Here is a 228,184-nt window from a genome sequence, read left to right on the forward strand (position 1 = left end):
GCGCTACAATGTCGCGCGGGCCTGCATCGATCAGACGGGCATGGGTGAAAAAGTCGTTGAGGATGCGCAGCGGCGCTATGGCGGCCGGGTGGAAGGCGTGCTGTTCACCAGCGCGTCCAAACTGATCATGGCGACCGAGGGCAAGCAGCGCTTCGAAGACAGGCGCTGCCGCATCCCGGCGGGCGACGTCCCTTACCGCGCGGACCTCCACAAGCTGCGGAAGATCTCCGGCCCGACCGGCACACCCCGCTTCGTCGCAGAACGCGACGAGGATCACGCTGACCGCACCTGGGCGAAGTTCCTGGCCTTCAATGCAGCGGCAGGCATGAACGGCGCCCGCTGGAAACCCCTCTCAGGCCAGCCTTCGGCACCCCGCAGCGATCTCGACAGGAACTGGATTCCCGCATGATGAAATGGTTCACCAAGGCGATCGGCGCGATCGGCGCGATGCGTCATCCGGGCCGGCCCTCCGGTCTCTGGGGCACGCTTCTGCGCGGGACCCGGTTCGACTATCGCCGTGCGATCGGCGACGGGCTGGACAGCAGCGTGGTCACCGCGCCGATCCGCTGGGTGCAGCGCGCGCTGCCCGAGGCGCGGCTGACCGTCCAGAGGCGCAAGCGCAACGGCGCGAGCGAGGAGCTGGCCGATCACCCGATGCTGGCGCTCATCCAGCGGCCGAACGCCCATTATGGCGACATCGCGCTCTGGGGCGGAACGGTGTTGAGCTGGTATCTGGACGGCAACGCCTACTGGATCATCGTGCGCAACGGCGTGGGCCGTCCGGTCGAACTCTGGTATGTGCCGCACTGGATGATGGAGCCGCGCTGGCCGGAGGATGGCAGCGGCTTCATCTCCCACTATCGCTACTCACCCGGCGGCGGCCACGCGCCGATCGACGTGCCGTTCGAGGACGTGGTGCATTTCCGGGACGGCATCAACCCGCGCAACACCCGCAAGGGCCTCGCCGCGCTGGACGGCGTCATCCGCGAGATCTTCATGGATCTCGAGTCCAGCAACTTCGTCGCATCGCTCCTGCGCAACATGGGCGTGCCGGGCGTCGTCATCTCGCCCAAGGGCGGCGCCATGCCGGCGCCCGAGGACGTCGAAGCCACCAAGGCCTGGTTTCAGGAAACCTTCTCCGGCGATGGGCGCGGCCGGCCACTCGTCATGGGCGCGCCCACGGACGTGCAGCCCTATGGCTTCAACCCGCAGCAGATGAACATGGGCGAGGCGCGCGACATCGCCGAGGAACGCGTCTGCGCCTGCGTGGGCATCCCGGCCGCCGTCGTCGGCTTCGGCGCCGGCCTGCAGACGGCCAAGGTCGGCGCGACGATGGTGGAGCTGCACAAGATCGCCTGGCTGAACGGGGTGCTGCCGCTCGGCCGGGCCCTGGTCGACGAGCTGAAGCGATCCCTGCTGCCGCAGTTCGGCAACGCGGCCGGGCTCGAAGTCAGGTGGAACACGGACGATGTGCCGGCGCTGCAGGAGGATGAGGATAAGCAGGCCACCCGCTGGGGCGCGATGCTCGGCAGCGGCGGCATCACCGTGTTCGAGTACCGGACGGCTCTCGGCATCGACGCGGATGACAGCCACCGGATCTACCTGCGGCCGATCTCCATGATCGAGGTGCCCGAAGGGGCGCCACCGCGCATGCCCACGCCGGCCGAGCCGGAGCCCGAGCCTCGCCAGCAGGAGCCGGATGAAGAAGACGACGATCCCGACGCCCCGCCGGCAAGGGCTGCCGCATGACAGCGCGCCGCGCCAGTCAGCGGGCCTATGAAAGCGGCGCCCGCTACGCGCTGCTGCTCCAGCGGCAGCAAAGAGGGCTGCAGGACGGGTTCGAGCGACGTCTCCTGCCGCTGTTCGCCAGGCTCGGACGTGCCGCGCGGGACGCCGCGCTGCCACTGCTGCGGGACAGCGAGCCCAAGGCAGTGAAAGCGGAGGAGAGCCTGATCGCCCGCATCCTGGAGAAGCTCGGCATCGCCAGCTGGGCAGCGGAGCTGGGGCAGACCTATGGCGCGCATTATCTGGACGTGGCGCAGCAGGCGGGCGAGGCGGCGCAGCGGGCCGGCCTGGGCACATCGCTGCCCGATCCGGTCGCCCGCGCCGTCGTCGCCTCGGGCGGCCGGCGTTCCGGCATGGTCGACCTGGAAGCGCAGACCCGGCAGGCACTGTTCGATGCGCTGGCCGAAGGCAGGGCCGAGGGCGAAGGCGCCGAGCAGCTCGCCGAGCGCATCCTCCCCCATGTCGAGGGCGGGCCCTGGAACAGCCCCGAGTATCGCGCCCGCATCATCGCGCGGACCGAAACCAAATATGCGCAGAACATCTCGACGATCGAGCGCGGCCGGGCAGCGGGCGTGCAGCGCTTCATCGTGTTCGACGGCCGACTGGGTCCGGGCCGCTCCAAGCCCGACCACATCGCGCGCAACGGATCGATCGTCACCGCCCCCGAGGCCGAGGCGATGGCCGACGCGGAGCATCCCAACGGCACCCTCTCTTTCGCACCCCATTTCGGAGACTGACCCATGCAGACCAAGGCGCTGACCATCAAGGACATGGACAAGACCGGCCGGGGGCTCGCGGTGATCGCGCAGCTCTCGGCCATCGACAGCGATGACGACACTTATGCGCCCGGCGCGTTCGCCTGGAAGGAGGGCGGTCACCAGTGGGCATCGATCCTCCCGGCGCACGACCGCAAGCATGTCTCGCTGGGCAAGGTGCGCGTCTATGAAGACGGCGATTTCGCCATGGCCGAAATGATGTTCAATCTCGACATCGCCGCAGCGAAGGACTGGCACAGCGCGATCATGTTCGATCTGGAGCATGGGCGTCCCGTCCAGGAATACAGCTATGGCTACGACGCGCTCCGGCACCGCAAGGTGCAGCGGGGATCGAAGGTGGTGCGGGAGTTGCGCCAGCTGGATGTCCAGGAAGTCTCGCCGGTGCTGCGCGGCGCCGGCACCGGGACGCGCACCCTCACGATGAAGAATGCCGGCCTGAAGGAGGAGCGCTTCATCCAGCTCATGCAGGACCTGGACGATGTCGGCGCCTTCATCCATGCCAATCCGGCCGCGCTCTCCGCGACCGGCCTGAAGCAGCTCGCGGACATCCATACCGCGCTCGGCAAGGCGCTCACGTCGCCGGACGCCACCGACGATGACAATGCCGCCGACCTCGCGCTGGGCGACTACATGCGGATCACTTCCCGCACCCATCTGCGCGACCGGTCCTGAATCGCCCTCAGGGGCGTCGGGAGGGCGCGAGAGGGCCAGTGCCCGCGCGATGACCCCCGCTTGCCCTCTTATGCCCTCTTAAACGGCCCCTGAGGGCCCTCTTGGGGGCTCGCCGACATCCTCGCGGCGAGCCGGTTGTGTTCCCATGCCCCCTTGGGCTAGATCGTGATGCGCCTCCCGCCATCGCCGATCCGGCCTGTGCGGTCAGCTGGCCGCATGTCCGCACCCCTCCATGCCCCGCCATATGGTCCCGATTTTCAGAACGGGAGCGTATCGATGTCGGTGAAGAATCTGACCCTGAAGGAAGCGCGCGAGAAGCTCGGCGCCAAGCAGGACGAGCTGGGCGAGGTATTCGCAGAAGCGAAGACGGACGATGGCGGCCTTGATTTCAACAAGGTCAGCTGCCTGGGCGAGAATGTGAAGGGCTCGATCGCCGTGGCCGAGAAGGTCAAGGCGATGAACGCGGAACTCGACGAGCTGGCTGCCTACGCCGAGACGCTGGAAGCCGCCGAGGACGCGGCCCTCAAGCATGCCGGTCGGGAGAAGGCGCGCGGCGGCTTCCGGCAGCCGGGCGTGAGCAAGGGCAATTATCCCTCCGCCGAGGCGCGCTTCAAGGCGCTCGGCGAAATGGCCTTCGAGCAGAAGGCGTTCAAGGACTGGATGGAAAAGGGTGCCCCCAGCGGCATCACCTTCAGCATCGACGATATCTGGCCGACCGACATGCTGGCGGTTGCCGCTAGTTTCGAGACCATCGGCGCCAAGGCCCTGATGGCGACCACGGCGGGCTACGCCCCGGAAGTGATGCGCCAGCCCGGTTTCGTCGACGCGCTCACCCGGCCGATCCAGCTCCTCGACATCATCCCGACCTTCCAGACCGATCAGGCGTCGGTGAAATATATGGAGGAGACCACCCGCACCCATGCCGCCGCCGAGGTGGCCGAGGGCGGGGCCTATGCCGAATCCGCCTTCGCCTTCACCGAGAAGGACAGCCCGGTCCGCAAGATCGGCGACAGCCTCCCGGTGACCGACGAGCAGCTGGAAGACGTGCCCATGATGCAGGGCTACATCAACACGCGCCTGCCGTTCGGCGTGCGCCAGCGGCTCGACGGCCAGATCCTCATCGGCAATGGCACCGCGCCGAACCTGCGCGGCCTCAAGAACCTCGTGGGCATCCAGACGCAGGCCAAGGCCACCGACCCGACGATCGACGCCTTCTACAAGGCGATGACGAAGATCCGGCTGACGGGCCGCTCGATCCCGACGCATCATCTCATCCACCCGCTGGACTGGCAGAACATCCGCCTGACGCGCACCACCGACGGCGTCTACATCTTCGGCTCTCCCAGCGAGGCCGGCGCGGACCGCCTCTGGGGTCTGCCCGTCGTGCAGCCCGACGCGGACGCCGCCGGAACCGGCTACACCGGATCGTTCCGGCCGGACACGGTCAGCCTGCACGAGAAGCGCGGGGTGGAGCTGCAGGTCGGCTATGTCGGCACCCAGTTCGTCGAGGGCAAGCGCACCGTGCGCGGGGACATGCGCGCCGCGCTCGTCTGGTGGCGCCCCCCCGCCTTCTGCTCGGTCACCGGCATCTGATCTCCGCGCGGGGCGGAGCGGTCGGCCCGGCGCGCAGTTTCCCCGCGCCGGGCCGACCTTGACCACCCCATCGAAAGGACACGCTCATGCCGACGATCACCGGCTTTTCCCGACCCGTGGGATGCGCGCTCATTCGCGGCGGCGCCGTGGGTCAGCATGCGGTCCCGGGCAATCTGCGGCCCGGCGACACGCTGCTCTCCGTCGAGCACATCAGCGACGGCACGCCGCCCACCCGGGTCGACCGCACCGCCGAGTTCACCGTCTCGGCCAGCAAGGCCGGCACCATCGTCAACACCACGACCAACACCACGGGCGGCTGGCTGCATGTCCTGTGGGCCAAGGCAGAATGAGGAGCTGACCCATGATCTTCGCGAAGCAGAGACTATTCCTGACGGCGGACGGCGCCGCCCTGGTCGCCGAGGGCGACCCGGCCGGCGCCACCCTTTATGCAGCGCCGGGCGATGAAATCCCCGCCAGCGCGGCCGAGAAGTTCGGCCTGGTCGACGGTGACCTGCCCGACCCGGCCATCGCGACGATGATCGCCGATGACGGAGCTGCCGCCCTGGAGGCGCAGCGCAAGGCGGAGGAGGAATTCCTCTCCGCGCAGCGTGTCGCCGACGAGGAAGCCGGTGAGAAGGAGCAGGCGCCCGCCGAGACCAAGGAAGGCAAGGCCGGCGAGGACAAGGAAGCGAAGGCGCCCGCCACCAAGGGCGCGCGGTCTCGGGCGAAGGCGGCCTGAGCCATGGCGCTGCTGGACCGGGTCAAGGCGCGCACCGGGAGCGATCTCCCGGATGACGAACTTGAGGCGATGATCGCGGGGATCGTCGCCGAGATCGACGCGCGCTTTGGCCCGGCCGGCCCCATCAGGATCACGCTGGGCGACCTCTCCGACCCGAACAGCCGCTACCGGCGCACGCTGCGCCTGATCCGGCCGATGGACCCCGGCGAGCCCGTCACGATCGTGGAGAGCGACCCGGGCAACAGCGGCGATGCCGGTGCGGAGGTGACGCTCGATCCAGCCGACTGGCGCGCCCAGCACGGCGGCCGCACGCTGCAGCGCCTTACCGCCGGGCCGAACGGGCGCAGCTGGTGGGCGCCGCTCGTCACCGTGACCTACACGCCGGTTGGCGAGCAGGCGGCGCGGGACGAAGCGCTGATCAAGATCATGCAGCTCGATCTCTCCTATCGCGGCGGCCTCAAGTCCGAGCGGGCCGGCGACTATCAGTTCACCCTCGCCGACAACGTGACGGCCGAGCGCGAACGCATCTTCGAGGGGCTCGCGCAGCGGCGCGGGATGGTGATGGCGTGAGAAAGCTCTGGGGCATCCGCCACGTCCGCTTTCTCTGGAACCGCTGGCTGGTCTTTCGCCATGCCCGCGCCTGGGGGCGCATGGGAATCGGCCTCGGCTATCCCAATCAGACCGATCTCGACGTGCTGGACATGATCTGGCGGGGTGAGAGGTAATGGACAAGGCCTTGCTCGCCAAGATCAGGAAGTGTCTGGCGCTGGCGCGTAGTGCCAACGAGCACGAAGCTGCGGCCGCGCGTGCCTCGCGGACGGTCAAGCCGCCCAAGTGGGAGGCGCTGCTTTGCCAGGCGGTGCGGCGTGCGCTTGGCGTCATCGTCTTTCTCGATGCGCGCGGCGACCGGACCTATGTGGGTCGCGCCCCGGCGCCCGAGATCGCCGCTTATGCCTTCGCCGTGCTGTTCCGCCAGTTGAAAGCGGCACGGGCTGACTACATCGCGCGACACCTCAAGCGGTGCAAGCCGGGCCGGAAGCGGCAGCGCGCGGACATTTTCTGCGAAGGCTGGGCCTCCTCGGTCTATCGCAAGATCGCCGACCTGCTGCCGGAACGGCCTGAGGACGGACTTGTCAGTCAGTATCTCGCCGAGCGCCATCCTGGGCTCGTGCAGGTCGACGTGCGCGGCGCGGCGATGAAGGGTCGCAGCGTTTGGGATGACTGGTCGCGTGGTCATTCTGCCGGCTCGAAGGTCGATCTCCATACCGGTGTGGGGGGCAGCGCTGCGCCGCTGATGCTCCAATGATCAGCGGCCGGCTCACCATGCGCGCCCAGGTCGAGCGCAACAGTGCCACCGGCAAGGACAGCTGGGGCAACCCGATCGCGCCGGTGTTCGCGCCGATCGGCGCGCCGATCCCCTGCTTCATCTGGTCCAACGGCACCCGCGAGATCGTGGACGGCGACAAGACGGCGATGATCGAGGACGTGCGCGGCCTCTTCGCCCTGGGCGCCGACCTCGCCGAGACCGACGAGCTTGCCTCGGTCACGAACCGCAAGGGCGCGGTGCTCATCGTCGGGCGCCTCCGGGTCGATGCGCCGGTCCAGCATAAGCACACTCATCTCGAAGCGGTGCTGCGGAGGATCGGCTGATGGCCCGCAAGACGCTCGACTGGAGAGGCCCCGCCGTCACCGCCAAGTTGCGGCAGGCGCAGATCGTGGGGATCAACGGCACGATGGGCGCGTGCGTTGTCCATGCAAAGTCGAGCCACGCATGGAAGAACCGCACCGGCGTGCTCGAAGGCGGCATAGACATCGTGGACTATGCCGCGCCGGAAGGGACCGGCGTTCGCGGCGTGTGGGGCGTGCGCGATGTGCGCTATGCGCTGATCCACGAGCTGGGCGGCGTCATCAAGGCGCGCCGCGCCAAGGCGCTGGCCTTCGAGCTGCCGGACGGGAGCCTGCGTTTTGCCGGTTCGGTCACCATCCCGGCGCGCCCCTATCTGCGGCCGGCGGCCGACGTCCACTATCCCGGCCTCGCCGGTCGCATCCGCACGGTATATGAGCGCGAGGAAGGCCAGGGCAATGGCTGACCTGATCTCTGCGATCGTGGCGCTGCTCAAGGCGGACAGTCCCGTGGCGGCGCTCGCCGGTGAGCGGGTCTTCGGTGGAGAGCTGCCGCCGGACGAGGCCAAGCAGATGCCGCGCCACGCGCTGGTGGTGGTGCCCTCCGGCGGCCCGTCGCTGACCGGCAGAAGCTACGCCGAGCATGACAGCCAACGGCTCGACCTCTTCGCCTATGGTGCCACGCCGAGTGATGCAGCCGTGCTGCTGCAAGCTGGCGCATTGGCACTGCGCCGGGCGCGACGGCAGGTGCGCGCGGGCATCCTCCTCCATTCGATCACCGTTGCCGGCGGCTTCTCGGCCGGACGCGATCCCGACGCAGCGTGGCCGCGCGCTTTCCAGTCCTTTCAGGTCCTACACGCATTGACGGAGGTTTAGATGGAACCGCATGAAATCCTTTCCGGCCCGCTGACGCTCTGGCGGGCTCCGGTGGGCACCGCTTTCCCGGCGATCGGGGCGGCCCCGGCTGGCGCCTGGCTCAAGATCGGCACATCCGGCGAGAAGAACTATGGCGAGGACGGCGTAACCATCTCGCACACGCAGGACATCGCCCAGGGTCGCCCAGTCGGGCGCACCGGCCCGGTCAAGGCGTGGCGCGATAGCGAGGACTTCCTCCTGCGGGTGACGCTCTGGGATTTCACGCTCGAGCAGTACCAACTGGCGCTCAACAACAACACCGTGGGGACCACGGCGCCGGGCGTCGGCACGGCCGGGTTCAAGAAGATCGGGCTCAGCCAGGGACGGAGCGTAGCCACGTTCGCGCTGCTCGCGCGCGGTGTCTTCTCGCCTTATGGCGAAGGCTACGCCGGCCAGTATGAGCTGCCTCGCTGCTACCAGAGCGGATCGCCCGAGCCCGTCTACAGCAAGGGCATCGCGGGGCTGGAGCTGGAGTTCACGGCGCTCGAAGACACCACGGCGGTGTCGGACCAGGAGCTGTTCGGGCGCCTGCTCTGGCAGCACGCGGCACCGCTGAGCTGAGGGCGTCATGACCAGCGCCCCGCTCCTCGACCTCGACACGATCGTCACCAGGCCGTCCATCAGGATCGACGGCGCGCTGTACCACATCGTCGCGCCGTCCGAACTCTCGATCAAACAGAGCCACCAGCTTGCCGCCGCCGCGCGCAGGCTGGAGGAACTCAACAAGCTACCCGCCCTTCGCGACGATGACGCTGCCGAACTGGTGCGGATCGTCCTCGATGTCAGCGAGACCGTGCTTGCGCCGATACCGGCGGATGTGCGCGCCCGCCTGTCCGACGCCCAGCGCATGAGCGTGATCGAGGTTTTTACGCTGCTGCTGCTGAAGGAGCGGCTGGGAACAGTGGCAGCGACAATGACCGACCAGCCCTCGACTGGGGCGACCTCCTCCCCCGGCTCGTCCGCTTCTATGGGGGGACGGCGCAGTGGTGGCTCGAAGAAGCGCCACTTCCAGTTGTGACCGCGTTCACCGCCATGCTGCCCCGACTGGATGCCGAGGAGCGGCTCGCCGCGATCAATGATCGCTCGATCGCGGCCGGCGCCATGGAGCCCGTGAAGGCGCGCCGCATGATCCGCCGGCTTGAACAGGCAGCACGGGGAGGTGCGCCGCGACGCGCGCCGCGCGCGACGCCTGCCGTGCTGGAGGCTATGGGCGTCCCGGTACGCGAAGTGCCTTCAGAGGGCTCTCAGAAAGCGCTGAGCGATGGCTGAGAAACTCGGCGAAGCCGTCCTGGAGCTGCGCACTGACGACAGCCAACTCAACAAGGGCATCGAAAAGGCCAAGCGCAACACCGACGATCTGGTCCGGCGGTTCGAGCGGATCGGCAGCCGTGCCAAGCTGATCGGCGCCAAGCTGAGCCTCGCATTCACGGTGCCGGCCACCATCTTCGGCAAAGCCGCTTTCGACGCGGCCAGCGATGCCGCCGAGATGGAGAGCGCATTTGAGGTCTCGTTCGGCAATGCGGCGGATTCCGTCCGCAAATGGGCCGAGGAAACCGGCAATGCGATGGGCCGTTCCACCCAGGAACTGATGCGCCAATCGGCATCGTTCATGGATATTCTCAAGAAGCAGATGGACCCGGCGGCGGCGGCGGAACTCTCCAAGCAGCTCACGGTGCTTACCCAGGACCTCGCCAGCTTCAAGAACCTCTCCAACGAGACAGCGCAGCAGAAGATCTTCTCCGGCCTTATCGGCGAGGCAGAGCCGCTGCGCGCGGTCGGCGTGCTGCTTTCCGAGAACGCTGTGAAGGCGAAGGCGATGGAAATGGGACTCGGCGGCGTCAATGGCGCACTGACCGAGGGCCAGAAGGTCATGGCCAGGGCCGCGCTCATCCAGGAGCAGCTCGCCGATGCCCAGGGCGACGTGTTGCGCACCTCCGGCAGCACGGAAAACCAGATCAAGCGCGCGAACGCTGCCTGGGAGGAGCTGCAGATCGTCGTCGGGACCAAGCTGCTGCCGGTCATCACTCCGCTCATTGCTGGCGTGGCCGATCTCGTCAGCTGGTTTACCGAGCTGCCCGCCCCGGTGCAGAATTTCGTGCTCATAGCCGGCGGCATCATGGCCGTGTTGGGCCCTGTGATCGCCGGGATCGGCGCGTTGGCCACCGGCATCGCAGCCGTCATTCCGCTCATTGGCACCATCGGCGCCGCTCTCTCTGCGGCCTTCGTCATCGCCACCGGCCCGGTCGGCCTCACCATCGCAGCCATCACGGCCCTCATCGCGATCTGGTGGAAGTGGGGTGACGACATCAAGCGGATCGTCGCCGAGACGATCGGCGCCGTGAAGACATGGCTGGTCGACAAGTTCGGCCAGATCGTGGGCTGGGTGAAAGAGAAAATCGAAGCGGTGAAGAAGTACTTCGCCGATATGTATGACGCCGTCGTCGGACACAGCTGGGTCCCAGACATGATCGACGAGGTCGGGCAGCACTTCGACCGGCTCGACGATGTCATGGTCAAACCCGCCGACGAGGCCACGCGGGACGTGAAGGCGAGCTTCGCCGGAATGGCCGACAGCATCTCCGGCACGCTCGACGGCATTGCGAGCAACATCAAGAGCGGCGACTGGATGGGCGCGCTGCGCGGGGTGGTCGATATTGTCGGGCAGGTGAGCGGCGCCATCGGCGGCAAGGGAGGAGGCGTGGTCTCCTCGATCGCCGGCACGGTCGGAAAGTTCCTCAGCAAGGGCTTTGCAGGTCTGTTCGCGGATGGGGGTCTCATCCCCAAGGGCCAATGGGGCATCGCCGGGGAGCGCGGCCCCGAGCCGGTCATAGGCACGGCGCGGGGCACGGTGGTGCTTCCCAACAGCTCTCTCGCCGGGGCCATATCGGGCGGCCCCAACGTCACTATCCCGATCTCGATCGACGCCACTGGCGCGGATGCGGCGGCGCTGGGGCGCGTGGAGAGCCAGCTGGCCGAGCTGAGGCGCGACCTCCCGAATGTGATCGTCCGCACGGTGAGCGACGCGCGCAGCCGGAGGATGATCTGACATGGCCGTCTATCCTCTCGCCCTGCCGGCGGGCCCGCTGGTGCAGGGCCAGCAGGGCTTCGACCCGCAATATCTGAACTACAGCTCGCCCGAGGCCGGCGGGCGCATCGGCGGTGTGAGCGCCGGCAATCCGCTGTGGATCGGGACGTGGTCGCTGGACCGCGTGGACCTTGAGGACGGGAGCGCGGTGCGTGCCTTCCTCGACCGGCAGCGTGACGGGCAGCGCACCTTCCTCGGCCGCGACCTGCTGAGGCCCTTTCCGCTCGCCTATGCGCGCGGCTTCGCCGGCATGGTGCGGGCCGGCGGCGGCGCATTCAGCGGCGCGGCGACGAACTGGACGCAGGCGATCAGCAGCGAGGGGGACGCCACCCTGACCATCTACGGGCTGCCGGCCGGCTTCGCGCTCGCCGTGGGCGACTACATCGGGTTCAAATGGGATGCTGCAGGGGCGCCCGCCGGGAGCTTCACGCGACGCACCCTCGCGCGCGCGGTCGTGGCCGCCACGGCCAATGGCGCCGGCACCATCTCCGTCCTGGCCGAGCCGCCGCTGCCGACGCTCACGGTCGTGCCGGCGATCGCCGTCGCCCATTTCGACGAACCGGCCTGTGTCATGAAGCTGGTGCCCGGCGAGAGCAAGGCGGGTGTCACCGGGCGGGGGCTCGCGCAGTCCGGCCTCTCGATCACGGCCATTCAGGAGCTGCGCGAGTGAAGAGCTTCTCGACCGCCGAGAAGGCCGCGATGGAGGCAGGCACGGCGAAGGTGGGCGGCGCCGTGCAGATCCTGTGCGACGATCCGGTGCGCGTGTGGAGCGGCGAAGGCACGCTTCCGATCGCGGGCGATGGCTACACGGGCATCGGCGCGCGCGGCATGGCGCAGGTGACCGGCGGGGCGATCGGCTCGGCCGCGCAGGGCATCACGCTCAGCCTCTCCGGCATCGAGCCGGCCGCCATCGCCCTGCTGGATGCGCCCGGCCTCAAGAATGCGCCCGTCACCATCTGGCGACTGATCTTCGATGGCACTGGCACTCAGTTCCTGGGCGCGCATGTCTTCCGGCGTGGCCGGGTCGACACGGTCGCAAGCAACGAGGTGGTCGGCGGGGAAGCGGCCATCCACGTCGCGGTCGAGGGCAGTGCGCGGGGGCTCAGCCGGCGCGGCGGCCGGATGCGGACCGACGCCGACCAGCGGCTGATCGATTCGACGGACGGCGGTTTCCGCCGCGTGAGCTACGCCGGCAAGAAGATGCTCTACTGGGCCGGCCGGAAGCCTGCGATGGCATCCTCCGCGCTGCCAAGCGGTGGCGGCGCCTCGAACCGCATCAACGAGCCCCGGACGCAGGAGCGGTGATGCGCGACATCGACGCCCTGCTCGCCGAGATCGCGCGCCGCGACCCGCTGCCCTTCGACTGGGGCGGCAACGATTGCGTGCGCTATGTCGCGGCCTGCGTCCGGGCGCAGACCGGCATCGATCCGCTGGCGGGGCTGGACTGGACAGACGAGGCGACCGCGCGCGCCCTGCTGGCGGCGCTCGGCGGAATGGAAGCGGCAGTGGACAGCCGCCTGCGGCGGATCGCGCCGGCCTTCGCCATGCGCGGCGATGTCGCCGGGGTTGCCGATCCTGATCTCGGCCTCGCCCTCATGATCGTCGAAGGACAGACGCTGGTCGGCCCCGGTGCGCTCCGCGCCCGACGCCTGCCCCGCGCCGCGATGATCGCGAGCTGGAGCACGATGCCATGAGCCGGGTGGTGGATTTCGTGGTCGGCGCGGCCACGGTGGTGGCCGGCGTGCTGCTGGCACCGGTCAGCCCCCTGATCGGCTCGCAGCTCATCATCGCGGGCGCCGCCATGTTCGCTTCCTCGGCGCTCAATGCGCTGCTCGCGCCGTCGCGCGGCAATGCGGAGCGGCAGGCGGCCGAGACGGCGCTGAACATCGGCGAGGAACCCCGCCGCGCCATCTTCGGCCGGGGCGCGACAGGCGGCAGCCTGGTCGACGCGTTCAACTATGGCGGCGAGCACGGCACGGACTGGGAAGTCCTGGTCATCGCGCTCGCCGATCATCGCTGCGACGCGATCGAGGGCTTCTGGGTCAACGATCAGTATGTCACCTACACCGGCGACGGGTTCGTACCCGGGTTCAACAACCAGCTGCAGATCTACACGCGGCTCGGCACGGTCGGCCAGACGGTGCCGGAGCTGCTGATCAGCCAGGGCGGATGGTCACCCAGCGATCGTCAGCGGGGCGTCACCCATGTGACCGTGGCCTACAAGGCGGACGCGGCCGACGCGAAGAACCCCATCTGGACCGCCGGCCGGCCGACCTTCCTTTGGGTCGTGCGTGGCCTGCGCTGCTACGATCCCCGCCACGACAGCAGCGTGCCGGGCGGTGCCGGCGCCCAGCGCCGCAACAACCCGGCAACATGGACTTGGTCCGAGAACGCCGAGATCTGCCGCTACAATTTCGACATCGGCATCTATGCGGAGGATCGGGTCGACGATCCCGACATGCTGCTCATCGGCCGGGGACTCTCCGCGATCGAAGCGCCGCCCGAGATGATCTTCGCGGCGGCGAACCTGTGCGACGAGCCCGTCGCGCTGGCCGCAGGCGGCACAGAGCCGCGTTACCGGGTCGGCGGCACGATCTATGCGAACGAGGAGTTCGACGACGTCGAGAAGGCCTTCGCGGCGGCCATGGGCGGCATCCTGGTGCAGCCGGAGGGCACGATCGGCGTGGAGCCCGGGCATGCCAAGGCCCCGGTAGCCTGGTTCACGGACGATGACCTCGTGCGGGGCACGTCCGCCTCCTATTCGGACGAGCGGTCCGACGCGGACGAGGACTGGGTCAACACCGTAATACCGCGCTACATCGAGCCGACGCAGCGCTGGAGCGAGCATGGCGCGCCGATCCGCCGCAACACGGCCGATGTCATCGCGGACGGCGGGCCGCGCGAAGCCCCCCTGACACTGCGGCTCGTCACGTCCAACACACAGGCCCAGCGTATCGGGGAAATCCGGCGGCGGCTTGGCCGTCTGGCCGGGACCGGGGGCGTGACGCTCGGGCCCCGTTTCGCCGAGATCGAGGAAGGCGACATCGTCGTGTGGACCTCCGCCCGCCGCACAGCCGGCGTGCCGGTGGCCTTCCGCGTCGACTCCTACAGGCTGGACGAGAAGTGGCAGAACACGCTGGCGCTGCGGCGCGTCGCCAGCTCGGTCTACAGCTGGACCACGGCCGACGAGATCGCCCCGGGCGCGACGGCCGAGGCGAACACCCCGCCAGCGGTTTATGGGCAACCGCCGGCCGGCGACTGGAGCGCGGTCGGCGGAACGGTGGAAGGCGCAGTCGCCGCCGTGCCGGCCATCACCTTCAGCGGCGGCGCCAGCGATCCACACGCCATCGGCATCCTGTTCGAGTTCCGCAAGGATGGGGACACGGCCTGGACGCCGATGCCGGTGGTGGCGCCGGGCTCCACGCGGCAGATCGTCACGGCCGTCCAGGCCGGCACGGCATATCAGCCGGCGGTCACTTATTTCTACGACAACGGGCGCGGCGAACGGCGCGTGCTCGCGACCGTCACAACCGGCGACTTCACGGGAGTAGAAGGGCCTCCAGGCGCCTCGGTCGCCGAGCTGACGATCTACCGCGCGAGCGCATCGGCGCCCGCCACACCAACGGGGGGCTCGTTCGACGTCGCGACGCGGACGCTCACGCCGCCCTCGGGCTGGTCGCTCACAATGCCGACCAGCGGCACGCGCTGGAGCGCCAGCGGCTATGCGGCCTGGTCCGGCACGAGCGGGACGGTGACGCCGACATGGTTCGGCGTGGGCGGCGGCATCTCGAACGGCACCGATGGGGACGATGGCGCCGATGGGCAGGCGACGGACGTCATCTTCCGGCGCGCCGCCACGCAACCGGCGACCCCGCCGGACAGCAGCGGCGTGCCTCCCGGATGGTATGCCACGACCGGTGAGGTGCCCGCGTCGGCCGATCCGATGTGGGCAAGCTTTCGCACCCGCGCGACCAGCGCCTCCGCGTGGGTCCATCAGGCGCCGCGCCGGGTGGAGGGCCTGGACGCGATCAACAACGTCAACCGCATGCGCAACACGCTCTTTGAGCGCGGCGTGCAGGGATGGGAGATGTTGACGGTGGCGGGGGTCACGATCACGGCGCCGCTCGCGCTCGACATCGTGGGCGATGCCCGGACGCTGACATTCACAGCGACCGCGACGGCATCCGGGCAGCAGGCCGGGATTGACACGCCGGCCGCTTATCGGGTGCCGGTGAGTCCGGGTGAGCGACTGAGCGTGCAGGCGCTGTGTCGTTCGTCCGGCGTCGTGGACAGCAACCTTCTGCGCGTCCAGTTCTACGACGCCGCCGGCGCCCAACTGGCGGGCACGGGGATCAATGTTCAGTTCCTTGCAGGCGCGCAGGCGTCGTTCGCCCTGATGAGCGGTTTCGTTACGGTCCCCGTGGGGGCATCAACGATGTTGGTCGGGTTGCGGACCTTTTCATCGGGTGCTGGATCGTTCTCCGGGCGCCTGTGCAAGCCGATGGTGGCAAGTGCGACGGCCGGTCAGACGACGCACCCGCCGTTTACGCCGGGGCACGCCGAGGGCGCTGACGGCGATCCCGGCGCCTCGGTCGCCGAGCTGACGATCTACCGAGCCAGCGCCTCGGCGCCGGCCACACCCACCGGGGGCTCGTTCGACGTCGCGACGCGCGTCCTGACGCCGCCCTCGGGCTGGTCGCTCACAATGCCGACCAGCGGCACGCGCTGGAGCGCCAGCGGCTATGCGGCCTGGTCCGGTACAAGCGGGACTGTCACGCCGACATGGCTTGGTGTCGGCGGCGGCATCTCGAACGGCACCGATGGGGACGATGGCGCCGATGGGCAGGCGACGGACGTCATCTTCCGGACCTCGGCCACACAACCCGCCACGCCGCCGGACAGCAGCGGCGTTCCGCCGGGCTGGTATGGCACGACCGGCGAAGTGCCTGCCTCAGTAGATCCGATGTGGGCGAGCTTCCGCACCCGTGCCACCAGCACCTCTGCCTGGGTGCATCAGGCACCGCGACGTGTCGATGGCCGGGACGCGATCAACAACGTCAATCGCATGCGCAACACCCTGTTCGAGCGCGGCGTTCAGGGGTGGGAGATGTTCGCCGCCGGGGGCGTGACGATCACATCCCCCTTTGCGCTCGATATCGTGGGCGATGCCCGGACGCTGACCTTCACGGGCACAGCCAGCGCCGCCGCCGAGCAGCAGGTCGCGATCTACACGCCGTCTGCTTATCATGTGCCGGTCACGCCCGGCGAGCGGCTGAGCGTGCAGGCTCTTTGCCGATCGACCGGCGTGGTCGGCAGCAACGTCCTGCGCGTGCAATTCTTCGATGCTGCCGGAGCCGAGCTGGCGGGGACGGGCACCAATATCCAGAGCCTTTCCGGCGCGCAGGCATCATTCGCGCTGCTGAGCGGCTTCGTGACTGTGCCGGCCGGAGCGTCGACCATGCGGGTCGTGCTGTGGACGATAGCCTCGGGCGCGGGATCATTCTCGGGGCGGCTGTGCAAGCCGATGGTGGCGAGCGCGACCGCCAATCAGACAGCGCATCCGCCGTTCACGCCCGGGCAGGCGGACGGCGCGGATGGCGCGAACGCCAAGGCGGTGCGGCTGACGGCGAGCGCGCTGGGGTTCATCGTCGCGTCGGACGGGACGAACACGCCGGCCTCGATCACGCTGACCGCCGAGGGACAGGCCGTGAGTGGATCGCCGGTGTTCAATGTGGTGACGGGCGCCGCGACGCTGACCGGCACGGGCACGAGCCGGGATCTGACCTATGCCAATATGAGCAGCGACGTGGTCACGGTGCAGGTCCTATGGGACGGGGCACCCGACACGGTCACGCTCTACAAGCTGCGGGAAGGGAGCAACAGCCTCACCCGCATCGTCCCGAACGAAGCGCATGCCCTCCCTGCGGACAGCGCCGGCAATGTGACCGACTATGCCGGGTCCGGCACCACGATCCAGATATTCGAGGGCGTGCTGCCGCTGACCTTCCATACGTCCCTTGCGCCCGGGCGGTTCACGGTCGGCGGGCCGGTGGTGAGCCCGGGGGGCGCGATCACGGTCGGCGGGCGCTCGGGCAGCGGCACCAATGTCTGCACGGTCGCCAACCACAGCGGCGCCTCGGCGGCGGCCGGCGCGATCATCATCACCTATCCGATCACGGTGCAGCGCGCGAACGGCGCGATCGTCAGCCTCAGCGTCACGCAGAGCCTGACGAAGCCTCGGGATGGCGCCCCCGGTGCCCCCGGCGCGCCCGGCGACCCCGGCGACCCGGGCATCTCCGCGCTCTCGGTCTCGGGATCGCCTTCAACCGTGCCGGTGCCGGCCTATTTCAACGGGACACCGAAGGCTGCGCCGGGATCGTCCCAACTCAAGGTGTTCCAGTCGACGATCGATGTCACTGCAGTGGCATCATACGGCACCCCAAGCAGCAGCGGCGTGACCGGCGCGAGTGTCAGCAGCAGCGGACTGGTGAGCATAACCGGGATGACCGATGCAACCGGGCAAGTGACGGTGCCCATCTCCTATGGCGGCGCCACCGCAACGGTTCGGATCGAGTGGGTGAAGGTGCCGGATGGCAACGCCGCTGTCTCGGGTAGCGTGGCGGTGACGTCGCTCGGCAACACGTCGAGCTATGTGACGAGCGCGTCCTTCAACGTCAGCCTCGCGCCGGGGCAAGTCTTCTCGGTCAATTCGTCGGGATCGTTCCAATCGAGCGCTGGCGCCTATCAGCCCCAGCTCAAGCTCGCCTTCCAGAATGTCACGGACGGCGGCGCGGAGACGGATGTACCCGGCTCGGAAGTGAACGGCGGAACGGCGGCCCCCGCCGAACCGGAAGTGTGGAGCACCAGCGGACCGGTCGAGAACACGAACGGCGTGACCAAGGTCTTTTCGATCCGGCTCAAGAGTCGGCGGATATCGGCCGCGGGCAACTCCGCAGCGGTCTCCGGCACCATGGGAGGCAGCGGCACATGATCGGCATCTATGATCTTGCGACGGGCGTGCTGGAGTGCGTCGTCACCAGCACGGACGGCTATGACCTGACCGGCAAGGGCACGGCCGAGGCGCCGGAGGATTATGACGGCGCGGCGTGTAATTATCTGTTCGAGGGCGGCGCCTTCATTCCGAACCTCTCGCTGCTGACGCAGCGATTGCTGGCGAAGATCGACCAAGAGGCCGGAGCGGTGCGCGAGCGGTTCATCACGGTCATTCCCGGGCAGGAGACGACCTACAAGGAAAAAGAGGGCCAGGCCCGCGCATGGCTGACTGCCGCCGACCCCGACCCGGAAGACCCTGCTTATGGAATGCTGGCAAGGGAGGCCGAGGAATGCGGCATTTCTATCAGCGAAGTGGCGGCGTCCTCGGTCGCCATGGCGGACTACTGGCGGCCGATCAACGAGCGTATCGAGGCGCGTCGGCGTGGGCGCAAGGAAGCGGTGAAGGCCGCCACGACCGTCGCTGCCAAGGAAGCGGCGGCGATCGTGGACTGGGAAAGCATCCTGCCATGATCGCGCGCACCCTCAACTGGCTGCATGTCATGCTGATCGCGCTCGACCGCCTCGCGCAGACGATCATCTTCGGCCTGCCATACATGCTCGGCCTCGGGCCCAAGCCGATGGCGAAGGACAGCATCAGCGCCGTGGTGGGCCGCAGCGCGATCGCCGGGCGCCGCTGGGCGCTGATCGCCGAGCGCATCATCGACTGGATATTCGAGAGATTGGGCGAGCCGCCCGGCCACTGCCGGCGCGCCGTTGCCCAGGACTGACGAGGAGGATGACATGACGACTTCGATCACGGGTTTTCCCTTCCCGATTGGCCACGCGCTCATCCCGGGCGGCGCGGCCGGTGAGCATGTGGTGCCGGGCCACTTGAAGCCGGGCGACACGCTGCTGCACGTCCGCGACATCACCAATGGCACGCCGCCCAGCGCGGTCGACCGCACCGCCGAGTTTGCCGTCTCGACCACCAAGGCGGGCGTCATCGTCAACACCACCACGAACACGAGCGGCCGGTTTCTGAGCGTGCTCTGGGCTTCCGGCGGGGGGACAGCCGAGGAGGGACCGGCGCTCGATCCGTCGGTCAGTGGCCTCACCCTCGCCAACACGGCGGCCATCCGCGCCGGGTTCGCCGCCGTGCGCGCCGGCACGCGGGACATGCGGATCATCACCGTGGGAGACAGCACGACTGCCACGGGCGGCGTCGTCACCGGGAATTCACGCTACAATTCCTGGCCGGCCCGCATGGCACGGCTGCTGCGCGATGGCGGGCTGGCGACCAGCCACGAAAATCTGGTGGGCTTCAACGGCCAGGGCACGGCCGCCAATATGAACGCCAGCTTCCCCAACTTCACCTTCACGGGGCAGTGCAATCCCGTGGAGGAGTCGCTGGGCGGCAAGATCCTCGGCCAGTCTGCCGCCGGTACGTTCACCTTCACGCCGAGCGAGAATGTGACGGGCTACCGGGTGCTCTACGCCAAATCGACATCGGCAGGCGTCTTCTCCTGGCGCATCAATGGCGGCGCGGCGACGAACGTCGATCGCCAGATTGGCGCCGGCTACGAACTCGGCGAGCTGATCATCGATGCCGACGACGTGCCGGCGCTGGCAACGCCCGGCCTGCACACGATCAGCTTCTCGTGGGTGAGCGGCTATCACGCGGTCATCTCGATCGAGGGCCTGCGGGGCGAGCGTGTCGTCAACGTCTACAATGCCGCGATTTCCTCCAGCAAGGCGGTGGACTGGCCGACGCCGACCGGCCGGCCCTATTACCGACTGGAGCTGCTGCAGGCCGAGCAGGCCGATCTCGTGCTCATCAACCTCGGCATCAACGACTGGCGGGCGGCCAACTGGACATCAGCCTACAATACGGCGCTGCAGTCGCTCATCACGGCGGCGAAAGCCGGTGGCGCGGACGTCATCCTGTTGTGCCCGTGCCCCTCGGCCGAAACGAGCGGGGAGAGTATATCGGCCGTGCGGCAGGGCGCCTACAACGATGCCATCCTGGCCCTCGGGGCGAGCAACAGCGTGCCGGTGGTCAACCTGCGCAGCTTCTATGGCAGTGGTGATGCGGCCGTGAGCGCGGGCTATCTGCTTGCGGACGGCATCCACCAGACGCCGGAAGGCTATGCCGCCACGGCGACGCTAATGGCGGATACGCTGGCCTATATCGAGCAGATGAGCTGAGGCGTGGCCGAAGCCTCAGTCCTCAGGCGTGAACAGCTCGTGATAGGCGCCGCGATCTCGATCGATCATGTGCGTGATCAGCTCGACGACGATGCGGCGCAGCGCCTCGACGTCATCGGCCGCCTGGGCCCGCTCCAGCAGGAGCAGCAGGCGGCGGGCACGATCGACCGATCCGATGGTCTCGACCTCGATCTGCGCCAGCCTCTCCAGCTCCGCGTCCATCACAGCTGCATTCATCATGGCATTGTCTCCCTGATGCCAAACGAGCCCGGAACCTACAGCACAGACGGACACCCCTACAAGCAGGACCTGAGGAGCCTTTCATGACCGACCTGTTCGCTTCCCATCTCGACTCCCCCACCGCGCCTGCACGGCGCGCGTTCACCATCGTGCCAAGCGACAGCGCGCCAATCGACCCCCTGCCCAAGGCGGTGCGCTTCAACGGCGCCGGCACCGTGACGTTCCGAGCGGTCGATTCCACGGCGGACGAGACATGGGACGTTTCGGCCGGCGAGATCGTGGACGTGCGCATGCTCTACATCCGGCAGACCGGCACGGAGATCGTCTCTCCCGGCTCGCACCCCACTGGCATCTCCGGGATCGCCTGATGGGCGGCTTCGGCTTCGGCTATGGCCATGGCGCGGCCGGGCGCATGCGGCGGCGCCGGTTCCTTTTCGGCGGGAACGCGCCGGCCTCCCCCGGGCGGATCGGTGACCTTCTTGCCTCCCCCGGCAACGGGCAGGTGACGCTCACACACAGTGCTCCGTCCGCGAATGGCAGTCCGATCACCGATTATGCATATCGCTACAGGATTGTCGGGGCGCCGGACTGGACCGACCATGCCGACGCCGTCTCGTCTGTCCCTCTGGCCGTGGTCACCGGCCTCGTCAACGATGCCGATCCCTATGAGTTTCAGGCTCGGGCCCGCAACGACCTGGGCGATGGCGATTGGTCCAACGTCGCCGTTGCGACACCGAGCGCCACGGCGCTTTCGAAGCCCGTCGTGGCGCTCGACTTCGATGCCTTCGCGGCCACGATCGAGAACGCCGAGACCGGCGTGAGCTACGAGGCCTTCAGCGTCGCCCCATCAGGCGCCCGGACATTGCTCGGCGTGCCCGCCGCCGGTAACGGTTACACAGTCGCCTGCGCCGGTATCGGCGCGCTGGAGCTGGTGGTCGTGGCGACGCTGGGGGGCGTGACCCGGGAGAGCGACGCCTACATCTTCGATCCTGACAATCTCATCGCCCGATTCGACTTCACGGCGCTCTCCGACCGCGCGCTGAATGGCTATGAGGGCTGGTCCGCCAGCCAGATGACAATCGCCGACGGCATGGTGAAGAAGCTGGCGAATACCGGCACCACGCGCGCCTGGCGCGACCTGGGCGGGCAGCTCGTCGGCGTCAAGGCGCGCATGCGCCGCAACGCGTCGCTGGGGACGCAGGACTCGGCCGACCGCAACTGGCTGGAGTTGATCAGCAACGCAGCCGGCACGCGCTGCCTGCGCCTGCAGCTCTGGCACTCCGCCTTCGACGTGTTCACGGTCGGCTACGCTGGCGGATCGCTTGCAAAGAGCTACACAGGGCAGGCGAACGGGCGTTTCAACGATCGCGATGTCTTCGAGTGGAAGCCGGCGACGACAGCGGACGGCAAACGGTTCTTCCAGCTGTTTCACCAGGGCGTCGCCCAGATCACGTCCGCGATCGACGGCTATACGGACCGGGGCTTCGAGGTCACGGACTTCCTGGCTGGCGCGGCTCCGGCCGACACCCTGTTCTTCGTCCGCGCCACCACCGGCAATCCGGGTGTTGCTTATCCTCACCGGCTGCTCGATCAGATCGAGTTTCGGGACTACAGCAGTGCCGTGTTCAGCGTCGGCTCCACGAGCTATGGCTGGCCGACGATCCATGAGGAAGCGCTCTTCAATGCCCGGCTCGAATATCTGGGCGCGATCGCCGAGGTCGAAGTGTGCTTCCGCACCGCCGATGGCCGCAGGATCAGCGCCTGGGAGACATTCGCTACAGGCGGCGACGGGACGGCCAGCATCGCGCACCACTTTCCAGAGGCCGCCTACAACACCCCAGATGTCTATCTGGTCGGACGGGACAAAGCGGATCCGGACAAGTTCTTCATCCATGCGATCGGGACCCTGCGCGCCTTCCCGCTTATGCCGACCCTCAGTGACATCCAGTGGGGTGTGAACCCCACCGCCATGGCCTCGTGGGACACCGGGCCGGGCGCTCTGCAGGACCCGGGCCTCGTCTATGGGCTGCAGCTCATAGACAGCGCGAATACCAGTATATCGGGGCAGGTGCCGATGCTGGCGAACGGTCGACCCTCCGGCATGCTGCCGGATGGTGCTGGCGGCTTCATGCTCAAATATTACGAGAGTGGCGCGCGGCGCGAGGCGCAGGACGGGCTGGGCCAGTATACGCTGGATCCGATTCATGATCCCGCCCGCTGGATCGTCGACATACCGTCGCACGGCGGCGCGATCGCGAACCCGCAGATCATCAGCGGCGGGCGCCTACGCTTCGACGTAATCAGCTATGGCGTGCCATCTCTCACCGTCCGTTTCCGGCCGGTGAGCGGGACATCCGAGCCGGAGCCCGATGGCGTGGGCTTCAGCGGCTATCTCACGACGCCGGCAGCGGGCTTTCCTCCGGTCGATCCTTCAAAGCTGCTACGCCCGTCCATGGTGCTGGGCTGGGGCCGGGCAGACAGCAACTGCCGGGTCAGCCGCTTCATGCAGTGGCACAACAGCATCGGCCTGCCGACGCCAAGCATCGTCTATCCGTTCACGCGCGAGACGGCCGCGGCGCTGCCCATCCAGCAGATGCTGAGGGCCGTGATCGAACTCGACCACGTCATGTGGCTCTCCATGCGTCACCAGCGCTCCCTGGAATACTGGTATCGCTATGCGATCGAGACGGCGCGGATCGTGAAGGCCACCACGGGGTATGCGCGCGACCTCCTCATCGAGATCGGCAACGAGCGCACCAACTCGGTGCCGGACTATATCCCCGGGAATGCCGAGCTGTTCCTGATAGCAGCCGAGGGCGGTTTCATCACCGGCGTGGAGCGCGGCAACATGCTCAACGAGTATCGGGTGGACTATATCCGGCCGAGGACGGGGCAGGCGGACGTGCAGGCAGGCAAGACGGTGCCGTTCGGCCAGCGCCTCGTCGGCGGCATGTCCGGCTACAACAACATGATGGTGGAGTGCATCAAGGAGGGGGGCGCGACCACGGGCGATCTCCTCCCACCGGCCGGCTCCGCGCGCGGGGACTATGGCGCGTGGCGGGTGCTCGCCACCACGGCCGAGCTTGAATCGGCGCGCGATCACTGCGCGGCATGGCTGATCGGTGAGCTGCGTGACATCATGAACACGGGCATCGTTCCCGCCCGGCCGGACCTGTCCGATCCCAGCGTGGCGCTGGAGGGCCGGGCCAGGTCGATTCACACGGTGCTGCCGGCCCAGAACCCGAGCACGCTGGGCACCTATCTCTGCGCGGGCGGGGCTGGCACCGAACATGGGCGGCGGATCGACTATCTGGGGACGACGTTCTACCTCAATATCGACGGCTTCAAGAACTACTACGGCGCGGCCAACATGGCGGCGGCGGTGACAGCGGATCCGGGCCGGCGCGGCCGACGCCTATTTCAGCGCCATGGTCGGGGCTTCGACCAGCAAGATTGCTCAGCAACGCACGCTGGCTCTGACCGTCGCGCAGATGATGCTGGCTGCTGGTGTTCCGCTCAGTGAGCAACCCGTCTGGGTCGGCTATGAGGGCGGGCTCCATAACAACTGGCTCGACCTGCCGGCCGGCACCGAGCGGAATGCCATCGCCAGCTGGTTCGTGAACCATGTGCTCAAGGACGATCGCATGCGGACGCGGATGAAGGAGCACTACCAGCGGGTCATCGAGGCGGGCCTGTGTCGCATCCCATGTGTCTTCACGCAGGTGCAGGCGCTTAGCACCACAAGCGGCACCAACAGCGTCGAGTATTTTGGCATCGAGCGCGAGCGCCTCGGCGCCTGGATGGACGAGACCATCGGCCCGGCTGAGAAGTCATATTGGGCGGTTCGGGAAACGATGCTGGAAATGGTCGAGTGAGAGGCGTCTCAGAGGGCTCTTAGAGGCGCCTGAGGAGGCATGGAGTCGCGGACAAGTGCTCTAGAAACTCTTGTCAAAGACTCCAAAAGCTCGCGCCGCGCTACACCGCCACCGCCGTTTTTTTCGCTTGTGCAGCACGAGCAGTTCGTTACGTTATATCATGATGAAAAAGACATCTCTCCCCGCGCGCGCCATGCGCTCCGTCGCCCTTTCCGCTCTCCTCATGGGCGTGTCAGCCCTGCCCGCGCAGGCGCAGGATCGCGCCACGCAGCCGCCGGACACCGGCGCCGGCCATGGGCATGACGCGGATCATCCCGAGGACATCGTCATCACGGCGATCATCCCCCGGGCCCATATCGATGTTCTGGGCGGCACCTCGGTGCTGCGCGGCGAGGAGCTGGTGCGGGATCTGCGGCCCAGCCTCGGCGAGACGCTGGCCCGCCAGCCGGGCGTGAGCGCGACATCCTTCGGCCCCGGCGCCTCCCGCCCCATCCTGCGCGGCTTCTCGGGCGACCGCATCCGGCTGCTGACCGACGGGATCGGCAGCTTCGATGCCTCCGCGACGTCCGTGGACCATGCAGTGGCCATCAATCCGCTGCTCGCCGAGCGAATCGAAGTGATGCACGGCCCGGCCGCGCTGCTCTATGGCGCATCGGCGGTGGGCGGCGTGGTGAACGTGATCGACGGGCGGCTGCCCAGCCGGCTGCCGAGCGACGGCTTCGACCTGGCGCTGCAGGGCAATTACGGCTCGGCCGCCGAGGAACGCTCGGTGGCGGGCAAGGCCGACATCGTGCTGACGGGCGGCCTCGTCTTCCATGCCGACGGCAGCTGGATGAAAACCGGCGACCTGCGCACTGGCGGCCACATCCTGGGCCCCGTGCAGCGCGCCGAGGCGCGGGAAAGCGACGAGGCGGAGATCAACGAACTCGCGGGCCTTTCCGGCCGCCTGCCCAATTCCGCCATCGAGGCCTGGAGCTACACCGGCGGGCTCAATTATATCGGCAGCGACGGCGGATCGATCGGCTTCTCGCTCGGGCGCTCACATGCCACTTACGGCATCCCCATCCGCTACATCACGCATGAAGAGGAGCATGATCATGACCATGATCATGACGATGACGATCACGACCATGAAGACGAGCATGGCCACGAGCATGGCGCGGAAGCCGTGCGCATCGCCATGTACCAGACCCGGGCGGATCTGCGCGCGGTCGTGCCGGTCGGCGGCGGCTTCCTCGACCAGATCCGGCTGCGCGCCGGCTGGGCGGACTATGAACATGCCGAAGTCGAGGAAGAAGGCGACGTGCATGCGCGCTTCTTCGTCGAAGGGCTCGAATCGCGACTCGAGCTCGTCCAGAGCCGGCGCGGGGGATGGGACGGCGCCATCGGTGCCCAGCTTCTGCTGCGCAAGAGCCGGATCGAAGGCGAGGACAAGTTCCTCCCGGCAATCGACAGCAGCACATTCGGCCTCTTCACGCTGCAATCGCTCGACATGGGCCCGCTGCGGCTGGAAGCGGGCGGGCGGTTCGAGCATGTCGAGATCGACGGCGCGGAGGACCTCGACATCGGCTCGGCTGCCCTCACCCGCAAGTTCGACACCTTCTCCGGCTCGCTCGGCGCGAGCTACGCAATCGTGCCGGACTGGCGCGTGGGCGTGAACCTCTCGCGCGTGGAGCGCGCACCGAGCGCCGAGGAGCTGTTCGCTCGCGGCATCCACCACGGAAGCCAGTCCTTCGAGCTGGGCGACCCCGATTTCAGCTCGGAGCGCGGCTGGGGCATCGAGGGAACGCTGCATGGCCGCGGGACCAATTTCCACGTGACTGCCTCGGCCTATTACAATCATTTCGACCGCTTCATTTATGACGACCTCGTCGATGACGAGGTCTGCCTCGCCGCGGTCGGGGGCGACGAGCTGGAATTCCCCTGCCTCGCCTACCAGCAGGACAAGGCCAAATATTATGGCGCGGAAATCTCCGCCGACTGGACCGTCGCGCAGCTCGGCAGCACGGCGGTCAAGCTCGATGGCCTGATGGACGTGACACGGGCCTCGCTCGAGGGCGGCCGGCCCGTGCCGCGCATCCCGCCCCTGCGCCTGCTGGGCGGCGTCGAACTCACCAATCCGGCATGGACGGCCCGCGTGGAAGCGGAGCATTCCTTCAAGCAGGACCGGGTGAGCGAGCGCGAGACGCCCACCGCCGCCTTCACGCTCGTCAACGCCTCCCTGGGATGGCGGCCGGCGCCCTTTGCCGACCGCGTCTCCCTGACCCTGAGCGCGAACAACATCTTCGACGTGAATGCCCGCCGGCACGCCAGCCTGCTCAAGGACTATGCGCCGCTCGCCGGCCGCGACGTGCGCATCAGCCTCGCCGTCAAGCTCTGAGAGCGAAAGGCCCCGCTCCCTCCTGCACGGAGAGAACGGGGCCTTTCGTCATTTACGGTTCGGGAGCAGGATAGCCGCGGCCGGATATGCGCCGGCGCGAACCTCGCCTTTCGGTGAGCCCGCGCCGGCAGATGATCGAGGCTTTACCCTTACTTCACATAGGACTGGCGGAAGAGCTCGACCGCATTCGCCTTGGGTGCCTGGTTAAGCGGCTGACCCATATATTCCTGCATGCCCCAGGCACCATATTGGCCGATGCTGCCATAGTTGGAGAACAGCATGATCAGGTCACCGATCTCGTTGTTCCACTTGGTCAGATAGCGGGTGTAGAGCTTGCCCATGCGGGGATCGCGCTGCACCTTGATGAGTTGGGGAATATCGTCCGCGCTCAGGATGTGCTGGCCCGCTTCATAAGCGATGTAACGCAGGCCATATTGCTTGGCGATGTCCCGGTTCTGCTTGGCCAGTTCCAGTCGATCGTCGACAGTCTCCGCGAGCTTGACGTCCATGAAGTTGTTGAACGCGGCAGCCGTGCTGAGTGCGCCCGCTTTGGGCGTTGCGGCGAAATAAGGTGCGGTGGCAAGCGCATCGACCTTCTTGGCGGTATCCTTGAACGCCAGAACCTGGCTGGTCGACCAGGGGATGGCATTCTGGGTAGCCACCACCCGGACGAGGCGCGACATCTTGCCGGCATAGACCGAACTCCAGATATCCATCACTTCGCCGGTCTTCTCGGCATAGCGCCGCAGCATCGCCTGGTTCTCGTTGGTCGCGAGACCGCGAGCGACACCCTCGTCGCGCGCCTGATGTGTGACTGCGTAGAGCCAGTTCCAGACCTCGTTGGCATTCTCGACATAGACCACCAGGCCGGGATCGAGATTGTCGCGGACATAGGTCGCCAACCGGCGGACATAATCCTCATCGGCATTCCACGGGATGGTCAGCCACGGGTTGGTCCGGGTCTCGTTCGAGAGGGCGACGATATGCTCGATGGCAACGCCATCGCTGTCGTAGATCAGGCCATCGCCTGGCTTGGTCCGGCTGTCCCAGGTGACCTTGACGTTGCTTTCGACGCCGCGGGTCCACTTGAGATAGCGCACAGTGCTGTAGCGCTTGAGATCAGCCACGAAAGTCGGGTCGAACAGCGCCTTGGGATCGGCATCCTTCTCCCGGCAGTCGATGGCCCGCAGCGGATCGCTCGGATCGACCTTGGTGATGATGAGCGTCGCCCAGTCCGTGCCCTTCGGCACGAAGGTATAGGTCAGCGACTTGCCGGAGAACTTCACGTTCTTGACCACGCCGCCGAACATCTTGAGACTGCCGCTACCCTGCCAGGTGCACTTGATATCCACCGAAAGGCCACGATAGGCTGCCGTGGGCAGGTTGAGCTGGCGCGCTGCCTGCTCGGTGCCTTCCAGACGCACGACATTCTTGTTCGCGTCGAGCCGGTCCTTGGGCATGCCGACCCACTTGCCCTGCGCGTTGATGAGCGTCCAGGGGCTGCCGGCCATCAGGTTCATGAAGGTGCGGCCATTCTCGTAATAGCCAAGCGCCGCGAGGTTGATCCCGAGCTTCGTGCCAGGGCTGCTGCGCGGTGCAGCCGTCTTGTCGGTCGACTTCCCGTTCAGGGCGCCGATCGTCGTCGAGGTGGTCGGCCGGATGATGGTCGGCCCAGCGACCAGATTCGAGGACGACGTCATCGACGCAAGGCCAAGGACGGACACGACAGGTTCAATCCACTTCACGCGCTGGTCACCCGATGTTGCATTTACCGCTGTAAACAACAGGACCGTAGCAGAAGTTGCAGCCGCAATGCCAGCCGTGCTGAACAACGCCGCTGAACCGACACCAAGTGCGCCAAGGGCGCGCCTCTTGAATGAGCGATCAACGCTCTTAACAGTTTTCATTGTAATTGCGCTCCCGCGAGACCTTCATTTCAGGTCGTTTATTGATCCTGGAGCCGGGATAGCGGGTTGCTGCACAAATAAGATTTGCAGATGCTGGTTAACACCGTTTTAATCATTTGAGACCAACCGACCCAGGTTCACGTTGGGAACCTCCTGGGCTGGCTGGGAAGCCGGGCTCTGGATGAAGGCCGGGCGCGCGCGGTCCGCCGCTTGCCCGACTGGAGCCCAGCCCGGTCGGGCCCCAGGAAATTCCTTGGCCGCTGGTGGCCTCGGCGGCGCGCCATCCCAATGCGCTTGCTGCGGGACGAGCCCTTTTCGCGGCGGATGCGGAAGCGCAGGAAATGCCAGCACGGGCGCCGCGTGGGCACCCGCACACATCAGTTCTGCAGGGCCGGCTCTCCGGCGGCCATGCCGCCTCGCGATGCTTTCGTCCGCGATCCTGCCGCAACCGATGCGCGCGCACGCGCCACCGTCATCGTCGCCAACGCACCGGCGATCATCCAGGTGATCGGTCGGAGGGAGGAATTGGGAATGAGGTCCAATAGATTGACCAGATGCATTGCGAGCAAGGTGAGGCTCGACACCGGCAAGGCGAATCGGCGCAGCGTGAAGACGTGCCAGAACGGATAAGTGAGAAGGCCGAACAGCGCGAAATAGCCGACCAACCCATAAATGCCGATCGCGAGGACCCAGGTGCCATCGGTCACGGTGAGATCGGCCGTAGTCCCCCACGGCGTCTCCACGATGACTCGATTGCGGCCGTAGCCGCCCCAGCCGAAGAACGGTTTCTCCCAGGCACGTTCAAGCAGCATGTCCTCGTTCGCGAGCCGGAATTCCATGGATCGGGAACGCTCGGCACTAATGACGCTGAGCTGCTGCACGGCGCTACGCAGGGGCAGCACGTCTGCCGTGCGGACCATCGGGTAGAGGAAGATGACCACCGCGATCGCCAGTGCCGCGCTCAGGAAAGCGCGCCTGCGCAGACCAAGGAACAACCCCGCCACGACCGCCACGAAAAGGATCGCCGCCAGCGACTTATTGAGCAGCAGGACAAGAGCAAGATAACCCGCGAACAGGCCGGCCGGGATGGAGAATATCTGCATCCGCATCCGCGCCAGCCCGATCGTCGCGATCAGCGCCATCGCGCAGAAGGTCGAGACCAGCAGGCCATGCCCGAGGAAGACCATCGAGCGGAAGCCGCCCGACCGCATCTGCTGGGCGAAATAGCCTTGCTGAATGACCCCGTACAGCTTGGTCTGCAGGAACGGGCTCAGCCTGATCTCAAGCAGTATCGGCAACGAATAGGCGATACCGGCAAGCGCGAAGGCCATGACCAGCTGCCGGTGACTTTTCTCGTCGCGCAGCACGCCCGCGCCGAGCACGAAGGGAATGGCGAGGATGGCCCTGTCCAGCATGGTCGCAAGGCCATCCTTGAGACCGTAGCTCGGCAGGGTGGTTGGGCCGATGACGATGGGATTGGTGTTATTGAAGCTCGTGACCAGAGGCACGAGGACATACAGCAGCAACAGCGCGTTGATCGTCCGGCTGCGCGGCCACTGGAATTCTCCGCGCCGCGACATCATGAGGACCAGCGCCAGCGCGCTCAGGCTCGGGATCGACGACTTGTCGAAGGCCGGCAGCACCGGATAATCGATATTCACGATCACCGGCAGCAGCAGATAGCCGGCCAGGATCGTCCAGATCGTGGCACGCCCCACCGGCATCGTCAGGAACAGGCAGAGGGCGACCAGCGGCCAGCCCAGCAGCACCCCGTAGGCGATCATGGACTGCAAGGTCGATCCCTTCTCGCGATGCCGGAAGCGCAGGACCGCCCCGCCGCCCGCCGGCCCGGGCGTCGCGCGGACCTTGCCAACAGGACCAAGGCCCGGTCAAGGCCCCCTGCCCGGGCGTCGGGAAGGCGCCCTTCAATAAGCATGACGATCCCAGACCAGCCGCAGGATCGTTTCCATGATGATCCGCAGGTCCAGCAGCGGCGACCAGTGCTCTATATAATAGATGTCATATTCCACGCGCTGCTTGGCGCGCTCGATCGTGTCGATCTCGCCGCGCAGGCCACGCACCTGGGCAAGGCCAGTGATGCCCGGCTTCACGCGATGACGGGCAGCATAGCCGCGCACCGCGTCATGATAATAAGCATCGCCCACGCGCATGGCGAGCGCGTGCGGACGCGGGCCCACGATCGACATCTCCCCCCGCAACACGTTCCAGAGCTGCGGCAATTCGTCGATGCTCGTGCGCCGGATGATTCGCCCGACCCGCGTAATGCGCGGATCGCCCTTGCGCGTACGCTGCCCGCCGCTCTCGTCCTGCCGGTCGACATACATCGAGCGGAACTTGAGCACTTCGATCTCGAGATTGTTGAAGCCGAACCGCTTCTGGCGGAACAGGATGGGGCCCCTGCTCTCAAGCCGGATGGCGATGGCGGTCAGCAGCAGCAAGGGCGCGAGCGCGATGAGGCCGATCAGGGCCAGAAGCCGGTCCTGCACTTCCTTGAGCAGGCCGTCGAGATCGCGCACCGGCGTCTGCCAGATGCTGAGCACGGGCAGCGAGCCGATATAATTGACCTGATAGCGATCCCGCAGCACGAGGAATTCGCGCGGCATGATGCAGATGTCGATCGCGCCTGCGCTCAGCTCCTCGATGATGCGATTGAGCCTGTCCTGCTGGACCAGCGGCAGCGCGACGATGATCTGGTCGAGCATGCCCTGCCGTGCCAGCTCCAGCAATTCCTCGAAGCCGCCCAGGAACGGGAAGCGGCCGATCATGCCGGTTTCCACCCGCGTGCGCCGGTCATCCGCGAAGCCGATGATGTTTATGTGCGGCAGGCGCTCGATCTCCAGGAGCTCGAGCAGGCGGCTGGTGACGTCCCGATCGGCACCGTAGATCGCGACGCGCTGCCCGATGATGCCTTGCCGCATTCCGATCCAGACGATCCGGCGGAACAGCAGGCGGCTCATGATGAGCAGGGAAAAGCAGAGGACGATGAACAGCACGGCGAACCGCAAGGTCAGGTCCGGCGCCTGACCGAACTGAAGGATCGTGAAGCCGGTCAGCATCAGCGCCACGATGAAATCAAGGAACATGCCACTTCCCAGATCATCGCCCTGGCCGCGGAACGCCGAATAGGCATCGCGCGAGATGCGGATGAGGAAGAAGTTGATCGCCATCACGATGACGCCGCTCGAATGCAGGCGCACGTCGTAATAATAGCCGTACCAGCCGTTATAGATGAGAACCGTCAGGGCATAAGCGAGCAGAAAGCACAGCGCGTCATTGATGATGCCCCCAGAACGCAGAACGTTCGAGGTGAAGCGTACATATTTGTTTCTGCTCTGACGCTTGCCGCTGCTCATGTCATCCCACGCTGTTCGAACGGTTCGTCAGATACGGCCGAAAAGGCCACGATCGGGAGGGGTTCCCGGCGGATCATCGACCAGAATGGCGGTCCTTGCCTTCTCCAGCCCGGCCTGGGCGGCCTGCATGCAGCCCGCACTCCCGGAAGCCTGGCATTCCGCCGCAAAGAACCGCCACGCGTGCTCGGATGAAGGCATGGCGCGTGCGAGGGTACGAGCGACTGACATGGCCCTGCCTCTATCGCCCAACTGATGAAGATATTGCGTATATTTCTCCGCCAGATAGAAGTTTTGCGGCAGCGCGCGAAACCCGTCCTCGAAGACCTGCTTCGCTCGCCAGTCCAGATCCTGGGCGCGATAGACATTGGCCAGGACGACATAGGTCTCCGGATTGAGCGGGTCGTTCGTCTGGGCGAGCTGCGCGGCCTCCACCGCTGCGTCCATGTCTTTCGCGGTCTGGGCGAACTGCGCCTTGAGCATCAGGGCATCGACATCCTGCCCATCCTTCGCGAGCAATTCGTCGACCTGCCGCTGCGCTTCCTCCCTCCGGCCGGCAGCGGCGAACATGCGCGCCTTGAGCGATGCGAGGAGCGGCTGGGCCTTCCGCGGCGCGGTGCGGACGAGCCCATCGGCTGCCGCCAGATCGCCCTTGAGGAACAGATAGCGCGCCGTCTGGACGACCGCGCCCGGTTCCTTCCAGCGCGATGCGTCACGCGCGGCGGCATCCGGCAGGGGCGTATCGTCATACTGCCACCAGATGCGCTGCAAGGTGCGATAATCATCGAGATCCCGCGAGCCCGCCGCCAGCAGAGCCAAGGATGCCTGGCGCGCCTCGTCCTTGCGCCCCAGCTTGTAAAGCAGATTGATCTGGTCCAGCCGGAAACGCGGCGCGCCCTTGCTCATGTCCACCAGCCGCTCGGCCAGCGGCACCATGGGCTCGGGCTGGCCGAGATAACGATACATGTTGAGCTTGTTGACGAGCAACGGCATCGATTCCGCGCCGCTGGCGAGCGCACTGTCGATCAAGGCGAGGCCTTCCTCGGCCTTGCCTTCCTTGGCGAGCGAACGCGCCTTGATGACCGCGCCTGCGGAATCTCTCGGGTTGACCGCGAGAATCCGGTCGGCAAAGCCGCGCGCATCCTCGAACTTGTTCCTCGACAGCGCGATCATCCCCTTGACCTGAAGCGCGGGCAAGGCATCCGGTTCGAGCGTCAGCAGCCTGTCCGCGGCATCCTCGGCCTCGGCGACCTGGCCGACCTGGACACCGAGATTGGCGACATAAGCAAGAGCGATGCGGTTGGTCGCGTCGAATTCGAGGGCGCGCTGGAAAGCGCGATAGGCCCGCACCGGCTCCCCCAGCGCCATCGCGATCGAGCCGGCCAGCTGATGATAGCTCGCCTCGTCCTCGCGCAGCGCGATCGCTTGCGAGATCGCATCTCGAGCGGCGACGAGATTGCCGCCCTGGGCATAGGCATCGGCCTGCTGCGCCAGCTCCGCCGCCTTCTGCGAGGGGCTCTTGCAGGCCGTGAGACCGAGCGTGGCCGGCAATGCCGCGGCCGCGAAGAGCAGGAGCAGCGGGACCCGTCGACGACGGGGCGCCTGCGACAGGACCGGGGAGTCGTCCCGAAAGGAAACAGGCTGAGCCAAGTCGTTCATGACGCGCATCTCGAAATCGAAAAACAGGCGACGCGCTTACAAGGCTTCAGGACGGGGGGCAATCTAAGTAACCAACGCTCGGTCCATCGTTAACCCAGCTTTTACGTAGTGACGACATGTTGTTTTGGTATATGAAGCGCCGGTCCAAAGCCAGCAAGAGGGATTTCACGCGTGCAATTTACCGCGAAGATGTGGCCGGTGGCGGCTCTGTTCATGGCGATTTCGGCCCCGGCGGCGGCACAGGACACGTCGGCGCCCGCCCAGACCGCGCCTTCCGCTCTCACCGCACTTCCCGACCGCCCCTACACGATCAATCCGGGCGACCAGATCGAAATCTACGTCTGGGGCGAGGAGCGACTGCAGCGCAGCATCCGCGTCCTGCCCGACGGCACATTCTCATTCCCGCTGGTCGGCCGCGTGATGGCGGAAGGCATGCTCCCCGAGCAGGTGGAGACGGCGATTTCCAACGGTCTGGCCAGCCAGTATCGCGGCGATCCGCCGCAGGTGACCGTCACCATCCAGGCGCCCAGCGGCTTCACTTTCTCGGTCATCGGCCGCGTGCGGGGCCCCAGCACCTTCACGCCGGGCCGCTACGTGAACCTGATCGAGGCCATCACCATGGCCGGCGGACCCGACGAGTTCGCCAATCTCGACAACATCACCATCATCCGCAAGAAGGGCAAGGAACTGACGTCCATCAAGTTCCGGCTCGGCGGCGCGATGAAGGGCAATCTTTCCGAGACGGCGGCGCAGGCCATTCCGCAGATCCAGGTCGGCGACACGGTGATCGTACCATGACAGCATTGCGGCTGGCCGGGCAATGCGCCCCGGCCATCCTCCTCCTCGCCGGCACGGCGGCGACGGCGGAGACCACGTTGTCGAGCGACATCCTGGTCGATGGCGGCGTGTCGACCAATCCTTATGGCTCGCGCCAAGGCAGTGCCGCCTCCGGCACGGCCAGCGCGACTCTCGCACCCACTTTGGTGATGACGTCCCCCACTGGCTCGACCCGGATCAACGGACGGATCACGCACACGCAGTTCACGCGGCGTTACAACAGCACCACGGACTACACCCTGTCGGGCAGCACCGCTCAGCAGATCAGCCCACTGGCCTCCTTCACCCTTGGCGCCAGCTATTCCAGCCGGGTGCGCGATGCCCTTTACCCGGTCAACGACCCGATTACCGGGCTGCCGGACGAGGAAGACGATCCCATCATCGTCGATCCCGATGCCGCGGCCAGCTACGAGCTGCGCACGGAAACGGCGAATGCGAGCGCCGGGCTCTCCTACACGCTGTCGCCGCGCGACACGCTCAACTTCTCGGCCCGCGCGACGCGCGTGACCATGCCGCCCACGCAGTCGGTTGCCCGCGGCTACGATTCCTATGGCGGCGGCGTCTCCTACATGCGAGCCGTCAGCGGCAGTACGTCGATCGGCGCGGGAGTGGACATCAACAAGAACGAGTTCCGCTCGGGTTCCGCTGGCGGCGGCACGGTGATCTCGCCGAACCTGATCGTGACCACGCAGCTCGCGCCGCGCCTGTCCTTCAATGCCAGCGGCGGCATCACCTTCTCCGAGACGGACGTGGGCGGAGTGAGTCAGACCCACACCTCGTTCGCGGGCTCCGCCGGCCTGTGCTATCGCGGCGAGCGCGGCCGCTTCTGCCTGAACGGCTCCCGCCGCGTCTCGCCAACGTCCGTTTCCGGCACATCGACCGCGACCCTGTTCGGCGCCTCCTACAGCTACAAGCTGACGCCGCGCAGCAACATCAATCTCAACGCCTCCTATTCGCAGGCAAGTTCCCTGCGCAACGAAGCCAACAGGCGCGGCAAGTACGGCAGGGCGAGCGTGACCTACAGCCGGCAGATCCTCGAACGCCTGTCGGGTATCGTTTCTTTCAATTATAGTGATACCTACGATTCGATCGTGCCGCGCGACCCGAATTTCTCAGGTACGGTGGGGCTGCGGTACAGCTTGGGCAGAATCCTATGAACAATCTTCAGGTTCACTACGACATGGCGGACGAGACGAGCCGCAGTTCGTTCATTCCGTATCTGCCCTCGATCATCATGCAGCGCAAATGGCTGGTGATCATCCCGACGCTTCTGGCGCTCATCGCCGCCATCGCAGCGGCATTCCTGCTGCCCACGCGCTATCAGTCCCGCGCCGTGCTGCTGGTGGAAGCGCCGCTCCTGGCCGGAGAAGTCGCGCTGGACATGACCGGCGCGCAAGTCGTCGACCAGCGCATCGCCCGCATCCGCCAGCAGGTGCTCAGCCGCCCGCAGCTCATCGAACTCATCCAGCGCAATGGCCTCTATCAGACCGAACTGAGCACGAGTTCGCTGTCCGAAGTGATCAGCAAGATGCGCTCCGACATCGAGATCGCGCCCGTGCGCGCGGACATCCAGTCCGGCGCGCGCGGCCAGCGCAGCACCATCGCCTTCGGGATGAGCTTCTCCTATTCCGATCCGGTCAAGGCGCAGGCCGTGGCCCAGGCGCTCACCGAGCGCGTGCTCCAGATCGATTCCAGCAAGACCGCGCAGCAGGTCGTCAGCACCGTCCAGTTCCTTTCCGACCAGGAAGCCGAACTCGCCGCGCAAATCCAGCAGCTCTCCAGCCAGATCACTGACGTGAAGGCCCGCAACGGCCTCTCGTTCGTGAACAATGTCGGCGGCAGCGGGCTCGGCAGTCTCGACGGGCAGATCGCCGCGCTCCAGGCCTCGAACATGCAGCTCAACGCGCAGCGGGACATGACCCAGACTGCCGCAGAGCGTGATCCGATCGTGGCGCAGGCCGAGCAGAATCTGGCGCTGGCCCGCTCCAAATATTCGGAGCGGCATCCCGACGTGGTGCTGGCTAAGCAGCGCCTCGAGGAAGCGCGCGAGCTGGGCAAGGTCAATCAGCAGCGCATCCCGATGGACAGGGTGGAAGCGCAGATCGCCTTCAACAATCGCCAGCTCGCGGCGCTCCAGGCAGCGCGGGCTGCCGAGATGGAGCGCCAGATGGCCATCGCCGGGGCGCAGGCCCGGGCCCCGATGGTGCAGCAGGAAATTTCCCAGCTCCAGGAACGGCTGAACATCCTCAACACCAATTACCAGCGCGTCTCGAACCAGCTCATGGCGGCGAAGGCCGGCCAGAAGGCTGAGGACGAACAGCAGGGCGAACGTCTCTCGGTGATCGACCCGGCCGCCATTCCCGACGAGCCGGTATCGCCGAACCGCCCGATGATCATCGCGATGGTCACCGGCGCAGGCCTTGCCTTCGGTCTTGGCCTCATCCTCCTCATCGAACTCGTCATGAAGCCCATTCGCGACGCGGGCGCCGTCGCGCTGGCCACCGGCGAGGCACCGCTGGTCGTCATCCCCACGATCCTCAGCAAGGGCGAGCGTCAGCGGAAGGGCTGGAAGGCTCTCTGGCCCTTCGGCGGCAGTGACGATGATGACGACGAGGACGAGGACGACGAGCCGAAAAAGAAGAAAAAATAGCGCAGCGCGCCGAAGGAGTTTGACCATTGTCTGATCAGATCGTGTCGACGAGGACCGAGGCCGCCGCTTTCCGGATTCCGAGCCAGAGCGAAGTGGCGCTGTTCACCCCGGAATGGCAGGTCCTCGAGGACAACCATGTCGTGGGCTTCAACAGCCGCCACGTCTCGTCGCGGCCGTTCAGCCTGCTGCGCTCGCAGCTCGTCAAGCGGATGAAGGCGCGCGGCCACAAGCTGCTGGGCGTCACCTCGCCGGCGCCGGGCGCGGGCAAGTCGTTCCTGACGGCTAACCTCGCCGCCACGCTGAGCCGGCTGCCGAACCATGTCGTTCATGTGTTCGACCTCGACATCCGGCGCGCTTCGCTGGCCGCAAATTTCGGCCTGACGGGCGAGATCGGCCTCGAGCGCTTCCTCAACAGCGAGACGGACGACCTGCGGGCGATCGGCCGCCACGTGGACGGCACCAACCTCATCCTCTACCCCTGCTTCCCCAACAATATGGAGACGATGCCGCTCCTCGCCGGCGAACGGTTCGCGGCCTTCATCCAGTCGCTGCGCACCCTGCCGGACGATCATCTCGTCCTGTTCGACATGCCGCCCGTCTTCGCGAATGACGACGCCATGGTCGTCGCCTCGCAGATCGATGCCTATCTCATGGTGATCGAGCAGGGCCGCAACAGCCAGCGCCAGGTGAGCGATGCCATTCGCCTGCTGGATCCGGTCGAATGCATCGGATCAGTGCTGAACCGCTACGATGGCGGCGTCGGCGATCCTTATGGCTATTCCTACGGCTCGTACGGCAAATATACGGACTATTTCAGCAAGGGCGACTGAGCAGTCGCCCCCGCACCACAGGACAGGGAGGCACGGCCGGCCGCATCACCGGCCGTTTCTCCATGGAGACGAGGCGATCCGGCCGGCGGCGGCCGGCGCCAGAGACAAACCCCGCTCAGCGCGCCTGCGCGGCGCGCTCGATCAGCGGCCGCCACCAGCCCTCATTGGCAAGATACCAGGCCAGCGTCTGCGCAAACCCCTCGCGGAACGTGCGGCGCGGCGCATAGCCGAGCTCGCTCCGGGCCTTGGTCTCGTCGATCGCGTATCGACGATCATGCCCCGCCCGATCGGTCACGAAGGTCTTGAGGCTCGCGGAAGGCGTCCCGCTGGCCGCGGGCGCATCCGGAAAGCGCCGGGCAAGACTGGCATCCTCCTGAAAAGCCTGATCGACGGTTACGCAGATTTCCTCGATCACGGTCAGGTTCGGCAGCTCCTGCCCGCCGCCGATATTGTAGGTCTCGCCCGCCCGGCCGGCCTGCAGCACTTTCTCGATGCCGTGGCAATGATCCTCGACGTGGAGCCAGTCCCGAACGTTCATGCCGTCGCCGTAGATCGGCAGATTGCGGCCGTACAGGCAATTGAGCAGGAATAGCGGAATGAGCTTCTCGGGAAACTGGAACGGCCCGTAATTGTTCGAGCAATTGCTCGTTGTCACATCCAGCCCATAAGTATGGTGATAGGCCCGCACGAGATGATCCGAGCCCGCCTTGCTCGCCGAATAAGGTGAATTCGGCGCATAAGGCGTCGTCTCGCTGAACGCTGGATCATCGGGCCCGAGCGAGCCATAGACCTCGTCGGTCGAGACGTGATGGAAACGGTGCGGCCGGCCCGAGCCGGCGTCGAGCCAGAGCTTGCGCGCGGCCTTGAGCAGGCTGTGCGTGCCGATGACATTGGTGGTGACGAACGCGTCCGGCCCGGTGATCGAGCGATCCACATGGCTCTCGGCGGCGAAATGGACGACCGTGTCGATCTCGTGCCGGATGAGCAGATTTTCGACCAGCGCCGTGTCGCAGATGTCGCCCACGATGAGATCGACCTGGTCCAGCCCACGGAGATTGGCCGGGTTGCCCGCATAAGTGAGCGCATCGAGCACGGTCACCTTGTCATCGGGATGATGCGCCGACCAGTAATGAACAAAATTGGCTCCAATGAAGCCGGCGCCGCCAGTGACGAGCAGATTAGCCATTCGCCTTGATCTCTCCGAGCATGTTGCGAAGATTGACACGCCAGTGCGGCGCGGGTGCCCCGACGAGCGCCACCGCCGCGCTGTTCTCCAGCACCGAATAGGCCGGGCGCCGCGCCGGCGTGGGATAATCGCTGGTGGCAATCGGCAGAACCGGCACGGCGCACGCCAGCAGGCCGAGCGCGACCGCTTCCTCCTGTATGGCCACCGCGAAATCATACCAGCTTGCCGCGCCGCTGTCCGTCCAGTGATGGATGCCGCGCGCGTTGGCCGCGTCGAGCGCCCAGATCGCTCCGGCGAGGCTGCCGGCGAATGTCGGTGTGCCGATCTGGTCCGCCACCACGCGGACCTCCTCACGCTCTGCCATGAGCCGCAACATCGTTCGGACGAAATTCCCGCCCGTGACGCCATAGACCCAGGCTGTCCGGACGATCAGCGCATGCGGGCAGGCAGCGAGTACCGCCTGCTCGCCTGCGCGCTTGCTAGCGCCATAGACGCCGAGCGGCGCGGTCGGGTGATCCGGCGCATAAGGCGATCCGGAAGTGCCATCGAACACGAAGTCCGTCGAAACATGGACGAAGCGCGCCTGACGCGCCGCAGCGGCGGCCGCCAGGTTGCCGGGCCCCACGCCATTGACGCGATAAGCCGCATCCGCGTCGCTCTCCGCCCGGTCCACCGCAGTATAGGCTGCCGCGTTGATGATCAGATCCGGCGCCAGTTCGCCGACAAGCGCGGCGACCGCATCTTCGTCACCGATGTCGAGGTCCGCATGGCCCAGCGCCACGACGTCCGCGCCAATCGGCGCGCTGGCCTGCAAGGCGCGGCCCAGCTGGCCCCCTGCGCCGGTGACGAGGACCTTCATGGGAACGTGACTGCCTCGGCAAGCGGCGCGCCTGCCTGATCCTTGGCGGAAAGTTGTGGCACGATGCCGTCCAGCGGCCACGCGATGCCGATCGCCGGATCGTTCCATAACAGGCTGTGCTCATTGGCCGGATCGTAGAAGCCCCGGCACTTGTAGAGGAAATCCGTGCCATCCTCGAGGCACAGAAAGCCATGGGCCATGCCCTCCGGCACCCACAGCATGCGCTTGTTGCGTGCGCTCAACTCCACACCGACCCATTTGCCGAACGTCGGCGAGCTGCGCCGCATGTCCACCACTACGTCGAACACCGCCCCGGCCGTAACCCGCACCAGCTTCCCTTGCGGGCCCGGCTGCTGATAATGCAGGCCCCGCAGCACACCACGCGAGGAGCGGCTGTGATTATCCTGCACGAAATCGATGTCGAGCCCCGCCTCCCGAAAGGTCCGCGCGTTCCAGCTCTCCATGAAAAAGCCCCGCTCGTCACCGAACAGCCTGGGCTCGATGATGAGCACATCCGCGATCGCAGTCTCGACCACCTTCATGCGATGCCGCGCTCCAGCAGCTTGAGCAGATATTCTCCATAGCCGGACTTGCGCAGCGGTTCGGCCAGGCGCTGGAGCTGGCTATCATCGATGAAACCCGCGCGCCACGCCAGCTCTTCCGGGCAGCAAATCTTGAGACCCTGCCGCTCCTCGGTGATGCGCACATAATTGGCGGCATCGAGCAGAGACCCGTGCGTGCCGGTGTCCAGCCAGGCGTAGCCGCGCCCCATGATCTCGACGGACAGCTCGCCCGCCTCCAGATAGAGGCGGTTGAGGTCGGTGATCTCCAGTTCGCCGCGCGACGAAGGGGCCAAGCCCTGCGCGCGCTCCACGGCCTTGCCATCGTAGAAATAGAGGCCAGTTACAGCATAATTGGACCTGGGGTGCTGCGGCTTCTCCTCGATCGTCTCGGCCCTGCCCTCGCCATCGAAGGAGACGACGCCATAAGCGGTCGGATCACTGACATAATAACCGAAGACGGTGGCGCCATCCTGCCTGCCCGCGGCCGAGCGAAGCAGTTCGGTGAGCCCGTGCCCATAAAAGATATTGTCTCCCAGGATCAGCGCGGAAGGCGAGGTCCCCACGAAGTCGGCGCCGATATGATAGGCCTGTGCAAGCCCGGCGGGCTGCGGCTGCGCCGCATAATGCAGCGAAAGGCCAAGATCGGAGCCATCCCCCAGCAGGGCCTGAAACGCCGCCTGGTCCTGCGGCGTCGTGATGATCATGATCTCGCGGATCCCTGCCAGGATCAGCACCGACAGCGGGTAGTGGATCATCGGCTTGTCGTACACCGGCATGAGCTGCTTGGAGACGGCCTTGGTCAGCGGGTAGAGCCGCGTGCCCGACCCGCCGGCCAGAATGATCCCTTTACGCAATTGTCGCTCCCACTTCAGCCTCTGCGGCACCGATGAAGTCCTAGCCGCTCGCCTCGCCATTGCAAGCCGGTGACTGATGGCATGTCCCGTTATGGAGGCGGCCGGCCTAATTGTCAGCCATGGCTTCCAAAAACATCGTGAATCGCTTTGCCTTTTTCAGTCAGAAATTTTAGCGCATGCGCCGTATCACGACAAAATTGCGATTAACTGTTTCTTGCGCGCGGAGATGATTGATGGAAACAGCCTATGACTGGCTTTCGCTTGCGATCTTCGCCGGCATTATCGTGCTTTTCCTCCAGCGGTCCTCCATGGAAAATCCCCCGGACCGCATGATCGATTATCTGCCGCCCGCGCTCGGCTGCGCCATTGCCAACCAGGCGGGCAACTACGCGATCGAGAACGACAATCTGCTGCTGCACGCGGTGGGTGTGTTGCTGCTGGTCGGCGTTGTCGCTTATGTCTGGTTCGTCTTGAAGCCGAACCTGAAATCCTGAAAGAAGTTCGGGACAAGAAAGGCCGCTTGCCGCTAGAAGCCGGCCATCGCCCCGGAGGCCCGCGCCTCGGGGGCAAAATCATGCTCATCAATCAAAGCGAAGAGGAACTGCTCGGGTGAAAATCACGATGATCGGTTCGGGCTATGTCGGCCTGGTTTCCGGAGCCTGCTTTGCCGATTTCGGCCACGACGTGATCTGCGTGGACAAGGACGCAGGGAAGATCGAAGCCCTGCTCGCCGGGCGCATCCCGATCTTCGAGCCGGGCCTGGAACAGCTCGTCGCCAATAATGTCGCGGCCGGACGCCTCTCCTTCACCACCGACCTTGCGAGCGCCGTGCCGGAAGCGGACGCCGTGTTCATCGCGGTCGGCACCCCGTCGCGCCGGGGCGATGGCCATGCGGACCTGCGCTACGTCTATGCGGCGGCAGCGGAAGTCGCGGCCTCGCTCAAGGGCTTCACCGTGATCGTCGACAAGTCCACCGTCCCCGTGGGGACCGGCGATGAAGTCGAGCGGATCATCCGCCAGACCAATCCGGACGCCGAGTTCGCGGTGGTCTCCAATCCCGAATTCCTGCGCGAGGGCGCCGCGATCGACGATTTCAAGCGGCCCGACCGCGTCGTCATCGGCAGCGACGATCCGCGCGCGCTCGAAGTGATGCGCCAGATCTACCGCCCGCTGGCGCTGGGCCGCTCGCCCATCATCGAGATGAGCCGCCGCGGCGCGGAACTCACCAAATATGCCGGCAACGCCTTCCTCGCGACCAAGATCACTTTCATCAACGAGATCGCCGACCTGTGCGAGAAGGTGGGCGCGGACGTGCAGGACGTGGCGCGCGGCATCGGGCTCGACAACCGGATCGGCTCCAAGTTCCTCCATGCCGGCCCGGGCTATGGCGGCTCCTGCTTCCCCAAGGACACGCTCGCCCTGCTGAAGACCGCGCAGGATCATGAAGCGCCGCAGCGCATCGTCGAGGCGGTCGTGGCCGTGAACGACCAGCGCAAGCGCGCCATGGGCCGCAAGGTCATCCATGCCTGCGGCGGCGACGTGCGCGGCAAGACGATCGCGGTGCTGGGCCTCACCTTCAAGCCCAACACCGACGACATGCGCGATTCGCCCGCCATCGCCATCGTGCAGACGCTGCAGGATGCCGGCGCCACCATCCGTGCCTTTGATCCCGAAGGGATGGAGCAGGCGAGGAAAGACCTGCCGGACATCACTTATTGCGGCAATGCCTATGAAACGATGGAAGATGCCGACGCGCTGGTGATCGTCACGGAATGGGATGCCTTCCGTGCGCTCGACCTGCCGCGCGCAAAGTCGCTGCTCCGCGCGCCGATCCTGGTGGACCTGCGCAACATCTATCCGCGCGACATGGTCGAGGCCGCCGGCCTGACCTATTCGGCGGTCGGTCGGTGAACGGCGCCGCGCCAATCCTGGTGACTGGCGCGGCTGGCTTCATCGGCCATGCAACGGCTCATCGCCTGCTCGCCCGGGGCGAGCAGGTAATCGGCCTCGACAATTTCAACGATTATTACGACCCGGCGCTCAAACGGGCGCGCGCCGCCACGTTCCAGTCCTGCCCGGGGTTCCGGATGATCGAAGCGGACATCGCCGACCCCGGCGCGGTGGCCGCGATCATGCGCGAGCATGGGATCGTGCGGGTCGTGCATCTCGCGGCGCAGGCAGGTGTGCGCTACAGCCTGGACCATCCCTTCTCCTACGAGCGCTCCAACCTGGCCGGACATCTGGCGGTGCTGGAAGCCTGCCGCCATGCCCCGGACTTCGCGCATCTCGTCTATGCCTCGTCCAGCTCGGTTTATGGCAGCCGCACCTTCTCGGGTGCCGGCTTCCGCGAGGACGATGCCGTCGACAAGCCCGCTTCGCTCTATGCGGCGACCAAGCGCGCCTGCGAGCTGATGAGCGAAAGCTATGCCAGCCTCTACGGCTTCCCGCAGACCGGCCTGCGCTTCTTCACCGTCTATGGCCCATGGGGCCGGCCGGACATGGCCTATTTCAGCTTCACGCGCCGGATCCTCGCGGGGGAGCCAATCGAGGTCTATGGCGAGGGCGCCATGGCGCGCGACTTCACTTATGTCGACGACATTGTCGACGGCCTGGTCGGCGCGCTCGATCATCCGCCCCCGGCGAACGAGAACCGCATTCTGAACATTGGCGACAACAAGCCCGTGGGCCTCATGGACATGATCGAGATCCTCGAGACCGTCCTTGGCCGCCGCGCCGAAAAGCTGATGCGCCCCATGCAGCCGGGCGACGTGCCCGCCACCTGGGCGGACATCAGCAAGCTGCGGGATCTGACCGGTTATCAGCCCAAAGTGATGCTCGCCGAAGGTTTGCACCGCTTTGCCGCCTGGTATCGAGATTTCTACATGGTTGTCGGATAGCGCACGCTCATCGTTCGAATGATTCCACAATTGGGGGGTAACAGGTTGAAAATCCGCAAAGCCGTTTTTCCCGTCGCCGGTCTCGGCACCCGTTTTCTTCCTGCAACCAAGGCTGTCCCCAAGGAAATGCTGCCGGTCGTCGACCGGCCGCTGATCCAGTATGCGGTGGACGAAGCGCTGGAAGCGGGCATCGAGACGATGATCTTCGTCACCGGGCGCAACAAGGGCGCGATCGAGGACCATTTCGACATTGCCTATGAGCTGGAGCGCACGCAGGCGGACCGGGGCAAGAGCGTGGACGCGCTCGCCGGCACGCGGCTGACGCCGGGCAACGCCATCTTCGTGCGCCAGCAGGAGCCGCGCGGCCTCGGCCATGCGATCTGGTGCGCGCGCGACATCGTGGGGGACGAGCCCTTCGCGATCATCCTGCCCGATGAGCTGCTGATCGGCCGCGAGAAGGGCTGCCTTGCCCAGATGGTCGCGCAATATGAGAAGGTCGGCGGCAACCTCGTGTGCGCGCTGGAAGTGCCGATGGAGGATACGCCCAGCTACGGCGTCATCGATCCGGGTGCCCGCGACGGCGTGCTGACCGAAGTGAAGGGCCTCGTCGAGAAGCCCAGCCTCGGCACCGCGCCTTCCAACCTCATGCTGCCGGGCCGCTACATCCTGCAGCCCGAAGTGATGACACTGCTCGCCACGCAGGAAGCCGGCGCGGGCGGCGAAGTGCAGCTCACCGATTCGATGGCGAAGCTGATCGGCCAGCAGCCCTTCCACGGGGTGACGTTCGACGGCGAGCGTTTCGACTGCGGCTCCAAGCTCGGCTTCGCGCAGGCGAACTTCGCGCTCGCCTGCCGGGATGGCGCCATGGGCAAGGACCTGCAATCCTGGGCGAAGACGCTGCTGGCGTCATGAGATGAGCCAGGGTGGCGCCGCCCCGGGGTCGCCCTTCGCCCTTTGTCTCGGCGCCGGGCCCATGATAGAGCCGCACGGTCGATCCGTGGTGGGGCAATGAACGGACATGCACGCTTGAAGCCGGATATCTCCGTCATCATCGTCAATTACCGCACAGCCGATCTCGCGATCGCCGCCGTCGAGAGCGTGCTGGCGCGCGCACATGGCGGACGATCCGTGGACGTGCACCTGATCGACAATGGCTCGGCCGGCGACGATGGCGAGACACTGCGGGCGGCGCATGAGGCGAAGCAGTGGGACGGCCGGGTGACGCTTCATCTGGAAAGCGAGAATCACGGCTTCGGGCGCGGCAACAACGTGGTGCTGGAAGCCCTTGCGCGGCGGCCGGACCCGCCATCCTATGTCTTCCTGCTCAACCCCGATGCGCGGCTCGACAATGAAGCGATCGACATTCTCGCGACATTTCTAGACGATACCCCCTCGGCAGCGGCGGCGGGCGCGTCCGTCGTGCGGCCGGACGGCGAACGGGTGACGGCGGCGTTTCGGTTTCCCGGTGCCGCCAGCGAGTTCGCCACGGCCTGCGGGCTGGGCTTCGTCTCCCGCCTGCTGCGCGATTCGCACGTGGCTATGCCGGCCGACCTGAGCCGACAGCCGGTCGACTGGGTGACCGGCGCCGGTTTCATGATGCGGTTCGATGCGCTGCGGCAGGTCGGCTTCTTCGATCCCGACTTCTTCCTCTATTTCGAGGAGACCGAGCTGCTCTGGCGGCTGCGGAAGACCGGGCACGCGATCTGGTATGTGCCGGAAGCGCGCGTGGTGCATGTCGCCGGGGCCGCGACCGGGATGAAGGGCGGGCGCGTGCAGGATCGGCCGCAGCCCGGCTACTGGTACGACAGCTGGCGGCTTTATCATGTAAAAACCCGTGGCCGGACCGGCGCGCGCCTCGTGGCGCTGGCACGGCTCGGCGGTGCGCTGGTGAACGTCCTGCAGAATGGCCTGCGCGGGCGGGGCGCCACGCTGCCGGCCCGTTTCTTCCCCGATTTCGGACGCTTCGTCCTCACCCCGCTTTTCCTGGGGGATCCGTTGCTGGCGCGGCCGGACGGGAAGACCGTGCGAGCCCCGCGATGAGCGGCCCGGCGGAACTTCATCCCGCGCCCAAAGGCAATGCAAAGCCCAAGGCGCCGCCGCTGCCCGACGGCGCGGTGAACGCCAATCCTCAGGGCATCGGCTTCTGGAAGCTGGTCGCCGAGGATTTCGCCACGCATGATCGCGACTGGTTCAGCCAGGGCTTCTGGACGCTGTTCTGGCACCGCTTCGGCAACTGGCGCATGAGCGTTCGCCCGAAGATCCTGCGCGTGCCCTTCACCATCGTCTATCGCATCATGTTCAAGATGAGCGAGTGGGTCTGCGGCATCAAGCTCTCCTACAACGTGCCCGTGGGCCGGCGGCTGCGCATCGACCATTTCGGCGGCATCATCATCGGCGCGCGTTCGATCGGTTCGGATGTCTGTATCCGCCAGAACACCACGATCGGCATCGCGGACCCCTCGGACAAGAACGCCAAGCCGATCATCTGCGACGGCGTCCAGATCGGCGCCGGGGCCGTGATCCTGGGGAATATCACCATCGGCGCCAATGCCGTGGTCGGCGCGAATGCCGTGGTGACGAAGGACGTGCCGCCCGGTGCCGTGGTAGGCGGCGTTCCGGCGCGGATCATCCGGCTCCGCGAGCCCGGCTAACCGCAGCGGGCGCTTGGGCGCTCCCCTGCCCTTTTTGCGCCATCGCACCGTCCGATCGCCGTCATCATCCTTGTGCCGACGGGCCCTGACCGGCCCTTCTTCACACGGCCGGCCTCCCGCATGTCTCCCAACGAAGAAGGGACGGCCTCATGGAGACCGCCCCTCTTCAATTCACTGGCAGCAAGGCCGCGAGCCTCAATGCTCCTTGTTCGCCCAGATGTTCTGGTAGGACATATAAGCAAGGACAGTCGCGAAGATCAGGAAGATCACCACCGCGATGCCGGTGCTCTTGCGCGCTTCCATCTTGGGCTCAGCGGCCCACATCAGGAATGCCGAGACGTCCTTCGCCATCTGGTCGACCGTCGGGCGGGGCTGGCCCTCGCCATAGGTCACCTGCCCCTCGGCCGTCAGCGGCGGCGCCATGGCGAGGTTGAGGTTGGCGAAATAGGGATTGTAGTGCAGCCCCTCGCCGGTCTTGGAGTCGGGGAACTTCCGCAGAAGCTCGGCCGGCTGCGCCTGATAGCCCGTCAGCAGCGAATAGACATAGTTCGCGCCGTCGTGGCGAGCCTTGGCGATCAGCGAGAGATCCGGCGGGATCGCATTGTTGTTCGCCGCGCGGGCCGCCACTTCATTGGGATAGACCAGCGGGAACTTGTCCGCGGGCATGCCCTCGCGAGTCGCGGCTTCGCCGGTGTTGGGGTCGATCGAGGGCACCTGACGGGCCTTGGCGATCGCCTTGATCTCCGCCTCGTTGTAGCCGAGGTCGCTCAGGCTGCGGAACGCGACCTGATGGAGCGAATGGCAAGCCGAGCAGACTTCCGTATAGACCTGGAAGCCGCGCTGGAGCTGCGCACGGTCATAATGACCGAACGGACCCGTGAAGCTGAACCCGGCCTTGCGCGGATGCTCGTGGAATTCCGTCTCCGCCGTGGGCTCTGGCGGCGCGCTGACGAAGGCCACTGCACCCCAGAGGAAGCTGAGGAGCAGCATGCCCGAGAAGAACAGGCCCACAAGGGCGCCAAGAAAACGAACCATGGACGTCTACCCCCTTGTTAGGCCACGCCGGTGGGCTGCGTGTCGCTGCCCATGCCCGGGAGCGCCTCACGCTCGCCCTTGAACTTGCTCTTCGCCAGCACTGCCTCGGTGATCGAGCCCGGAAGCGGCAGAGGCCGCTCGATGGACGCGATGATCGGCAGAATGATGAGGAAATGCGCGAAATAATAAGCCGATGCGATCTGGCTGATCATCACATAAGGCTCCGCGGCCGGCGCACCGCCGCAATAGCCCAGCACCACCACATCAACCAGGAGTAGCCACCAGAACTTCTTGAACAGCGGACGATAGTTGCCCGAGCGGACCGGCGACGTGTCGATCCAGGGCAGGAAGAAGAGCAGCAGGATGGATGCGAACATCGCCAGCACGCCGAGCAGCTTCGCGGGGATCAGCACCAGGCCCGTGAAGGGAATGGTGAGGTCCATCGTGAAGGCGCGCAGGATCGCGTAGAACGGCCAGAAATACCATTCGGGCACGATATGCGCCGGCGTCGACATGGGGTTGGCCGGAATATAATTGTCCGGGTGGCCCAGCGCGTTCGGCGCGAAGAACAGCAGCAGCGCGAACAGGATGAGGAACACACCTGCCCCGAAGCCGTCCTTGGCCGTGTAATAAGGATGGAACGGCACCGTATCCTGCGGCCCCTTCACTTCCACGCCCGTCGGATTGGACGAACCGGGAATGTGCAGCGACCAGATGTGCAGGATGATGACGCCCGCGATCACGAACGGCAGCAGATAGTGCAGCGAGAAGAAGCGGTTGAGCGTGGCATTGCCAGGCGCGAAACCGCCCAGCAGCCAGGTCTGCACCGGCTCGCCGACGACCGGGATCGCGGCGAACAGGCCGGTGATGACCTGGGCGCCCCAGAAGCTCATCTGCCCCCAGGGAAGCACATAGCCCATGAAGGCGGTGGCCATCATCAGCAGGAAGATGACGACGCCGAGCAGCCACACCATCTCGCGCGGCGCCTTGTAGGAGCCGTAATAAAGGCCGCGGAAGATGTGGAGATAGACGACGATGAAGAAGAAGCTCGCGCCGTTGGCATGCGCGTAACGCAGCAGCCAGCCCGAGTTCACATCGCGCATGATATGCTCGACCGAGTCGAAGGCGACACCCGCATTCGACGCATAATGCATCGCGAGGATGATGCCGGTGACGAGCTGGATGGTCAGCGCGAGGCCCGCCAGGACGCCGAAATTCCAGAAATAGTTGAGGTTGCGCGGCACGGGATAGCCGCTGCCAACCGCGTTGTAGACGAGGCGCGGAAGGGGCAGACGCTCGTCCACCCACTTCATCACCGGATGCTTCGGCGTGTAATGCTCAGCCCAGGGAAAGCTCATTATCTTTTTCCTCAGCCTACGAGAATGGCGGTGTCGGAGGTGAACTGATAGGTCGGCACCAGCAGGTTCAGGGGCGCAGGACCCTTCCGGATGCGGGCCGCCGTATCATAATGCGAACCGTGGCAGGGGCAGAAATAACCGCCGAACTCGCCGCGATTCTCGCCTTCGCCGGCCCCGAGCGGCACGCAGCCCAGATGGGTGCACACGCCCATGGTGACGAGCCACTGCTTCTTGCCGTCGACAGTGCGCTCTTCCAGCGTCTGCGGATCACGCAGCGAGCTGGGGTCCACAGCGTCGGCCTCGGCGATTTCCTTCGCGGTCAGATGCCGCACGAACAGCGGCTGCGAGCGGAACACGGCCTTGATCGCCTGCCCTTCCGCGATGGCCGAGAGATCGACTTCCGTCGTCGCCTGAGCCAGCACGTCCGCGCTGGGGTTCATCTGGTTGATGAGCGGCGCAAGCACGGCGAGACCGCCGACGCCCGCGAAGCTGACCGCTGCGATATTGATGAAGTCGCGACGCCGGACGCCCTCGCCTTCACTCACGACAGCTTCCGTCCCTTGCACTTCAGTGGCCATGTAACGTCATTGCCTCCCTTTGCCCGGCCGCCGGCACGAATGCGACGGCGGGCCTCAATCGCGGATGCGGCCGCCGCTCCGCCATTCTCCCCGACACGGCCGCCTGAGCCTGTGGAGGCCGGAAGGCTGCTGGTCACGGGCATGATGCGACGCGCCGCGCGCCCGGTTTCCCGGCCGCGTCCGGGCGCCTGATAGCGCCGTTGATCGCGATTTGCCAACCTTCATTTTGTGCGGGCGCACAGCTTTTTTGACCGGTTGGTGACAGGCGGGACAGGATTGTGGCCCGCGACCCGCAGCGGCTAGAAGCCCCGCATGCGCATCGCTCTCTACCAGCCGGACATCGCGGGGAATGTCGGCACCATCCTGCGGCTCGCGGCGTGCTGGCAAGTGCCGGTGGACATCGTGCTGCCATGCGGCTTCCCCGCCTCGGACGCGCAGCTGCGCCGGGCCGCAATGGATTATGGCGGCGCGGTCGACGTCACGCGCCATGCCGACTTCGCCGCCTTCGCCGCCAGCCGGCTGGGTCCGGGCACCCGGCTCGTCGCCCTCACCAGCCTGGGTGCGGTCCGGCTGCCGGACGCCCGATTCGAGCCGCCCGACATCCTCCTCCTCGGCCGGGAGAGCGCCGGCCTGCCGCCGGACCTGCATGCGCGCGCGGACCTGCGCGTGCGCATTCCCATGGCGCCGGGCTTTCGCTCCTTGAATCTCGCCGTCGCAACGGGCATCGCGCTCGGCGAGGCGATGAGGCAGACCGGCCTCTATCCAGATTGACCGCCCCGGGGCACCCCGAGTGGGCAGCGGACCAAGGAAGACCATGCTCGATACGGAACAACAGGCCGCGCGCGACTGGTTCGAGGCCTTGCGCACACGCATATGCGCGGAATTCGAGGCCATCGAGCGCGAAGCGGGAAGCGATGCCGCCTTCAACTATCTCTCCTGGTGGCGGGAGGCGGACGGACAGCCGGCCGGCCCCATCGAGGAAGGCGGCGCGGGCGGCGGCGTGCGCGGCGTGATGAAAGGCAAGGTGTTCGAGAAGGTCGGCGTCAACGTCTCGACCGTGGGCGGCGCCTTCTCGCCCGAATTCGCCCGAACCATCCACGGCGCCGGGGACGAAGCGCCCGGCTTCTTCGCCACCGGGATCAGCCTCGTCGCGCACATGGCCAATCCCCATGTGCCCGCCGTCCACATGAACACGCGCATGCTGGTCACCACCAAGCGCTGGTTCGGCGGCGGCGCGGACCTCAATCCGCCCATCCCTTATGCCGAGGATACTGCCGATTTCCACGCGGCCTTCCGCGCGGCCTGCGAGGCGCACGAGGCGGGCGACTATCCGCGCTTCAGCAAATGGGCGGAGGATTATTTCTACATTCCCCACCGCCAGGTGCATCGCGGCGTGGGCGGCATCTTCTACGATCATCTCGAAGGCGAATTCGACGCGACCTTCGCTTTCACCCGCGCCGTGGGCGAAGCGTTTCTCGATGTGTTCCCCCGGATCGTCCGGCGGCGCATGAACATGCCCTGGACCCCGGAGGAAGAAGCGCACCTGCTCGAGTGGCGCGGACGCTATGTCGAATTCAACCTCGTCCATGACCGCGGCACGCTGTTCGGCCTGAAGACCGGCGGCAATATCGATGCCATCCTGATGAGCCTGCCGCCCCGTGTCACCTGGGCGTGAGCGCCTTCGCCTGATTCAGCAAAGAAGAGGCGCCGATCAGGACCAGGATCGCGCGGCCGGCGCGGCAGCAGCGCGATAGAGCGCCGCCGTCACCAGCACGATGATCAGCGAGAGCACGGTCTCGAGCAGCGAACCCACCAGCGTCATGGCGAAATCGGCGGCGTCCCGCGGCAGCAGCAGCTCCGCAATCACCCCGGTGACCGATGTCGCGACCAGGCTGATGACCAGCATGACGCAGAAGATGAGCGCCAGCAGCGCGAAGATGCGCCAGCCATTGCCCCGCGTGAGCTGCGCGCTGCGCTGCAGGATGAGAAGCGGATTGGTCAGCCGCTCGGCCGCCGCGACGGGTGCGATCAGCGCCAGACGGCCGATCAGGTAGAAACCGGGCAGCATGAACAGGAACAGACCCGCCGAGACGCCAAGCCCCTGCATGATCCGTGCGAGGAAGAAGCCGGGCAGCAGCAGCAGCGCAGCCTGGAGCGATTCGCGCACCGTCAGGCGCTCGGCGCGCAGCAACAGCGATTGCAGCGCCAGCATGCCGAAGGACGTGACGGCACTGTAGACCAGCATCACCGGCCAGTTGAGCGTCGCATATTCGGCGAGCCGCAGCATCAGCTCCGGCCCGGTCGGCTCGGCGCCCGCCGGCGCGGCGGGGAGGACCATGAACTGCTCCGCCACGAGGCTGGGCAGCAGCAGGAACATGCCGGCGATGGCCGTCAGCAGGTCCCGATTGGCATTGCCCATGGCCCTGGCATCCGCCCAGACGAGATTGAGATCGATCTTGTTCAACGATGTTCGCTCCTGCTGGGCGCTCGATAGGCAAATTCCCGGGCCAGTGCCAGAGGCGGCGCGGCGCTTGCGAAAATTCGCCGCGCGCCCCATCTGCCAGAGCGATGTCCCTTTCCCCTTCCCTGTCTGCCAGTCTCGCGGCCGCCACAGACCCGGCAGCCGCGATCGACTGGCGCGTCGAGCCGGGCTTCCTCGATTATGAGGCGGGCCTCGCCGACATGGAGGCGCGCGCTGCGGCCATTGCGCAAGGCGCCGCGCCCGAGCGTATCTGGCTGGTCGAGCACCCACCGCTCTACACCGCCGGCACCAGCGCGCAGGCAAGCGATCTCCTGGCGCCGCGCTTTCCGGTGCACGTCACCGGGCGGGGCGGCCAATATACCTATCACGGGCCGGGGCAGCGGGTCGTCTATCTCAATCTCGACCTGGCGCGGCGCGGGCGCGACGTGCGGCGCTTCGTCCAGGGGCTGGAACAATGGATGATCGTCGCGCTCGGCGACCTGGGCGTTGAGGCGTGGACGGCGGACGGGCGGGTCGGCGTCTGGACGAGGGGGCCGGACGGCACCGAAGCGAAGATCGGCGCGATCGGCGTGCGGCTGCGCAAATGGGTAACGCTGCATGGACTCGCCATCAATGTCGCGCCCGATCTGGCGCATTATGACGGCATCGTCCCCTGCGGCATCCGCGCCTTCGGCGTCACCAGCCTGCAGGACCTCGGCCTTTCCGCCGACATGGCCCGGCTCGATGCCGCGCTGGCGGCACACCTGCCGGCCATGCTGTTCGCCATCGGGACGGTTCCGCCGGAGGATTCATCACACCCTTGAGGGTCCGGCCTCGCGAAACTAAGGTCCGCGTTTCGCGGTCGCCGCTCGGGTCTCATCAATAATGGCAAATGGCCGCCCCGACAGGAGAAGAACAGAAATGGATCGGACGCACCTTTCCGCCGGACGCCTCGCCTGCATCGCTTCCCTCTGCCTTCTCGCCGCGGCCTGCGGCGGCGGAAGCGACACGACCGGCAACACCGTCGAGATGCGCGACATGGAAGTCGTCGACGGCACGGTCAACGACTCGATGACCGATCTCGACGCGGTGAAGGCCGATGGAGTCGGCGCCGTCGACAATGCCGGCAATGTCAGCCAGACCAACGTGCCCCGCGAACAGGGCGAGGACGACGACACGGAAACCGTGGCTTCGGAATAGACCGCCCGGCCGGGGACCGGGTGCGGTCATGAAACGGCCGACGCCCGGAAGCGCGGGCCCTGGCGCTGCCGCCCTGCCCTATTTCAGGCCCAGCAGCTTGTGCGTCTGGAGCGAGAGACGCCAGCGGCTGTCGGCCATGACCAGTGCGATGGCGGCGGCCCGGTTGGCGGCATTGACCTCCTCCGCGCCGCTATCCATCGGCTGCACCAGATGCTGCCCGAAATCCCACTCGAGGAGCGCGACGGGGTCGATGCCGTCCTGGGGCCACACCAGCTTGAGCTCGTCGCCCGTGCGCTGCACGACCGTGCTGCCGCCCTTCGGACTGATGCACAGCCAGTCGATGCCGGGCGTCGCGGGGAGCGTGCCGTTGCTTTCGACCGCGATCTCGAAGCCGCGCGCATGGAGGGCATCGACCAGCGGCGCATCGAGCTGGAGCATCGGCTCCCCCCCGGTCACGACGAGAAAGCGCGCGCCATGCTCCGCGCCCCAGAGCGCGGCGGCGGCATCGGCCAGCGCGTCAGCCGAGGCGAAGCGGCCGCCATTCTCTCCATCGGTGCCGACGAAATCCGTATCGCAGAAACGGCAGACCGCGTCCGCCCGGTCCGCTTCCCGGCCGGACCAGAGATTGCAGCCGGCAAAGCGCAGGAACACGGCGCGGCGCCCTGCCTGCATGCCTTCGCCCTGCAGGGTCAGGAACATCTCCTTGACCGCATAGCTCATGGCGCGCCTCAGGGTCGCGTCGCGTAACGGGTGGGATCGGGCAGGCCAGCCTCGTCGAAGCCTTTCGCCCGCAGCCGGCAGCTGTCGCACAGGCCGCAATGCAGCCCCTCGGGCGTGGGATCATAGCAGGACCAGCTCATGCCCGCGTCGAGCCCCAGCCGGGCGGCTTCCTTCGCAATGTCCGCCTTGGTGAGATGCTGCAGGGGCGCCTCGATCCGCACGCCGCCCCCTTCCACGCCCTGCTTCGTTGCCAGCGCCGCCATGTGCTCGAACGCCGCGATGAACTCCGGCCGGCAATCGGGATATCCCGAATAATCGAGTGCGTTGACGCCGATATAGATGTGCTGCGCGCCGACCACTTCGGCGAGGCCCAGCGTGAGCGAGAGGAAGATGGTGTTGCGCGCGGGAACATAAGTGACGGGAATGCCGGGCTCCACGCCGCCTTTGGGAACCGCGATGTCCGCCGTCAGCGCCGATCCCCCGAACAGCGAGAGATCGAGCGGCAGCACGATGTGCCGCTCCGCGCCGACTGCCTGCGCGACGCGCTTCGCCGCCTCCAGCTCGATGCGGTGCCGCTGGTTATAGTCGATGGTCAAGGCCGCCAGCCGGAATCCCGCTTCACGCGCGAGCCCGGCAGCGACCATGGAATCCAGCCCGCCCGAGATCAGGGCGACGGCGATCGGTGTCTGTGAAGCCATGGTCTCGCGCTAGCGCAAATCGGTGGTGGATGAAATGGCCCGGGCGGCTCTCTCGCTGCCCGGGAGCGGATCTAACGTGCCAGCGCGGTCGACCGGCAGGCGCCGATCCGCCGGCCCTCGATCGTGAGCGCGAAGGGCGATCCGCCCGAAACGCCCTGCGAATCGATCTGCACCAGCCGCGAGGTCTCCACACGCAGCGTCGTGCGGCCCTGCCCGGACCGCCCGCAATCATAAGAAATGGCGATCTGCTGCGCGCTGTTCTCCAGGATGAAGCGCTTGCACTGGAGGCCGGAGTGATTCGGCTGGAGCAGCTGGCCGGGATCGCCGAGGCAGACGCGCTTCGTGGCGGTTCCGTCCTGGCGCTCGCGCAGTTCCCATTCGCCGCGCTCGAGTGAGGCGAGCGCGTCCATCCTTCCCGGCTGCGCCGAGAGGGCAAGCGGCCAGCCGATCAGCAGGCCCGCCAGAGGCAATGATATTCGCGTCCGCATCCGGTGTTTCGTCCACCTGTTCGGGAGCGGCGGCATCTTCGCGCCGTCACTCACCCCATTTCCCTCGCTTGCAATGTAATCCGGAATTACGGCGAAAAAAGAGCACGGCCCGTCGTGCCGTGCAAAAGCGGCACCCGTGACAGCAATTGTCACGTCTCGATCAGCGTCTGTCGGGAAATTCCGCGAGCGTGACTTCGAACACACGAGCGCAGAACGCGCAATCGACGCCGATGATACCGCGCTCGTCGGCCATCTCGGCCCGCTCCGGCGCCCCGAATCGACCGAGGACGGACCGGATATGATCGAGATCGCACCGGCACCCCTTGCTGATGGCCACGGGATCGAAGGCGCGCACTTCCTCTTCCTCGTGGAACAGGCGCCAGGCGATGTCGGAAAGCGGCAGTGCCGGATCGGTCAGTTCGGCATCGGACAGGCTCCGGCCGAGAATCATCACATGCTCCCAGTCCGGATGATCGTGCCGCACATGCAGCCGCTCGCGGCCCACCTCGCCTGCCGGGAGATGCTGCAGCAGCATGCCGGCACCGATGCAACCCTCGCCGGGATCATGTCGCACGGCGATGTGGACGATGCTCGGGATCTGCTCCGACTGGGCGAAATAATGCTCGGCCGCCGCGCCAAGACCCGTGCCTTCCAGCGGCACGATGCCCTGATAGCGCTCGCCGGTCACCGCCTGATCGAAGGTGATGGCCAGATAGCCCTTGCCGAACAGGCCGAAAAGCGTCGGGCTCTCCCCCAGCTCCGCCAGCCGGTCGGCATCGAACTGGGCATAGCCGCGCACGGCCCCGCCCTGATAATCGGCGACGAGCAGCGAGACGACGCCATGCTCGGTCTGCGCCTGCAGGGTGAGCTGGCCCACCTCGTCCTTCAGAAGCGCGCCAAGCAGGCTGGCGAGCACCAGCGCCTCGGCCACGAGCTTCTCGATGACCGGCGGATATTGGTGAGCGGAGAGCACGTCGTCCAGCGCCGCGCCAAGCCGCACCAGCCGCCCGCGCGCATTGCGCGACGGAATGGTGAAGCCGAGCGCCTCATCGCAGAAGGACCGGACGGAAGGGGAAGAAGAGTCGGACACGGGGCCTAGATAGGAGCGGCAGAGCGGAATGTCTAAGGGTGCGCGCGCCGTAACCGCCGGAAGCGGGAGACGGCGCGCGACATACGCCGGTTCAGCCGAGCTGCCCGAAGCACCAGCGCAGGACGGACTTCTGCGCATGCAGGCGATTTTCCGCTTCGTCCCAGATCAGCGACTGCGGCCCGTCGATCACTTCGGCCGTCACTTCCTCCCCGCGATGCGCGGGCAGGCAGTGCAGGAACCGGGCATCCGGCCGGGCGCGGGCCATGAGCGCGGGCGTCACCTGATAAGGCATCATGGCCTTCAGCTTCACGTCGCCGGCGGCCTGGCCCATGGAAATCCATGTATCCGTGACCACGACGTCCGCGCCCGTCACCGCCTCGGCCGCATCGCGCGTCAGCGTGATGTTCGCGCCCAGCGCCTGCGCGGCCTGCGCGAAGCGGGGATCGGGATCATAGCCCTGCGGCACGCCCACGCGCACGTCGAAGCGGAAGAGGCCCGCCGCCTCGATGATCGAATGCAGCACATTGTTGCCGTCGCCCAGCCAGGCCCACTGGCTGCCGGGCAGCGCGAGGCCATGCTCGGCGACGGTCAGCAGGTCCGCCACGATCTGGCAGGGATGCGACAGATCGGTGAGGCCATTGATGACCGGCACGTCGGCATGATGCGCCATTTCATCGATCTTGGCATGATCGTCGGTGCGGATCATGATCGCATCGACCATGCGCGAGAGCACGCGCGCCGTATCGGCGATCGTCTCGCCGCGCCCGAGCTGGGTCGTGCCGCTGTCCAGGATGAGCGACGTGCCGCCGAGCTGGCGGATCGCCATGTCGAAGCTGACGCGGGTGCGCGTCGAGTTCTTCTCGAAGATCATCGCCAGCGTGCGCCCGGCAAGCGGTGCATCGGCATCCGCCGCGCCCCGGGGCAGCCCGGCCGCCGTCCGCGCGGCCTTGCGATCCATGGCGTCGCTCAGCATCGCCGCGATCGCATCGCCCCCGGCGTCCGAGAGATTGAGGAAATGCCGGGTCATGACGCGGGAGGCTCGGGCAGCCGGTAGCTCGCCGCGCCGGCGGAGAGCTTCTCGATCGCTTCGCTGATGTGGCTATCCTCGATGACCAGCGGGGGCAGAACGCGGAACACATTCTCGCCCGCCGCGACGGTCAGCAACCCGTGATTGTCCCGCAGATGCGCGACGAAATCCCGCGCCACCGCCGGCTCCTTCATCTTGATGCCGAGCATCAGCCCCTTGCCCCGGATCTCCTCGAAGAGATCATCGTGATTGGGGATGAGCTGCTCGAAGGCCTGGCGCAGCCGCTCGCCCATCTGCGCGACGCGGTCGAAGAAGCCGGGCTCCAGCATCACGTCCAGCACCGCCATGCCCGCGGCCATGGCAAGCGGATTGCCGCCATAAGTGGAGCCATGCGTGCCGAACACCATGCCCTTCGCCGCCTCTTCGGTCGCGAGGCAGGCGCCAAGCGGGAAGCCGCCGCCAATGCCCTTGGCGACTGCCATAATGTCCGGGATGATGCCGTAATGCTCATGGGCGAAGAACTTGCCCGTGCGCCCATAGCCGCACTGCACTTCGTCCAGGATCAGCAGGAGCCCGTGCTCATCGGCCGCCCGGCGCAGGCCGGTGATGAAGTCCGGCGTGCCCGCCGTCATGCCGCCTTCGCCCTGCACCGTCTCCACGAGGAAGCCGGCCGTCTCGTCGTCGATCTTCGCCAGCGCGCCTTCGAGATCATTGAAGGCCACATAGTCGAAGCCGGGCAGCAGCGGTTCGAAGCCGTCGCGCATCTTGGGCTGGTCCGTCGCGCTGATCGCGCCGAGCGTGCGCCCGTGGAACGCGTTCTTGAACGTGATGAGCTTGTGCCGCTGCGGATTGCCATTCGCATAATGGTAGCGCCGCGCCGTCTTGATCGCGCATTCCACCGCTTCCGCGCCGCTATTCGTGAAGAACACGGTATCGGCAAAGCTGTTGTCGACGATGCGCTTCGCCAGCGCCTCGCCCTGCGGCGAACCGTAGAGATTGGAGACGTGCATCAGCGTCGCCGCCTGCTCCGCGATCGCCTTCACCAGATGGGGATGGCCATGGCCGAGCGCGTTCACCGCGATGCCCGCCGCGAAGTCCAGATAGCGCTCGCCGCGCTCGCCGATGAGATAGCAGCCCTCGCCTCGCACCGGACGCACCTCACACCGGGGATAAACGGGCATGAGCGGGGTGATCGACATAGGACTGCTCCTTCCTCGCACGGTTTCAGAAACGGAAAAAGGCGGCCCGTGCGAGGCCGCCATCAACTGGACGCTCCTGATAGCCGCGCGGGGGCGGTTAATCAATGCATCGCGCCGCCTCGCTCAGGACGCGCCCTTATATTCGATGAGGCTCGATGCACGGCCGCTGCGCCGCTTGCGGTGGAAGCGCACAAGCCCGCCGAATTGCGCCATTTTTCCGGCCATGATCCAGAAGGCATAAGCCAGCGCGAAACGCGGCGAGGCCCCGCCGCGCCACCGGGCAAAGGCAATGCGCGCCACCTGCAGGGGATAAAGCAGCGCGAGGAGAATCGCCCCCAGCCCCGCCGCGCGCGAGGGAAACAACAGGCCGACCAGCGCCAGCAGGATCACGAGCGCCGGCACCGTGCCGCCCCAGATGACGATGCTCTCGCGCTGCCGGCTCCAGAGCGGATCGGCCTTGTCGCCATGCCGGGCGACATGCTCGGCAAAGGCATGGCCTGAGCGCCGCGCGCGCAGCCACCACTGGCGCGCCTTGTGAATGTCCGCGTCGTGCAGCGTCATCTCCGCGTCGATCCGCCGGATCGTCCATCCCTTCTGGCGCAGGCGCAGGCAAAGGTCGGGCTCTTCCCCGGCAATGAGATCGTCACTGTAGCCATTCGCGTCGCGCAACGCCGTGACGCGGAAGAGCACGTCCCCGCCACAGGCATTCACCAGGCCGATGGGGACATTCCATTCATCGTCGCACAAGGCATTGTAGATGCTGGCCCCGGGAAAGCGCTCGCGGCGCCGCCCGAACACCGCGCACAGGCCCGGCTCGGCATCGAGCGTCGATTCCGCCCGGGCAAGCCAGCCTGGCGCGAGCTCGCAATCGCCATCCACGAACTGCACATAGTCGAGCGCGGGATGCGTCTCGACCAGCCGCCGCCAGCCCGCATTGCGCGCCCGCGCGGCCGTGAAGCCGCCCTCGGTGGGGAGAAGTTCGACCGCCATGCCGAGCCCCCGCGCGAAATCGACGCTGCCGTCCGTCGACCCCGAATCGACATAGACGACCGGGCAGCCGGCCGGCACTGCGCGCAGGCATCGCTTGAGCCGCTCGCCTTCATTGCGGCCAATGGCGACGAGGCCGATCCTCGACATGATAGTCCCTATCCCCGCTTCCCGAGACGGCGCCGCTGAACGTGGCCGGGCAAGGGCGCCCGACAATCGCGACCTTGAAGCAGGGGATCAGGGCTGTTGCAAGTGTGCAACCGCACGCGTGGTCGGCTGATGCAGGTGAGCGACAGCGCGCGAGACCGACTGCATGAGCTCCCAGCGCTTGGGAATGGGTGCGCTGGTCTCGCCGATCATCACCGCGATCGCATAAGCCGTGCCGTCCGGCGCGGTCATGATGCCGACATCATTGTAGCCGGTCGAGCGCGGGGAGAGGTCCTGCCCGGTGCCGGTCTTGTGCGCATAGCTCCAGCCGGCGGGAACACCGGCCTTGACGCGCTGGGGCCCGGTCTTGGCGTCGGTCATGATCGCCAGCAATTCCCGCGTGGAATGCGGCGAGAGCATCTCGCCCTTGCGCAGCTTGCCGAGCGCGCGGGCGATGCCGACCGGGCTCGCGCCATCGGGCGGATTGGAGAGATAGGCATCGAGTGCCTTTTCCCGCGCGGAGCGGGGCAGATTCGCGCGCGCCGTGTAGAAGCGGCGGCCCTGCGACATGTCCTGCGTCCAGGTCAGGCCGGCGGTCTGGCTCTGCAGCAGACGCTCGCCCGGGCCGAAGCGGATGCTGTCCGGACCGAAGAAGCGCCGCGCGAGATAGCCCCGAACCGCCTCGGGCCCGCCGACCGTGCGCAGGATCGAATCATTGGCGGTATTGTCGCTCTGCTGCATCGCGCGGTCGAGCAGGTTGCGCAGGGTCGTGGTGTAGCCCTGCTCGCCTTTCACCATCGCGGCAATGGGCTGGTGAAAAAGCGTAAGGTCGCTTTGCCTGATCGTCACGGCGCGATCGAGCGAGAGCTTGCCGCGGTCCACCGCGTCCATCAGCGTCATCGCGACCCACAGCTTGGAGACGCTCTGCTGGGGAAACAGCAGATCGCCATTGTGATCCACGGTCCAGCCCGTTTCGACATTGTGGACGGCGATGCCGACCTTGCCCGGGAATTGCCGGCCCAGCTCGCGGATGGTGGCGACCAGGGCCGGCGAAGGAGCGGCGCGGACGGTCGCGACAGGGCTGGGCAAGGGCTGGGGCGGCGGCAGCGGAACGCTGAGGCTCGCAGAGGCAGGTGCACGGGCGGCGGCGGCGGGCGGCACGGCGGCAATGCGCTGGGATTGCGGAATGGCCGTACATGCCCCCGCCAGTCCCATCAACAGCAACCCTGTTACGAGCGGTGCTCGCCTGCGCCCCAAACTCACCCGACTTTCCTTCACAATCATGCACCTAGTCTCGCATGACAGACTTAACAGGGTGCCAATGCACACAAGACACTTGCGGTGCAACGACTCCAAAACACGACGACCCGACTCCCTAACCGGAACCAGTCCGCCCTCAGTGTGTTGGCTGGCGCCGTCCACAAAATTATGGCGCCATTTGATCGGAATCAAAGCATTTTTGCCTCCTCCGCCTATTCAGAGGGGGACGCGATGATCCGCAGTCGTCGTGTCGGAGACGGTTCCACCGTTTTCCCTCCTAGTCACACCTCAAGGGGCGCGGGGTTCATCCCGGCGCCCCCTTTTTTTTGGTGATCGCGGGCCGGGCGGCATGGCGCGCTCCGGCCGTGCGGCGCTTGTCAGGGCACCAGCACGGTATCGGCGGCGACCGGCGCCGCTTCGGGATAATCCAGCGTGTAGTGGAGGCCGCGGCTTTCCTTGCGACGCAGGGCGCAGCGGATGATGAGCCGTGCCACCTCGAGCAGATTGCGCAGCTCGATGAGATCCGCCGTCACGCGGAAATTGCCGTAATATTCGCCCACTTCCTGTGCGAGCAGATCGGCGCGATGCTGCGCGCGCTCCAGCCGCTTGGTGGTGCGCACGATGCCGACATAGTCCCACATGAACCGGCGGATTTCCTTCCAGTTGTGCGTGACCACGACTTCCTCGTCGCTGTCCGTCACCCGGCTTTCGTCCCAGGCGCGGATAGCGGGCGGCGGCGCGAGATCGGCCCAGTTGGCGCGAATGTGGTTCGCAGTCGCCTCGCCGAACACGAAGCATTCGAGCAGCGAATTAGAGGCGAGGCGATTGGCGCCGTGCAGGCCGCTCTGGGTGACTTCGCCCGCGGCATAGAGGCCGGGCAGATCGGTGCGGCCGTGCAGATCGATCATCACGCCGCCGCAGGTATAATGCTGGGCGGGCACCACCGGGATCGGCTCCTTCGTGATGTCGATGTCGAGATCCAGCAGCCGCGCGTAGATGGTCGGGAAATGCTCGCGGATGAACTCGGGCGGCTTGTGGCTGATGTCGAGATGGACATAATCGAGCCCGAGCCTCTTGATCTCATGGTCGATCGCGCGGGCCACCACATCGCGGGGCGCCAGTTCGCCGCGCTTGTCGAACCGGTCCATGAAGCGCTTGCCGCCGCCGGGCACGCCGGGCGGGAGCTTGAGCTTGCCGCCCTCGCCCCGCATTGCCTCGGTGATGAGGAAGTTCTTGACCTCCAGATTGTAGAGGCAGGTCGGGTGGAACTGCATCATCTCCATGTTGGAGACGCGGCAGCCCGCGCGCCACGCCATGGCGATGCCGTCCCCCGTTGCGCCGCGCGGCGCGGTGGAGAAGAGATAGGTCCGCCCTGCCCCGCCGCTCGCCAGCACGGTGGCCCGCGCGACGAAGGCATCGACGCGCCGGGTCTTCTGGTTGAGGGCATAGACGCCCCAGACATGGCCATCGCCCGAATATTTCTCGCCATGGCGGGACGTGATGAGGTCGATGGCGACCATGTCCTCCATCAGCGTGATATTGGGATTGGCGCGCGCCGCGGCGAGCAGCGCGATCTGGACGGCGGCGCCCGTCGCATCGTCCACATGCACGATGCGCCGATGCGAATGGCCGCCCTCGCGGGTCAGGTGCCAGCGCTCGCCAAAGCTTTCCCCCGCGTTGAACGGCACGCCCAGCGCCGCCAGCCGCTCGATCGCCGCCGGCGCCTCCGACACCACGAATTCCACCGTCTCGCGATTGTTGAGGCCGGCACCCGCGACCATCGTATCCTCGACATGGTTGGCGAAGCTGTCGCCCGCATCCAGCACCGCCGCGATGCCGCCCTGCGCCCAGTTGGTCGATCCGCTGTCCAGCGATCCCTTGGCGAGCACCAGCACCTTGCGGTCCTGCGCGAGATTGATCGCGGCGGTCAGACCGGCAGCGCCGGACCCGATGATGACGACGTCATGTGTGGTGATGGTCATGCGCTCTTCTTCTCTCCTCGCCCATGCCCGGGGGCGTCAGCAACCGATGCGCGTGACGCCCCTCAGGCCGCGGCCCGCGTCAGGCTGAGGAACACGTCCTCCAGATCGGGATCATGCGTGCTGACGTCCACGATGGCGAAGCCCTGCCCCTGCACCAGCCCGAGCACTTCGCCCGCCGTGGCGCGGTTCTTGAGATAAGTGATCGTCAGGCTGCGCGGCCCGCTGCGCTCGATCTTCTCGAAATGATCGTGATTGGGCAGATCCGCGTCCAGATCCCGGTCGACCGTCACCTCGACGACCTTCTCCTGCGCCATGTTGACCAGCTCGCGCGTCGGCTTGTCGGCAATGAGGCGGCCGTTATTGATAATGGCGATGCGGTCACACAGCTCCTCGGCCTCTTCCAGATAATGGGTAGTGAGGACGATGGTGACGCCGCGCTCGTTGAGCGAGCGGACATAGGACCAGAGCTGCTGGCGCAGCTCGATGTCCACGCCGGCCGTCGGCTCGTCCAGCACGAGGATGGGCGGGGAATGCACCATGGCCTTGGCGACCATCAGCCGCCTCTTCATGCCGCCCGACAGCGTGCGCGAATAAGCGCGGGCCTTGTCTTCCAGATGCACGGCGCGCAGCAACTCCATCGAGCGCCGCTCCGCCTTGGGCACGCCGTAATAGCCGGCCTGGATGTCCAGCGTCTCGATGGGCGTGAAGAAGGGATCGAACATGATCTCCTGATTGACGATGCCGATCGAGTTCTTCGCGTTGCGCAGCTGCTCGTCGATGTCGAAGCCCCAGATGCGGGCCGTGCCGCCCGTCTTGTTCACCAGCCCCGCGAGGATGTTGATGAGCGTCGACTTGCCGGCGCCATTGGGACCGAGCAGGCCGAAGATGCTGCCGCGCTGCACGGAGAGCGTCACGCCATCGAGGGCGCGCTTGCCGCCCTTGTAGGTCTTGCTGAGGTCGATGATCTCGATGGCTGCCTGCGTCATGCCGCGATCCCTAGAACAATAGGTGGCGAAAGAAAACGGGCAGCGACACGGACGCCACCGCGATCAGCGCGCGCCGGCCAGTGCGCACCAGCGCGCCGCATCCAGGAACGCGGTGCGGCGCTCGGCCAGCCGCGCCGCCGCCTCGGCATCCTCGCCCCATTGCTCGGCCTGCCAATGCTCGTCCAGGCTGGCGGCATCGAACAGCGCCTCGGCCTCCGTCGCGCCGTGCAACAGGGCGAGCGTGCCGACGAGCGTGCCGCCGAGCTGCGTCATCGTCGCGGCGCCCGCGAGCAGCCAGGGATCGAGCGCCTCGACCGCGCCGCGCAACGCAGCGAGCGTCCGCGCCGGCTGGTCGACCGGGACGATGCCGGCCGTGACCGCGAATTCGATGCCGAAGCGGCCCCGCGCCCAATCCAGCAATGGCTCCCAGAGATCATTCTGGCGGGCAACCAGCGCTTCGGGCTCGTCGGCGCGATAGCAGAGCAGATCGCTTTCCGCATAAGCCGCCACCTGGCCCCGGAAGGCGCCCGGCCCGGTCAGCACGCGGTCTATGGTCGCATTGGCAAAGCCGGTCATCGGCATGGTGCGCGGATCGATCTCCTCGCCTTGCACATCCCATTCCGCCGCGATCGCCTGCGCCATGGCGGCGTGCGGCACCACGAGCGGCGCGCGCATGGGCGTGCGCACCGGACGGCCATCCAGCCGGATCGCCCAGCCCTCGCCGTCCGCAACAGCCTGCGCTTCCTTCCAGAAACGCTTCACGGCCGGCCGGGGCCCTGCTCGCGCGGCGTGGCGAACGCGCGCGCCAGCATGCGCGGCACGATCATGAACTGGACGAAGCCGACGATGGAAATGATGAGCCCCATCCATTTCGCCTTGTCGCCCTGCACCCAGCCGAAACGCTGCAGCGAGATCGCCATGCCGAAGATGAGAATGATCGCGCCGGAGAGGCGGAACAGGCTGATGATGAAGAAGCGCTGCTTCGCCGCCGCCGCGCGCCGGGCCGCAGCCTCGGCCGTCTCGCCACCGATGCCGGGGCCGTCTGTCCTGTTCTCGCTCATGGCAGGCCGATATGGCGGCCAAGCTCCGCGCTGTCCATGGCGACGCTTGCCGCGCCCGCCGCAATCAGTTCCTCCGGCACATGATAGCCCCAGCCCACACCGAGCGCGCGCACGCCGGCCGCGCCGGCCATCAGCATGTCGAAACTGGTATCGCCGATCATCACGGCCTGCTCCGGGCCCACGCCCGCATCGGCCAGCGCCGTCTCGATCATGGAAGGATGCGGCTTGGACGGGTGCCGGTCCGCCGTCTGGAGCGAGACGAAGCGCGCATGCAGGCCATGATGCTCGAGCGCGAGGCGCAGCCCCCGGTCGGACTTGCCGGTCGCGACCGCGAGCAGCCAGCCGTCCGCTTCCAGCGCGTCGAGCAGCGCGGCGATACCCTCATAGAGCGGTTCGTGAAGCTGCCCGCCGGCACGCAGGGCATGGAAGGCCCGCTTGTAATGCTCGCTGATCTCATGGTGAAAAGGCGTGTCCGCGTCCGGCAGCAGCTGCGCCATCGCCTGCGGCAGCGACAGCCCCACGACCGAGAGGCACTGCGCCCGGTCCGGACAGGCCAGCCCCATCGCATCGAAGGCCGTGCCCATCGCCGCCACGATACTGTGCTGGCTGTCGATCAGGGTGCCGTCGCAATCGAAGATGGCGAGGCGGAGAGAAGATGAAGCGGCCGTCATGCCCGGCTGGTCGCAGACCCGGCCCGCGAAGGCAAGGCGGATCGCCGTGGCGCAGGGCGGGGAGCGCCAATCGTATACAGGGTTGGTGACGGCGGCGCCCGAAGGTCCTACACAAGCCGCCATTCAGCCATTCCGTGGAGACATTCATGCATCGTCGCACTTTCGTCCTCGGCGCCGCCACGGCCGCCATCGCCGCAACCATGCCCGCCAGGCTCGCCGCGCAGACGGAAGCGAGCGGGGGCGCGCAGGCAGGCGGAACCCCGGCCGACCAGAAGCTGCGCGCCATGCTCGACCGGTTCTTCCAGGCCCGGATCGACGAATCGCCCGAGGCGGCGACACGGCTGGGCCTCGACACCGGCGCGCGCGCCGGCCTGCGCCGCAAGCTGGACGACGAATCGGCAGCGGCCCGCACCCGCGCGCTGGCACGCGCCAAGGCCGAGCTGGCCGAACTGCAGCAGGTGGATGCCGCGGCGCTCTCCCCGAACGCGCAGATCGATCTCGAAGTGGTCTCATATCAGCTCGAGCGGTCGATCGCGGGAGCGGAGAGCTTCTCCTACGGCAGCAGCATGGGCCGCTATGCGCCTTATGTGCTGAGCCAGCTGACCGGGCCCTATCGCGACATTCCCGACTTCCTCGATTCGCAAGTGCGCGTACGCAATGCCGCCGAGGCCGACGATTATCTCGCCCGGCTCGAAGCCTTCCCCAAGGCGCTCGACGACAGCACCGAGCAACAGCGGGTGGACGCGGCGAAAGGCGTGTTCGCGCCCGACTATATTCTCGACACGACGCTCAAGCTGCTCGGCAACGCGCGCGACCTGCCCGCCGGCGAGACGGTGATGGTCACCAGCTTCGCCCGCAAGCTCAAGGACGCGGGGCTGCCGCCCGAACGCGCGGCGCAGGCGGAAGCGATCGTGGCGCAGAAGGTGTTTCCCGCGCTCGACCGCCAGCGCGCGCTGGTGACGGACCTGCGGAGCAAGGCCGTGCATGACGCGGGCTGCTGGCGCCTGCCGGATGGCGAGGCTTATTATGCCGGCGCGGCCGAAGCCGCCACGACCGTGAAGATGACCGGCGACGAGATCCACAAACTCGGCCTCGAGCAGGTGGCGGAACTCAATGCGCGGATCGACACGATCCTCAAGGGCCAGGGCATGAGCAAGGGCACCGTCGGCGAACGGCTGGTGGAGCTCAACAAGCGGCCCGACCAGCTCTTCGCCAATACCGACGATGGTCGCAAGGCCCTGCTCTCGCTGCTCAACGAGCAGGTGAAGGCCATGTATGCCCGGCTGCCCGAGGCCTTCCTGACCCTGCCCAAGGCGCCGGTCGAGGTGCGCCGGGTGCCCGAGACGATCCAGGCCGGCGCGCCGGGCGGCTATTATCAGAGCGCCTCGCTCGATGGCTCGCGCCCGGGCATCTATTTCATCAATCTGCGCGACACGTTCGACCGCCCGAAATTCGGCCTTGCCACTCTTTCGCATCACGAGGCCGTGCCGGGCCACCACATGCAGGTGATGCTGGCGATGGAAAGCCCGGACATTCCGCTCATCCGCCGGCGCGGCGGCTTCAGTGGCTATTCGGAAGGCTGGGCACTCTACACCGAGCAGCTGGCCGACGAGATGGGCATGTTCGAGGGCGATCCGCTCGGGCAGGTGGGCTATCTCCAGTCGCTGCTGTTCCGCGCGACGCGTCTGGTGGTGGACAGCGGCATGCATGCCAAGCGCTGGAGCCGCGAGCAGGCGACCGATTATTTCCTCGCCACCACCGGCATCGCGCGCGGGCGCGGCCAGGGCGAGATCGACCGCTATACCGTCTGGCCGGGGCAGGCTTGCAGCTACAAGATCGGCCACACCGTCTGGGTGCGGCTGCGCGAGGCCGCCAAGAAGAACCCGGATTTCGACCTGCGGGAATTCCACGAGGTGCTGCGTCTCGGCGCCATGCCGCTGGCGGTGCTGGAGAAGGTGGTCACGGCGCGGTGGGTCATCGCCTGATCCTTGCCGGATATCAGGCACGGGGGCGTGGGGCGCGATTTGCCCCCATCCCCCGCCCCTCCTGCCGGACCTGAGCCGGCATCCCGCTTCTTTCGGCATCCAGCCTTTAGCGGCGGCGCACCCGACCCGGGGCCTGCAACGAAATCGCTGCCCAATGATTGGAAAGAAGCAAGGAGGCCGGCATGGGCATGATGATCGACGGGACGTGGCATCCCGGCGAAGTGACGGAAAAGAACCGGAACGGCAGCTTCGAGCGGCAGGACAGCGGCTTTCGCGACTGGATCACGCTCGACGGCGAACCGGGGCCGGACGGCCGGCGCGCAGTGCGCGCCGAGGCGGGGCGCTTCCATCTCTATATCAGCTATGCCTGCCCCTGGGCGCACCGCGCCCTCATCGTGCGCGCCCTCAAGGGACTGGACGACATGATCGGCGTCTCGGTCGTCGATCCGCTCATGCGCGAGCATGGCTGGACATTCGAGACCGGGCGGGGCGGCACGGGCGATGCGCTGCACGGCGCGGACTATCTCTGGCAGGTCTATGCGCGCAGCCGCAGGGCTTCAGAAGATGGCGGCTATACCGGCAAGGTGACCGTGCCGGTGCTTTGGGACCGCAAGGACGAGCGGATCGTCAACAACGAATCCTCGGAGATCATCCGCATCTTCAACCACGCCTTCGACGATCTGGGCGCGCGGCCGGGCGACTTTTATCCCGACGGGCTCACCGATGCGATCGACGCGGTGAACGCGCGTGTCTACGAGACCGTGAACAACGGCGTCTATCGCTGCGGCTTCGCCACCACCCAGCAGGCCTATGACGCGGCGATCGGCCCCCTGTTCGACACGCTCGACTGGCTGGAGACCCGCCTCGGCGCCGCCGACTGGCTGGTGGGCGACCGCCTCACCGAAGCGGACATCCGCCTGTTCACCAGCCTCATCCGGTTCGACCCGGTGTATCACGGCCATTTCAAGTGCAACATCCGGCGCATCGCCGACTATCCCGCGCTGGTGCGCTTCCTGCACCGGATGATGGACGATAAGCGGATCGCCGACACGGTGCATTTCGACCACATCAAGACCCATTATTACGCCAGCCATCGCGATCTCAACCCAAGCGGCATCGTGCCGGCGGGGCCCATCCCGCTCGTGCCGCCGCTGCCGACAGACCCGCAATAGCAAGGAGAGTTGCTGCCATGCCCCGGACCGAGGAGGACCAGAAGAAACTGGCCGAGAAAGCTCTGGCGCAGAAGGAAGAGAATGCCGCGGCGCCTCACCATCCGGCGCCGGAACCGCATGCGGACGAAGGCATGGCTTCCACGCCGCGCCCCGACCAGCCGCCCTCCGGCGCGTTCGACGCGGAAGGCCATCGCCCGGTTCTGGAGCGCAGCCGCAAGGTCCGCTGAGGCAGGCACGGAGCGCACCCGACCCCAGAGGCATCTCACTCAGTCGGCGAGCATGCGCTCCAGTGCCGGGCTCAGCCATTCACGCGTGAGGGCACCCTCCTGCGCCAGAATACGCGCGGCCAGCCCTTCGCGCACGGCCAGTTGGGCCCCCTGTGCGATGCCCAGCACGGTGATCGCGGTGGCCCATGCATCGGCATCCATCGCGCGCGCATGCAGGACGCTGACGCTCGCGACGCCGTGGGTGACCGGGTGGCCCGTGCGCGGATCGAGCGTATGATCGCCGCGCACATAATTGCCCGAGGTGGCGACCGCGAGCTGGTGCAGCGCCACGCGCAGCGGCCGAGCGCGCAGGCCGGGCGGCGTCTCCAGATCCACCCACCAGGGATCGCCATCGGGCCGCATGCCGCGCCCCACGCATTCGCCGCCTATCTCGACGAGGCAATGCCGCACGCCGCGCGCGGTCATCAGGTCCGCGATCATATCTGTGGCATGACCCTTGGCGATGCCGGAAAGATCGAGCCGGAGCCCGCCGGGCTGACGCAGGCGGCGCGCCGCGCGATCGAATGTGACGCGGTGCCAGCCGGAGAGCCGCAGCGCCTCGCGCCGCTCGGCATCGCTGACCGGCGTCACGCGCGGGTGCGGCCCGAGCCCGTGAAGATCAGTGAGGCAGCCGGCGGCGGGATCGAACGCACCGTCGCTGCGCTGCGCGATCTCGAGCCCGGCCTCCATCACCGCCGCGAAATCATCCGGCAGGCTCGTCCAGCTTCCATCCGCAGCGCGCCCATAGCGGGAAAGCAGGGACGTCTCGTCCCAATGGCTCATCTGCGCGGTCAGATCGTCGAGCCGCGTCTGAACGCTGTCCCCCAGCGCCGAGAGATCGGCGCCGGGAGCCGCCGCGAGGCGCACGCGCCAATAGGTGCCCATCGTCTCGCCGGAAAGCTCGGCGAGGCGCGCGGCAGGATCGAGCCCCGTCAGCGCGCCCGCATCGATCTCCGGCGGAACGGCGATGCGGATGGTCGCGAACGCGCCGTTCAGGGCGCCATCACTTCCACGGTGGTGGTGTAGCTCATCCGCCGCGCGGTGGCGCGGGGCACGGAGGGCTTGTCGTCGCTCAGCGTCGCGTTCAGCCAGAACATGCCGGGCATCGTCCAGTCAATCGCCGCCACGCCATCCGCGCCGGTCGTCACCTCGAACACACCTTCGGCATCGCGATAGCGCTTGCCGCCGGGGACCACCGTGACCTTGAGGCCGGCCGCGGGCTGGCCATCGACCGTGAAGCGGAAGCGCGCCGTCTCGCCCTGCACCAGCTCGGCCGGATGCGTGATCGGCACAAGCTCCAGCCCCTTTCCGCTGGCCTTGATCTCGGTCGGCGCGCCGGAGGTGACGAAGATCTCGTTGCGGCCGGACGTCTCGGTCAGCTTGAGGTCGGTCGCGTTGGCCGGGATTTCGTCGACCGTCGCGACGAAGCGCGGTGCCTGCCCGCCGGGGCGACCCGCCATCGCATTGCCGCCGGCCGGACCACCCTGCCCCTGCGCCGCGCCCGGCGGCGGCCCGCGCCGTCCGCCCAGCCGCCATTCGACGCCATCGACCTTGAACGTGCCCATCACGCCGGATTGGCTGGTGCCGATCCGCCAGGTGCCCGGCTTGTCCAGCTTCACGTCGAACACCGAGCGATAACGGCCGGTCGACGCGTTCTGGATCGCCACCTCTTCGCCCTGCGGATTCCATGCCTTCACGTTGGTCAGCTGCATGGCGACATGATCGGCGTAGAACAGGTCGTTGGAGACAGCCGCATCGACCGATACCCACGGATCCTGCCCGGAGAAGATGGTGCCCGAGGGCAGCAGCCACTGGCGGTGCGCCTGGGCGGGCATGGACGCCGCGACCAGGCTTGCGGCGATGAGAAGGCTTGTCTTCATGCGCATGGAAATGACCCCTTTCAGCGGGCGGAAAGCGTGATGGCGCCAAGCTCGGCCTTGCCGGAAGCCGAGCCGCCGGCGACCGGGACGGTGAGCGGCATCGAGACGATCTCGCGCCCGCCGGTCTCGCGGGCCGCCTCGACATAAAGCGTATACTGGCCGGGCTTGAGATCGGCCGGCAGCGTGACCTTGTGCGTGCCGGGCGCGCGCGTGGCGCCGCTCACGCCATCGGCCGGCAGCTTGAGGCTCCGCCCGCCCTTGCGCCACCAGGTGCGCAGATCCGAGAGCCACTTGGTGCCGGGCTCGGCGCCGCGCAGATCGACATCATACCACACGAACAAGGTGCGCGCCGCGCCGCCGCCCGCCGGCTCCACCCAGGCCGCGACATAGGGCCGGTGATATTCGGCCACGTTGAGGCGCGGAATGGTGATGCTGATGCTGGCGGCCGAGGCTGGCGCGGCGGCCAGGCCGGCAATCAGGAGAGACGTCTTCTTCATGAACGGCGAACCTTCTAGTGAATGAACAAGATGGCGATGACGACGGGAATGAGGAGGCCAAGGCCGACCAGCGGCCAGGTGCTCGGGCGATGGCGCGCATGGATCTGCAGCAGGAACAGCCCGGTGAGCGTGAACACGATGCAGGCCACCGCGAACACATCGATGAACCAGAACCATGCATCCCCGCTGTTCCGGCCCTTGTGCAGATCGTTGAGGTAGGAAATCCAGCCGCGGTCCGTATGCTCCGACGTGACGGCGCCGCTTGCCCGGTCAATGGCGATCCAGGCATCGCTGCCCGGGCCGGGAAGCGCGACATAGACCTCATCCGCCGACCATTCCGCCGGCTTGCCGCGCGCATCAAGCGACACCGCCTCGCGCAGATGATCCGCCACCGCGCCCGGCAGCGGCGCATCGGGCGCCGGCGGTTCGCTACGGAGCTGCGTTGCGAACGGTGCGGGGAGCGTGACGCTTCCCTCGGTCACGCGAGGCTGCGCGCTGATCGACGAGGCATGATTGAGCGTGATGCCGGTGATCGCAAAAAGCAACATGCCCACCAGCGAAATGGCGGCGCTGATCCAGTGCCAGCTGTGGAGCTGCTTGATCCACCAGGCGCGGCGCGCCTTGCGCGGGTTCCGCACCGGCGCGGGAGCAGAAGCGCGCGCGGGGGCCACCCCGCGAGCGGGGGCGCCGTTTCCATGCTGCTGCACGTCACCAGTCAATCTGCGGGCGTCCATCTTGCTCCCCGGATATTGCAAGGAACGGCCCGCCGCCGCGCCCCGCCCGAATCATCCTTGATGAAGGGCTCTTTGCATATATTGCGAAGCATTCGCAAGAGAGGAACACCGAGGACAGCGAGAGAAATACGCGGCAAGTGAGCGCCACATAAGGCTGCTGCCTGCCATCCCCCTCCCAATAATTCTGCAGCCGGGACCGTGCAGAAAACACGCGCGAAACACTGGACGATCTCGCCGCAATATCATATGCGAATGACTCGCAATTACAGGACCGGGCACGATCGGTTGGGGTATGAACGCATATTTTGATCCGGCTTTCAAGGCGCACACATCGCCCGCGGTGGCCGCGTCCGAGCGATCGGCCTACCGGCGCTCGCGCGGCAGCGACTCGGTCGCGACCGTGGGCGCACTGGTCTTCGGGCTCGCCACCGTGGGCGCGTTCGCCTTCATGCACCCCAGCTTCGTCCGCAAGGCACCGCGCACGCCGACCATCGTCACCATGATGGAATTGCCGGACGATCCGCCGCCCGCGCCGCCGGAACAGCCACCAGCGCCCGAGACGCCCCCGCCGCCGAGCGCGCAGGTGGTGGCCCCGGTGCCGCTCGTCGCCTTGCCCGAACGGCCGGCTCCCCTGGCGCCGGCCGTCGCCACGCCGCCCGCGCCGCCCGCGCCGGTCAGGGCCGCGCCCCCGCCCGCCCCACGTGGACCGCAGGATATGGGCGATATCTCCGCCCGGATGATTTCCGCCCGCCCGCCCGCCTATCCGCTCGCATCCCGCCGGGAGAAGGAGGAAGGCACCGTCATGCTCTCGGTGCTGCTGGCGATCGACGGGCATGTTGCCGAGATCGCCATCGCACGGAGCAGCGGCTTCCCCCGTCTCGATCGCGCGGCGCTGGATGCGGTGCGCGACTGGCGCTGGTCGCCGATGACGCGGGACGGCGAGCCGGTCATGGTACGGGGGCTGGTGACCATCCCCTTCATTCTTCAGCGCGGCGATCCGGGTCGCCATCACCGCCGCGGAAAGCATGATCACGGCCCGGACCCGAGGGACCGACCCCTGTCTGACGGGCAGATCAAGACGATCGAGACCTGAGCGCGGCCGGCGCGGGCAGCGGGCATCCAGTGGTACAACCGCGGGCGGCTGCAACGGGGCTTGCTGCCGGGAGGCACGGGACCGATGCCAGCACACCGCAGGCGGGCGGGAAAGGGCCGCCCCACGGAGCGCATCCTCTACAGATCGGATTTTTGTTGCGAATGATTCTCACTAACTATTGACGGGGATAATGACTCGCAATATCGGCGTCGGCGAAATGCACAACAGCAGACAGGGGAACCAATGACGCTGCTTTCTTCACGCCAGGCCCAGGCCTTCCTCGCCCTTTCCTGTGTCGGCTCAGTGCTGACGCCCACCCTGGCGCAGGCGCAGACCGGCGCCGACACCCAGCAGCCGGCCCTTGGCGGCGTGACCGTCACCGATACCGCGATCGACGATACGCGCGAGACGCGGGTGGAGACACCCAAGGCCACCCGGCCCGTGCGCGACACGCCACAGACCATCACGGTGCTCACCGGCCAGCAGCTCGAACAGCAGAACCTGCTCACGCTGCGCGATGCGCTCTCGATCGTGCCGGGCATCACCTTCGGCGCGGGCGAAGGCGGCGGCGGCTATGGCGACAGCATCAACATGCGCGGCTATTCCGCCAACACCGACATCACGCAGGATGGCGTGCGCGACAGCGGCCAGTACAGCCGCACCGACCCGTTCAACACCGAGCAGATCGAAGTCACCAACGGCGCCAACTCGGTGATCGCCGGCTCGGGATCGGTCGGCGGATCGATCAATATCGTGACCAAGCGCCCGCTCGCCGAGGACCGGGTGGTGATGACCGCCGGCATCGGCACCGATGATTATTATCGCGGCACCATCGACGCCAATCTGGTCGTCGGCGATTTCGCCGCATTCCGCCTCAACGCCATGGGCCACCGCAATGACGTGCCCGGCCGGGACGTGGAGAATTATGAGCGCTGGGGCATCGCGCCTTCCTTCACCATCGGCATCAACAGCCCGACGCGCCTGACGCTGCAGTATCTCCACCAGGAGGATACCAACATCCCGCAGTACGGCGTGCCTTATGTGGCGGCGCTGGGCGGGCTGCTGCCGGGCGCCGACATCAGCGACTATTTCGGCTACCGCAATGTCGACACGCAGGAATCGACGGTCGACCAGCTCACGGCCATCTTCGAGCATGAGTTCAGCGACACGGTGAGCATCCGCAATCTCACGCGCTGGCAGAATGTCGAGCAGTTCGTCCGGGTGAGCCCGCCGCAGGGCACCTACTGCCTCGCTTCGGGCACCCAGGCCAACGGGGCGGCCTGCCCCGCGACCACACCTCCGGGCTACTTCCTGCCGGGCGGCCCGCGCGGAACCACGCGCGATTCCCGCAACGAACTCGCCTTCACGCAACTCGACCTCATGGCGACCGCGTTCACCGGCGGCATCGAGCACACCATCACCCTGGGCGGCGCGCTCAGCTGGGAGAAATACGGCCTGGTGAGCGGCAACTGGAAGCGCAATGCGGACGGCACGACGCCGGCCGAACCGCTCATCAACATCGCCAATCCCAATGAAGTGGTGATGGGGCCGGCCGGCTTCTCCTATGGAAGCAATCGCTGGACGGGGCCGGTCAACTTCCTCCCCACCGCCACGCAGGACGGCGAGCAGAAGAATTATGCCGTCTATCTGTTCGACACGATGAAGCTCACCGAACAGTTCGAGCTCAACGCCGGCATCCGCTATGAGAAGAACAAGGGCTGGTTCCGCCCCGGGACCATCGCCGGCGCCACCGCGACCAGCCCCGGCGTCACCACGCCCGGCACCAAGGTGTGGAACGAGGACGACCTCTTCTCCTACCGCGTGGGCCTCGTCTACAAGCCGGTCGAGGCGATCAGCGCCTATGTCGCTTATGGCAACAGCAAGACGCCATCCAAGACCTCCGTCAACGGCTCCTGCACCATCGCCGGCGTGAACGGCGCCACGGCCACCAGCTGCAATGTGGACCCCGAAACGGCCGTCAACTATGAGGTGGGCGTGAAGGCCGAGCTGGGCGAAGGCGTGCTGCTCTCCGCCGCGCTCTTCCGCAACGAGCGCAGCAACTACAAGGTCGCTTCCATCGATCCGACCATTCCCGACCAGCAGCTCAACGGCAAGTCGCGCGTCAATGGTGTCGCGCTGGGTGCCAACGGCCAGATCACGCGGGCCTGGAGCATCACCGCCAACTACACCTATCTCGACAGCAAGGTGCTGCAGAACGCCGCCAACGGCGCAGCCGACGACCCGCAGAAGGGCGCACCGCTCACCAACACGCCCAAGCATAGCGGCAGCGTGTTCACGACCTACAAGCTGCCCTTCGGGCTGCAGGTCGGCTACGGCTTCACGTACCAGGGCAAGTTCTACCTGAACAACACAGGCGACGTGCTTTACGAAGTGGACGATTACCTCATCCACAACGCCTATCTCTCCTACAACTTCACCGACACGATCGGGCTGCAGCTCAACGTGAAGAACTTCACCGACGAGAAATATTTCACCGGCGTGCGCAACAACGCCACCACGAACGCCGGCTGGGCGCGTGTGGGCGAAGGCATCTCGGCGATCGGCACCCTGACTGTCGGTTTCTGAGGACGAACTGAAGCCCTGGGGCGGCGGGCCTTGCACCGCCGCCCCTTTTTTTCCGTCCGGCACAGACCCGCCGGACACCCGATTTCGCTGCTGCCATGAGGTGGCGTTCGCGCCACGCCCCCGCTAGTAGACGGGACGCCCGACACGGACGGGCCGTGCATCCCGGCGAAGGAAATGCTCATGCTCCTGCAGATCCCCGGCCTCTTCACGCCCGACGAAGCGCGGGAAGCGCGCACGATGCTGGAGAGTGCGCCATGGGAAGACGGGCGCGCCACGGCGGGCCATCGCGCGGCCAGCGTGAAGAGCAACCTGCAACTGCCGGCCGACCACCCCGTGGCGAAGACGCTCGGCGAGCGCATCCTCGACCGGCTGGCGCACACGCCCCTGTTCATCGCCGCCGCGCTGCCGCTGCGCATCCTGCCGCCGCGCTTCAACCGGTATGAAGGCGGCGGCACTTACGGCAATCATGTCGACAATGCGATTTTTCCCATCCCCGGCACGGCGCTGCGCGTGCGCACGGACATCTCGACCACGATCTTCTTCAGCGATCCCGAGGATTATGACGGCGGCGAACTGATCGTCGAGGACACGTTCGGCGAGAAGCCGGTGAAGCTGCCGGCGGGCGATGCCATCGTCTACCCCGGCAGCAGCCTGCACCGGGTGATGCCGGTGACGCGCGGCACGCGCTTCGCCTCGTTCTTCTGGACGCAGAGCCTGGTGCGAGACGACCAGCGGCGGCGGATGCTCTTCGAGCTCGATTGCTCCATCCAGAAGCTCGGCAGCGACCATCCCGGTCACGGCTCGATCGACGGCTTCACCAACGTCTATCACAACCTGCTGCGGCAATGGTCCGAGACATGAGGGCGGACAACGACACCCATCCGCCGCTGCCACCGCTGGGCGCCATTCCGCCCGACCTGCGCTCGCTCGCCGATTACGAACGGCGCGCCGTGGCGCATATGGCGCCGCCCTGCTGGACCTATCTGCAGGAAGGTTCGGGCGATGATATCACCCTGCGCGAGAACCGCGCCGCTTTCGACCGGATCGGCCTGCTGCCCCGCGTGCTGGCCGACCTGCGCGGCGGATCGACCCGCGTCACGATGCTGGGCCAATCCCATGCCGCGCCGATCCTGCTCGCACCGGTCGCCTATCAGCGCATCGCCCATCCCGAGGGCGAGCTGGCGACCATGCGCGCGGCCACCGCGATGGGGATCGGCATGGTGCTGAGCACGCTTGCCAGCGAGACCCTCGAAGACGTGGCGGCGGCGCGCGCGGCGGCGGCACGGGACCTCGGCACCGCGCCGGCCCCGCTCTGGTTCCAGCTCTATGCGCAGGAAACGCGCGAACAGACGCTCGCCCTCGTCCGCCGCGCCGAGGCGGCAGGCCATGAGGCCATCATGCTGACCGTGGATGCCTCCATCAAGCGCGCGAGCTTCGCGCTGCCGCCGGGCGTGGAGGCCGCGAACCTGCGCGGCACCGCCCGCCCGGCGCAGACGGCGCAGGCGCTCGGCCGCATCCTGCTCGGAACGCCGCTCGCCGATGCAGCGCCGCGCTGGGACGATATCGCCTGGCTGCGCGGCGAGACGCGCCTGCCGCTGCTGCTCAAGGGCATCATGACGCCGCAGGACGCACGGGAGGCCGTGCGCCATGGCGTGGACGGCATCGTGATGTCCAACCATGGCGGGCGCGTGCTGGACGGCATGCCGTCCCCGCTGACGATGCTCCCCGCCATCGCGGAAGCCGTGGCCGGCGAGGCGACCCTGTTGCTGGACAGCGGCGTGCGGCGCGGGACCGACGTGGTGAAGGCGCTGGCACTTGGCGCAAGCGCGGTGCTGGTGGGCCGGCCGCAGGTCCATGGCCTCGCCGTCGCGGGCATGGCCGGCGTGGCTCACGCGCTTCTCATCCTGCGCACCGAGCTGGAACATGCGATGGCGCAACTGGGCTGCGCAACGCCGGGCGAGATCGGCCCGGAACATTTATTCGTGCGCGCCTGAGCGGCCCGAGTATCGCGGCCCCTCCCCGCACGGCTCGTCAGCTCCAGACCATCACTGTCTTGCCAATGCCTGTCCCGGCCTCCAGCGCGGCATGAGCGGCCCGCAGATTGTCGAGCGTGGCCGGAAGCTGCCGTGTGGCAGTCGTGCGAATCCGCCCGGCATCGACCAGCGCCGCGATCCGCGCCAGCGTCGCCCCCTGCCGCTCGGGCGCGCAACCGAACATGGCGCGCGCGAACATATATTCCCAATGGACCGACAGCGCCTTCTGCTTGAACGGCTTGATGTCCAGCGCGGCGGGATCGTCGATCACCATCAAATGGCCGAAGGGGCGCAGCAGCGACGGAATGACCGGCAGGGCGGCATCGGTGCCGGTGGTCGAGAAGACGGCATGAAGGCTGCCCGGCGGGAGGCCAAGCGCCGCCAGCCCATCCGCAAGCGAACGCCCGATCACGTCATCGGCGCCCATGGCCCGCACCCATGCGACACTCTCGGGCCGGGAGGCCGTCGCGATAACACGGGCAGGCGTGAGCGCCTTCATGAGCTGGACCGCCATCGATCCCACGCCGCCCGCGCCGCCGATGACGAGCACGATGCTCTCCGCGTCATAAGCGATGCCGCGCTCCAGCATCGCCTCGCACGCGGTGAGCGCGGTCAGGGGCAAGGCGGCGGCCTGCGCGAAATCGAGCGAAGCAGGCTTGTGCGCCGCCAGCCGGTGATCGACCGTCTGGAGCGTCGCATAGCTGCCCGGGCGTGTGACATCGCCCGCGTAGAACACTGCGTCCCCCGGCGTGAAACCGGTGGCGCCGGGCCCCACCGCCTCGACCACCCCCGCCGCGTCCCAGCCGAGAATGACAGGCGCATCCGCGCCGCCATCGCGCGTGCGGCGAATCTTGCAGTCCACCGGATTGAGCGCAAACGCCCGCACGGACACCAGCAAATCGCCGGGCCCGGGCACCGGATCGACCATGTCGCGCAGGCGCAGCGCGAAATCCGTCAGATCATGGGCCTTGTCATAGGCGAAAGCGTGCATATCCGGTCCTTTCCTGCCTGGCGGCGCATTCTTCCTGGCGGCACCGAATGGTCCGGAGACCGTGCCATGCCGGGAACGAAAGCGATGACCGCATCGTTTCAACGCTATTCACTGGACTCAACCCCCGCAAGCATTATATACCGCTCGATATGGAAGCAGCAGCAGCAGTCAGAGGCAGACCTCGGGAGTTCGACACCGACCACGCGTTGGTGGCGGCTTTGCGCGTATTCTGGAGCAAGGGTTATGAGGGCGCGTCCCTCAGCGACCTGACCGAGGCGATGGGCATTACCCGCCCCAGCCTCTACGCGGCGTTCGGCAACAAGGAAGCCTTGTTCCGCCAGGCCCTGGATCTCTACGAGCGCGAGAAGATGGCTTATATCGGCGCGGCGCTGGAAGCCCCGACGGCGCGCGGCGTGGTGGAACGCCTGCTGTGCGGCTCGCTCGATGTCTGCTCGAGCGATAGCGAACCGCGCGGCTGCCTGCGCGTCATTCATTCGAGCGCCTGCGGCACTGAAGCGGAGTGCATCCGGCAGGAAGTGCTGAGGCGCGGGGAATCGGTCAAGTCCGCCGTGGTCGCGCGCATGCAGCGCGCCATCGATGAAGGCGACTTCGATACGCCCGTCGATCCCAAGGCACTCAGCGATTACCTGACCACCGTCCTGCAGGGCATCGCCGTGCAGGCAAGCGCCGGCGCGACGCGCGAAGCTCTGCAAGGCGTCGCGGACCTGACACTGGCCTGCTGGCCCGGCCGCTAGGGCTGATCGCCACTCAGCGCTGGCGGACTGCCAGACGCTGTTTCGCATACTCACGAAGCTCGCCACAGCTTCGGGCTCTGCGGGCCTGACCCGACACCAAGTTTGTCGCTCCGCCATCTTTCGAATGGCGATCGCCTCAAGGCGAATTTTTCGCATTGCAGAAAAAAATATCGAGCAGTATAAAAATAGCGCTTGACCCACCGCCGTCTATTTCATACTGATCAGTATAGAACAGGGGCGGAGGAAGTGCGGGACCGAGTCGATCCTGCCTCGATCTTCCAAAGCCTGATTTGACAATCTTCTAAAGGTTTCGACCGTCCGGGGAGATGGCGCGCATGCGCTGCCTTTTCCGGGGTTTTGTCTGTGTGCGAGTAAGGGTCTTCCCGGCGGAGCCAAGGCTTTTCCGGGCGCAGACCGTCTTATGCCTGCAACACAGCGGGAGGAGACGAAATGATGGCCTATGTGAACTTTTCCGATCGGTCCGGAACGGCAGTCATGGAACCGCTGTTCCCGCCGGCACGCGTCCGCAGCAGCGAAGCCAGGACCTTCACCCAGCGCGAATGGGTGATCGTCTCGCTGGCGCGCACGGACTCGCGCGGCTCGATCCAGCCCGACACGCGGATGGCCCGCATCTTCCGCACCATCTTCGGCATCAAGCGGGAAAATCCGCTGTCCGACAACCGCCTTGAAGCATTGCGCCGCATGGCCGTGCTCAGCTGGCACGACGGCTACAACGTCGCGCCTTCCGAAATCCTGGCCTTCCTCGAGGCCGGCTATTCCGAACGCCAATATGAACTGCTCGCCGAGCGCATCGTCGCGGCGCGCGCAGACCGCAGGGGAAAGAATCGATGAACATGCACCAGCTCTTCCGGCAGGGCGACGCCCGGCAGACGGACGAGATCCCAGCCCCCAGCCGCGCGCGCTCGCTGCGTCGCGCTGCCTGGATCGCCCTTCCCGTGCTGGCCGTGGCCGGCATCTACGGCTATGCCCAGCGCGGCGGCCAGCCCGCAATGGCGCAGGCCCTCCCGACCGTCACCGTCTCGACGCCGCTGCAGCGCGAAGTGACCGAATGGGACGACTATATCGGCCGCTTCGAAGCCAGCCGCTCGGTGGAAGTGCGCCCGCGCGTTTCCGGCGCGATCACCGCGCTGCACTTCACGGACGGACAGATCGTGCGTGCCGGCCAGCCGTTGTTCACCATCGACCAGCGCCCGTTCCAGGCCGCGCTGGCCGAGGCGCGCGCTGGCGTGGCCACGGCGCAGAGCGACCTCGCTCTCGCCCGCACTGACCTCGAGCGCGCGCAGCGGCTCATCGAGGTCGATGCCGTCTCGCAAAGCGAAGTCGACAGGCTGCGCGCTCGCGTCCAGGCTGCCACGGCGGCGCTGGCCGGCGCGCAGGCACGGGCCCGCAGCCGCGCGCTCGACCTCGAGTTCACCACAGTGCGCGCCCCGATCAGCGGCCGCATCTCCGACCGGCGGATCGACCCGGGCAATCTCGTCTCGGCCGGTGACGGCGCATCGGGCACGCTGCTGACCACGATCAACGCGCTCGACCCGATCTACTTCACGTTCGAAGGCTCCGAAGGGCTGTTCCTCAAGCAGAAGCGCGAGGGCAACGCCAAGGGCGCCGCCGTGCAGGTGCGCCTGCAGGACGAGAGCGACTATCGCTGGGCGGGCAAGCTCGACTTCACCGACAATGGCCTCGATCCGCGCTCGGGCACCATCCGTGCCCGCGCCGTCATCGCCAATCCCGACATGTTCCTCACCCCCGGCATGTTCGGCAACATGCGCCTCGCCAGCGGCACGACCGTGAAGGCGATGCTGGTGCCCGACACCGCCGTGCAGACCGACCAGGCGCGCAAGCTGCTCCTCGTCGTCGGCAAGGACGGCACTGTCGCCGCCAAGCCGGTGACGCTCGGCCCGGTCATCGATGGGCTGCGCGTGGTGCGCGGCGGCATCGAGCCTAGCGACCGGGTCGTGATCGTCGGCACGCAGATGGCCATGCCAGGCGGCAAGGTGCAGGCGACGACCGGCAAGATCGAGCCCGAGGCGCATGCATCCGCCGCATCCTCTCCCACCGCCCTGCCGCTTGCCGGCCAGGCGACCTTCGCCCGCTAAGCGGCGAGCCCCCTTTCCGGAGGACAGCCATGCGCCTCTCCCGTTTCTTCATCGACCGGCCGATCTTTGCGGCCGTCATCGCGGTGATCATCACGATCATCGGCGCGATCTCCTATTTCTTCCTGCCGGTCTCGCAATATCCCGAGGTCGTCCCCCCGACCGTAACCGTCTCCGCCACCTATCCCGGCGCATCCGCCGAAACGGTGGCCGAGACAGTCGCGAGCCCGATCGAGCAGCAGATCAACGGCGTCGAGAACATGCTCTACCAGTCGTCCCAGTCGACGGGCGACGGGCGTGTGGTCATCACCGTCACGTTCAAGCAGGGCACTGACCTCGATGAGGCGCAGGTGCTGGTGCAGAACCGCGTCGCCATCGCCCTGCCGCGCCTGCCGCAGGAAGTGCAGCGGCTGGGCGTCGTCACCATGAAGACCTCGCCGGACTTCCTGCTGATCGTCAATCTCATCTCGCCGGACAAGTCGCTCGATCGCGAATATCTCTCCAATTATGCGCAGACGCGCATCAAGGATCGGCTCGCGCGCCTCGAGGGCGTGGGCGATGTCCAGCTCTTCGGCTCGCGCGACCTCGCCATGCGGGTGTGGATCGATCCGCGCCGCGCGGCCTCGCTCGACCTGACCGCCGGTGACATCGTGAACGCCCTGCGCGCGCAGAACGTGCAGGTCGCCGCCGGCACGCTCGGCCAGCCGCCGGCCGGCAGCTCCGCCTTCCAGCTCAATGTCGAGACGCAGGGCCGTTTCACCGACCCCGACCAGTTCGCCAACGTCGTCATCCGCACCGATGCGCAGGGACGGCAAGTGCGCGTGCGTGACGTCGCCCGCGTCGAGCTGGGCGCCGAGGATTATGGCACCTCCGCCTATCTGGGCGATCGGGACAGCGTGATCATTCCCGTCTTCCAGATGCCCGGTTCCAATGCGCTCAGCGCAGCGGAAGGCATCAAGGCGGAAATGGAACTGCTCGCGAAGGATTTCCCCAAGGGCCTGGAATATCGGATTGTCTACAATCCGACCGAGTTCATCCAGAAGTCCATCGACGAAGTGGTGAAGACGCTGATCGAGGCCGTGATCCTCGTGGTGCTCGTCATCATCGTGTTCCTCCAGAAATGGCGCGCGGCGATCATCCCCGTCCTTGCCATCCCGGTCTCGCTGATCGGCACCTTCGCCGTGCTGGCCATGCTGGGCTACTCGCTCAACAATCTCTCGCTGTTCGGCCTCGTGCTCGCCATCGGCATCGTCGTCGACGACGCGATCGTCGTCGTCGAGAATGTCGAGCGCAATCTGGAGCAGGGGCTCAGTCCGCTGGAGGCCGCCCGGGTTTCCATGGATGAGGTAGGCGCCGCGCTCATCGCCATCGTGCTGGTGCTGTGTGCCGTGTTCGTGCCGACGCTGTTCATCAGTGGCATGTCCGGTGCTTTCTACCAGCAGTTCGCCATCACCATCTCCGTCGCGACCGTCATCTCGCTCGTGCTCTCGCTCACGCTCTCGCCGGCCTTTGCGGCGCTGCTGCTGCGGCACCGGCACGCGCTGCCGGAGAACGCGCCACGCTGGCAGCAACTCGCCGAGCGTGCGGGCAATGCCTTCAATCGCAGCTTCGAGCGGTTCAGCGCCTCCTATGCGCGCCTGACCGAAAAGCTGGTGCGTCAGCCCCGCAAGATCATGGCGGCCTATGCCGGCCTGATCGCGCTGACCGTGGGCGCGCTCTGGTACACCCCCTCGGGCTTCATTCCGGCGCAGGACCAGGGCTATTTCTTCACGATCATCCAGCTTCCGCCGGGCTCCTCCACCGCCCGCACGGACGAGGTGATGAAGAAGGTCGCCGACCGGATGCTGCCTATTCCCGGCATCAGCGATACCGTCATGCTCTCCGGCTTCGACGGCGCCTCGGAAACGCGCAACGCCAGCTCGGCCGCCGCATACTGGGTGCTCGACGATTTCGATGAGCGCGCCAAGCATGGCCAGTCCATCGACGCGCTGATGGAGGAAGCCCGCAAGGCGACTGCCGACATCACGGAAGCCCGCCTCATCATCGCCAAGCCGCCGCTCATCCGCGGCATCGGTTCGGCCGGCGGCTACCGCATGATGGTGCAGGACCGCGACGGCAAGGGCTATCGCGCGCTCGAACAGGCCGCTTATGGTCTGATCGGCCCGGCGAACCAGACCGAGGGGCTCTTCTTCGTCTACACCTTCTTCGACACGGCCACGCCGCGCGTCTATGCAGACATCGACCGCGACAAGGCCCAGATGCTCGGCATCCCGCCCGAGCGTGTGTTCGAGACGCTGCAGGTCTATCTCGGTTCGTCCTTCGTGAACGACTTCAACCTGCTCGGCCGCACCTATCGCGTCACCGCACAGGCCGACGAGCCGTTCCGCCGCACGACCGCCGACATCGCCAATCTCCAGACCCGCTCGGATTATGGCCAGATGGTCCCGATCGGCTCGGTGGCGACGTTCCGCGACACGACCGGCCCTTATCGGGTGCAGCGCTACAATCTGTCGCCGGCCGTGGCGATCGACGGCGACACCGCGCCGGGCTATTCCTCCGGCCAGTCGCTCAAGACGATGGAAGCGCTGGCGGATGCCACGCTGCCGCCCGGCTTCACGCACGAATGGACTGGCATCGCCTATCAACAGGCCACGGCCGGCAATACGGCGGGACTGGTGTTCGGCCTGGCCGTGCTGCTCGTCTTCCTGGTGTTGGCGGCGCAGTATGAGAGCCTGGTCATGCCGCTCGCGATCATCCTGATCGTTCCCATGTGCGTGCTGGCGGCAATGGTCGGCGTCAACCTGCGCGGCATGGACAACAATGTGCTCACGCAGATCGGCCTCATCGTGCTGGTGGCACTGGCGGCGAAGAACGCGATCCTGATCGTCGAATTCGCACGGCAGGGCGAGCAGCTGCAGGGTCTCTCGCCGGTGCAGGCGGCCGTCCACGCCGCCGAGCAGCGCCTGCGGCCGATCCTGATGACGAGCTTCGCCTTCATCCTGGGCACGGTGCCGCTGGTACTGGCCTCGGGCGCCGGCGCGGAACTGCGGCAGGCCCTTGGTACGGCCGTCTTCTCCGGCATGCTCGGCGTCACTGCGTTCGGCCTCATCTTCACGCCCACCTTCTATGTCGTCAGCCGCGCGCTGGGCGACCGCATCGACCGCCTGCGCGGACGGGGCGGCCAGCATCCCGAGCCCGCGCCGCTGCCGGCCGAATGAGGAATTTCCCCATGAAAGCCTCTCATTTCCTTCTGCCCATGGTTTCCGCGCTGGCGCTTTCAGCGTGCGCGGCGGGGCCGGACTACGTCGCCCCTACGCCCCCCCCGACGTCCTCCGGCCCCTTTGTTTCCGCCACCTCCCCTGCCTTCGCGCAGGCGGACATTCAGGCCGACTGGTGGCGCCTCTACGAGGACCCGGTCCTCGACGGCCTCATCGCCGATGCGCTCGCCGCCAATACGGACGTGCGCGTGGCGGTGGCACGGCTGGAACGGGCCCGGGCAACGCTGCGCGGCGCCCGCTCGGACCGGCTGCCGCAGACGAGCATCGATGCGGGCGCAACCTATGGCCGGTCACCCGCGATACAGCGCCTGCCGGGCATGCCGCGCGAGAACTGGTCCGTCGATGGTGGCCTCAGCGTCTCCTATGAAGTCGACCTGTTCGGCCGGGTGAGCCGGGGCGTGGAAGCGGCGCGCGGTGATGCCGACGCGGCCGCCGCCGATGCCGATGCCGTGCGGGTCGCCGTCGTCGCCGACACCACGCGCGCTTATGCCGACGCGGCCGCGGGCGCGGCGCAGCTCAAGGTGACGAACGAGATCGTCAGCCTGCTCGACCGGCTGCTGGGCCTCACGCGCCAGCGGCGGGAAGCCGGCCTCGCCACATCGCTCGACGTCGCCCGCATCGCGACGCTCCGGGACCAGCGGGCGGCGGACATCCCACGGCTGGAAGCGGGGCGGCAGGCTGCCCTGTTCCGGCTCGCCACGCTCACGGGCCGGACACCTTCCGCCCTGCCGGAGATTGCGGGGCAGCGCTCCATCGGCCTCGAGATCACATCGCCGATCCCGGTCGGCGACGGCACCGCGCTGCTTGCCCGGCGCCCGGACGTGCGCGCCGCGGAACGGCGCCTTGCGGCCGATACCGCGCGGATCGGCGTGGCGACGGCGGACCTTTATCCGCGCGTGACGCTGGGCGGATCGGTCGGCTCGACCGGGCCGGATATTGCCGACGCGTTCGGCGCCGGGCCACTGCGCTGGCTGCTCGGGCCGCTGATCAGCTGGGCCTTCCCCAACCAGGAAGCCAACCGCGCCCGCATCGCCGGTGCCCGCGCCGACAGCGAAGCCTCGCTCGCCGCCTTCGACGGCGCGGTATTGCGCGCGCTGGAGGAGACCGAGACCGCGCTTTCCAACTATGCCCGCGCGCTGGAGCGGCGGCAGTCGCTCAAGGCGGCCCGCGATTCCGCCGAGGTCGCCGCGCGCATCACGCGCGCCCAGCAGCGTGAGGGAGCGATCGACTCGCTGCAACTGCTCGACACCGAGCGGACCTTCGCGGAAGCCGAGGCGGCGCTCGCGCAGCAGGACGCCTTCGTCGCGCAGGCGCAGATCGACGTCTTCCGCGCGCTCGGCGGTGGATGGTCCGACAGCACCCGGCTCGCGGCATCGTAACGCAATAGGAGCGGGAGCCTGAGGCAAGAGCGGTCCCTGTCGCTCACCTCGGTTCCCGCATGCATCCGGTCACGCTTTCGCGCCGGCTGTTTCAGTGCCCGAAGAGCGAGAGATCAATGGACTGCGCCAGCCTGCGATAGCCTTCGTCGCTGCCGTGCAGGAAATCGCCCATGTGCAGGCCCGGCGCCATGCGCTGAGGATCGGCAGGATCGGCAAGGGCCCGGTCGAAATCCAGCACGGCGTCGAACGCACCGCTGGTCCGAATCCAGTCATTGACTTTCACACGCTCCGCTTCGCCTGCTTCCGACCAGTAAGTAGCGCCCTTGTAGGGCGCGATGGTGGCGCCATAGACGCGGATGCCCCGGCCATGCGCTCGCGCGATCAGTTGTCGGTAGCCCTCGATGATCTGCTCGCCCGTGACACCGCGACCGCCGAACTGGGTGAAGAAGGCCGGCGGTGTGCCTTCAAGGCGGGCGTGGCCGATGCCGAGATCATTCACACCCTCGAAGATGATGACCGCCTTCACGCCCGGCAGCGAAAGCACGTCCCGGTCGAACCGCGCCAGCGCGCTCTCGCCCATGCCTCCGTTCAGCACGCGATTGCCGCTGATCCCCTGATTGGCAACACCCCACGCCGCCCCTCCCCGCGCGGCCAGCCGCTCCGCCAGCAGATCCGGCCAGCGGCGGTTCTTCTCCGGAGTCGAGCCCACGCCATCCGAGATCGAATCGCCCAGCACGGCGATCGTGGCGGTCCCTTGCGGCGCATCGACTTCCACCGAGGCGAGGAAAGCGCGGACCGAACCGACCTGCGCCGGCGCAAACGGCTCGGCGGAGAAATCGCCCGGCTCCGAAATCTCCAGGCGATCAAGGCCGGTGGCATGGCACGTGCAGGGCCCGGTCGCTTCCGGCAGGTAGAGCGTGATCGCCATGCGCGCGAGCGCTGGCACCGCGAGCGGGACCGGATCGCTCAGCAGAGGCGCGCCCTGGGGCACTATCGCCGCTTTCTGTCCGCCGAAACTGAGCATCCGGCTGGTCCCCGCTATCTCGCTGCCCGCCTCGTCCAGCAGCGCGATCCGCGACGCCCCGATCGCCAGCCCCTTCTCACCATAGGCATTGGTGAGGCGCAGGCGGACGGCCTGCCCGCCCGCCGACAGGCGGACGATCTGGCGCAATGTGCGGTTCTCGAAAGCCGGAGTCGCGGGGATGGGCCCCATGGCCGGCGTGGGCGGCAGCGGTGCGGCGGCCCAGCTGGTGATCCATTCAGCCGACGCGGGCCCGCTCATGCCGGCAAGGCACAGCGCCCCCAGCCCAATCCACGCTCTCCACCGCATGTTTTTCCCTCCCCATATGCGCCGTCCGGCGATGGTGCTGCGTCCTCTGCGCCAGCGCCGTCCCGGGACGATCTTGTTGACTTTGTCCATGCTTGTCCCGCAAAGTGCAAGCAAAGATATACGGGAAGAGGAGAGGCCCGGGGATGATCGGCAAATCATGGATGGCCATGGCCGCCAGCAGCTGCGCGATGGCAATCGCTTGTCCTGCCGCCGCGAAGCAATGCGCAGAGCTGGCAAGCAGCAGGATCGATCATGGCGAAGTGACGTCGGCAGAGGTCGTCGCGGCCGGAGCGTTCGAGGCGCCGCCATCGCCCTTCGGGCCGCCGCCCGGCGTCGCCAATGCCGCCTACAAGGGCCTGCCCGCCTTCTGCCGCGTGCGCGCCACGCTCACGCCCACGCCGGATTCCGACATCAAGGTGGAAGTTTGGCTGCCTGCCGAGGGATGGAACGGCAAGTTCGTGGGCATCGGCAATGGCATCTGGGCCGGGCAGATCAGCTATGCGCAGATGGCGGAGCCGCTCGCGCGGGGCTATGCCGTCGCTTCCACCGACACAGGGCATGTCGGCAATGGCCTGACAGCCGAATTCGCGATCGGGCATCCCGAGAAGCTCGTCGATTTCGGCCATCGCGCCGTTCACCTGATGACGCGCACCGCCAAGCAGGCAATCGGGGATTTCTACGGCAAGGCGCCGGCCCTCTCGCTGTGGAACAGCTGCTCTACCGGCGGGCGGCAGGGCCTGATGGCGGCCTATCGCTATCCGGAGGATTTCGACGCGATTTCCGCTATGGCGCCCGCCAATCCGATGACCGATCTCATGGTGCAAAGCATGTGGACCGGCTGGCAGGCGCTGCGCACCCCCTCCGCCGCGCTGACCCCGGAAAAGCTGGCGCTGGCGCACAAGGCCGTGATCGCGCAATGCGACGCGGAGGACGGGCTGAAGGACGGCCTCGTCTCCCGACCGGACATCTGCCGTTTCGACCCCGCCACGATTCAGTGCAAGCCCGGGCAGGACGGCGATTGCCTGAACGGCGATCAGGTGACGGCCCTGCGCGCGATCTACGAGGGCGTGCGCGATCCCAGGAGCGGCGTGCTGCTGCTTCCCGGTTTCCCGCGCGGCAGCGAGATGCAGATGGCCATGCTGACCGGCGGGCCAGCGCCCTTCCCCGTCGCCACCACTTATTTCTCGATGCTCGTCTTCGGCGACCAGCCCGACTGGGACTGGCGCACCATGGATTATGGCGCCGACCTCGAAAAGGCCCGCAGCTTCGGCAGCGCGATCCTGAACGTGCCGCCGGACGGCCTCGCCCCCTTCTTCGCGCGTGGTGGCAAGCTGCTGCTGAGCCATGGCTGGAACGACGGCCTGATTCCCGCGACGAACACCCTCGCCTTCCATGCCGCGCTGCGCGAGGCGCTGCCCGCACAGCAGGTCGAGGACTCGCTGCGGCTCTTTATGGCGCCGGGCATGGACCATTGTGCGGGCGGAGAAGGTCCCTCCGCCTTCGATACGCTGGGCGTGATCGATCGCTGGGCAAGCGAGGGGACGGCACCCACGCGCATCGTCGCCACGCGCGGCCCGGGCTTTCCGGGAGCGCCGGCCCAGCCGCCCATGTCGCGACCGCTATGCCCTTTCCCGCAGATCGCCAAATACAAGGGCACCGGCAGCACCGATGAGGAACAGAATTTCATCTGCGCGCCGGCTGACTGAGCCCCGCTTCACCGAGAGCCGCCCGCACGCGGCCCCCGCTTATTCGTGGCGCAAGGCGTCGATGGGATTGAGGCCGGCAGCGCGCCGGGCCGGGAAATAGCCGAAGACCACGCCGATCAGGCCCGAGATGAAGAAGGCGAAGGCGTTGATCTGGGGATCGAAGGTCCAGGGCACCTGCATGAGCGGCGTGGCGACGGCAATGGCGAGCTGTGCCAGCATCAGGCCGACCACACCTCCCAGGCACGAGAGAACCACCGCCTCGACGAGGAACTGCATCAACACCTCGCGCGCGACGGCGCCGATGGCGAGGCGGATGCCGATCTCGCGCGTGCGCTCCGTCACCGAGACGAGCATGATGTTCATGATGCCGATGCCGCCCACGACAAGGCTGATGCCAGCCACGGCGGCGACGATCTGCGTGAGCAGCGTCGTGGTGCCGGTCAGTGTGTCGGAAATCTGCCGCGTGTCGAAGATGTTGAAATTATCCTCGCGCCCGTCGCCGATCCGGCGGCGGTCGCGCAGCAGGCCCGTGAGCGCGGACTGGACCTGCGTCGTCGAATAATCCTGATCGACGCCCACGAGGATCACGCGGATGTCGGTCGAGCCGGTGAAGCGCCGCTGCACGGTCTTGATCGGCATGATGACCACATCATCCTGATCGCCGCCGAACCCCGCCTGCCCGCGCGTGGCCAGCGTGCCGACGACATCGCAGCTCACATCCCCGATGCGGAAGCGCTTGCCGATCGGGCTCTCGCCCCGGAACAGGTTCTTCTCCACCGTGGCGCCCAGGATGCACACCGCCTTGCCGGCCGCTTCCTCGGCCGGGGTGAACAGCCGCCCGGCCGTGAGATCCCAGGGCTGGACCTGGAAATAGGCTGAGGTAGTGCCGTTGATCGTGGTCGACCAGTTCGCGCCTTCGTAGATGGCCGTCGCCGTCGCCTGCGTCTGCGGGGCAACCGCCGTCACGCCGGAAATCTGCTGCTGGATCGCCGTCACGTCCGCCGGATCGAAATTGGGCGGCATGGGTCCGCCACCGCCGCGCCCGAAGCCCTGTCCCGGCCGCACCTGCAGGATGTTCGTGCCGAGCGCGGCGATCTGCTGCTGCACGGCGACGGTCGTCGCCTTGCCCAGCGTCACCATCGTCACCACCGCCGCGACGCCGATGATGATGCCGAGCGTGGTCAGGAAGGACCGCAGCTTGTGACGCAGGATCGAGCGCAGCGCGAGCATGAAGGTGGTGCCGAGCATCTCAGTGCGCTCCCGTGACGCCATTCGTCTCGACGCGATCGACCAGCCCATCCTTGAAATGGACGATCGTGCGCGCGAACTCGGCCATGTCCGGCTCGTGCGTCACCATGAGCACGGTGATGCCGGCATCGCGATTGAGGCTGGCGAGCAGCTCCATGATCTCTACCGAACGCGCACTGTCCAGATTGCCGGTCGGCTCGTCGGCCAGCAGCACGTCGGGATTGGTAACGATGGCACGCGCGATCGCGACCCGCTGCTGCTGGCCACCGGAAAGCTCGGCGGGCGTGTGGTCCCACCATTCGCGCAGCCCCACCTTGTCCAGCGCGGCCATGGCGGCATCGCGCCGCTGCGTCTTCGGGTCGCCGCGATAGAGCAGGGGCAGCTCGACATTCTCCAGCGCCGAGGTTCGCGAGAGCAGATTGAAGCCCTGGAACACGAAGCCCAGATAGCGCCGCCGCAGCAGGGCCCGCTGGTCCTGGGTAAGCGTCTCGACATGGATGCCCCTGAAGAGGAAGGCGCCACTGGTCGGCACGTCGAGACAGCCGATGATGTTCATCGCCGTGGACTTGCCCGAACCGGACGGCCCCATGACCGCGACGAAATCGCCCTGGGCCACGTCCAGATCCACGCCCTTCAGCGCCTGGAAGGCGGTCGGCCCGGCGCCGTACACCTTGGTGATGCCACGCAGCGAAATGAAGGGATCGGCTGACGTCCCGGGGGGCGCGAGCGGATCAGCCACCGCCGCCTCCCCGCCGCGATGCCCCGCCCGCCGCCGCTGCCGCCGCGCCGCTCAGCTGGCTGACGATCACTTCCATGCCGGGCTTGAGGTCGCCCGAGAGCACTTCCGTGCGTGTGCCGTCCGTGTCGCCGGTGGTGATCTGCACGGCGCGCGGCTGCCCGTCCTCGCCCTTCACATAGACCGTCTGCACCGCGCCGCGCTCGAGCGTGACGGATCGTTCCGTGTTGTTGCGGCGGCGCGGACCGATCGAAAGCGCGCCGGTGATGCCACTGCTCTGCCCGGCCACCGGAACGGACGGCGTGAAGCGAAGCGCGGCATTGGGAACGAGCAGGACATTCTGCTTGTCCGACGTCACGATGTCCGCCGTGGCGGTCATGCCGGGGCGTAGCTCCAGCTCGGCATTGGCGACGGAGAGATCCGCCGCATAGGACACCACCTGGCTGCTCGTGGCTGCGGTCGAGGCAGTCGTCGAGGAAGCGCTCGCCGTGGAAGCCGAGAGATTGGAGCCGATGTCGACGCGCGTGATCGTCGCCGGGAAAGTCCTGCCGGGGAAGGCATCCACGGTGAAGGTGGCGCTCTGCCCTTCCTTCACGGCACCGACATCCGCCTCGTCGATGGCGACTTCCAGCTTCATCTTGGAGAGGTCCTCGGCAATGACGAACAGAGTGGGCGTGTTGAACGACGCCGCCACGGTCTGGCCGGGATCGACCTGACGCGCCAGCACGACGCCCGAGACGGGCGAGCGGATGATCGCCCGCGCGCGCTGGGTCTGGCTTTGCGACAATGACGCCTGACTGGCCAGCACATTGGCCTGCGCCACCTTGAGCGCCGCCTGCGCGCGCTGCATGTTGGCGCGACCCGCCTGCAGCTCCGTGCCCGATGGCACGCGGCCACCCGACAGCCGGGCGACTTCCTCCAGCCTGGCAAGTTGCGCCTTGGCTTCCGCCAGCGTCGCTTCCGCCTGCCCGACCTGCGCCTGGTTCGCGGCGAGCTGGGCGCGGCCCTGCCGGATCTGGTCCTCGATCTGCTCGGGATCGATCTCCGCGAGCGGCTGGCCCTCGGCCACCCGATCATTGACGTCCACCAGCACGCGCACCACGAGGCCCGACAATTGCGAGCCGACCGTCACCTGATTGGTTGGCGCGAGCTTGCCGGTCGCGGAGACGGTCGTGACGAGGTGCCCGCGCTCGACCGGCGTGGTGACATAGCGCGGCGCGTCGGAACCGCCGAAAAAGCGCAGCGCGAGCCACAACAGGACGAGCAGGCCCAGCGCGAGGAGGACCCATTTCAGATGACGGCGCCACGCCGGTTGTGGCTTCACGCCCAGAAAGGCATCGAGGTCTTGGTCAGCCATTGATCCTGTTCCCGGTCATCTGGATGGAGCCGGCGCAACGGGCGCGGCGGATGAATCCCACCCGCCGCCAAGCGCCGCATAAAGAGCGATGAGCGCGGACGCCTTGTCCGCCTGCGCCTGCACGAGGCCGTTGCGCGCGGAGACGAGTGCGGCTTCCTGCGCATTGAGCGTCGTGAAATCGGTGAGGCCACTGCGATACTGGTCGCGCGCCAGCAGCGCCGATGCGCTGGCGGCATCGAGCGCGGTGGCGAACTGCCCTTCCCGCTCCCGGGCGGCACGCAGCGCCACGAACGCGTTCTCGACATCCTCCAGCGCGGACAGCACGGCCGACCGGTAAGCCGCGAAGGCACCGTCCGCCGCCGCCCGGCTGGCGCGATATTGCGCCTGCAGCCGGCCACCACTGAACAGCGCCTGCCCGATGCTGGCGAAGAGGCCGCCAGTGATGGTGTCCAGGATGCTGCCCGCATTGCTCGCATTGGACGCAAGATTGCCGCCGATGCTGAGCGAGGGCAGCAATTGCGCGCGCGCCACGCCGATCTGCGCGCTGGCGGCAAGAAGCGCGCTCTCGGCGGAGCGCACGTCCGGCCGCTGGCGCAGCACATCGGCGGGAATACCCATCGCCACATCGTCCGGCCCGTCGGGAATAGGCGTGGGCTGCTCCAGCACCGGTTTCACCGCGCCCGGCGCCTGCCCGGTCAGCACGCCGAGACGCGACACCGCGGCATTATATTGCTGCTCAAGCGCGGGTAGTGTGGCGGCCGTCTGCGCCCGGCTCGCGCGCGCCTGCTCGGCGTCCACCGAGGAGACCAGGCCCGCCTGCACCCGGAAGCCGGCGATCTCCAGATTGTCGTCCTGAATGGCGAGATTGGCCCGCGCGTTCGCGATCTGCGCCTGCAGCGCCCGGGCGAGTACATAGTTGCGCGCGACTTCGCTCTCCACGGAAAGGATCACGGCTGCATAATCGAAGCCCGCGCCCTCATATTGCGCGCGGCTCGCCGCGACCGCGCTGCGCAGCCCGCCGAACAGGTCCACCTGATAGCTGGCATCCAGCCCGAGCGAGAAATTGCTCCGGCCGCCGCCGTCGATAGTGGTCACCGAGCCGTCCGGCAGCGTGATCGTCGAGCCACCACCGCGCACCGGCTCGGTGCGACTGAACCCGGCCGAGCCGTTGACGCTCGGCAGCAGGGATGCGCCGCTCACCACCAGCGCCTCGCGCGCCTGACGGAGCCGGGCGACCGCCTGGGCGATATCGAGGTTCGAGGCCGCGGCCTGCTCGACGAGGCCAGTCAGCACCGGATCATCGAAGCGGCGCCACCAAGCCGTAAGATCTTCCACGCCGGACGCCGCCGTGACGGACCAGCCATCCGGAACCCCCAGCGCACTCGCGCTGCGCGGAGGGGACGCGGGGCCGGCACTGCAGGAAGGCAGCAGGATGACAGCCGCCAGCAACGAGGACATGCGCTTCATGGCTCTATCCATGGGGAACGGGCGGGGCCTTCGTCCAGCGGCAAATTGTCGCAAAGTGTTACGAAGCGGAAATCAGCCGATGCCGGGAGCCGCGGCCATTTCCCCGACGCATCAGTCGAGCGGGACGAGGCGCAGCACGATCGCCGTCCAGCCAAGGGAAAGCGCGGCGGCCATCCCCCCGATGGCCGGCTCCCAGCCCGGAAACTGCCGCATCAGGGCAATCGCGCCGGACAGGAACAGGATGGCGCCGGCGCACATCAGGATCGTCTGGGCGGCCCGTCTCCAGAAAGTGCGCATCTCACTCCCTCCCCAGCCGCGAGAGCGCCACGACTGCCGTGGCGGCATCACCGGCGACGCAGGCATTGTCCAGCCCTTCGAGCCAGAGGGCATGATAAGCGCTCACCTTGCGGGTGCGATTATCCAGTGCGACATGGGGGATGCCCAGCAGGATGCTCAGGATATGGCCGTGCAGGCGATCCGTGATGACGGTCTCGCCCGCCGCCAGCAAGGCAAGCCCGCGATCCAGCCGCCAGCGGGCCTGGGCATTCAGCACCTCGATGTGGCGAGCCATGCGGGACCAACGCCCGCTGCGCAGTGCCTTCCACTTTGCCTGCCGCCACACATCCGCCGGCATCGCCGGCAACCGCGCCCAATCGACGGGCGTCGTGCCGAGGCTGTCGAACGGCGCATATTCCTCCCCCGATTGCTCGCCATCGCTGCGCAGCAGCAGGACGAGCGGACGATCCGGCGTCACCGGGCGGGGCAGCGGCCCGAGCGCGAACGCGCAATCCGGCGCCAGGATCACGGGACAATCGAAATGCGATTGCGCGAAAGCCGCGCTGGCGCGATCGCGGACCATGAGATGGAACTGGCCATGAGCGGCAATCGCCGCCGCCGTCTCCCGGGCGCCCTCCTCCCCATCGAAATGGATGGACTGCGGAAGCTGGACAATCACCCGGTCCGGCAGATGCCGAAGCAGTGTCCAGCGCAATTGCTGATGGGCCGGGTAGATGTCGCCGAAATTGCCGCCGCCGATGATGAACACCGGCCCTTGCGGGCAGTGGCGGACCAGCGCGTCCAGCGAGAAATCCTTATGGCTGGCGGCATAGGACGCGTCCCGGCCCGCCAGCGATCTCAACAGGCTGGATGCGCCGAGCCAGATCGCACTGTCACCCACATTGGCGTAATCGGGAAAGTCGAGCAGCGCATAGGAGTCCCCCTGCCGGAGGAAGGGCCGTACGGCCTCATGCAGCGCCGCACGCTGCCGTTCGATGATCTCGATATGATTCATGCCGGGCCTTATCGACGAAGATGCGCCTGCCGTGAAGCCAGCCGGCCGCGCCGTCAACGCCTCACGAAGCTGTCGCTCGCCCGCACGTCCTTGACATAAGTGGCAGGATTGCCTCGCCAGAGCTGTTTGGCCGGCACGTCCCGGTCGACAACCGATCCCGCCGCGATCACGGCATGGTCCCCGATGCTCACCCCGGGCAACACCACCACACCGCGCGCCAGCCAGACATTGCGACCCAGCGTGATCGGCCGGACCGATGCCGCGCTGCCCTCATGCACGGCATGGAAATTGGCGTCGCACAGCACGCTGTTGTTGCCGATGAGGCAATGGTCGCCGATGGTGACGGCGCTCTCGGCATAGATGCGCACACCGGTGTTGAGCAGGACGCGCTTGCCGACCTTGATGGCGCCGCCCTTCGCCGCGATGAGGCCCACGGCATCGAGCGTTCCGAAGATCCGCACGCCTTCGCCCAGCGTGATCGACCCCTCGTTGCGGACATCGACCGGCTTGCCGCGCAAATCGATGCGGCCCTCGCAAAGCACGTTGGCGCGCTTGAGCTTATGCTGCCCCCAATGCAGCATCAGACGTCCCCACATCGCCGATCTGCTCCCCGGCCAGCCCCCGCTTTTGCTAGCCGAATCTCGCAGGTCTGACAACAGGAACATCAGTCTGCCAGCAGGAACAGACCAAGCCTGAAGGGACGGTGGCTCGGCATATCGCTGCGCGTCGCCCGCTTTGATCAAGGGCAAGGACCGGCGCGCGGAACGGGGGCAGCCTCCCGCCGGACGGAGCGCCCGATGACACATCCTCTCGATTCATTCCTGGCCAGCACGCACATCGCCTACTTCACCATGGAAATCGCGCTGCGGGCCGAAATGCACACTTATAGCGGGGGTCTGGGCGTGCTGGCCGGCGATACCGCGCGCTCCTGCGCCGATCTCCAGATACCGGTCGTCTTCGTCTCGCTGGCCAGCCGGGCAGGCTATCTGCGCCAGGAGATCGATGCCGATGGCCGTCAGATCGACTATCCCGATCCGTGGGACCCCGCGCAATGGACCGTCCCGCTCGATGCCATGATCGCCATTCGGCTGGAGGGACGGCAGGTCTGGATCCGCCCGTGGCTCTACATCCAGGAATCGCCGCTGGGAACGCAGGTCCCCGTCATCCTGCTGGATACCGACATCGAGCAGAACGACCCTGCCGACCGCGCCATCACGGCAGCATTATACGGCGACGGACAGGACTATCGATTGCGGCAGGAATCGGTGCTCGGCATTGGCGGCGTCCGCATCCTGCAGGCGCTCGGCTTCGACATACAGAGCTACCATATGAACGAAGGCCATTCGGCGCTCCTCACTATCGAGCTGCTGCGCCGCTACCCATGGCGGAGCGATCGCACCGACAGTTCGCAGACGCGCCACGACGCCGAGCGGGTCATCGAGCGCTGCATCTTCACGACCCATACCCCGGTCGAATCGGGGCATGACCGCTTCCCCTACGAGCTGGTCCACCGCACGCTCGACGGCTTCATCGACGTGGATGAGCTCAAGCGCTTCGCCGGGGAGGAAACATGCAACATGACGCGGCTGGCCCTGGCTCTGAGCGGCTATGTGAACGGCGTTGCCCGAAGCCACGCCGCGACGACGGCCCGGATGTTTCCGGGCTACCGGGTGCGCGCGATCACCAATGGCGTGCATGTCGGCACCTGGGCCCATCCGCGCCTCGCCGCGCTGTTCGCGTCACTTCTGCCGCACTGGTCCCATGAGCCGGAAGTGCTGGCGCTGGCGGACCAGCTTCCCGACGAGGCCGTCTGGCAAGCGCATGAAGCCGCACGGGCGGATCTGGTGACGCTGACGCTGGAGCGCACCGGCGTGTCGCTCGACCCCCACCTGCCGACGATCGGCTTCGCGCGCCGCATGACCGGCTACAAGCGGCCGGACCTCATCTTCAGCGACATGGAGCGCCTGCTCGCCATTCACCGCAACCGCCCCTTCCAGATCGTGATGGCGGGCAAGGCCCACCCGCAGGACGAGGAAGGCAAGCGCCTGATCGCCGACATTCATGACCATATCGCGCGGATGAAAGGCCAGATCACCATGGCATTCCTGCCCAATTACGACATCGACATCGCCAAGCTGCTGGTCGCGGGCGCCGACATCTGGCTCAACACACCGCTGCCGCCCATGGAAGCATCCGGGACCAGCGGCATGAAGGCCGCCGTGAACGGCGTGCTCAACCTCAGCGTGCTGGACGGCTGGTGGGCGGAAGGATGCATCGAGGGCGTGACCGGCTGGGCGATCGGCTCAAGGACCGACCTGGATGGCGAACGCCACGCGGACGAGCTGTTCGGGAAGCTCGAAGGGACCGTCCTGCCGCTCTTCCATGACGACCGGGAACGGTGGATCTGGATGATGAAGCAGTCGATCAGCAAGCTTGCCGCCTATTTCAACAGCCAGCGCATGATGCGGCGCTACGCGACGGAGGCCTATCTGCGATGACCCTGCCCTGCGGGGCATGACGGTTGATCGAGGTCAAGGACGCTGGCCGCGCACCGGCCCATGATCATCATGGCCGACAGCAGGCCCACAGGACTCGCAGGGGAGGTGACCCATGACGCAGCCCAACCAAGTCTGTCTCGATCCGGACATCGCGCGCGCCATCGAAGCCGCCCTGCGCGCCAATGTCTCCGGCAACCTGGCGCTCGACCGCTATCATGCCGCGCTGGCGGAGATCCTGTCGGCATCGCGCCAGTGGTGCAGCGAGGCGGACCACGCCATTGCCGAGAAGATCGCCGCTGCGATCAGGGAGAAAGGCATTGCCGGCGTGCTGACCAAGGCCCGCGTCTGCAAGGGAACCGTCCAGCTTCTCGGGATCGTACCGACCATGCAGGCGCACCGTGCGATCAGCGCCATCGCGCGGGAGACCCCCGGCGTCACCGACGTACGCGATCAGCTGATCTGCCTGAACCCCGCCTCCGGTGCCTACATGCCCTGCTGCGACTGAAGGGCCAGCAGCGGCACCGGCCCCGCCAGCCTCTGCCGCCGCCGGCTTTGCTCAGGGACGGATCGCCACCTTCAGCACGCCGTCGCGCTGATGCGCGAAGAGATCATAAGCGGTCTCGATATCATCCAGCCCGAAATGATGCGTGACCAGTGCGCCGGTATCGACCCGGCCGGACTCCACCGTGGCCATCAGCCGGCGCATGCGCTCCTTGCCGCCAGGGCACAATGTCGTGACGATCTTGTTGTCGCCCAAGCCCGCCGAAAAGGCGTCCAGCGGAATGGTCAGATCGGTCGAATAGACGCCGAGCGACGACAGCGTGCCGCCGGGACGCAGCACCCGCAGCGCCGCCTCGAACGTCGCCTGCGTACCGAGCGCCTCGATCGCCACGTCGACGCCCCGGCCGCCGGTGATCCTGAGAATCGCCGAGACCGGGTCCTCCTTCGTGAAATCGACCACATGATCCGCGCCCATCTTCCGCGAAATAGCGGCACGAGCCGGGAGCGATTCCACCGCGATGATCTCGGATGCGCCCATCAGCCGGGCACCCGCCGTGGCGCAAAGCCCGATCGGCCCCTGCGCGAACACGGCCACCGTGTCGCCGATCCGGATCTTGCCCGACTCGGCGCCGCTGAAACCGGTCGAGAGGATGTCGGGACACATCAGCACCTGCTCGTCCGTCAGCCCGTCAGGGATCGGCGCGAGATTTGCCATGGCATCGGGCACCAGCAGATATTCCGCCTGCGCCCCATCGATCGTGTTGCCGAAGCGCCAGCCCCCCATGGCCTTCCAGCCATGGCGCGTGCCGGCACCGCACTGGGCATGGCATCCATCGAGCGACGCGTTGGACCAGCCCGAGGGCGTGATGGCGCCTGCGATCACACGCTGCCCCTCCACATAGCCGGTCACTGCCGATCCCAGCTTCTCGATCACGCCGACGGGCTCGTGGCCGATGGTGAGCCCACTCGCCACCGGATACTCGCCCTTCAATATGTGGACGTCCGTTCCGCAGATGGTGGTGGTCGTGATCCGGATGAGCGCATCCAGCGGCCCGACATCCGGGACAGGCTTCTCGCCAAGGATGATCCGGCCGGGTTCTATGAAGATCGCCGCGCGCATTTTCTGGGCCATGTCCGTCTCCTGTCCGCTCTTGCCCGGCCCATTCTAGCGGCTGGAGCACGCGGGGCGCTCGGTAATGTACCGGATTGCGCAGGGTCCTGACTGGTCCGCCGAGTTGGGCTCCGTCAGCCCGGTTCACGCTCCAGCAGCGCGCGCGCATCGCGGGCGACGCTGGGATCGATGAGTCTCGCGAGCGCGTCCCGATCGCGCGCGGGCCGGCCTTCCTGCCGGGCGAGCCACGCTTCCTCCCGCACGAGAACGTCGAGCAGATCCGGCGCGAGCGCCGCGGGAAAACTGTGGTGGGGCCAGGCCTTGCGGATCAGGTCGACGGGATAGCCCGTCTTGTCGGCCACCATCTGGATCGCGAGCGTCGGGTCCGCCTTCGCCTCGCGCGACGTGCGCATCAGCGCCGCGACGAAACGCACGATCTGCGCCCGGCGGTGCGGATCGGCCAGATTGCCCGCAGTGGTATTGAGATTGAACAATTCGTCATAGCCCACGTCCGGCTGGAATAGGATCGCGTCGTCGCCCAGCGCATCCACCGCGCGCTGCATTTCCGGCTCCCAGATGACCAGCGCATCCGCTTCCTTCGCGATGATGGAGCGGGAAATCTCCTGCGGGCGCGGGACGTTGACGATGCGTACGTCCGCCTCGGACAATCCGGCGGACGCAAGCACATTGTGCAGATAGAAGCCGGCCGAGGTCGGCCCCATGGTGGCAATGCGCTTGCCGCGCAGATCCGCCAGCGTCTCGATGCCCGAGGAACGGCGAGCGACGATCCGGTAATGCCCGCGCGCGACCGTGAGGATGATCCGCAAGTCCGGGCGGCTGAGCGAATTGCGCAGCGCCTGGGTCTCGGCATGGGTCGCGACATGCGAAGGCTTTTCTTCCGGCGGGAGGAAGAGGATGGGGATGCCGCCATTTCGCACCGCGGCGCCACCCGGGTAGATGCGGTCGGCCGCGACATGCACGGGCGCCAGTTCGATGGTTTGCAACATGCCGGAAATGCGCAGCGGGTCGCGGCCCTCCTCCGCCTGGGACGCCGCCGCGCCGCTGGCGGCGAGCAGGATCGCCAGAACGGACGCACATCGCGCTCCAAGCCGTGGGCGCCTCGCGAAGAATGCCTGACTCACGCCGCCTCTCCTCGTTCCAGGGCACTCCTTCTTGGATCACGTTCGCCGTGAGCAGAGGAGCTTCGACCTGCACGTCGTGCATAGCGAGACAGATTTGCCATCGCAAGATATTCTACTATCATTGAATATTGAAGGAACGGACGGCGGTCTTCGCCCCCCCGGCGGCGCGGATGCGTAACCGGGGTCGATCGGAGCCTTGCTCGGGTGGCTCCCACGCCTTCATCGTTCGAATGGGATGCCGTCCAGGCGAACCGCGCAGATTTGCCCGGCTACCCCGGGGGCATGGACCAATGCGAGGGAACGGACTGGCCCGGATTTCCTGAGCTTTGTCGTTCGGACACCATCGATCCCGGCCCGACAGCCTTGCTCCCGCCTGCGGGGGCGGATGGCACCGGAGGGGACCGGCCGGTTCGGGCGACTATGCACGCCCTGCCTCTGGGCCTCGCTTTTCCCTGTCCTACAGTCCCTCCGCCGTGGCAGCCCTGCGGACGCCTCTTCCCATCGACGGAGACAGGGCAATGCACGGCTCATTCTTGTTGAAGGACTTTTGTCATCCGGTCAGGCCGCACGGGCTCACCGGGACAGGCTCTGGCATCCGCGTCACGGGCACAGCCGCAAAGGTCACGGAAACGGAAGATGACACCGACGTATCGTCATCTTTGTAAACTTCCAGAGCGCAGCGCTCTGTTGGAACGGCATGGCCGGACCATCGCTGAATGCTCGCACGGACCGTCTCTACCCTTCCGCCTCCTGGCAGCGGCCTCGCCACCGCGCCGCGAATCGGCCGGCCCAGCGCCGGCTCCGCTTCTCGACAGGAGAGAAACGTCCGAGCCTCCGATTCCCCTGTCTGACCTTCTGGCGACTGGACGAGCGCTTCGAACCGGAATGTCCCCGCGCGATCCGGGCTCCTGTCAATCCGTTTCGCCGCTCAGCTCGATTGACCATCCCTTATTTATATATCAATATAAATTACAGAACAGGAGGGAGAGGATATGGGAAGCGAAGCGGAAACCAGGCAGATCGTCGATGCGATCACCGGCGCGTGGCGCACGCGGCTGATCTGCGAAGGCATTCGCGCCGGCCTGATCGACAGGCTCGATGCGCAGCCGCGCACGGCCGGCGAGATGGCGCGCGAACTCGACCTCCATCCCGAAACCACATTGCGCATCCTGCGGGCACTGGCGGCTCTGGGCCTCTGCCATCATCAGGGAGGGGACGTCTTCACGGCTTCGGGGCCGGGCGAGCGCCTGCGGGGGGACCGGCCGGATTCGTTGCGCGGCATGGCACTGCTCTGGGGCGACAGGATCTGGAAATCGCTGGAAACGATCGGGGAAACCTTGCGAACCGGTAAGCCCGGCCGCGGCAATGGCGATTTTGAGGGCATGCATGCCGACCCTGCCGCATCCGATGCTTTCAACCGCGCCATGGCGGAACAATCGCGTGCCATTGCGCAGGCGCTCGTCCGCACGCTGGATTTCTCCGGCTATCGCCAGGTCATCGACTTGGGCGGCGGCTATGGTGCCGTGCTGGCCGAGATCCTGCGGGCCAATCCCGATCTGCGCGGGCAGATCTATGATCTCGCGGCGATCGGCGAGGGTGCGCTGCGCTATCTGGACGAGGCCGGCGTGGGCGCGAGGGCGGCATTTGTCGGCGGCAGCTTCTTCGAAAGCGTGCCTGCCGGCGCCGACTGTCTGGTGATCAAATATATCCTGCATGACTGGCCCGATGCGGACTGCCGCCATATCCTTGCGAACTGCCGCGCGGCACTGGCGCCGGGCGCCAGCGCGATCATCGTCGAACGGATCGTGGCGGACCGGATCACGCCGCAGGACGAGTCGGTCATGCGAACCGACCTGGTCATGATGCCGATCAGCGGAAGAGAGCGGACATTGGCGGAGTTCCATGCGCTCCTGCGGGAAGGCGGCTTCACGCCGGGCGAGGCCCACCCGCTCATCGACGGCTGCTGGGCCATCGAAAGCCGGGCGAACTGACCCCGCGCAACTCCTGTAAATTAATTCAATATATCGGATAATTTATTTGAATGGACTGGGGATGGCCGCCGCCTCGTGTGAGGGTAAGCTATTCAGACAGCAGGGACGTGAATGACCTCCGAATCCTCTCATGCCGGCCAATCTTCCACCGGCTCCCACGTCTTCATATTTTTATAGTCGATTATAAATTTGTTGCCACGTCAGGTCGATCGGCATATTGGGAGGACAGGTGTCCTTGCGCGCCGCCGCAAAGACGGATCATGAGGGAGAAGTTGCTTGGTCGAGGATCGTCGCGTCAGGACGGGTGTTTTCCTGCCCCCCCATCACGGGAATGACGAGGATGTCACGTTGTGCATGCAGCGGGACTTTGAGCTGGTGCAGTGGCTCGAACATCTGGGCTATTCGGAAGTCTGGATGGGCGAACATCATTCCGGCGGCATGCAGATCTATGGCTCGCCCGAACTGTTCATCGCCACCGCCGCCGAGCGGACCTCGCGGATCATGCTCGGCGCCGGGGTGATCTCCGTGCCTTACCATAATCCCTACATGGTCGCGGACCGGATCGTGCAGCTCGACTACCAGACGCGCGGGCGAGCCATGTTCGGCTTCGGCCCCGGCATGCTGGTTTCCGACGCGGCCATGCTCGGCATCGCGCCCGAGCAGCAGCGGAGCCGGCTGGTCGAGGGCGTGGACATCATCACCCGGCTGCTCGACGGCGAGATCGTCACCCATGAGAGCGACTGGTTCACGCTGCGCAACGCGAACCTGCAGCTCGCGCCGTACAGCCACCCCCGGCCGCAGCTGGTGGTCGCGACCTCCCGCACGCCGACAGGTTCGCGCCTTGCCGGCCGCTATGGCATGGGCATCCTCACTCATGGCGCGGGCGACGTGCAGGCGAGCTGGGCCGTGGCCGAGGAAGCCGGCACCGAATATGGCAACCGCCTCGATCGCGAGAATCTGCGCGTGGTCGTTTCCTTCCACCTCGCGGAATCGCGTGCCGATGCGGTCAAGGCCATGTCCTTCGGGCTGGAGCCCTGGCTGTCCTATCTCGAAGCGCTCAATCCCAAGACCTATGCCGATACGCGCGCCAAGGGCGGCCACGATCCCGAAAAGATCCTTGCCGCACGCGGCGGGCTGGTCGGCACGCCCGACGATGCCGTGGCCTATCTTGAAGAGCTGTGGGATCGCACCGGCGGTTTCGGCTGCCTGCTGCTGACCGGCACGAACTGGATGGACTTCGAGGCGACCAAGCGGTCCTACGAGCTGCTGATGCGCTATGTGATGCCTCGCTTCAACCGCACCAACGCGCGCCGCGAGCGTTCCTTCGACTGGGTCTACGAAAATCGCGAAGCCTTCAGCGGCGCCAATCAGAGCGCGATCGACAAGGCCGTGGCCAGCGGCGGTCGCGTCTGAGCGATCGGGAAATGACGAGAGCCGGCGCCAGGGCGTCGGCTCCATCTTCGTACGACGAACCAGCCTAGTCCGGCCGGCCAGCCTCGGCGAGCGCGCGCGGCAAGGGCCCGCCATTCGCCCAGTCGAGCAATTCCGCAAGGTGCAGCACAGGCGTCTGCAAGGACTGGCCGATCTGCATCATGCAGCCCAGATTGCCCGTCACCACCGCATCTGCCCCCAACGCCGCGAGATGCCCCACCTTGCGTGCACCCAAAGCGCGAGCGGTATCGGGCTGGAGAATATTGTAGGTTCCCGCCGAGCCGCAGCACAGATGCGCCTCGCGCGGCATCACTACCCGGAACCCGGCTCGCTCGAGCAACTGGACAGGCTCTGCACGGATCGACTGGCCATGCTGGAGCGAGCAGGGCGGATGATAGGCGATGGTGAGCGGGGCCGGCGCGGCCAGCGGCGGCGCCAGACGGACCAGCAGTTCGGAAATATCCAGCGCCATCGCGGAAATCCGTTGTGCCTTTTCGGCATAGACGGGGTCGTCCCGCAGCAGGTCGCCATAATGCTTGACCATCGAACCGCAGCCCGAGGTCGTGACCGCAATGGCCTCGATCCCGTCGCGCACGATGCTTGCCGTCCAGCCATCCACATTGCGTCGCGCAGCGGCCAGCGCGTCATCGGTTCCGCCCATATGATGGACGAGCGCGCCACAGCAGCCCTCCCCCTCCACGTCCACCACGGCGCAGCCGGCGCGGTGCAGCACACGCACCGCGGCAGCCCGGATATCCGGCCGCAGCACCGATTCCGCGCAGCCGCGCATCAAGGCGACCTTCATGCGCGGCACGGCCGGGACAGGGACGATGTCGGCCGGCGCACCGCCAGGCGGCTGCGCCTGTCGCGCCATGCCCAGCATCGCCGCGACGGGCTTTAATGCCCCGATCCGCGCGATGGCGCCGGCGAGCGGCGAGACGAGCCTCCCCAGCCCGAGCGCGATCCGCATCCGGCCCGGATGAGGCAAGGTCGCGGTGATCATGCAGCGCGCCAGCCGCTCATGCCAGGGCCGCCGATAACGCGCCGCGACATGCGCGCGCGCATGGTCTATCAGCTGCATGTAATTCACGCTGGAAGGGCAGGTCGTCATGCAGGACAGGCATGAGAGGCAGGAATCGATGTGCGCCACCGTCTCCGGACCCGGCGTGGCATCGTCTTCCAGCATGCGCTTGATGAGATAGATCCGGCCCCGCGGACTCTCCAGCTCGTCGCCCTTCAGCACATAAGTGGGACAAGTCGCGGTGCAGAAGCCGCAATGCACACAATTGCGGATCGCCTGCTCCGAGGCGCGCATCCCGGGCTCGACAAGTTGCTCGGGCGTGAAATCAGTGCGCATCGACGTCTCCCTGGAATCGCCCCGTCGCGAAGACGCCAAGGGGATCGAAAGCGCCGATGACGCGCGCTTCCAGCGCGGCATTGACTGCCGGCTGCGGATGGAAGGCCGGCACCGCGCTGCGCACGGCCGGATCGGCGCGGAACAGCATGGCATGGCCGCCAGCCTCGTCGGCGATCCGCCGAGCCAGCGCCGGATCATCGAGCACGGTCCAGACCAGAGCGCCGCCCCAGTCGGCCAGCCAGGGCGCGCCGGCCGTTTCCAGCGCGTTGCCGATCGCGGGCATATGCCGGGCCGGCACCGAGAGACGCCACAGCGCGCCCTCGCGCGGCAGCGGCGCGAGCGTACGAAGCCCATCCCAGACAGCGTCCGGCGCGGCCTCCACCGGGCCGAACATGGCCTCGAGCATCGACCAGCGCGCGTCGAGTGATGGGCCGAAGCCCTCGATGCGCAACACGGTCTGCGCCGCCGCCCCCGGCAGATAGGCAGCCGCCGCCGGCGCGATGGCCGATCCCAACGCCCGGGCCATGGCCGCGGCCGCCATGGGCGCATCCTGCCCGCGAAGCACGCAGGTCCGCGTGGCGGCCGGGGCGGGCAGCACCTTGAGCGAAATCTCGGCAAGGGCGCCCAGCCTGCCCCAGCTTCCGGCCATCAGCTTGGGCAGATCGAAGCCGGTCACATTCTTCACCACCTTGCCGCCGCCCGAGACGATCTCGCCGCGCCCCGAGACCGCCGTGAAGCCCAGCAGATGGTCGCGCGCGGCCCCGGCACTCAGCCGCCGCGAGCCCGAGATGGCACCGGCGACCACGCCCCCGATGGTGGCGGCGCCAGGCGGCGCGCCGAAGACCGGGCCGTGATCGAAGGGCTCGAAAGCAAGCATCTGGCCATTCTCGGCAAGGAGAGCCTGCACCTGCGCCAGAGGGGTCCCCGCGCCCAGGGTCAGCACCAGTTCAGCCCGATCATAATCGACGATGCCGCTCAGCCCGCGCATGTCCAGGATCGCGGCATCGCGTGGCGCGCCGACGCCCGCCTTGCTGCCCCCGCCCCGGATCTCCAGCTTTGTCTCCGAGGCAAGCGCCTCGCGGACCATCATGGCGAGTTCATCCAGCGACGCGGGGGCAAGGACCGCCATCAGAAGCGGGGGAGTTCAGGGAAAGGCAGGGCGCCGCGGTGCACATGCATCCGCCCCAGCTCCGCGCAGCGATGCAGTGTGGGGAAGACCTTGCCGGGGTTGAGCAATTGCCCGGGGTCGAAAGCGCATTTCATTCGCTGCTGCTGGTCGAGATCCAGCGCCGTGAACATCTCGGGCATGAGGTCGCGCTTCTCCACGCCCACACCATGTTCCCCTGTCAGCACGCCGCCCACTTCCACGCACAGGCGCAGGATGTCCGCGCCGAATGCCTCGGCCTTTTCGAGTTCGCCCGGTCTGCTCGCATCATAGAGGATCAGCGGATGCAGATTGCCGTCGCCGGCGTGGAAGACATTGGCCACGCCCAGCCCATATTGCTCGGAAAGCGCGGCCATCCGGCTGAGCACTTCGGGCAGGCGGCGGCGGGGAATGGTGCCGTCCATGCAATAATAATCCGGTGAGACGCGGCCCACGGCGGGGAAGGCTGCTTTCCGCCCCGCCCAGAAGAGATTGCGCTCCGCCTCACTGCCGGACGTGCGCAGCAGCACGGCGCCATTGGCCCGCGCGATCCGCTCCACCTCGCCGACGAGAAAGCCGCACTCCGCTTCCGGCCCATCCAGCTCCACGATCAGCAGCGCCTCGACATCGAGCGGATAGCCGGCATGAACGAACGCCTCGGCGGCATGGATGGCGATGCGATCCATCATCTCCATGCCGGCGGGGATGATGCCGTGGCTGATGATCGCCGCCACGCAGGCGCCGGCATCCTCGACCGCCGCGAAACCGATGAGCAGCGCACGTGCCGCATCTGCCTTCGGCAATATCCGCACCGTCACTTCGGTGACGACGCCGAGCAGCCCCTCGGAGCCTACTATCAGCCCCAGCAGATCCAACCCCGGCGAATCGAGCGTCGTCCCGCCGAGGCGCACGATCTCACCGCTCATCAGCACCAGTTCCACGCCCAGCACATTGTTGGTCGTCAGCCCATATTTCAGGCAGTGCACGCCGCCCGAATTCTCCGCGACATTGCCGCCGATCGAACAGGCGATCTGGCTCGACGGGTCGGGCGCATAATAGAAGCCCCGGTCCTCCACCGCCTGCGTCACGGCAAGATTGGTGACGCCCGGCTGCACGATGGCGAGGCGATCATCATAGTCCACCGACAGGATCCGATTGAAGCGCGCCAGCGAAAGCAGCACGCAGTCGGCGAGAGGCAGCGCACCGCCGGAGAGGGACGTGCCCGCCCCGCGCGGCACGACCTTGACGCCTTCCGCCTGGCACCAGCCAAGGATGCGCGAAACCTGCGCCGTCGTCTCCGGCAGCATCACGAGCATTGGCGGCTGGCGATAGGCGGTGAGCCCGTCACATTCATAGGGACGCAGCTCGTCCGGATGATCGATGACGCGCACGTCCGGCACCAGCGCGCGCAACGACGCCGCGATCTGCGTGCGACGCGCGAGCACGGCGCCGTCCGGTTCGGGCATCCTCAACGACATGTCACCTGCTATGCCACGCGCTTATAGCGCCCGTCGACATAGACAAGCGGATCGGTTTCACCGTGCAGGCGCACCCGCTCGACCCGTCCGATGATCATCCGGTGCGTCCCATAATCGAAGGCACCGTCCTGGCGGCAGGCAAAGCTCGCCTGCGCGTCCTCCAGCCATGGGCTGTCCGTCGCCTCTCCCTGCCAGTGGCCCACGGCAAAACGCGCCTCACCCTTCACGGCGCCAGCGCAAATGGCAGCAATCTCCTGCTGGTCGGCCCGCAGGATATTCACGCAGAAGCCTGCACCGAGCGAGAGCGGGGCATCGAGGCTGGCCGAGCGGTTGACGCAGATCACCAGCGACGGCGGATCCATGCTCAGCTCGCTCACTGCCGTCGCGGTCATGGCGAAACGCCTGTCCGCGTGGCGGCACGTGATGACGACGACCGCCTTGGCCAGCCGCCGCAGCCCCGCGCGCAGGGACTGGGCAATGCTCTCCGTCTCCACCGTGCTCACGCCCCCTGAGACTTTCGGCGCCAGGCGGCGAGATCGTTGATCGCGCCGATCAGCATGCCGTGGCGCCGCGCGAAGCAGCGCAGGTCCGGCAGGCGCGCCATGGTGCCATCCTCGTTCATGATCTCGCAGATCACCCCGGCCGGGATCAGCCCGGCCATGGCCGCGATATCAACCGCCGCCTCGGTATGGCCGGGCCGCTCCAGCACGCCGCCCGGCCGCGCGACAAGCGGGAAGACATGGCCGGGCGAGACGATATCGGCGGGCTCGGCATCCGGCGCGATTGCGGTGGCGATGCTATGGGCGCGGTCATGCGCCGAAATGCCGGTGGTGACGCCGCGCGCCGCTTCGATCGAGACAGTGAAAGCCGTGCCGTGAACGCTCCCGTTCGTGCGCACCATGGGCTCGAGCCGCAGGTGTCGCGCGATCCCGGGCGCGACGGCGAGGCAGATCAATCCGCGCGCATGCCGCGCCATGAAGTTCACCACCGACGCGGTGGCGAAGCTGGCCGGGATGACCACGTCGCCCTCATTCTCGCGATCCTCGTCATCGACCAGAATGAACGGCCGCCCCGCCCGCGCTTCGGCGAGAAGCGCGGGAATGTCCGCCAACGGCTGCTCCGGCATGAAGCCCGACGCGCTCACGCCATATTCGAGCATGTCCGGCACCGGATGGAGGCAGGGATCATGCCGCATCGCTCAGCTCCACGACCGGGATGAGTAGATAGGATGGTGTGTCGCCGCCCGTGTAGATCCGGTGGCGCCCGGCATTCACCGTGTCCTCGTGGCGCATGTAAAGCATTGGCTTGGGATGATTGTAGATGTCCCTGCCCTTCACGATCAGGCGCAGGGTTTCTCCGGCGAGGAAGCGCGTGCCCGAGGGCAGTATCTCGATATCGACAGCGACGATCTCGCCCGGCGCCACTTTCTCGTCGCGGTCATTGGCAAGCACCGGCTGATGCTCGGTCGACCGAGCCGTGTCGAGCGCCCGGCGCGACACGCGCAGCCAGCCAAGTGCCACGGGCCCATCCTCGAACACCGCCCAATGCGCGAAGCCTTCGTTCGTCCCGTCCGCCCGGAGCTTCTCGACCGCGACGAAGAGATCGAGATCGTCACCCGCATCCGTGGAGACATAAAGCCGCAGTTTCATATGACCCACCAGATCGACGTCCTGCGCGATGGGGAAATCGAACATGGCCGTTCCGTCGAAATCGAGCGGATCATAATCGCATTGCGCCACCCGGGCCGGCGTGTCGCGGCTGAGGCGCGCCGTGTCGGCATCCAGATAGAGCCGCTCGTAACGGGTGTTCTCGACCGGCCATGCGCGCGCGGACTTCATCGTGGCGACGGCATAGCGGTCGCGCACATGCAGGCGGACGGGCGGCCACTCCGCCAGTTCCGTTTCCTCCCCCTTGAGGACATGATCGAAGAAGGCGGCCTGCCGCGCCTGTGAGGGCGGCTCGTAATAATAGCCCCATTTCTTGCTGCCGTGGATCTCCAGCCATTTGCGGGGAGATGAAAGGCCCTTGAAGCCTTCAAGGGTCCCGCGCGTGTGCACGCCATGGTCCGTCCAGCTTGCGACGATATAGGCCGGTACGTCGATCGCCCCGAAATCCGCGACTTTGGAGCGCCAATATGCATCGAAATGCGGGTGCTCGGCGGTGAGCGCCCACAGATCCTCGATCCGTCTGTCCGAAACACCCCAGCGCGTCTGGATATAGGGCCAGAAATAGGTCTCGGGGATGCCGCCGTGGCGCACGATCTCCGAATATGTGTCCGACCAGCCTTCCCAGATGTTGATGGCGGCGAGATGCGGCGGACGGAGCGCCGCGACGCGCCATTGGCAGCTCGACAGATAGGACACGCCGGAAAGCCCGACCTTGCCGTTGCTCCAGTCCTGCGTGCCGGCCCATTCGATCAGGTCGTAATGTGCCTCCGCTTCGCGGGGCGTGAAGAACCCGGCATCGGTCTCGGCATACCAGGTGCCGGGCACATCCGCCGTGATCACGGCATAGCCCCGCGCCGTCCAGTAGACCGGATCGGGCGCCTCGAAGATGGTGTAATCGGACATCCAGCCGGCCTGCACGCCTGATGTGGGAAAGAGCGTCGCCAGCGGCGCCGGATCATGCTTGCCATAAGGAGTCCAGGCCACGAGCACCGGCAGATCGCTCTGCGCCCCGGCGGGGCGGAAGAGGTCGATCAAGATATCAAAGCCGAACCGGGTGGGCACGCGCACGTCGCGCTCGATCACCATGCCGCTCTCGACCGTCCGCTCGTACCGCCGCGCTCGCGCACCCCGGAATTCGGGCGAATTCAATGGCGCGCGCAGCCTTTCCCGATAGCTTTCGCCAGCACTCATCCTCTCGCTCCCTCTTCGCGGTATGACCGGCTTCTATCGCTTTCGAGCGATAATTTCAATTTGATTATAATTTATTCCTCGCCGAAATAGAAGCGCGCCGCCGTGCGGTGGATGCGCGCACGCAGGGCGGCGTCCGGCACCAGTTGCTCGAAACAGGCGAGGGTATCGGCATACGCCACCTGACCTTCGAACGCCGCAAACGGCCAGTCGCTGCCCCACAACAGCCGCTCCGGCCCGGCTTGGCGAAGCAACGCCGCAGCCAACTCCCGAACCATGGCAGGCGGCCCCAGCCGGAATGCGCCGGACATCTTCACCCAGCAATTGCCCCGCTCGACCGCGCGCAGCACCGCCACGAAACCCGGGCAATTCACGCCTCGGGCCGCATCGGGCCGGCCGAAATGGTCAATCACGATCGGTGCGCCGCTCCGCTCGATCGCCGCGATCGCGTCCGGCAGCCGGGGGCCATTGTCGTGCAGCTGGATGTGCCAGCCCAGATCGGCCACGCGGCGGAACAACTTGCGCCACGCGAAGGAGTCGAGATCGGGCGGGTGAGGCGTGCTGCGCCATTGCAGGCGCACACCGACCACGCCCGCCTTCGCCATCTCCCGCAGGATGAAAATGTCCGTTTCGGGATCGATGATGACGGTCGTGCGCAAGCGCGGCTGGGCAGCGACCGCTTCCAGCGCATAATCATTGTAATCGCCGAACAGGCTGACCGCCGCCAGCACGGCCCGATCGATCCCGTGCGCATCCAGGCAGGCGAGATAGGCATCCAGCGGCGCTTCCCCGACCGGGCGGTGCCAAGCATCCTGCGCAAGCGGCATGGCATCATGATAGATGTGGGCATGCGTATCCACCCGCAGCCCGCCACTTGCCATCATAGAGCGCCTCTCCATATTTAAACTCATCTCTAAATAGCGGTCACGCTGCAGGATGGAAATGCCTGATATGGTCCTCCCGCCGATCCGCGGAAATCGCCGCGCGAGCGATTGCCCGCGCACCCCCGACACGGTAGTGGAACAGTTTCATCGGGCAGCGCCCAGCGACCACGCGGCAAATTCAGCGCGCCAAGAAACAGGACCGGAAAGCAAGTGACGCAAGAGAAGACAGCAGATGGCGAGTCCGGCAAGACATCGAGCAGGAAGACGACCGCGCGCGCAACCAAGACAGCCCGCCCCGCCAAGGCCAACCGCGCCATCGGCAGGCCAGTGGGCAAGCGGCGCATCGGCAAGGACCTGCTGATCGAGAAGACGGCCGAACTCCTGCGCACGGTCCCGCCGGAGAAGCTTTCGCTTTCCATGGCCGCACGCCATGCGCGCGTGCACCTGACGTTGTTTAAATATTATTTCGTGGACCGCACCCGCTTGCTGGTGGACGTCGCCCGGATGCTCTCGCGCAACATCGGCGATACGGTCGCCGCGATCGAGGTCGATGCGAGTTCTGCGCCGGAGCGCCTTGCCATCCGCATCGATGCGATGGTCGATTTCCTGCTGGTCAATCCCTTCTACCACCGGCTCATGGTGGAGATCATCGGCAATGCCGATCCCCTCGCCACGGAACTGATCAACGTCTGGATGACCAAGACGCTCGATATCTATCGTTCCATCATCGACACTGGCGTCAAGGAAGGCTCGCTGAAGGAGATCGACCCCTATTTCACTTTCCTCGCCGTGATGGGTCTGTGCGAGCAATTCCAGCATGCCTCCCGCCTGTTCGACCGCACCCAGCTCGCGGCCGGCGAAACGCCCGACGAAGCCGCGGCGCGATACAAGGCCTTCATGCGCGAGCTGATCCTGAACGGCATCGGCGTGACGGCGGGAGCAGGAAAGACAGCGAACCCCGCTCCATAATTATACTCGACTATAAAAAATCTTTTCGGCCTCTTTCGGACATGCTAGTCATGCGCCGACAAGGAGAGTCGAATGTCTGAAGCCGAAACTGCTGCCATCCTGCCGTCTCCGCCATTCACGGGTCGCGAATATGGCAAGGTGCATGATGGCACCTATCTTAAGAACTGGAATCCGCTGATGCTGGCCGGGGAGCTGGCGGCTGGTGAGATCGTTCGCCGGGACTTCCTGGGCACCCGCGTCATCATCTATCGTGATCCCGAGGGCCGGCCGGTCGTGCAGAGCGCATACTGCCCGCATGTAGGCGCCGACCTCTCCAAGGGCTGCCTGGCGGATGGCGCGGTGCGGTGCGCTTATCATCACTGGAAGTTCGGGCCGAAAGGCAATTGCGTCGAGATTCCGGACGAGGACCATATTCCCCGCGCCATACGGATCTACAATTATCCGGCAGCCGAGCGCTGGGGCATGATCTGGGCCTTCAACGGCGAGGAACCGCTGTTCGATCTCCCCGAGCTCCCCGGCCTCGCCGAGGAAGACGCTTATTATCGCGTGTTCCATCGCGGCCTGCGCCCGATCGAGGGCTGGATCGGCTCCTCCAATCTCGTGGATTTCCAGCATCTCAAGACCGTGCACGGCATTGCCGACGCGCATCCGACCAGTGTCGACTTCGGCGACTATCTGATCGTCGTACGACAGGAGACCGCCACGCGCGTCGCGGACACCAAGCTCTATGGCGGCACCTGGCTGACCGCGCACACCCGGCTCGGCGACGGCACGGAGCGCTACTTCATGGCCGGCAGCTCGCAAGTCGCGCCCGGCTGGTCGGATGCCTTTTTCGTCGTCGCCATGCGTAAGAGCCAGGCCGAGGAGCTCGGGCCGGAAGGTGCGGAGGCGGAGCTCCAGAGCCGCATCGACTATATGCACAAGCTCTATGGGGAGGATGAGCCGATCCTGTTCTCGCTGCGGTTCCGGGGCGTGGGGAAAAGCGCGCTGATCCGCACCGACAAATATTTCGGCCAGTTCCTGCGCTACATCGACAATTATCCGCGTTCGGCGCCGTTCGATGTCTGAGGCGACGGGTCTGGTGGCGCTCGTCACCGGGGGCAACAAGGGGATCGGGTTCGAGATTGTCCGCGGCCTCGCCAGAGCCGGGGCGACGGTGCTGCTCGGCGCGCGCAACGCAGAGGCAGGCGAAGCGGCGGCAGGCAAGCTGCGCGGCGAAGGTCTCGACGTGCAGTTCCTGCCGATCGACGTGACGGATGCCGCCAGCATCGCGGTGGCCGCCCGCCAGATCGAGAACGGACCGGGGCGGTTGGACATCCTGGTCAACAACGCCGCGATATCGCCCGAGCATGGCGTACCGCCCAGTGCGGCGGACGTGAACCTGCTGCGCGCGACTTATGAAACGAACGTCTTCGGCCTCGTGGCGGTCACCCAGGCCATGCTCCCCCTTCTGCGCGCTGCGCCGAAGGGACGCATCGTGAACATGTCCACGGGCCTTGCTTCATTGAAGCTCACGAGCGGACGCGACGCGCCGTTCTCCTTCAGCCGCCTGCTCGCCTATAACAGCTCGAAGACTGCGGTGAATGCCGTGACGGTGCAATTCGCCAACGAGCTGCTGGACAGCGCGGTGAAAGTGAATGCGGCCAATCCGGGACTGTGCGCCACCGAACTCTCGGACGGCAAGGGCCGCCCACCCAGCGAAGGCGCGGCTGTCGCCATAGGCCTCGCGCTGATCGGCGAGGATGGGCCCACCGGAGGACTGTTCGGCGATCAGGGCCAAGTGCCCTGGTAACGAGACTGCGGCGGAGACGATCTCCGCCTGAAGCGCTGGCGCCATGATGATGAGGCCGGTCGTGCCCGGGGGGGTTACTTCCCGGACGTGACCGGCTTCCCTGCGTTCTGGGGGGCCGGAGCGGGGGATTCTGGGTGGTCTGGACACTTTTCGACGCCATTGCTGCTGTTGCTCTCTCCCCTTGAGGGGAGAGAAACGGAGGCTTGTCAGCGTGCTGAGTAGCCGAAGTTGAGAGGGGGCGAGCAGCCAGCGTGCGACCTCCCCTCTCCCAACCCTCTCCCCTGAAGGGGAGAGGGCTACGGTCGCTCCCCACAACAATTCAGCCATGGCGCTCGCTATCAAGTCGACCTCGATAGCGGACTCCCGGCCAAGCCGGAATGCATTCGCGCCGCCTGGGCGGTCGGGCGTCGGCGTCAGGATGACGCCTGCGCACACGCCGCCCAACCGGGGCGCCTGCCCTCCCCCTCAGGCCGGCGCCGTAGCCGGCGCTCTCCTCGCCGTGCCCGCCTTCAGCCGGTAGAAGAGCAGCATCGCGACGGCGGCCACCACCAGCGGCGAGGCAATCGCGGTATAGATCGTCCAGGCGCCCCAGCCGGCCGCCAGCATGGCGCCGCCCAGCCCCGGTCCGATCATCGAGGTGATGCGCCCGATGCCGCCGGCCCAGCCGATGCCCGTCGAGCGCATCGAGGTGGGATAGCTGGAGGCCGCGAGCGAGTTGAGCCCCGCCTGCGCACCGATCACCAGCAGGCCGAACGCGAAGCTGAGCACCCAGCCCAGCGCATTGATCTGCGCCACCAGCGCCAGCATTGTCATCGCGACGAAACCGAGAATGAGCGTGAGCGCGAGCGCAAGCGGCACGCCGATCCGCTTCATCAGCAGCGTGAGCATGACCGGGCCCACCATCGCACCGAAAGCGGAGACGGCGGACATGCGCGTCGCGGTCGCGGTTTCGAGGCCGCCCAGCACATGCAGGAAGCTCGGCTTCCAGGCGGAAATGGTCGCCGTGGCGCACAAGGCACTGCCCATCGCCAGCCAGAGCAGCAATGTCATCGGCGCGCGTCCATCCCGGAACAGGCCGGCCAGCGGCAGGCCTTCGGCCTTGACCTCCGTCGTCGTGAAGCGCGTGGACGGCGTGAAGCTGAAGCCCGGGTCGATGCGCCGCAGTATCTCGCCGATGCGGGGATCACTCGGATTGCGGATGAGCAGGAAACGGCAGGACTCCGGCAGCCGCAGCCACAGGAGCGGCACGAACAGCAGCAATAGCACGCCGCCCGCCCAGAACGCCGCTTCCCAGCTATGATATTGCACGAAGCTTGGGCCGAACAGGCCCGCCGCCGAGGCGCCCAGCCCATGGGCGATGAAGATCCAGGTCAGCAAGCGCGGGCGGCGCGCTTCCGGCATGAACTCAGCCAGCAGCGCAACGATGTTGGGGATCGTGCCGCCCAGCGCCCCGAAGGCCAGGAAACGGACGATCACGAACTGCTCAAGATGTCCGGCCATCGTCGAGGCCAGCGTCAGCAGCCCGAAGAGCGTCGAGCCTATGAGGATGATGTTGCGCCGTCCAAGGCGATCGGCAAGCATGGAGATGGTGTAGAACCCCACGGCCATGCCGGCCGCCTGCGCCGTGAACACGAAGCCCATCGAGGGAATGGAGATATTCAGCCCGCGTGCAATGAAGGGCGCCAGATTGGCGACGATATAGGCGTCATAACCCTCCAGCCCCATCAGCAAGCCGCAAAGGGCGTAGAGAACCCAGCGATAGCTGCCCATTTCCGGGCGCTCCAGCACTGAATCGATTGACCGTTCGTCCGCGCCCATCCCGTCCTCTCCTCGCTGTGATCCCGGCTGTGGTCCAGCTCTTTGGCCGAGTGGCTAGCATGATCGCAGGAGAGCAACAACATATTATAGTCCGATTTAATTCAACCCTTTCCGTCTGGCAGGGAGTCCGCCTAGAAGGGCTGATCGCGGCTCGCTGGGCCGCCGCGGGGAAGCAGATAGTGGCTAGCGCAGAGGGGCAGAGAATGCACATTCTGAAGGGATCATCGGGTCTGGCCGCGGCTGTGGTCGCGCTTCTCGCGGCACCCATTGCCCTCGGCGCGCCATCGGCCCGGAAGCTGCCCCCCGGGCCTGCGCCTATCATGATCGCGCGCCAGGGCTCGTTCGCAGCGGGCGGAACTTCGATCGGCGATTCGGCCAATTCCTCCGTCTGCGATCATGGCTATGTCGAATATCAGATCCCGCCCACGCCCCGGACCGTCGGACTGTTCCTCTGGCACAGTTCGAGCACGCATGTCTGGCAGAACCGCTGGGACGGCGGCGAGGGATTCCAGAGCATCTTCCTGCGCAAGGGCTTCCCGGTCTATCTCTGGGATGGCCCCAGCGTGGGACGTGCGAACCTGCCGTGCGAAGAGGTGAAGGTCACAGCGCCATTCGGGCAGGACCAGCGCAGCTTCACGTCCTGGCGCTTCGGCCCTGCATTCGGCACATGGCATCCGGGTATTCAGTTCCCGGTCGATGATGCCGAGGCATGGAATCAGGCCATCCGCGGCCGCTATGAGGAATTCGACACCGTCGCCGACATCAGGCGCCAGGCAAAGGCGGCAGCTGCAGCCCTGGAGCGGACCGGGCCTGTCGTGCTCGTCACGAATTCCGCAGCCGGCGTGCGCGCGATGTTGACCGCGATCGAAAGCGACAATGTAAAAGCGATCGTCGCTTATGAAAGCGTCGGCCTTGTCCTGCCGGACAGCGAAGACAAAGGGGAGGCGGCCGGACCTTATGGCCCGATCTATGTGCCTGCCGAGCAGTTCAGGAAACTCGCGCGGATTCCCATCCAGCTGGTGTGGGGCGACAATCTCTCGCAACCGCGAGGACCGCAGATGGCCATTCCTGCCAATCACCGGTTCGTCGAATTGATCCGGCAGCATGGGGGCAATGCCGAGGTGCTGGAACTCGCCAGCGCCGGTCTCAAGGGCAATACGCATCTTCCCTTCGCCGACCTCAACAATGTCGAGGTCGCGAAGCTGCTGATGGGCTTCCTCAAACGCAACGGCCTCGTCGCGCACACACGGCACGCACCATAATTACGCCAAGGATATAATTTTTCCTTGTCTGGAGCTGTCCGGACTGTGTCCTGCGCCATGCGCGGGTTGGACAGAGGATCAATGCTGATATGACAGCGTATCTCCGCACCTATCCCAATGCCCCTCGCGGACGCCATCCCGGAATGCGTCTTCCAACTCGCGAATATTTATATCTATATGTAATTTATTTACAGCATGGATAGCTTGGTGTACATCGGCCATCGATAGAGCGCGGTTCGCCAGAAATCGGCTTGTTTCGCATAATATGAGATTCCATTTTTTCCTATTATAACAAGACGAACGTCGCCCCAAGCGACGCAGCAATGACATGGAGAGGATCGGGCACCTCGGCCCGCCAGCATCACGGCTACATGTGATGCGCGGCTGAGCTCGTGCCCATGCGGACTTCCTGACATCCAGCGCAGACTGGGGCAGGATTACATGCCTCTCCATCCGGGAACCGCTCCGTTCGCGCAAGGCGACGAGAGCAAGAACGACAGGAAGGGAGAGGAGCGACATGATTGGGAACAATGAGAATGGTCGGCGGAGCTGGTGCACGCGGTGCGCGCTGATGTCATCTGCCACGCTGGCGATAGGGACCCTCATCGCCTCGCCCGCTCCGGCCCAGGAAACCCAGCCGCAGGACGGCGAAGCAGCCGCGGACCAGGGTCTCATCGTCATCACCGGCTCACGTATCAAGCGCGACGGGTTCGAGGATCGGGTGCCCGCGACGGTCATGTCGGCCCAGGCCATCCAGAATCTTGGCCGCGTCAATGTGGGCGAAGTCCTGACGCTCATCCCGCAGAACGCCGCCTTCCAGTCCGACACCAATGCCGGGCCCGGCGTCGGAAGTCGCGCCAGCTCCAATATCGGGGCGACCTATGCCAATCTGCGCGGCCTCAACCCGTTCTATGGCACCCGCACACTGACGCTGGTCGATTCCCGCCGGTTCGTCCCCACCTCGGACAGCGGCGCGGTCGACGTGAACCTGATCCCTTCCACGCTGATCTCACGCGTCGAGACGGTGACCGGCGGCGCATCCGCCGCTTATGGTTCGGATGCGATCGCCGGCGTGGTCAATATCATCCTCGATCGCCGGTTCCAGGGCCTGAAGGGGCAGATCGACGGCGGCATCACCGAGCGGGGCGACGGGGAAACCTATCACGCCGCGCTGGCCGCGGGCACCGGCTTTGGCGGAGGCCGCGGTCACATCGTGCTGAGCGCGGAATATCAGAAGAACGAGGAAGTCGGCGGCTGTTCCCGCGTCCGCGACTGGTGCGCCGACAGCTGGGACGTGTTCCTGAACAGCAATGTGATCGTCGGCGGCGTGACGTCCGGATTCAATCGGCCCGGCACGCCCACCTATGGCCAGCCCAATTATGTGATCGGCCGGGATTCCAAGCTCGCCTACACGACCAGGACCAGCGTGATCCGCAACGCGGCCCCCGCGGCGCCGGCCGCACGCAACATGATGTGGAACGAGGACGGCACCGCGCTGGTGCCGTTCGATGCCGGCCTGTATTCCCAGGCCAGCGCTCTGGGCCCGCGCAGCGGCGGCGACGGCGCATCGGTCTATGAGGAAGCCTATCTGCGCACGCCCATCGAGCGCTTCGCCCTGTTCGGCGCCGCCAGCTATGACCTGACGGACACGACCGAGCTGACCCTGGAAGCCTCTTATGGCGGACGCAAGGCGCGGGCGATGGCAATCACGTCGGGCCCCACCTCGACGATGCAGTTCCGGCCGGACAATGCCTTCCTCACGCCCGCCGTCCGGGCGCTGGTCGGTTCCAACAATTTCACCGTCGGCACGGACGTCGACGACCAGGTCACCAACATGAACATGGCGGACGCCAAGACCTTCCGTGCCGTTCTGGGCGTGAACGGCGAACTCGGCCTCGGAAACTGGACATGGGACGCTTATTATCAATATGGCCGAAACACGCGCTTCCAGTCGCTCAGCCATGTGCGCGTCAACAGCTTCTTCTCCTTCGGCATCGACGCGGTGATCGATCCGAGCACGGGCGACCCCATCTGCCGTGCCAAGCTGCAGGGCAACCCGGATGCCGCCGACTGCGTTCCGATCAACCTGTTCGGCGCCAGCAATCTCTCACAAGAGGCGATCGACTATGCCTGGCGGGAAGCGATCGAGGACTTCAAATATGACCAGCATGTCGTGGCAGCATCCATTCAGGGCGCCCTGTTCGACGGCGTGGGGGCAGGCCCGTTTTCCGCGGCGCTCGGTGTAGAGCATCGCTCGGACAAGGGCGACGTGACGCATGGCGACGTGCCTTATTATGACCAGTTCGGCGGCAGCTTCGGGCTGGACTATGCCGGCAAGATCAGGGTCACGGAAGGCTTCCTGGAACTCAACACGCCGCTGCTGCGCAACGTGCCGATGGGCAAGTTCCTGGAGCTGAACGGCGCCATACGCCACACCGCGACCAAGAGCACCGACAGCCTGACCGACGATTCGAGGTCGGTGGGCATGACGAGCTGGAAACTGGGCGGCGTCTACGAGCCCATCGAGGGCCTGCGGTTTCGCGCGACCCGCTCGCGGGATATCCGCGCTGCCGGTTTCCGCGAACTGTTCGAGCAGCAGATCCCGACCGATCCCTCCACGACGCGCGGTCGCGTGAGCAATCCGTTCAACAGCAACGCCGCCGATGCGACGCCGATCCTCTCCGGCGGCAACTTCGCGCTGACGCCGGAAAAGGCGAATACCTGGACGGTGGGCGCTGTCGTTTCGCCGACGCGGAACCTGCGCTTCTCGGTCGACTGGTTCGCAATCAAGATCACCGATGCCGTGACGACACCCGCCGGGCAGCAGCTCGTCGACACATGCTTCAATCTTGATGTGTTCTGCGACCGGATCACATTCAATCCGAATGTCGCGAACCGGGCGGACATCACTTTCGTGGATGCGCGCCAGATCAATGTCGGTTCGTTCACCTCGCGCGGCCTCGACATCGAGCTGGATTACACCACCGAGTTCGGCAGCGATTCCCGGGTCAGCTTCCGGCTGCTGGGCACTTATCTCTACGACATGGTCATCCAGGCCGCGCCGGGCTCCACGCCCGTCAACTTCGCGGGTCAGAGCGGCCCGGCCGCCCCCCTGGGTGATTTCAATCCTTCGCCCAAGCTGATCCTGAACGGCACGGTCACTTATGATCAGGGGCCGTTCACCGGCACGTTGCAAGGGCGCTATATCGGCAAGGGCGCGCTCAACAAGACCTTCATCGGGCCCGACGACCCCGACTATGATCCTACCCTGCCCAACTCGATCAACGACAACACCGTGGCCTCCCGCTTCTATCTCACGCTCGGCCTCAATGTCCGCCTGCTGTCCGGCGACAATGGCAGGCAGCTGGAATGGTTCGGCACCGTCGACAATCTGCTCGATACCGATCCGCCGATCGCGCCCGGGTCGACGGCGAGCGTGGTGCAGTCGAGCTACCCCACCAACCCTGCATTCTTCGACACGCTCGGCCGGCGTTACCGAACCGGCATCCGCGTGAGATACTGAGGGCATGAACCGGCACATGGGCTGCGCCGCCAGAGCCCCAGCCCATGTGATCGACAGCCTGCCCCGGGCCAATAGCGGGATCGGTTAGCGCACCGGACGCACGGGAAACGGCCCTTCCCGTTCCTCCAGAACCGAACGTCGCTTCAGATTCCCCGCCACGTGGACCAAATTCCAGTCCGAATCGCCCTCGGGCCTTCTGGCGACGGACGAAATGGATGGGGCGACCGACGGCGCGAGGGGCCCCACGCCGCCAGCCCGTCCAACACCATGCTGCGGTCTGGAAGTTTACAAAGATGACGACCCGTCGGTGTCATCTTCCGCTTCCGTGAGCTTTGCGGCAGGCCCGGTCCGGCGCACGCCGGAGCCCGCCCCGGCAAGCCCGTGCGGCCCGACCGGATGATGACGTGCCTTCAATAGGAATGAGCTGTGCATTGTCCTGTCTCCGTCGACGGGAAGAAGCCTCCGGCCGGGCTGCCACGGCGGAGGGCGTGTAGGACAGAGGAAAAGCGAGGCTGATGTCGGGATCGCGCGCACGCTCATCGGAGACGGCCAACCCCCGCGGCGCTTCTGAAGCCCTCGCCGCAGGGAAGCGGGGCCTTGTCGATCCAAGCCGACCAGAACCAAAGGCCAGTTCCTCGCTCGAATATATCGCGCGCCTTCCTATTCGAAACGCTCGAGGCTCGTGTAGAACCGGGTCTGGAGATAGGGCTCGATGGCTTCGGCGCCGCCTTCCACCCCGAAGCCTGAATCGCGGACCCCGCCGAAAGGCGTTTCCGCAGAACCCAGCCCGAAGTGATTGACAGACAGCATGCCGCATTCGATCCGCGAATAGAGATGCCGGGCTTTGGCCGGAGAGCCCGTGAAAACATAGGCTGCGAGACCATAGGGCAGGCGATTGGCTTCCGTGATCGCGCTTTCCAGCGTCTCGAAGGGTTGCACGGTCAGCAAGGGACCGAACGGCTCCTCGTTCATTATGCGGGAGGTGACCGGCGCTTCCGCAAGCACGGTGGGCGGGAAGAAGTTGCCGGCCTCACCGCGCCGCTTGCCGCCGATGTGCAAGCGCGCGCCCTTCGCGAGCGCATCCTCCACCAGGGCTTCGAGCGCGTCTACGCGGCGCGGATTGGCCATGGGGCCCATGGTCGTCGCCGGATCACCGCCATCGCCCATCTTCACGCCCTCGAACGCCGCCAGCAGGGCGTCGACAAACCGTCCGTAAACCGGTGCCTCGATGAGCAGGCGTGTGGGACTGATGCAGGACTGGCCGGAGGTGCGGGTCTTGAAGGCGGCCAGCGCCTGCGCAGCGGCGGGAATGTCGGCATCCGCGCAGACGATCACCGGCGCGTGCCCGCCCAGTTCCATCGTCACGGGCTTCATGTGGAGACCGGCCAGAGCCGCCAGATGCTTGCCCACCACCGTGGACCCGGTGAACGACACCTTGCGGATGGCCGGATGCGGGATCAGATATTCGGAAATCTCCGCAGGCGTCCCGAACACCAGATTGATCACGCCCGCCGGCGTGCCCGCTTCCTCGAAGGCACGGACCAGCGCGGCGCAGGACGCGGGCGTCTCTTCCGGGCCCTTGATGATGATCGAGCAACCCGCAGCCAGTGCCCCGGCGATCTTGCGGACGGCCTGGTTGATCGGGAAATTCCAGGGCGTGAAGGCGGCGACCGGGCCGACCGGTTCGCGCGTGACAAGTTGCAGGACACCCGCGCCCCGCGCCGGAATGACCCGGCCGTAAGCGCGTTGTGCCTCGCCGGCCATCCAGTCGATGAATTCCGCGCCTCTCAGCACTTCGCCCAGCGCTTCCGCGACCGGCTTGCCCTGTTCCAGGCTCATCAGCCGCGCCGACATCTCGGCATCGCGGCGCAGGATCACCGCGGCGCTGCGAAGCGTTTCCGCGCGGCTATGGGCCGGGGTATCGCGCCACAGCGCGAAGCCGCGCATGGCGGCATCGGCGGCACGGTCGAGATCGGCGCGCTCCGCCTTGGCGACGCTACCGATCCTCAAGCCATCGGCAGGATTGACGACGGGCAGGACGAGGCCGTCGGCGCCCGCTCTCCATTCGCCATCGATGAAAAGTTGCGAGTCAGTATACATGGGGTCCTCCCCTCCTTGGCCATTCAGCGGGCCCATGCAGGCCCCGGGTCAAGCGGCGACCCGCGCGACATCCTCATGCGCCGGCGCTCTTCTCCAGCCCATCATCGCGAAGTACATGGCGATCAACGGGACGAGTGCCATGCTGGCCAGCACGATGAACATGCCATCGCGCCCAAGGCCGAGTTCGAGCAGCAGGCCGCCAAAGACCGGGCCGCTGATGGCGCCCAGCCGTGCGATGCCGACAAGCATCGCGACGCTCGCCGTCCGGACCGCAGCGGGATAATGCGTGAGGCCGATGAGCAGCAGTCCCGTGAACACGCCGACATTGCAGAAGGACGTGAAGGAGGCCGCGAGGATGAGCCCGCCCACCATTGGCGGCTGCAAGCCGAGCCAGAGCAGCGCGAAGCACAGCATGAAGAGGAAAATCATCGTCGAACGCACTTCGCGGCCATCGCGCGACAGATAGCCCGCGACCATATGGCCGGCGATGCCCGCTATCCCGCTGACCAGCCCCGCGATCCCCGCCTGGGCCGGACTGAGCCCGGCATTGACGAGTACCGTGGGCTTCCAGTTGAGCAGAAGATAGCTGATGACGGCGAAAACGAACTGCGAAAGCCAGAGCAGCAATGTGGAATTGCGCCTGGCACCCGCCAGCAGGGCGGAAACCTTGGCCTTGCCCCGCGCCACCGCCACGGCAGGAACCTCGGTGACCTGGCTCTGTCCGAGACGGCTGAGAACGCCATTCAGGCGCCCGAGCGTCCGGCCGTCGCGCCGCGAAACGATGAAGGAAGGTGACTCCGGGAGCAAAAACAGAATGAGCACGAACGCGATCGCGTTCAGCGTTCCGGCGGCGATGAACATGGATTGCCAGCCAAAGGGCATGAGCAACACAGCCGCAAATAGTCCGCCGACCATCGTGCCGATGGAGAAGCCGCTATGCAGGATCGCCACCGATATGTTGCGCCAGCGCGCATTGGCGAACTCGGACACCATCACGTTGAGAGTCACCGCCAGCGTCCCGAGGCACAGGCCAGTGGTGAAGCGCAGGGCCGCCAGCTGAGGCACGCTTGTGGCGAGCGCGGTCAGCATCATCGTCAGCACGATCGTGCCGGTCGCGACCAGCGTCACGGGTCGGCGACCGAACCTGTCGGCAAGCTGGGCAACGAAGAAGGCCCCGATCGCGAGGCCCACCGCAGTCGCGCCAAACAGCGTTGCAAGAACCGCCGGCCTCAGCCCCCAGTCCTTGACCAGCACGGGCGCCGCGAAGGCGAGCGCCGCGATATCGACGCCATCGGAGATATTGGTCAGGCAGCAGATCGCGACAATCACGAACTGCATGGACGTCATGGGCCGGTCGTAGAGCACCCCGTGTGGAACTGCGTTACTCACCCTCATCTCTCCTGTCCGTTATCTCGTTTTCTTTCTCTGCCGCCCCGTGGCCGGCTGATCGCCTTCAGCCGGGGGCTCTCACGCGCATCGCCAGCTCGGTGCGCTTGGATGCGATCTTCCATCCTTCGGCGGTCCGTTTGTGGAGCTCGACGGTCGGGAAGATCGCGCTCACCCCCTGCGTCCAGCCGGCGCTCCCATCCGAGCCGCGGCTGCCGGGAATGACGACAGTGTTGGCGCGAACCTCCGCACTGGTCGCGTCGATCACCTGCACTTCGAGATTGCAGACGAGATGGAAGACCCTGCGATCCGCTTCCGGGACGTCCGGATTGCCTCGCTGGCGGACATTATCCACATATCGCGCGATCGCGGTACGGCCGACATGGCCATCGTCGCTGTTCATCTTGTACCAGACGCCGTCCTCGGCGAACAAGGCGGCGGCTTCGGCGCCTCGCGCGCCATCGAGGCGATTGTAGAAGCGCACGGTGTTCTGGGCGCATTCCCATTCGATCCCTCGGCGCTCATCGTCGGTCATGGCCGCTTCCCTCCCCTTTGATCTCTGGCCTGCTCACGCCAGGGTCCGTCCGGTCTCGTCGGCGACGGCGCGGACCACCTCGGCATAGTCCGAGCCATTCTCGACGAGCACATCGAACGAGATCATGTCCCGGAAATCATTGTCGGAAGGGCTGCGGACGACGCCGACCGGATCCCTGCCTTCCTGCACATCGGCGATCGCCCGCAGCATCATCCGCCGCGCCGCGCCGATCGCGAGATCGGTCCGGCCGAGATGCTCCTGCGTGCGGTCCTGGATCGACCCCTGCGATTCCGTCGCGAAGGCATCGTGGACACTGAAATGGGAGCCCATGCCGGTATAGCTGTCGGCAAATGTGCTGCGATCCTGCAGATAGCGGTTCCGCAATTGCTGCCGGTGATGGAACTCTCCATCGAAATACTGGGGATCGCGCGGACGGATCGACGGGGCGAACTCGTCAGTCTCCCGCGCCTGGGCGATGGGCGCGTCGCGGCGCAGCGTGAAGCCGAAGCGCCAATGCACATGATCGTTGATCGGCACATGCCAGATGCCGACATGACCATCCCCGCCCTGCGGGCCGGCGATCACCGAGAAATTGGGCATCCCGAAAGTGGTGACGCGCAGATAGGTTTTGTCCGGCCCCCCATCGCGGACCTGGAAGATGCGCATGCCGAACGGGGCATCCTCGACCTTGAGCGCCGGCACGGAGAAAGGATCGACGGCGGCGTCCGATATGTCCACCCTGCCGAACTTGCGCATGTCGCCAAAGACGAGGCCGGACCTGTTCAGCATCTGCGAGGAGCGATGCAGGAAGCCGACATGCGCGGGATCGTAATTGCCTTCGTTCGCCTGGAGATAATTGCACTCCTTGAAGAGCTTGCGGGCAAAGACATGCTCGGGCGGATAGGCGAAGAAATCATAGGCCGGGAAAAGCGGTGGTTCGCCGGGTCCCATATAGGCGAAGACCGCGCCGCCCCGCTCGACGACCGGATAGGACTTCTGGCAGATCTTGTCCTTGAAGGTGGAGCCCTTGGGTTCCGCAGGTTGTTCAAGGCATTTGCCACCGACATCGAACAGCCAGCCGTGATAGAGGCACCGCAAGCCGCCATCCTCGACGCGGCCATAGGACAAGTCGGCCCCCCGATGGGGACAGTGCCGCCCGAGCAACCCGAGCCGGCCATCCTCGTCGCGAAACAGCACCAGCGCCTCGCTCAATATGTCGATCGGGAGCGGGTCTCCGCCCAGGGGAATCTCGCTGGCGAGCGCGACCGGTTGCCAGTAGCGGCGCAGCAATGCGCCGCCCGGCGTACCGGGGCCGGTCTGGGTGAGCAGGTCGTTCTGTTCCTTGGTAAGCATGCAAAACTCCGAGATATCCCGCGCCACCCTGCGGAGGCGAACGCCCTCGGCGGTCAGCCCCTGTCAGGCTCCGCCAAAGCGAACGCGATTGAACGTAATCATCTGCAGCAGCGGATCGCGCCGCTCGAGCCCGCTATCGGGGTCGACCAGCACGTTCACGACCGCCGGGCGGCCGGCGCGGACTGCCTCCAGGGCCCGGTCGAACGCCGGCCCGACCTCCGCAGGCGTGGTCGCGATTTCGCCGTGGCATTCCAGCCCCCGGGCGACGAGTTCGTAGCCGCTCTGGGCGAAATCCACCCCGTAAGTGCCGTTGAAGAGATGCAGGGCGATGTTGCGGCTCGACCCCCAGGCGCCATCATTGGCGACCATCACGAAGATCGGCAGACCGTGCAGCGAGGCCGTCGCCAGCTCGCCCAGATACTGCCCGAAGGCGCCGTCGCCGGTGCCGAGGAAGACCGGACGCTCGTCGCCCGCCTCCTGCAAGGCGGCGACCGCGCCGATGGCATGGGGCAGGCCGACGCCCATCGCCCCGAAAGGCTCGTGATCGATGAACCCCGGCGAGTGCGTACAGCGCAGGACTGCCTTGAACCAGTTGTTGCAATTGGCGCCGTCGCCGACGAACAGACTGTTCTCGGGCATGCGCGCCGCCAGCTCGCGCGCCATGCGCAGGGGGTGGACCTGCCCTTCCTCGCTGCGCCCCGCGCTCTCGATGCGCTCCAGCCTCGGCGCCACGGCGGCCTTCACCCAGCGCGCATCTCGCCGGGCCGGGGAGCGTGCCGACAGGGCATCCGCCATGCTCGCCAGCGCATGCCTGCAATCGCCGGCGACAGGCGCTTCGACCGGGCGGCCGCGACCGATCTCGGACGCGTCGTTGTCGATCTGGATGAAGCGGGCGTCGGCCGCAAATACCGGCGGCGTCCCGAAGCCGATCGCCCCTGCGATGCGGCAGCCGGCAAACAGGACAACATCTGCCTGCTGCGCGGCAACGCTGGCAACGGGCCAGGGAAAGACCGTTTCCATGTCCTCCGGGACCAGCCCGCGCGAGGAGCCCTGGAGTAGCACGGGAATGCCGAACTCGCGATTGAGCCGGGCCAGTTCGGCGCCAGCATCGGACCAGTATGCGCCGGCCCCCGCCACGATCAGCGGCCGCTCGGCATCGCCGAGGAGCGCGGCAGCGCGGGCTATGTCTTCCGACGCGGGCGCCGGCGGATGCGCGCGCAGCACCGGCCCGAGCGAGGCAGCGGCGACGGCATCGTCCGCCTCGCCATTGGCGACATCACGCGGGATCTCGAGCAGGACCGGCCCCGGCTGGCCGGACATGGCAATGCGCGCCGCCATCTCGACATATTCGCCGAGCCGCGAGGGATCATGCACGACCTGCGCCCATTTCACGATCGAGCGGACCAGCCGTGCATGGTCCAGCTCCTGCATCGGACGTGCATCGAGCATGCGTAGCGGATTGCGGCCCGCAATGATGAGCACGGGCGCCGAATTATCGAATGCCGACGCGATTCCGCCCACCGCGTTCGCGAGTCCGGGACCTGACGTGACGCAGGCCACGCCAAGGCTACGGCGCATCTGTGCATAAGCATCGGCCGCGAGGACGCAGGGGCTCTCATGCCGCATGTGGATCAGCCGGATGCCTTCCCGCTGCAACGCGCCGAACACCGACTCAAGATGACCCGGCAGACCGAAAACGGTGCCAACTCCCTGGCGCGCAATCGCCTTCGCAATCAGGTCCGCTCCCAGCATCATCCCTCCTGTCCGCAGCCTTGATAGGCATGTCTTGCCCGTTTCAATACGGATGACCGGATCGAAAGAAAAGTGCTTTTCCTGTAATATGCGAAAAATGTTGTTTTATAGGCAGCGAAATCCGATGCACTCTGGCGCTTCGGCGGCATCTCTCGCTATCAGGACACGAACGCAGCCTTGCGGCAACCGACGGTGGATATGCCTGCCGGCGCCGGTCCGAGAGACCAGTTTTTTATAACAATCTTGATGGGTGAAAGGCCTTGGCGTTCCCATCAAATCATTCTTACAGATTAAGCATACGTCGGGGATCCTGTTCCAAAACCCACGCGATCCGTGAGTTTATTTATAGCATCGTTTAATTTATGTACAAGGGCACCCGACTCATGTAGCTTTGGCGCGGATTCGCAAGCTGTTGGATGCGTCTCACCGACCAAAAATGATGCTTTGCCGCATTACAGGATTCGATTGATTTCGCATATTGTGGGATTGACGATGATATTAAGCGATGCAACAGTAGGAGAATGGGGTCCGGGGGGCATGTTTGCCTGCGGGACCCGAGACACACCCTGCCGCCTCCGCCCGGCTGATGCCGGTGCGTGGGCATCCGCGTCCCTGCGGGCGCCAAAAACATAAGAAAATGGACGCGCTGTTACGGCCGGAGTCCGGCTGCATGGCGACAGAATCATAAGAAACAGGAGAGGAAAACATGATCGGGATTGAACACGGCCGCCGTCGGAATCTGCGCACCCGCCGCGACCTGATGGCATCGGTCGCGCTCGCCATCGGCATGATGGTCACCACCCCCGCCGCCGGTCAGGACGCACAGTCACCTCAGGACATGCCCCCGGAAGGCGAAATCATCGTCACCGGCTCGCGCGCCGCGGCTTCCGGCTTCTCGGCGCCCTCGGCGGTGTCAGTCCTCGGTGCCGACCTGATCGAACGACAGTCGCCCGTGTCCCTGGGCGAGGTTCTGCAACAGGAACCCGCGTTCAAGGCCACCCGCTCGCCGGGCGGCAATGCCAACAACTTCTCCAGTCCCGGCCAGTCGACCGCCGACCTGCGCGGCCTGGGCGGCCAGCGCACCCTCGTGCTTGTCGATGGCTCGCGGATCGTGCCGCAGGCCCCCGCAGTCACGACCGGCGTGCCGGTGACGACCGACCTCAACGTTATCCCCACCAACATGATCGAGCGGGTCGAGGTGGTGACGGGCGGCGCGTCCGCCCAATATGGATCGGACGCCGTGGCGGGCGTGGTCAACATCCTGCTCAGGAAGCGGATGGAAGGCCTGGAGCTGACCGCGCAGACGGGCATTTCCCAGCAGGGCGACAATTTCCGCTACAAGCTCGGCGCGGTCGGCGGCTTCCAGTTCGCCGATGGACGGGGTCATGTGGTTTTCGCTGCGGAAGCAGCCGCCATGGACCAGATCGAGGATCTCTACCGCCGTGCCTGGGGCCGCGAAGAGTGGATGACGGTCACCAATCCGAATTTCGCGACCAATGGGCTGCCCGCCAACATCGTCGCCCCCCATGTGCTCAATTCCAACGGTGTGGGTGGCAGAATAAGGGGCCCGGCCGGCTTCAGCCTCAATAACTACACGTTCAACGATGACGGTACGATCCGCCCCTATCAGCAGGGCTCCATAGACAACGGCACCTATCAGCTCGGCGGCGAGGGCCTGAGCCGCAACGCGGGCTCCAGCCTCGTGCCCGGCATCGAGCGTTTCGTCACTTACGGACGGGCGAGCTTCGAATTCTCGGACGCTCTGGAGATCATCCTCGAGGGCGGATATTCGGAAACGAAGGGCACTTTTACGGGTGGACTCCCCAACTTCGCCGGGTTCACCATCCGCAGCGACAATGCCTTCCTGCCGCAAGCGGTCAAGGATGCCATGGCCGCGCATCCCGGGGGTCCTCTCACCTCCATCACGGTGGCGAAAGGCGTCTATGATGTCGGCAACATCAACTTCATCGTAAAGAACGAGACGCCCCACGGCACCATCGGCGTGCAGGGCGCGCTTGGCGGCTCCTGGCATTACGACGCCCATTATTCCTACGGCGAGAACAAGTTCCGCAGCGATTTCACCAACAATTTCTCGCCGGTGTTCTGGAACCTGGCGGTCGATGCCGTCGTCGATCCGACGACCAACCAGATCGTCTGCAGATCGCGACTGCCCGGCGCAGTGCCCAATCCGCTCGCGGCCGGCTGCGTTCCGGTGAACATCTTCGGGCCGAACGCCGTCAGCGAGTCCGATCCCGCCGGCCTGGCCTACGTCAACCGCGCGGATTACAACGCGGTTCTGTACAAGCAGCATGCGGCCGGGATCAACGTGCGCGGCGAGCCCTTCTCCACCTGGGCAGCGCCCGTCTCGGTGGCGTTCGGCGGCGAGTATCGCAAGGAAACGCAGGACCTGACCGCAGGGCCGCTGTCCACCGCCAGCCGGTTCGCGATCGGCAATGCCGTGCCTTTCTCCGGCGAATTCAGCGTCACCGAGGGCTATCTGGAAGCGATCGTGCCGCTCGCGCGCGATCTCTCCTTCGCCCGCACGCTCGATCTCAACGGTGCGATCCGCTACGCCGACTACAGCACCGCCGGGGCGCAGACGACCTGGAAGGTCGGTGGCGTCTGGGAACCCATCGACGGGCTGCGCTTCCGCGCCACCCGGTCGCGGGACATTCGCGCGCCTGCCATCTTCGAGCTTTTCTCGCCCGGCTCGTTCACCAACACGGCCCTGACGGTCAATGGCGTCACGGAAGTCATTCCGCAGAACCGGACGATTGGCAACCTCGACCTCAAGCCGGAAAAGGCGGACACGCTCACGCTCGGCGTGGTCCTCCAACCCAGCGCCATCCCCGGCCTGCGGGTCTCGCTCGATTACTACAAGATCAACCTCAAGGATGCGATCGACACGCTGTCGGCGGCCAATATCGGCAATGCCTGCACCGCCGGCGATGCCCTCTCCTGCAGCTTCATCACCTTCGCCGCGAACGGCGTGACGCCCGTCCGGCTGGAAGCGCCGATCCAGAACATATCCCAGTTCGAGACCAGCGGCCTCGACCTGGCGCTATCCTATCGGCTCAGCCTGGGCGGCAGCGGCGCGCTCACCACGCGGCTCAGCGGCACTTATGCGCTTCATGCCTACATCAACGGCATCGATCGGGCCGGCGAGAACGGCATGGGCAGCCTCGGCTCGCAACCACGCTTCCGTGGCAATCTCTCGCAGACCTACAGCAACGACGTCCTCTCCCTCACGGCGCAGATGCTCTTCATCAGCGCGGGCAAGAACGACAACCAGTTCAACACCATCCCCGCGCTGTCGATCAACGACAACACGATCAATGCGGCAGCTTATGTGAACCTGCTTGGCTCGGTGAAGATCACCGACCGGTTCGAGCTGAACGCGGGCATCGACAATCTGCTGGATACGGACCCGCCGGTCAGTCCCTACGCCACGCAGGGCCAGGCCGTGAATGGCCAGCTCTACGACAAGATCGGGCGCGTGTTCGAGGTGGGCGCCAAGGTCAGGTTCTGACGGTCATCCGCGCCGGCGGCGCATCAGAGCTTCCGGGCCTGATGCGCTGCCGGCCGGAGCGACGGACAGGCACGAACGACGAACGATCCCGAGGGACGACATGACCAGCGATACCACGAACGCCCGGCACGGCCGCGCAGAGCCCTTTTCGCAGACGGCGCGGGATCCACGCATGACGGAAGCCGGATGGCCCGTCTCGCGCCGTGACATCATGGCGCTTGCCTGCGCCCTCCCCCTATCCTGCGCGGCGCGCGCGGTGCCGGGCGACCCGGGGGCGCCGGGCGTCGAACTTTACGATAGCCACATCCACTTCTTCACGAACGACATCGGGCATTATCCCATCGACACGCGCAATTCGCGCGAGGGCGAGGAAGTGACGCGCGCGCGCGTCATGCGCGATCCAGGCACGCCGGAGAAAGTCTTCGCCTGGTGGGCACAGTCCGGCGTCACCGCCGGCACAGGTGTCCAGTATAGCGGCGTCTACAAGACCGATAACAGCTACGTCCTCGATCTCGCCGACCGCTTTCCGGACAAGATCCATGCCGAGATCATCATGGACGCACGCAATCCCGCAAGCCCTGATCGTCTGGAGGCACTGGTCGCAGCACGGCGCGTGTCGGCGATGCGGCTTACCGGCTTTACCCAGGACACGCGGGACATTCGATGGTTGAACTCACCGGACGCGCTGCGGCTGTGGGCCACCGCCGACAGACTGGGCATCCCAGTCGGCATTACTTTCCTGCCGCCCAAGGGAACGGTCGAGGCGCTGAGCGCGGTCCGCACCCTGGCGGAACGCTTCACAAACTGCCCGATCATCCTCGAGCATTGCGGCCGGCTGGTGAATGGCGACGTCGCGCCCGCGCATCTGGCGTTGCGCGCCTTCCCCCACGTCCATTTCAAATGGACGACGAACGTGATCGACGAGTTGAAGGCGCAGGCTCATTCGCCCGCCGAACTCCTGCGGCGCGCGACCGACATCTTCGGAGCGGACCGAATCATGTGGGGATCCGACAGCGGCAACACCCTGTGGCCCTATGCCGACATGGTGGCCGACGCCCTGGCCTCCACCAGCGCCCTGAATGCCGACGAGCGCCGACGGGTGCTGCACGACAATGGCCACGCGATGTTCACGCGCCGCAAGCCGCAAGCGATATAAGGACAGGAGAAAGACATGATGGAGGCACCACGTCGCAAGGCAGCGACTGGTAAGGCGGCGGTCGAACTGCTCATGCGCCCCCGCGCGGTGGCGGTGATCGGCGTTTCGTCCAAGCCCCGCTCGGCCGGCCGCACCGTGCTGGGGGCCCTGCAGGCCAATGGCTTCGCCGGCGATATCCATCTCATCGGCCGCAGCGGCGGCGAGATCGACGGCATTCCCGTGCTGGCATCGGTCGACGAACTGCCCGAGGGCATTGATCTCGCCATTTTCGCCTTGCCCGCAGCGGGCGTGAAGGATGCGCTGGAAGCTTGCGCCCGGCGCGGGGTGCGCGCCGTGACCATCTTTTCCTCCGGCTTCGCGGAGATCGGCAATCGCGCCGAACAGGACGAGCTGGCCCGCATCGCTCGCGAGGGCGGCGTCGCGCTGCTCGGCCCGAACTGCCTTGGATACACCAATTTCGTCGACGGCTTCGCGGTCACATTCTCGATCGCGCGCCAGGTGCCGAAGCTCCAGCCCGACCGGACCGACCCGGCGATCGCGATGGTCTCCCAGAGCGGTGGCCTGATGGCCTTTGCCCGCGCCTCGCTGGAGGCGGCGAACCTCCCCGTCGCTTATCTCGCCTCGACCGGCAATGAAGCCGGGGTGGGGCTGGCGGACTTCATCGAATTCTTCGCCGACGATCCCGCCACGCACCTGATCTCGCTCTATCTGGAGGAAGTGCGCGATCCGCAGGCCTTCCTCGCCGCCGCACGCTACGCCCGCTCGAAGGGCAAGCCGGTGGTGATGATTCACCCCGGCCGCAGTGCCGAGGCCAAGGCGGCAGTGCAATCGCACACCGGCGCGCTCGCCGGGGACTATGACATGATGCGCGTCCACCTCGCGCGGGCAGGCGTGGCGCTGGTCGACACCCTCGAGCAATGGGTGGACGTGACCGAACTGCTTGCCCGCTATCCCGAACCGCCGGTCGATGGCCCGGGGATCGTCACCTTTTCTGGCGGCTTCGTCGCCATCGCCCATGATTATTGCGCGGATATCGGCCTCGACCTTCCCCCGCTCTCGCCGGACATCGTGGCCGATCTCACCCCGCAGCTTCCGGATTTCATGCCCCCGCGCAATCCGCTCGATCTCGGCACCGAAGTGTTGTGGAAGCCGGAACTGACGGGGATCGGGACGCGCGGCCTGCTCGACGACCCGGCGATCGGGTCGCTGTGCATCTGCATCGCGCAAGCCAATCCCCGGGCCCAACTCAGCTATGGCTTCCATTTCATCGATGCACTGAAGGAGCACCGCAAGCCGGCGATCTTCTCGCTTCCCAATTCGGAACTGGCGCCCGAATTCGAAGCCGCGCTCAGGGAGAACCGCATCATCTTCAGCCGCTCGGCGGAGCGCGCCATCCAGGCAATCGGCCTCGCCACCTTCCATGGCCGCGCTCTCCAGCGGGCAAAGCGGGCGGTCATGCCCGCGCCTTTCGAGGGCCTGCCGGTGCTGGGCAAGGGCGCCTTGCCGGAATGGCAAGGCAAGACCCTGCTGCGCGCGATCGGCATCCCGGTTCCCGAGGGCGGGCTGGCCACGAGCCTGGACGAGGCGAAAGCGATCGCGGCGCGCATCGGCTATCCCGTCGCGCTCAAGGCGCAGGCAGGCGCGCTCGCCCACAAGACCGAGGCCGGGGGCGTGATCCTGAACCTCACCAATGCCGAGGCGCTGCGGGCCGGCTGGGCGAGGCTGCACGACAATATTTCGCGCGCGCAGCCGGGGCTGAGGCTCGACGGCGTGCTCATCGAGACAATGGCGCCCAAGGGACTGGAACTGGTGGTCGGCGCGCGGCGCGATCCCCAATGGGGGCCTGTGCTGCTCGTCGGGCTGGGGGGCATCTGGATCGAGGCGATCGGCGACGTCCGGCTGATGCCTTGCGATCTGGCCGAGGCGGATATCGTCGAGGAAATCGGCAAGCTGCGCAGCGCGAAGCTGCTGGGCGCCTTCCGGGGCGCACCGCCGGTCGATGTCGCCGCCGTGGCGCGGACGGCGGCCTTGATCGGCCGACTGATGCTCACCCGGCCGGAGATCTTCGAAATCGACATCAACCCGCTCTTCGCCCACGCACGGGGCGACGGCGTGACGGCGGTGGACGCGCTGGTCGTCACCCGCACCGATGATTGACGGGAGGCAGGGATGAGCGAGCAGTTCGTAACCTATGAGCTGGATGGCAATGTCGCGCTGGTCGGCATCGATCGCGCGGACAAGCGCAACGCCATCAGCATGGACGTGATGAACCAGCTTCTCGCCGCTTTTCTCCGCGCGGCAGACGAGGCGCGCTGTGGCGTGCTGTTTGGCCATGGCGACAATTTCTCGGCCGGGCTCGATCTGGCCGAGGCCGCCGCGCGGCTCAAGTCCGGTGCACCCTCGACGCCCAGGTCCCGCGGGCGTTGGAATGGACCGCTCGATCAGGTCGCACGGGGTGGCCTGCCGTGGATCGCAGCCCTCAAGGGCGCATGCATTGGCGGCGGGCTGGAAATCGCGGCCGCATGCCACATCCGGGTTGCCGATCAGACGACCTTCTTCGCCCTGCCGGAGGGGCGGCGCGGCATCTTCGTGGGCGGTGGCGGATCAGTGCGGATCCAGCGATTGATGGGCTATGCCCGCATGGCGGACCTGATGCTCACCGGCCGCGCACTGAACGCAGCCGAAGGCGAGCGCGCCAATCTCTGCCAATATGTCGTCCCGGCCGGGCAAAGCCTGGAGAAGGCGACGGAGCTCGCGCGGGCCGTGGCGGCCAATGCCGCGAGCACCAACTGGGGCGTCTGCGCGGCACTCCCCCGCGTCAATGACATGGCGCATGACGACGGGCTGTTCATCGAGGGCCTGATCGGCATGGCGGCGCGCAGCAACGAGAGCGCGGACCGGATCGGCGCCTTCCTCGGCGGACGCAACAAGGTCGCCGCCCCGGACAAGGAGGACTGACGCCCATGGCCCTACACGATGCGGCGATCATCGCATATGCCGAAACCAAAATCGTCCCGGTCAGCGACCGGGACATCTGGCAGCTGGGCGCCGATATCCTCGAACAGCTGCTCGACCGTTCCGGCCACGAGAAAGGCGAGATCGATGGCCTGATCCTTTCCGCCTCGCTGACCGGCGCGGGCAATCCCTTCTGGTCCCAGGCCACAGCCGACGCGCTCTCGCTCGAACTGGATTTCTGCCAGACGGTCGACATCGGGGGCTGCTCGCCGCTCGGCGCGGTCGCCCGCGCGAGCGCGGCGATCGATGCCGGCTTCGCCACCTCGGTGCTGTGCCTTTATGCCGATACGGCGGTCGCCGAAGCCACGGCCCGGGCGCGTTCCTTCGGCCAGGAATGGACGACGCCGCTGGGCTATATCGGCCCGCCGGCGGCATTCGGCCTGCTCACGCGCTATTATGAAGAGAAGTTCGCGCTCGACCATCGCGCGCTCGGCAAGCTCGCGGTCACCCAGCGCGAGCACGCGATCCTCAATGATCTCGCCTGTGAGAAGCTGCGCAAGCCGATCACCATCGAGGACTATCTTCAATCGCGGGTGATCAACGATCCCGTCCGACTGCTCGACAGCGTCATGCCGTGCGACGGCGCCAGCGGGCTGCTCGTCACGGGCCGACGCGCCGCCGAGAAGCGCGGCCTGACCCGATGCGTCGTGCCCGTCGGCTATGGCGAGCGCACCAATTACCAGGCGTCGCGCGCGCTCGTCGATCCCACCGAAACGGGCCACAGCGTCGCAGGCGACAGATGCTTCGCGCAGGCCGGCCTGACGCCGCGCGATATCGCGTCCTTTCATCCCTATGACGATTTCATCATCGCCATCATGATGCAGCTCGAGATGCTGGGTTTCTGCCCCCACGGCCAAGGCAGCGCATTCATTCGCGAGACCGATTTCGGTTTCGCGGGCGACGTGCCGCTCAACACCGGCGGCGGCCAGATCTCCGCCGGGCAGGCGGGGCTGGCCGGCGGCGGCACCAATCTCGTCGAGGCCGTCCGCCAGCTGTTCGGCGACGGCGGTGCGCGACAAGTGACGAACACACGCAACGCGCTCGTCACCGGCATCGGCGGCATTCCCTACGGGCGGAACTGGAACAGTAGCGCCGCCATGATCCTCACCCCCGATGCCTGAGGATGGAGCCATGACCGACTTCAACGATCTCACGGATCTCGATCGTCCCCTGCCCGTCGAGCGCAGCTTCTCCAGACCCTTCTGGGACGCCACGCGCGAGCGCCGGCTGCTGCTGCAATATGACCGGGTCGCGCAGGCCTTCCAGTTCTATCCACGCCCCACGAGCATCTATACCGGCCGGGCATCGACGCTGGAATGGCGCGAGGTCTCAGGAGAGGGCAGCATCTTCAGCTACACGATCGCCCGGCGCGCGCGCCCGCCCTTCCGTGGCCACGAGCCCTTCTGGCTGGCACTGGTGACACTGGACGAAGGCGTCAATGTCATGTCGAATGTCATCCAGTGCGCGGCCGGGCAGATGCAGATCGGCATGCGCGTGCGGCCGCACTGGGCGCCGTTGTCCGATGGCCGTCATCTGCTGCTGTTCAGGCCCGCGGAAGGCGGATCACCATCCGGATGATCGCGCGCCGGGCATGCTGAACGTCCGCAGCGTGGCGCCCACCGTGCGCAGGGCCTGCAGGCACCGGATACGCGGCGAGCGCGGTGCGCCCGCAGTGCCTTCCCCGGGCTTACCGGCTCGCGGCGGCGGTCATGATCTCCTCGATCTGCCGCGCGCCTTCCGTCAGACGCGGAACGAGCGTCTCGCGAGGCGGCATCTCGCGCGATTGCTGCATGATGATGGAAAGGCTCCCGATCACGACCTGCTGATCGAAGATCGGCACGGCGATGCCCTGCATACCACCCTGCAATTCGCCGCTGGTGATGACCGCGCCCGCGCTGCGCAGCGCCCGCAGGCTGCGCTTTACTTCCGTCCAGTTCCCCCCAAGGCCGACGGCAGCCATGGCAGCCGGGTCCCCATCATAGATTGGCCGCACAAGCCGGAAATTCATGTTGGCGAGAATGGCCTTGGATGGCGCGCCCCGGTGCAGCGGCATCAGCTGGCCGCGGCCATAGCTGACCGGCTGCCGCTCGAAGTCGTTCGCAAGGTCGGGCGGCTCGAGTGTTTCCTGATGCACGCACATCACGTCCGTCCGGTAGAGCCGGCACAGCGGCACCCAGATATGCGGACCCAGTTCCCTCGCCAGCCGGCGCATCACTGGCCGTGCCGCGACAATCAGGGGATCGAGCAGGCGCATCTGCCGATCAAACCGGATGATGGCCGGACCAAGCGTGTATCGGCTCGGCGTATGCGCCGCCACGAGCCCTGCCTCCACCAGGCTGCGGAAGTAGCGATAGGTCGTGCTCAATGTCATATCGAGCTCTGTCGCGGCTTCCTCGACCGACCATTCCGGGCGATCCATCGTGAAAAGCGCAAGCACGTTTAGGAGACGATTCGCCGTGGACATCAACATGCTAATGCAACGTGCCGACACCGTTTCCAAGCGCTGTCACGCGCGCCGTGAGTGGCCCGGGCGAATTGTCTCCGAGCCGGACCGCACGCCGCCGGCACGTCCCGAAGCGCAACGGTCCTCCCTTCCACGTCTGGCCGGCAAGCTGGCTCTCATGAGTGCCCTGGCACTGTCCGCCATCGGATGTGCAAACCGCGCGCCATCGCCCGCCGTGATCGACGATCTGCAGGTTCGCGGCAACGCGACCATCGAGCTGACGCCGGTCCATTATGCGATCCGGCATCTCGGTGCGGCCCGGGCCGAAGCGGCGCGCGGCGGGATCCCCAGCCTCTTCGACGCAAGCGGCGCCGATCTTGCGGGACACGCCGAGACTCAGGCATTGCGGAGCACGCTGGACCATCCCGACCTGCGGATCATCCTGACAATCACCGAAGGCCGTTACCGCATCGTGGCGAAGCGCTCGGCGGGCATTCGCACCCTCGCGGACCTGCGCGGCAAGACCATCGCCACGCCCCGGGAAAGCTCGGCCGCCTTCTATCTCCATCGCGCGCTGGCGGTGGCCGGAATGGCCGAACGTGACGTAGAGATCGTCAATATCGCCATGCCGCCCCGGGACATCGCCTCGCTGCTGGTGCTGGGCAAGGCTGACGCCGTGGCCTTGTGGGAGCCCGAACCCCAGCGCGCCATCGAGCGCCTTGGGGAGGACGCCATCATTCTCGAACCCGAGACCGGCTATCGCGAGCTCTACAATCTCAACACGACGGCCGCGAAGCTCGCCGACCCTGCCACGCGTGCGAAGATCGTCCGCTTCGTCGCGACGCTCATCCAGGCGTCGGCAAGGATGGAGAAGGACAGGCCCGGCGCCGTGGCGCTCGCTGCCGAGACGACCGGCTATCCGGCGGAAACGGTAGACCCCGTCTGGCGGCATCATGCCTTTCCGGCTACGTTGGCTCCCGGCCTGCTCGATACGCTGGTCGCCGAGGAGCGCTGGCTCGCGGGACTCGCGGGGCGCCCCGCGCGCAGGCGAGCCCAGCTTGCGACGCTGATCGATCCGACCATCGAAGCGGAGGCACGGGCTCTGCTGGGCCGTCAGGGTCGCGTTCAATGACAGTGCCAGTGCCCAACCAACCTCAGGAGGACAATGTGCAGGATCTCTCTCGCCACACAGCCATCATCACCGGCGCCAGTTCGGGAATCGGTGCGGGCATCGCGCGATGCTTCGCTGCGTGCGGGGCCCGGCTCATCCTCGCGGCGCGTCGTGCCGATCGGCTGGACGCGCTCGCCGAGGAATTGAGCGCCAGCGGTGCGCAGGTCCTGCCACGGCCCACCGACGTGACCATCGAGGAGGATGTCCTCGGGCTTTTCGCCGATGCGGAGGCCTTTTCTCCCGTCACGCTCCTCGTCGCAAATGCCGGCATGGCCATTCATCGCCCCACGGTCGACGTGACGCTCGAACAATGGCGCGCGGTCATCGACGTCAATCTGACCGCCGCTTTCCTATGTGGCCGGGAGGCGCTGCGCGTGATGCAACCGCGCGGACGGGGCCGCATCATCAACGTCGGCAGCCTCTCCGCGCAAATGCCCCGTGCCGATACGATCGCTTACACCGCCAGCAAGTTCGGGCTGGAAGGGCTGACGCGGGCACTGGCCCTGGAAGGCCGCCCGCACGGCATCACGGCCTCGATCATCCATCCCGGCGCGACGATCAGCGAACTCATCGGCGAGCGCTCGCTGCGGGCCAGCGCTTCGCCAACGACGATGGAAGCGCGCCATGTCGCCGAACTCGTCGCCGCGATGGCCGCCGTCCCCGATGAGATAAACGTGCTGTCCACCACGATCCTCCCCATTGCGCAGCCTTATCTCGGCAGAGGCTAGCCGCGGGGACGAGTTCGCGGACTTTAAGGGAGCCTAAAGAAGCGGGATCGCAATGTTGGACCGGCATCGCCGGGCAGACGAGGAAGGCAAACAGAAAACGGCGGGTTCGGCAAGTGCCATCGCCATGTCGCTATGGCTCGGCCGGATCGCCAATCCAACACTGCCTTGTTCATCGCCATGAAAATGGTGCCCGGGGACGGAGTCGAACCGCCGACACTGCGATTTTCAGTCGCATGCTCTACCAACTGAGCTACCCGGGCACGGGATCGTCGCGCGGCCGGTGGCCGGCGGAGAGCGAGCGCTATAAGCATGAGGATGCGAGCCTGTCCACCCCCATGATGCTTAATCTGTGCCTTGCTGGCACCCGGCAACGGAACTGCCGCGCTCGGGGTATCGCGCGAAGAGGCCGCCACGGCCGAATTCGCTTGTGCCGGACTGCTGGCATGGCATGTTCAAGTCCCGGATAATCAAAAGCTTGGGGAGGCTTGCATGGCGCTTTTCGGTACGCGCGATCGCCGGGGGCTAAGCCCGGCGGAGACCAGCGAACCGCGCACGCCGCTGCCGGTGCGCATGGTGGCCAGCGAGGAATATCTGCCCATTGCCCAGACGCCGCAGCAGCGGGAAGCCGAGGCGCGACTCTATGACATGGTGGAGGCCATCGCGCCCCGGCTCGGCATGAGCCGGCGCGATTTTCTCCGCACCACGGCCGGCATGGCCGCCGCTTTCGCAGCGCTCAACGCCACGTTCGGCGGCCTCTTCGCGGTGGGGGAAGCGGAAGCCGCCACGCCGGAAGCTGCGGACGAGCGATCGCGGGCCCTGGCGGGCCAGTTCATCATGGACATGCACACGCATTTCCTGCGGGATGACACGCGGCTGACGAACTTCGTCAGGATGCGCGAGGGCGTCGCCGCGCAAGGCTGGAACCCCGAACTCAGCAAGGCCGGCCCGCAGACGCTGGAGGACCTGAAGTTCGACAATTATTTCAAGGAAATCTATCTCGACAGCGACACCAAGATCGCGCTCATCTCCTCCGCCCCTTCGGACATAGCGGAGGACTGGTTCCTCACCAATCGCCAGATGGCGCAAGCGCGCGAACGTGTGAACCGGGAAGCGGAAACCCTGCGGATGATGAGCCATGCCATCATCACGCCCGGGGCACCCGGATGGCTGGAGGCACTCGATGCCGCGCTCGAGCTGAAGCCCGATTCGCTCAAGGGCTATACGGTGGGCGACAATACCCACAAGGAGCTGGCGCGCTATCCCTGGCGGATGGACAGCGAGGAGACTTATCGCGGCTATGAGAAAGCCGTGAAGGCCGGCATCCGGAACATCTGCGTCCACAAGGGCCTGTGGGGGCGCCAGCTCGACACGCGCTTTCCGCATCTGGCGCCCCATGCCGACGTGCGGGACGTCGCGCAGGCCGCGAAGGACTGGCCCCAGCTCAACTTCATCATCTACCATGCGGCCTATCGGCTCGACGATCCGGACTGGGCGCTAGCCACGTTCAACCGCACGGGCCGCATCGACTGGGTGACGGACCTCGCCGAGATCCCGCAGAGGCATGGCGTCAGCAATGTCTATGCCGACCTCGGGCAGATCTTCGCGCAGACGCTGATCGCGCAGCCCGCCCTTTGCGCCGCGATCATGGGCCAGCTTGTGAAAGGCCTTGGTGCCGATCATGTCTGCTGGGGCACGGATGCCGTGTGGACAGGGTCACCGCAATGGCAGATCGAGGGACTGCGGCGGCTCGAAATACCCGAGGACATGCAGAAGAAGCATGGCTTCGCGCCGCTCGGGCCGGCCGATGGAGCGGTGAAGAACGGCATCTTCGGCGGGAACAATGCGCGGCTCTACAATATCGATATCGCCACAACCGCCCGCGCCCAGCAACATGACCGGTTCAGCCGGCTGAAAGCGGATTATGTCGCGCGCGGGCCGGCGCCTTCAAACCTGCGCTACGGCTACGTCCAGCGCGGATGAGAACGCGCTTGGCTTTGGCGCATGGCCGGCCTGATGTCAGAACCGGCCATGCGCGACTGCATGTTCAGGGATTGCGCTTGAGCACGGCATCGCAGCGACTATTGGTGCCGCTTCCCTTGCCGATCAGATTGCCGGCGAGGGCACCGGCGCCTGCGGCGAGGAGGGATTCGCCGACATTGCCGCCCGCAACGACGGCAGTGCCGCCAGCACCGGCTGCGCCGATGATGGTGCCTTTCTTCGCGCCCTTCTTGCGCTGGATCAGGCAGTAGCGAACCTCGTCGCGATCAGCGGCGGCAGCTCTGGCAACGCGGGCGCGGTCCTTGTCTCCAAGCTTCGTCTCTGCCAGCGCGGGCTGCGTCAGAAGGCCCGCTGCAACGAGCCCGAGCATGATTTTCGCGGTTTTCATCGCCATTCTTCCTTATCGTTCGGAGGCCGGCGGAGGGGCTCCGGCGGACACTCCCGATATTTTACGCCGCAACAGCCTGAAAGTTCCATCGCCCAGGGCGAGGGATAGGCCTATCCCTCATCCATATCGAGGCGGTTCTCCTCCTCGGGCGCGACCGGGACGCGATAGCCCTCGTCCACCCAGTTGATAAGATCGCGGTCGCGGCAGGCGCGCGAGCAGAAGGGCCGGAATTCGGTGACTGTCGGCTGGCGGCAGATCGGGCAGCGCGTCTTAGTGGGCATGGTGCGAACCTGTCTGCATCGTCTCATCAGCGGCCAATGTCACAGCGCCGCCGCGTCGCCGTTCGAGCAGCTTCAGCCAGTCGGGCTGCGCGCGAATGGCGCGAGCGACCGCAGGCGAGACTGTCAGCGTCATGGCCCCTGCGGCACCCTGCCCGCCCTCGAACCGCTCGGCGGCACGCAGGGCAGCCATGGCCGCGGCGCGCACCGGATCGCCCCGCAGCAGCTCGATCAGCGAGGGACGCTCGCGCTTGCGAATGATCTGCACGAAGCCGAAGCCGTTGACGGCCGTGCGTTCGAACGGCAGCGGCAGATATTTGTCGATCTGCGCCGCCGCCACCAGCCGTTCGTCCTTGTTGTTCATGGTCGGCAGGTCGATGCCGATAGAACCGGCGATGCCCATGCGCCGGATCGCCTGCGCAGCGAGCTTTGCGCCCTTGGGCCCGAGCTGCGCCGGCGGCAGGCTGCCGTCCACATCGATGAGCGTCATTGCCGGGGTGGGGAAGATGCGCAGCGCGGCATCCTCGCGCCCAACTTCGCCCGTGGTCGCTTCGGCAATCAGTTCGCTCCAGCCGGCCGCTTCCAGCCGGTCCGCTTCATGGGCTGGGCAGGCCACGATCGGCAGACCCGTCGCAACGATGCGCTGATAGAGGCTCGGCCCCGGCCCGCCTTGCACGCCGGGCAGCGCGATCCGACCCTTGGCGAGCTTCTCGCGCTCCTCCTCCATGCCAGGCTCGCTGATCGCCTCGCGCAGGATCTCGACACGGACCGCCGCGCCTTCCGCCACCTTGGGCGGGATGGGCTCGATCAGCACGAGTTCCCCGCTGTCCAGTCGGGCAATGCCACGTTTGCGCTGGATGAGTGTGCGGATCAGCCGCCCGCCATGCACGCCGCCGGCGCGGGCGCGCGCGTCGTCAGGTTCGATCTGCGCTTCGAGAATGCGGCCCGACCGAACGAGCGCGGCGCGGCTCTCGCCGATGCCTTCCTCATACAGCCAGTGCGGGCCGGCGGGCGCGTCAGTCACAACCATATCCCGCCCCGTTCAGCAGTGTGCGTGTTTCGTAAAGCGGCAGGCCGATCACGCCGGAAGGACTGCCCGAAAGCGCGCGCACGAGCCCGGCCGCACGGCCCTGGATCGCATAGCCGCCAGCCTTGCCGTGCCACTCGCCACTGGCAAGATAAGCGGCGATCTCGTCCGGATGCAGGCGCTTGAACGTGACGGTGCTGGTCGAAAGCTTGTGCCGCGCACGCCCGTCTCCATCGATCAGGGTGACAGCGCTCAACACGCGGTGGCGACGGCCGGAGAGCAGGCCAAGGCAGGTCCGCGCCGTGGCCTCGTCTTCCGCCTTGGGCAGGATGCGCCGCCCGCAAGCGACCACGGTGTCGCCGCTCAGCACCAGCGCGCCGGGATGGCGCGCCGCCACGGCCACGCCCTTCTCCTGCGCCATGCGCGCGGCATAGACGGCGGGCAGCTCGCCCTTGCGGGGGGTCTCGTCGATATCAGCGGGGTCGATGCCGTCCGGCGTCACGCCGATCTGCGCCAGCAGGTCCAGCCGGCGCGGGGAAGCGGATGCGAGAATGAGGGGCATATTGTCGCGTGACAGCAGATCGCGGGGCGAGTGAGCCACCGCGCTGCCGGTCAGCCCTGCGGACCGGGGCCGCCGCGACCGGGCATGTAGCGATAGGTGATGCGACCCTTGGTGAGGTCATAAGGGGTGAGCTCGACCAGCACTTCGTCGCCCACCAGCACGCGGATGCGGTTCTTGCGCATCTTTCCGGCGGTGTGCCCGAGAATCTCGTGGTCATTTTCCAGGCGGACACGGAACATGGCATTCGGCAGCAGTTCCACCACCTGCCCGCGCATTTCGAGTAGTTCTTCCTTGGCCATAATCTTCCAGTTTTTCGCGAATGGCGCCCCATAGCGGCAAAAGCGCCAGTTGAAAAGCAATAGCGCCCCATGGCCGGATTCAGCCGGGCAACGCCTCGATAGCTTGTCCGATCACCGCGAAGGCGCGCACGATCTCTGCGCGCGTCGTGCAATAGGGCGGCATTAGATAGATGGTGTTTCCAAGCGGCCGCAGCAAGAGGCCCTGCGCCAGCGCTTGCGCGCGCAGCGCGGGTGCCACGTCCGAGAGATAGCCGCCATCGCACACGTCGAGATCGATCGCCGCGATGCCGCCGATGCGGCGCGCGTTGCCCAGCCCTCTCAGCCCGGCGAGACTCGCCAATCCTTCATCGAGCGCTGCGCCGAGCGTCGCGATCCGACCCGCGACCTCTCCCTCGTGCCAGATCTTGATATTGGCATTGGCGGCTGCGCAGCAAATGGCGTTCGCAGTGAAACTGGAGGAATGAAAAAACATGCGCGCGCGATCGCGGCTGCGATGGGAGTCGAAGATCGCTTCGCTCGCCATGGTCGCGGCGAGAGGCACGGCGCCCCCGGTCATGCCCTTGGCAAGACAGAGAATATCCGGGGAGATTCCCGCCTGATTGCAAGCGAACAGCGTGCCTGTCCTTCCCCAGCCCGTCATCACTTCATCTGCGATGAACAGCACGTCATGTTGCGCACAAATTTCGCGCGTCGCGCGCAACATCTCAGGAGAATAGATCAGCATGCCGCCGGCCCCGAGCACCAGCGGCTCGACGATGAAGGCGGCCGGCTTTTGCTGCCCCGAACACAACGCCTCCAGCGTATCGAGGCAGGCTTGCCCGGCATCCTCAGTCGGGAAAGGCACGGTCGCGACGTCGAACAGCAGCGGCTCATAGGCCCGGTTGAATATGCCGCGCGCACCGACCGACATCGCGCCGATCGTATCGCCATGATAGCTGTGTTCCATCACGAGGATGCGGTGGCGCGCCTCGCCGCGATTGTGCCAGTGACCCAGCGCCATCTTGAGCGCCACTTCCACCGCCGTGGACCCGCTGTCCGAGAAGAACACGTGATCGAGGCCCGCGGGCGCCAGCTCGACCAGCGATCGCGCCAGCGCTTCCGCCTGCGGATGCGTGTATCCGGCGAAGATCATCTGGTCGAGCTGTGCCGCCTGCGCCGCGATCGCCGCAGCGATGCGCGGCTCGCAATGGCCATGCGTGATGACCCACCAGCTCGCTATGCCATCCAGCAGCCGCGTGCCATCGGCGCATTCGAGCCAGGCCCCTTGTGCCGCAACGACCTGCGGGATCGCTTCCCCAAGACCATGCTGCGTGAAGGGGTGCCAGACCGGCGACCTCATGCCGCCAACCCCATGGCGGCGCGCACGCCGGCAAGGTCGACATGCGCCCGCATCGCTCCGGCGAGCTGCGGCGCATCGAGCGGCTCGATCCGCGGCAGGCGGCCTAAGCTGCGCACGTCGCCCAGCAGGGGCAGCGTGACTTCGTTGTCCGCATGCGGCGCACCGACGAAGAGCAGCCCCGCAATGGCGATGCCACGCGCACGCAACGCCTCAATGCTGAGCAGGCTGTGATTGATGGTGCCAAGGCCGCTCCGCGCGACCAGCAGCACTGGCGCCTTCCAGCGCGCGAACAAATCGATGATCAGCGCGGGGGGATCGCGTCGCAAGGGTACCATGAGACCCCCCGCACCTTCCACGATCAGCGGGCGTGGCGCGGGAAGAGCCAGCCGATCGGGATCGATCCGGCCTCCTTCCCGTTCCGCCGCGAGATGCGGAGAGGCGGGCAGGGCCAGCCGGTGCGCCTCCGGGAGAATATGGGCCTGAGGGACGCCGAGCGCGACGGCCCGCTCGCTGTCCGTGCCGCCCTCCGTCCCGGCCTGTACCGGCTTCCAGTAATGCGCGCCCAGCGCCGCCGCGAGGCCGGCGGCGACCACGGTCTTGCCAATGTCGGTATCCGTGCCGGATATGATCAACACGCCGCTCATGCCGGCTCTGCCTCCAGCGCCGTCCGGAGAGCGTCTCCGAGCGCTGAGACGACTGCCTCGTCGACATTGAGTGTCAGCGAAATCCGCAGCCGGGCAGTCCCGCGCGGCACGGTGGGCGGGCGGATGCCACGCACGTCGAAACCCGCGGCCTGCAGCGCCGCAGCCACGCGCATCGTGCGACCATCGTCGCGCAGGACAAGCGGCAGAATCTGGCTCTCGGGCGGGGGCAAATCCAGCGGCGCGCAGACATGCCGCGCGGCATGGTCGATCAACGCCGCAAGGCGTCCGCGCCGATCGTCGACCTCCCCCATCCGCAGCAAGGCGGCCTGGACCGCCACGGCCATGAGCGGTGAGGGCGCGGTCGAGAAGACGAAGCTGCGGCCGCGATTGACGAGCAGATCGATCACCGGTCGCGCGGCCGTCACCAGCGCGCCTTCAACGCCGAGCCCCTTGCCGCAGGTGTGCAGCACGATCAGGTCCGGGCGCCCCTCGAGCGTCGCCGAGAAGCCTCGGCCGCCGGGGCCGTGCACCGCCGTCGCATGCGCTTCATCCAGCACCAGCATGGCTTCATGCTGCGCAGCAATCGTGGCGAGATCGTCGACCGGCGCCCTGTCGCCATCCATCGAATAGAGCGTCTCGGAAACGATCCACGCACGCCCGCGACCACCCTCCCGCCGCCATGCACGGATCGTGTCATCGAAGGCCTGCGGATCATTGTGCGCAGCAAGGACAGTCCGCGCCCGGCCCAGCTTCATCCCGTCATGCGCGCTCGCATGGATGAGGGCATCCGCGACGACGAGATCGTCCGGGCCGGGCAACCCGGCGAGGATCGCGATGTTCGCGGCATAGCCGGTCGAGAGGAACAGGGCCGCCTCGCTGCCGAAGGTTACCGCAGCGAAGGCTTCCAGCGCCTCGTGCTCGGGCGCGTTGCCCCGCAGCAGGCGCGACCCGCCCGAACCGACCGGCACGTCCCGCGCAATCGCCTTGGCCACCGCCGCCGCGATCACCGGATCGTGCGCCAGCCCCAGATAGTCGTTGGAAGCGAAGTCATGCCCCTTGCGCGGCATCAACCGACGCAGACGCGACCGACGCTCCAACGCCTCGAGCTGATCCTGAAAAGACCTCTGACCGTCCATCGTCATTGCGGCGCTATAGCGACGCGCCTCCCCGCTGCCTACTCGCCCTGCAGCGCGATGCCAAAACAGGAAAGCCCGCCCGGACCGCTGGTCCGGACGGGCTCCCTCCTCTCCCGTTTCCGGGATGTGCGCCGGGTTCTCTTACATCGTCCCGTGCGCCAGCGCGGCGAGCAGCAACAGCGCCACGATGTTGGTGATCTTGATCATCGGATTGACGGCCGGACCGGCGGTATCCTTGTAGGGATCGCCCACCGTGTCGCCAGTGACAGCCGCCTTGTGCGCGTCCGATCCCTTGCCGCCATGATGGCCGTCCTCGATATATTTCTTGGCATTGTCCCATGCGCCGCCGCCGCTGGTCATGGAGATGGCGACGAACAGGCCGGAGACGATCACGCCCAGCAGCAATGCACCCACGGCGGCGAAGGCTTCCGCCTGTCCCGCCACGGCCAGGATGGCGAAATAGACGACGACGGGCGCCAGCACCGGCAGCAGCGAAGGCAGGATCATTTCCTTGATCGCGGCCTTGGTCACGATATCCACCGTGCGGGCATAGTCCGGGCGGGACGTGCCCGCCATGATGCCGGTATTGCTGCGGAACTGCTCCCGCACATCCTCCACCACCGATCCGGCGGCGCGGCCCACCGCCGTCATGCCGAAGGCACCGAACAGATAAGGCAGCAGCGCGCCGAGCAGCAGCCCGACGATGACATAGGGATTGCTCAGGGAGAAATCGACGACCACCTCGGGGAAGTAGAGCTCGAGGTCCGTCGTATAGGCGCCGAAGAGCACCAGCGCGGCCAGCGCCGCCGAACCAATCGCATAGCCCTTGGTCACGGCCTTCGTGGTATTGCCCACCGCGTCCAGCGCGTCTGTGCGGCTGCGCACGTCATCCGGCAGTCCCGCCATCTCGGCGATGCCGCCGGCATTGTCTGTTACCGGGCCATAAGCATCGAGCGCCACCACCATGCCGGCGAGGGCCAGCAGCGATGTCGCGGCGAAGGCAACGCCGATGATGCCTGCGATCTGGAATGTCGCGATCACGGCGATGACGATCACCAGTGTCGGCAGCGCCGTCGCCTCCAGGCTGATGGCAAGGCCCTGGATGACGTTGGTGCCATGGCCTGTCACGCTTGCCTGCGCGATCGAGCGGACCGGGCGGTAATTGGTGCCGGTATAATATTCGGTGATCCACACGAGCAGGCCGGTGACGGCGAGACCGATCAGCATGCACCAAACGAGCGCCCAGCCGGTGTAGCCTCCGGTGCCGTCCAGCTCCGCGCCGATCACGGTATCGAGATCGCCGAGCGCGCGCCATGTCACGTAGAAGATGCCGATGACGGACAGGCCCGCCGTGACCCAGAAGCCCTTGTAGAGCGCGCCCATGATGTTGTTCGACGAGCCCAGCCGGACGAAATAGGTGCCGATGATCGAGGCGATGATGCACACGCCGCCCACCAGCAGCGGCAGGGACATGAGCGCCGTCAGCTCGGCTTCGCTGGCCCGCACCAGCAGCGCGACGGAGACCATGGTGAGGCCGAGCGTCACCACATAGGTCTCGAAGAGGTCGGCCGCCATGCCGGCGCAGTCACCGACATTGTCGCCGACATTGTCCGCGATCACCGCGGGATTACGCGGATCGTCCTCCGGGATGCCCGCTTCCACCTTGCCGACGAGGTCCGCACCCACGTCCGCCGCCTTGGTGAAGATGCCGCCGCCCAGACGCGCGAAGATGGAGATGAGCGAGGCGCCGAAGGCCAGCGCGGTGAGCGCGGCGATGATCGAGCGGTCATTGGGCGCGAGATCGGATGGTCCGGTGAGGAACCAGAAGAGCCCGGCAATGGAGAGCAGCCCAAGCCCGGCCACCAGCATGCCCGTGATCGCGCCGGAGCGGAAAGCCAGCGTCAGCCCGCCCTGCAGCGACGTGCGTGCCGCTTCCGCCGTACGGACATTGGCGCGCACCGAGATGTTCATGCCGACATAGCCGGCCACGCCGGAAAGCACCGCGCCGATGAGGAAGCTCACGGTGGAAAGCGGTGCTCCCATGCCGTCCAGGAATATCCAGATCAGAATGGCAACGATGGCGCCGACGACAGCGATGGCGCGATATTGCCGACCGAGATAGGCCCTGGCGCCTTCCTGAATGGCGCCGGCGATCTCCTGCATCCGGGCATCGCCTGCCGGTGCGCTGAGAACCTGGCGACTGGTCACGAATCCGTAGATCACAGCCAATAGGCCGCAGCCTATGGCGATGAGAACCATAGTCATCGTCAGCAAACTCCCCTGCTTTGCCGGTTTGGGCGCTTGCCACCCTTCTCCGGCTTCTTTGGGGCCGGAGCCTAGAGCCGGCGCCGGTGCCGTCAAGCAGATAAATGGGGGACGGGTTCGCCGCGCTGATTTCGATCCGCTGGGGCAGGGTCGCCGGGGGGAACGCGCGGGCTCACCCGCTTCTATGGCAGATGAGCGCCGACCGCCCGCTCAGCCATGTTCATAGCCCAGCCGGGCCGGGAGCCGAACGGCCTTGCCATCGAGACGCAGGCTCACCCCCTCGCCCCGCTTGCAGTGCCCGACCTGAATGAGCCCGCGCGGCAAATCGCGCTCGCCGGGCAGGGCCATGAGCAGCACATAGTCATCACCCGCCGTCGCTGCCTCCAGCCGGGCCTGAACCGAGCTCCCCCGCAATGCCTCATAGCATGGCGACAGCGGAACATGATTGATCTGGATGGCGCAGTTGCTCGCCTCGGCCATGCGCGCCACATCGATCAGCAGGCCATCGGAGACGTCCATCATGGCATGCACCGTGCCCGCCAGAGACTGGCCAAGCGTCAGGTGAGGCACGGGCACGCGATAGGCGCGCACCAGTTCCGCCGGGCTCGTCTTCCCGGCTTCCAGCAGCGCAAGGCCGGCGCCGGCATCGCCGACGGGGCCGGAGACGCAGATCCGATCGCCTGGACGCGCGCCCGAACGGGAGGGGATGGCGACAGCGTGCGGCACTTCTCCGATCGCCGTGAGGCTGATCGTCCGGGGCGTGCCAGCGGGGAGCGCCACCGTATCGCCGCCCACGATCGGCATGCCGAAGCGGCCGAGCGCGCGGGAAAGCCCCTCCAGGAAACCGCTGTCCCAGCCGGGATCGCCAGCCAGCGCATGATTGAGCATGCAGCAGCGCGGCACCGCGCCCTTCGCCGCCAGGTCGGAGAGATTCACCGCCGCAAGCTTCCAGCCCACCGTCTCGGGCGGGTCGTCGGCACGAAAATGCACGCCCTCGACGATCGTATCGGTGGTGACGACGAGCTGCTCGCCCATCGTGGGAAGCACCGCGACATCGTCACGCAGGCCGCGTGCGGCCGGGTCCGTGGCCATGGCGCGCAGCTGGCGGAGCAGATCCGCCTCGCCGCTCACTTGGGCCGGACCTCCTTCGCGATGGCGTCCAGGAGACCGTTGACGAAACCCGCCTCGCGCTTGTCGTAGAAGGCGTGAGCGACATCGACATATTCGCTGATGACGCTGGGGGTCGGCACGTCGGGCCGGGCGAGCAGTTCGTAAGCCCCGGCGCGCAATATCTGGCGCATCGGCTTGTCCAGCCGCTCCAGCGACCAGCCCTTCGCGAGCCGGCCGGCGACCAGCGCATCGATCTCCTCGCGCCGGGCATCCACGCCCTTCACCACATCGTCGAAGAAGGCGCTCTCGGCGGGATGATAAGTCACATCCTCGATGGTCGCGCCCAGACGATGTTGGTGGAACTCGTGCAGAAGCAGCGGCAGCGGCGTGCCTTCCATGTCCTGCTGGTACAGGGCCTGCACGGCGGCGAGCCGTGCGGCGGAACGGGATTTGGAGCGTGTGGCGTTCATGATCTTTCCTGCCTTACTCTTTCCCGTCCGCCCTGAGTAGGGGGGTGCACCGCGAAGGCCATTGCCGGCCAACCGCCGGGATTGCCCCGGTCCATGCCGAACATGGCCGGCACTGGCTCCATCGGAACGAACGGGACGTGTGGAATCAGCTTTCCTGCCGGGCGAGCCGTACCGCCACGCTGGCGGCATGGGCGGGCAGCCCTTCCGCCCGCGCCATCGCCACCGCGGCGGGACCAATCGCGCCGATCGCGTCCGCATCGAGCTGGAGGAAGCTGGTCCGCTTCATGAAATCCAGCACGGAGAGGCCCGACGAGAAGCGCGCGCGCCGCCCGGTGGGCAGAACGTGATTCGGCCCGGCGACATAATCCCCGATCGCTTCCGGCGTCATTCGGCCGAGGAATACCGAGCCGGCGTGCCGCACCCGGTCGAACAGCGGCTGCGGCTCGTCCACGGCCAGTTCGAGATGCTCGGGCGCCAGCCGGTCGACGAGCGGCATCGCATCCTCAAGCCTCGCGACGTGAATGATCGCGCCATTGGCCTCCCAGCTCTGCCGTGCCCGCGCGCCGGTGGCCAGCACCCCGAGCTGTCGCTCGACGGCCGCCGCCACGGCATCGGCAAAGGCAGCGTCGTCCGTGAACAGGATGGACTGGCTTGTCGGATCATGCTCGGCCTGGCTGAGCAGATCGGCGGCGATCCAGTCAGGATCGTTCTGGCCATCGGCAACGACCACGATCTCGGAAGGGCCCGCCACCATGTCGATACCCACGACGCCGTAGACCTGCCGCTTGGCCTCCGCCACCCAGGCATTGCCCGGGCCGACGATCACGTCGACCGGCGCGATCCTTCCGGTGCCATAGGCCAGCGCGGCGATCGCCTGCGCCCCGCCCACGCGCCAGATCTCGGTCACGCCCGCGATGTGCGCGGCTGCCAGCACGGCCTGATTGAGCTGCCCGCCCGGCGTGGGCGACATCATGACGATGCGCTCCACGCCCGCGACCTTTGCAGGAATGGCGTTCATCAGCAGCGAGCTGGGATAGGCCGCCAGACCGCCCGGGACATAGATGCCGGCTGCTTCCACCGCATTCCACCGCGCGCCAAGGCGAACGCCCGCCGCGTCCGTCCAGCCGCTGTCACCCGGCTTCTGCTTCTCATGATAGGCCGCGATCCGCTCCGCCGCGAGCTCCAGCGCCGCGCGCAAATCCGCGTCGATCGCCTCATAGGCCGCGGCGGTCTGCTCCACGGGGATCGTCCAGCCATGCGCATCGAGATCGAAGCCGTCGAACCGGCCAGTCAGCGCGGCAAGCGCCGCGTCCCCCTGCGTCCGCACCTGCGCGATGATCCCGCGCACGGCCTGGGCCACGTCCTCGTCCGCCTCGCGCCGGGCATTGACGAGCTGCTCGAACGCTTCGGCGAAGCCGGTCCCGGCAACATCCAGCCTAAGCGGCATGGCTTGCCTCCACGGCGGCGCGGAAGCGCTCGACCATCGGCACCAGCTCTGCGGCCCGCATCTTCATGGCGGCGCGATTGACGATGAGCCGCGCCGAAATGTCCATGATGGTGGCCGTCTCGACGAGGCCGTTCGCGCGAAGCGTCGCGCCGGACGAGACGAGATCCACGATCCGGCGCGAGAGGCCAAGCGAAGGCGCCAATTCCATCGCGCCGTTGAGCTTGACGCACTCGGCCTGGATGCCCTGCGCTTCATAATGCGCCCGGGTGAGATGCGGATATTTGGTGGCGACGCGCACATGGCTGGCGACCCCGGGGTCCTCGGGCGGCGCGTCCACGGGCTCGGCGATGGAAAGCCGGCAATGGCCGATCTGCAGGTCGACCGGCGCATACAGCTCCGAATAGCCGAACTCCGCAATCACGTCCGATCCCACGATGCCGATCTGCGCCGCGCCATGGGCGACAAAGGTCGCCACGTCGAAGGCGCGCACGCGAATGATGGAAAGGCCGTCCACATTGGTCGCGAACCTGAGCGCGCGGCTTTCCTTGCGATGGAACTCGGCTTCCGGCTCGATGCCCGCCCGCGCGAGCAGCGGCAGGGCCTCGTCGAGAATGCGTCCCTTGGGAATGGCGAAAGTGATCGGCCGGGTCATGACCGGCGCGCCTTAGGCGCTTGCGCGGAAAACTGCAATTGCGCGCGATCGGCGGGCACGCATGGCCGCCGATCGCGCGCCTTGTGGTTCAGGCAAAGGCGACCGCGGTGCGACGGCGGCGCAGTGTCGATCCGGCAAGGGCAAAGCCGCCGATCATCATGGCCCAGCTGGCGGGCTCGGGCACCGCCCCGGGCACGCTCCCGTCCAGATGCGTCACCCGCACATTATCGAGCAGCGCACCGTAGACGCGGCCCCCGCCGGTATAGGTGCTGAGGAACGACAGGGTCGAGCTGGACGAAAGCGCCACGAAATCGAAGCTGTGCGTCGTCCAGGGACCGCCCTGCCCGATCGGGTGCAGGCTCGTATCATAGCCGAACTCCTGCGAGAAGCCGGCTACCTCGACCAGCAGGTTCTTCATGCCGATGAAGCCATCATAGACATTGGCATTCATGTCGAACGTCACGGTGTAAGTGCCGCCCGCCAGCGTGTCGAAGCTCTGGCTGATGCCGCCGACCTGGCCGGTGGAGCCGTTCATGTCGATCGAATTGATGCCATCGGACGCCACGAAATCGGGATTGAGATAGCCCCCGTGGATAAGGTCGACGGCGCCGGTGAAGACCGTCCAGCCACCGAGATTGGATCCTGCGCTGTAATTGCGGTAGCTGTTTACCGGAGCATCGATGTCCTCGAAGCTTCCGTTCGTGAAGGGCGCGGCCTGCGCGGCGCCGGCGAGCATCGTTGCGCCGAGCATGGCGATCATGAGCCTGTTCATCTGCTGTCTCCCACTTGCGATGTTGTGCGACGGGATCGTTAGGGACGCGCGGCATCCGATCCCAATGACAAAGCCTGTTAGAGATGTGACGGCGCGTGGCGGCTGTCCCGATGTGATACCCCGACGACAGGGCCCGACCGTCACAGGCCGCGTGGATGCGTTCCAGTGAAACGCCTCCCGAGTCTCCGGGAGGCCGAGAGGGGTGAAATGGGTTGGACGCGACGGACCGTGCGAGACCTCCACGACGGCCCGACGATGCCGGTCCAACACTGCGCTGCGCCTCGGAAGTTTACGAAGATGACGATACGTCCGTCTCATCTTCCGCTTCCCTGAACTTTGCGGCGCTGCAAATCAGGTGGACGCCAGAGTCTGTTCCGGCGCGCCTGCAGCGCGCGGACGATGGAAACCTCAAATGAGAAAGAGCCATTCATTGCCTCCCGCTTTGGCCTGTCGCCTGTCGCCTGTCGACGGGAGAGGCGCCCGGCAGGGCTGCCATGGCAGAGGGCCTGTAGGACAGGGAAAAGCGAGGCGGACGGAGAATGGAGAGGAAACCACCCGCACCTGCGCGCGCCACGACGACCCTGCGGTGCCTCTCGCTGCGCGTGCTGGGAACGGGGCGGGCACCTTCCGTCCGCAAGAATATCGCGTCCGCCCCGACCGCCTTTCGGCCGAGAAAGCTCAGGAAATCGAGGCCAAGCCGTGCACTCGCATCCGGCCCCCCCGCTTGGCTGTTCGCAACGCATCCTGAACTCGCGCGTTGGAGCCGAGTAACGAACGAAGGAGAATCGATATGGGCAAGGGACTTCTGCTTTGGCTGGTGGGCGTGCCGCTGCCGATCGTCCTCATTCTCTGGTTCCTGTTCTTCCGTTAAAGGAAGCGGCCGGCACAGTCATGTGCCGGCCAAGGCCGTCAATCCTCGAACGGATCGCGCACCAGGATAGTGTCTTCCCGCTGCGGTGAGGTGGAAACGCTGGCGACGGGACACTCGATCAGCTCCTCGATGCGGCGGATATATTTGATTGCCTGCGCCGGAAGATCGGCCCAGCTCCGGGCGCCCACGGTTGTCCCTTCCCAGCCCTCCATCTCTTCATAGACCGGCTCGACCGCGGCCTGATCGGCGGCATGGGCGGGGAGATAATCAATGATCTCGCCATTGAGGCGATAGCCGGTGCAGATGCGGATAGTCTCGAAACCGTCCAGCACGTCGATCTTGGTGAGAGCGATGCCGGTAACCCCGCTCAGCGCGCAGGTCTGGCGTACCAGCACTGCATCGAACCAGCCGCAGCGGCGCTTGCGCGCCGTCACAGTGCCGAACTCGTGCCCGCGCGTCCCGAGACGCTCGCCGATCTCGTCCTCGAGTTCGGTGGGGAACGGGCCCGAGCCCACGCGCGTGGTATAAGCCTTGACGATGCCCAGCACGAAGCCGGCCGCATTGGGGCCCATGCCCGACCCGGCCGCGACAGTGCCGCTCACCGTGTTCGAGCTGGTCACGAACGGATAAGTGCCATGGTCGACATCGAGCAGCACGCCCTGCGCACCCTCGAAGAGGATGCGCCGGCCGGCCTTGCGCACGTCGCGCAGGCGCTTCCACACCGGCTCGGCATATTGCAGCACGAACGGCGCGATCTCGCGCAGCTCCGCGACCAGCGCCGCCCGGTCGATCGGCGGCTCGCCGAAGCCGGCGCGCAGCGCGTCATGATGCGCGCAGAGCCGATCGAGCTGAGGCTCCAGCGCATCGAGATGGGCGAGGTCGCACACGCGGATCGCGCGGCGGCCGACCTTGTCCTCATAAGCGGGGCCGATGCCGCGCCCGGTGGTGCCGATCTTGCCCTTACCCGCCGCCGTCTCGCGCAGCCCGTCGAGATCGCGATGGAAAGGGAGGATCAGCGGGCAATTGTCCGCCACCGCGAAGTTGGAGCGATCGACCTTGACGCCCTGCCCCTCCAGCTTTTCGATCTCTGCCTTCAGGGCCCAGGGATCGAGCACCACGCCATTGCCGATGATGGACAGGGTGCCGGTGACGATGCCGGACGGCACGAGGCTGATCTTGTAGACCTGCTCGCCGACAACGAGCGTGTGCCCGGCATTGTGCCCGCCCTGAAAGCGCACCACGCAGTCCGCGCGGCTTGCCAGCCAGTCGACAATCTTGCCTTTGCCTTCATCGCCCCACTGGGCGCCGATCACGGTGACGTTTGCCATGGATATGCTTCTCCGCCCTGCCGAGCGGATCCGGACCACCCTTCGACAGGACTCGATGGTCGGATTGGATCATGTCGGGCTCCCGGCCCGGTCCGGCGGCGCGTTTGCCTGCGGGGCGGGCGGAAGTCAAGGCACAGGGGCATCGCTCCCTTGCCATGGCAGGGGCCACCCGGCCTCCATGCCGACGTGGGGGGTCATCCCCGTTTGGCTATGCGGCGGCGTTACACTTTGTCACCCTTCCCACTCTTCTGGCAGAAGGCCCACGCGCTTATCCGGGCTGTGGAAAGGACCGAACAGGAGCCAGATTCGATGCGCCGTGCTACCCCCGCCATGCTCGCCCTCGCGCTTGTCACGCTGTTGGGGACACTCGCGCCGCCGGTGCAGGCCGGTTTGCGCGAGCGGTTCGCTGCGCAGATCGAGGCGGACCGGACCCCCGACGGGCGGGAAATGGCCTATGGCATCGATCCCTTGCAGACGCTGGCCTTCTGGCCCCCCGCCGGTGCGAGCGCCCGCCCCGCACCGCTGATCGTCTTCGTGCATGGTGGCGGCTGGCGCCATGGCGACAAGACCAATGCCACCGGCAAGGCCAAGGTCGCGCATTATCCGGCACAAGGCTATGCCCTGGCATCGATCAATTACCGGCTCGTGCCGGGCGCGCGGGTCGAGGATCAGGCGCAGGACGTCGCCGATGCCGTCGCCTGGCTGATCGCTCATGCCGGGGAACTGGGCATCGATCCCGCCCGGATCGTCCTGATGGGCCACAGCGCCGGCGCGCATCTCGTGGCGCTCGTGGGCACCGATCCGCGCTATCTGAAAGCCGCCCGCCTCGACCAGCGTGCCATCGCGGGCGTCATTCCGATCGACGGGGCGGCCTATGACGTGCCGAAACAGGTCAAGGTCGGCACGCGGTTCATGGGTGACATCTACGCGCAGGCCTTCGGCACCGACCCTGAACGCCAGCGGGCCCTTTCGCCCACCTTGCAGGCCGGGGCACCCAATGCCCCCGCGTTCCTCATCCTCCATGTCCAGCGCCGGGATGGCATCGAGCAGTCGCGCGGCCTGGCCGAAGCGCTGCGCGCGGCCGGCACACCGGTCGAGATCGCGAGCTTCGAGGGACGTGGCCTGCAGGGGCACATGGACATCAACCGGAAGCTCGGCCTCGCGGATTATCCGGCAACGGCGCGCGTGGACAGCTGGCTCAAGGACCTGCTGGGCAAGCCTGTGCAGCGCTGAGCACGGCTGAGGCCGCTTGCCCGGCAGAGCCTGCGCGGTCGCGCGGTGGCCATCAATCATTGTCAGAACTGGGGAGAATTACCTATTCTGGGGAGATGGAGCGCGCGATATGGCCGCTCTTGCACCCGGGATGGATCCCCGGCGCCGCACTTTCGTTTTGTGACTGCCCGCGGCCGGGACGGTGCGGGGTCGGAACCAGAGGAGGACCAGGATGCGTCTGTTACTGATCGGCATCGCCACGCTTTCGCTCGCCGCATGCGGCGGCACGCCCGAGAACAGCGTCGAGAACGCCGCCATTCCTGCTGCGGAGAACGCCGAGAATGCCGTCAATTATGTGGCGGAAATCGGCAATCTTTCGGATACCCAGCAACAGGCCGTGTTCTTCCGCGCCATTCGCGACGCCGGCATTGCGTGCCGCGATGTCACCAGCGTCGAGCAGATCGAGCCGCAAAATGGCGTGCAGACCTGGCGCGCGCAATGCGACCAGGGCGGCCAGCATCTCATTCAGGTGCTGCCGGACGGCTCGGCACAGGTTGTGAGCCGCACGGAGCCCTGAAGTCGGAGGCCTTGGCCGGCGCCGTTAAATGCGGCGTCAGGCAGCTACCAGCGCTGCGCTCTGGGTCTGCGCGATCCAGCCGCCGCCCAGCACGCGATCGCCGCGATAGAGGACGGCTGCCTGGCCCGGCGCCACGCCATATTCCGGCGTGTCGAACACCAGCCGCTCGTCTTCGAGCCGCGCCGGCACGGGGCGCGCCATGGAGCGCACCTTGGCGCTGAGCGGCCCGTCCGGCTCCCCGCCGATCCAGTTGATCTCCTCCAGCCAGGCCGCCTCGACCGCCAGGGCCGCCCGCGGGCCGACGATCACACGCCGCGCCGCCGCATCGAGCCGCACGACATAAAGCGGCTCGGCCTGGCCGCCGATCTCCAGCCCCCTGCGCTGGCCGACCGTGTAGTGGATGAGGCCCTTGTGACGCCCCAGCACCCGCCCATCGACATGCACGATCTCGCCATCGACATCCGCATCGGGACGAACCTTGCGCACCACGCCGGCATAGTCGCCATCGGGCACGAAGCAGATGTCCTGACTGTCCGGCTTCATCGCGACCGCCAGCCCCAGCTCCCGGGCAATGGCGCGCACCGCCGACTTCTCCATCCCGCCAAGGGGAAAGCGAAGATAATCGAGCTGGTCCTGCGTGGTGGCGAAGAGAAAATAGCTCTGGTCGCGCGCGGGATCGATGGCGCGATGCAGCTCCGGGCCCTGCGCCCCGATCACGCGGCGCACATAATGGCCGGTGGCGAGGCAGTCCGCACCGAGATCGCGCGCGAGCGCGAACAGATCCGTGAACTTGACGCCCATGTTGCAGCGGACACACGGAATGGGAGTCCGGCCGGACAGATATTCATCGGCAAAGCCCTCGATCACCGATTCCCGGAAACGGCTCTCATAATCAAAGACATAATGCGCGATACCGAGGCGATCGGCCACAGCGCGCGCGTCGCGGATATCCTGCCCGGCACAGCAGCTTCCGCTGCGGCCCACGGCGGCGCCATGATCGTAAAGCTGCAAGGTTACGCCGATGGTCTCTGCGCCCGAGCGGGCGGCGAGCGCGGCGACGACGCTTGAATCCACGCCGCCGGACATGGCGACGACAATGCGCTTGCCGGCCAGCGGCTGCTCAAGCTGAAAAAGCGGGTCCATGTCGCGCCATATAGGATGCAGCAGGCCAATGGGCCAGCGCAGGCGTGCATGCGCCGGACAGCCTCTAAAGGCCATGCTTGATAACCAACCCTAACAATGCGTGACCAAGGCTTTTACGCTGACTTATCCTTTGGCTGCTAACCAGTGCCCATGGGCATAAGTGTCAACACCTATGATCAGAGACAGGCTGTAAACCTGGCAGGCGGACGCGGGACCCGGATTCCGGACCTGCGCCTGCTTCTCGCCGTCCATGCGGCGCGCCAGGCAACGGGTCATACAGCCCGGATCGTCCGCGAATCCGACCTCCCGGTCGGAACCGGGGACGAACCGGCAAGACTGGCTCTGATCTTCGCTCCGGCGAGCACGTCCCCTGCCGTTCTGCGGCGGCTGGGCGGCGCGTTCAATGCAGCGGTCGCGGCACATATGGCGAGGGGGACCAGTGGTGAAGACGGGATTTACTCTGCGGTTTAGCCAAGGAGAAAATCTTTGATGCCAACAGCATCAAGACGAGGAATGTGAAAACCGAGCCCATCGGTGAAGAGGAAAGAATGATAGAAAACCAAAAAATTCGCCCTTCTCAGGTCGTCGGCCCCCTTGGGGAGCCGCTGACCCTGGAGTCGCTCCCCTCCCCCAACACGAGCCGCTGGGTCGTGCGACGCAAGGCGGAAGTCGTTGCGGCCGTCAATGGCGGCCTGCTGACGGTCGACGAGGCTTGCGAGCGCTATTCGCTCACGCTCGAGGAATTCGCGAGCTGGCAGCGCGCGGTCGATCGATCGGGCATGCCTGGCCTGCGGGTGACCCGGATCCAGCACTATAAATCGCTTTACGAACGCCAGCAGCGTTACTGATCTTTCAACGAGATCCGGGGTGAGCGCTCCCACCGCTCGCCCCGGCTTTTCCTCTGCCTTTCACCGGTTCAACCCCGGACAAGCCCCTCGAAATCGTGCGTCGCCTGTGCCAATGACACGGGAAAGACAATGCCGCACCGCAGGAGGGGGCCATGCCACGCGTCGCCGTGACGTTTCCATATTTCGATTTCTTCCCGGACCTGCGCGCTGAACTCTCCGCCCGGTATCCCGGCACGAAATTCCCCGATCATCGCCGCGTCCTCGAAGGGCAGGAACTCATCGATTTCCTGCAGGGCTACGACACCGCCGTCATCGGCGTCCAACGCTATGAAGAAGCCGTGCTGAAGGCTTGCCCGGAACTGAAGGTCATTTCGCTTTGCTCCGCGGGCGTCGATCATATCGATCCCGCGCTGCTGCGGAAATACGGCATCAGGATGTGGTGGCAGGCCGGCATCAACCGTGTCTCCGTCTCGGAGCTCGCGGTTTCCTACATGGTCCTGGCGCTGCGGCGGGTCCACGAGTTTTCCAGCATCCTGCGCGCCGGCCAGTGGCGCGGGCCAATCGGCTTCGGCACGGACCTGCGCGGCAAGACCGTGGGCGTCCACGGCGTCGGCCATATCGGCAAGGCCGTCATCGAGCTGCTGCAAGGCTACAAGGTCCACATCCTCGCCAGCGACCGGCTCGACGTTTCGGCATTCACGGACGGGTTCGACAATGTCGAACTGGTGAGCGCGGAGGAAATGTGGGCGCGCAGCGACGTGCTGACCATTCACTTGTCCAAGAACGCCACCACCATCGGCCTCTATGATGGCGCGGTGCTCGACCAGCTCAAGCCCGGCGCGGTCATCGTCAATTGCGCACGGGGCGGCATGTTCGACGAGAATGCGCTTGCCGAGCGGCTGGAAAGCGGCCGCATCGCCGCAGCGGCGTTCGACGTCTATGCGATGGAGCCCGCCAACGGCAATCGCCTGCTCGACATGCCGACCTTCTTCGGTTCGCCTCATATCGGCGCCACGACGCGCGAGAGCTGGGGCGCGATGCTCCGTTCCGGCATTCATGGCATCGAGCATGCCTATGAGCCGGAACCGGGCGTTTATCCCTTCGATTAACTCGGTTCATCATCGATCCGTGCCTCACATGCGATGAAGCACGCCTTTAAGATTCGGTATCCCGGGAGGCTCGTGGTATGAATGACCTCAGGCTGCCAATGCCGCGAACCGCGATAAATCGCTGTCCCATTCCCGAGACATTGATGCTGGTATGCCCGCGCCCCAAGGCGTCAGGAAGTCAATATGCGCCAACTGGAGAAAGAATGCGCCGCGATGGCGAGGCGAATGCTCGACGCCGAGCTGGTCGCAATCGGCCGCAGAACACTTGAGTCGACCCGGGTGAGCGCCTTGCAGGCGGCTGTTCAACACGAGTTGCGAACGCGGGACATCCAGGAATAGCCCGCTCAGCCGGGAGTCGCTCCGGCCTGGACAGCGTGGACCAATCCCGTCACGACAACATTCCACTTGCCCGGCACATTCCACCACTGGCAGGACCCGGCGTTCATTGCGCAGCTATCTTGGACGCAATAAGCGAGAACCATGACGATCATCACTCTCAATCGCGCCTCAGCCTTTCCGCTGGGCTAAGGCACACCGGCTCTCCGGCTCATGCAGCGGTCAAGCCGCTCGATCACGCATGCCTTATTGATTGAGAGATATTATGCGAAATGAAGCAAACCCTGCGTTGAGCGCAGATGAGATTGCCCACTTCGTTCGCGACGGATTCGTCCGGATCGACGCGGCGTTCTCCACCGGAATCGCGCAAGAAGCACGCACCATCTTGTGGAAGGCCACCGGGTGTAATCCCGACGATCCGTCCTCATGGACGCAACCCGTCGTGCGACTGGATCAGTTCGATCAGGCCCCATTTCGCGAAGCCGCGAATTCGCCCGTCCTGCACAGCGCGTTCGATCAACTGGTCGGCAAGGGCCGCTGGCTGCCGCGGGGCGGACTTGGCACCTTTCCGGTTCGCTTTCCCTCTGAGGCCGATCCGGGTGACGACGGCTGGCACATCGACGTCAGCTTCGGCTATGACAACCCGGACTTCATGGCGTGGCGGGCCAATGTGAGCAGCAAGGGCCGCGCTTTGCTGATGCTGTTCCTGTTCTCGGACGTGGGTGTCGAAGATGCGCCGACACGTGTCCGAATCGGTTCGCACATTGACATAGCCAGACAACTCGCCCCGGCCGGAGACGCCGGCCTCACGCTTCGTGAATTGGCATCCGACGGATTTGCCGGATCCGCCCACCGACGCGAGGAACTGGCGACGGGTCCGGCAGGCACGGTGTATCTATGCCATCCTTTTTTGGTCCACTCGGCACAGAAGCATCGCGGAACGGTGCCACGCTTCATGGCGCAACCGCCGCTTCTGCCCCGTGAGCAAATCTGTCTCGATCGCAAGGATCACAATTATTCGCCGGTCGAACAGGCTATCCTGCGCGCGCTCGGCAGGACGGATCATCTGACGTGAAGACTCGGCCCGCCAGCTTTCGGAGCTGTCTTTTCGAGAAGCGGGCGGGCCGCTTCCGACGAGAAATCGGCGATGCACCAAAGCAGCCTTCGCCCGGCTGGGCATTCGTCCGCGCCGCCTAGCCCGCGCCCTGCTCGCCCCCGATCCGTTTCAGCGCTTCCCGCCGACTGAGGGGGCTCAGGCGCTTCTTGTTGGCCGCGACATAGCGACGAACCTCGGCGGGATCGGTCCGCGCATATTGACGCAATGCCCAGCCGATCGCCTTGCGCAGGAAGAATTCCTGCGAATCGAGCGAGGGCGCAATGCAAGCGTAAAACAGGTCGAGGTCCGTGTGCTTGCCGGCCCGAAGCTGACATAGGATTGCGCTGCGGCGCTTCCAAAGATCGGCATCCTGTGCCCAGACGCGCATCGCGCTTGCCATGCCCTCAGGGTCCGCCCCGAGAATGTCGAACAGGCGCTGCGCGGCGATGGTATCGACATAATCCCACCACGCACCCGTAACGATCATCTCCTCGTACATGGGCAAAGCGTCCAGGCGCTGGAAAGCGCGCGCCGCGCGGATTCCGCTCAGGGCGATCGCGGCATAGCGCTCCTCCCGGAACGCCGCGCCACGCCAGAGCGTCAGCACGTCGCTTTGCCATTCCTCCCGCGATCCGTAGGCGAGATCAGCGAACAAGCGCTTGCATGCCGCCCGCAGCGGCACGGCGGAAACACCCAGATAGGGCATGGCCGATTTCATATAGGCCTGCATGGCCGGCGCGCGGGCGGGCTCCGCCACCGCGCCCAGTTCCGCGCGCACCGTCTCCGCCAACGTCGTCATGATCGCGCGCGCATGTGCCGCCATGCATAGCAGGCGACCGATAGGATCAGAGCCGGCAGCCAAATCAGCATCAGTTCGGAGCGGACCGTCTCGAGACCCCGCGCCGTGAAGAAGCGCGCGCCGATGGGAGACACCCTGATCGGCTGCCAATCGCTGAACAGCCGGGTCTTGTCGACTGGCCAGAACAGCGCGACGCCCTGTCCGCCATCGGTCAGCATGTCGAGCAGCGGGTGGGAGGCCATGCACAGGAACAGGAACACAAATGCGCCGATGCTCCGCGCCGGTCGCCACGACAGGGCGAGCAGGCCGGCCGCTGCAGCCGCAAATGCGAGCGAATGACTGAAGCCCCGGTGCCCCCACGCGCTGGCATAGCCAAGGCCGAAGCGAAAACCGATGACATCCAGGTCCGGCGCGGCGGCGAGAAACGCCCCAGCCAGCGCGAGCGGGGGTGCGATCCGCCGCCTGCCCAGCGCTACGCCAGCCGCGAGGGGAAGCAGGGCATGACTGAAGATCGTCGGCATGTCAGGCTTCTTGCCTGTGGAGAGCGGAAACGCAACGCGTTCCCGGCTGGCTTTCCCGGATGGCCTTCAACATCCCGCAAGCCGCGCTTTCCCACAATGAAGACTGCGGCGGTTCAGTCGCGGGGAGGACTGATCGCCCCTCGCCTCAATATCCGATGGTGAGGCCCGCGGCGACATAATGAGGCCCGGCATTCCCCTTGAGCGCCACTTTGGGGAAGATCGGCATGGCGATCGTCGCATAGGGCCGCGGATCCTCACCGCTGATGCGCACGCCCGCGCCGAACCGCACCGAGGCCGGCAGTCCGAACGTCGCTTCCACGCGGCCATAAACCGCCGTGTCGCCGTCGCGCAAATACACGCCCGCCCCCGGTGTGAGGCGGAAGCCGGCGAACCCCACGGCGTAGCCGGCGCCGATTTCCGTCCCCCAGCGCTCATTTGCCCGCGCGTAAGTGGCTTCGGCACCAAAGCCTTCCGCCTGCGCAGCGGCGGGAACGAGAAGTACGGCGGCGCTGGCTGCGATCAACGGAATGAAACGGATTTTCATGATAGTTCGTTCTCCAGAGCGCCCGGCGCCGGCGCCAGAGGATTTCCAGGGCAGATGAAGCCGCCTCGCACGGCCAGTGCGGCAGGAAGCACAGGGAGCGCCGGGCCTGTTCCATCAGGGACCGATGCGCCCTAGGCGCCAGCCGGGCTCCCATCAAGCATCGCAGAGATGAAGCGAGTCCTCTCGTCGGCAGGCCGAATCATCCAGCGGGGATGTGACGGCGCCTGGAAATCATGCCTCCACCGTCATTCCCACTCGATCGTGCCGGGGGGCTTGCTGGTGTAATCATAGACCACCCGGTTGACGCCCTTCACCTCGTTGATGATCCGGGTCGCCACGCGGCTAAGGAAGGCTGCGTCGAAGGGGTAGATGTCCGCGGTCATGCCGTCGGTGGACGTCACGGCGCGCAAGGCGAGCACGCTGTCATAAGTGCGCCCGTCACCCATCACGCCGACGCTGCGCACCGGCAGCAGCACGGCGAAGGCCTGCCAGATGGCGTCGTAAAGCCCTGCAGCGCGGATTTCCTCCAGATAGACGGCATCGGCCTTGCGCAGGATGTCGCAGCGTTCCCGGGTGACTTCGCCCGGAATGCGGATGGCGAGGCCCGGGCCCGGGAAAGGATGGCGGCCAACGAAAATCTCGGGCAGGCCAAGCTCCCGGCCCAGCTCGCGCACTTCATCCTTGAAGAGCTCGCGCAGCGGCTCGACCAGCTTCATGTTCATGCGCTCGGGCAGGCCACCGACATTGTGATGGCTCTTGATCGTGACGCTTGGTCCGCCGGTGAAGCTCACGCTCTCGATCACGTCCGGGTAGAGCGTCCCCTGCGCGAGGAAATCCGCGCCGCCGATCTTCTTCGCCTCGGCCTCGAACAGATCGATGAACGCCTTGCCGATGAACTTGCGCTTGGCCTCCGGATCGGTGACGCCGGCCAGCCCGCCGAGGAACATGTCGCTCGCGTCCACATGCACCAGCGGGATATTGTAGTGCCCGCGGAACAGGCTCACCACCTGCTCGGCCTCGTTCTGCCGCATCAGGCCGTGATCGACAAAGACGCAGGTGAGCTGCTCGCCAATGGCTTCATGGATCAGCACCGCCGCGACCGCGCTGTCCACGCCGCCCGACAAGCCGCAGATCACTCGCCCCGAGCCGACCTGCTCGCGGATCTCGCGGATCTTGGTCGCGCGGAACTCGGCCATGGTCCAGTCGCCCGCGCAGCCGCACACATGGCGCACGAAATTGGCGATCAGCTTCGCGCCGTCCGGCGTATGGACCACTTCGGGATGAAACTGCGTGCCGTAATAGCGCTTCTCGTCATTGGCGATGAGCGCGAAGGGCGCGCCGTCCGATGTCGCCACGATGCGGAAACCCGGCGCGAAGCGCGTCACCTTGTCGCCATGGCTCATCCACACCTGATGCCGCTCGCCGACCTGCCAGAGCCCGTCGAAAAGGACGCAGGGCTCGGTAACGGTCAGGAAGGCGCGGCCGAACTCGCCGCCCTCGCCGGTCTCGTGGCCCGGCCGCACTTCGCCGCCGAGCTGGTGGCTCATCACTTGCTGGCCATAGCAGATGCCGAGGATCGGCAGGCCGCTGTCGAACAGTTCCTGCGGCGCACGCGGGCTGCCTTCGTCGCAGACCGACGCCGGGGAGCCGGAGAGAATGATGCCTCTGGGCTGCATCCGCTCGAACGCGGCAAGCGCCTGCGTGAAAGGGGCGATCTCGCTGTAGACACCGGCTTCGCGTACGCGCCGCGCGATGAGCTGGGTCACCTGCGAGCCGAAATCGACGATGAGGATGGAGTCGGCCGCAGCCGTATTTTGCGCTGACATGGCTGGCGGATAATGCGCGCCATGAGGCCTGTCCAGCCTTGCGGAGCGAGATTGATGCGTTGTCGAAGGCTTGGCCCGCGGGCGCGGTCATGGTCGGCCATCAAGGAGGGCAGGGCAGGGCAGGGCAGGCGAATGCGCCCCGTTGGCGTCCTCAGTTGAAAGTCACGCCTTCCACCCGGCCATTGCCCCAGATGCAGCGAAAGCTGCGCAGGCGGCTCTCGGGCGCGCGCCAGCCGGCCCGCTGGCTGACTGTGCCGGTGACGTCCCAGCCATTGCCGAACGGACGCACGCCGGTGACGTCCCGCACCTCGGCAAAGCCACCATTGCGCGAGGCCTGTTCGCGCGCCGCGAGCGCACAGGCATCGACGGCAGCGTCCTCGCCTGCGTAAGAGTCGCCTTCGGCCCGACCGCTGTCATAGCCACCATAGCGATCGTCATACTCTCCGCCCTCGTAGCGCGGATCATAGGGCCCCTCGTCGGCGCGCTGGTCGGACCGATCATCGTAGCGCGGGTCGTAGCCGCGATCCTCGGACCGCCGCTTGTCGGCGTTCTGCTTCACGGCCGATGCCGCGATCGCGGCGAGAATGCCGACGCCCAGGATCGTCCCGATCACTGCGCCGGCGTCGCTTCCACCCCGATCATGGTGATAGGGTCGACCGTGTCCGTAATAGCCCCGCGCGGAGGCAGGCGCGGCCGATGTGACGAGCATGGCCGCGACCACCAGGCCACCGGCGAGCTTCGACGTCTTCCTCATGGTACCTGCCTGCCTTTCCATGGAGCGCGGCCACAAGCCGCCCCGCCTGCGGAATAGCCCGGAATTCATGAGCGAGGGCTGAATGATGCGCGGGGGTGCTTCTCCGCCATGGAGGCCATCCGGCCCCGGCCCGATCACGGCGCTTCCAAGTCCAGGCCTGTCCAATAGGCAATGAAGCTGTACATATCTGCATATTCCTCGACCAGCTTGTCCACCGGCTTGCCGGAACCGTGGCCGGCGCGCGTCGCGATGCGGATGAGGCGAGGCTTCACGCCCAGTTCGGCATGCTGAAGCGCGGCGGCATATTTGAAGCTGTGCGCGGGCACCACCCGATCGTCGGTATCCGCCGTGGACACCAGGATCGCCGGATAATCGATGCCGTCGCGAATGTTGTGATAAGGCGAATAGGACAGCAGGTTGCGGAAATCCGGCTCCCGGTCCGGCGAACCATAATCGTCGATCCAGTAGCGGCCGACGGTGAACCGATCGAAACGCAGCATGTCCATGACGCCCACGGCAGGCAATGCCGCCGCAAACAGGTCCGGCCGCTGGTTGACGACCGCGCCGACCAGCAGGCCGCCGTTGGAGCGCCCCTCGATGGCAAGCTGGTCCGGGCCGGTATAGCCTTGCTGCTTGAGATATTCGGCAGCGGCGATGAAATCGTCGAACACATTCTGCTTGTTCGAGAGCCGGCCCGCATCATGCCATGCCTTGCCGAATTCACCCCCGCCCCGCAGGCTGGCGATGGCGAGCACGCCACCCTGCTCGATCCACGCGAAGCGCGTCGGCGAGAAGCCGGGCGTCTGCGAGATGTTAAACCCGCCATAGCCGTAAAGCAGCGTCGGCGCGCTGCGGCCGGCAAGCGCGAGATCGCGGCGGCGGATGATCTGCATGGGGATCATCGTCCCGTCCTTCGAGGGATAGAGGACCTGTTCGGTCACATAGGCATCCGGATCGAAGGGGAGGCGCGGCTCGGCAAAGACGCTCGTCTCTCCGGTTTCCACATTGTAGCGATAGACGGTCGAGGGCGTCGTGAAGCTGGAAAAGGAGAAGAAGGTCTCGGGATCGCCGGAGCGACCGCTAAAGCCGCTGGCGGCGCCCGGCCCGGGCAGCGGCACATCACCATGGGACAGGCCCTGAAGGTCCGCCAGCTCAGCCATGATCCGCCCGTCCGACTGATAGGCCAGGATCATCCGGCTGCCGACCATGGAGGTGCCGGCGAGAGTCTGCGAACGCTCGGCGACAAGCGGCTGCGGCCCCTTCCGCGGACGCGTCGCATCCAGCGTGACGACCCGGCCGTTCGGCGCGCCCATCGTGGTGCGGAAATACAGCGTGTCGCCGACATTGCCGATGAACTGCCACTCATGGCTCAAGCCCCGCACGAGACGGACGGGCGCCCGCGCTTCGCCGGTCAGCGGGATGAGCGTCACTTCATGGCGGCGCTCGGTACTTTCGTTGGAGATCACGAGCAGCCAGCGCCCATCGTCCGTGATCTGGGCGCGATGCATCAGCCGGGGACGGTCCCGCGTCGCATAGACAAGGCGATCCGCGGACTGCGGCGTCCCCAGCGCGTGAAACCAGACCGCCTGATCCTCGACCGGCGAGCGGGAGCGCTCGCCGTCCTGCGGGGCGGGGAAGCGGGAATAATAGAAACCGCGCCCGTCGGGGCTCCAGGTCAGATTGGAGTAGCGCACCCACGCGACGCGATCGTCCAGCGGCTCGCCCGTCTCCACGTCGAGGACGTGCAAGGTGCGCCAGTCGGTGCCACCGTCCTGCACCGCATAGAGCAGCCAGCGACCGTCCGTTGAGGGTTGCCACTCGCCGAGCGCGCTCGCGCCGTCTTCCGAAAAGCTGTTGGGATCGAGCAGCAGCCTCTGCCCATGCGCCGCTCCCTCGCGCACATAGAGCGGCGACTGGTTCTGCAATCCGCTGTTGCGGATGTAGAAATAGCGCCCACCAGCCTTGCGCGGCGTGCCGTAGCGTTCGTAGTCGTAGAGCTGCGCGATGCGTGTCCGCAGCGCCTCGCGGCCGGGCAGCGCGGCGAGATAATGCGCGGTCGCGTCGTTCTCGGCCGCGACCCATTGGGCGACCTCGCCATCCGTGCGGGCGTCATTTTCCAGCCAGCGATAGGGATCGGCAACGGGCACCCCGAATTGCGTCTCGACGAGATCGGCACGACGGGCCAGCGGATAGGGCGGCGGAGCGACAGGCGGCGCGACATCGCTTGTGGGCCGGGAAACATGCGCCGCCGTGACGGCTTCGGCGTCATCCAGCCCCCGGGCTGCGGATGGGTGCAGGCCGGGGATACCGAGACCGATCAACCCGATGACGATGGCATGCGGGACCGACCGCAGACGAGACATGCCCAACAGTTCCTTTTCCCAAGACCGTGCATGATCCTCTATGCCACCGGCAGGATTATGCAAGTGTCGGAAATCCAGCGGGGAATTCTACCAAGCGGTCATGCAGGAGCTGTACTGGACCATCCTGATCGCGCGGGCGCTGGCTGCGGATGCCTGCCCTGAAGACCAGAGGCGATTTGAGCTTCGGGAGGCCGACCCATCTGCCGCGTGTGGAACAACCTCCAAAAGAAAAGCCCCGCCGGTGAAGGCGGGGCTCCTCGGAAATCTACGGGTCGGAAGCGCTCAGGCTGCTTCCATCTCGTCCTCGTCAGCCGTCTGCACCGGGCCGCTGTCCTGGCCCTTGGCGCTTTCGTCGCGGTCGACGAACTCGATGATCGCCATCTGCACGGCGTCCGATGCGCGGATGCCCGCCTTGATGACGCGCGTATAGCCGCCGGCCCGGTCCTTGTAGCGCTCGGCCAGCACGTCGAACAGCTTCGCGAGCTGCACGTCGTCGAGCAGACGGGCATGGGCGAGACGCCGGTTGGAGAGACCGCCGCGCTTGGCCAGCGTGATCAGCTTCTCGACATAGGGGCGAAGCTCCTTCGCCTTGGGCAGCGTGGTCTTGATCTGCTCATGCTTGATGAGCGAGGCCGCCATGTTGCGGAACATCGCATTGCGATGGCCTGCGGTACGCTGCAGCTTGCGGCCGCCAATCCTGTGACGCATGTCATTCTCCGTTCGTTAAGGGCCCGTGTGAGGTAACCCAGACCAGGCGGCACTCCGGGCGGCCACCCACAACCCTGTCGAACGAGGCGCGCCACCGGCACCGCCCCGTTCCCTTGTCGTTCAGCCCAGCAGTTCCTGCTCGAGCTTCTTGGCGATTTCCTCGATATTCTCCGGCGGCCAGCCGGGGATATCCATGCCCAGACGCAGACCCATGGACGAGAGCACTTCCTTGATCTCGTTGAGGCTCTTGCGGCCGAAGTTCGGCGTGCGGAGCATCTCGGCCTCGGTCTTCTGGACCAGATCGCCGATATAGATGATGTTGTCGTTCTTGAGGCAGTTGGCACTGCGCACCGAGAGTTCCAGCTCGTCCACCTTCTTGAGCAGATAGCGGTTGATCTGGTTGGTGTCGCCTTCCCCTTCCTCGGCCGCCGCAGCACCGGCGCCAGCGCTCGGCATCGCGCTCGGCAGATGATCCTCGAAGTGGACGAAGAGCTGGAGCTGGTCCTGCAGGATACGCGCGGCATAAGCGACCGCGTCTTCCGGCGTGACGGTCCCGTCCGTCTCGATGGTCAGGTTGAGCCGGTCATAGTCCAGCTCCTGGCCGATACGGGCGTTCTCCACCTTGTAGGCCACCTGGCGGACGGGCGAGTAAAGCGCATCCACCGGAATGAGGCCGATCGGCGCGTCGGCCGGACGGTTGTTCACGGCCGGGACATAGCCCTTGCCGCTGTCGCAGGTCAGCTCCATGTTGAAGCTGGCGCCCTCATCGAGATGACAGATCACGAGATCCGGGTTCATGACCTGGATGTCACCGGTCACCGCGATATCCCCGGCCTTGACGGCCGCCGGACCCGTGGCGGAAAGCTGAAGCCGGCGAGGACCATCGCCTTCCATCCGGAGCGCGATCTGCTTCACGTTCAGCACGATGTCGGTCACGTCCTCACGAACGCCAGCGAGGCTGGAGAATTCGTGGAGCACGTTCTCGATCTTGATCGCGGTGACGGCAGCGCCCTGCAGGGAGGAAAGCAGCACACGCCGCAACGCATTGCCCAGCGTCAGGCCGAAGCCGCGCTCGAGCGGCTCGGCGACAAAGGTCGCGCGGCGCTTCGGGTCGCCGCTGGCCTTGATCTCGAGGCCATTGGGCTTCTTCAATTCCTGCCAGTTCTTGATGTTGACAGTCATGTATTTCCCCTGGGGTTGGGCCATCGGTCGGTGAGGGTTCAGCGCTGGTCCCCGGCCTCCGGCAATACAGAACGTTCGGTCATTCGGCGGTTTCGTGGGAACCGACGAAGGACCGTCGTGACGCCTCAGACGCGGCGGCGCTTGCTCGGACGCACACCGTTGTGCGGAATCGGGGTCACGTCGCGGATCGAGGTGATCGTGAAGCCGACGGCCTGCAGAGCGCGCAGGGCCGATTCACGGCCGGAGCCCGGGCCCTTGACCTCGACCTCGAGCGTGCGGACGCCATGCTCGGCGGCCTTCCGGCCCGCATCCTCGGCGCAGACCTGCGCTGCATAAGGGGTCGACTTGCGCGATCCCTTGAAGCCCATCATGCCGGCCGAAGACCAGCTGATCGCATTGCCCTGCGCATCGGTGATGGTGATCATGGTGTTGTTGAAGCTGGCGTTCACATGCGCGACGCCGGCCGAGATGTTCTTGCGTTCGCGCCTGCGAAGCCGCTGGGGTTCCCGTGCCATCTGCGTTGTATCCTACTCGAATCTTGTTGAGCTGGAAGCGGGCGGTTCGGGCTGGTCTTTCAGCCCTTCTGCCGCGCGCCTCTGACGGAAAGAAGAAGGAACCGGACTGCGGCGATGGCTCGCCGCGGCCGGTGTCGGCTCTTACTTCTTCTTGCCTGCGATCGGCTTGGCCTTGCCCTTGCGAGTGCGTGCATTGGTATGCGTGCGCTGGCCACGAACAGGAAGCCCCTTGCGATGACGCAGGCCGCGATAGCAGGCCAGGTCCATCAGGCGCTTGATGTTCATCGCGGTTTCGCGACGCAGATCGCCTTCCACCGTATAGGTGGCATCGATGGCTTCGCGGATTTGCAGCACCTCAGCGTCGGACAGGTCCTGAACGCGACGGCTATGGTCGATGCCGAGCTTGTCGGCGATATCAACGGCGGTCTTCGAACCGATGCCGTGGATGTAGGTGAGCGCGACGATCACGCGCTTGTTGGTGGGGATGTTAACTCCCGCAATACGTGCCATTATCTGTAAACTCCTGCTCCACAGGGCGTTGTGGCAGACGCCCTATCTCGTCGCTTGCTGCCCCGGGACGCAAAAAGGACGGCGGGCGCCATCACGCGCTGCCGTTTGACCTCTCGTCTCGGGATCGGGGGGCGTTAACGTGAGTCGCCCTCGCTGTCAACGAACTTGTACCCGCGTCGCCCCGCTGCGCAGCCGGGCGGCCGATGGCCTTGCCGGATGAACCATGCTATCGCCACCCCTGCAAGTCCAGCCATCATCCAACGGGAGCTCTTGGCCCTGCATGTCGTTTCCGGTCCGTCGCCTTCTCGGCAAGCTGCGTCCCCGCCCGCTCACCGCCGCAGCCGTCTCCTCCAGAATTCTCTGTCCACCCAGCGAGACCGCCACGCCGCCGGCCCTTCACCTGCCGGGGGATTTCGACAATATCCTCGCCTTCATCGGCGCAGGCAAGCCGGAACTGGAGCGCCGCCGGACCTTCGGCGAGGCCTATCCCCATCTGCCGACCATCGAATATGAACTGCGGGACGTGCGCATCGCGGGGGAATATCTCGCCTCACGCTGGCAGGTCGCCCGCTTTCCCACGAACCGGCCCGGCGGCGACTGGGGAGATGGCGGGCACCTGAAGGAAGCCTTCCTCTCCACCAATATCCTCTCAGGCAAGGAGTTCGGCCACTGGGTCCGGGATAGCCTCGTTTCGGAAATGCACGGCAACAGCCTCGGTCTGCGGAGCATTGGCCTCGCGCGGCAGCTCTGGGAACATGAACCCGGCTTCCGGGCACTGGGCGGGCTGGACTGCGACTATATGCGCACAGCCCGCGTCGACCGGCTCGTGTACGTCGACGATCGTGGCCTCAACTCATTCTGGGCGGAGCGTTTCCTCCAGCTGCGTGGACGCATGCGCGGCAATGTCGACAAGTCGGTACCGTCCGCGGGCGCTCTGGTCTTCCTCGAACGGGGTGGTCAGGCCCGCACGCGCGACCCCACCAATCAGCCGCAGGTGCGCGCGGCGCTCGAAGCGATCGGCTTCCGCACGGTGACCGCCATCGACATGTCGGTGCACGAGATCGGGCAGGCGCTGCGCGACGCGAAGCTGATCGTCAGCGTGGAAGGCTCGCATCTCAACCATCTGCACTTCTTCGCTACCGACAAGGCGACAGTGCTGACCATCCAGGACCCGCGCCGCTATTATTCCTTCCACAAGAGCCTGATCGACATCTACGGCGAGCGGTTCGGCTTCCTTATCGGCCGTCCGGACCCCGGGCGGGAAGGCCGCTATTATGTGGAGCTGGACGATCTGCGGCGGCTGATCGACCTGGCCGCCTGACGCGGATCAGGATACGCCACCCGACAAGGTCGCGAGCATGGCGCCGAGCTTCGGGCCTGCCAGATAGTTCTTGACCGCTGCAAAGGCGCGATCAGCGATGGCCCGGCATTCCTCCGGCTGCGCCAGCATCCGCGCGATCGTCTCATCCAGGTCGGCAAGATCCCAGCGGACGGGCACATAGGTCTCGCCCGGCCGATAGATGTCGCAAAGGCATTCTAGATGGCTCATGTCCGGCTTGAGCAGCACGGCCCCCGTCAGCACCGCCTCAAGATCCCGCCAGCACAGTTCGCCGAAGCCGAAGGGGCTGAAGCAGAGCTGCGATCGCTCCATCTCCGCCATGAATTCGGCACGCGAGACCTTGCCTTCCCAGGCGATATCATAGCGGGTCGACAGCTCGACCACCTTGTCGCGCGCCTGCTGGCGCATGGCGGCATACCAGTGAGTCCGCTCCCCCGCGCCGACGCGGCCAAGCGCATGTAAGCGCGCCGGCGCAACGGCAAAACGCGCATGGACATCGATGGTGCGTGGCCCCGCCGCAGGCGTTGACTTGCGGTCGAAACCCTTGAGCAACACGGGCGCGGTGGCAAAGCCCGGCGCCAGTACGAGCCGTTCGACGATGTCCGGCCGGCAGTCCCATGTCGGCCGATCGGGCACCAGCCCGAATGCCTCGCTGTAATAATCTTCCAGTGAGGTGTGCGTCTTCTGAGGAACGCGATAATAGTCGCGATCGAGCAGAAGCGCCTTCTTCGCGTAAAAACGGACATGGTCGCCGACGCGGTCCGCAAAGCGGACATCGGTCGGCGCGAACCAATCGAAATAGCTGATCGGCGCTCCAGGATTGGCGCGCCTCAGCCCATCGAGCACACGCTCGATTTCCCCATCCGCCAGCGCATAAGGCGACTGCACGAAAATGGCCGACGCGTCCTTGACCAGATGCTCGGCACCGAGAGCAGGATAGGGCGTCGTCCGGAAGACATAGCCCTGCTCCGCAAAGCGCGCTGCATAATGGTAAAAAGGATAGAATTGCGGCCAGGCGATCGGGTCGTCCACATGGACGAGCAGGATGCGCTTGTGGTCGCCTGCCGGGAAACGGCGCGACAGCCACGAACGCAGCAGCGGCTTCATCGGCTCATAGCGACGACGGCCGTCGTCGAGCAGGGTGATGGCACTCGTGTCGATCAAAGCCGGCATGCGCGCTCCGCCAGTCGCCTGCCTGGATCGGGAGGCTCGTGAGGTTTCTAGACGCCGGGGCGCCTAGCTGTCGAGGATCGAACCGATCGCCTGGCTGACCTCGCCAATATCCGCCATGCCGTCGACGCGGCTGACGATTCCCCGCGCTTCGTAGATCGGCAGGATCGGCGCGGTCTTCGCGCGATATTCCGCCATGCGCGTGCGCACGGTTTCCTCATTGTCGTCGGGACGGCGCTTGAAGTCGCTCGAGCCGCATTTGTCGCATATGCCTGCGGCCTTGGGCAGCTTGTAGCGGTCATGATAGCCTTCGCCGCAGCTCGCGCAGGTGAAGCGACCGGTGATCCGATCGACGAGGGCATCTTCGTCCACCTCCAGCTCGATCACATGATCGAGCTGCCGGTTCCGCTCCGCCAGCAGGGTATCGAGGCTTTCGGCCTGCGCCGCCGTGCGCGGATAGCCATCGAAGATGACCCCCGTGTTCGCGGAAAGCTGATCGAGCGCCTCGCCGATGATCCCGGAGACGATCTCGTCGGAAACAAGTTCACCCGCTTCCATCACGGCCTTGGCCTTGAGACCGACCGGCGTGCCGGCCTTGACCGCGGCGCGCAGCATGTCGCCCGTGGAAAGCTGGACCATGCCGCGCTCGGCGACGAGGCGTTGCGCCTGCGTCCCCTTGCCGGCGCCTGGCGGTCCAAGCAGGATGATGTTCATAGCATTCCCCCGATGTTTGCGCGCGCAGCCGGGCGAGACCCGGCCGGCCCGGTTCCTAGCGGATCTTGCCCTTCAGCCGGGCCTTCTTGATGAGATCGCGATACTGGTGCGCGATGAGGTGGCTCTGGATTTGGGTCACGGTGTCGACCGTCACGTTGACGACGATCAGCAGGCTGGTGCCGCCCAGATAGAAAGGGATGCCCGCGCGCGCGATCAGGAACTCCGGAATGAGGCAGATCACCGCCAGATAAGCGGCACCGATCACGGTGATGCGCGTCAGCACATAATCGAGATAGGTCTCGGTGTTCTTGCCGGGACGGATGCCCGGGATGAAGCCGCCATTGCGCTTCAGATTCTCCGCCGTTTCCTCGGGATTGAACACGACCGCCGTGTAGAAGAAGCAGAAGAACACGATGCCGAGGCCATAAAGGGCCATGTAGACCGGCGTGCCGTGCGAGAGATACTGGTTGACCGCCAGCACCGCGTCGCCCCACCCGCCGCTCGTTGCCTCCGCGCTCGCACCGGCGAACTGCGTGATGGTCAACGGCAGCAGCAGCAGCGACGAGGCGAAGATCGGCGGGATGACGCCGGCCGTGTTGATCTTGAGCGGCAGATGGCTGCGATCCGCCTGCATGATGCCCTGGCGGGTCTGGCGCTTGGGATACTGGATCAGCACCCGGCGCTGGGCCCGCTCCATGAAGCAGATGCCGGCGATGAGGCCGAGCGCGATGACGATGATGCCGATGATGAGCAGGCCCGAAATCGAGCCGGTGCGGCCCGATTCGAAGAGATTGGTCAGCGTCACCGGCAACTGCGCCACGATGCCCGCCATGATGATGAGCGACACGCCATTGCCGATGCCGCGGCTGGTGATCTGCTCGCCAAGCCACATGAGGAACATGGTGCCGCCGATCAGCGAGATGACCGCCGTCATGCGGAACAGCATGCCCGGATCGACCACGGCCTGTAGGCCGGACTGGGCGCCATAATTTTCCAGGCCTACCGCGATGAAATAGCCCTGCACCGCGGTGAGGCCCACCGTGCCGTAACGCGTATACTGGTTCAGCTTCTTGCGCCCGGCTTCGCCTTCCTTCTTGATGGCGGAGAGCTTGGGCGAGAGCGAGGCGGCGAGCTGCACGACGATGGACGCCGTGATGTACGGCATCACGCCGAGCGCGATGAGGCTCATGCGCTCCAGGCTACCGCCCGAGAAGGTGTTGAAGATGTCGAGAATGCCGCCCTGCGTCTGGCGATAGAGCTGGGCCAGCACCGTGGGGTCGACGCCCGGCAGCGGCACGAAGGACAAGAAGCGGAACACGATGAGCGCGCCGATGGTGAACCACAGACGCTTCTTGAGTTCCGTCGCCTGGCTGAAATTGGCGAGGCTCAGATTGGCTGCCATTTGGTCGGCGCGTGATGCCATGATCGCTTGCAATCCTGAAAGCTGTTGCGCGCCTCTCCGGGAAAGGAAAGGCCGCGTAGTCCCTAGCCGTCCGAGCGGCCTCTGTCGAATACCGGATGCCCCATCACATCGTCGCCAATGCAATCGACCCCGCCCGCCCATATCGGCAGGAGGGGTCGGTTATGCAAGCTGGCAATCATGCGATTGAACCGGCCCGAAAACGATTATTCGGCGTCTGCGAGCGTGGCCTTCGCCAGAATCTCGACCGTGCCGCCAGCCTTCTCGACTGCCTCGACGGCCGATTTCGATGCGCCAGCCACGGCAAACTTGGCCTTGGTGGTCAGCGCGCCCTTGGCGAGCAGGCGCACGCCATGCTTGCCACCACGCGAAATGCCGGCTGCGCGCAGCGCCGCCTGATCGATCACGGCGGCCGCATCCAGCTTGCCGGCGTCGATCGCCTTCTGGACCATGCCCAGGTTCACTTCAGCATAGTCCTTGCGGAAGATGTTGTTGAAGCCGCGCTTCGGGAGACGCATGTGAAGCGGCATCTGGCCGCCTTCGAAGCCGTTGATGCTGACGCCCGAGCGCGCCTTGGCGCCCTTCTGGCCGCGACCGGCGGTCTTGCCCTTGCCCGAGCCGATGCCACGGCCCACGCGCATCCGGCCCTTGCGGCTGCCGGCATTATCCTGGAGTTCGTTCAGTTTCATTATGTGCACTCGCTTTCGCTTTTGTCGCGCTGATAGGAAGGGATGGGCCCATAGCGGGGGAAAGGGGCTTTGTCACGCCCAAGATTGCGATGGCGCCGCTCTGCCCTTCCGAAGAATCCCTCATCTGATCGCCTTTGGGGATGACAGGCCGCCTGAAAGCTGAGCAGATGCGGAAGGCGGTTTTTTGTGCGAGCGCGAAGGGAGCGGGGATAGCACCGACGCGTAGAGAAACCGCACACATCGCGCAAGCGCCGAAAGGGGGCAACGCGTGGGACATGTGGGAACGGCCGACGATGGCGCCGAAGGGGGATTCGGCTCGATCGAAGAGATTCGCATTCTTGCGACGCTGCTGTTGGTGGCGCTTCATGTCGTGGGCTATCCCGACGGGGGACTGCGACTCGCGCATCCCCATCCCCTCCGCTTCGTGGCCGACCTGCTGGGAAACTTCCGCATGCCGGCTTTCGCGTTCGTCGCAGGCTACATCTATTGCCTGCGTCCGCCCACGCAGGACAGTTTCGGCGCGTTCATGCTCGGCAAGCTGCGCCGCCTGGCCATCCCGGGCGCGATCGCGGCATTGATCTTTGCGCTGGTGTCCAGTGCCATGCATCTGCACTTCGCGCTGCCTCCCGAGGCGCTCTGGGAGCCCCTGGTCTATCCCTATGCCCATTTCTGGTTTCTGCAGGCCATCCTCGTCCTGTTCGTTGTCATCGGGGGCGCCGATGTTGCGATGCAGCAGCGGGGGGCACTGCTTCTGTTCGTCATCACCACGATGGTCGCGGCCGGGCAGCCATCGCTGCCCACCCTGTTCTCCCTCGACAACGCAGCCGAGCTTGCCCCCTTCTTCACATGCGGCATGTGCTTCTACCGCTACCGCAAATGGCTGAGGGCGCATGCGGGCCTGATCACCATCATCGCCGCCGCCGCCAGTCTGGCGACTGTGAGCATAGCGACCATCGACTATCTTCTCCATGCCGCACCCGCGCCAAGAAAGGATGTGATCCATTCGATGGCGCTCGGAATGAGCCTGTGCGCCCTCATCCTGCTGCACTGGCCGCACCACCCCTCGGCCCGCAAGCTCGGCATGTTCTGCTTCACCATCTATCTATATCATGTCTTCGGCACGGCGGCGGCCCGCATGGCCCTGCACGCCATGGGGATCACGTCGCTCATCGTGCATGTCCCGCTGGGACTTGCCATGGGATTGCTCGTACCGATCGCGTTGCATCTGGCGCTTGCGCCCTGGCCCCTGCCTGCTCAGCTGGTCCTCGGGCTCAGGCGCCGGACGCCGATCCCGGCTCCTGCCCCGATCACGATGCCATCAACGATGTAATCGGCCTGGTCTGCCGTGCACGAGGCGCTCGCAAGTTCGCGAGCGTCTGAATGCAAACATGCGCGCCGCCCGGAAGCGACGCGCATGCGTGTCTGTCAGTGTGTCCGGTCGCGCGACCGGACCGCAATTCAGCCTTCGATCACTTCCACCATGTGGGGAAGCTTCCGGATCGCGCCACGAACCTCGGGCGTATCTTCCAGCTCGACGACGCGGTTCATCTTGCCGAGGCCGAGGCCGATCAGGATCTTCTCCTGATGAGCCGGACGGCGAATCGGCGACCCGATCTGCTTCAACTTGATCTTCGCCATGTCAGTTACTCCGCAATCGCTTCGGCGTCGGCCGCCGCGACCTCGGCTGAGGCACCGCCGCGCCGGAGCAGATCGGCGACCTTCTTGCCGCGGCGCTGCGCCACCGACTTCGGGCTGGTCTGCTCGGTCAGGGCAGCGAACGTCGCCCGGATCATGTTGTAGGGATTGGACGTGCCGACCGACTTGGTCACCACGTCGGCAACGCCAAGGCTCTCGAACACAGCGCGCATCGGACCGCCGGCGATGATGCCGGTGCCCGGAGGCGCCGTACGAACGGTGACCTTGCCGGCGCCGAAATGACCACGGCCATCATGATGGAGCGTGCGCCCCTCCTTGAGGGGCACGCGGACCATTGCCTTCTTGGCAGCAGCCGTTGCCTTGCTGATCGCCTCGGGCACCTCGCGGGCCTTGCCATGGCCGAAGCCGACACGGCCCTTGCCATCGCCCACGACGACCAGTGCAGCGAAGCCGAAGCGCTTGCCGCCCTTTACCGTCTTGGAAACACGATTGATGTGGACGAGCTTCTCGACGAACTCCTCGCCACCATCCTCGTCATTGCCCCGACCGCGACGATCGTCGCGACGGCCACGGCCGCCACGATCCCGATCGCCACCGCCACGACCGCCACGGCCGCGACGCTGCTGCTGCGTTTCAGCGGCAACACCCGTCACTTCCTGCGGAGTGGTCTCGGGAGCGAGAACAGCCTGGGGCTGGTTGCCCTCACCGGTGGTGTTTTCGTCTGCCATCATCAGAACTCCAGTCCGCCTTCACGGGCGGCGTCGGCCAGCGCTTTCACGCGGCCATGAAAGAGGAAGCCACCGCGATCGAACACGACCTTGGTGACACCAGCCTTGGTCGCCGCCTCGGCGACACGCTTGCCGACATCGGCAGCAGCCTCGGCAGTCGCGCCGGTCTTGCCCAGGGCCTTGGAGCCGACGTCCTTGTCCAGGGTCGAAGCCGAGGCGACGGTCTTGCCGGCCGCGTCGTCGATGACCTGGGCGTAGATGTGACGGCCCGAGCGATGGACGCTGAGACGGGGCTTGCCGCCGGCGCGCGCCTTGATCGCGGTGCGGACGCGGCGCGTACGCCGGTCGAAGAGAGAGAGTTTCGCCATGGCTTACTTCTTCTTGCCTTCTTTGCGGAAGATAAACTCGCCGTCATACTTGATGCCCTTGCCCTTGTAGGGCTCGGGCTTGCGCCAACGCCGGATCTCGGCGGCCACCTGGCCGACCTTCTGCTTGTCGATTCCGCTGATCTCGACCGTCGTGTTGTCCGGGGTCTTGATCTCGATGCCCTCGGGCACCGGGAAATCGACGTCATGGCTGTAGCCAAGCTGCAGCTTGAGGTTCTTGCCCTGGGCATTGGCACGATAGCCAACGCCGGTGATCAGCAGCTTCTTGGAGAAGCCCTCGGTCACGCCGGTGACGAGGTTCTGCACGAGGGTGCGCTGCATGCCCCAGAAAGCGCGAGCGGCCTTGGTGGCGTTGCCCGGCTTCACGGAAATGGCGCCGTCCTCGAGCGTGTAGCTGATCTCGTCACGCAGAGCCATGGCGAGCGTGCCTTTGGGGCCCTTCACCGAGAGCTGTCCGCCCTCGATCGTCGCGGTCACACCCGAAGGGATGGTAACCGGCTTCTTGCCGATGCGGCTCATCAGAACACCTCCGCCAGCACTTCGCCGCCGACATTCTGGGCACGCGCTTCGGTATCCGAAAGCACGCCCCGGGGCGTCGAGACGATGGTGATACCAAGGCCGTTGCGGACCACCGGAAGCTCCTTGGAGCCCGAATAGACGCGCCGGCCCGGCTTCGAGACGCGCGCCACATGCTTGATCGCGGGTTCGCCCTCGAAATACTTCAGTTCGATACGCAGGCCAGGATGGCCGGCCAGCGCTTCTTCCGAATAGCCACGGATATAGCCTTCGCGCTGAAGAACATCGAGCACGCGGGCACGCAGCTTGGAGGCCGGGGAGACGACGCTATCCTTGCGCGCCTGCTGGCCATTGCGGATGCGGGTGAGCATATCACCCAAGGGATCGGTCAATGCCATCGCTTCTATTCCTTACCAGCTCGACTTGGTGACGCCGGGGATCAGGCCCTTGTTGGCCAGATCACGCAGCTGGACACGGCAAAGCCGGAACTTGCGATAATAAGCGCGCGGACGGCCGGTCAGCTCGCAGCGGTTGCGCACGCGCGTCGGATTTGCGTTGCGCGGAATCTCCGCCAGCTTCAGGCGGGCAAACAGCCGCTCGGTATCGTCGAGCGACGTGTCGTTCGCGACGGCCTTGAGCTTCGCATATTTGCCGGCATACTTCTTCACCAGCTTCTTGCGGCGCTCGTTCTTGTTGATCGAACTCAGTTTCGCCATGGACTTAAGCTCTCTTCCTTAGAAATTGGATCCGGCCACGCTCAGGCAGCCTCTTTTTCCGCCTCGACGGGGAACGGGAAACCGAAAAGGCGCAGCAGCTCGCGCGCTTCCTCGTCCGTCCGGGCCGTCGTGGTGACGATGATATCCATGCCGCGCACCTTCTCGATGCGGTCATAGTTGATCTCGGGGAAGATGATCTGCTCCTTGATGCCGAAGGCGTAATTGCCACGGCCGTCGAAGCTCTTCGGGTTGAGACCACGAAAGTCGCGAATGCGGGGCATCGCGATCGTCACGAGACGATCGAGAAACTCGTACATGCGCTCGCGACGCAGGGTCACCTTGGCACCGATCGGCATGCCCTCACGCAGCTTGAACTGCGCGATGGACTTCTTCGCCTTGGTGATGACCGGCTTCTGCCCGGCGATGAGTTCCATCTCCTCGGCAGCCTGGGTGACCTTCTTCTTGTCCTGAGTCGCCTCGCCCACACCCATGTTGAGGACGATCTTCTCGATCCGGGGGATTTCCATGACGTTCTTGTAACCGAACTTCTCGGTCATCGCCTTGGCGATGGTCTCGTCATAGAGCTTCCTGGAACGCGGGATATACTTGTCAGCCATCAGATGACCTCCCCGGTCTTGACCGCGACGCGGACCTTCTTGCCATCGCGCTCCTCGAAGCGGACGCGCGTGGCCTTGCCGTCAACGGCAATCGCGACGTTGGAGATGTGCAGCGGCGCCGGCCGGCGATCGATCCCGCCCTGCGGGTTCGCCTGGTCGGGCTTGCGGTGACGGGCGTGGACGTTGATGCCGTCGACCAGCACCTTGTCCTCTTTCGGCATCACCTGAAGGACAGTGCCGGTGCGGCCCTTGTCCTTGCCGGCGAGCACGACGACGCTATCGCCCTTCTTGATCCTGGCGGCGCTCATTACAGCACCTCCGGCGCAAGGCTGATGATCTTCATGAAGTTCTTCGCGCGCAGCTCGCGGACGACCGGGCCAAAGATACGCGTGCCGATCGGCTCCGCATTCTTGTTGACCAGGACGGCGGCGTTGCCGTCGAAGCGAATGACGCTGCCGTCGGGACGGCGCACATCCTTGGCGGTGCGCACGATCACGGCGCGGTGAACGTCGCCCTTCTTGACGCGACCACGCGGGGCGGCATCCTTCACGGAGACGACGATGATGTCGCCCACGCTGGCAAAGCGGCGCTTCGAGCCACCGAGCACCTTGATGCACTGGACGCGCTTGGCGCCGCTGTTGTCAGCGACATCAAGATTGGATTGCATCTGGATCATCGATCCGGTTCCTTCTCAATTGGCTTGCCGGGCCCTTGTCCAATTTCTGGCCCGGTAGTTCCGTTAAATCTGCTTCCGCCGGCTCAGGCCGCCACTTCGGGCGACTTGTGCGTATCGACCCGCTCGATGACCTTCCAGGTCTTCAGCTTGGAGACCGGAGCGGTCTCCTCGATGCGGACCGTCTCGCCTTCATGATAGGCATTGGCCTCGTCATGAGCGTGATACTTCTTCGAGCGGCGAATGATCTTGCCGTAGAGCGGGTGCTTCACCTTGCGCTCCACCAGCACGACCACCGTCTTGTCACCCTTGTCGGAAACCACCGTTCCCGTCAGCACGCGCTTGGGCATCGTTGCTTCCTTCTCTTACTTGGCCGCCGAGCGCGTGCGCTCGGTCTGCAGCGTCTTGATGCGGGCGATGTCGCGGCGCACTTCGCGGATGCGGCTCGGCTTCTCGAGCTGGTTGGTCGCAGCCTGGAAGCGCAGGTTGAACTGCTCGCGCTTGAGCTCGCCAAGCTGGTTCGCCAGCTCGTCGTCGCTCTTGGTCTTGAGGTCGTCGATCTTGGTCATGACACTCAGGCTCCCAGATGCGAGGTGTCGCCCAGACGGGCCACAACCTTGGTCTTGATCGGCAGCTTCATCGCCGCGCGGGAGAAGGCCTCCGCAGCGAGCGGACCGGGCACGCCGTCCAGCTCGAAGAGGATGCGGCCCGGCTTCACGCGGGCAGCCCAGTATTCCACCGAGCCCTTGCCCTTGCCCTGGCGGACTTCGGCCGGCTTCTTCGACACCGGCACGTCCGGGAACACGCGGATCCACAGACGTCCCTGACGACGGATGTGACGCGTGATCGCGCGGCGAGCCGCCTCGATCTGGCGCGCGGTGACCCGCTCGGGCTCCATGGCCTTGAGGCCATAGGAGCCGAAGTTGAGGTCCGTTCCACCCTTGGCATCACCCTTGATGCGACCCTTGAAGGTCTTGCGGAACTTGGTTTTCTTCGGTTGCAGCATGATGCTCTACCTTGCTCTCAATTCTCAGCGCGCCGGACGCACGCCGGAGGTCTGAGCCTCCAGCATGAGCCGGTCGGTCGCCATCGGATCATGGCCGAGAATCTCGCCCTTGAAGATCCAGACCTTGATTCCGCAGACGCCATAAGCGGTGTGCGCCTCGGCCTCGGCATAATCGACATTCGCGCGGAGCGTGTGCAGCGGCACCCGGCCCTCGCGATACCACTCGACGCGCGCGATCTCCGCGCCGCCCAGTCGGCCGCCGCAGGTGATCCTGATGCCTTCCGCGCCCAGGCGCAGCGCGCTCTGCACGGCACGCTTCATGGCGCGACGGAAAGCGATACGCCGCTCGAGCTGATCGGCGACGCCCTGCGCGACGAGCTTGGAATCGATTTCCGGCTTGCGGATCTCGACGATGTTCAGGCTCACGTCGGAGCTGGTCATCGTGCCGAGCTTCTTGCGCAGCTTCTCGATGTCCGCGCCCTTCTTGCCGATGATGACGCCCGGGCGGGCGGCATAGATCGACACGCGGCACAGCCGCGCCGGACGCTCGATGACCACCTTGGAGATCGCGGCCTGCGGCAGCGTCTTCATCACGAACTTGCGGATCTTCAGATCCTCAAGCAGCAGGCGACCATAATCCTGACCTTCCGCATACCAGCGGCTGTCCCAGGTGCGGTTGATCTGCAGGCGCAGACCGATCGGATTGCTCTTGTGACCCATGGATCAGGCCTCCTCTTCCGCTGCTTCACGCACGACGATGCGCACGCGGCTGAAAGGCTTCAGGATGCGGGTCGACTTGCCGCGACCGCGCGCATGGAAGCGCTTCATCGTGAACGACTTGCCGACCGACGCCTCGGCGACGACGAGCGCGTCGACATCGAGATTGTGGTTGTTTTCCGCATTCGCGACGGCGCTCGCGAGCACCTTGCGAACATCGACCGCCATCGCGCGCTTGGAGAAGGCGAGGACGTTCATCGCGTCCTCGACCTTGCGGCCACGGATCAGCGCGGCAACGAGGTTCAGCTTCTGGGCCGAGCCGCGGATCTGCGTGCCGACGGCCAGCGCCTCGTTCTCGGAGACGCGGCGGGGAGCCTTTGCCTTGCCCATTAGCGCTTGCCCTTCTTGTCAGCGGCGTGGCCGGGGAAGTAGCGCGTCGGCGCGAACTCACCCAGCTTGTGGCCGACCATGTCTTCGTTCACCGAAACGGGAACGTGCTTCTTGCCGTTGTAGACGTTGAACGTCAGGCCAACGAACTGCGGCAGGATGGTGGAGCGACGCGACCAGGTCTTGATCGGACCAGAGCGGCCACCCGCGTCCTGCGCGGCTTCTGCCTTCTTGAGCAGATGCAGGTCCACGAAGGGACCTTTCCAGACGGAGCGAGCCATCGCTTACCTCTTCTTCTTCGCGTGACGCGACCGGATGATCATCTTGTCGGTCGCCTTGTTGTGACGGGTACGAGCACCCTTGGTCGGCTTGCCCCACGGCGTGACCGGGTGACGGCCGCCGGAAGTCCGGCCTTCACCACCACCATGCGGGTGGTCGACCGGGTTCTTGGCGACGCCGCGCGTCAGCGGCCGCTTGCCGAGCCAGCGATTGCGGCCGGCCTTGGCGAGATTCTGGTTCGCGTTGTCCGGGTTGGACACCGCGCCGACCGACGCCATGCAGTCCGAGCGGATGTAGCGCTGCTCACCCGACCCGAGACGCACGATCACCATGCCGCGATCGCGACCGACGAGCTGTGCATAGGTGCCGGCGGAGCGGGCGATCTGGCCGCCCTTGCCCGGCTTCATCTCGATGTTGTGGATGATCGTGCCGACCGGCATCTGACCCAGTTCCATCGCATTGCCCGGCTTCACGTCGGTCTTCTTGCCGGCGATCACCTTGTCGCCCGCGGCGAGACGCTGCGGCGCGAGGATGTAGGCCACCTCACCGTCCGCATATTTCACCAGGGCGATGAAGGCGGTACGGTTGGGATCATATTCCAGATGCTCCACCGTGCCCTCGACGTCCCACTTGCGACGCTTGAAGTCGATGATGCGATAGCGCTGCTTGTGGCCGCCCGCGATGCCGCGCGAGGTCACATGCCCCTTGTTGTTGCGGCCGCCGGTCTTGCGCTTGCCTTCGGTCAGCGCCTTGACGGGCTTGCCCTTGTGGAGCGCCGAGCGGTCGACGAGGATCAGGCCGCGCTGGGCCGGGCTCGTCGGGTTGTAATGCTTGAGTGCCATTTCTCAGTCCGCCCTCAAATGCCCGTGGTGACGTCGATCGACTGGCCTTCAGCCAGCGTCACGACGGCCTTCTTCACGTCGGAGCGCGTGTAGGGCTTGCCCTTCCAGCGCTTGGTCTTGCCCTTGGTGACGATCGTGTTGACCGACTTGACGTTGACGCCGAACAGCGCCTCGACAGCGGCCTTGATCTCAGGCTTGGAAGCGTCCTTCGCCACCTTGAACACAACCGCGTTGTGTTCGGAGACCAAAGTCGCCTTTTCCGTGATGTGCGGCGCAAGCACGACGTCGTAATGACGCGTCGCGACTGCTGCCTGTGCCTGCTTCTTAGCCATTGAAGCGCGCCTCCAGCTGCTCGACTGCCGCCCGGGTCAGCACCAGGCTGTCCGCACGCAGGATATCGTAGACATTGGCGCCGATGGCGGGAAGCACATTGACACCGACGAGATTGGACGAGGCCTTCGCGAACGAGACGTTGATCGCCTCGCCATCGATGAACAGCGTCTTGCCGAGGTTGAGCTTGGCGAGATGGCCAGCCAGCTCCCGGGTCTTGCCGTCCTTGACGTCCAGATTGTCCAGAACCGTGAGCGAGCCGCCCTTGGCCTTGGCCGAGAGCGCCATCTTCAGGCCGAGAGCGCGAACCTTCTTGTTCAGGGAGTGGCCGAAGGTGCGGGCACGCTGGCCATGCGCCTTACCACCGCCGATGAAGATCGGGGCGCGGCGATCGCCGTGACGCGCCGTACCGCCGCCCTTCTGGCGACCGAACTTCTTGCCGGTGCGAGCGACGTCCGAGCGCTCGCGGGTCGCGGCGGCCGGAGCACGACGCTTCTCGAGCTGCCAGGTGACGACGCGATGCAGGATGTCCGCGCGCGGCTCGACGCCGAAGACGGCATCGTTAAGCTCCACGTCGCCGGACGACTTGCCGCCGTCGAGAGTGATAACCTTGACCTTCATCGATCAGCCCTCCTGGCCTTCGGTCGCCTCAGGCGCCGAAACATCCTGTGCGGGCGTCTCGGCCGGAGCATCGGCACTGTTGTTGTTCGCGGCAGCCTTCAGGCTCGCCGGATAGGGCGCGTCGGTCGGACGATCGACCTTCACGGCATCCTTCACCAGCAGCCAGGCGCCCTTCGAGCCAGGGACGCTGCCCTTGACGAAAAGCAGGCCGCGCTCGATGTCCGTGCGGACGATCTCGAGATTCTGCTGCGTGCGCTGACGGTCGCCCATGTGGCCGGCCATCTTCTTGTTCTTGAACACGCGGCCCGGATCCTGACGGTTACCCGTCGAACCATGGGCGCGGTGGCTGATCGAAACACCATGGGTGGCGCGCATACCGCCGAAACCCCAGCGCTTCATCGCACCGGCAAAGCCCTTGCCCTGCGTGTGACCCGTCACATCGACGAACTGGCCCGCCACGAAATGGTCGGCGGCGATTTCCGCGCCGACATCGAGCAGGGCATCTTCGGCCACGCGGAATTCCGCGACCTGCGCCTTGGGCTCAACTTCCGCCTTGGCGAAGTGGCCGCGCTGCGGCTTGGCGACATTCTTCGCCTTCGCAACGCCTGCGCCGAGCTGAACGGCCACATAGCCATCACGATCCTGTTCGCGACGAGCGATGACCTGGTTGCCTTCGAGTGCCAGAACGGTGACAGGCACATGGCGGCCGTCGTCCTGGAAAAGGCGGGTCATGCCCACTTTCTTCGCGATCACGCCGGTACGCATGATCAAATCCTCCAAATAGAGGCCCATGCGGTGCGCACGGGCTTATCCAACGAAAAACCGCCCGAAGCCCGAAAGCCCAAGCGGCCAACCCAATGTCTCGATGCGTGCACCCCGTCCGGGCTGGATGTTTTCCGGTCCGACCAGCGGGGGAAAACGACGGAGGACGCTGCCCGGCCGGAGCCGGCGGTATCCAAATGTCCTTGCGAGGCACCCCTCAAGGGGGCACCCCGCCACGGCCATCAGGCCAGTTTGATTTCGACGTTCACGCCGGCAGCAAGATCGAGCTTCATCAGCGCATCGACCGTCTGCGGCGTCGGCTGCACGATATCAAGCATGCGCTTGTAGGTGCGAACCTCGAACTGTTCCCGGCTCTTCTTGTCGATGTGCGGTCCACGGTTGACCGTGAACTTCTCGATACGCGTCGGCAGCGGAATGGGACCACGAATAAGAGCGCCCGTGCGACGGGCGGTGTCGGCGATGTCGCCGGTCGCCTGGTCAAGCACGCGATGATCGAATGCCTTCAGGCGAATGCGAATATTCTGCGTTTCCATGTCCACTACCGATGTGAAAGAGCCAAAACAAAACCGCTCCACTCTGATGGCTCAGGTGCCGATCCGGCACTCACGAGCCCGCGCGAAGCGGCAAAAAAAGCAAGCCGCCCGAATCATCCGACCCGAGCGGCTCGCTGCCTATATTACTTGGAGATCGAGCTGACAACCCCCGAACCGACGGTACGGCCGCCCTCGCGGATAGCGAAGCGCAGACCCGGATCCATCGCGATCGGAGCGATGAGCTTGACGCCCAGCTTCACGTTGTCGCCCGGCATGACCATCTCGGTGCCCTCGGGGAGCACGACTTCGCCGGTCACGTCCGTGGTGCGGAAGTAGAACTGCGGACGATAGTTCGCGAAGAACGGCGTGTGACGGCCGCCTTCGTCCTTCGAGAGGACATAGACCTCGGCATCGAAATCCGTGTGCGGGTTGACCGAGCCCGGCTTGGCCAGAACCTGGCCGCGCTCGACTTCCTCACGACCCACGCCGCGGATCAGCGCGCCGATGTTGTCGCCGGCTTCACCCTGGTCGAGCAGCTTGCGGAACATCTCGACGCCGGTGACGACGGTCTTCTTCGTGGGCTTGAGGCCGACGATCTCGACTTCCTCACCAACCTTGACCACGCCGGTCTCGACGCGGCCGGTCACGACCGTGCCGCGACCCGAGATCGAGAACACGTCTTCGATCGGCATCAGGAACGGACGGTCAACCGGACGGGCCGGCTGCGGGATGTAGGCGTCGACAGCAGCCATCAGCTCCTTGATGGAGTTCTTGCCGATCTCGTCGTCGCGGCCTTCGAGCGCCGCCAGAGCCGAACCCTTGACGATGGGAATGTCGTCGCCCGGGAAGTCGTAGCTGGAGAGCAGCTCGCGCACTTCAAGCTCGACGAGCTCGAGAAGCTCCTCGTCATCGACCTGGTCGACCTTGTTCATGTACACGACCAGCGCCGGAACGCCGACCTGACGGGCAAGCAGGATGTGCTCGCGGGTCTGGGGCATCGGGCCGTCGGCCGCGTTCACCACCAGGATGGCGCCGTCCATCTGCGCCGCGCCGGTGATCATGTTCTTCACATAGTCGGCGTGGCCCGGGCAGTCGACGTGCGCATAGTGGCGGTTGTCGGTCTCATACTCGACGTGCGCGGTCGAGATAGTGATGCCGCGCTCGCGCTCCTCGGGAGCCTTGTCGATGTTGGCATAGTCGGTGAACGTCGCGCCGCCCGTCTCGGCCAGCACCTTGGTGATGGCGGCGGTCAGTGTGGTCTTGCCATGGTCGACGTGACCGATGGTGCCAATGTTGCAGTGCGGCTTGTTCCGCTCGAATTTAGCCTTAGCCATTTCCTACCTCTTTTCGCTCGAATAGCTTGGGTTCAACCGCTCGGGGAAGCCTCGCGAAGGCGCCCCCATAACAGCATATTTTCATAAATCCAGCCTGAAACTGCCGGCTCAGGCGAGCTTCGCCTTCACTTCGTCAGCCACGTTCTGCGGCACTTCGTCATAGTGCGAGAACTGCATGGAATAGTTCGCACGGCCCTGGGTGAACGAGCGGAGCGAGTTCACATAGCCGAACATGTTGGCCAGCGGGACCATGGCTTCGACGACCTGCGCATTGCCGCGGCTGTCGGTGCCCTGGATCTGACCACGACGCGAGTTCATGTCGCCGATGACGTCGCCCAGATACTCCTCAGGCGTCACCACCTCGACCTTCATCACCGGCTCGAGCAGCGTGATGCCGGCCTTCTGCGCGACTTCACGCATCGCGCCGCGACCCGTGATTTCGAACGCCAGGGCCGACGAGTCGACGTCGTGATAGGCGCCGTCATACAGGTTGATCTCGAAGTCGATGATCGGGAAGCCGATGAGCGAACCCGTGGCCGCCGTCTCGCGCATACCCTTCTCGATCGCGGGGATATATTCCTTGGGAATATTACCGCCCTTGATCTCATCCTTGAAGATGATGCCCGCACCGCGCTCGCCCGGCGTGACCTTCACCTTGATGCGGCCGAACTGGCCGGTACCGCCCGACTGCTTCTTGTGCGTGTAGTCGACGTCGACGGCCTTCTTGAGATACTCGCGATAGGCCACCTGCGGCGCACCGACATTCGCCTCGACCTTGAACTCCCGCTTCATGCGGTCGACCAGAATTTCGAGGTGAAGCTCGCCCATGCCCTTGATGATCGTCTGGCCCGACTCGTGGTCGGTGGAGACGCGGAAGGACGGATCCTCGGCGGCCAGACGATTGAGCGCGACGCCCATCTTCTCCTGGTCGGCCTTGGTCTTGGGCTCCACGGACAGCTCGATGACCGGCTCGGGGAACTCCATGCGCTCCAGGATGATCGGCTGACGCTCGGCGCACAGCGTGTCACCGGTCGTCGTTTCCTTCATGCCAGCCAGCGCGACGATGTCGCCCGCATAAGCCGTATCGATGTCCTCGCGGCTGTTCGCATGCATGAGGAGCATGCGGCCGATCTTTTCCTTCTTGTCCTTGACCGAGTTCAGGTACGTGCCCTTGGTCAGCGTGCCCGAATAGACGCGCAGGAAGGTGAGCGAACCGACGAACGGGTCGTTCATGATCTTGAACGCGAGGCCCGAGAACGGCGCATCATCGCTGGTCGCGCGGCTGTCCGGCTCTTCCGTGTCGGGGTTGATGCCCTGCACGTCCTCGATGTCCAGCGGGCTGGGCAGATAGTCGACGACCGCGTCGAGCAGCGCCTGCACGCCCTTGTTCTTGAAGGCGGAACCGCAAAGCACCGGCACGAAGCTCTGGTTCAGCGTGCCCTTGCGGATCAGCTTCTTGAGCGTCGCAACGTCGGGCAGGTTGCCCTCGAGATAGGCTTCCATCGCGGCATCGTCCTGCTCGACAGCAAGCTCGATCAGCTTCTCGCGATATTCGGCTGCCTTGTCGGCGAGGTCGGCCGGGATTTCTTCGTAGAAGAACTCAGCGCCCAGATTCTCATCCTTCCAGATGATCGCGCGGTCGTTCACGAGGTCGACGAGACCCTTGAACTCCGATTCCGCACCGATGGGCAAATACAGCACAGCCGGGGTCGCGCCGAGGCGATCGATGATCGTCTGCACGCAGTAATAGAAATTGGCACCGGTACGGTCGAGCTTGTTGATGAAGCACATCCGGGGCACGCCGTACTTGTCAGCCTGACGCCACACCGTCTCCGACTGCGGCTCAACGCCGGCAACGCCGTCGAACGCGGCAACCGCGCCGTCGAGCACGCGCAGCGAGCGCTCCACCTCGATGGTGAAGTCCACGTGGCCGGGGGTGTCGATGATGTTCAGGCGATGCTCGGGGCCCTTGCCCTCATCTGCCTTCCACAGACAGGTGGTCGCAGCCGAGGTGATCGTGATGCCACGCTCCTGCTCCTGCTCCATCCAGTCCATCGTGGCGGCGCCGTCATGGACTTCGCCGATCTTGTAGGACTTGCCCGTGTAATAGAGGATGCGCTCGGTCGTCGTCGTCTTGCCGGCGTCGATATGCGCCATGATACCGAAATTGCGATAACGCTCGAGCGGGTGGCTGCGGGCCATGATATTCACTCCGTTGCCGGACGGTCCGGCGGTTTGGGATCGTTAAGGATTCGGCGCGCCCATAACGCAATCCGTTCGTCCTGAGTAGGGGCTGAGCGACGTCAGACCTCTCTCGGAGAGCCTGTTCGCTCAAGTCCATCGATACGCCGCCCCGGCAGGTTGGGCGAGAGATCAGGACGAACGGCGGAGAAGGTCCGCCAGACATTCGGATAGCCGGGCACCGATCTCTCGATGCCCGGCCTCCAATATATAGTGCTTACCAGCGGTAATGCGAGAAGGCGCGGTTCGCTTCCGCCATGCGGTGCGTGTCCTCGCGCTTCTTGACGGCATTGCCGCGATTGTTCGCGGCATCCATCAGCTCGCCGGAAAGACGGGCAGCCATGGTGGTTTCGCTGCGGCTGCGCGCCGCATTGATGAGCCAGCGGATGGCCAGCGCCTGGGCGCGCTCGGGGCGCACTTCCACCGGGACCTGGTAGGTCGCACCGCCGACGCGGCGGCTGCGGACTTCGATGCCCGGCTTCACATTGTTGAGCGCATCATGGAAGAGCTGAATCGGATCCTTCTTGGCGCGCGCCTCGACAGAGTCGAGAGCGCCATAGACGATCGATTCGGCAACGGCCTTCTTGCCGTCCAGCATGATGTTGTTCATGAATTTGGAAAGGACCTGATCGCCGAACTTGGGATCGGGCAGGATGATGCGCTTTTCAGGGCGACGACGACGTGACATGGTTCTGTGTCTCCCTTACTTCGGCCGCTTCGCGCCGTACTTCGAACGGCTCTGCTTGCGGTCCTTGACGCCCTGCGTATCGAGCACGCCGCGCAGCACATGGTAGCGCACACCGGGAAGGTCGCGCACACGGCCGCCGCGGATCAGCACGACGCTGTGCTCCTGAAGGTTGTGGCCTTCACCGGGGATGTAGCTGATGACCTCACGCTGGTTGGTGAGACGCACCTTGCAGACCTTGCGGAGAGCCGAGTTCGGCTTCTTCGGGGTCGTGGTGTAAACACGGGTGCAGACGCCGCGCTTCTGCGGGTTCTGCTCCATCGCAGGGACCTTGCTCTTGGCCTTCTGCGGTTCGCGGCCCTTGCGGACCAGCTGGTTGATCGTTGGCATGAAGCCCTTCACCTTTTCAGTTACTTTGCCGTCCGCGAAACCCTGTGACGAAAGCAGGCGGACCGAGGCCAGCCTTCAAACGACAAGGGACCCGGTGGTCAGCATGACCCCCTGGCCCCGCAAGAGCATAGGCAATGTTCAAGCTCTGCTTGCCTCGAGCGACGCGTCACCGAATCTTCGGAAAAGCTCGGGTTCCAGGCCGAGAGGCAGGCGGCCCTATAGCGGCGGCTCGGCGCTCGGTCAAGCGCGGCCGCATCGGGGCGGCCGGCAGCTCGGACTCCGGCGCGCCCCTCAGGGTCCGGGCACACCGAGGGTCACGACGAGGCCGCCGCCCGGCGCATTGGCGAAGGCCAGCGTGCCGCCGAATCGCTGCAGGAGGCTGTGCGCTGTCGGGATGCCAAGGCCAAAGCCCGCCGTGTCCCGCGCGCGGGCATCGTCGATGCGGAAGAACGGGTCCAGGATGCGTGCGAAATGCTCTTCCGCGATGCCGGGGCCGTCATCCGCCACCTCGATCTGCCAGCGGCCATCCGTCTGGCGGATCGTCACGCTTGCCCGGTTGCCATGATGGACGGCATTCTCGATCAGGGGCCCGAGCGCCAGCAGCAGGGGCTCGCGATAGGTCATGGTTTCGGCGCTGTCCGGCGCATCAAGGCTGATCTCGCCTTCCATGCCCTCCAGCAGGTCGCGAACCGCGGCGTTGAGATCCACCGGCTCGGGCTCGGCGGTCAGGTGCTGCGCGCGCAGATATTGCTGGAGCGACATCAGCATCGCTTCCATCTCGTCGGCGCTCGCGCCCACCAGCCGGGCAATGTCGCTGTCATCCACGAAGTCCGCCGCCACTTTCATGCGCGCGAGCGGCGTGCGCAGATCATGGCTGATCGCCTCGAAGGAGCGCGCCTGCTCGTGGACGAGGCCGCTGATGCGCGCCTGCATGTCGTTCATCGATCGCGCGAGCTTGCGCAGGTCCGCCGGACCGCTTTCCTTCACCGGAACGAGCTGGCCCTGCGCGATCGCGGTGGCGGCCTCGGAGAGCCTGCGCAGCGGAGAGGTCAGCATGCGCAGGCCGATGAGCCCGCCGGCCAGGGAAAGAAAGGTGGTGCAGAGCGTCAGGATCGTCGCCCGCAGCGCGATCGGCCATGTGGAGGAGATGTCCCGCGAGCGGAAATTGAGCCAGACATCGCCCGAGAGCAGCATCGACCCCACAAGATCGACTCGCCCGCCGGCGCGCCGCTCCCGCGCGAGCATCAGTTGCCGGCGGGCGAGCACCGGCTCCCAGGCCAGGATCTGCCGGACGATCTCCTCGATCTCCTCGACCCTGTCCTGCTCGCGCACCATGGGCGCGGCAGCGAGCCGCACTTCCAGATGCTTGCTGGTCATGATCGCGCCGACCTGCTCGGGCGCGATGCGATGCACGCGATCACTGACCACCAGCAGCTCCGCGACCCGGCGGGCATGATCCTCGCGCAGCGTCTGCCTGTCGATCGCATGATAGAAAAGCAGGCTCGCACCCACCTGCACCGTCCCGATGATGATGAACAGCAAGGCGACATAAGCCACCAGGCGCCGCGAGCGCAGCAGACCGACGAGCGCGCGATGATGCGGCAGTTCCATCAACAACTCTGCCTTGAAAAATTGAGGCTTCCGGCTGCCATCCGCAGCAGGCCGTCCCGCCCGACGTAGCGAGCGTCGCTTCGCGCATGGCGCTTCCCGACAATGGCGCGCAAGCCGCGCGAGACGCCCGCACTTCTCCTGAAAGCCCCGGTCACGCGATCCGCCGGACAGTGTCGGTCGTCATCATGGCAAGAATGGCCCTGGCCATGGCGTGACGCTGTCATCGAACGCGCGGCAAGTCAATCGACTCGCTGGGCGGCAAAGCGGGCGGCAACACTTGCTTACCATCCGGCCACATCCCTTCCTGCGCGCGCCCTTTGCAGCCGCACCCAGAACCGCTAGAGGCCGGCACCATGACCGAGACTGTCTCCTTCGGCTATCGCGAGGTGGCCCCCGAGGAAAAGACGAAGCTGGTGGGCGGCGTCTTCTCCAATGTCGCCAAGAACTACGACATCATGAACGATGCCATGTCGGGCGGCATGCACCGGCTGTGGAAGGACCAGTTCGTCCGGCGGGTGAAGCCGCGCGAAGGCGAAACGATCCTCGACATGGCGAGCGGCACCGGCGACATCGCCTTCCGCATGGCCGCGCGCGGCGCCCGGGTGACGGTGAGCGACATCAATGAGGACATGCTCGATGTCGGCATGGCCCGCGCGAAGAAGCGCGGCCTGGAAGGGCTGACATGGCAGCCGCAGAATGCCGAGACGCTGACCTTCGATGACCGGGTCTTCGATGCCTATACGATCGCCTTCGGCATCCGCAACGTGACGGACATCCCCGCCGCGCTGCGCGAGGCGCATCGGGTGCTGCGCTATGGCGGGCGTTTCTTCTGCCTCGAATTCTCGAGCACGACCTGGCCCGGCTTCGCGGACATCTATGATGCCTATTCGCACCGGCTCGTGCCGAAGCTGGGCAAGATGATCGCGGGCGACGAGGAGAGCTATCGCTACCTGATCGAATCAATCCGTCGCTTCCCGGACATGCCGCGCTTCGCCGCCATGATCGGCGATGCCGGATTCGTGCAGGTGAAGGCCGAGCCGATCCTTGGCGGCCTCGTCGCGATCCATTCCGGCTGGAAGGTCTGATCGGGCGATGAAAATTCCGTTGGCCCTGAGCGTGTCGAAGGGCTCCCTCGCGCACCGGCCGGGCCGCCCCGTCCGCTTCACTACGGCCCCGTGGAGTGCGGTGAAATGACGTCCCACGTCACGCATCTCTGGCGCCTCGGCAAATGGGGCTTCACGCTCGCGCGGCGCGGCGCGCTGCGCGGGATCGCGCGGGACCGCAATGCCCCCCCGTCGGTTCGCCGGTTCGCCCGGCTGGCCAGCCTGCTGACCTGGGCGCCGCAGCAGCCCCGCTATGGCGAGGCCTTCCAGGCGATCGGGCCGGCTGCCATCAAGCTCGGCCAGTCGCTCGCGACTCGGCCGGACCTCGTCGGCGAAGCCGCCGCGACCGATCTGCTGAGCCTGCAGGACACGCTGCCGCCCCTCCCGTTCGAGGCCATCCGGCGCGAGATCGAAGCGAACTTCGGACGACCGATCGACGCGATCTATGCAAGCATCGACGAGCATCCGGTCGGCGCGGCGTCCATCGCGCAGGTGCACAAGGCAGTGACGACCGACGGGCGCACCGTGGCGGTCAAGGTGCTGCGTCCCGGAATCCGGGAGCGATTCGCCCGCGACATCGACACTTATGAATGGGCGGCGGCCCATCTTGAGCAGTTCGGTGGCGAGATCGCCCGGCTGCGTCCGCGCCTCGTCGTCGCGAACCTCAAGCGCTGGACCGCGCGCGAGCTCGACCTGCGGCGCGAGGCCGCCTCCGCGTCCGAGCTTGCCGAGGCCATGGCTGCCGTTCCGGGCTATTTGGTCCCCGCCATCGACTGGGACCGCACCAACGGCCGTGTGATGACGCTCGAATGGATCGACGGCATCAAGATCAGCAATCGCGAGGCGCTGATCGCCGCCGGCCATGACGTGAAGGACATCGCGGCGCGGCTGGTCAACACCTTCCTGCGCCAGGCGATCGCGGATGGATTCTTCCATGCCGACATGCACCAGGGCAATCTCTTCGTGCGGGCGGACGGGGCCATCGTCGCGATCGATTTCGGCATCATGGGGCGCATCGACCGGCGCGCCCGCCTGTGGCTGGCGGAGATCCTCTACGGCCTCATCACCGGCAATTACCGGCGCGTCGCCGAAATCCATTTCGAAGCGCAATATGTGCCTGCGCACCACAATGTCGGCGAGTTCGCGACCGCCCTGCGCGCGGTTGGCGAACCAATGCGGGGCAAGCCGGTCAGCGAGCTTTCCGTCGGGCAGATGCTGGATGGCCTCTTCGCCATCACGCGCGATTTCGACATGCAGACCCAACCCCACCTGCTGCTGCTGCAGAAGACCATGGTGATGGTGGAGGGTGTGGCGACCATGCTCGATCCCGACATCAACATGTGGGATGTCTCCGGGCCCTATGTGAAAAGCTGGCTGCGCGACGAACTTGGCCCCGAGGCGAAGCTCGCCGATTCGATTCACGAGACCATGGACACGATCCGGCGCCTGCCCGGCCTCGTGCGCCGGCTGGAGGATGCCTTTCCCGAGCCTGGTGGCGCCCCGCCCCCGCCCCCTCTGCCTGAGGTCAGGCTCGTGCAGGTGAAGACCGGCTGGTTCTGGCGCTATGCCGGCGTGGCGATCATCGCGGCGGCGGCCGGTGCAGGCGCGATGTGGGCGCTGGGATGACGCGCCATCGGCATCTCCCGGCCGCCGGGATGGCAGCCCGAGGCGCCGGCGGGGTTGGTCGTTTCGGGCGATGAGCGCGAGGTCGTGCCCGCCATGTCCCATCAGCATCGCTTTTCCCCTGTCCTACACCCCCACTTCCATGGCAGCCCTGCCCGACGTCTGTTCTCATCGACAGGGACAGGCACGGCTGTTTCTCATTGGAAAAGTCCCATCGTCCGGTCAGGCTGCACAGGCTTGTCGGAACAGGCTCTGGCGTCCGCCTGATTGGCCGTGCCGCAAAGTTCACAGGAAGCGGAAGATGAGGCGGACGTATCGTCATCTTCGTAAACTTCCAGAATGCAGCGCCATGTTGGACCGGCGTGCGAGCGATCACGCGCCGCCTGTTATTGCTGGCACAGGCCAGACGAAGACGGCATGATCTTGGTTGAGCTCTCATCCGGCGCTACATGAGGAGCGCATCATGACCCAACGCCGCATTCTCCTCATCGTCTCGGGCGGCATTGCTGCCTACAAGGCTCTGGAGCTGGTCCGCCTGCTCAAGGGCAAGGGGATTGCCGTGCGCGCAGTGCTTACCGAAAGCGCCGCGCAGTTCGTCACGCCGCTCAGCTTCGGCGTGCTGACCGAAGACCATGTCTATGGCGACATGTTCGATCTCAAGGAGGAGCGCGAGATCGGCCATATCCAGCTCAGCCGGGAGGCCGACCTGATCGTCGTCGCGCCCGCCACCGCGAATATCCTCGCGAAGATGGCGGCGGGCATTGCGGACGACCTCGCCACCACCGTCCTGCTGGCCACCGACAAGCCGGTGCTGGTGGCCCCCGCGATGAACGTGCGCATGTGGCACCACCGGGCGACGCAGCGGAATCTCGAGACCCTGCGCGCGGACGGCATCCATGTGATGGAGCCGGGCGTGGGCGCCATGGCCTGCAATGAATGGGGCAAGGGCCGCCTGCCCGAGCCTGTGGAGATCGCGACCGAGATCGAGCGGCTGCTGGCGGAAGGCGCGGCGCCGCATCCGCTGCTCACCGACACCAGCCGGACCATCATCGCCCCGGACCTGTCCGGCCCGACCCTGCATGGCCGCCATGTGCTGGTCACCGCCGGGCCGACGCACGAGCCGATCGATCCGGTGCGCTATATCGCCAATCGCTCGTCCGGGCAGCAGGGCTTCGCCATCGCGGCCGCCGCGGCCCGGGCCGGCGCGCGCGTGACGCTCGTGGCGGGGCCGGTCTCCCTGCCCACGCCCCGCGGCGTCGAGCGCATTGATGTGGAGACGGCGCGCGAGATGCTGGCCGCCGTGGAAGCGGCGCTGCCGGCTGATGTCGCCATCATGGTCGCGGCCGTTGCCGACTGGCGCGCCGCGGACGAAGCGTCGCAGAAGCTCAAGAAGGACGGCACCGGCGCACCGGCGCCGCTCGCGCTTGCCGAGAATCCGGACATCCTGCGCAGCCTCGCCGGCCGTGCGGACCGGCCGGGCCTGCTGATCGGCTTTGCCGCCGAGACGGAGAATGTCGTCGACCATGCCCGCGCCAAGCGCGCCGCCAAGGGTGCCGACTGGATCGTGGCCAACGACGTCTCCGGGGACGTGATGGGCGGGACGCACAACAGCGTCCACATCGTCACCGCCGATGGCGTCGAGGACTGGCCGGACATGCCCAAGACCGCCGTCGCCGTGCGGCTCATCGAAAGGATCGCCGATGCCGTTGCCGGCCGTTGATATCGAAGTGAAGCGCTTGCCCCATGGGGAGGGCCTGCCCCTGCCCGGCTATGCCACGGAGGGCGCCGCTGGCATGGACGTCGTCTCCGCCGAGGATGTGACGATCGACAGCATGGCCCGCCACGCGGTCGCGACGGGCCTCGCCCTCGCCATTCCCGCAGGCTATGAAGTGCAGGTCCGGCCGCGCTCGGGCCTTGCGCTGAAGCATGGCATCACGCTTCCCAACACGCCCGGCACGATCGACAGTGATTATCGGGGGGAACTCAAGGTGATCCTCATCAATCTCGGCGCGGCCCCTTTCGAGATCAGGCGGGGCGATCGCATCGCCCAGCTCGTCGTCGCCCCGGTGCAGACCGGGCGGATGGTCGAAGTGGACGTACTGGATGAAACCGCGCGCGGCGCGGGCGGTTTCGGATCGACGGGCTTCAGGATGGAAGGAGCGACATCATGATCACGGCTTTTCTGATGATGCTGGCTACGAGCACGAGCGAGATGCCCGCTGTTCCGACGCGACTGGATACTGTGCCGGTTATCGAGAACTGGCAGGGACGCAGCCTCTCGCCACGCTGGTCGTTCGATGCCCAGAAGGTCTACAGGCGCGGCGAATGTCACAGTGCCGTGAACTGGCGCGGCTCGCAGCTTCTCGAAGTGGACGTGCTCTTCCTGCTGGCGGGCGACGGCACGCTGCTCAAGGTGGTGCCGGTCAATTCGGAATGCGCAGAGATCGACAATTTCATCGGCAAGCGCGTGACCGAGCGGCTGAAGTCGAGCTTCCCCGCCTCCGGCAGCGCCGAGCCCCAATGGATGAAGTCGCAGGTGCGTTTCCTCTGGTCCGACTGATGGGATTCACCGACGAACAGCTTGAGCGCTATGCGCGCCACATCGTGCTGCGCGAGATCGGCGGCGCAGGGCAGGCCCGGCTGCGCGAAGCCCATGTCGCGATCGTTGGCGCGGGTGGCATCGGCAGTCCCGTCATCGCCTATCTGGCGGCGGCGGGCGTGGGCACCCTGCGCGTTATCGATCCCGATACCGTTTCGCTATCCAATCTCCAGCGACAGGTCCTGTTCGACACCCAGGACATCGGCCAGCCCAAGGCCGAGGCCGCTGCCACGGCCGCCCATCGCCTCAATCCCGATTGCCGGGTGATACCCATCAATGCGGCGATCGATGCCGGCAACGCCGCGACCCTGCTGCGCGAGGCCGACATCATCCTCGACGGATGCGATAATTTCGAGACGCGGCTCGCCGTTTCGGATGCGGCGACACGGCTGCGCATCCCGCTCGTCACCGCTGCCGTCGGCCAGTTCGAGGGACAGATCGGCGTGTGGCGCGGCTGGGAAGAGGGCCAGCCCTGCTATCGCTGCCTCGTCGGCGAAACGACGACGGACCCCGCGCGCACCTGCGCCGAGGAAGGCATCGTCGGCGCGCTGACCGGCATCATCGGCTCCATGGCGGCGCTCGAAGTGATCCGCGCGCTGGTGCCCTTCGGCCAGAGCGCGACCGGGAAGCTGATCGTGTTCGACCTGCTCTCCCGCCGCCTGCGGGAGCTTGCCATTCCGCGCGATCCGGCCTGTCCTGCCACGCTCGCCACGGCATGAGCGGGCGCCCGCCCCTCGCTCTTGTCGTGGTGAGTGCGGATCCCGTGCGCCTGCGCGCGGCGCTCGCCATGGCCCGCGCCGAAGTCGCGCTCGGCAGCGAGGCACGCATCTTCCTGCAAGGGGAAGCGGCCGCCCTGCTCCGTCCGCCCGTCACCGCGCCGCAGGACCCCGCCTGGCAGGCCGCGGGCGAACCCTCGCTCGCTCGCCTGCTCGATGCCGCGCTCGACGACGGCGTCACGATCAGCCTGTGCCAGAGCGGCCTCGCCATGGCGGGGATGGACGCGCGCCAGCTCGACCGGCGGATCGAGCTGAGCGGTCCGGTCGCCTTCCTGGCCGCGGCCGGTCCCCAGATGAGGCTGATGGCGCTCTGACGGTGCCGCCCGGCCGACGGCATGACCACGCCGGATGTTTCCAGCCAGCCTGCAAATGCTCTATGCCCCATGTATGAGAGCCCGGCCATGACAGCCTCCCTTCCCTCTTTCGCGACCGGCCTCATCGCAGCGCTGGCCGCGGGGCTGCTCATCGGGCTCGAGCGCGGCTGGACCCAGCGCCTGCTTCCGCCGGGGCATCGGGTGGCCGGCTTCCGGACCTTCGGATTGATCGGCTTCGTCGGCGGCCTTGCCGGCCTGATGCCGGATCTGCTCGCGGCCGTGATCGCGCTCGGCGTCCTGGGCGCGCTGCTGATCGGCTTCGGCTCGGGGATCAGCGACGATAGGCTGTCGGCGACCACCACCATCGCCGGCATCCTCACTTTCGTCATCGGCCTGGCTGCCACGCGGCTCTCGCCCACCATCGCGCTCATCTGCGCGGGCGCCGCTTTCGTGCTGCTGAGCGCACGGCATTCCATGCACGCGCTGCTGCGTGGCCTGACGGAAGGGGAGATCGAAGGCGTCGCGCGTTTCGCGCTCGTCGCGCTGGTCATCCTGCCGCTGCTGCCGGACGCGGACCTGGGCCCTTATGGCGCGTGGAATCCTCGCCGTATCTGGATGGTGGTGGTGATGGTCGCCGCCTTCTCCTTCGTCGGCTATGTCGCCACGCGCCGGTTCGGCGCGAATCGCGGCGTCCTGGTGATGGCCTTTACCGGCGCACTGGTCTCCTCCACCGCTGTTACTGCGGACTATGCCCGGCGGCTGCGGGCGGAACCCGCCCTGCGCGGCGTGCTGACGGCGGGCATCGCCATCGCCACCATCGTCATGTTCGTGCGTGTTCAGCTGCTCACCCTGATACTGGTGCCCCGCGCCCTGCCCACGCTCGCGCTGACGATGGCGCCGGCGCTGCTGGTCTCCGCCATGCTCGCCCTCGTCGCCTGGCGGCGGCAGGACACGGGGGACGGCCAGGCGGTCAAGGTAGGCAATCCCTTCGATTTCGGCCCGGCCCTGTTGCTGGCAGCACTCGTCGCCATCCTCTCGCTTGTCGCCCGCTGGGCGCTGGAGGCCTATGGCGACCAGGGGGTGGCCGTCGTGCTGGGGCTCACGGGCATGATGGACGTGGACGCGGCTGTGCTCACCCTGTCCGGCATGCCAAGCGCGGCGCTGGACGACGCGACGGCTGGCTTCGTTCTCGCCGCGCCGGTGCTCGCCAACACGGCTTTCAAGGGGCTTCTCCCGCTCGTCATCACGCGCGGCAGGAACGGGCTGATCGCCGCCATGCCCTTGCTCGCCTCGCTCGGCGCGGCGCTGGCGGGGCTTGCGGTCTATCGCCTGATATAGGGGCCGATGCATCGGGGGCATGACGTTCGCCATGCCCCCCGTGCTTTCAGGCCGCCTGCGTCACGAAGCGGCCATTGTTGAAGTCGTCGATCGCCTGCACGATCTCCTCACGCGTGTTCATCACGAAGGGGCCGTAACCGACAATCGGTTCCTCGATGGGCTCGCCGGTCAGCACCAGCATGGTCGTGTCGCCGTCCGCGCAAACTGCGATGTGCGTGCCTTCGCGGCTGAACTGCAGCACTTCCGCTTCGCCGACCGGCTGGCCGCCGTTCACGGTGACATGGCCGCTAAGCACCACCAGCATCGCCGTGTGTCCCTCGGGCAGGTCGAGCGTCAAGTCCGCACCGGCGGACAGCCGCACGTCCCAGACGTTGAGGGGCGTGAAGGTCCGGGCTGGCCCTTTCGCACCTGCCAGTTCACCGGCGATGACGCGCGCCGTTCCGGCCTCCTCGGGCAACGCGACGGTGGGAATCATGTCCGCCGTGATGCCCTGATAGGCGCCGGGCGCCATCTTGTCCTTCGCCGGCAGGTTCACCCAGAGCTGCACCACCCGGAAAGGGCCGCCTGCCTTCGCGAAGCCGGGCGAGTGATATTCCTCATGGATGATGCCGCCGCCAGCCGTCATCCATTGCACGTCGCCCGGGCCGATCACCCCGCCATTGCCGGCTGAATCGCGATGCTCGACCTCGCCGTCATAGACGATGGTCACGGTCTCGAAACCGCGATGGGGATGTTCGCCGACACCGCGCCGCGCACCTGTCGGCTCGAAGAGGTGCGGCCCGGCATAATCGAGCAGCAGGAAAGGGCTGATCGCCTGGCCAAGGCCATTGTAGGAAAAGAGCGAGCGCACCGGGAAGCCATCGCCCACCCAGTGTCCCTGGTTGTTGCCGTGGCGGCCAAGCACCGTCTTCATCATGTCGCTGTCTCCAAGGCGGCGGCATCCTCGTGCCGGCCGCATGCAGAAGCCTATATGGGTATGCTCGCCGCCACTATGAAGGCCGGCCAATGTGGGGCTCGGTCGCAGGCACGAGCGGCTTCTCCATGACGACGAGGCTCTGCCAGAAGGGCGGGTGCCGACTGGCATCCGTACCATCCGTGAAGGCCGGTTCGCCAAAGCCGATGTCGGAGGCCCACCAGCGAATCCAGTCCCGATGCAGGAATGTGTCGGGAAGCTCCAGCGCCCCGACCTTCTGCATGCGCCGGACCCGGCTGAAGAACACGCGGTGGTGCTCCGGCTCGGTCAGCTCCATGAAGGAAAAGATCAGGCGCCCGCCCGGCCTGAGCGCCCGGAAGGTGTCGGCCATGTAGAGATAGCATTCCTCGGGGCTCACATGCGTGAAGACGGACCAGTGAAACAACAGGTCGAGTGTGGCGTCCGGCGCCGGGATGCTCGGCGCATGATGAACGACGGCATCGTAATCCGGACACTTTCGTTTCAGCTCCGCCACAAAGCGCGGAATGACGTCGGCACCGGTATATCTTCCCGTCCAGCCGGAACGAGCAAGCGCCTGGGCCGTCCGGCCGCATCCGCAGCCAAGATCGAACACCGCCATGCCGTCGCGCAGACCATATTCGCGCAGCACGGCCACATGCCCGTCTCCCTGCAGGCGGAACAACTCCACGCTGTCCGAGCCGATCGCCCGCGCGAACGCAAGATCACGATCAAGAGGATTTTGCCGCAGCATCCCGTCGAGATGTCGCTCGTAAGCGCCGAAAGCCCCGGAACGGCGACGGTAGAGTAGCCCGAATATGCCAAGGAACTGAAGCAATCATACCTCCTCACGAGCGCGCCGGTCGCCAGCATGGATGATGCGCCCGGGCATGTATCGCCAGCCACATGACCCCATGACAGGGCTGGACGATCCTGTTACCGGAACCGGCATAGCGCAGCGAGACTGTTTCAGAACGGACATATTTCGATCATGCTGGACTTCACCACTCATCCGCTCTCAGCTCCCATGTCGGCAGAGGACCGTACGGCCGCGATGGCGACGCTCGGCTTCGGCACGCTCTTCACCGATCACATGGTGACGATCCGCTACACCGAGGGGCAGGGCTGGCATGATGCGGTGCTGGGCCCGCGGCAGCCTATCCCGCTCGATCCGGCCGCCGCGGTTCTCCATTACGCACAGGAGATTTTCGAGGGACTGAAGGCCTATCGCTTGCCGGACGGGTCCGTCGCCAGCTTCCGTCCGGAAGCGAACGCCACGCGTTTCAACGAAAGCGCGACGCGCCTTGCCATGCCGCATCTGCCCGAGGACCTGTTCGTCGAGAGCATCCGCAAGCTTGTCGCCGCCGATGTCGACTGGGTGCCGGACGCTGACAAGGGTAGCCTTTACCTGCGCCCCTTCATGTTCGCGACCGAAGCGTTTCTCGGCGTTCGTCCGGCAAAGGAGTATATCTTCTGCGTGATCGCTTCCCCGGTCGGCGGCTATTTCAAGAGCGGCAAGTCGGCCGTGACGCTGTGGGTGAGCCATGATTATGTGCGTGCCGTGCCGGGCGGCACCGGCGCGGCCAAGTGCGGCGGCAATTATGCCGCGAGCCTCCAGCCCCAGTCGGTCGGCATCGAGCATGGCTGCGACCAGGTGCTGTTCCTTGATGCGGTGGAGCGCAAGTGGGTGGAGGAACTGGGCGGCATGAACGTCATGTTCGTGTTCGGCGACGGCACCATCATCACCCCGCCGCTCAACGGCTCGATCCTGCCCGGCGTCACGCGCGACTCGCTGCGCACGGTCGCGGGCGAGGCGGGCTACACCGTGAAGGAGCAGCCCTACAGCTTCGATCAGTGGATGGAAGACGCCAAGAGCGGCAAGCTGCGGGAGGCTTTCGCCTGTGGCACCGCTGCCGTCATCACGCCGATCGGCGAGGTGCGTTCTGCGCGCGGGGACTTCGTGATCGGCAATGGCGATGGCGGCGAAGTCGCCCGCACGTTGCGCGAGGCACTGGTCGGCATCCAGCTCGGCCGCAAGCCGGACACGCATGGCTGGATGACGCGACTGGCCTGAACCGCCTTCCGCCTCCGCCACCAAGCCTATCATGCCTCCGCTTGTTCGTCGTGCTCTGCCAGCCATGGTCGCAGCACGGCAAGGAAGGCTGCGGGATTATCGTTCATGATCGTGTGTGCCGCACCCGGAATCTCCCGGAACACGGCATCGGCGCGTCGGGCGAAGCCGGCAATGGTGGCGGGGATCGCCTCGTCATGCTCGCCGGCCACGAACAGCGTCCGCTTGCCGTCCAGCCGGTCCAGGAGCGCCGTGCCGTCATAGTCCTTGAGCGTCCCCGCCGCGCTGAATTCCGCCCAGCCCCACATGTGATTGTAGATCGACTCGGTGAAGCTGCGCGGCAGCGCAGCGCGATAGGCCGCGATGTCCGGCGGGACCTCGTGAAGGCGAACATGGCGCTGATAGAAGATGTCCTTCGCCGCTTCGCACTGGTCCTCGGGCAGCGCGCCGGGCGTATCGCAGGCGGACAGCACGTCCCGCACCGACTTGGGCAACCGATCGCGCAAGTGGCGCGCATCGCGCAGCCAGACACGCGTGGAGATGAGCGGTGACTGGACGATCGCGCTGGCCATTTCGGGCGGCCGCAGCGCCGCATATTCGGTCACGATGGTTCCGCCCCAGCTCGCGCCCAGCACATGCCAGCGGGGAATGTCGAGCGCCGTCCGCACGGCCTCGAGCTCGGCGACGAAGCGCGGCACCGTCCAGTTCGCGCTGTCGTCCGGATGATCGGAGCGGCCACTGTCGAGCTGGTCGTAGAGAATGACGGCCCGCTCATCGGCCAGCGCCGTGGCGTTCAGGAAATACCAGTGCGCGCTACCCGGCCCGCCGTGCAGAAACACGATTGGCGGGCGCGGACCGGCAAGGTTCCCGTTGATCCGGGCATAGACGCGCCCGCCGGGCACCGGGATCATCTCCTCCCTGTCAGGACGGATGCGGATGTCGGGCATCACCGGCCCAGTGGCCGCCATGGCGGCGGGCGCCCCCAGGGCCGCAGCAGCAACTGTGATGGCGGTCCTGCGTGTCATGTCCATGATCTGCCCCTGTGGTCGAGACGACTCCCATAGCCGATCCATGGCCGCGTCGTCACATCCTCTGCGCAATCGCGCCGCGACTGCTCGGCAGTGTGGAAAGGGGCGGTCCGCTCGCCCGCATCCCCGCACCAATGCACCGCATCGACGCGCCCCGAGCGGGCTGATAGAATGAGGCGACCATCAAGGGAGTGCTGCCACCATGACCCTTCGCCCCACCGATATCGACGCTGTCGACATGATCGTACTGCCGCCTGTCCGCGACCTCGGGGACGGATTTCAGGTGCGGCGCGCGCTGCCTTCGCATCATCGACGGATGGTGGGGCCGTTCGTGTTCTTCGACCAGATGGGGCCAGTGACGCTCCGCGCGGGTGACGGGCTCGACGTGCGGCCGCATCCACATATCGGCCTCGCAACCGTCACTTATCTCCTCGAAGGCGAGATCCTGCACCGCGATTCGCTCGGCTCGGTGCAGACCATACGCCCCGGCGCGGTCAACTGGATGACGGCGGGGCGCGGGATCGTGCATTCCGAGCGGAGCGCACCGCATGTCCGCGCGGCAGGCGGCCCCCTCTTCGGCCTGCAGACATGGGTGGCGCTACCGAAAGCGGACGAGGAGACGGAGCCGGGCTTCTTCCATCATCCCGCCGACACCATCCCGCAGGACAGTGGCGAGGGCGTGACCATCCGCGTCGTCGCCGGATCGAGCGACGGCATGACGTCCCCGGTCCCGACATTTTCGGACACGCTTTACGCAGATGTCTCGCTTGACGATGGCGCGCGCTACCGGCTCACGGCGGAGCATATCGAGCGCGCCATTTACGTCATCACCGGCATGGTCGAGGTGGAGGGGCAGGACGGCGGCTTCGCAGCCGGCGAACTGGTGATCTTCAAGCCGGACGTGGAGATCGTGATGCGTGCGGCCGGGCCGGCGCGGATCATGCTGGTGGGCGGCGAACCCTTGGGTGAGCCGCGCAACATCTTCTGGAACTTCGTCTCCAGCTCCCGCGAGCGGATCGAACAGGCGAAGGCAGACTGGCAGCAGGGCCGTTTCCCGGAAGTGCCCGGAGAGCGGGACTTCATTCCGCTGCCCACCTGAAGCGAGCGACCAGGGATAATGCGGGGACGCGCCCGCAAACCGCCGTCGCACTGCGAGAGCTCAGTCCCGGTCCATTTCCTGGATCGCCTTTTCCCGGGCGAGCTGCACTTCGGCATTGCGCGAAAGGATGTCGAACGCATCCATGAAGCTGTCGAGCTGCGGGGGCGGGATGCCCTGGAAGAGGAATTCGCTGCGCCGCGCGGCGGTGTCGCGAATGATGTCGCTGATCCGCCGGCCCTCCTCGGTCGGCGCGAAGAAGCCATGGCGCCGCCCCGGCTTGCCGGTGCGCTCGACAAGGCCGCTCTCCACCAGATGATTGACTGTTCGCCCTGCCTGGCTCTGGTCGCGATAGAGGGCCAGCACCAGCTGCGGCCAGCTGATCGGCGGATTGCGACAGATCTCGGCAATGACCCAGCTCTCGAAGTTGGAAAGCCCGGTGCGCCGCTTGTGAGCAAGCGCCCCGCCACGCAGCATGTACGAACACAGGGTGATGAACGGCGGAAGGATGCGCGAGCGATCCACGGCAATCCCGTTCTCGTCCGGCAGGCCCTCCGCGACCAGATCCTGGAAATCGACCGGTTCCTGCCGCTGGTTGGACGCGACGAGCTTGCGCTCCTTCTCGAACAGCGCGACGGCGCGGGTCAGCAGCGTGTCCAGCACGCCGAACAGCGTGACGATCTGCTCGTCCGTGATACCGAACGTCAGCTCCCGATTGCGCAGCTCCGCCTGCCGCAGCAAGCGCTCCGCAAGCTGTCGGCCGCTCGCACTCAGGCGGATCGGGCTGCGGATGCCGCCGCGGGCGAGCAGCGAAATCTCCGTCATGCGCTTGATCGCGCGGCTCACCTGCGCCTTGTCGACCCCCGTGGACAGGGAAATCGCGGCAAGCGTCATGTCGCCCTGTGCCTGAAGCAGCAGCAGGATGCGGCGGTCCAGTTCGTTGATGTGGACAGTGCGCGCAAAGGAGATGTTGGCGCTTTCCCGCGCATCGCGCAGGAACACCCAGAGGCTTGACTGGAATCGACGCAGCCGGTCGTCCCGCTGCGCCACCAGGCCGTCGGGGCGGGCGGAGGCAAGTCCGGACAGGACAATGTCAAGCTGGCTCTCGAAGCTTGCCGACGTCTCCGCACTGGCCGGCGCGGCCTGCTCGGCCACCGCGAAACCGACCGTGAACCGATCGACGAGCGCCACGGCGGCGCGTGCATCGGCCGGAGAAAAGCCCGCTTCGCAGAGGGCCGGCACACAGTCGAAGCCTGTTCCTCCGGGCGGGAAGAGAGTGGGCATGTGCGCGAACAGCAATGCGCCGTCCCGCCGGGAAAGCATCAGCTGGCGCCCGGCACTGGCGCGCTGGACGAGCTGCGCTCGCCAGCCCTGCGCGGGCGGCGTGGCGCGGACGCCGCGGGCAATCTCGCGCGCCATGGCCGTCAGCAGGTCCGCGCGATCAGCGAAATGCCGGCTCACCTGCGTCTCGTCGACGCGCAGCCGTTCCGCGACTGCAGCGAGCGTGCAGCCCGCCAGCCCATGTTTCGCCTGCAGCGCCAGCGCAGCCGCGATGATCGCGTCCTTGTCGACCCCCACCGCAAAGCGGTCCAGCACGGCCTTTCCGCCCGTCATGATTTCTACTCCCGGCTCGCCGCGACATGCCAAACCCGCGTGATGGTCCCATTTCGCCTGATGGTCAACGGCCCTTGGCGCGCCGGCGCTCCGCGCGCAAAGCCTGCCGAAACCGGGAAGATCGGCCGCCATGGAAATTGACGACTCGCCGGGCAGACGGCAGACAGACTCAACACAAGACACGAGGCCGCGATGCGGGGCCGGAGGAGCAAGGAATGCTGACTGGACGTTTGACACTGGCTGCGGCCGCCATCTCCCTCGGGGCGACGACCACCCCCGCTCTGGCCCAGGGAAGCCTGCCCGACCAGCTCGCCGTATGCGCCCGGATCAGCAAGAAGGATGCGCGCCTCGAATGCTATGATTCGATCGCGCGAGCCGCAGGCGAAGGCGCTTACACTTCCGGCTTCGGCGCATCCTCCATGCGCACGCCGCCGGCACCTGCCACTCCTGCCCCGACATCGCCCCCGGCGCCCGCCGGCGGCGCCGGCTTCGGTGCCGAGCAGATTGCCCGTCCGCTGTCCGAGCGCCGGGCCGACGACGGCGCGAACGAGATCGACGTCGCGGTGGTCTCGGCGCGCGATAACGGCCTTTCCATGTGGCAATTCTCGCTGGCGGACGGCGCAGTGTGGCGCATGACCGAACGCTCCGTCAATTTCCGGCCGCCCGCGCCCAACGAGACCGTGACGATCCGCAAGGGCGCGCTCGGCAGCTATCTGATGCAGGTGGGCAAGCAGGCCGCCGTCCGCGTCGAACGCGTGCGATAGGCCGACGCCTCGTCGGGCGTCCGGCCCCCGTGCGGGGCGGCCATCCTGACCTACCCCGTTACCAGATGCCCGTGGCTCAATCGCTACCCGGCATGTCCCGCTTCATCTGCTCGCGGATTTTCATGCGGCGCGCATAGTCCGGATGATCCGCATAGGACATCATGGCGTCGATGACTTCCTGATCGCGCGCTTTCTGTCCCTCGGCGAACTCGGGATAAGGCAACACCCAGAACCGGTCGTTGCGCACGGCATCGAGCACCACGCGGCCGAGATCGACCGGGTCGAAGCCATGCTCGATCACGCGCTTGAGCCCGGCGAATACGGTTTCGTCGCGGCCATAATAGCCCGTATTGCCATATTTCTCCGGCCGGGCTTCGACCGACCGGTGGATGTTGGTGTTCACGCCGCCGGGGCAAAGCAATGAGACGCCGATGTTATATTTCGGCATTTCCACCCGGAGCGATTCGGCAAGGCCGCGCACGGCATATTTGGTCGTGCAGTAGATTCCCGTCGTGGGCAGCGCCACAAAGGCGGACATCGACGCGGTGATGAGGATGTGACCGCCCTGCCCCCGCTCGATCATGCGCGGCATGACCGTCATCACACCGTTGATGACGCCATTCACGTTGACGTCCATCTGCCAGTCCCAGTCGTCGAAGGTGGCTTTCTCAATGGGGCCGAACTGGCTGACCCCGGCGGTGTTGCACAGCAGGTCGACGGGGCCGAACACCTGCTCGGCCTCGTCAACGGCGGCCGCATAGGCGGCGCGATCCGTGAGGTCGAGGCGGACAGGGTGGACGGCGACATTCTTCTGGCTGAAGTAGCCCATCGCCTCGTCGAGATGATCCTGCCGGATGTCGGCGATCACCACCTTCATCTGCGCTTCCTCGGCAAGCACCTTGGCCTGGCCGAGCGCCACCCCCGATCCCCCACCGGTGACGAACGCGACTTTCCCTTCCAGATCCTGCACCCTTGCTCTCCTTCTCATGCGGATCGACGAGCAGCTGGAATGCCGCAGCGATCGATCCCTTGTTCTTTTCAGCCGGGCACCCGCGCCGGATAAAATCATCCGCGTTGGGTGAACGGGCAGACACAATCAACATATCTTGTCGTTGTTCTTGTCCGGCGCTCCCGACGATGGACCGACGTTTGATCGTTTATTCAAGGTCAAAGTCAATGATTCTCTAGCTGGACAAGTCTATTTACCTCCCATAAATAAGACTTTCTCAAGCTGAGCCGCGGCAAGCGGCCGGACGCGATCAAAGGAGAGGATGAGATTTTTTCAACGCACAGCCACGCCCGGACTCCGTCCTCCCGCTCCCCCGCCTTGCTGCGGGCCGGTGCGGCTTCGTGGCATGCGTACCCGCTTCCGCGTGAGCATCCCGCCGCATGGCCCCACGCAAGGCCGAGATCGACCAACGGTCCAATATCAACGTGAGCATCCTCCGGCTGGGCTGCGCGCCGCGCGGGACGGGCCGGATCAGGACATGGAAGGGGAGAAGTGCCTTGAAGACGGATATCGATACCATTGCGTGCGGGCCTCGCCGGGCCCTGCGGGTCGCGCTGCTGGCAAGCTGCGCCGGGATGACCATGCTGACGCTGGCCACGCCGGCCCGCGCACAGGATGAAGCAGGGCAGCAGGCCAGCCAGGACCAGGCCATCGTCATCACCGGATCGCGCATCGTGCGCCGTGACTATGAAGCCAACAGCCCGATCGTCACCGTAGGTTCCGAACTGCTGGAGAACAGTGCCACCGGCGCCATCGAACAGAGTCTGAACAAGCTCCCGCAGTTCACGCCGACGCTCAAGAACCCGACCCAGGGCGGCGACATCCAGCCCACCGCGCAGAACACGCCCGGCGCGGCGACCATCTCGCTGCGCGGCATTGGCTCGAACCGCAACATCGTGCTGGTCGACGGCCGCCGCGCTACGCCCAGCAACGCGACGATGGTGGTGGACATCAACACCATTCCCTCCGCCGCCATCGATCGGGTTGAGATCATTTCGGGCGGTGCTTCATCCACTTACGGCGCGGACGCGGTTGGCGGCGTCGTCAACTTCATCATGAAGAAGAACTTCCAGGGACTGGAACTCGATGCCCAGACCGCGATCACGCAGCGGGGCGACAACTTCGAGTATCAGGTGTCCGGCATCATGGGCGCCAATTTCGACGATGGGCGCGGCAACATCAGCCTCTCCTTCTCGATGAACGAGCGCCAGGATGCCCGGCAGTCCAACCGCCGCTGGTATCGGGACCTGTGGGAGAACCCCACGATCACCGGCACGCAGTTCTTCCCCGACCGGCCGGGCTTCAACATCGGCTTCGACCCCGAGCAGGCCATTCCCAATGCAGTGCTGAACTCGGTGATGGGCGTCACCGGCTGGACCAACAACGGCGTCGGCTCGATCATATACACCAATCCGGACGGCTCGGCCTTCGCCGGCTTCGATACGGCGGGCATCGCGGGCGTACCGGCCAACAAGGTGGTCGACGGGCTGACCTACAAGAAGCTTTCCAACGGCACGCTCGGGAAGAACTTCACTGACAACTACCTGATCTTCCCGCTCGAGCGGTTCAACATCTACACGCGCGGCAATTACGAGATCAACGACTGGATCGGCGTGTTCGCACAGGGCATCTTCAGCAAGGTCAAGACGACGACCGTGCAGGAGCCCTCGCCGCTGACCGGCGGCTGGGGCGTGCTGGTCCCCTACAACTCTGCCGCGCCGCAGGCCGGCATTCCCGATTCGATTGTGACGCTGCTCAATGCGCGGGCCAATCCCAATGCGCCCATCGACCTGCGCGGCCTGTTGCCGTTCAATCGCGGATCGGAAACGGAAGTCTACACCTACAACATGATCGCCGGCATCGAGGGCCGCATCCCCGGTTCCGACTGGACCTTCGAGATCTATGGCTCACATGGCGAATCGGAAACGAGCGTGCTCCAGACCGGCTTCGCCTCGCTGCAGCGCTTCCGCGCCGTGATGTCCGCACCGGACTTCGGCAGAGGCTTCCGCTCGCAAGGCAACGCCGCGTTCGGCGGCTTCGGCGCGGCGACGGCGACCTGCACCAGCGGCCTCAATCCGTTCATGGACCCCGCGCTCATCTCGCAGGACTGCATCGACGCCATCAAGGCGGACATCAAGACCAAGGCCGTCATGCAGCAGACCGTCTGGGAAGCCAACTTCCAGGGCGGCCTGTTCAATCTGCCGGCGGGCCAGGTCCGCGCGGCGGTCGGCGCAACCTATCGCCACAACGACTACAAGTTCCAGAACGACACGCTCACCACGCAGGGCACATCCTTCCAGGAACAGGCGCTCGGCCTCTACCCGAGCGGCAATTCCCAAGGGCGGATCGTCGCCAAGGAAATCTATGGCGAGTTGCTCATCCCGCTGCTGTCCGACCTGCCATTGATCCGCAAGCTGGACCTCGAGGTCGGTGCCCGCTCCTCCGATTACAACACCACCGGCAACAGCTTCACCTGGAAGATCCAGGGCGACTGGCAAGTGACCGAGTGGCTGCGCTTCCGCGGCGGCTACAACAAGGCAGAGCGCGCGCCCAACATCGCGGAGCTGTATCTCGCGCCCGAGCAGACCTTCGCCATCGCGGAAGGCGGCGACGTCTGCTCGCTCAACAGCGGCCTCGGCTGGTCGGCGAACCCGGCCCGCAACAGCAACTGGGCCAATGTCGTGGGCCTGTGCGGCCAGATCATGGAAGCGTCCGGCGATGCCACCGCCGACCAGCAATATTGGGGCGTGGACTATCGCACCCTGGCCGCGGCTGGCAGCGAAGCAGCCGCACGCGCGCTGGTGACGATGCCGCAGGCAGCCGGCCAAGCCTTCGTCTTCCCGACGCTGGCAGGCAACAACAGCCTGCGCCCGGAAAAGGCGGACACCTGGACGGCCGGGATGGTGATCCAGTCGCCCTTCGAATCCGCGATGCTGCGGCGTCTCCGCCTCACGGTCGACTATTACAACATCAAGGTAACCGACGCGATCGGCGCCCAGACCGTCGACATCGCCCAGCGCCAGTGCTTCGATTCGGCCTTCAACGGCAGCTACGATCCCAGCTCGCCCTTCTGCCTCGGCATCGATCGCAACCAGACGGGCGCGCTCGGCAATGTGGTGCGCACCTTCTTCAACAATGGCCGGTTCCAGACCTCCGGCATCGATGCCCAGCTCGACTGGGCATTCGACCTCGGGCCGGGCACCGTGAATTTCAACAGCATCTTCAATTATCTGATCGAGATGAAATCCGCGGAGCTGGACGTGCTGCCGCTCACCGAGTTCGCCGGCACACTCGGCGGCACGCAGAACGGCCTCAATGGCGGCATGTTCCGCTGGAAGCTGCTCACCACGCTCGGCTACACCTACGGGCCGGTCTATCTCGGCCTGCAATGGCGGCACCTGCCCTCCGTCAAGTCCGCGACCGCGGCCCAGGTCCCCAACACCAGCGTCGCCGGCGCGCCGGCCTATGACCTGTTCAACCTGCAGGGGTCCTTCGCGATCACGCGGGATGCGACGCTCCGCTTCGGTGTCGACAATCTGTTCGACAAGGCACCGCCAATGATCAACGTCGATACGGCGGCGGTTCCTCCGACGCTGGCGAACGGCGCTTATGACAGCAACAATTACGACGTGATCGGTCGCCGCTTCTATATCGGCGCCAAGTTCCGGTTCTGACTCTCCCGAGCATGAACCAGCTGGCGGCCCTCCTCCTTGCGGGAGGGCCGCCTTTCTGCTCCCCTGAGCGGCAAGCAGCGGGGACCGCAGCGGCGGCAGCCAGACTATTCTCCGGCCCACGGCAAGCCGGACATATGAGCCTCGACAAAGGAGATTGATGCAATGTTGGACGTAAGCGGCAAGACCGCCTTCATCACCGGCGGTGCCAGCGGCATGGGCTGGGGCATGGCCAAGGCCTTTGGCGAGGCGGGCATGAAGGTGATCATCGCCGACATTCGCCAGGACGCGCTCGATCAGGCCATGGAAGGCTTCTCGAAGACCAATCTTGCCGTTCACTCCATCCTGCTCGACGTGACCAGCCGCGAAGGCTGGGCCAGGGCGGCGGATGAAGCCGAAGAGCGGTTCGGTAATATCCACGTCCTCGCTCTCAATGCGGGGGTGGGCACCGGCGGATCAATGCTGACGGCCACCTACAAGGACTGGGATTTCAACATGAGCGTCAATGTGGGGGGCGTCGTCAACGGCCTCGTCACCATGCTGCCGCGCATGCTGGCCCATGGCGAGGAAGGCCAGCTCGTCGTCACCTCCTCCACCGGAGGCTTCTCCGCGGTGGGCGGCGCCGGGCTCTACTGCGCCGCCAAATATTGCGTGGCGGGCATGTTCGAGAGTCTGGCGACGGACCTGCGCGGCACCGCGCTTGGCGCCTCCGTCTTCTTCCCCGGCCCGGTGCAGACCCAGCTCGGCATCTCGACGCAGGCGACCCGGCCCGAGCATCTGCGCAACGAAGCGCCGCCGCCGCCGCCCGCCAGCGTGGGCGCGCAGCAGGACAAGCGCCCCGCGCCGGGCTTCGACCCGAGCCTGTTCATGACCAGCGAGGAAGTGGGCCAGCGCGTGCTGCGCGGCATCCGCCGACGCGACCTCTTCATCATGACCCATCCGGAATTCACGAAAGGCATCGAGGCGCGCAACAACGCACTGCTGCGGGCCATTCCGGTCGAAGCGCCCAACGAGGCGCGGGCCAATCTGGTCGCCCAGTTCGGCACCCTCATGTACAACCCGATCTACGATGGGCAGCAGCCGCTCGACGAGCCGCTCTGAGCGCTACGGCGCAGGCAAATGGCCCGCGCACCGGCTGAAGAGGGTTCGCCGCCGCCGGAGGTGGCGCGGACCCTCCTCAACCGCCGGGGATTTCACACAGCGCCTCGCTGTCCTGTTCCCCAGCCTTCCGGCCTTCCCTAGAAGGCAAAGTCCGCAATCAGGAGAGGGATGACATGGCGAAGGTCGTTCGCGTGCATGAACTGGGCGAGCCCGAAAAGCTGGTCTTCGAAGATATCGAGATCGGGGCCCCGGGGCCCGGCGAGGTGCGCATCCGGGTGGAAGCCGTCGGCCTCAACCGATCGGAAGCCATGTTCCGCGCCGGCCGCTATCCGACGAAACCGAAGCTGCCGACGCTGATCGGATATGAGGCCTGCGGCATCGTCGAGGCACTGGGCGAGGGCGTCACCGGGTTCAAGGTGGGGCAGCGGGTCAGCGCGCTGCCCATGTATCGGCTCGGCCAATATGGGGTCTGGGGCGAGCAGGCCATCGTGCCCGCGCGCTGCCTCCTTCCTGCCCCCCCGGGCCTCTCCCCGGCCGAGGCGGCAGCAGTGTGGATGCAGTATATGACAGCCTTCGCGATCATCGAAGTGGGCCAGGCCGGCATCGGTGATTTCGTTATCATTCCCGCTGCCTCCAGCAGTGTTGGCCTTGCGGCGATCCAGCTCGCCAACTGGGCGGGCGCCGTGTCCATCGCCGCGACGCGGACCAGCGCCAAGGCGGATGAACTGAAGGCGCTGGGCGCGCAACATGTCGTCGCCACGCAGGAAGTCGATCTGGTCGAGGAAGTGATGAGGATCACGGACGGCAAGGGCGCGCGCCTCGTCTTCGATCCGGTGCAGGGCCCCTATGTGCAGACGCTCACCAGCGCGATGGCTGAGCGCGGCATCCTGTTCATCTATGGCGGCCTCTCGGAACAGCCCACGCCCTATCCGCACTGGAACATGGCCTTCAAGGGCCTCTCCATGCGCGGCTGGGTCGCCTCGGAAATCTGGAACCATCCCGCGCGCTACAAGGCGGCGCAGGAGCGCATCCTGCTCGGGCTGAAGCTCGGCCATCTCAAGCCGGTGATCGCGCGGACCTTCCCTTTCGACGAAATCGTCGAAGCCAACCGCTTCCTCGAATCCAACCAGCAGATCGGCAAGATCGTCGTCACGATGTGAGCAAGCGGCGCCGCGGACCTCACGCAGCGCGGCAGGCGACATGATAGTCCAGGAGAGTCCATGACCGATCCCGAACCGCCGGGCCATATCCCCGTCAGCATCCGCGCGCGTGACATCGCGCCGCCTCTGACGATCAGCCCCGCCGCGCGTCAGGCGCTCTCGGAAGGCGCGGCGATGGCCATGCCCGGCTGGCCCGCGCCCGACGACATGGCAGGCTGGCGCCAGCGGATCGGCGCGAGCGACGCCCTGTGGGAAGACATGGCCGCGCCGATCCTCGCGAGCGCCGCAGCCACGGTGGAGTCCGTCTCGGTCGGCGGCGTTCCCTGCCATGACTGCCTGCCCGAGCGCGGCGCCGCGCCGGACGGGCCGGTCTATCTCTACATCCATGGCGGCGCATTCGTCTTCGGCGGGGGCGCCTATGCAAAGGCGCTTGGCGCACGCAACGCCGCTGCGCTTGGCTGCCGCACACTATCGGTGGACTACCGGATACCCCCGGACCATCCTTTCCCGGCGGCACCGGAGGATTGCGTAGCGGTCTACCGGGCTCTGATCGAAACGATCGACCCGGCGCGTATCGTCATCGGCGGCGGCTCGGCGGGCGGCAACCTGGCAGCCGTAGCGACGCTGATGATCCGTGATCGCGGCCTGCCGCTCCCCGCCGGCACGGTCCTGCTCACGCCTGAGGTCGATCTGACCGAAGCGGGCGACAGCTTCCGCACCAACGAGGACCTCGACGTGGTGCTCAAGCGAGGCCTGCCGGAATGCAACGCGCTCTATGCCGGTGGGCATGATCTGGCCGATCCCTATCTCTCGCCTCTCTTCGCCGATTTCACGCGCGGTTTTCCCCCCACGCTGGTGCAGAGCGGGACGCGTGACCTCTTCCTCTCCAACTCGGTGCTGATTCATCGCAAGCTGCGGCAGGCCGGGATCGATGCAGAGCTGCATGTCTGGGAAGCCATGCCCCATGGCGGCTTCGGTCGGGGCGAGGCGCCGGAGAATGAGGAGATCAATGTCGAGGTGGCGCATTTCATCCGTCGTGTGACGGCGGGCTGATCGCGCAGGCGAAGAGCCCCGCGCGATCCAGCACATAAGGACGCGCCACGCACGCCCTCGTCATCGCCCCGCGAAGCAGGCGCCCTTATTCGGCCGCGATGGCGTCCACTTGCGCAGGCAGGTCAAGGCCATAGAGCTTGGCCGCATTCTCGAAGGCGATCTTGCGCACAAAAGCGGGATCCGCGCCTTCCGTGAACTCGGCCAGGATCTTGCGGCTGTTCGGCCAGATGCTGTCCGGGTGCGGATAATCCGTGGCCCAGAGCAGTTTGTCCTCGCCATAGAATTTGGCAAGCGCCACAGCGGTGGGGCTTTGCTGGAAGGTGCCGTAGACCTGCCGCTTGAACAGCTCCGATGGTTTCATCTTGTGCGGGATGCCGCCGCGATCCGCCCAGAACTCCTCGGCTTCCCAGAGCCGCCAGTGGCGATAGTCCAGCTCCTCGATCACCCAGGGCAGCCAGCCGATGCCGCTCTCCGCGATCACGATCTTGAGCCCCGGATGCCGCTCGAGAATGCCCCAGGCGAAGAGATCCACGAACGGATCGAGGAACTGTTCGATGAACATCTTCACGTGCAGGAATGTGGCGCCGGGGCTGCCCTTGTACTTGTCGAAGGCGCGGCTGACGCTCGCGAACACCGTGACGTGGAAGGAGAGGATGATGCCGCTCTTCTCCAGCATCTCCCACAAGGGCTCCCAGCGCGTGTCCTCCAGGCGCGGCTGCGCCATCGCGATCTGCAGGTTGGCTTGCCGGAAACCGCCCAGCGCGATGATATGCTCCAGTGCGGAAACAGCCGCTTCCGGCTCCGGCGGCAACATGGGCACGCCGATCAGACGATCCGGCGCGGCGGCGCAAAATTCCTTGAGCCACTCATTATAGGCCCGGTAGCAGGCGTCGCGCAGCTCGGTGTCCTCGAAGTTCAGCGACGTGACCGGGCCGAAGATGACATGGGCATAGACACCGTCGCGGTCCATGTCCGCGAGGCGCAGCTCCGCGACCGCCGGGCGCCGTTCCGTCTGATCGACGATGCCGCCGCGATCCAGCGCGGTGAAAATGGGCTTGGGACCGGAAAAACCGCTCGCCACGCCCGACCAGGAGCCGAGATTCTTGCCTTCGCACATCCAGACGGCGCGTCCGTCGATCATTTCGACATGCGGGCCACGATCCTTGAGATGCGCGGGAAGCCGGCTGGTCCACAGGTCGGTCGGAAGCTGGTTGAGATCGAGATGATCGTCACAACTGATCAGGGGGTAGTCCACGTCTTCCGTCCTCTCTTGCCCTGCCTCGGCCCGAAGAAATCGACTCAGGGCGCCGGCGCTGGCCATGTCGTTAGTGCGCTAACGATATTGCCCCTAAAGCAATCGAATTGCAAGTTTCGCCTGCGGTCTGAGGCGGGTCGTGGCCGTGAAGCGCCTTCCCCGAGGAGGAAAGTGACGTTCCGGCGGAAAGCGTCTAACGCGCCGGCATGACGGGCGCGCTCATCATCATTGCATCCTTCGCCACGGCGTTCCTGTCCGGCGTCTTCGGCATGGCCGGCGGGCTGCTGCTGATGGGCGTTCTCGCCTTCCTGCTGCCTATCTCGGCCGCGTTCGTGACGCATGGCATCCTGCAGCTCGTGGCCAATGGCTGGCGCGCGGTACTGCATCGCCGCTACATCGTCTGGCCGGTCATGAGGACTTATGCGCTTGGTGTTTTTGCTGCAGCTGCGCTGGTCGCCGCGGTCGGTTTCGCGCCATCGCGGCCACTGCTGTTCCTGCTCCTAGGGCTGGTGCCGCTCACGGTCTGGCTGCCGCGCCGGTGGATCAGCTTCGATGCGGCAAAACCGCCCCACGCCTTCCTTGCCGGCTTCACGGTCTCCGGGCTCAACCTGAGCGCCGGCGTGGCCGGTCCGATGATGGACATCTTTTTCGTTCGCACAGGGCTCGGCCGGCACCAGATCGTCGCCACCAAGGCGACAGGCCAGGTATTCAGCCATCTCGGTAAGATCATTGTGTTCGGCGCGCCGCTGATTGGCGCGGGAGAAAGCGCGATGCCGCCGCTCTGGGTGTTCGCGATCGCCATCCCTCTGTCGATGGCCGGCACCGTGCTGGGCGGCCGCCTTCTGGATCGGATCAGCGATGGTAATTTCAAACGCTATACCGCGTGGATCGTCACCGGCATCGGCGGTCTTTATCTCGTGAAGGCAGGACTGGAATGGAGCTGAAGGAAGAGCGAAGCGTGGCGGATGCCTGCCTCGCAGTGTTGCAGTGCAGCGAACCAAGGGCGAAAATCATGGCGGCGCGCGCAGCGGCGCGGGACTGGCGATTGGGGCGGCTCGCGCATCGGTTCGACAGCGCGCCGCCGGACCGCCCCGGCCGGCCCGAGCGCCCCCTGCTGCTGCCACCCCAGCGCATGCCTCGCCGCGGCCGCGGCGGATCGGAGCGCGCGCGCATCGCGATGGTCCACGCTCTGGCCCATATCGAGTTCGTCGCGATCGACCTCGCCTTCGATCTGGTCGCACGCTTCGGCGACGATATGCCGCCGGATTTCGTTACCGACTGGCTGCGCGTCGGTGCGGACGAAGCCATGCATTTCGCCCTGCTTGCCCGTCGACTCGCCGAGCTCGGGAGCGATTACGGCGCCTTGCCCGCCCATGACGGTCTTTGGGAAGCGGCGCAGGAAACGGCGCATGACGTCACCGCCCGTCTCGCCATCGTGCCGATGGTCCTGGAAGCCCGCGCCCTCGACATCACGCCGGAAACGGTCCTGCGTTTTCGGCATTTCGGGGATGAGCGGACGGCGCGGATGCTCGAACGAATCGTTGACGATGAGATTCGCCATGTCGCCGCAGGCACCAAGTGGTTTCTGTGGGCGACGAACCGAGTGGGCGCTGATCCGCAGGAAACCTACCAAATGCTGGTCCGCCGCCATTTCCGGGGAGCCGTTAAGCCACCGTTCAACGACTCGGCGCGGAGTCAGGCCGGTCTGACGCGTGATTTCTATGGGCCTCTTGCGGGTTAACCCAATCTTCGCTCGAAAGGCTTCCAACGGCCGACATGAGCCGAAACAAAACAATCTTCGAGGGTCCGATCCCAGGGACCCGACATGGGGTCCGCATGATTCAGTCGCTCGCCGTCAGCTTCCTCCGGGACGGTTTTCATCGCACTGCAACCCGCGTACTGGCCATGGCCACGCTGCTGGTCGCATCACCCGCTCTGGCTGACGAAGCCGCCAGTGACGCGCAGTTCTCCTCGCTTTTCGCCGCCTGGGTGAACATGGACCGCGCGACCGAACAGAGCACTACGACCAAGGCATCCATCCCCTCGCGGGAGCCCGTCGAAAAGCTCATGCTGACCTCCAGCTTCGGCAACCGCTCAGACCCGTTCAACGGCCGCCGCCGCATGCATCAGGGCATCGACATCCCCGGCCCGGTCGGCACGCCGATCTACGCTACCGCGGACGGCATCGTGAAGCGCGCCGGATGGGCCAATGGCTATGGCAATCTCGTCGAGATCAATCATGGCAACGGCCTCGAGACGCGTTATGGCCACATGTCCAAGCTGATCGCCCAGCCGAACGAGCGCGTGCGCCGCGGCCAGCTGATCGGCCTGATGGGGTCCACCGGACGTTCCACCGGCAGCCATCTTCATTATGAAGTGCGCATTGCCGGCGCGGCGGTAAACCCGATGCCCTATATCGAAGGCACCAATTACGAACTCGCTCTCGCCGAGGCCAAGGCCCATGACGAGCGCCTGGTCCAGGTTGCCATGGGTGGTCCCGAAGCTCGCAAGAGCACCGACAACAAGGACAATTGAGGTCCTCGCCCCGGTTTCGCCGGGGTTTTCTGCATCAGGCCAGCGTCAGACCACACGCCTGCCGGTCACGAGCTGATAAATCAGCACGGCCGCCGCCAGCACGAGCAGCAGATGGATCAGCCCTCCGCCCACATTGAGGGCAAGGAATCCAAGTGCCCAGAGCACCAGCAGCACGACGACTATGGTCCACAGCATGGCTCACCTCTCCTATTATCGCATCTCCGAGTGATGGAGGCATAACGCCCGGCGGAGCGGGAAGTTCCGCCTGCACATGAGGGAGGGGCGGGACGGATGCGCAATCCATCCCTTGCGATAGGTTCCCCGATTGACCCAGGCGCTGGTCGCCCCGCTGTTTCCTCATCGCAGTCTGTCCGGATCGGTTGCCTTGCGGGGGCGCCCGGACACGCCTATCTTGCGCGCATGGACATTGCTCTCACTCCCTCGGCCGCAGCCCGCGTCGCTTCGATCGCCCAGCGGCAAGGCAAGCCGCCGATCCTGCGACTGGCCGTGGAAGGGGGCGGCTGCTCCGGCTTCCAGTATCGCTTCGGCCTTGCCGAGGTGCCGGAGGAAGACGACCTGATCGTCGAAACCGATGGCGTCAGGCTTGTCGTCGATTCGATGAGTCTCGATCTGGTGCGCGGCGGCACCGTCGATTTCGTGGACAATCTCGGCGGTTCGGCCTTCCGGGTGGAGAACCCCAATGCCACGGCCGGCTGCGGCTGCGGTTCCAGCTTCTCGGTCTGAAGCCCAGCCTGCTCTTCCCCGGTCGGGGCGAAGCGGCTAGGGCAGGGTCATGCGCATCGCCACTTTCAACATCAACGGCATTCGGGCGCGTCTGCCGCGCCTGCTCGAATGGCTCGCCGAGACGCAGCCTGACGTCGCCTGCCTGCAGGAAATCAAGACGCAGGATGAGGGCTTTCCCATCGCGGACATTGAGGCGGCTGGTTATGGCGCCATCTGGCACGGCCAGAAAGGCTTCAACGGCGTTGCGATTCTCGCAAGGGGCGCGACGCCCACCGAGGTGACACGCGGGCTGGACGGCGAGCCGGAGGACGAGCACAGCCGCTATATCGAGGCGGACGTGGACGGCGTGCGGATCGCATCCATCTACCTCCCCAACGGCAATCCCGTGCCGGGGCCGAAATTCGACTACAAGCTGCGGTGGATGGCAAGGCTGCGCCAGCGCGCGGCGCGGATCCTCGCGGAGGAAGTCCCGGCGGTGCTGGCCGGCGACTATAATGTCATCCCGTTCGACCGCGACGTGTGGAAGCCGGCCGCCATGGCCGCAGACGCGCTGATGCAGCCGGAGAGCCGGGCAGCCTACAAGGCACTCATGTTCGACGGATGGACCGATGCGCTGGCCGCGCGCCATCCTGCGGGTGGCGTCTGGACCTACTGGGATTATCAGGCCGGCGCCTGGCAACGAGACGCGGGCTTTCGCATCGACCATCTGCTGCTTTCGCCCGCCGCCGCAGACCGGCTGGTCGATGCGCAAGTGGACAAGGCCTATCGCGGCCGGGAGAAAGCCAGCGATCACGCGCCCGTGTGGGTGCGATTGAAGGATCAGGGCTGATCAGCCCTAAGGCGCTTCGCCCCCTTCCGGCCCCCAGAAGATCACCCAGGCGGCGAAATCGTCGCTCATCTCGATGAATCTGTGCTCGGCGCCTGCCTCGACGAAGATGGCGTCCTGCGGGCCGAACGCGCGCTGCTCGCCATTCTTCACGAACAGTCCGCTGCCAGAGGCGATAATATAGAGTTCGTCCCGGCTATGGGGCGACTGCGTATCCGGACCGCGCGGCGCATAAAGGCCAAGGCTCATCATCCCGTGGCGCATGAGGTCCGCATAGCGCATCGCCGCCGACAAAACCATCGACAGAAGACTTAACACTGCTCTTCAAACAAGGGGGCAGCACAGTCGCCATTTACCGGCGCGGTTTCTGTGCTGAACAATTACGCGCAGTGGCAATTGCAGATCGGCTTTTCGCCTATGCCTCGCGGTTCGACCGCCGAAAAGCAAATGGCCGTTTGGCTTTCAAACCTGCGCGGCATTGAAGGCTCATTCGTGTATTACCCTGCTGATAGCGGCAAGAACATTACTGGCAAGTCTCTTGCCAGCATGGGTTACGTCTATAGCAACTCGACCATGGTTGCTGGTTGGACAGGATCACAAGCCACCTCGCTTGAAGGTGGCGACTTTTTCAGCATCGGCAACGAGCTTTACCGGATCACCTCTGCGCCCAGCACTTCAGTTTCCGGAACGGCAACGCTCACATTCGAGCCACCATTGCGCCGGGACCATAACGGCGGAACGACCGTCAATTTCCAAACCCCACGGTGCGAATTCCGCGCAGCAAATGCGGAAGATGCACAGGGGTTCAGCAAGGACCCAGAGTTCACATACCTTAAGCCCCTCGTCGCGGTGCAGGTGCTCTAATGCGCGACGGGATCACACAGGACTGGCTCGACGCGCTTGCAGTTAAGGGCATCCGCACAGCGCTTATACGCCGCAAAAGGTAGGCCGCGGGCAATTGTGAGGCATCAAAAAAATCAATCTTCGATCCATCGATAGACGTGAGTAGGGCCCTTCTGGAAAGCGAACTTGTCAAGATAGGTCAGTGCGTAGCTCCGCAACTGGGCAAGGTCCTTCACCTCGCAGGTGTCATCCTTGTCCTTTTTCAAGCGACGGTCGGTAGCCAGAAAATCCGCACAATCGAGCAAATACATTTTTAGGACCCGACCCTCGGTTTTCAGAACCCAATACCATACGTCATCCCTGCCTCCCTCTGTTCCCGCCGGATTATAAGAGATGAGGTAAAAGTTCTCGCGAAGATGAGTAGCGCGGACTGGCCTGCTGCCGGTTTGGTGGACACCGAGATAGGCTCATTTAGGCTACCCCAGCTTCTCGCTCGAAGTCGATAGGGCTGAGGTAACCCAGGGTCGAGTGACGCCGGGTCGGATTGTAGAAGCACTCGATGTAATCGAACACGTCCGCCTTCGCCTGCGCCCTCGTGCGGTAGACCTTTTTCCCGATCCGCTCGGTCTTGAGCGAGGAGAAGAAGCTTTCCATCGCGGCGTTATCCCAGACGTTGCCGGACCTGCTCATCGAACAGGTGACGCCGTTGTCGGCCATGAGCCGCTGGAACTGCTCGCTGGTATATTGGCTACCCTGGTCCGAGTGATGCAGCAGGGCATCGGGCTTTCCGCGTCGCCAGATCGCCATGATGAGCGCATCGGTAACGAGCTGGGCGGTCATCGTGTCGCTCATCGACCAGCCCACCACCCTGCGCGAGAACAGGTCGATGACGGCGGCCACGTAGAGCCATCCTTCGGCAGTCCAGACGTAGGTAAAATCTGCCACCCACTTCTGGTTGGGCCTGTCGGCCGTGAACTGGCGACCCAGAACGTTGCCGGCGATGACCGAGCGTTCGCCCTGATCCTTGGGCAGTCCACGGCGGCGTGGCCTGGCCCGCAGCCCTTGCGCTCGCATGAGCCGTTCGACCCGATGCAGACCGCAGGAGATGCCTTCGGCGAGCAGGTCGTGCCAGACACGCCGGGCGCCATAGGTGCGATAGCTGCCAACATGGCTGGCCCTGACCCTCGAGCCGATCACCTCGTCGTCGCGGGCACGCTGTGACGGCGCCCGGGTGAGCCAGGCATGGAAGCCGCTCCGCGAGACACCGAGCGCCCCGCACATCCATGCCACCGGCCAGATCCCTCGGTGCTTCGCGATGAAGGCGAACCTCATATCGAGTCCTTCGCGAAGTAGGCGGCGGCTTTTTTTAGAATGTCGCGCTCTGCCTTCAGCTTGGCCACTTCCCGGCGCAGACGGTCGATCTCCAACTGCTCCGGCTTCATCTGACCCTGCCCGGGAAAGGCATGGCCAGGATCAGCGGCCAACTCCTTTACCCATTTGCGCAGCAGGTTCTCGTGCACATCCAGATCGCGGGCCGCCTGCGCAACTGCCACACCGCGCTCACGGACCAACCTTACCGCCTCAAGCTTGAACTCGCGGCTGAACTTCCTTCGTTGCATTGTGGGCCTCCGATAGGTGAAAACACCCTATCTCGGTGTCCACCAAACCGGCAGCAGGCCAGTCGACACATCCCTCGATAATTATATGGTTCCCCCACCGCTAACCCCTGAAGAAGAAGAGCTTGCTGATCTACCTGTGCGATTCGATGCGAGCACAGCTGGGTTTGAGAAATTACGATCAATGCTAAATGCCAGAAAAGCTAGGGCTCGCCGCTTCAAGCACCTCTGCAACATCGAAACCCGCAATTATGACGGTTGTCCAAGCGACCTTGGTAACAAGGTCGGTGGATTTTATAGTGAGGTTCTTAATTCAGTAGAAGCTTATGTTGCTGATCTACCGGTGGACTATCGTGGCTTGATGGCCCTAAATGCCACGTCTTACGGCTTCGGCGATTGGCTCCGCTTTAGTCGTGAGGAAGGTAATAGATTAGTCAATCTAGTTGAAGCTGCTCGCGAAATCGTATCGAATCGCCGGGCGCAGATCGAACCAATACTGCGCCCGCAGATCGTTGCCGATATGGCTTCAGGCACGAAAAGCGGACTCTTTTTTGACCTTTTTGGTATCGATAAGGGGCTTGAGGTTCAGTATCGTGAATGGGTCGCCATCGCTAAAATGACCAAAAGCGTTCCCTCTGTTGCCACTAATGAAGGAAAGATTTTGAGGGCAGCAATCAAAGCCCTCGCCAGTGCTCCAACATTTGCCCTTAGCCGAGGAATTGGAACACTTCAGGAATTGCCTAGCTCCGTCCGGATCGGAATGACTGGCGCCCGGTATGACTATCTTGTTGAAGTCAGAAACGCAACCTGTCGCCCATTGAAGACGGCAAACTCATGCACATATGAAGCAAGACTTGGATACGAGTATGTGTTGGCAGGCATGGCACTTCCGAAGATTCAATCCGAATGGTTCAAAAGAACCGATACATTTTTGTCTAAAGATGGGTCGTTTTATTCGGCGGACTTGAATTCTGCTATGGCCAAGTTTGCCGAACCCAGCGTTCGTGCATCATCTCAATCAGGGGATCCTAATAAGCATCTCAATGATCACTGGAACAGCGTTCAGTTAATGCAGAATATTCAAGATGTCAGAGATGGATTGTATAGGCATTAGAGAAATCGTGTTAGGTCACCGCCACGAGCGAGCGGCGCCAGCCACTCGATCTAAATAAATACTGGAGCAACTT

222 protein-coding genes, 1 tRNA gene and 1 pseudogene (1 of these 224 running past the window's edge) are annotated in these 228,184 nt (G+C 66.0%); 103 read left to right on the plus strand and 121 right to left on the minus strand.

What is annotated here, in order from left to right; all coding sequences use genetic code 11:
* The 24 genes from HNP60_RS16695 to HNP60_RS16810 form a co-directional block, all read left to right on the plus strand.
* On the plus strand, positions 1-409 hold the 3' end of the coding sequence (locus HNP60_RS16695) for a terminase large subunit domain-containing protein (RefSeq protein WP_184155941.1). The gene continues 911 nt to the left of window position 1, outside the view; only the last 409 of its 1,320 coding nucleotides appear in the window; its start codon lies beyond the left edge, outside the window; it ends in the stop codon at positions 407-409.
* Positions 406-1,749, plus strand: coding sequence for a phage portal protein (locus HNP60_RS16700; protein WP_184155943.1), 1,344 nt, complete (start codon positions 406-408; stop codon positions 1,747-1,749). Before HNP60_RS16695 ends, HNP60_RS16700 begins: the two co-directional genes overlap by 4 nt.
* Positions 1,746-2,522, plus strand: coding sequence for a structural protein (locus tag HNP60_RS16705; protein ID WP_184155945.1), 777 nt, complete (start codon positions 1,746-1,748; stop codon positions 2,520-2,522). Before HNP60_RS16700 ends, HNP60_RS16705 begins: the two co-directional genes overlap by 4 nt.
* Positions 2,523-2,525: 3 nt before the next feature.
* A complete protein-coding gene (locus HNP60_RS16710; protein ID WP_184155948.1) occupies positions 2,526-3,233 on the plus strand; it encodes an HK97 family phage prohead protease in 708 nt (235 codons plus the stop codon).
* A gap of 276 nt (positions 3,234-3,509) precedes the next feature.
* Positions 3,510-4,826 carry a phage major capsid protein gene (locus tag HNP60_RS16715; RefSeq protein ID WP_184155950.1) on the plus strand — a complete coding sequence of 439 codons (1,317 nt, stop codon included), beginning with the start codon at positions 3,510-3,512 and terminating at the stop codon, positions 4,824-4,826.
* An 86-nt stretch (positions 4,827-4,912) separates the two neighbouring features.
* Complete coding sequence (locus HNP60_RS16720) at positions 4,913-5,176, plus strand: hypothetical protein (RefSeq protein WP_184155952.1); 264 nt, start codon at positions 4,913-4,915, stop codon at positions 5,174-5,176.
* Between the two features lie 11 nt (positions 5,177-5,187).
* On the plus strand, positions 5,188-5,565 hold the full coding sequence (locus tag HNP60_RS16725; RefSeq protein WP_184155954.1) for a hypothetical protein: 378 nt from the start codon (positions 5,188-5,190) through the stop codon (positions 5,563-5,565).
* 3 nt (positions 5,566-5,568) lie between these two features.
* Entirely contained in the window at positions 5,569-6,135 is a 567-nt protein-coding gene (locus HNP60_RS16730; RefSeq protein ID WP_184155956.1) for a hypothetical protein, read from the plus strand.
* Positions 6,132-6,290: a hypothetical protein gene (locus HNP60_RS16735; RefSeq protein WP_184155958.1), complete on the plus strand. Its 159-nt coding sequence runs from the start codon at positions 6,132-6,134 to the stop codon at positions 6,288-6,290. Before HNP60_RS16730 ends, HNP60_RS16735 begins: the two co-directional genes overlap by 4 nt.
* Positions 6,290-6,871 carry a DUF2786 domain-containing protein gene (locus HNP60_RS16740; RefSeq protein ID WP_184155960.1) on the plus strand — a complete coding sequence of 194 codons (582 nt, stop codon included), beginning with the start codon at positions 6,290-6,292 and terminating at the stop codon, positions 6,869-6,871. Before HNP60_RS16735 ends, HNP60_RS16740 begins: the two co-directional genes overlap by 1 nt.
* Positions 6,868-7,215, plus strand: coding sequence for a hypothetical protein (locus tag HNP60_RS16745; RefSeq protein WP_184155962.1), 348 nt, complete (start codon positions 6,868-6,870; stop codon positions 7,213-7,215). Before HNP60_RS16740 ends, HNP60_RS16745 begins: the two co-directional genes overlap by 4 nt.
* On the plus strand, positions 7,215-7,655 hold the full coding sequence (locus tag HNP60_RS16750) for a phage morphogenesis protein (protein WP_184155964.1): 441 nt from the start codon (positions 7,215-7,217) through the stop codon (positions 7,653-7,655). Before HNP60_RS16745 ends, HNP60_RS16750 begins: the two co-directional genes overlap by 1 nt.
* Positions 7,648-8,064 (plus strand): tail completion protein gp17, encoded by a 417-nt coding sequence (gp17, locus tag HNP60_RS16755; protein WP_221414675.1) that lies wholly within the window; start codon positions 7,648-7,650, stop codon positions 8,062-8,064. The genes HNP60_RS16750 and gp17 overlap by 8 nt, the downstream gene beginning before the upstream one ends.
* On the plus strand, positions 8,065-8,664 hold the full coding sequence (locus HNP60_RS16760; protein ID WP_184155968.1) for a hypothetical protein: 600 nt from the start codon (positions 8,065-8,067) through the stop codon (positions 8,662-8,664).
* Positions 8,665-8,671: 7 nt separating this feature from the next.
* Positions 8,672-9,121, plus strand: a complete 450-nt coding sequence (locus tag HNP60_RS16765) for a hypothetical protein (RefSeq protein ID WP_184155970.1) — start codon at positions 8,672-8,674, stop codon at positions 9,119-9,121.
* Positions 9,118-9,372 (plus strand): hypothetical protein, encoded by a 255-nt coding sequence (locus HNP60_RS16770; protein ID WP_184155972.1) that lies wholly within the window; start codon positions 9,118-9,120, stop codon positions 9,370-9,372. The genes HNP60_RS16765 and HNP60_RS16770 overlap by 4 nt, the downstream gene beginning before the upstream one ends.
* Positions 9,365-11,149 carry a hypothetical protein gene (locus HNP60_RS16775; RefSeq protein ID WP_184155973.1) on the plus strand — a complete coding sequence of 595 codons (1,785 nt, stop codon included), beginning with the start codon at positions 9,365-9,367 and terminating at the stop codon, positions 11,147-11,149. Before HNP60_RS16770 ends, HNP60_RS16775 begins: the two co-directional genes overlap by 8 nt.
* 1 nt (position 11,150) lies before the next feature.
* Positions 11,151-11,858 (plus strand): hypothetical protein, encoded by a 708-nt coding sequence (locus HNP60_RS16780; RefSeq protein WP_184155975.1) that lies wholly within the window; start codon positions 11,151-11,153, stop codon positions 11,856-11,858.
* Positions 11,855-12,493: a hypothetical protein gene (locus HNP60_RS16785; protein ID WP_184155978.1), complete on the plus strand. Its 639-nt coding sequence runs from the start codon at positions 11,855-11,857 to the stop codon at positions 12,491-12,493. Before HNP60_RS16780 ends, HNP60_RS16785 begins: the two co-directional genes overlap by 4 nt.
* Positions 12,493-12,882 (plus strand): DUF6950 family protein, encoded by a 390-nt coding sequence (locus tag HNP60_RS16790; protein ID WP_184155980.1) that lies wholly within the window; start codon positions 12,493-12,495, stop codon positions 12,880-12,882. Before HNP60_RS16785 ends, HNP60_RS16790 begins: the two co-directional genes overlap by 1 nt.
* Positions 12,879-18,179 carry a phage tail protein gene (locus HNP60_RS16795; protein ID WP_184155981.1) on the plus strand — a complete coding sequence of 1,767 codons (5,301 nt, stop codon included), beginning with the start codon at positions 12,879-12,881 and terminating at the stop codon, positions 18,177-18,179. Before HNP60_RS16790 ends, HNP60_RS16795 begins: the two co-directional genes overlap by 4 nt.
* Complete coding sequence (locus tag HNP60_RS16800) at positions 18,176-18,712, plus strand: hypothetical protein (RefSeq protein WP_184155982.1); 537 nt, start codon at positions 18,176-18,178, stop codon at positions 18,710-18,712. Before HNP60_RS16795 ends, HNP60_RS16800 begins: the two co-directional genes overlap by 4 nt.
* Positions 18,709-18,969, plus strand: a complete 261-nt coding sequence (locus HNP60_RS16805) for a hypothetical protein (protein WP_184155983.1) — start codon at positions 18,709-18,711, stop codon at positions 18,967-18,969. The genes HNP60_RS16800 and HNP60_RS16805 overlap by 4 nt, the downstream gene beginning before the upstream one ends.
* Positions 18,970-18,982: 13 nt before the next feature.
* Positions 18,983-20,386: an SGNH/GDSL hydrolase family protein gene (locus tag HNP60_RS16810; RefSeq protein WP_260394958.1), complete on the plus strand. Its 1,404-nt coding sequence runs from the start codon at positions 18,983-18,985 to the stop codon at positions 20,384-20,386.
* Between the two features lie 15 nt (positions 20,387-20,401).
* Here HNP60_RS16810 and HNP60_RS16815 read toward each other — a convergent pair whose 3' ends face one another.
* Complete coding sequence (locus tag HNP60_RS16815) at positions 20,402-20,626, minus strand: hypothetical protein (RefSeq protein ID WP_184155984.1); 225 nt, start codon at positions 20,624-20,626, stop codon at positions 20,402-20,404.
* 83 nt (positions 20,627-20,709) lie between these two features.
* Here HNP60_RS16815 and HNP60_RS16820 point away from each other — a divergent pair, with 83 nt between their 5' ends.
* The 4 genes from HNP60_RS16820 (at position 20,710) to HNP60_RS16835 (ending at position 26,881) form a co-directional block, all read left to right on the plus strand.
* The gene (locus tag HNP60_RS16820) at positions 20,710-20,994 is read left to right on the plus strand and encodes a spike base protein, RCAP_Rcc01079 family (RefSeq protein WP_184155985.1); all 285 of its coding nucleotides are present in this window, start codon (positions 20,710-20,712) and stop codon (positions 20,992-20,994) included.
* Positions 20,994-24,149, plus strand: coding sequence for a fibronectin type III domain-containing protein (locus tag HNP60_RS16825; protein WP_184155986.1), 3,156 nt, complete (start codon positions 20,994-20,996; stop codon positions 24,147-24,149). The genes HNP60_RS16820 and HNP60_RS16825 overlap by 1 nt, the downstream gene beginning before the upstream one ends.
* Positions 24,118-24,501: a hypothetical protein gene (locus tag HNP60_RS16830; protein WP_184155987.1), complete on the plus strand. Its 384-nt coding sequence runs from the start codon at positions 24,118-24,120 to the stop codon at positions 24,499-24,501. Before HNP60_RS16825 ends, HNP60_RS16830 begins: the two co-directional genes overlap by 32 nt.
* 160 nt (positions 24,502-24,661) lie before the next feature.
* Positions 24,662-26,881, plus strand: coding sequence for a TonB-dependent receptor (locus HNP60_RS16835; RefSeq protein ID WP_184155988.1), 2,220 nt, complete (start codon positions 24,662-24,664; stop codon positions 26,879-26,881).
* A gap of 149 nt (positions 26,882-27,030) precedes the next feature.
* Here the strand turns inward: HNP60_RS16835 and HNP60_RS16840 are convergent, their stop codons facing one another.
* The 4 genes from HNP60_RS16840 to HNP60_RS16855 all read right to left on the minus strand — a co-directional run bounded on the left by HNP60_RS16840 (position 27,031) and on the right by HNP60_RS16855 (position 33,818).
* A complete protein-coding gene (locus tag HNP60_RS16840; RefSeq protein ID WP_184155989.1) occupies positions 27,031-28,626 on the minus strand; it encodes a hypothetical protein in 1,596 nt (531 codons plus the stop codon).
* Between the two features lie 539 nt (positions 28,627-29,165).
* Positions 29,166-30,572, minus strand: coding sequence for an O-antigen ligase family protein (locus HNP60_RS16845; RefSeq protein ID WP_184155991.1), 1,407 nt, complete (start codon positions 30,570-30,572; stop codon positions 29,166-29,168).
* A gap of 141 nt (positions 30,573-30,713) precedes the next feature.
* Positions 30,714-32,162, minus strand: coding sequence for an undecaprenyl-phosphate glucose phosphotransferase (locus HNP60_RS16850; protein ID WP_260394959.1), 1,449 nt, complete (start codon positions 32,160-32,162; stop codon positions 30,714-30,716).
* Between the two features lie 27 nt (positions 32,163-32,189).
* Entirely contained in the window at positions 32,190-33,818 is a 1,629-nt protein-coding gene (locus HNP60_RS16855) for a tetratricopeptide repeat protein (protein ID WP_184155993.1), read from the minus strand.
* A 171-nt stretch (positions 33,819-33,989) separates the two neighbouring features.
* Here HNP60_RS16855 and HNP60_RS16860 point away from each other — a divergent pair, with 171 nt between their 5' ends.
* The 4 genes from HNP60_RS16860 to HNP60_RS16875 are packed head-to-tail and all read left to right on the plus strand — an operon-like array spanning position 33,990 to position 38,135.
* On the plus strand, positions 33,990-34,616 hold the full coding sequence (locus tag HNP60_RS16860; RefSeq protein WP_338056735.1) for a polysaccharide biosynthesis/export family protein: 627 nt from the start codon (positions 33,990-33,992) through the stop codon (positions 34,614-34,616).
* The gene (locus HNP60_RS16865; RefSeq protein WP_184155994.1) at positions 34,613-35,812 is read left to right on the plus strand and encodes a porin family protein; all 1,200 of its coding nucleotides are present in this window, start codon (positions 34,613-34,615) and stop codon (positions 35,810-35,812) included. The genes HNP60_RS16860 and HNP60_RS16865 overlap by 4 nt, the downstream gene beginning before the upstream one ends.
* A complete protein-coding gene (locus tag HNP60_RS16870) occupies positions 35,809-37,305 on the plus strand; it encodes a GumC family protein (protein ID WP_184155996.1) in 1,497 nt (498 codons plus the stop codon). The genes HNP60_RS16865 and HNP60_RS16870 overlap by 4 nt, the downstream gene beginning before the upstream one ends.
* A gap of 26 nt (positions 37,306-37,331) precedes the next feature.
* Positions 37,332-38,135 carry a CpsD/CapB family tyrosine-protein kinase gene (locus HNP60_RS16875; RefSeq protein ID WP_184155998.1) on the plus strand — a complete coding sequence of 268 codons (804 nt, stop codon included), beginning with the start codon at positions 37,332-37,334 and terminating at the stop codon, positions 38,133-38,135.
* 115 nt (positions 38,136-38,250) lie between these two features.
* Here HNP60_RS16875 and rfbB read toward each other — a convergent pair whose 3' ends face one another.
* The 4 genes from rfbB to rfbA are packed head-to-tail and all read right to left on the minus strand — an operon-like array spanning position 38,251 to position 41,597.
* Positions 38,251-39,321, minus strand: a complete 1,071-nt coding sequence (gene rfbB / locus HNP60_RS16880) for a dTDP-glucose 4,6-dehydratase (RefSeq protein WP_184156000.1) — start codon at positions 39,319-39,321, stop codon at positions 38,251-38,253.
* Entirely contained in the window at positions 39,314-40,180 is an 867-nt protein-coding gene (gene rfbD, locus HNP60_RS16885) for a dTDP-4-dehydrorhamnose reductase (RefSeq protein ID WP_184156002.1), read from the minus strand. The genes rfbB and rfbD overlap by 8 nt, the downstream gene beginning before the upstream one ends.
* Entirely contained in the window at positions 40,177-40,722 is a 546-nt protein-coding gene (rfbC, locus tag HNP60_RS16890) for a dTDP-4-dehydrorhamnose 3,5-epimerase (RefSeq protein WP_184156004.1), read from the minus strand. Before rfbC ends, rfbD begins: the two co-directional genes overlap by 4 nt.
* Positions 40,719-41,597 (minus strand): glucose-1-phosphate thymidylyltransferase RfbA, encoded by an 879-nt coding sequence (rfbA, locus tag HNP60_RS16895; RefSeq protein ID WP_184156005.1) that lies wholly within the window; start codon positions 41,595-41,597, stop codon positions 40,719-40,721. Before rfbA ends, rfbC begins: the two co-directional genes overlap by 4 nt.
* Positions 41,598-41,830: 233 nt before the next feature.
* Here rfbA and HNP60_RS16900 point away from each other — a divergent pair, with 233 nt between their 5' ends.
* The 6 genes from HNP60_RS16900 (at position 41,831) to HNP60_RS16925 (ending at position 47,145) form a co-directional block, all read left to right on the plus strand.
* Positions 41,831-42,091, plus strand: coding sequence for an XrtV sorting system accessory protein (locus tag HNP60_RS16900; protein WP_014077734.1), 261 nt, complete (start codon positions 41,831-41,833; stop codon positions 42,089-42,091).
* A gap of 115 nt (positions 42,092-42,206) precedes the next feature.
* Complete coding sequence (locus HNP60_RS16905) at positions 42,207-43,508, plus strand: nucleotide sugar dehydrogenase (protein WP_184156007.1); 1,302 nt, start codon at positions 42,207-42,209, stop codon at positions 43,506-43,508.
* A 20-nt stretch (positions 43,509-43,528) separates the two neighbouring features.
* Positions 43,529-44,494: an NAD-dependent epimerase/dehydratase family protein gene (locus HNP60_RS16910; RefSeq protein WP_420825231.1), complete on the plus strand. Its 966-nt coding sequence runs from the start codon at positions 43,529-43,531 to the stop codon at positions 44,492-44,494.
* A gap of 18 nt (positions 44,495-44,512) precedes the next feature.
* Positions 44,513-45,406 carry a UTP--glucose-1-phosphate uridylyltransferase gene (locus HNP60_RS16915; RefSeq protein ID WP_184156009.1) on the plus strand — a complete coding sequence of 298 codons (894 nt, stop codon included), beginning with the start codon at positions 44,513-44,515 and terminating at the stop codon, positions 45,404-45,406.
* Positions 45,407-45,502: 96 nt separating this feature from the next.
* Complete coding sequence (locus HNP60_RS16920) at positions 45,503-46,534, plus strand: glycosyltransferase family 2 protein (RefSeq protein WP_184156010.1); 1,032 nt, start codon at positions 45,503-45,505, stop codon at positions 46,532-46,534.
* Positions 46,531-47,145 carry a serine O-acetyltransferase gene (locus HNP60_RS16925; RefSeq protein ID WP_184156011.1) on the plus strand — a complete coding sequence of 205 codons (615 nt, stop codon included), beginning with the start codon at positions 46,531-46,533 and terminating at the stop codon, positions 47,143-47,145. Before HNP60_RS16920 ends, HNP60_RS16925 begins: the two co-directional genes overlap by 4 nt.
* Before the next feature lie 195 nt (positions 47,146-47,340).
* On the opposite strand, the gene HNP60_RS16930 is transcribed toward HNP60_RS16925, so the two are convergent.
* From HNP60_RS16930 to petA, 3 genes are read right to left on the minus strand one after another with little or no spacing between them, the layout of a single operon-like run.
* Positions 47,341-48,180 (minus strand): cytochrome c1, encoded by an 840-nt coding sequence (locus HNP60_RS16930; RefSeq protein ID WP_184156012.1) that lies wholly within the window; start codon positions 48,178-48,180, stop codon positions 47,341-47,343.
* A 17-nt stretch (positions 48,181-48,197) separates the two neighbouring features.
* The gene (locus tag HNP60_RS16935; protein WP_184156013.1) at positions 48,198-49,538 is read right to left on the minus strand and encodes a cytochrome b; all 1,341 of its coding nucleotides are present in this window, start codon (positions 49,536-49,538) and stop codon (positions 48,198-48,200) included.
* 11 nt (positions 49,539-49,549) lie between these two features.
* Positions 49,550-50,116 carry a ubiquinol-cytochrome c reductase iron-sulfur subunit gene (gene petA, locus HNP60_RS16940; protein ID WP_014077742.1) on the minus strand — a complete coding sequence of 189 codons (567 nt, stop codon included), beginning with the start codon at positions 50,114-50,116 and terminating at the stop codon, positions 49,550-49,552.
* Positions 50,117-50,428: 312 nt separating this feature from the next.
* On the opposite strand from petA, the gene HNP60_RS16945 reads away from it, so the two are divergent.
* Complete coding sequence (locus HNP60_RS16945) at positions 50,429-50,887, plus strand: tRNA (cytidine(34)-2'-O)-methyltransferase (protein WP_184052613.1); 459 nt, start codon at positions 50,429-50,431, stop codon at positions 50,885-50,887.
* Positions 50,888-50,930: 43 nt separating this feature from the next.
* Positions 50,931-51,791, plus strand: coding sequence for an oxygen-dependent coproporphyrinogen oxidase (gene hemF, locus HNP60_RS16950; protein WP_184052611.1), 861 nt, complete (start codon positions 50,931-50,933; stop codon positions 51,789-51,791).
* 36 nt (positions 51,792-51,827) lie between these two features.
* Here the strand turns inward: hemF and HNP60_RS16955 are convergent, their stop codons facing one another.
* Positions 51,828-52,580 carry a hypothetical protein gene (locus HNP60_RS16955; protein WP_041392161.1) on the minus strand — a complete coding sequence of 251 codons (753 nt, stop codon included), beginning with the start codon at positions 52,578-52,580 and terminating at the stop codon, positions 51,828-51,830.
* Positions 52,581-52,684: 104 nt separating this feature from the next.
* On the opposite strand from HNP60_RS16955, the gene lipB reads away from it, so the two are divergent.
* Both lipB and HNP60_RS16965 read left to right on the plus strand, forming a co-directional pair.
* Positions 52,685-53,401 (plus strand): lipoyl(octanoyl) transferase LipB, encoded by a 717-nt coding sequence (lipB, locus tag HNP60_RS16960; protein ID WP_184156014.1) that lies wholly within the window; start codon positions 52,685-52,687, stop codon positions 53,399-53,401.
* Positions 53,402-53,498: 97 nt separating this feature from the next.
* A complete protein-coding gene (locus HNP60_RS16965) occupies positions 53,499-53,777 on the plus strand; it encodes a hypothetical protein (protein ID WP_051003801.1) in 279 nt (92 codons plus the stop codon).
* A 78-nt stretch (positions 53,778-53,855) separates the two neighbouring features.
* On the opposite strand, the gene queE is transcribed toward HNP60_RS16965, so the two are convergent.
* From queE to HNP60_RS17030, 13 genes are all read right to left on the minus strand, one after another.
* Positions 53,856-54,497 carry a 7-carboxy-7-deazaguanine synthase gene (gene queE, locus HNP60_RS16970; protein WP_184156016.1) on the minus strand — a complete coding sequence of 214 codons (642 nt, stop codon included), beginning with the start codon at positions 54,495-54,497 and terminating at the stop codon, positions 53,856-53,858.
* A gap of 8 nt (positions 54,498-54,505) precedes the next feature.
* The gene (gene queC / locus HNP60_RS16975) at positions 54,506-55,195 is read right to left on the minus strand and encodes a 7-cyano-7-deazaguanine synthase QueC (RefSeq protein ID WP_014077749.1); all 690 of its coding nucleotides are present in this window, start codon (positions 55,193-55,195) and stop codon (positions 54,506-54,508) included.
* Positions 55,196-55,266: 71 nt separating this feature from the next.
* Positions 55,267-55,683: a DUF3617 domain-containing protein gene (locus HNP60_RS16980; protein ID WP_184156018.1), complete on the minus strand. Its 417-nt coding sequence runs from the start codon at positions 55,681-55,683 to the stop codon at positions 55,267-55,269.
* Between the two features lie 160 nt (positions 55,684-55,843).
* Positions 55,844-56,773 (minus strand): Hsp33 family molecular chaperone HslO, encoded by a 930-nt coding sequence (gene hslO / locus HNP60_RS16985; RefSeq protein ID WP_184156020.1) that lies wholly within the window; start codon positions 56,771-56,773, stop codon positions 55,844-55,846.
* Between the two features lie 91 nt (positions 56,774-56,864).
* Positions 56,865-57,800, minus strand: coding sequence for an ornithine carbamoyltransferase (argF, locus tag HNP60_RS16990; protein ID WP_184156022.1), 936 nt, complete (start codon positions 57,798-57,800; stop codon positions 56,865-56,867).
* Positions 57,797-58,999: an aspartate aminotransferase family protein gene (locus tag HNP60_RS16995; RefSeq protein ID WP_184052597.1), complete on the minus strand. Its 1,203-nt coding sequence runs from the start codon at positions 58,997-58,999 to the stop codon at positions 57,797-57,799. The genes argF and HNP60_RS16995 overlap by 4 nt, the downstream gene beginning before the upstream one ends.
* 123 nt (positions 59,000-59,122) lie before the next feature.
* Positions 59,123-60,136, minus strand: coding sequence for a glycosyltransferase family 2 protein (locus tag HNP60_RS17000; protein ID WP_184156024.1), 1,014 nt, complete (start codon positions 60,134-60,136; stop codon positions 59,123-59,125).
* Positions 60,137-60,223: 87 nt separating this feature from the next.
* A complete protein-coding gene (gene bla / locus HNP60_RS17005; protein WP_184156025.1) occupies positions 60,224-61,348 on the minus strand; it encodes a class A beta-lactamase in 1,125 nt (374 codons plus the stop codon).
* 422 nt (positions 61,349-61,770) lie between these two features.
* Positions 61,771-63,375, minus strand: coding sequence for an L-aspartate oxidase (nadB, locus tag HNP60_RS17010; protein WP_184156027.1), 1,605 nt, complete (start codon positions 63,373-63,375; stop codon positions 61,771-61,773).
* A gap of 62 nt (positions 63,376-63,437) precedes the next feature.
* Positions 63,438-64,361 carry an ABC transporter ATP-binding protein gene (locus tag HNP60_RS17015; RefSeq protein WP_184156029.1) on the minus strand — a complete coding sequence of 308 codons (924 nt, stop codon included), beginning with the start codon at positions 64,359-64,361 and terminating at the stop codon, positions 63,438-63,440.
* Between the two features lie 63 nt (positions 64,362-64,424).
* Positions 64,425-65,123, minus strand: coding sequence for an ATP12 family protein (locus HNP60_RS17020; protein WP_184156030.1), 699 nt, complete (start codon positions 65,121-65,123; stop codon positions 64,425-64,427).
* A complete protein-coding gene (locus HNP60_RS17025; RefSeq protein ID WP_260394960.1) occupies positions 65,120-65,422 on the minus strand; it encodes a hypothetical protein in 303 nt (100 codons plus the stop codon). Before HNP60_RS17025 ends, HNP60_RS17020 begins: the two co-directional genes overlap by 4 nt.
* Positions 65,419-66,093 carry an HAD-IA family hydrolase gene (locus tag HNP60_RS17030; protein ID WP_184157156.1) on the minus strand — a complete coding sequence of 225 codons (675 nt, stop codon included), beginning with the start codon at positions 66,091-66,093 and terminating at the stop codon, positions 65,419-65,421. Before HNP60_RS17030 ends, HNP60_RS17025 begins: the two co-directional genes overlap by 4 nt.
* Positions 66,094-66,239: 146 nt before the next feature.
* Between HNP60_RS17030 and HNP60_RS17035 the strand changes: the two genes are divergently transcribed.
* The 3 genes from HNP60_RS17035 to HNP60_RS17045 all read left to right on the plus strand — a co-directional run bounded on the left by HNP60_RS17035 (position 66,240) and on the right by HNP60_RS17045 (position 69,477).
* Positions 66,240-68,078 carry a DUF885 domain-containing protein gene (locus HNP60_RS17035; RefSeq protein ID WP_184156032.1) on the plus strand — a complete coding sequence of 613 codons (1,839 nt, stop codon included), beginning with the start codon at positions 66,240-66,242 and terminating at the stop codon, positions 68,076-68,078.
* Positions 68,079-68,260: 182 nt separating this feature from the next.
* Complete coding sequence (locus HNP60_RS17040; protein ID WP_184156034.1) at positions 68,261-69,250, plus strand: glutathione S-transferase family protein; 990 nt, start codon at positions 68,261-68,263, stop codon at positions 69,248-69,250.
* 17 nt (positions 69,251-69,267) lie between these two features.
* Entirely contained in the window at positions 69,268-69,477 is a 210-nt protein-coding gene (locus HNP60_RS17045; protein ID WP_184052588.1) for a hypothetical protein, read from the plus strand.
* A 39-nt stretch (positions 69,478-69,516) separates the two neighbouring features.
* On the opposite strand, the gene HNP60_RS17050 is transcribed toward HNP60_RS17045, so the two are convergent.
* The 4 genes from HNP60_RS17050 to HNP60_RS17065 form a co-directional block, all read right to left on the minus strand.
* Complete coding sequence (locus tag HNP60_RS17050; protein WP_184156036.1) at positions 69,517-70,401, minus strand: FAD:protein FMN transferase; 885 nt, start codon at positions 70,399-70,401, stop codon at positions 69,517-69,519.
* A gap of 107 nt (positions 70,402-70,508) precedes the next feature.
* A complete protein-coding gene (locus HNP60_RS17055) occupies positions 70,509-71,402 on the minus strand; it encodes a DUF4198 domain-containing protein (protein WP_184156037.1) in 894 nt (297 codons plus the stop codon).
* A gap of 14 nt (positions 71,403-71,416) precedes the next feature.
* Positions 71,417-71,893, minus strand: a complete 477-nt coding sequence (locus HNP60_RS17060; RefSeq protein ID WP_184156039.1) for a DUF2271 domain-containing protein — start codon at positions 71,891-71,893, stop codon at positions 71,417-71,419.
* A gap of 14 nt (positions 71,894-71,907) precedes the next feature.
* Positions 71,908-72,531 carry a PepSY-associated TM helix domain-containing protein gene (locus tag HNP60_RS17065; RefSeq protein WP_184156041.1) on the minus strand — a complete coding sequence of 208 codons (624 nt, stop codon included), beginning with the start codon at positions 72,529-72,531 and terminating at the stop codon, positions 71,908-71,910.
* Positions 72,532-72,919: 388 nt separating this feature from the next.
* On the opposite strand from HNP60_RS17065, the gene HNP60_RS20125 reads away from it, so the two are divergent.
* From HNP60_RS20125 to HNP60_RS17085, 4 genes are all read left to right on the plus strand, one after another.
* Complete coding sequence (locus HNP60_RS20125) at positions 72,920-73,720, plus strand: energy transducer TonB (protein WP_184156043.1); 801 nt, start codon at positions 72,920-72,922, stop codon at positions 73,718-73,720.
* 243 nt (positions 73,721-73,963) lie between these two features.
* Entirely contained in the window at positions 73,964-76,306 is a 2,343-nt protein-coding gene (locus HNP60_RS17075) for a TonB-dependent receptor (RefSeq protein ID WP_184156045.1), read from the plus strand.
* Positions 76,307-76,486: 180 nt separating this feature from the next.
* A complete protein-coding gene (locus tag HNP60_RS17080) occupies positions 76,487-77,167 on the plus strand; it encodes a Fe2+-dependent dioxygenase (RefSeq protein ID WP_184156047.1) in 681 nt (226 codons plus the stop codon).
* The gene (locus HNP60_RS17085) at positions 77,164-78,300 is read left to right on the plus strand and encodes an alpha-hydroxy acid oxidase (RefSeq protein WP_184156049.1); all 1,137 of its coding nucleotides are present in this window, start codon (positions 77,164-77,166) and stop codon (positions 78,298-78,300) included. Before HNP60_RS17080 ends, HNP60_RS17085 begins: the two co-directional genes overlap by 4 nt.
* Positions 78,301-78,337: 37 nt before the next feature.
* On the opposite strand, the gene HNP60_RS17090 is transcribed toward HNP60_RS17085, so the two are convergent.
* Complete coding sequence (locus tag HNP60_RS17090; protein WP_184156051.1) at positions 78,338-79,330, minus strand: zinc-binding alcohol dehydrogenase family protein; 993 nt, start codon at positions 79,328-79,330, stop codon at positions 78,338-78,340.
* 149 nt (positions 79,331-79,479) lie between these two features.
* Here HNP60_RS17090 and HNP60_RS17095 point away from each other — a divergent pair, with 149 nt between their 5' ends.
* From HNP60_RS17095 to HNP60_RS17115, 5 genes are all read left to right on the plus strand, one after another.
* Positions 79,480-80,085, plus strand: coding sequence for a TetR/AcrR family transcriptional regulator (locus HNP60_RS17095; RefSeq protein WP_184157158.1), 606 nt, complete (start codon positions 79,480-79,482; stop codon positions 80,083-80,085).
* 495 nt (positions 80,086-80,580) lie between these two features.
* Complete coding sequence (locus HNP60_RS17100; protein ID WP_184156053.1) at positions 80,581-80,937, plus strand: hypothetical protein; 357 nt, start codon at positions 80,581-80,583, stop codon at positions 80,935-80,937.
* Positions 80,934-82,202 carry an efflux RND transporter periplasmic adaptor subunit gene (locus tag HNP60_RS17105; RefSeq protein WP_184156055.1) on the plus strand — a complete coding sequence of 423 codons (1,269 nt, stop codon included), beginning with the start codon at positions 80,934-80,936 and terminating at the stop codon, positions 82,200-82,202. The genes HNP60_RS17100 and HNP60_RS17105 overlap by 4 nt, the downstream gene beginning before the upstream one ends.
* A gap of 29 nt (positions 82,203-82,231) precedes the next feature.
* Positions 82,232-85,417 (plus strand): efflux RND transporter permease subunit, encoded by a 3,186-nt coding sequence (locus HNP60_RS17110; RefSeq protein WP_014077776.1) that lies wholly within the window; start codon positions 82,232-82,234, stop codon positions 85,415-85,417.
* 11 nt (positions 85,418-85,428) lie between these two features.
* Complete coding sequence (locus tag HNP60_RS17115; protein WP_184156057.1) at positions 85,429-86,856, plus strand: efflux transporter outer membrane subunit; 1,428 nt, start codon at positions 85,429-85,431, stop codon at positions 86,854-86,856.
* Positions 86,857-86,947: 91 nt separating this feature from the next.
* Here the strand turns inward: HNP60_RS17115 and HNP60_RS17120 are convergent, their stop codons facing one another.
* Positions 86,948-88,186, minus strand: a complete 1,239-nt coding sequence (locus HNP60_RS17120) for an SGNH/GDSL hydrolase family protein (protein WP_221414673.1) — start codon at positions 88,184-88,186, stop codon at positions 86,948-86,950.
* 143 nt (positions 88,187-88,329) lie between these two features.
* Here HNP60_RS17120 and HNP60_RS17125 point away from each other — a divergent pair, with 143 nt between their 5' ends.
* Positions 88,330-89,892, plus strand: coding sequence for a tannase/feruloyl esterase family alpha/beta hydrolase (locus HNP60_RS17125; protein WP_184156059.1), 1,563 nt, complete (start codon positions 88,330-88,332; stop codon positions 89,890-89,892).
* 39 nt (positions 89,893-89,931) lie between these two features.
* On the opposite strand, the gene HNP60_RS17130 is transcribed toward HNP60_RS17125, so the two are convergent.
* From HNP60_RS17130 to HNP60_RS17160, 7 genes are all read right to left on the minus strand, one after another.
* Positions 89,932-91,140, minus strand: a complete 1,209-nt coding sequence (locus HNP60_RS17130) for an ABC transporter permease (protein ID WP_184156061.1) — start codon at positions 91,138-91,140, stop codon at positions 89,932-89,934.
* Position 91,141: 1 nt separating this feature from the next.
* The gene (locus tag HNP60_RS17135) at positions 91,142-91,879 is read right to left on the minus strand and encodes an ATP-binding cassette domain-containing protein (protein ID WP_184156063.1); all 738 of its coding nucleotides are present in this window, start codon (positions 91,877-91,879) and stop codon (positions 91,142-91,144) included.
* Positions 91,872-93,233: an efflux RND transporter periplasmic adaptor subunit gene (locus HNP60_RS17140; protein ID WP_184156065.1), complete on the minus strand. Its 1,362-nt coding sequence runs from the start codon at positions 93,231-93,233 to the stop codon at positions 91,872-91,874. The genes HNP60_RS17135 and HNP60_RS17140 overlap by 8 nt, the downstream gene beginning before the upstream one ends.
* Positions 93,234-93,248: 15 nt before the next feature.
* Entirely contained in the window at positions 93,249-94,700 is a 1,452-nt protein-coding gene (locus HNP60_RS17145) for an efflux transporter outer membrane subunit (RefSeq protein ID WP_184156067.1), read from the minus strand.
* Positions 94,701-94,811: 111 nt separating this feature from the next.
* Positions 94,812-94,997 (minus strand): hypothetical protein, encoded by a 186-nt coding sequence (locus HNP60_RS17150; protein ID WP_184156069.1) that lies wholly within the window; start codon positions 94,995-94,997, stop codon positions 94,812-94,814.
* A 1-nt stretch (position 94,998) separates the two neighbouring features.
* Positions 94,999-95,991, minus strand: coding sequence for a polysaccharide pyruvyl transferase family protein (locus HNP60_RS17155; protein WP_184156071.1), 993 nt, complete (start codon positions 95,989-95,991; stop codon positions 94,999-95,001).
* A gap of 53 nt (positions 95,992-96,044) precedes the next feature.
* Positions 96,045-96,587: an acyltransferase gene (locus HNP60_RS17160; RefSeq protein ID WP_184156074.1), complete on the minus strand. Its 543-nt coding sequence runs from the start codon at positions 96,585-96,587 to the stop codon at positions 96,045-96,047.
* A gap of 201 nt (positions 96,588-96,788) precedes the next feature.
* Between HNP60_RS17160 and glgP the strand changes: the two genes are divergently transcribed.
* Together glgP and HNP60_RS17170 are read left to right on the plus strand one after the other, a co-directional pair.
* Complete coding sequence (gene glgP / locus HNP60_RS17165) at positions 96,789-98,489, plus strand: alpha-glucan family phosphorylase (RefSeq protein ID WP_184156076.1); 1,701 nt, start codon at positions 96,789-96,791, stop codon at positions 98,487-98,489.
* A gap of 112 nt (positions 98,490-98,601) precedes the next feature.
* Positions 98,602-98,994, plus strand: a complete 393-nt coding sequence (locus HNP60_RS17170) for a BON domain-containing protein (RefSeq protein ID WP_184156078.1) — start codon at positions 98,602-98,604, stop codon at positions 98,992-98,994.
* A gap of 51 nt (positions 98,995-99,045) precedes the next feature.
* Here the strand turns inward: HNP60_RS17170 and HNP60_RS17175 are convergent, their stop codons facing one another.
* Positions 99,046-100,122 (minus strand): NAD(P)-dependent alcohol dehydrogenase, encoded by a 1,077-nt coding sequence (locus HNP60_RS17175; protein WP_184156079.1) that lies wholly within the window; start codon positions 100,120-100,122, stop codon positions 99,046-99,048.
* A gap of 113 nt (positions 100,123-100,235) precedes the next feature.
* On the minus strand, positions 100,236-101,243 hold the full coding sequence (locus tag HNP60_RS17180; protein ID WP_184156081.1) for an ABC transporter substrate-binding protein: 1,008 nt from the start codon (positions 101,241-101,243) through the stop codon (positions 100,236-100,238).
* Between the two features lie 992 nt (positions 101,244-102,235).
* Here HNP60_RS17180 and HNP60_RS17185 point away from each other — a divergent pair.
* Both HNP60_RS17185 and HNP60_RS17190 read left to right on the plus strand, forming a co-directional pair.
* Positions 102,236-103,234, plus strand: a complete 999-nt coding sequence (locus HNP60_RS17185; RefSeq protein ID WP_184156083.1) for a methyltransferase — start codon at positions 102,236-102,238, stop codon at positions 103,232-103,234.
* Positions 103,235-103,510: 276 nt separating this feature from the next.
* Entirely contained in the window at positions 103,511-104,647 is a 1,137-nt protein-coding gene (locus HNP60_RS17190) for an LLM class flavin-dependent oxidoreductase (protein WP_014077792.1), read from the plus strand.
* A gap of 64 nt (positions 104,648-104,711) precedes the next feature.
* Here HNP60_RS17190 and glcF read toward each other — a convergent pair whose 3' ends face one another.
* From glcF to HNP60_RS17225, 7 genes and pseudogenes are all read right to left on the minus strand, one after another.
* A complete protein-coding gene (gene glcF / locus HNP60_RS17195; RefSeq protein WP_184156085.1) occupies positions 104,712-106,022 on the minus strand; it encodes a glycolate oxidase subunit GlcF in 1,311 nt (436 codons plus the stop codon).
* Positions 106,012-107,151: an FAD-binding protein gene (locus HNP60_RS17200; RefSeq protein WP_184156100.1), complete on the minus strand. Its 1,140-nt coding sequence runs from the start codon at positions 107,149-107,151 to the stop codon at positions 106,012-106,014. The genes glcF and HNP60_RS17200 overlap by 11 nt, the downstream gene beginning before the upstream one ends.
* Positions 107,151-108,644: an FAD-linked oxidase C-terminal domain-containing protein gene (locus HNP60_RS17205; protein WP_184156101.1), complete on the minus strand. Its 1,494-nt coding sequence runs from the start codon at positions 108,642-108,644 to the stop codon at positions 107,151-107,153. The genes HNP60_RS17200 and HNP60_RS17205 overlap by 1 nt, the downstream gene beginning before the upstream one ends.
* Before the next feature lie 8 nt (positions 108,645-108,652).
* On the minus strand, positions 108,653-109,147 hold the full coding sequence (locus tag HNP60_RS17210) for a flavin reductase (RefSeq protein ID WP_184156102.1): 495 nt from the start codon (positions 109,145-109,147) through the stop codon (positions 108,653-108,655).
* A gap of 5 nt (positions 109,148-109,152) precedes the next feature.
* Positions 109,153-109,770: pseudogene (ribB, locus tag HNP60_RS17215) on the minus strand (3,4-dihydroxy-2-butanone-4-phosphate synthase); the annotation flags it as partial.
* Between the two features lie 58 nt (positions 109,771-109,828).
* Positions 109,829-111,502: a CocE/NonD family hydrolase gene (locus tag HNP60_RS17220; protein ID WP_184156105.1), complete on the minus strand. Its 1,674-nt coding sequence runs from the start codon at positions 111,500-111,502 to the stop codon at positions 109,829-109,831.
* A 71-nt stretch (positions 111,503-111,573) separates the two neighbouring features.
* A complete protein-coding gene (locus HNP60_RS17225; RefSeq protein WP_184156107.1) occupies positions 111,574-112,398 on the minus strand; it encodes an amidohydrolase family protein in 825 nt (274 codons plus the stop codon).
* 195 nt (positions 112,399-112,593) lie between these two features.
* Here HNP60_RS17225 and HNP60_RS20230 point away from each other — a divergent pair, with 195 nt between their 5' ends.
* The 3 genes from HNP60_RS20230 (at position 112,594) to HNP60_RS17240 (ending at position 115,144) form a co-directional block, all read left to right on the plus strand.
* The gene (locus tag HNP60_RS20230; RefSeq protein WP_184156109.1) at positions 112,594-113,352 is read left to right on the plus strand and encodes a hypothetical protein; all 759 of its coding nucleotides are present in this window, start codon (positions 112,594-112,596) and stop codon (positions 113,350-113,352) included.
* 72 nt (positions 113,353-113,424) lie between these two features.
* Complete coding sequence (locus HNP60_RS17235; protein WP_184156111.1) at positions 113,425-114,420, plus strand: Rieske 2Fe-2S domain-containing protein; 996 nt, start codon at positions 113,425-113,427, stop codon at positions 114,418-114,420.
* On the plus strand, positions 114,413-115,144 hold the full coding sequence (locus HNP60_RS17240) for an SDR family NAD(P)-dependent oxidoreductase (protein ID WP_184156112.1): 732 nt from the start codon (positions 114,413-114,415) through the stop codon (positions 115,142-115,144). The genes HNP60_RS17235 and HNP60_RS17240 overlap by 8 nt, the downstream gene beginning before the upstream one ends.
* A gap of 465 nt (positions 115,145-115,609) precedes the next feature.
* Here HNP60_RS17240 and HNP60_RS17245 read toward each other — a convergent pair whose 3' ends face one another.
* Complete coding sequence (locus HNP60_RS17245; protein ID WP_184156114.1) at positions 115,610-116,962, minus strand: MFS transporter; 1,353 nt, start codon at positions 116,960-116,962, stop codon at positions 115,610-115,612.
* Positions 116,963-117,165: 203 nt separating this feature from the next.
* Between HNP60_RS17245 and HNP60_RS17250 the strand changes: the two genes are divergently transcribed.
* Positions 117,166-118,224 carry an alpha/beta hydrolase gene (locus tag HNP60_RS17250; protein WP_184156116.1) on the plus strand — a complete coding sequence of 353 codons (1,059 nt, stop codon included), beginning with the start codon at positions 117,166-117,168 and terminating at the stop codon, positions 118,222-118,224.
* Positions 118,225-118,741: 517 nt separating this feature from the next.
* Positions 118,742-121,747 (plus strand): TonB-dependent receptor domain-containing protein, encoded by a 3,006-nt coding sequence (locus HNP60_RS17255; protein WP_184156118.1) that lies wholly within the window; start codon positions 118,742-118,744, stop codon positions 121,745-121,747.
* A 660-nt stretch (positions 121,748-122,407) separates the two neighbouring features.
* Here the strand turns inward: HNP60_RS17255 and HNP60_RS17260 are convergent.
* The 5 genes from HNP60_RS17260 to HNP60_RS17280 form a co-directional block, all read right to left on the minus strand.
* Positions 122,408-123,847, minus strand: coding sequence for an NAD-dependent succinate-semialdehyde dehydrogenase (locus tag HNP60_RS17260; protein WP_184156120.1), 1,440 nt, complete (start codon positions 123,845-123,847; stop codon positions 122,408-122,410).
* 48 nt (positions 123,848-123,895) lie between these two features.
* On the minus strand, positions 123,896-125,236 hold the full coding sequence (locus HNP60_RS17265) for an MFS transporter (protein WP_184156122.1): 1,341 nt from the start codon (positions 125,234-125,236) through the stop codon (positions 123,896-123,898).
* Between the two features lie 64 nt (positions 125,237-125,300).
* On the minus strand, positions 125,301-125,768 hold the full coding sequence (locus tag HNP60_RS17270; protein ID WP_184156124.1) for a nuclear transport factor 2 family protein: 468 nt from the start codon (positions 125,766-125,768) through the stop codon (positions 125,301-125,303).
* 33 nt (positions 125,769-125,801) lie between these two features.
* Positions 125,802-127,121, minus strand: coding sequence for a Rieske 2Fe-2S domain-containing protein (locus HNP60_RS17275; RefSeq protein WP_184156126.1), 1,320 nt, complete (start codon positions 127,119-127,121; stop codon positions 125,802-125,804).
* A gap of 63 nt (positions 127,122-127,184) precedes the next feature.
* On the minus strand, positions 127,185-128,876 hold the full coding sequence (locus tag HNP60_RS17280) for a thiamine pyrophosphate-binding protein (protein WP_184156128.1): 1,692 nt from the start codon (positions 128,874-128,876) through the stop codon (positions 127,185-127,187).
* Between the two features lie 703 nt (positions 128,877-129,579).
* On the opposite strand from HNP60_RS17280, the gene HNP60_RS17285 reads away from it, so the two are divergent.
* The 6 genes from HNP60_RS17285 to HNP60_RS17310 all read left to right on the plus strand — a co-directional run bounded on the left by HNP60_RS17285 (position 129,580) and on the right by HNP60_RS17310 (position 138,151).
* On the plus strand, positions 129,580-132,402 hold the full coding sequence (locus HNP60_RS17285) for a TonB-dependent receptor (protein WP_184156130.1): 2,823 nt from the start codon (positions 129,580-129,582) through the stop codon (positions 132,400-132,402).
* Positions 132,403-132,502: 100 nt separating this feature from the next.
* Positions 132,503-133,558, plus strand: a complete 1,056-nt coding sequence (locus HNP60_RS17290) for an amidohydrolase family protein (RefSeq protein ID WP_184156132.1) — start codon at positions 132,503-132,505, stop codon at positions 133,556-133,558.
* 15 nt (positions 133,559-133,573) lie between these two features.
* Positions 133,574-135,715 (plus strand): acetate--CoA ligase family protein, encoded by a 2,142-nt coding sequence (locus tag HNP60_RS17295; protein WP_184156134.1) that lies wholly within the window; start codon positions 133,574-133,576, stop codon positions 135,713-135,715.
* 12 nt (positions 135,716-135,727) lie between these two features.
* Positions 135,728-136,516 (plus strand): crotonase/enoyl-CoA hydratase family protein, encoded by a 789-nt coding sequence (locus HNP60_RS17300; RefSeq protein ID WP_184156136.1) that lies wholly within the window; start codon positions 135,728-135,730, stop codon positions 136,514-136,516.
* A 5-nt stretch (positions 136,517-136,521) separates the two neighbouring features.
* Positions 136,522-137,694 carry a thiolase family protein gene (locus HNP60_RS17305; RefSeq protein ID WP_184156138.1) on the plus strand — a complete coding sequence of 391 codons (1,173 nt, stop codon included), beginning with the start codon at positions 136,522-136,524 and terminating at the stop codon, positions 137,692-137,694.
* A gap of 10 nt (positions 137,695-137,704) precedes the next feature.
* Positions 137,705-138,151, plus strand: a complete 447-nt coding sequence (locus HNP60_RS17310; protein ID WP_184156140.1) for a Zn-ribbon domain-containing OB-fold protein — start codon at positions 137,705-137,707, stop codon at positions 138,149-138,151.
* A 109-nt stretch (positions 138,152-138,260) separates the two neighbouring features.
* Here the strand turns inward: HNP60_RS17310 and HNP60_RS17315 are convergent, their stop codons facing one another.
* Entirely contained in the window at positions 138,261-139,043 is a 783-nt protein-coding gene (locus tag HNP60_RS17315) for an IclR family transcriptional regulator (RefSeq protein ID WP_338056736.1), read from the minus strand.
* Between the two features lie 151 nt (positions 139,044-139,194).
* Between HNP60_RS17315 and HNP60_RS17320 the strand changes: the two genes are divergently transcribed.
* Together HNP60_RS17320 and HNP60_RS17325 are read left to right on the plus strand one after the other, a co-directional pair.
* A complete protein-coding gene (locus HNP60_RS17320) occupies positions 139,195-140,148 on the plus strand; it encodes an ABC transporter substrate-binding protein (protein WP_221414672.1) in 954 nt (317 codons plus the stop codon).
* An 8-nt stretch (positions 140,149-140,156) separates the two neighbouring features.
* Positions 140,157-140,915: an SDR family oxidoreductase gene (locus HNP60_RS17325; protein ID WP_338056737.1), complete on the plus strand. Its 759-nt coding sequence runs from the start codon at positions 140,157-140,159 to the stop codon at positions 140,913-140,915.
* Between the two features lie 184 nt (positions 140,916-141,099).
* On the opposite strand, the gene HNP60_RS17330 is transcribed toward HNP60_RS17325, so the two are convergent.
* Positions 141,100-141,175 (minus strand) — tRNA-Phe (locus HNP60_RS17330).
* Positions 141,176-141,404: 229 nt separating this feature from the next.
* On the opposite strand from HNP60_RS17330, the gene HNP60_RS17335 reads away from it, so the two are divergent.
* Complete coding sequence (locus HNP60_RS17335; RefSeq protein ID WP_184156144.1) at positions 141,405-142,895, plus strand: amidohydrolase family protein; 1,491 nt, start codon at positions 141,405-141,407, stop codon at positions 142,893-142,895.
* A gap of 64 nt (positions 142,896-142,959) precedes the next feature.
* On the opposite strand, the gene HNP60_RS17340 is transcribed toward HNP60_RS17335, so the two are convergent.
* The 15 genes from HNP60_RS17340 to HNP60_RS17410 all read right to left on the minus strand — a co-directional run bounded on the left by HNP60_RS17340 (position 142,960) and on the right by HNP60_RS17410 (position 157,501).
* On the minus strand, positions 142,960-143,301 hold the full coding sequence (locus HNP60_RS17340; RefSeq protein WP_041392179.1) for a hypothetical protein: 342 nt from the start codon (positions 143,299-143,301) through the stop codon (positions 142,960-142,962).
* A 110-nt stretch (positions 143,302-143,411) separates the two neighbouring features.
* Entirely contained in the window at positions 143,412-143,582 is a 171-nt protein-coding gene (locus tag HNP60_RS17345; protein WP_014077824.1) for a DNA gyrase inhibitor YacG, read from the minus strand.
* Positions 143,572-144,609: a ribonuclease gene (locus tag HNP60_RS17350; RefSeq protein ID WP_184156145.1), complete on the minus strand. Its 1,038-nt coding sequence runs from the start codon at positions 144,607-144,609 to the stop codon at positions 143,572-143,574. Before HNP60_RS17350 ends, HNP60_RS17345 begins: the two co-directional genes overlap by 11 nt.
* Positions 144,596-145,168: a Maf family protein gene (locus HNP60_RS17355; protein WP_014077826.1), complete on the minus strand. Its 573-nt coding sequence runs from the start codon at positions 145,166-145,168 to the stop codon at positions 144,596-144,598. The genes HNP60_RS17350 and HNP60_RS17355 overlap by 14 nt, the downstream gene beginning before the upstream one ends.
* A gap of 50 nt (positions 145,169-145,218) precedes the next feature.
* On the minus strand, positions 145,219-145,467 hold the full coding sequence (infA, locus tag HNP60_RS17360; RefSeq protein ID WP_014077827.1) for a translation initiation factor IF-1: 249 nt from the start codon (positions 145,465-145,467) through the stop codon (positions 145,219-145,221).
* Between the two features lie 79 nt (positions 145,468-145,546).
* Positions 145,547-146,806 carry an adenosylmethionine--8-amino-7-oxononanoate transaminase gene (locus HNP60_RS17365; protein WP_184156146.1) on the minus strand — a complete coding sequence of 420 codons (1,260 nt, stop codon included), beginning with the start codon at positions 146,804-146,806 and terminating at the stop codon, positions 145,547-145,549.
* Positions 146,803-147,450, minus strand: a complete 648-nt coding sequence (gene bioD, locus HNP60_RS17370) for a dethiobiotin synthase (protein WP_184156147.1) — start codon at positions 147,448-147,450, stop codon at positions 146,803-146,805. The genes HNP60_RS17365 and bioD overlap by 4 nt, the downstream gene beginning before the upstream one ends.
* Positions 147,447-148,592: an 8-amino-7-oxononanoate synthase gene (locus HNP60_RS17375; protein WP_184156148.1), complete on the minus strand. Its 1,146-nt coding sequence runs from the start codon at positions 148,590-148,592 to the stop codon at positions 147,447-147,449. The genes bioD and HNP60_RS17375 overlap by 4 nt, the downstream gene beginning before the upstream one ends.
* A 135-nt stretch (positions 148,593-148,727) precedes the next feature.
* Complete coding sequence (locus tag HNP60_RS17380; RefSeq protein ID WP_184156149.1) at positions 148,728-150,851, minus strand: sodium-translocating pyrophosphatase; 2,124 nt, start codon at positions 150,849-150,851, stop codon at positions 148,728-148,730.
* A gap of 210 nt (positions 150,852-151,061) precedes the next feature.
* Positions 151,062-151,982: a thiamine-phosphate kinase gene (gene thiL / locus HNP60_RS17385; RefSeq protein ID WP_184156150.1), complete on the minus strand. Its 921-nt coding sequence runs from the start codon at positions 151,980-151,982 to the stop codon at positions 151,062-151,064.
* A complete protein-coding gene (nusB, locus tag HNP60_RS17390) occupies positions 151,979-152,431 on the minus strand; it encodes a transcription antitermination factor NusB (RefSeq protein WP_014077833.1) in 453 nt (150 codons plus the stop codon). The genes thiL and nusB overlap by 4 nt, the downstream gene beginning before the upstream one ends.
* Before the next feature lie 145 nt (positions 152,432-152,576).
* Positions 152,577-153,878 carry a histidinol dehydrogenase gene (hisD, locus tag HNP60_RS17395; protein WP_184156152.1) on the minus strand — a complete coding sequence of 434 codons (1,302 nt, stop codon included), beginning with the start codon at positions 153,876-153,878 and terminating at the stop codon, positions 152,577-152,579.
* Positions 153,868-154,530 carry an ATP phosphoribosyltransferase gene (gene hisG / locus HNP60_RS17400; protein WP_014077835.1) on the minus strand — a complete coding sequence of 221 codons (663 nt, stop codon included), beginning with the start codon at positions 154,528-154,530 and terminating at the stop codon, positions 153,868-153,870. Before hisG ends, hisD begins: the two co-directional genes overlap by 11 nt.
* Positions 154,531-154,618: 88 nt before the next feature.
* Positions 154,619-155,302 carry a choice-of-anchor C family PEP-CTERM protein gene (locus HNP60_RS17405; RefSeq protein ID WP_184156154.1) on the minus strand — a complete coding sequence of 228 codons (684 nt, stop codon included), beginning with the start codon at positions 155,300-155,302 and terminating at the stop codon, positions 154,619-154,621.
* Positions 155,303-156,211: 909 nt separating this feature from the next.
* Positions 156,212-157,501: an adenylosuccinate synthase gene (locus tag HNP60_RS17410; RefSeq protein ID WP_184156156.1), complete on the minus strand. Its 1,290-nt coding sequence runs from the start codon at positions 157,499-157,501 to the stop codon at positions 156,212-156,214.
* Between the two features lie 309 nt (positions 157,502-157,810).
* On the opposite strand from HNP60_RS17410, the gene HNP60_RS17415 reads away from it, so the two are divergent.
* Both HNP60_RS17415 and HNP60_RS17420 read left to right on the plus strand, forming a co-directional pair.
* The gene (locus HNP60_RS17415) at positions 157,811-158,734 is read left to right on the plus strand and encodes an alpha/beta hydrolase (protein ID WP_184156158.1); all 924 of its coding nucleotides are present in this window, start codon (positions 157,811-157,813) and stop codon (positions 158,732-158,734) included.
* 211 nt (positions 158,735-158,945) lie between these two features.
* The gene (locus HNP60_RS17420; protein WP_184156159.1) at positions 158,946-159,290 is read left to right on the plus strand and encodes a hypothetical protein; all 345 of its coding nucleotides are present in this window, start codon (positions 158,946-158,948) and stop codon (positions 159,288-159,290) included.
* 36 nt (positions 159,291-159,326) lie between these two features.
* Here the strand turns inward: HNP60_RS17420 and mnmA are convergent, their stop codons facing one another.
* Positions 159,327-160,433, minus strand: coding sequence for a tRNA 2-thiouridine(34) synthase MnmA (mnmA, locus tag HNP60_RS17425; RefSeq protein WP_184156161.1), 1,107 nt, complete (start codon positions 160,431-160,433; stop codon positions 159,327-159,329).
* Positions 160,434-160,981: 548 nt separating this feature from the next.
* Here mnmA and sciP point away from each other — a divergent pair.
* From sciP to HNP60_RS17445, 4 genes are all read left to right on the plus strand, one after another.
* Complete coding sequence (gene sciP, locus HNP60_RS17430) at positions 160,982-161,281, plus strand: CtrA inhibitor SciP (RefSeq protein ID WP_014077841.1); 300 nt, start codon at positions 160,982-160,984, stop codon at positions 161,279-161,281.
* Between the two features lie 152 nt (positions 161,282-161,433).
* On the plus strand, positions 161,434-162,390 hold the full coding sequence (locus HNP60_RS17435; RefSeq protein WP_184156163.1) for an NAD(P)-dependent oxidoreductase: 957 nt from the start codon (positions 161,434-161,436) through the stop codon (positions 162,388-162,390).
* A 183-nt stretch (positions 162,391-162,573) separates the two neighbouring features.
* On the plus strand, positions 162,574-162,729 hold the full coding sequence (locus HNP60_RS17440; protein WP_184156165.1) for a hypothetical protein: 156 nt from the start codon (positions 162,574-162,576) through the stop codon (positions 162,727-162,729).
* A gap of 262 nt (positions 162,730-162,991) precedes the next feature.
* Positions 162,992-163,801 (plus strand): phytanoyl-CoA dioxygenase family protein, encoded by an 810-nt coding sequence (locus tag HNP60_RS17445; RefSeq protein ID WP_184156167.1) that lies wholly within the window; start codon positions 162,992-162,994, stop codon positions 163,799-163,801.
* Positions 163,802-163,919: 118 nt separating this feature from the next.
* Here the strand turns inward: HNP60_RS17445 and HNP60_RS17450 are convergent, their stop codons facing one another.
* The 10 genes from HNP60_RS17450 to rpsM all read right to left on the minus strand — a co-directional run bounded on the left by HNP60_RS17450 (position 163,920) and on the right by rpsM (position 173,544).
* Positions 163,920-164,621 carry a DNA alkylation repair protein gene (locus HNP60_RS17450; protein ID WP_184156170.1) on the minus strand — a complete coding sequence of 234 codons (702 nt, stop codon included), beginning with the start codon at positions 164,619-164,621 and terminating at the stop codon, positions 163,920-163,922.
* Entirely contained in the window at positions 164,618-165,142 is a 525-nt protein-coding gene (locus HNP60_RS17455; RefSeq protein WP_184156172.1) for a metal-dependent hydrolase, read from the minus strand. The genes HNP60_RS17450 and HNP60_RS17455 overlap by 4 nt, the downstream gene beginning before the upstream one ends.
* Before the next feature lie 145 nt (positions 165,143-165,287).
* Positions 165,288-165,686 (minus strand): hypothetical protein, encoded by a 399-nt coding sequence (locus HNP60_RS17460; RefSeq protein WP_184156174.1) that lies wholly within the window; start codon positions 165,684-165,686, stop codon positions 165,288-165,290.
* 245 nt (positions 165,687-165,931) lie between these two features.
* On the minus strand, positions 165,932-167,512 hold the full coding sequence (gene guaA, locus HNP60_RS17465) for a glutamine-hydrolyzing GMP synthase (RefSeq protein ID WP_184156176.1): 1,581 nt from the start codon (positions 167,510-167,512) through the stop codon (positions 165,932-165,934).
* Positions 167,513-167,663: 151 nt separating this feature from the next.
* Positions 167,664-168,266: a hypothetical protein gene (locus HNP60_RS17470; RefSeq protein WP_184156178.1), complete on the minus strand. Its 603-nt coding sequence runs from the start codon at positions 168,264-168,266 to the stop codon at positions 167,664-167,666.
* 134 nt (positions 168,267-168,400) lie between these two features.
* Positions 168,401-170,629 (minus strand): prolyl oligopeptidase family serine peptidase, encoded by a 2,229-nt coding sequence (locus HNP60_RS17475; RefSeq protein ID WP_184156180.1) that lies wholly within the window; start codon positions 170,627-170,629, stop codon positions 168,401-168,403.
* Between the two features lie 282 nt (positions 170,630-170,911).
* Positions 170,912-171,337 carry a 50S ribosomal protein L17 gene (rplQ, locus tag HNP60_RS17480; protein WP_184156182.1) on the minus strand — a complete coding sequence of 142 codons (426 nt, stop codon included), beginning with the start codon at positions 171,335-171,337 and terminating at the stop codon, positions 170,912-170,914.
* 120 nt (positions 171,338-171,457) lie between these two features.
* Positions 171,458-172,519: a DNA-directed RNA polymerase subunit alpha gene (locus tag HNP60_RS17485; RefSeq protein ID WP_014077852.1), complete on the minus strand. Its 1,062-nt coding sequence runs from the start codon at positions 172,517-172,519 to the stop codon at positions 171,458-171,460.
* A 125-nt stretch (positions 172,520-172,644) separates the two neighbouring features.
* A complete protein-coding gene (rpsK, locus tag HNP60_RS17490) occupies positions 172,645-173,034 on the minus strand; it encodes a 30S ribosomal protein S11 (RefSeq protein ID WP_014077853.1) in 390 nt (129 codons plus the stop codon).
* 141 nt (positions 173,035-173,175) lie between these two features.
* On the minus strand, positions 173,176-173,544 hold the full coding sequence (gene rpsM, locus HNP60_RS17495; protein WP_014077854.1) for a 30S ribosomal protein S13: 369 nt from the start codon (positions 173,542-173,544) through the stop codon (positions 173,176-173,178).
* 280 nt (positions 173,545-173,824) lie between these two features.
* Between rpsM and HNP60_RS17500 the strand changes: the two genes are divergently transcribed.
* Positions 173,825-174,865, plus strand: a complete 1,041-nt coding sequence (locus tag HNP60_RS17500; protein WP_184156184.1) for a glycosyltransferase 61 family protein — start codon at positions 173,825-173,827, stop codon at positions 174,863-174,865.
* Positions 174,866-174,871: 6 nt separating this feature from the next.
* Here the strand turns inward: HNP60_RS17500 and HNP60_RS17505 are convergent, their stop codons facing one another.
* The 4 genes from HNP60_RS17505 to rplO form a co-directional block, all read right to left on the minus strand.
* A complete protein-coding gene (locus tag HNP60_RS17505; protein ID WP_184156186.1) occupies positions 174,872-176,056 on the minus strand; it encodes a glycosyltransferase in 1,185 nt (394 codons plus the stop codon).
* A gap of 63 nt (positions 176,057-176,119) precedes the next feature.
* On the minus strand, positions 176,120-176,767 hold the full coding sequence (locus HNP60_RS17510) for an adenylate kinase (protein ID WP_184156188.1): 648 nt from the start codon (positions 176,765-176,767) through the stop codon (positions 176,120-176,122).
* A 55-nt stretch (positions 176,768-176,822) separates the two neighbouring features.
* Complete coding sequence (gene secY / locus HNP60_RS17515) at positions 176,823-178,190, minus strand: preprotein translocase subunit SecY (RefSeq protein WP_014077858.1); 1,368 nt, start codon at positions 178,188-178,190, stop codon at positions 176,823-176,825.
* A gap of 203 nt (positions 178,191-178,393) precedes the next feature.
* Entirely contained in the window at positions 178,394-178,876 is a 483-nt protein-coding gene (gene rplO, locus HNP60_RS17520) for a 50S ribosomal protein L15 (protein ID WP_184156189.1), read from the minus strand.
* Positions 178,877-179,144: 268 nt separating this feature from the next.
* On the opposite strand from rplO, the gene HNP60_RS17525 reads away from it, so the two are divergent.
* Positions 179,145-180,206 (plus strand): acyltransferase family protein, encoded by a 1,062-nt coding sequence (locus tag HNP60_RS17525; protein ID WP_184156192.1) that lies wholly within the window; start codon positions 179,145-179,147, stop codon positions 180,204-180,206.
* A gap of 128 nt (positions 180,207-180,334) precedes the next feature.
* Here the strand turns inward: HNP60_RS17525 and rpmD are convergent, their stop codons facing one another.
* From rpmD to HNP60_RS17650, 25 genes are all read right to left on the minus strand, one after another.
* A complete protein-coding gene (gene rpmD, locus HNP60_RS17530; protein WP_014077861.1) occupies positions 180,335-180,514 on the minus strand; it encodes a 50S ribosomal protein L30 in 180 nt (59 codons plus the stop codon).
* A gap of 5 nt (positions 180,515-180,519) precedes the next feature.
* Positions 180,520-181,260 (minus strand): 30S ribosomal protein S5, encoded by a 741-nt coding sequence (gene rpsE, locus HNP60_RS17535; RefSeq protein WP_184157165.1) that lies wholly within the window; start codon positions 181,258-181,260, stop codon positions 180,520-180,522.
* Between the two features lie 2 nt (positions 181,261-181,262).
* A complete protein-coding gene (gene rplR / locus HNP60_RS17540; RefSeq protein WP_014077863.1) occupies positions 181,263-181,628 on the minus strand; it encodes a 50S ribosomal protein L18 in 366 nt (121 codons plus the stop codon).
* Positions 181,629-181,631: 3 nt separating this feature from the next.
* Complete coding sequence (gene rplF, locus HNP60_RS17545; protein ID WP_014077864.1) at positions 181,632-182,165, minus strand: 50S ribosomal protein L6; 534 nt, start codon at positions 182,163-182,165, stop codon at positions 181,632-181,634.
* Positions 182,165-182,560, minus strand: coding sequence for a 30S ribosomal protein S8 (gene rpsH, locus HNP60_RS17550; RefSeq protein WP_014077865.1), 396 nt, complete (start codon positions 182,558-182,560; stop codon positions 182,165-182,167). The genes rplF and rpsH overlap by 1 nt, the downstream gene beginning before the upstream one ends.
* 12 nt (positions 182,561-182,572) lie before the next feature.
* Positions 182,573-182,878 (minus strand): 30S ribosomal protein S14, encoded by a 306-nt coding sequence (gene rpsN, locus HNP60_RS17555; RefSeq protein ID WP_014077866.1) that lies wholly within the window; start codon positions 182,876-182,878, stop codon positions 182,573-182,575.
* 41 nt (positions 182,879-182,919) lie between these two features.
* Complete coding sequence (rplE, locus tag HNP60_RS17560; RefSeq protein ID WP_014077867.1) at positions 182,920-183,495, minus strand: 50S ribosomal protein L5; 576 nt, start codon at positions 183,493-183,495, stop codon at positions 182,920-182,922.
* Positions 183,495-183,803: a 50S ribosomal protein L24 gene (gene rplX / locus HNP60_RS17565; protein WP_184156194.1), complete on the minus strand. Its 309-nt coding sequence runs from the start codon at positions 183,801-183,803 to the stop codon at positions 183,495-183,497. Before rplX ends, rplE begins: the two co-directional genes overlap by 1 nt.
* Positions 183,803-184,171: a 50S ribosomal protein L14 gene (rplN, locus tag HNP60_RS17570; RefSeq protein ID WP_014077869.1), complete on the minus strand. Its 369-nt coding sequence runs from the start codon at positions 184,169-184,171 to the stop codon at positions 183,803-183,805. Before rplN ends, rplX begins: the two co-directional genes overlap by 1 nt.
* A gap of 83 nt (positions 184,172-184,254) precedes the next feature.
* Complete coding sequence (rpsQ, locus tag HNP60_RS17575; RefSeq protein WP_014077870.1) at positions 184,255-184,518, minus strand: 30S ribosomal protein S17; 264 nt, start codon at positions 184,516-184,518, stop codon at positions 184,255-184,257.
* Between the two features lie 15 nt (positions 184,519-184,533).
* On the minus strand, positions 184,534-184,737 hold the full coding sequence (gene rpmC / locus HNP60_RS17580) for a 50S ribosomal protein L29 (protein ID WP_014077871.1): 204 nt from the start codon (positions 184,735-184,737) through the stop codon (positions 184,534-184,536).
* Between the two features lie 5 nt (positions 184,738-184,742).
* Entirely contained in the window at positions 184,743-185,174 is a 432-nt protein-coding gene (gene rplP, locus HNP60_RS17585; RefSeq protein ID WP_014077872.1) for a 50S ribosomal protein L16, read from the minus strand.
* Positions 185,175-185,198: 24 nt separating this feature from the next.
* Positions 185,199-185,894, minus strand: coding sequence for a 30S ribosomal protein S3 (gene rpsC, locus HNP60_RS17590; protein ID WP_014077873.1), 696 nt, complete (start codon positions 185,892-185,894; stop codon positions 185,199-185,201).
* A gap of 3 nt (positions 185,895-185,897) precedes the next feature.
* Positions 185,898-186,281 (minus strand): 50S ribosomal protein L22, encoded by a 384-nt coding sequence (rplV, locus tag HNP60_RS17595; protein WP_014077874.1) that lies wholly within the window; start codon positions 186,279-186,281, stop codon positions 185,898-185,900.
* Positions 186,281-186,559, minus strand: coding sequence for a 30S ribosomal protein S19 (gene rpsS, locus HNP60_RS17600; protein ID WP_014077875.1), 279 nt, complete (start codon positions 186,557-186,559; stop codon positions 186,281-186,283). The genes rplV and rpsS overlap by 1 nt, the downstream gene beginning before the upstream one ends.
* 3 nt (positions 186,560-186,562) lie before the next feature.
* On the minus strand, positions 186,563-187,399 hold the full coding sequence (rplB, locus tag HNP60_RS17605; protein WP_184052479.1) for a 50S ribosomal protein L2: 837 nt from the start codon (positions 187,397-187,399) through the stop codon (positions 186,563-186,565).
* A gap of 14 nt (positions 187,400-187,413) precedes the next feature.
* Complete coding sequence (locus HNP60_RS17610) at positions 187,414-187,731, minus strand: 50S ribosomal protein L23 (RefSeq protein ID WP_014077877.1); 318 nt, start codon at positions 187,729-187,731, stop codon at positions 187,414-187,416.
* Positions 187,724-188,350 (minus strand): 50S ribosomal protein L4, encoded by a 627-nt coding sequence (gene rplD, locus HNP60_RS17615; protein WP_014077878.1) that lies wholly within the window; start codon positions 188,348-188,350, stop codon positions 187,724-187,726. Before rplD ends, HNP60_RS17610 begins: the two co-directional genes overlap by 8 nt.
* Before the next feature lie 3 nt (positions 188,351-188,353).
* On the minus strand, positions 188,354-189,115 hold the full coding sequence (rplC, locus tag HNP60_RS17620) for a 50S ribosomal protein L3 (RefSeq protein ID WP_184156196.1): 762 nt from the start codon (positions 189,113-189,115) through the stop codon (positions 188,354-188,356).
* 239 nt (positions 189,116-189,354) lie between these two features.
* Positions 189,355-189,666, minus strand: coding sequence for a 30S ribosomal protein S10 (rpsJ, locus tag HNP60_RS17625; RefSeq protein ID WP_014077880.1), 312 nt, complete (start codon positions 189,664-189,666; stop codon positions 189,355-189,357).
* Between the two features lie 143 nt (positions 189,667-189,809).
* Positions 189,810-191,000: an elongation factor Tu gene (tuf, locus tag HNP60_RS17630; protein WP_014077881.1), complete on the minus strand. Its 1,191-nt coding sequence runs from the start codon at positions 190,998-191,000 to the stop codon at positions 189,810-189,812.
* A gap of 108 nt (positions 191,001-191,108) precedes the next feature.
* A complete protein-coding gene (fusA, locus tag HNP60_RS17635; RefSeq protein WP_014077882.1) occupies positions 191,109-193,202 on the minus strand; it encodes an elongation factor G in 2,094 nt (697 codons plus the stop codon).
* A 256-nt stretch (positions 193,203-193,458) separates the two neighbouring features.
* Positions 193,459-193,929, minus strand: a complete 471-nt coding sequence (rpsG, locus tag HNP60_RS17640; RefSeq protein WP_014077883.1) for a 30S ribosomal protein S7 — start codon at positions 193,927-193,929, stop codon at positions 193,459-193,461.
* A 15-nt stretch (positions 193,930-193,944) separates the two neighbouring features.
* Positions 193,945-194,316, minus strand: a complete 372-nt coding sequence (gene rpsL / locus HNP60_RS17645) for a 30S ribosomal protein S12 (protein WP_014077884.1) — start codon at positions 194,314-194,316, stop codon at positions 193,945-193,947.
* Positions 194,317-194,607: 291 nt separating this feature from the next.
* On the minus strand, positions 194,608-195,927 hold the full coding sequence (locus HNP60_RS17650; protein WP_184156198.1) for a sensor histidine kinase: 1,320 nt from the start codon (positions 195,925-195,927) through the stop codon (positions 194,608-194,610).
* A gap of 353 nt (positions 195,928-196,280) precedes the next feature.
* Between HNP60_RS17650 and HNP60_RS17655 the strand changes: the two genes are divergently transcribed.
* The 8 genes from HNP60_RS17655 (at position 196,281) to HNP60_RS17690 (ending at position 203,680) form a co-directional block, all read left to right on the plus strand.
* Positions 196,281-197,012, plus strand: a complete 732-nt coding sequence (locus tag HNP60_RS17655) for a class I SAM-dependent methyltransferase (protein WP_184156200.1) — start codon at positions 196,281-196,283, stop codon at positions 197,010-197,012.
* A 105-nt stretch (positions 197,013-197,117) separates the two neighbouring features.
* Positions 197,118-198,656 carry a 2-polyprenylphenol 6-hydroxylase gene (gene ubiB / locus HNP60_RS17660; RefSeq protein WP_184156202.1) on the plus strand — a complete coding sequence of 513 codons (1,539 nt, stop codon included), beginning with the start codon at positions 197,118-197,120 and terminating at the stop codon, positions 198,654-198,656.
* A gap of 460 nt (positions 198,657-199,116) precedes the next feature.
* On the plus strand, positions 199,117-200,373 hold the full coding sequence (coaBC, locus tag HNP60_RS17665; RefSeq protein WP_184156203.1) for a bifunctional phosphopantothenoylcysteine decarboxylase/phosphopantothenate--cysteine ligase CoaBC: 1,257 nt from the start codon (positions 199,117-199,119) through the stop codon (positions 200,371-200,373).
* The gene (gene dut / locus HNP60_RS17670; RefSeq protein WP_184156204.1) at positions 200,354-200,824 is read left to right on the plus strand and encodes a dUTP diphosphatase; all 471 of its coding nucleotides are present in this window, start codon (positions 200,354-200,356) and stop codon (positions 200,822-200,824) included. Before coaBC ends, dut begins: the two co-directional genes overlap by 20 nt.
* Positions 200,821-201,213: a hypothetical protein gene (locus tag HNP60_RS17675; RefSeq protein ID WP_184156205.1), complete on the plus strand. Its 393-nt coding sequence runs from the start codon at positions 200,821-200,823 to the stop codon at positions 201,211-201,213. The genes dut and HNP60_RS17675 overlap by 4 nt, the downstream gene beginning before the upstream one ends.
* On the plus strand, positions 201,213-201,971 hold the full coding sequence (locus HNP60_RS17680; protein WP_014077892.1) for a HesA/MoeB/ThiF family protein: 759 nt from the start codon (positions 201,213-201,215) through the stop codon (positions 201,969-201,971). Before HNP60_RS17675 ends, HNP60_RS17680 begins: the two co-directional genes overlap by 1 nt.
* Positions 201,968-202,342, plus strand: coding sequence for a DsrE family protein (locus tag HNP60_RS17685; protein ID WP_184156206.1), 375 nt, complete (start codon positions 201,968-201,970; stop codon positions 202,340-202,342). Before HNP60_RS17680 ends, HNP60_RS17685 begins: the two co-directional genes overlap by 4 nt.
* 87 nt (positions 202,343-202,429) lie before the next feature.
* Entirely contained in the window at positions 202,430-203,680 is a 1,251-nt protein-coding gene (locus tag HNP60_RS17690) for an MgtC/SapB family protein (protein WP_184156207.1), read from the plus strand.
* Between the two features lie 46 nt (positions 203,681-203,726).
* On the opposite strand, the gene HNP60_RS17695 is transcribed toward HNP60_RS17690, so the two are convergent.
* Complete coding sequence (locus HNP60_RS17695; protein ID WP_184156208.1) at positions 203,727-204,596, minus strand: pirin family protein; 870 nt, start codon at positions 204,594-204,596, stop codon at positions 203,727-203,729.
* A gap of 73 nt (positions 204,597-204,669) precedes the next feature.
* Entirely contained in the window at positions 204,670-205,449 is a 780-nt protein-coding gene (locus HNP60_RS17700) for a class I SAM-dependent methyltransferase (protein WP_184156209.1), read from the minus strand.
* Positions 205,450-205,602: 153 nt separating this feature from the next.
* Here HNP60_RS17700 and HNP60_RS17705 point away from each other — a divergent pair, with 153 nt between their 5' ends.
* Positions 205,603-206,685, plus strand: a complete 1,083-nt coding sequence (locus HNP60_RS17705) for a branched-chain amino acid aminotransferase (RefSeq protein WP_184156211.1) — start codon at positions 205,603-205,605, stop codon at positions 206,683-206,685.
* Between the two features lie 29 nt (positions 206,686-206,714).
* On the opposite strand, the gene HNP60_RS17710 is transcribed toward HNP60_RS17705, so the two are convergent.
* A complete protein-coding gene (locus HNP60_RS17710) occupies positions 206,715-207,707 on the minus strand; it encodes a proline iminopeptidase-family hydrolase (RefSeq protein WP_260394961.1) in 993 nt (330 codons plus the stop codon).
* Positions 207,708-207,912: 205 nt separating this feature from the next.
* Between HNP60_RS17710 and HNP60_RS17715 the strand changes: the two genes are divergently transcribed.
* On the plus strand, positions 207,913-208,809 hold the full coding sequence (locus HNP60_RS17715; protein ID WP_184156213.1) for a pirin family protein: 897 nt from the start codon (positions 207,913-207,915) through the stop codon (positions 208,807-208,809).
* Between the two features lie 60 nt (positions 208,810-208,869).
* On the opposite strand, the gene HNP60_RS17720 is transcribed toward HNP60_RS17715, so the two are convergent.
* Positions 208,870-210,420 carry a MarR family transcriptional regulator gene (locus tag HNP60_RS17720; protein ID WP_184156215.1) on the minus strand — a complete coding sequence of 517 codons (1,551 nt, stop codon included), beginning with the start codon at positions 210,418-210,420 and terminating at the stop codon, positions 208,870-208,872.
* Between the two features lie 215 nt (positions 210,421-210,635).
* On the opposite strand from HNP60_RS17720, the gene HNP60_RS17725 reads away from it, so the two are divergent.
* The gene (locus HNP60_RS17725) at positions 210,636-211,184 is read left to right on the plus strand and encodes a hypothetical protein (RefSeq protein ID WP_184156217.1); all 549 of its coding nucleotides are present in this window, start codon (positions 210,636-210,638) and stop codon (positions 211,182-211,184) included.
* Positions 211,185-211,260: 76 nt separating this feature from the next.
* On the opposite strand, the gene HNP60_RS17730 is transcribed toward HNP60_RS17725, so the two are convergent.
* Complete coding sequence (locus HNP60_RS17730; RefSeq protein WP_184156219.1) at positions 211,261-212,154, minus strand: SDR family NAD(P)-dependent oxidoreductase; 894 nt, start codon at positions 212,152-212,154, stop codon at positions 211,261-211,263.
* A 419-nt stretch (positions 212,155-212,573) separates the two neighbouring features.
* On the opposite strand from HNP60_RS17730, the gene HNP60_RS17735 reads away from it, so the two are divergent.
* The 4 genes from HNP60_RS17735 to HNP60_RS17750 all read left to right on the plus strand — a co-directional run bounded on the left by HNP60_RS17735 (position 212,574) and on the right by HNP60_RS17750 (position 219,178).
* Positions 212,574-215,867 (plus strand): TonB-dependent receptor plug domain-containing protein, encoded by a 3,294-nt coding sequence (locus HNP60_RS17735; protein WP_260394962.1) that lies wholly within the window; start codon positions 212,574-212,576, stop codon positions 215,865-215,867.
* 162 nt (positions 215,868-216,029) lie between these two features.
* On the plus strand, positions 216,030-216,965 hold the full coding sequence (locus tag HNP60_RS17740; protein WP_184156221.1) for an SDR family NAD(P)-dependent oxidoreductase: 936 nt from the start codon (positions 216,030-216,032) through the stop codon (positions 216,963-216,965).
* Between the two features lie 173 nt (positions 216,966-217,138).
* Complete coding sequence (locus HNP60_RS17745) at positions 217,139-218,125, plus strand: zinc-dependent alcohol dehydrogenase family protein (RefSeq protein WP_184156223.1); 987 nt, start codon at positions 217,139-217,141, stop codon at positions 218,123-218,125.
* Positions 218,126-218,185: 60 nt separating this feature from the next.
* The gene (locus HNP60_RS17750) at positions 218,186-219,178 is read left to right on the plus strand and encodes an alpha/beta hydrolase (protein ID WP_260394963.1); all 993 of its coding nucleotides are present in this window, start codon (positions 218,186-218,188) and stop codon (positions 219,176-219,178) included.
* A gap of 85 nt (positions 219,179-219,263) precedes the next feature.
* On the opposite strand, the gene HNP60_RS17755 is transcribed toward HNP60_RS17750, so the two are convergent.
* Positions 219,264-220,433: an amidohydrolase family protein gene (locus tag HNP60_RS17755; protein ID WP_184052439.1), complete on the minus strand. Its 1,170-nt coding sequence runs from the start codon at positions 220,431-220,433 to the stop codon at positions 219,264-219,266.
* Between the two features lie 206 nt (positions 220,434-220,639).
* Between HNP60_RS17755 and HNP60_RS17760 the strand changes: the two genes are divergently transcribed.
* The 3 genes from HNP60_RS17760 (at position 220,640) to HNP60_RS17770 (ending at position 222,968) form a co-directional block, all read left to right on the plus strand.
* Positions 220,640-221,377 (plus strand): sulfite exporter TauE/SafE family protein, encoded by a 738-nt coding sequence (locus HNP60_RS17760; protein ID WP_184156225.1) that lies wholly within the window; start codon positions 220,640-220,642, stop codon positions 221,375-221,377.
* Positions 221,368-222,174, plus strand: a complete 807-nt coding sequence (locus HNP60_RS17765) for a ferritin-like domain-containing protein (RefSeq protein WP_184156227.1) — start codon at positions 221,368-221,370, stop codon at positions 222,172-222,174. Before HNP60_RS17760 ends, HNP60_RS17765 begins: the two co-directional genes overlap by 10 nt.
* Before the next feature lie 164 nt (positions 222,175-222,338).
* Complete coding sequence (locus HNP60_RS17770) at positions 222,339-222,968, plus strand: M23 family metallopeptidase (RefSeq protein ID WP_260395090.1); 630 nt, start codon at positions 222,339-222,341, stop codon at positions 222,966-222,968.
* A 45-nt stretch (positions 222,969-223,013) separates the two neighbouring features.
* Here the strand turns inward: HNP60_RS17770 and HNP60_RS17775 are convergent, their stop codons facing one another.
* Entirely contained in the window at positions 223,014-223,163 is a 150-nt protein-coding gene (locus HNP60_RS17775) for a lmo0937 family membrane protein (RefSeq protein ID WP_014077913.1), read from the minus strand.
* A 225-nt stretch (positions 223,164-223,388) separates the two neighbouring features.
* Here HNP60_RS17775 and erpA point away from each other — a divergent pair, with 225 nt between their 5' ends.
* Both erpA and xth read left to right on the plus strand, forming a co-directional pair.
* On the plus strand, positions 223,389-223,712 hold the full coding sequence (gene erpA, locus HNP60_RS17780) for an iron-sulfur cluster insertion protein ErpA (RefSeq protein ID WP_184156231.1): 324 nt from the start codon (positions 223,389-223,391) through the stop codon (positions 223,710-223,712).
* Between the two features lie 49 nt (positions 223,713-223,761).
* The gene (gene xth / locus HNP60_RS17785; RefSeq protein ID WP_184156233.1) at positions 223,762-224,541 is read left to right on the plus strand and encodes an exodeoxyribonuclease III; all 780 of its coding nucleotides are present in this window, start codon (positions 223,762-223,764) and stop codon (positions 224,539-224,541) included.
* Positions 224,542-224,547: 6 nt separating this feature from the next.
* On the opposite strand, the gene HNP60_RS17790 is transcribed toward xth, so the two are convergent.
* Complete coding sequence (locus HNP60_RS17790; RefSeq protein ID WP_260394964.1) at positions 224,548-224,820, minus strand: cupin domain-containing protein; 273 nt, start codon at positions 224,818-224,820, stop codon at positions 224,548-224,550.
* An 87-nt stretch (positions 224,821-224,907) separates the two neighbouring features.
* Between HNP60_RS17790 and HNP60_RS17795 the strand changes: the two genes are divergently transcribed.
* Positions 224,908-225,402 (plus strand): hypothetical protein, encoded by a 495-nt coding sequence (locus HNP60_RS17795; protein ID WP_184156237.1) that lies wholly within the window; start codon positions 224,908-224,910, stop codon positions 225,400-225,402.
* Positions 225,403-225,515: 113 nt separating this feature from the next.
* On the opposite strand, the gene HNP60_RS20095 is transcribed toward HNP60_RS17795, so the two are convergent.
* Together HNP60_RS20095 and HNP60_RS17800 are read right to left on the minus strand one after the other, a co-directional pair.
* Entirely contained in the window at positions 225,516-225,647 is a 132-nt protein-coding gene (locus tag HNP60_RS20095) for a hypothetical protein (RefSeq protein WP_260394965.1), read from the minus strand.
* 205 nt (positions 225,648-225,852) lie between these two features.
* Positions 225,853-227,000, minus strand: a protein-coding gene (locus HNP60_RS17800) for an IS3 family transposase (RefSeq protein WP_184150945.1) whose coding sequence is annotated in 2 segments (ribosomal slippage) — positions 225,853-226,742 and positions 226,742-227,000 — 1,149 coding nt in all. Because the reading frame shifts where the segments join, the coding sequence is not laid out codon by codon here.
* Between the two features lie 16 nt (positions 227,001-227,016).
* Between HNP60_RS17800 and HNP60_RS17805 the strand changes: the two genes are divergently transcribed.
* Positions 227,017-228,111 carry a hypothetical protein gene (locus tag HNP60_RS17805; protein WP_184156239.1) on the plus strand — a complete coding sequence of 365 codons (1,095 nt, stop codon included), beginning with the start codon at positions 227,017-227,019 and terminating at the stop codon, positions 228,109-228,111.
* Positions 228,112-228,184: the final 73 nt, after the last annotated feature.

The organism is Sphingobium lignivorans, assembly GCF_014203955.1.
In the GTDB taxonomy this organism is placed as follows: Bacteria; Pseudomonadota; Alphaproteobacteria; order Sphingomonadales; family Sphingomonadaceae; genus Sphingobium; species Sphingobium lignivorans.

Coding starts and splice junctions, on each gene's coding strand:
- HNP60_RS17375 (WP_184156148.1), bottom strand. CDS start 148,592: ATGACGATGGACGGTCAGAGGTCTTTTCAGGATCAGCTCGAGGCGTTG.
- HNP60_RS16855 (WP_184155993.1), bottom strand. CDS start 33,818: ATGAACGACTTGGCTCAGCCTGTTTCCTTTCGGGACGACTCCCCGGTC.
- rplD (WP_014077878.1), bottom strand. CDS start 188,350: ATGAAGGTCAAGGTTATCACTCTCGACGGCGGCAAGTCGTCCGGCGAC.
- HNP60_RS20125 (WP_184156043.1), top strand. CDS start 72,920: ATGAACGCATATTTTGATCCGGCTTTCAAGGCGCACACATCGCCCGCG.
- HNP60_RS16725 (WP_184155954.1), top strand. CDS start 5,188: ATGATCTTCGCGAAGCAGAGACTATTCCTGACGGCGGACGGCGCCGCC.
- HNP60_RS17145 (WP_184156067.1), bottom strand. CDS start 94,700: ATGAAGCGCATGTCCTCGTTGCTGGCGGCTGTCATCCTGCTGCCTTCC.
- HNP60_RS16775 (WP_184155973.1), top strand. CDS start 9,365: ATGGCTGAGAAACTCGGCGAAGCCGTCCTGGAGCTGCGCACTGACGAC.
- mnmA (WP_184156161.1), bottom strand. CDS start 160,433: ATGGACCCGCTTTTTCAGCTTGAGCAGCCGCTGGCCGGCAAGCGCATT.
- infA (WP_014077827.1), bottom strand. CDS start 145,467: ATGGCCAAGGAAGAACTACTCGAAATGCGCGGGCAGGTGGTGGAACTG.
- HNP60_RS17060 (WP_184156039.1), bottom strand. CDS start 71,893: ATGAAGAAGACGTCTCTCCTGATTGCCGGCCTGGCCGCCGCGCCAGCC.
- HNP60_RS17225 (WP_184156107.1), bottom strand. CDS start 112,398: ATGGAGAGGCGCTCTATGATGGCAAGTGGCGGGCTGCGGGTGGATACG.
- HNP60_RS17115 (WP_184156057.1), top strand. CDS start 85,429: ATGAAAGCCTCTCATTTCCTTCTGCCCATGGTTTCCGCGCTGGCGCTT.
- rplF (WP_014077864.1), bottom strand. CDS start 182,165: ATGAGCCGCATCGGCAAGAAGCCGGTTACCATCCCTTCGGGTGTGACC.
- HNP60_RS16705 (WP_184155945.1), top strand. CDS start 1,746: ATGACAGCGCGCCGCGCCAGTCAGCGGGCCTATGAAAGCGGCGCCCGC.
- HNP60_RS17315 (WP_338056736.1), bottom strand. CDS start 139,043: ATGTTGATGTCCACGGCGAATCGTCTCCTAAACGTGCTTGCGCTTTTC.
- rplC (WP_184156196.1), bottom strand. CDS start 189,115: ATGCGTACCGGCGTGATCGCGAAGAAAGTGGGCATGACCCGCCTTTTC.
- HNP60_RS17035 (WP_184156032.1), top strand. CDS start 66,240: ATGCATCGTCGCACTTTCGTCCTCGGCGCCGCCACGGCCGCCATCGCC.
- HNP60_RS17150 (WP_184156069.1), bottom strand. CDS start 94,997: ATGCGCACTTTCTGGAGACGGGCCGCCCAGACGATCCTGATGTGCGCC.
- HNP60_RS16945 (WP_184052613.1), top strand. CDS start 50,429: ATGCGCATCGCTCTCTACCAGCCGGACATCGCGGGGAATGTCGGCACC.
- HNP60_RS17695 (WP_184156208.1), bottom strand. CDS start 204,596: ATGATGAAGACGGTGCTTGGCCGCCACGGCAACAACCAGGGACACTGG.
- HNP60_RS17715 (WP_184156213.1), top strand. CDS start 207,913: ATGACCCTTCGCCCCACCGATATCGACGCTGTCGACATGATCGTACTG.
- rfbD (WP_184156002.1), bottom strand. CDS start 40,180: ATGAAGGTCCTCGTCACCGGCGCAGGGGGCCAGCTGGGCCGCGCCTTG.
- rplR (WP_014077863.1), bottom strand. CDS start 181,628: ATGGCGAAACTCTCTCTCTTCGACCGGCGTACGCGCCGCGTCCGCACC.
- HNP60_RS17450 (WP_184156170.1), bottom strand. CDS start 164,621: ATGACGACGTTGGCGGAGACGGTGCGCGCGGAACTGGGCGCGGTGGCG.
- HNP60_RS17320 (WP_221414672.1), top strand. CDS start 139,195: ATGAGTGCCCTGGCACTGTCCGCCATCGGATGTGCAAACCGCGCGCCA.
- HNP60_RS17735 (WP_260394962.1), top strand. CDS start 212,574: ATGGCCCCACGCAAGGCCGAGATCGACCAACGGTCCAATATCAACGTG.
- HNP60_RS17090 (WP_184156051.1), bottom strand. CDS start 79,330: ATGCACGCTTTCGCCTATGACAAGGCCCATGATCTGACGGATTTCGCG.
- HNP60_RS16920 (WP_184156010.1), top strand. CDS start 45,503: ATGAACGGACATGCACGCTTGAAGCCGGATATCTCCGTCATCATCGTC.
- rplB (WP_184052479.1), bottom strand. CDS start 187,399: ATGGCACTCAAGCATTACAACCCGACGAGCCCGGCCCAGCGCGGCCTG.
- lipB (WP_184156014.1), top strand. CDS start 52,685: ATGTCCCTTTCCCCTTCCCTGTCTGCCAGTCTCGCGGCCGCCACAGAC.
- HNP60_RS16740 (WP_184155960.1), top strand. CDS start 6,290: ATGGACAAGGCCTTGCTCGCCAAGATCAGGAAGTGTCTGGCGCTGGCG.
- HNP60_RS17125 (WP_184156059.1), top strand. CDS start 88,330: ATGATCGGCAAATCATGGATGGCCATGGCCGCCAGCAGCTGCGCGATG.
- rplE (WP_014077867.1), bottom strand. CDS start 183,495: ATGGCTGACAAGTATATCCCGCGTTCCAGGAAGCTCTATGACGAGACC.
- HNP60_RS17500 (WP_184156184.1), top strand. CDS start 173,825: ATGTCGTTTCCGGTCCGTCGCCTTCTCGGCAAGCTGCGTCCCCGCCCG.
- glcF (WP_184156085.1), bottom strand. CDS start 106,022: ATGCGCACTGATTTCACGCCCGAGCAACTTGTCGAGCCCGGGATGCGC.
- HNP60_RS16925 (WP_184156011.1), top strand. CDS start 46,531: ATGAGCGGCCCGGCGGAACTTCATCCCGCGCCCAAAGGCAATGCAAAG.
- rpsE (WP_184157165.1), bottom strand. CDS start 181,260: ATGGCAGACGAAAACACCACCGGTGAGGGCAACCAGCCCCAGGCTGTT.
- HNP60_RS17445 (WP_184156167.1), top strand. CDS start 162,992: ATGCGAAATGAAGCAAACCCTGCGTTGAGCGCAGATGAGATTGCCCAC.
- HNP60_RS17765 (WP_184156227.1), top strand. CDS start 221,368: ATGGAGCTGAAGGAAGAGCGAAGCGTGGCGGATGCCTGCCTCGCAGTG.
- HNP60_RS17475 (WP_184156180.1), bottom strand. CDS start 170,629: ATGTCTCGTCTGCGGTCGGTCCCGCATGCCATCGTCATCGGGTTGATC.
- HNP60_RS17100 (WP_184156053.1), top strand. CDS start 80,581: ATGGAACCGCTGTTCCCGCCGGCACGCGTCCGCAGCAGCGAAGCCAGG.
- HNP60_RS17030 (WP_184157156.1), bottom strand. CDS start 66,093: ATGACGGCCGCTTCATCTTCTCTCCGCCTCGCCATCTTCGATTGCGAC.
- HNP60_RS17040 (WP_184156034.1), top strand. CDS start 68,261: ATGGGCATGATGATCGACGGGACGTGGCATCCCGGCGAAGTGACGGAA.
- HNP60_RS16870 (WP_184155996.1), top strand. CDS start 35,809: ATGAACAATCTTCAGGTTCACTACGACATGGCGGACGAGACGAGCCGC.
- HNP60_RS16900 (WP_014077734.1), top strand. CDS start 41,831: ATGGAAACAGCCTATGACTGGCTTTCGCTTGCGATCTTCGCCGGCATT.
- HNP60_RS17410 (WP_184156156.1), bottom strand. CDS start 157,501: ATGGCAAACGTCACCGTGATCGGCGCCCAGTGGGGCGATGAAGGCAAA.
- sciP (WP_014077841.1), top strand. CDS start 160,982: ATGATAGAAAACCAAAAAATTCGCCCTTCTCAGGTCGTCGGCCCCCTT.
- gp17 (WP_221414675.1), top strand. CDS start 7,648: ATGGCTGACCTGATCTCTGCGATCGTGGCGCTGCTCAAGGCGGACAGT.
- HNP60_RS16915 (WP_184156009.1), top strand. CDS start 44,513: ATGATTCCACAATTGGGGGGTAACAGGTTGAAAATCCGCAAAGCCGTT.
- HNP60_RS16845 (WP_184155991.1), bottom strand. CDS start 30,572: ATGATCGCCTACGGGGTGCTGCTGGGCTGGCCGCTGGTCGCCCTCTGC.
- HNP60_RS17095 (WP_184157158.1), top strand. CDS start 79,480: ATGGAAGCAGCAGCAGCAGTCAGAGGCAGACCTCGGGAGTTCGACACC.
- HNP60_RS17655 (WP_184156200.1), top strand. CDS start 196,281: ATGACCGAGACTGTCTCCTTCGGCTATCGCGAGGTGGCCCCCGAGGAA.
- fusA (WP_014077882.1), bottom strand. CDS start 193,202: ATGGCCCGCAGCCACCCGCTCGAGCGTTATCGCAATTTCGGTATCATG.
- rplO (WP_184156189.1), bottom strand. CDS start 178,876: ATGAAACTGAACGAACTCCAGGATAATGCCGGCAGCCGCAAGGGCCGG.
- HNP60_RS17340 (WP_041392179.1), bottom strand. CDS start 143,301: ATGAAAACCGCGAAAATCATGCTCGGGCTCGTTGCAGCGGGCCTTCTG.
- HNP60_RS17055 (WP_184156037.1), bottom strand. CDS start 71,402: ATGCGCATGAAGACAAGCCTTCTCATCGCCGCAAGCCTGGTCGCGGCG.
- HNP60_RS17750 (WP_260394963.1), top strand. CDS start 218,186: ATGACCGATCCCGAACCGCCGGGCCATATCCCCGTCAGCATCCGCGCG.
- HNP60_RS17350 (WP_184156145.1), bottom strand. CDS start 144,609: ATGGTTGTGACTGACGCGCCCGCCGGCCCGCACTGGCTGTATGAGGAA.
- HNP60_RS17205 (WP_184156101.1), bottom strand. CDS start 108,644: ATGTCGTTGAGGATGCCCGAACCGGACGGCGCCGTGCTCGCGCGTCGC.
- HNP60_RS17105 (WP_184156055.1), top strand. CDS start 80,934: ATGAACATGCACCAGCTCTTCCGGCAGGGCGACGCCCGGCAGACGGAC.
- HNP60_RS16765 (WP_184155970.1), top strand. CDS start 8,672: ATGACCAGCGCCCCGCTCCTCGACCTCGACACGATCGTCACCAGGCCG.
- rpsC (WP_014077873.1), bottom strand. CDS start 185,894: ATGGGTCACAAGAGCAATCCGATCGGTCTGCGCCTGCAGATCAACCGC.
- HNP60_RS17280 (WP_184156128.1), bottom strand. CDS start 128,876: ATGATGCTGGGAGCGGACCTGATTGCGAAGGCGATTGCGCGCCAGGGA.
- HNP60_RS17260 (WP_184156120.1), bottom strand. CDS start 123,847: ATGTATACTGACTCGCAACTTTTCATCGATGGCGAATGGAGAGCGGGC.
- HNP60_RS16835 (WP_184155988.1), top strand. CDS start 24,662: ATGATGAAAAAGACATCTCTCCCCGCGCGCGCCATGCGCTCCGTCGCC.
- queE (WP_184156016.1), bottom strand. CDS start 54,497: ATGAGCTATGCGGTCAAGGAGATGTTCCTGACCCTGCAGGGCGAAGGC.
- HNP60_RS16865 (WP_184155994.1), top strand. CDS start 34,613: ATGACAGCATTGCGGCTGGCCGGGCAATGCGCCCCGGCCATCCTCCTC.
- hisG (WP_014077835.1), bottom strand. CDS start 154,530: ATGACCCGGCCGATCACTTTCGCCATTCCCAAGGGACGCATTCTCGAC.
- HNP60_RS17110 (WP_014077776.1), top strand. CDS start 82,232: ATGCGCCTCTCCCGTTTCTTCATCGACCGGCCGATCTTTGCGGCCGTC.
- tuf (WP_014077881.1), bottom strand. CDS start 191,000: ATGGCTAAGGCTAAATTCGAGCGGAACAAGCCGCACTGCAACATTGGC.
- HNP60_RS17760 (WP_184156225.1), top strand. CDS start 220,640: ATGACGGGCGCGCTCATCATCATTGCATCCTTCGCCACGGCGTTCCTG.
- HNP60_RS17505 (WP_184156186.1), bottom strand. CDS start 176,056: ATGCCGGCTTTGATCGACACGAGTGCCATCACCCTGCTCGACGACGGC.
- rplX (WP_184156194.1), bottom strand. CDS start 183,803: ATGAGCGCCGCCAGGATCAAGAAGGGCGATAGCGTCGTCGTGCTCGCC.
- HNP60_RS17770 (WP_260395090.1), top strand. CDS start 222,339: ATGGCCACGCTGCTGGTCGCATCACCCGCTCTGGCTGACGAAGCCGCC.
- HNP60_RS16795 (WP_184155981.1), top strand. CDS start 12,879: ATGAGCCGGGTGGTGGATTTCGTGGTCGGCGCGGCCACGGTGGTGGCC.
- HNP60_RS17365 (WP_184156146.1), bottom strand. CDS start 146,806: ATGAGGTCGCCGGTCTGGCACCCCTTCACGCAGCATGGTCTTGGGGAA.
- HNP60_RS17235 (WP_184156111.1), top strand. CDS start 113,425: ATGTCTGAAGCCGAAACTGCTGCCATCCTGCCGTCTCCGCCATTCACG.
- HNP60_RS17045 (WP_184052588.1), top strand. CDS start 69,268: ATGCCCCGGACCGAGGAGGACCAGAAGAAACTGGCCGAGAAAGCTCTG.
- HNP60_RS16715 (WP_184155950.1), top strand. CDS start 3,510: ATGTCGGTGAAGAATCTGACCCTGAAGGAAGCGCGCGAGAAGCTCGGC.
- HNP60_RS16730 (WP_184155956.1), top strand. CDS start 5,569: ATGGCGCTGCTGGACCGGGTCAAGGCGCGCACCGGGAGCGATCTCCCG.
- glgP (WP_184156076.1), top strand. CDS start 96,789: ATGACACATCCTCTCGATTCATTCCTGGCCAGCACGCACATCGCCTAC.
- HNP60_RS16815 (WP_184155984.1), bottom strand. CDS start 20,626: ATGATGAATGCAGCTGTGATGGACGCGGAGCTGGAGAGGCTGGCGCAG.
- rpmD (WP_014077861.1), bottom strand. CDS start 180,514: ATGGCGAAGATCAAGTTGAAGCAGATCGGGTCGCCGATTCGCCGTCCG.
- HNP60_RS17460 (WP_184156174.1), bottom strand. CDS start 165,686: ATGAAAATCCGTTTCATTCCGTTGATCGCAGCCAGCGCCGCCGTACTT.
- HNP60_RS16805 (WP_184155983.1), top strand. CDS start 18,709: ATGATCGCGCGCACCCTCAACTGGCTGCATGTCATGCTGATCGCGCTC.
- HNP60_RS17185 (WP_184156083.1), top strand. CDS start 102,236: ATGGGAAGCGAAGCGGAAACCAGGCAGATCGTCGATGCGATCACCGGC.
- rpsG (WP_014077883.1), bottom strand. CDS start 193,929: ATGTCACGTCGTCGTCGCCCTGAAAAGCGCATCATCCTGCCCGATCCC.
- rpsK (WP_014077853.1), bottom strand. CDS start 173,034: ATGGCACGGGAACCCCAGCGGCTTCGCAGGCGCGAACGCAAGAACATC.
- HNP60_RS17610 (WP_014077877.1), bottom strand. CDS start 187,731: ATGGCTAAGAAGCAGGCACAGGCAGCAGTCGCGACGCGTCATTACGAC.
- HNP60_RS17275 (WP_184156126.1), bottom strand. CDS start 127,121: ATGCTTACCAAGGAACAGAACGACCTGCTCACCCAGACCGGCCCCGGT.
- HNP60_RS17295 (WP_184156134.1), top strand. CDS start 133,574: ATGATGGAGGCACCACGTCGCAAGGCAGCGACTGGTAAGGCGGCGGTC.
- HNP60_RS17680 (WP_014077892.1), top strand. CDS start 201,213: ATGGGATTCACCGACGAACAGCTTGAGCGCTATGCGCGCCACATCGTG.
- ubiB (WP_184156202.1), top strand. CDS start 197,118: ATGACGTCCCACGTCACGCATCTCTGGCGCCTCGGCAAATGGGGCTTC.
- HNP60_RS16800 (WP_184155982.1), top strand. CDS start 18,176: ATGATCGGCATCTATGATCTTGCGACGGGCGTGCTGGAGTGCGTCGTC.
- queC (WP_014077749.1), bottom strand. CDS start 55,195: ATGGCTTCACAGACACCGATCGCCGTCGCCCTGATCTCGGGCGGGCTG.
- HNP60_RS17380 (WP_184156149.1), bottom strand. CDS start 150,851: ATGACTATGGTTCTCATCGCCATAGGCTGCGGCCTATTGGCTGTGATC.
- HNP60_RS16930 (WP_184156012.1), bottom strand. CDS start 48,180: ATGGTTCGTTTTCTTGGCGCCCTTGTGGGCCTGTTCTTCTCGGGCATG.
- HNP60_RS17170 (WP_184156078.1), top strand. CDS start 98,602: ATGACGCAGCCCAACCAAGTCTGTCTCGATCCGGACATCGCGCGCGCC.
- HNP60_RS16790 (WP_184155980.1), top strand. CDS start 12,493: ATGCGCGACATCGACGCCCTGCTCGCCGAGATCGCGCGCCGCGACCCG.
- HNP60_RS17725 (WP_184156217.1), top strand. CDS start 210,636: ATGCTGACTGGACGTTTGACACTGGCTGCGGCCGCCATCTCCCTCGGG.
- HNP60_RS17310 (WP_184156140.1), top strand. CDS start 137,705: ATGACCGACTTCAACGATCTCACGGATCTCGATCGTCCCCTGCCCGTC.
- bla (WP_184156025.1), bottom strand. CDS start 61,348: ATGGGACTGGCGGGGGCATGTACGGCCATTCCGCAATCCCAGCGCATT.
- rpmC (WP_014077871.1), bottom strand. CDS start 184,737: ATGACCAAGATCGACGACCTCAAGACCAAGAGCGACGACGAGCTGGCG.
- hemF (WP_184052611.1), top strand. CDS start 50,931: ATGCTCGATACGGAACAACAGGCCGCGCGCGACTGGTTCGAGGCCTTG.
- bioD (WP_184156147.1), bottom strand. CDS start 147,450: ATGAGCGGCGTGTTGATCATATCCGGCACGGATACCGACATTGGCAAG.
- HNP60_RS17355 (WP_014077826.1), bottom strand. CDS start 145,168: ATGCCCCTCATTCTCGCATCCGCTTCCCCGCGCCGGCTGGACCTGCTG.
- rplV (WP_014077874.1), bottom strand. CDS start 186,281: ATGGGCAAGGCAAAGGCTCCCCGCCGCGTCTCCGAGAACGAGGCGCTG.
- xth (WP_184156233.1), top strand. CDS start 223,762: ATGCGCATCGCCACTTTCAACATCAACGGCATTCGGGCGCGTCTGCCG.
- HNP60_RS17120 (WP_221414673.1), bottom strand. CDS start 88,186: ATGCGGTGGAGAGCGTGGATTGGGCTGGGGGCGCTGTGCCTTGCCGGC.
- HNP60_RS17220 (WP_184156105.1), bottom strand. CDS start 111,502: ATGAGTGCTGGCGAAAGCTATCGGGAAAGGCTGCGCGCGCCATTGAAT.
- HNP60_RS17485 (WP_014077852.1), bottom strand. CDS start 172,519: ATGACTGTCAACATCAAGAACTGGCAGGAATTGAAGAAGCCCAATGGC.
- argF (WP_184156022.1), bottom strand. CDS start 57,800: ATGACCCGGCATTTCCTCAATCTCTCGGACGCCGGGGGCGATGCGATC.
- rfbB (WP_184156000.1), bottom strand. CDS start 39,321: ATGGCTAATCTGCTCGTCACTGGCGGCGCCGGCTTCATTGGAGCCAAT.
- HNP60_RS16965 (WP_051003801.1), top strand. CDS start 53,499: ATGGATCGGACGCACCTTTCCGCCGGACGCCTCGCCTGCATCGCTTCC.
- HNP60_RS17435 (WP_184156163.1), top strand. CDS start 161,434: ATGCCACGCGTCGCCGTGACGTTTCCATATTTCGATTTCTTCCCGGAC.
- HNP60_RS17075 (WP_184156045.1), top strand. CDS start 73,964: ATGACGCTGCTTTCTTCACGCCAGGCCCAGGCCTTCCTCGCCCTTTCC.
- HNP60_RS16710 (WP_184155948.1), top strand. CDS start 2,526: ATGCAGACCAAGGCGCTGACCATCAAGGACATGGACAAGACCGGCCGG.
- HNP60_RS17470 (WP_184156178.1), bottom strand. CDS start 168,266: ATGAGGAAGACGTCGAAGCTCGCCGGTGGCCTGGTGGTCGCGGCCATG.
- HNP60_RS16830 (WP_184155987.1), top strand. CDS start 24,118: ATGATGCTGGCTGCTGGTGTTCCGCTCAGTGAGCAACCCGTCTGGGTC.
- secY (WP_014077858.1), bottom strand. CDS start 178,190: ATGGCATCACGCGCCGACCAAATGGCAGCCAATCTGAGCCTCGCCAAT.
- HNP60_RS17420 (WP_184156159.1), top strand. CDS start 158,946: ATGCGTCTGTTACTGATCGGCATCGCCACGCTTTCGCTCGCCGCATGC.
- HNP60_RS17285 (WP_184156130.1), top strand. CDS start 129,580: ATGATCGGGATTGAACACGGCCGCCGTCGGAATCTGCGCACCCGCCGC.
- HNP60_RS17440 (WP_184156165.1), top strand. CDS start 162,574: ATGCGCCAACTGGAGAAAGAATGCGCCGCGATGGCGAGGCGAATGCTC.
- guaA (WP_184156176.1), bottom strand. CDS start 167,512: ATGTCAGCGCAAAATACGGCTGCGGCCGACTCCATCCTCATCGTCGAT.
- HNP60_RS16750 (WP_184155964.1), top strand. CDS start 7,215: ATGGCCCGCAAGACGCTCGACTGGAGAGGCCCCGCCGTCACCGCCAAG.
- HNP60_RS16810 (WP_260394958.1), top strand. CDS start 18,983: ATGACGACTTCGATCACGGGTTTTCCCTTCCCGATTGGCCACGCGCTC.
- rpsS (WP_014077875.1), bottom strand. CDS start 186,559: ATGGCTCGCTCCGTCTGGAAAGGTCCCTTCGTGGACCTGCATCTGCTC.
- HNP60_RS17305 (WP_184156138.1), top strand. CDS start 136,522: ATGGCCCTACACGATGCGGCGATCATCGCATATGCCGAAACCAAAATC.
- rplP (WP_014077872.1), bottom strand. CDS start 185,174: ATGCTGCAACCGAAGAAAACCAAGTTCCGCAAGACCTTCAAGGGTCGC.
- HNP60_RS16720 (WP_184155952.1), top strand. CDS start 4,913: ATGCCGACGATCACCGGCTTTTCCCGACCCGTGGGATGCGCGCTCATT.
- HNP60_RS17025 (WP_260394960.1), bottom strand. CDS start 65,422: ATGAGCGAGAACAGGACAGACGGCCCCGGCATCGGTGGCGAGACGGCC.
- HNP60_RS17775 (WP_014077913.1), bottom strand. CDS start 223,163: ATGCTGTGGACCATAGTCGTCGTGCTGCTGGTGCTCTGGGCACTTGGA.
- HNP60_RS17790 (WP_260394964.1), bottom strand. CDS start 224,820: ATGCGCTATGCGGACCTCATGCGCCACGGGATGATGAGCCTTGGCCTT.
- rpsM (WP_014077854.1), bottom strand. CDS start 173,544: ATGGCACGTATTGCGGGAGTTAACATCCCCACCAACAAGCGCGTGATC.
- HNP60_RS16850 (WP_260394959.1), bottom strand. CDS start 32,162: ATGAGCAGCGGCAAGCGTCAGAGCAGAAACAAATATGTACGCTTCACC.
- nadB (WP_184156027.1), bottom strand. CDS start 63,375: ATGACCATCACCACACATGACGTCGTCATCATCGGGTCCGGCGCTGCC.
- HNP60_RS17675 (WP_184156205.1), top strand. CDS start 200,821: ATGATCACGGCTTTTCTGATGATGCTGGCTACGAGCACGAGCGAGATG.
- HNP60_RS17405 (WP_184156154.1), bottom strand. CDS start 155,302: ATGAACAGGCTCATGATCGCCATGCTCGGCGCAACGATGCTCGCCGGC.
- HNP60_RS17270 (WP_184156124.1), bottom strand. CDS start 125,768: ATGACCGACGATGAGCGCCGAGGGATCGAATGGGAATGCGCCCAGAAC.
- rplN (WP_014077869.1), bottom strand. CDS start 184,171: ATGATCCAGATGCAATCCAATCTTGATGTCGCTGACAACAGCGGCGCC.
- HNP60_RS17300 (WP_184156136.1), top strand. CDS start 135,728: ATGAGCGAGCAGTTCGTAACCTATGAGCTGGATGGCAATGTCGCGCTG.
- HNP60_RS17415 (WP_184156158.1), top strand. CDS start 157,811: ATGCGCCGTGCTACCCCCGCCATGCTCGCCCTCGCGCTTGTCACGCTG.
- HNP60_RS17080 (WP_184156047.1), top strand. CDS start 76,487: ATGCTCCTGCAGATCCCCGGCCTCTTCACGCCCGACGAAGCGCGGGAA.
- HNP60_RS17085 (WP_184156049.1), top strand. CDS start 77,164: ATGAGGGCGGACAACGACACCCATCCGCCGCTGCCACCGCTGGGCGCC.
- nusB (WP_014077833.1), bottom strand. CDS start 152,431: ATGAACGCCACACGCTCCAAATCCCGTTCCGCCGCACGGCTCGCCGCC.
- dut (WP_184156204.1), top strand. CDS start 200,354: ATGCCGTTGCCGGCCGTTGATATCGAAGTGAAGCGCTTGCCCCATGGG.
- HNP60_RS17250 (WP_184156116.1), top strand. CDS start 117,166: ATGCACATTCTGAAGGGATCATCGGGTCTGGCCGCGGCTGTGGTCGCG.
- HNP60_RS17710 (WP_260394961.1), bottom strand. CDS start 207,707: ATGACACGCAGGACCGCCATCACAGTTGCTGCTGCGGCCCTGGGGGCG.
- rpsL (WP_014077884.1), bottom strand. CDS start 194,316: ATGCCAACGATCAACCAGCTGGTCCGCAAGGGCCGCGAACCGCAGAAG.
- HNP60_RS17240 (WP_184156112.1), top strand. CDS start 114,413: ATGTCTGAGGCGACGGGTCTGGTGGCGCTCGTCACCGGGGGCAACAAG.
- HNP60_RS17290 (WP_184156132.1), top strand. CDS start 132,503: ATGACCAGCGATACCACGAACGCCCGGCACGGCCGCGCAGAGCCCTTT.
- HNP60_RS17130 (WP_184156061.1), bottom strand. CDS start 91,140: ATGCTCGGCACCACCTTCATGCTCGCGCTGCGCTCGATCCTGCGTCAC.
- HNP60_RS17245 (WP_184156114.1), bottom strand. CDS start 116,962: ATGGGCGCGGACGAACGGTCAATCGATTCAGTGCTGGAGCGCCCGGAA.
- HNP60_RS17155 (WP_184156071.1), bottom strand. CDS start 95,991: ATGAATCATATCGAGATCATCGAACGGCAGCGTGCGGCGCTGCATGAG.
- HNP60_RS17740 (WP_184156221.1), top strand. CDS start 216,030: ATGTTGGACGTAAGCGGCAAGACCGCCTTCATCACCGGCGGTGCCAGC.
- hisD (WP_184156152.1), bottom strand. CDS start 153,878: ATGCCGCTTAGGCTGGATGTTGCCGGGACCGGCTTCGCCGAAGCGTTC.
- HNP60_RS17000 (WP_184156024.1), bottom strand. CDS start 60,136: ATGTCGAGGATCGGCCTCGTCGCCATTGGCCGCAATGAAGGCGAGCGG.
- HNP60_RS16760 (WP_184155968.1), top strand. CDS start 8,065: ATGGAACCGCATGAAATCCTTTCCGGCCCGCTGACGCTCTGGCGGGCT.
- HNP60_RS17345 (WP_014077824.1), bottom strand. CDS start 143,582: ATGCCCACTAAGACGCGCTGCCCGATCTGCCGCCAGCCGACAGTCACC.
- HNP60_RS17510 (WP_184156188.1), bottom strand. CDS start 176,767: ATGAACATCATCCTGCTTGGACCGCCAGGCGCCGGCAAGGGGACGCAG.
- HNP60_RS17745 (WP_184156223.1), top strand. CDS start 217,139: ATGGCGAAGGTCGTTCGCGTGCATGAACTGGGCGAGCCCGAAAAGCTG.
- rpsJ (WP_014077880.1), bottom strand. CDS start 189,666: ATGGAAACGCAGAATATTCGCATTCGCCTGAAGGCATTCGATCATCGC.
- HNP60_RS17720 (WP_184156215.1), bottom strand. CDS start 210,420: ATGACGGGCGGAAAGGCCGTGCTGGACCGCTTTGCGGTGGGGGTCGAC.
- HNP60_RS17690 (WP_184156207.1), top strand. CDS start 202,430: ATGACAGCCTCCCTTCCCTCTTTCGCGACCGGCCTCATCGCAGCGCTG.
- coaBC (WP_184156203.1), top strand. CDS start 199,117: ATGACCCAACGCCGCATTCTCCTCATCGTCTCGGGCGGCATTGCTGCC.
- erpA (WP_184156231.1), top strand. CDS start 223,389: ATGGACATTGCTCTCACTCCCTCGGCCGCAGCCCGCGTCGCTTCGATC.
- HNP60_RS16820 (WP_184155985.1), top strand. CDS start 20,710: ATGACCGACCTGTTCGCTTCCCATCTCGACTCCCCCACCGCGCCTGCA.
- HNP60_RS16935 (WP_184156013.1), bottom strand. CDS start 49,538: ATGAGCTTTCCCTGGGCTGAGCATTACACGCCGAAGCATCCGGTGATG.
- rpsH (WP_014077865.1), bottom strand. CDS start 182,560: ATGGCATTGACCGATCCCTTGGGTGATATGCTCACCCGCATCCGCAAT.
- rpsQ (WP_014077870.1), bottom strand. CDS start 184,518: ATGCCCAAGCGCGTGCTGACGGGAACGGTGGTTTCCGACAAGGGTGAC.
- HNP60_RS17650 (WP_184156198.1), bottom strand. CDS start 195,927: ATGGAACTGCCGCATCATCGCGCGCTCGTCGGTCTGCTGCGCTCGCGG.
- HNP60_RS16995 (WP_184052597.1), bottom strand. CDS start 58,999: ATGTCGATCACCCCGCTCATGCCCGTTTATCCCCGGTGTGAGGTGCGT.
- rplQ (WP_184156182.1), bottom strand. CDS start 171,337: ATGCGTCACAGGATTGGCGGCCGCAAGCTGCAGCGTACCGCAGGCCAT.
- HNP60_RS17050 (WP_184156036.1), bottom strand. CDS start 70,401: ATGGGCACCTATTGGCGCGTGCGCCTCGCGGCGGCTCCCGGCGCCGAT.
- HNP60_RS17015 (WP_184156029.1), bottom strand. CDS start 64,361: ATGACGCAGGCAGCCATCGAGATCATCGACCTCAGCAAGACCTACAAG.
- HNP60_RS16780 (WP_184155975.1), top strand. CDS start 11,151: ATGGCCGTCTATCCTCTCGCCCTGCCGGCGGGCCCGCTGGTGCAGGGC.
- rpsN (WP_014077866.1), bottom strand. CDS start 182,878: ATGGCGAAACTGAGTTCGATCAACAAGAACGAGCGCCGCAAGAAGCTG.
- HNP60_RS17685 (WP_184156206.1), top strand. CDS start 201,968: ATGAGCGGGCGCCCGCCCCTCGCTCTTGTCGTGGTGAGTGCGGATCCC.
- HNP60_RS17160 (WP_184156074.1), bottom strand. CDS start 96,587: ATGTGGGGACGTCTGATGCTGCATTGGGGGCAGCATAAGCTCAAGCGC.
- HNP60_RS17455 (WP_184156172.1), bottom strand. CDS start 165,142: ATGCCGACGATCTTCAGTCATGCCCTGCTTCCCCTCGCGGCTGGCGTA.
- HNP60_RS17705 (WP_184156211.1), top strand. CDS start 205,603: ATGCTGGACTTCACCACTCATCCGCTCTCAGCTCCCATGTCGGCAGAG.
- HNP60_RS16745 (WP_184155962.1), top strand. CDS start 6,868: ATGATCAGCGGCCGGCTCACCATGCGCGCCCAGGTCGAGCGCAACAGT.
- HNP60_RS17335 (WP_184156144.1), top strand. CDS start 141,405: ATGGCGCTTTTCGGTACGCGCGATCGCCGGGGGCTAAGCCCGGCGGAG.
- HNP60_RS16980 (WP_184156018.1), bottom strand. CDS start 55,683: ATGCGGACGCGAATATCATTGCCTCTGGCGGGCCTGCTGATCGGCTGG.
- HNP60_RS17140 (WP_184156065.1), bottom strand. CDS start 93,233: ATGGCTGACCAAGACCTCGATGCCTTTCTGGGCGTGAAGCCACAACCG.
- HNP60_RS16700 (WP_184155943.1), top strand. CDS start 406: ATGATGAAATGGTTCACCAAGGCGATCGGCGCGATCGGCGCGATGCGT.
- rfbC (WP_184156004.1), bottom strand. CDS start 40,722: ATGAAGGTGGTCGAGACTGCGATCGCGGATGTGCTCATCATCGAGCCC.
- petA (WP_014077742.1), bottom strand. CDS start 50,116: ATGGCCACTGAAGTGCAAGGGACGGAAGCTGTCGTGAGTGAAGGCGAG.
- HNP60_RS17255 (WP_184156118.1), top strand. CDS start 118,742: ATGATTGGGAACAATGAGAATGGTCGGCGGAGCTGGTGCACGCGGTGC.
- HNP60_RS17200 (WP_184156100.1), bottom strand. CDS start 107,151: ATGGCGGTCCTTGCCCCCGCGTCGCTGGATGAACTCGCCATGATGGTC.
- HNP60_RS17175 (WP_184156079.1), bottom strand. CDS start 100,122: ATGGCCCAGAAAATGCGCGCGGCGATCTTCATAGAACCCGGCCGGATC.
- HNP60_RS16825 (WP_184155986.1), top strand. CDS start 20,994: ATGGGCGGCTTCGGCTTCGGCTATGGCCATGGCGCGGCCGGGCGCATG.